Origin of the sequence: Catenulispora sp. GAS73 (genome assembly GCF_041262085.1) — a bacterium.
Classification (GTDB): Bacteria; Actinomycetota; Actinomycetes; order Streptomycetales; family Catenulisporaceae; genus Catenulispora.
Window position 1 is genome coordinate 1 of the sequence record NZ_JBGCCM010000011.1, and the last position, 224,830, is coordinate 224,830.

General features: G+C 70.4%; 212 protein-coding genes, 1 tRNA gene, 1 other RNA gene, 2 pseudogenes and 1 riboswitch (1 of these 217 cut by a window edge). Of the genes and pseudogenes, 90 read left to right on the forward strand and 126 right to left on the reverse strand.

Annotated features, from left to right (window positions below; genetic code table 11):
- The 4 genes from ABH935_RS17825 to ABH935_RS17840 all read left to right on the forward strand — a co-directional run.
- Window positions 1-427 (forward strand): Wadjet anti-phage system protein JetD domain-containing protein (locus ABH935_RS17825; RefSeq protein WP_370379014.1); only part of this gene is annotated, 427 nt, incomplete at its 5' end.
- Entirely contained in the window at window positions 420-1,766 is a 1,347-nt protein-coding gene (locus tag ABH935_RS17830; protein WP_370379015.1) for a hypothetical protein, read from the forward strand. The genes ABH935_RS17825 and ABH935_RS17830, both read left to right, overlap by 8 nt.
- Window positions 1,759-3,030 carry a hypothetical protein gene (locus ABH935_RS17835; RefSeq protein WP_370379016.1) on the forward strand — a complete coding sequence of 424 codons (1,272 nt, stop codon included), beginning with the start codon at window positions 1,759-1,761 and terminating at the stop codon, window positions 3,028-3,030. Before ABH935_RS17830 ends, ABH935_RS17835 begins: the two co-directional genes overlap by 8 nt.
- Window positions 3,027-6,224, forward strand: coding sequence for a hypothetical protein (locus tag ABH935_RS17840; protein WP_370379017.1), 3,198 nt, complete (start codon window positions 3,027-3,029; stop codon window positions 6,222-6,224). Before ABH935_RS17835 ends, ABH935_RS17840 begins: the two co-directional genes overlap by 4 nt.
- Window positions 6,225-6,392: 168 nt before the next feature.
- On the opposite strand, the gene ABH935_RS17845 is transcribed toward ABH935_RS17840, so the two are convergent.
- The 3 genes from ABH935_RS17845 to ABH935_RS17855 all read right to left on the reverse strand — a co-directional run bounded on the left by ABH935_RS17845 (window position 6,393) and on the right by ABH935_RS17855 (window position 8,448).
- Window positions 6,393-6,740 carry a hypothetical protein gene (locus ABH935_RS17845; protein ID WP_370379018.1) on the reverse strand — a complete coding sequence of 116 codons (348 nt, stop codon included), beginning with the start codon at window positions 6,738-6,740 and terminating at the stop codon, window positions 6,393-6,395.
- 190 nt (window positions 6,741-6,930) lie between these two features.
- The gene (locus ABH935_RS17850) at window positions 6,931-7,812 is read right to left on the reverse strand and encodes a DUF2637 domain-containing protein (RefSeq protein WP_370379019.1); all 882 of its coding nucleotides are present in this window, start codon (window positions 7,810-7,812) and stop codon (window positions 6,931-6,933) included.
- 144 nt (window positions 7,813-7,956) lie between these two features.
- Window positions 7,957-8,448: a hypothetical protein gene (locus ABH935_RS17855; protein WP_370379020.1), complete on the reverse strand. Its 492-nt coding sequence runs from the start codon at window positions 8,446-8,448 to the stop codon at window positions 7,957-7,959.
- A gap of 241 nt (window positions 8,449-8,689) precedes the next feature.
- Between ABH935_RS17855 and ABH935_RS17860 the strand changes: the two genes are divergently transcribed.
- From ABH935_RS17860 to ABH935_RS17880, 5 genes are all read left to right on the forward strand, one after another.
- The gene (locus ABH935_RS17860; RefSeq protein WP_370379021.1) at window positions 8,690-8,884 is read left to right on the forward strand and encodes a hypothetical protein; all 195 of its coding nucleotides are present in this window, start codon (window positions 8,690-8,692) and stop codon (window positions 8,882-8,884) included.
- 159 nt (window positions 8,885-9,043) lie between these two features.
- Complete coding sequence (locus ABH935_RS17865) at window positions 9,044-9,241, forward strand: hypothetical protein (RefSeq protein ID WP_370379022.1); 198 nt, start codon at window positions 9,044-9,046, stop codon at window positions 9,239-9,241.
- A gap of 35 nt (window positions 9,242-9,276) precedes the next feature.
- Window positions 9,277-9,534 carry a hypothetical protein gene (locus ABH935_RS17870; protein ID WP_370379023.1) on the forward strand — a complete coding sequence of 86 codons (258 nt, stop codon included), beginning with the start codon at window positions 9,277-9,279 and terminating at the stop codon, window positions 9,532-9,534.
- A 343-nt stretch (window positions 9,535-9,877) separates the two neighbouring features.
- Window positions 9,878-10,123, forward strand: coding sequence for a helix-turn-helix transcriptional regulator (locus ABH935_RS17875; RefSeq protein ID WP_370379024.1), 246 nt, complete (start codon window positions 9,878-9,880; stop codon window positions 10,121-10,123).
- Between the two features lie 69 nt (window positions 10,124-10,192).
- A complete protein-coding gene (locus tag ABH935_RS17880; protein ID WP_370379025.1) occupies window positions 10,193-11,398 on the forward strand; it encodes a tyrosine-type recombinase/integrase in 1,206 nt (401 codons plus the stop codon).
- 84 nt (window positions 11,399-11,482) lie between these two features.
- On the opposite strand, the gene rnpB is transcribed toward ABH935_RS17880, so the two are convergent.
- The 8 genes from rnpB to ABH935_RS17920 form a co-directional block, all read right to left on the reverse strand.
- Window positions 11,483-11,882: RNase P RNA component class A (gene rnpB, locus ABH935_RS17885), an RNA gene on the reverse strand.
- Between the two features lie 119 nt (window positions 11,883-12,001).
- On the reverse strand, window positions 12,002-12,337 hold the full coding sequence (locus ABH935_RS17890; protein WP_370379026.1) for a P-II family nitrogen regulator: 336 nt from the start codon (window positions 12,335-12,337) through the stop codon (window positions 12,002-12,004).
- Window positions 12,338-12,372: 35 nt separating this feature from the next.
- Window positions 12,373-13,821 (reverse strand): ammonium transporter, encoded by a 1,449-nt coding sequence (locus ABH935_RS17895; protein ID WP_370379027.1) that lies wholly within the window; start codon window positions 13,819-13,821, stop codon window positions 12,373-12,375.
- Between the two features lie 190 nt (window positions 13,822-14,011).
- On the reverse strand, window positions 14,012-14,383 hold the full coding sequence (locus ABH935_RS17900) for a VOC family protein (protein ID WP_370379028.1): 372 nt from the start codon (window positions 14,381-14,383) through the stop codon (window positions 14,012-14,014).
- 121 nt (window positions 14,384-14,504) lie between these two features.
- On the reverse strand, window positions 14,505-15,182 hold the full coding sequence (locus tag ABH935_RS17905; RefSeq protein WP_370379029.1) for a VOC family protein: 678 nt from the start codon (window positions 15,180-15,182) through the stop codon (window positions 14,505-14,507).
- Window positions 15,183-15,220: 38 nt separating this feature from the next.
- Window positions 15,221-16,798, reverse strand: a complete 1,578-nt coding sequence (locus ABH935_RS17910; RefSeq protein WP_370379030.1) for an RNB domain-containing ribonuclease — start codon at window positions 16,796-16,798, stop codon at window positions 15,221-15,223.
- Between the two features lie 105 nt (window positions 16,799-16,903).
- On the reverse strand, window positions 16,904-17,923 hold the full coding sequence (locus ABH935_RS17915) for a helix-turn-helix transcriptional regulator (protein ID WP_370379031.1): 1,020 nt from the start codon (window positions 17,921-17,923) through the stop codon (window positions 16,904-16,906).
- Between the two features lie 43 nt (window positions 17,924-17,966).
- Window positions 17,967-18,182, reverse strand: coding sequence for a hypothetical protein (locus ABH935_RS17920; protein ID WP_370379032.1), 216 nt, complete (start codon window positions 18,180-18,182; stop codon window positions 17,967-17,969).
- A 149-nt stretch (window positions 18,183-18,331) separates the two neighbouring features.
- Between ABH935_RS17920 and yaaA the strand changes: the two genes are divergently transcribed.
- The gene (yaaA, locus tag ABH935_RS17925; protein ID WP_370379033.1) at window positions 18,332-19,141 is read left to right on the forward strand and encodes a peroxide stress protein YaaA; all 810 of its coding nucleotides are present in this window, start codon (window positions 18,332-18,334) and stop codon (window positions 19,139-19,141) included.
- Between the two features lie 28 nt (window positions 19,142-19,169).
- On the opposite strand, the gene ABH935_RS17930 is transcribed toward yaaA, so the two are convergent.
- The 4 genes from ABH935_RS17930 to ABH935_RS17945 all read right to left on the reverse strand — a co-directional run bounded on the left by ABH935_RS17930 (window position 19,170) and on the right by ABH935_RS17945 (window position 23,173).
- Window positions 19,170-19,787, reverse strand: a complete 618-nt coding sequence (locus ABH935_RS17930) for a hypothetical protein (protein ID WP_370379034.1) — start codon at window positions 19,785-19,787, stop codon at window positions 19,170-19,172.
- Between the two features lie 67 nt (window positions 19,788-19,854).
- The gene (locus tag ABH935_RS17935) at window positions 19,855-21,438 is read right to left on the reverse strand and encodes a bifunctional RNase H/acid phosphatase (protein ID WP_370379035.1); all 1,584 of its coding nucleotides are present in this window, start codon (window positions 21,436-21,438) and stop codon (window positions 19,855-19,857) included.
- Window positions 21,439-21,515: 77 nt separating this feature from the next.
- A complete protein-coding gene (locus tag ABH935_RS17940; RefSeq protein WP_370379036.1) occupies window positions 21,516-22,199 on the reverse strand; it encodes a zinc ribbon domain-containing protein in 684 nt (227 codons plus the stop codon).
- A gap of 113 nt (window positions 22,200-22,312) precedes the next feature.
- On the reverse strand, window positions 22,313-23,173 hold the full coding sequence (locus ABH935_RS17945) for a Nif3-like dinuclear metal center hexameric protein (RefSeq protein WP_370379037.1): 861 nt from the start codon (window positions 23,171-23,173) through the stop codon (window positions 22,313-22,315).
- A gap of 169 nt (window positions 23,174-23,342) precedes the next feature.
- On the opposite strand from ABH935_RS17945, the gene ABH935_RS17950 reads away from it, so the two are divergent.
- A complete protein-coding gene (locus ABH935_RS17950; RefSeq protein ID WP_370379038.1) occupies window positions 23,343-24,266 on the forward strand; it encodes an NADP-dependent oxidoreductase in 924 nt (307 codons plus the stop codon).
- Between the two features lie 134 nt (window positions 24,267-24,400).
- Here the strand turns inward: ABH935_RS17950 and ABH935_RS17955 are convergent, their stop codons facing one another.
- The 4 genes from ABH935_RS17955 to ABH935_RS17970 form a co-directional block, all read right to left on the reverse strand.
- Complete coding sequence (locus tag ABH935_RS17955) at window positions 24,401-25,069, reverse strand: zinc ribbon domain-containing protein (protein WP_370379039.1); 669 nt, start codon at window positions 25,067-25,069, stop codon at window positions 24,401-24,403.
- A 45-nt stretch (window positions 25,070-25,114) separates the two neighbouring features.
- Window positions 25,115-26,020, reverse strand: coding sequence for a 3-oxoacyl-ACP reductase (locus ABH935_RS17960; protein WP_370379040.1), 906 nt, complete (start codon window positions 26,018-26,020; stop codon window positions 25,115-25,117).
- A 1-nt stretch (window position 26,021) separates the two neighbouring features.
- The gene (locus ABH935_RS17965) at window positions 26,022-27,101 is read right to left on the reverse strand and encodes a Zn-dependent alcohol dehydrogenase (RefSeq protein WP_370379041.1); all 1,080 of its coding nucleotides are present in this window, start codon (window positions 27,099-27,101) and stop codon (window positions 26,022-26,024) included.
- 78 nt (window positions 27,102-27,179) lie between these two features.
- Complete coding sequence (locus ABH935_RS17970) at window positions 27,180-28,037, reverse strand: MaoC/PaaZ C-terminal domain-containing protein (RefSeq protein ID WP_370379042.1); 858 nt, start codon at window positions 28,035-28,037, stop codon at window positions 27,180-27,182.
- A gap of 125 nt (window positions 28,038-28,162) precedes the next feature.
- Here ABH935_RS17970 and ABH935_RS17975 point away from each other — a divergent pair, with 125 nt between their 5' ends.
- From ABH935_RS17975 to ABH935_RS17985, 3 genes are all read left to right on the forward strand, one after another.
- Window positions 28,163-28,894 (forward strand): hypothetical protein, encoded by a 732-nt coding sequence (locus ABH935_RS17975; protein ID WP_370379043.1) that lies wholly within the window; start codon window positions 28,163-28,165, stop codon window positions 28,892-28,894.
- A 104-nt stretch (window positions 28,895-28,998) separates the two neighbouring features.
- Complete coding sequence (locus tag ABH935_RS17980) at window positions 28,999-29,988, forward strand: WD40 repeat domain-containing protein (protein ID WP_370379044.1); 990 nt, start codon at window positions 28,999-29,001, stop codon at window positions 29,986-29,988.
- A 43-nt stretch (window positions 29,989-30,031) separates the two neighbouring features.
- Complete coding sequence (locus ABH935_RS17985) at window positions 30,032-30,679, forward strand: hypothetical protein (protein ID WP_370379045.1); 648 nt, start codon at window positions 30,032-30,034, stop codon at window positions 30,677-30,679.
- A gap of 358 nt (window positions 30,680-31,037) precedes the next feature.
- Here the strand turns inward: ABH935_RS17985 and ABH935_RS17990 are convergent, their stop codons facing one another.
- The 3 genes from ABH935_RS17990 to ABH935_RS18000 form a co-directional block, all read right to left on the reverse strand.
- Window positions 31,038-31,976: a cation diffusion facilitator family transporter gene (locus tag ABH935_RS17990; RefSeq protein WP_370379046.1), complete on the reverse strand. Its 939-nt coding sequence runs from the start codon at window positions 31,974-31,976 to the stop codon at window positions 31,038-31,040.
- A gap of 63 nt (window positions 31,977-32,039) precedes the next feature.
- Window positions 32,040-33,782, reverse strand: coding sequence for an AMP-binding protein (locus tag ABH935_RS17995; RefSeq protein WP_370379047.1), 1,743 nt, complete (start codon window positions 33,780-33,782; stop codon window positions 32,040-32,042).
- 91 nt (window positions 33,783-33,873) lie between these two features.
- Complete coding sequence (locus ABH935_RS18000; RefSeq protein WP_370379048.1) at window positions 33,874-34,713, reverse strand: LysR family transcriptional regulator; 840 nt, start codon at window positions 34,711-34,713, stop codon at window positions 33,874-33,876.
- Window positions 34,714-34,817: 104 nt separating this feature from the next.
- Here ABH935_RS18000 and ABH935_RS18005 point away from each other — a divergent pair, with 104 nt between their 5' ends.
- The 3 genes and pseudogenes from ABH935_RS18005 to ABH935_RS18015 all read left to right on the forward strand — a co-directional run bounded on the left by ABH935_RS18005 (window position 34,818) and on the right by ABH935_RS18015 (window position 36,419).
- Window positions 34,818-35,543, forward strand: coding sequence for an SDR family oxidoreductase (locus tag ABH935_RS18005; protein ID WP_370379049.1), 726 nt, complete (start codon window positions 34,818-34,820; stop codon window positions 35,541-35,543).
- 138 nt (window positions 35,544-35,681) lie between these two features.
- A pseudogene (locus ABH935_RS18010) lies at window positions 35,682-35,804 on the forward strand (DUF4253 domain-containing protein); the annotation flags it as partial.
- A gap of 18 nt (window positions 35,805-35,822) precedes the next feature.
- Window positions 35,823-36,419 carry a DUF4253 domain-containing protein gene (locus tag ABH935_RS18015; RefSeq protein WP_370379050.1) on the forward strand — a complete coding sequence of 199 codons (597 nt, stop codon included), beginning with the start codon at window positions 35,823-35,825 and terminating at the stop codon, window positions 36,417-36,419.
- Between the two features lie 90 nt (window positions 36,420-36,509).
- Here the strand turns inward: ABH935_RS18015 and ABH935_RS18020 are convergent, their stop codons facing one another.
- The gene (locus tag ABH935_RS18020) at window positions 36,510-37,976 is read right to left on the reverse strand and encodes an MFS transporter (RefSeq protein ID WP_370379051.1); all 1,467 of its coding nucleotides are present in this window, start codon (window positions 37,974-37,976) and stop codon (window positions 36,510-36,512) included.
- Between the two features lie 104 nt (window positions 37,977-38,080).
- On the opposite strand from ABH935_RS18020, the gene ABH935_RS18025 reads away from it, so the two are divergent.
- Window positions 38,081-38,536 carry a MarR family winged helix-turn-helix transcriptional regulator gene (locus tag ABH935_RS18025; RefSeq protein WP_370379052.1) on the forward strand — a complete coding sequence of 152 codons (456 nt, stop codon included), beginning with the start codon at window positions 38,081-38,083 and terminating at the stop codon, window positions 38,534-38,536.
- 34 nt (window positions 38,537-38,570) lie between these two features.
- Here ABH935_RS18025 and ABH935_RS18030 read toward each other — a convergent pair whose 3' ends face one another.
- The 6 genes from ABH935_RS18030 to ABH935_RS18055 all read right to left on the reverse strand — a co-directional run bounded on the left by ABH935_RS18030 (window position 38,571) and on the right by ABH935_RS18055 (window position 43,966).
- Window positions 38,571-39,155 (reverse strand): hypothetical protein, encoded by a 585-nt coding sequence (locus ABH935_RS18030; protein ID WP_370379053.1) that lies wholly within the window; start codon window positions 39,153-39,155, stop codon window positions 38,571-38,573.
- A gap of 101 nt (window positions 39,156-39,256) precedes the next feature.
- Entirely contained in the window at window positions 39,257-40,141 is an 885-nt protein-coding gene (locus ABH935_RS18035) for a ketose-bisphosphate aldolase (protein WP_370379054.1), read from the reverse strand.
- A gap of 21 nt (window positions 40,142-40,162) precedes the next feature.
- Window positions 40,163-41,101, reverse strand: a complete 939-nt coding sequence (locus ABH935_RS18040) for a 1-phosphofructokinase family hexose kinase (RefSeq protein WP_370379055.1) — start codon at window positions 41,099-41,101, stop codon at window positions 40,163-40,165.
- The gene (locus ABH935_RS18045; protein WP_370379056.1) at window positions 41,098-42,039 is read right to left on the reverse strand and encodes an ROK family protein; all 942 of its coding nucleotides are present in this window, start codon (window positions 42,037-42,039) and stop codon (window positions 41,098-41,100) included. The genes ABH935_RS18040 and ABH935_RS18045 overlap by 4 nt, the downstream gene beginning before the upstream one ends.
- Before the next feature lies 1 nt (window position 42,040).
- The gene (locus ABH935_RS18050; RefSeq protein WP_370379057.1) at window positions 42,041-42,976 is read right to left on the reverse strand and encodes an SIS domain-containing protein; all 936 of its coding nucleotides are present in this window, start codon (window positions 42,974-42,976) and stop codon (window positions 42,041-42,043) included.
- Window positions 42,977-43,201: 225 nt separating this feature from the next.
- Window positions 43,202-43,966, reverse strand: a complete 765-nt coding sequence (locus ABH935_RS18055) for a DeoR/GlpR family DNA-binding transcription regulator (RefSeq protein WP_194920091.1) — start codon at window positions 43,964-43,966, stop codon at window positions 43,202-43,204.
- 168 nt (window positions 43,967-44,134) lie between these two features.
- Between ABH935_RS18055 and ABH935_RS18060 the strand changes: the two genes are divergently transcribed.
- The 4 genes from ABH935_RS18060 to ABH935_RS18075 all read left to right on the forward strand — a co-directional run bounded on the left by ABH935_RS18060 (window position 44,135) and on the right by ABH935_RS18075 (window position 50,146).
- Window positions 44,135-46,264, forward strand: a complete 2,130-nt coding sequence (locus tag ABH935_RS18060) for an ArnT family glycosyltransferase (protein ID WP_370379058.1) — start codon at window positions 44,135-44,137, stop codon at window positions 46,262-46,264.
- A 278-nt stretch (window positions 46,265-46,542) separates the two neighbouring features.
- Window positions 46,543-47,835, forward strand: coding sequence for an aspartate--tRNA(Asn) ligase (gene aspS / locus ABH935_RS18065; RefSeq protein WP_370379059.1), 1,293 nt, complete (start codon window positions 46,543-46,545; stop codon window positions 47,833-47,835).
- Between the two features lie 397 nt (window positions 47,836-48,232).
- The gene (locus ABH935_RS18070; protein WP_370379060.1) at window positions 48,233-49,672 is read left to right on the forward strand and encodes an aminopeptidase P family protein; all 1,440 of its coding nucleotides are present in this window, start codon (window positions 48,233-48,235) and stop codon (window positions 49,670-49,672) included.
- A gap of 240 nt (window positions 49,673-49,912) precedes the next feature.
- Window positions 49,913-50,146: a hypothetical protein gene (locus tag ABH935_RS18075; RefSeq protein ID WP_370379061.1), complete on the forward strand. Its 234-nt coding sequence runs from the start codon at window positions 49,913-49,915 to the stop codon at window positions 50,144-50,146.
- 769 nt (window positions 50,147-50,915) lie between these two features.
- Here the strand turns inward: ABH935_RS18075 and ABH935_RS18080 are convergent.
- The 6 genes from ABH935_RS18080 to ABH935_RS18105 all read right to left on the reverse strand — a co-directional run bounded on the left by ABH935_RS18080 (window position 50,916) and on the right by ABH935_RS18105 (window position 57,321).
- The gene (locus ABH935_RS18080; protein WP_370379062.1) at window positions 50,916-51,647 is read right to left on the reverse strand and encodes a GntR family transcriptional regulator; all 732 of its coding nucleotides are present in this window, start codon (window positions 51,645-51,647) and stop codon (window positions 50,916-50,918) included.
- 74 nt (window positions 51,648-51,721) lie between these two features.
- Window positions 51,722-52,723: a proline racemase family protein gene (locus ABH935_RS18085; protein ID WP_370379063.1), complete on the reverse strand. Its 1,002-nt coding sequence runs from the start codon at window positions 52,721-52,723 to the stop codon at window positions 51,722-51,724.
- Window positions 52,723-53,631 carry a dihydrodipicolinate synthase family protein gene (locus ABH935_RS18090; RefSeq protein WP_370379064.1) on the reverse strand — a complete coding sequence of 303 codons (909 nt, stop codon included), beginning with the start codon at window positions 53,629-53,631 and terminating at the stop codon, window positions 52,723-52,725. Before ABH935_RS18090 ends, ABH935_RS18085 begins: the two co-directional genes overlap by 1 nt.
- Before the next feature lie 3 nt (window positions 53,632-53,634).
- Entirely contained in the window at window positions 53,635-55,851 is a 2,217-nt protein-coding gene (locus ABH935_RS18095) for an NAD(P)/FAD-dependent oxidoreductase (protein WP_370379065.1), read from the reverse strand.
- Entirely contained in the window at window positions 55,838-56,125 is a 288-nt protein-coding gene (locus ABH935_RS18100) for a (2Fe-2S)-binding protein (RefSeq protein WP_370379066.1), read from the reverse strand. Before ABH935_RS18100 ends, ABH935_RS18095 begins: the two co-directional genes overlap by 14 nt.
- Window positions 56,122-57,321, reverse strand: coding sequence for an NAD(P)/FAD-dependent oxidoreductase (locus ABH935_RS18105; protein WP_370379067.1), 1,200 nt, complete (start codon window positions 57,319-57,321; stop codon window positions 56,122-56,124). The genes ABH935_RS18100 and ABH935_RS18105 overlap by 4 nt, the downstream gene beginning before the upstream one ends.
- Window positions 57,322-57,484: 163 nt before the next feature.
- Here ABH935_RS18105 and ABH935_RS18110 point away from each other — a divergent pair, with 163 nt between their 5' ends.
- From ABH935_RS18110 to ABH935_RS18120, 3 genes are all read left to right on the forward strand, one after another.
- Entirely contained in the window at window positions 57,485-58,936 is a 1,452-nt protein-coding gene (locus ABH935_RS18110) for a family 2B encapsulin nanocompartment shell protein (RefSeq protein WP_370379068.1), read from the forward strand.
- 88 nt (window positions 58,937-59,024) lie between these two features.
- Window positions 59,025-60,080 carry a polyprenyl synthetase family protein gene (locus tag ABH935_RS18115; RefSeq protein WP_370379257.1) on the forward strand — a complete coding sequence of 352 codons (1,056 nt, stop codon included), beginning with the start codon at window positions 59,025-59,027 and terminating at the stop codon, window positions 60,078-60,080.
- 222 nt (window positions 60,081-60,302) lie between these two features.
- Entirely contained in the window at window positions 60,303-61,061 is a 759-nt protein-coding gene (locus tag ABH935_RS18120) for a DUF4239 domain-containing protein (protein WP_370379069.1), read from the forward strand.
- Between the two features lie 92 nt (window positions 61,062-61,153).
- On the opposite strand, the gene ABH935_RS18125 is transcribed toward ABH935_RS18120, so the two are convergent.
- From ABH935_RS18125 to ABH935_RS18140, 4 genes are all read right to left on the reverse strand, one after another.
- Window positions 61,154-62,701 carry an amino acid permease gene (locus tag ABH935_RS18125; protein ID WP_370379070.1) on the reverse strand — a complete coding sequence of 516 codons (1,548 nt, stop codon included), beginning with the start codon at window positions 62,699-62,701 and terminating at the stop codon, window positions 61,154-61,156.
- 157 nt (window positions 62,702-62,858) lie between these two features.
- Entirely contained in the window at window positions 62,859-63,857 is a 999-nt protein-coding gene (locus tag ABH935_RS18130; protein WP_370379071.1) for a hypothetical protein, read from the reverse strand.
- 152 nt (window positions 63,858-64,009) lie between these two features.
- A complete protein-coding gene (gene idi / locus ABH935_RS18135) occupies window positions 64,010-64,555 on the reverse strand; it encodes an isopentenyl-diphosphate Delta-isomerase (protein ID WP_370379072.1) in 546 nt (181 codons plus the stop codon).
- A 60-nt stretch (window positions 64,556-64,615) separates the two neighbouring features.
- A complete protein-coding gene (locus ABH935_RS18140) occupies window positions 64,616-66,340 on the reverse strand; it encodes a bifunctional 3'-5' exonuclease/DNA polymerase (RefSeq protein WP_370379073.1) in 1,725 nt (574 codons plus the stop codon).
- A 78-nt stretch (window positions 66,341-66,418) separates the two neighbouring features.
- Between ABH935_RS18140 and ABH935_RS18145 the strand changes: the two genes are divergently transcribed.
- Window positions 66,419-67,174: an SDR family NAD(P)-dependent oxidoreductase gene (locus tag ABH935_RS18145; protein WP_370379074.1), complete on the forward strand. Its 756-nt coding sequence runs from the start codon at window positions 66,419-66,421 to the stop codon at window positions 67,172-67,174.
- Here ABH935_RS18145 and ABH935_RS18150 read toward each other — a convergent pair.
- Window positions 67,164-68,087: a DMT family transporter gene (locus ABH935_RS18150; RefSeq protein WP_370379075.1), complete on the reverse strand. Its 924-nt coding sequence runs from the start codon at window positions 68,085-68,087 to the stop codon at window positions 67,164-67,166. The two genes, ABH935_RS18145 and ABH935_RS18150, sit on opposite strands and share 11 nt — an antisense overlap.
- 204 nt (window positions 68,088-68,291) lie before the next feature.
- Between ABH935_RS18150 and ggt the strand changes: the two genes are divergently transcribed.
- Window positions 68,292-70,181 carry a gamma-glutamyltransferase gene (ggt, locus tag ABH935_RS18155; RefSeq protein WP_370379076.1) on the forward strand — a complete coding sequence of 630 codons (1,890 nt, stop codon included), beginning with the start codon at window positions 68,292-68,294 and terminating at the stop codon, window positions 70,179-70,181.
- A 90-nt stretch (window positions 70,182-70,271) separates the two neighbouring features.
- Here the strand turns inward: ggt and ABH935_RS18160 are convergent, their stop codons facing one another.
- The gene (locus ABH935_RS18160; protein WP_370379077.1) at window positions 70,272-70,916 is read right to left on the reverse strand and encodes a Pr6Pr family membrane protein; all 645 of its coding nucleotides are present in this window, start codon (window positions 70,914-70,916) and stop codon (window positions 70,272-70,274) included.
- Window positions 70,917-71,235: 319 nt separating this feature from the next.
- On the opposite strand from ABH935_RS18160, the gene ABH935_RS18165 reads away from it, so the two are divergent.
- From ABH935_RS18165 to ABH935_RS18175, 3 genes are read left to right on the forward strand one after another with little or no spacing between them, the layout of a single operon-like run.
- Window positions 71,236-72,282: a methionine ABC transporter ATP-binding protein gene (locus ABH935_RS18165; RefSeq protein WP_370379078.1), complete on the forward strand. Its 1,047-nt coding sequence runs from the start codon at window positions 71,236-71,238 to the stop codon at window positions 72,280-72,282.
- Window positions 72,279-72,935: a methionine ABC transporter permease gene (locus tag ABH935_RS18170; protein ID WP_370379079.1), complete on the forward strand. Its 657-nt coding sequence runs from the start codon at window positions 72,279-72,281 to the stop codon at window positions 72,933-72,935. Before ABH935_RS18165 ends, ABH935_RS18170 begins: the two co-directional genes overlap by 4 nt.
- A gap of 46 nt (window positions 72,936-72,981) precedes the next feature.
- Complete coding sequence (locus ABH935_RS18175; protein ID WP_370379080.1) at window positions 72,982-73,821, forward strand: MetQ/NlpA family ABC transporter substrate-binding protein; 840 nt, start codon at window positions 72,982-72,984, stop codon at window positions 73,819-73,821.
- A 136-nt stretch (window positions 73,822-73,957) separates the two neighbouring features.
- On the opposite strand, the gene ABH935_RS18180 is transcribed toward ABH935_RS18175, so the two are convergent.
- Complete coding sequence (locus ABH935_RS18180; RefSeq protein WP_370379081.1) at window positions 73,958-74,572, reverse strand: LysE/ArgO family amino acid transporter; 615 nt, start codon at window positions 74,570-74,572, stop codon at window positions 73,958-73,960.
- 70 nt (window positions 74,573-74,642) lie between these two features.
- On the opposite strand from ABH935_RS18180, the gene ABH935_RS18185 reads away from it, so the two are divergent.
- Window positions 74,643-75,593 (forward strand): LysR family transcriptional regulator ArgP, encoded by a 951-nt coding sequence (locus ABH935_RS18185; protein WP_370379258.1) that lies wholly within the window; start codon window positions 74,643-74,645, stop codon window positions 75,591-75,593.
- Window positions 75,594-75,603: 10 nt separating this feature from the next.
- On the opposite strand, the gene ABH935_RS18190 is transcribed toward ABH935_RS18185, so the two are convergent.
- Window positions 75,604-76,368: a TetR/AcrR family transcriptional regulator gene (locus ABH935_RS18190; RefSeq protein WP_370379082.1), complete on the reverse strand. Its 765-nt coding sequence runs from the start codon at window positions 76,366-76,368 to the stop codon at window positions 75,604-75,606.
- Between the two features lie 142 nt (window positions 76,369-76,510).
- Between ABH935_RS18190 and ABH935_RS18195 the strand changes: the two genes are divergently transcribed.
- The 7 genes from ABH935_RS18195 to ABH935_RS18225 all read left to right on the forward strand — a co-directional run bounded on the left by ABH935_RS18195 (window position 76,511) and on the right by ABH935_RS18225 (window position 84,787).
- Window positions 76,511-77,149 carry an NADPH-dependent FMN reductase gene (locus tag ABH935_RS18195; protein ID WP_370379083.1) on the forward strand — a complete coding sequence of 213 codons (639 nt, stop codon included), beginning with the start codon at window positions 76,511-76,513 and terminating at the stop codon, window positions 77,147-77,149.
- Window positions 77,150-77,211: 62 nt separating this feature from the next.
- Window positions 77,212-77,940 (forward strand): TetR/AcrR family transcriptional regulator, encoded by a 729-nt coding sequence (locus ABH935_RS18200; RefSeq protein WP_370379084.1) that lies wholly within the window; start codon window positions 77,212-77,214, stop codon window positions 77,938-77,940.
- A gap of 76 nt (window positions 77,941-78,016) precedes the next feature.
- Window positions 78,017-79,750, forward strand: coding sequence for an ABC transporter ATP-binding protein (locus ABH935_RS18205; protein ID WP_370379085.1), 1,734 nt, complete (start codon window positions 78,017-78,019; stop codon window positions 79,748-79,750).
- Window positions 79,747-82,005, forward strand: a complete 2,259-nt coding sequence (locus tag ABH935_RS18210) for an ABC transporter ATP-binding protein (protein ID WP_370379086.1) — start codon at window positions 79,747-79,749, stop codon at window positions 82,003-82,005. Before ABH935_RS18205 ends, ABH935_RS18210 begins: the two co-directional genes overlap by 4 nt.
- A gap of 222 nt (window positions 82,006-82,227) precedes the next feature.
- Window positions 82,228-83,004 (forward strand): nucleotidyltransferase domain-containing protein, encoded by a 777-nt coding sequence (locus tag ABH935_RS18215; protein ID WP_370379087.1) that lies wholly within the window; start codon window positions 82,228-82,230, stop codon window positions 83,002-83,004.
- Between the two features lie 107 nt (window positions 83,005-83,111).
- Complete coding sequence (locus tag ABH935_RS18220) at window positions 83,112-83,963, forward strand: esterase/lipase family protein (protein WP_370379088.1); 852 nt, start codon at window positions 83,112-83,114, stop codon at window positions 83,961-83,963.
- Between the two features lie 482 nt (window positions 83,964-84,445).
- Window positions 84,446-84,787, forward strand: coding sequence for a hypothetical protein (locus ABH935_RS18225; protein WP_370379089.1), 342 nt, complete (start codon window positions 84,446-84,448; stop codon window positions 84,785-84,787).
- On the opposite strand, the gene ABH935_RS18230 is transcribed toward ABH935_RS18225, so the two are convergent.
- Window positions 84,716-85,738 (reverse strand): LacI family DNA-binding transcriptional regulator, encoded by a 1,023-nt coding sequence (locus tag ABH935_RS18230; protein WP_370379090.1) that lies wholly within the window; start codon window positions 85,736-85,738, stop codon window positions 84,716-84,718. The genes ABH935_RS18225 and ABH935_RS18230 overlap by 72 nt on opposite strands.
- 200 nt (window positions 85,739-85,938) lie before the next feature.
- Between ABH935_RS18230 and ABH935_RS18235 the strand changes: the two genes are divergently transcribed.
- Entirely contained in the window at window positions 85,939-88,623 is a 2,685-nt protein-coding gene (locus tag ABH935_RS18235) for a GH92 family glycosyl hydrolase (protein WP_370379091.1), read from the forward strand.
- 98 nt (window positions 88,624-88,721) lie between these two features.
- Here ABH935_RS18235 and ABH935_RS18240 read toward each other — a convergent pair whose 3' ends face one another.
- The 9 genes from ABH935_RS18240 to ABH935_RS18280 all read right to left on the reverse strand — a co-directional run bounded on the left by ABH935_RS18240 (window position 88,722) and on the right by ABH935_RS18280 (window position 100,643).
- On the reverse strand, window positions 88,722-89,480 hold the full coding sequence (locus ABH935_RS18240) for an LLM class F420-dependent oxidoreductase (protein ID WP_370379092.1): 759 nt from the start codon (window positions 89,478-89,480) through the stop codon (window positions 88,722-88,724).
- A gap of 181 nt (window positions 89,481-89,661) precedes the next feature.
- The gene (locus ABH935_RS18245) at window positions 89,662-91,131 is read right to left on the reverse strand and encodes an alkaline phosphatase family protein (protein WP_370379093.1); all 1,470 of its coding nucleotides are present in this window, start codon (window positions 91,129-91,131) and stop codon (window positions 89,662-89,664) included.
- 59 nt (window positions 91,132-91,190) lie between these two features.
- Window positions 91,191-93,266, reverse strand: a complete 2,076-nt coding sequence (locus ABH935_RS18250) for a serine/threonine-protein kinase (RefSeq protein WP_370379094.1) — start codon at window positions 93,264-93,266, stop codon at window positions 91,191-91,193.
- A gap of 186 nt (window positions 93,267-93,452) precedes the next feature.
- A complete protein-coding gene (locus ABH935_RS18255; RefSeq protein ID WP_370379095.1) occupies window positions 93,453-94,379 on the reverse strand; it encodes a LysR family transcriptional regulator in 927 nt (308 codons plus the stop codon).
- Between the two features lie 73 nt (window positions 94,380-94,452).
- Window positions 94,453-95,568, reverse strand: a complete 1,116-nt coding sequence (locus ABH935_RS18260) for an alanine--glyoxylate aminotransferase family protein (protein WP_370379096.1) — start codon at window positions 95,566-95,568, stop codon at window positions 94,453-94,455.
- Between the two features lie 77 nt (window positions 95,569-95,645).
- A complete protein-coding gene (locus ABH935_RS18265) occupies window positions 95,646-96,905 on the reverse strand; it encodes an ROK family protein (protein ID WP_370379097.1) in 1,260 nt (419 codons plus the stop codon).
- 88 nt (window positions 96,906-96,993) lie between these two features.
- The gene (locus tag ABH935_RS18270; protein WP_370379098.1) at window positions 96,994-98,322 is read right to left on the reverse strand and encodes a sugar ABC transporter permease; all 1,329 of its coding nucleotides are present in this window, start codon (window positions 98,320-98,322) and stop codon (window positions 96,994-96,996) included.
- On the reverse strand, window positions 98,319-99,275 hold the full coding sequence (locus ABH935_RS18275; protein ID WP_370379099.1) for an ATP-binding cassette domain-containing protein: 957 nt from the start codon (window positions 99,273-99,275) through the stop codon (window positions 98,319-98,321). The genes ABH935_RS18270 and ABH935_RS18275 overlap by 4 nt, the downstream gene beginning before the upstream one ends.
- Before the next feature lie 222 nt (window positions 99,276-99,497).
- Complete coding sequence (locus ABH935_RS18280) at window positions 99,498-100,643, reverse strand: sugar ABC transporter substrate-binding protein (RefSeq protein WP_370379100.1); 1,146 nt, start codon at window positions 100,641-100,643, stop codon at window positions 99,498-99,500.
- A 425-nt stretch (window positions 100,644-101,068) separates the two neighbouring features.
- On the opposite strand from ABH935_RS18280, the gene ABH935_RS18285 reads away from it, so the two are divergent.
- A complete protein-coding gene (locus tag ABH935_RS18285; RefSeq protein ID WP_370379101.1) occupies window positions 101,069-101,242 on the forward strand; it encodes a hypothetical protein in 174 nt (57 codons plus the stop codon).
- 91 nt (window positions 101,243-101,333) lie between these two features.
- Here the strand turns inward: ABH935_RS18285 and ABH935_RS18290 are convergent, their stop codons facing one another.
- Together ABH935_RS18290 and ABH935_RS18295 are read right to left on the reverse strand one after the other, a co-directional pair.
- Entirely contained in the window at window positions 101,334-102,146 is an 813-nt protein-coding gene (locus tag ABH935_RS18290) for a pentapeptide repeat-containing protein (protein WP_370379102.1), read from the reverse strand.
- Window positions 102,147-102,157: 11 nt separating this feature from the next.
- The gene (locus ABH935_RS18295; protein ID WP_370379103.1) at window positions 102,158-103,084 is read right to left on the reverse strand and encodes an LLM class F420-dependent oxidoreductase; all 927 of its coding nucleotides are present in this window, start codon (window positions 103,082-103,084) and stop codon (window positions 102,158-102,160) included.
- Between the two features lie 62 nt (window positions 103,085-103,146).
- On the opposite strand from ABH935_RS18295, the gene ABH935_RS18300 reads away from it, so the two are divergent.
- Window positions 103,147-104,310, forward strand: a complete 1,164-nt coding sequence (locus ABH935_RS18300; protein WP_370379104.1) for a pyridoxal phosphate-dependent aminotransferase — start codon at window positions 103,147-103,149, stop codon at window positions 104,308-104,310.
- A gap of 18 nt (window positions 104,311-104,328) precedes the next feature.
- Here ABH935_RS18300 and ABH935_RS18305 read toward each other — a convergent pair whose 3' ends face one another.
- On the reverse strand, window positions 104,329-104,688 hold the full coding sequence (locus ABH935_RS18305) for a hypothetical protein (RefSeq protein ID WP_370379105.1): 360 nt from the start codon (window positions 104,686-104,688) through the stop codon (window positions 104,329-104,331).
- A gap of 105 nt (window positions 104,689-104,793) precedes the next feature.
- On the opposite strand from ABH935_RS18305, the gene ABH935_RS18310 reads away from it, so the two are divergent.
- Complete coding sequence (locus ABH935_RS18310) at window positions 104,794-105,387, forward strand: AAA family ATPase (protein WP_370379106.1); 594 nt, start codon at window positions 104,794-104,796, stop codon at window positions 105,385-105,387.
- 59 nt (window positions 105,388-105,446) lie between these two features.
- On the opposite strand, the gene ABH935_RS18315 is transcribed toward ABH935_RS18310, so the two are convergent.
- Window positions 105,447-106,166, reverse strand: coding sequence for a transglycosylase family protein (locus tag ABH935_RS18315; protein ID WP_370379107.1), 720 nt, complete (start codon window positions 106,164-106,166; stop codon window positions 105,447-105,449).
- A 352-nt stretch (window positions 106,167-106,518) separates the two neighbouring features.
- Window positions 106,519-107,979, reverse strand: a complete 1,461-nt coding sequence (locus ABH935_RS18320) for an alkaline phosphatase family protein (RefSeq protein WP_370379108.1) — start codon at window positions 107,977-107,979, stop codon at window positions 106,519-106,521.
- A 146-nt stretch (window positions 107,980-108,125) separates the two neighbouring features.
- Here ABH935_RS18320 and ABH935_RS18325 point away from each other — a divergent pair, with 146 nt between their 5' ends.
- On the forward strand, window positions 108,126-108,617 hold the full coding sequence (locus ABH935_RS18325) for a nucleoside 2-deoxyribosyltransferase domain-containing protein (RefSeq protein WP_370379109.1): 492 nt from the start codon (window positions 108,126-108,128) through the stop codon (window positions 108,615-108,617).
- 125 nt (window positions 108,618-108,742) lie between these two features.
- Window positions 108,743-109,327 (forward strand): hypothetical protein, encoded by a 585-nt coding sequence (locus ABH935_RS18330; RefSeq protein WP_370379110.1) that lies wholly within the window; start codon window positions 108,743-108,745, stop codon window positions 109,325-109,327.
- A gap of 119 nt (window positions 109,328-109,446) precedes the next feature.
- Here ABH935_RS18330 and ABH935_RS18335 read toward each other — a convergent pair whose 3' ends face one another.
- Entirely contained in the window at window positions 109,447-110,895 is a 1,449-nt protein-coding gene (locus tag ABH935_RS18335) for a choice-of-anchor P family protein (protein WP_370379111.1), read from the reverse strand.
- Window positions 110,896-111,147: 252 nt separating this feature from the next.
- The gene (locus ABH935_RS18340) at window positions 111,148-111,903 is read right to left on the reverse strand and encodes an ArsR/SmtB family transcription factor (protein WP_370379112.1); all 756 of its coding nucleotides are present in this window, start codon (window positions 111,901-111,903) and stop codon (window positions 111,148-111,150) included.
- 65 nt (window positions 111,904-111,968) lie between these two features.
- Between ABH935_RS18340 and ABH935_RS18345 the strand changes: the two genes are divergently transcribed.
- From ABH935_RS18345 to ABH935_RS18365, 5 genes are all read left to right on the forward strand, one after another.
- On the forward strand, window positions 111,969-112,652 hold the full coding sequence (locus tag ABH935_RS18345; RefSeq protein WP_370379113.1) for a flavin reductase family protein: 684 nt from the start codon (window positions 111,969-111,971) through the stop codon (window positions 112,650-112,652).
- 123 nt (window positions 112,653-112,775) lie between these two features.
- Window positions 112,776-114,419, forward strand: a complete 1,644-nt coding sequence (locus ABH935_RS18350) for a GMC oxidoreductase (protein ID WP_370379114.1) — start codon at window positions 112,776-112,778, stop codon at window positions 114,417-114,419.
- 20 nt (window positions 114,420-114,439) lie between these two features.
- Window positions 114,440-115,516 carry a dihydrodipicolinate reductase gene (locus ABH935_RS18355; protein WP_370379259.1) on the forward strand — a complete coding sequence of 359 codons (1,077 nt, stop codon included), beginning with the start codon at window positions 114,440-114,442 and terminating at the stop codon, window positions 115,514-115,516.
- Window positions 115,513-115,992 carry a carboxymuconolactone decarboxylase family protein gene (locus ABH935_RS18360; protein ID WP_370379115.1) on the forward strand — a complete coding sequence of 160 codons (480 nt, stop codon included), beginning with the start codon at window positions 115,513-115,515 and terminating at the stop codon, window positions 115,990-115,992. Before ABH935_RS18355 ends, ABH935_RS18360 begins: the two co-directional genes overlap by 4 nt.
- Before the next feature lie 137 nt (window positions 115,993-116,129).
- On the forward strand, window positions 116,130-116,318 hold the full coding sequence (locus ABH935_RS18365; protein WP_370379116.1) for a hypothetical protein: 189 nt from the start codon (window positions 116,130-116,132) through the stop codon (window positions 116,316-116,318).
- 523 nt (window positions 116,319-116,841) lie between these two features.
- On the opposite strand, the gene ABH935_RS18370 is transcribed toward ABH935_RS18365, so the two are convergent.
- Complete coding sequence (locus ABH935_RS18370; protein ID WP_370379117.1) at window positions 116,842-117,429, reverse strand: SMI1/KNR4 family protein; 588 nt, start codon at window positions 117,427-117,429, stop codon at window positions 116,842-116,844.
- 157 nt (window positions 117,430-117,586) lie between these two features.
- Here ABH935_RS18370 and ABH935_RS18375 point away from each other — a divergent pair, with 157 nt between their 5' ends.
- Window positions 117,587-117,778 carry a hypothetical protein gene (locus tag ABH935_RS18375; RefSeq protein ID WP_370379118.1) on the forward strand — a complete coding sequence of 64 codons (192 nt, stop codon included), beginning with the start codon at window positions 117,587-117,589 and terminating at the stop codon, window positions 117,776-117,778.
- Window positions 117,779-117,986: 208 nt separating this feature from the next.
- Here ABH935_RS18375 and asnB read toward each other — a convergent pair whose 3' ends face one another.
- Complete coding sequence (asnB, locus tag ABH935_RS18380) at window positions 117,987-120,671, reverse strand: asparagine synthase (glutamine-hydrolyzing) (RefSeq protein ID WP_370379119.1); 2,685 nt, start codon at window positions 120,669-120,671, stop codon at window positions 117,987-117,989.
- Between the two features lie 477 nt (window positions 120,672-121,148).
- Between asnB and ABH935_RS18385 the strand changes: the two genes are divergently transcribed.
- Window positions 121,149-122,084, forward strand: a complete 936-nt coding sequence (locus ABH935_RS18385; RefSeq protein ID WP_370379120.1) for a hypothetical protein — start codon at window positions 121,149-121,151, stop codon at window positions 122,082-122,084.
- Window positions 122,085-122,221: 137 nt separating this feature from the next.
- Here the strand turns inward: ABH935_RS18385 and ABH935_RS18390 are convergent, their stop codons facing one another.
- From ABH935_RS18390 to orn, 3 genes are all read right to left on the reverse strand, one after another.
- Window positions 122,222-123,562, reverse strand: a complete 1,341-nt coding sequence (locus ABH935_RS18390) for a (Fe-S)-binding protein (RefSeq protein ID WP_370379121.1) — start codon at window positions 123,560-123,562, stop codon at window positions 122,222-122,224.
- A gap of 87 nt (window positions 123,563-123,649) precedes the next feature.
- Window positions 123,650-123,724, reverse strand: a tRNA-His gene (locus ABH935_RS18395).
- Between the two features lie 129 nt (window positions 123,725-123,853).
- The gene (orn, locus tag ABH935_RS18400) at window positions 123,854-124,495 is read right to left on the reverse strand and encodes an oligoribonuclease (RefSeq protein WP_370379122.1); all 642 of its coding nucleotides are present in this window, start codon (window positions 124,493-124,495) and stop codon (window positions 123,854-123,856) included.
- Window positions 124,496-124,618: 123 nt separating this feature from the next.
- Here orn and ABH935_RS18405 point away from each other — a divergent pair, with 123 nt between their 5' ends.
- Window positions 124,619-124,993 (forward strand): cupin domain-containing protein, encoded by a 375-nt coding sequence (locus tag ABH935_RS18405; protein ID WP_370379123.1) that lies wholly within the window; start codon window positions 124,619-124,621, stop codon window positions 124,991-124,993.
- A gap of 18 nt (window positions 124,994-125,011) precedes the next feature.
- Here the strand turns inward: ABH935_RS18405 and ABH935_RS18410 are convergent, their stop codons facing one another.
- Window positions 125,012-126,043, reverse strand: coding sequence for a GlxA family transcriptional regulator (locus tag ABH935_RS18410; RefSeq protein WP_194906590.1), 1,032 nt, complete (start codon window positions 126,041-126,043; stop codon window positions 125,012-125,014).
- Window positions 126,044-126,330: 287 nt separating this feature from the next.
- On the opposite strand from ABH935_RS18410, the gene ABH935_RS18415 reads away from it, so the two are divergent.
- Both ABH935_RS18415 and ABH935_RS18420 read left to right on the forward strand, forming a co-directional pair.
- Window positions 126,331-127,833: an FAD-linked oxidase C-terminal domain-containing protein gene (locus tag ABH935_RS18415; protein ID WP_370379124.1), complete on the forward strand. Its 1,503-nt coding sequence runs from the start codon at window positions 126,331-126,333 to the stop codon at window positions 127,831-127,833.
- Window positions 127,827-129,098, forward strand: coding sequence for an FAD-binding oxidoreductase (locus ABH935_RS18420; RefSeq protein WP_370379125.1), 1,272 nt, complete (start codon window positions 127,827-127,829; stop codon window positions 129,096-129,098). The genes ABH935_RS18415 and ABH935_RS18420 overlap by 7 nt, the downstream gene beginning before the upstream one ends.
- Before the next feature lie 79 nt (window positions 129,099-129,177).
- Here the strand turns inward: ABH935_RS18420 and ABH935_RS18425 are convergent, their stop codons facing one another.
- From ABH935_RS18425 to ABH935_RS18435, 3 genes are all read right to left on the reverse strand, one after another.
- Entirely contained in the window at window positions 129,178-129,645 is a 468-nt protein-coding gene (locus ABH935_RS18425) for a DUF6114 domain-containing protein (RefSeq protein WP_370379126.1), read from the reverse strand.
- 3 nt (window positions 129,646-129,648) lie between these two features.
- The gene (locus ABH935_RS18430) at window positions 129,649-130,263 is read right to left on the reverse strand and encodes a DUF6230 family protein (protein ID WP_370379127.1); all 615 of its coding nucleotides are present in this window, start codon (window positions 130,261-130,263) and stop codon (window positions 129,649-129,651) included.
- 184 nt (window positions 130,264-130,447) lie between these two features.
- Window positions 130,448-131,263 (reverse strand): TetR/AcrR family transcriptional regulator, encoded by an 816-nt coding sequence (locus tag ABH935_RS18435; protein WP_370379128.1) that lies wholly within the window; start codon window positions 131,261-131,263, stop codon window positions 130,448-130,450.
- A 233-nt stretch (window positions 131,264-131,496) separates the two neighbouring features.
- On the opposite strand from ABH935_RS18435, the gene ABH935_RS18440 reads away from it, so the two are divergent.
- Both ABH935_RS18440 and ABH935_RS18445 read left to right on the forward strand, forming a co-directional pair.
- Window positions 131,497-132,444 carry a hypothetical protein gene (locus tag ABH935_RS18440; protein ID WP_370379129.1) on the forward strand — a complete coding sequence of 316 codons (948 nt, stop codon included), beginning with the start codon at window positions 131,497-131,499 and terminating at the stop codon, window positions 132,442-132,444.
- 7 nt (window positions 132,445-132,451) lie between these two features.
- A complete protein-coding gene (locus ABH935_RS18445; RefSeq protein ID WP_370379130.1) occupies window positions 132,452-133,102 on the forward strand; it encodes a hypothetical protein in 651 nt (216 codons plus the stop codon).
- Between the two features lie 101 nt (window positions 133,103-133,203).
- Here ABH935_RS18445 and ABH935_RS18450 read toward each other — a convergent pair whose 3' ends face one another.
- Complete coding sequence (locus tag ABH935_RS18450) at window positions 133,204-134,280, reverse strand: phosphotransferase family protein (protein ID WP_370379131.1); 1,077 nt, start codon at window positions 134,278-134,280, stop codon at window positions 133,204-133,206.
- Between the two features lie 67 nt (window positions 134,281-134,347).
- Here ABH935_RS18450 and ABH935_RS18455 point away from each other — a divergent pair, with 67 nt between their 5' ends.
- Window positions 134,348-135,124, forward strand: coding sequence for an SDR family oxidoreductase (locus tag ABH935_RS18455; protein ID WP_370379132.1), 777 nt, complete (start codon window positions 134,348-134,350; stop codon window positions 135,122-135,124).
- A 157-nt stretch (window positions 135,125-135,281) separates the two neighbouring features.
- On the opposite strand, the gene ABH935_RS18460 is transcribed toward ABH935_RS18455, so the two are convergent.
- Window positions 135,282-136,496, reverse strand: a complete 1,215-nt coding sequence (locus ABH935_RS18460; protein WP_370379260.1) for an adenosylmethionine--8-amino-7-oxononanoate transaminase — start codon at window positions 136,494-136,496, stop codon at window positions 135,282-135,284.
- Between the two features lie 291 nt (window positions 136,497-136,787).
- On the opposite strand from ABH935_RS18460, the gene ABH935_RS18465 reads away from it, so the two are divergent.
- From ABH935_RS18465 to ABH935_RS18475, 3 genes are all read left to right on the forward strand, one after another.
- Window positions 136,788-137,978, forward strand: a complete 1,191-nt coding sequence (locus tag ABH935_RS18465; RefSeq protein ID WP_370379133.1) for an Ig-like domain-containing protein — start codon at window positions 136,788-136,790, stop codon at window positions 137,976-137,978.
- Window positions 137,979-138,088: 110 nt separating this feature from the next.
- Entirely contained in the window at window positions 138,089-139,225 is a 1,137-nt protein-coding gene (locus ABH935_RS18470) for an aldo/keto reductase (RefSeq protein WP_370379261.1), read from the forward strand.
- A gap of 68 nt (window positions 139,226-139,293) precedes the next feature.
- On the forward strand, window positions 139,294-139,593 hold the full coding sequence (locus ABH935_RS18475; RefSeq protein WP_370379134.1) for a DUF2218 domain-containing protein: 300 nt from the start codon (window positions 139,294-139,296) through the stop codon (window positions 139,591-139,593).
- Window positions 139,594-140,244: 651 nt separating this feature from the next.
- On the opposite strand, the gene ABH935_RS18480 is transcribed toward ABH935_RS18475, so the two are convergent.
- Complete coding sequence (locus tag ABH935_RS18480) at window positions 140,245-141,192, reverse strand: TIGR01777 family oxidoreductase (protein ID WP_370379135.1); 948 nt, start codon at window positions 141,190-141,192, stop codon at window positions 140,245-140,247.
- A gap of 79 nt (window positions 141,193-141,271) precedes the next feature.
- Window positions 141,272-142,180 (reverse strand): NAD(P)-dependent oxidoreductase, encoded by a 909-nt coding sequence (locus ABH935_RS18485; protein WP_370379136.1) that lies wholly within the window; start codon window positions 142,178-142,180, stop codon window positions 141,272-141,274.
- Window positions 142,181-142,238: 58 nt separating this feature from the next.
- Between ABH935_RS18485 and ABH935_RS18490 the strand changes: the two genes are divergently transcribed.
- Window positions 142,239-142,604 (forward strand): MerR family transcriptional regulator, encoded by a 366-nt coding sequence (locus ABH935_RS18490; RefSeq protein WP_370379137.1) that lies wholly within the window; start codon window positions 142,239-142,241, stop codon window positions 142,602-142,604.
- Between the two features lie 17 nt (window positions 142,605-142,621).
- Here the strand turns inward: ABH935_RS18490 and ABH935_RS18495 are convergent, their stop codons facing one another.
- Window positions 142,622-143,236, reverse strand: coding sequence for a TetR/AcrR family transcriptional regulator (locus ABH935_RS18495; protein WP_370379138.1), 615 nt, complete (start codon window positions 143,234-143,236; stop codon window positions 142,622-142,624).
- 85 nt (window positions 143,237-143,321) lie between these two features.
- Here ABH935_RS18495 and ABH935_RS18500 point away from each other — a divergent pair, with 85 nt between their 5' ends.
- Complete coding sequence (locus ABH935_RS18500; RefSeq protein ID WP_370379139.1) at window positions 143,322-144,137, forward strand: class II aldolase/adducin family protein; 816 nt, start codon at window positions 143,322-143,324, stop codon at window positions 144,135-144,137.
- A 42-nt stretch (window positions 144,138-144,179) separates the two neighbouring features.
- Here the strand turns inward: ABH935_RS18500 and ABH935_RS18505 are convergent, their stop codons facing one another.
- Both ABH935_RS18505 and ABH935_RS18510 read right to left on the reverse strand, forming a co-directional pair.
- Window positions 144,180-144,767, reverse strand: coding sequence for a hypothetical protein (locus tag ABH935_RS18505; RefSeq protein WP_370379140.1), 588 nt, complete (start codon window positions 144,765-144,767; stop codon window positions 144,180-144,182).
- Between the two features lie 635 nt (window positions 144,768-145,402).
- A complete protein-coding gene (locus tag ABH935_RS18510) occupies window positions 145,403-147,310 on the reverse strand; it encodes a glycosyl hydrolase family 18 protein (RefSeq protein WP_370379141.1) in 1,908 nt (635 codons plus the stop codon).
- Between the two features lie 265 nt (window positions 147,311-147,575).
- Between ABH935_RS18510 and ABH935_RS18515 the strand changes: the two genes are divergently transcribed.
- The 3 genes from ABH935_RS18515 to ABH935_RS18525 are packed head-to-tail and all read left to right on the forward strand — an operon-like array spanning window position 147,576 to window position 150,158.
- Window positions 147,576-148,091 carry a hypothetical protein gene (locus tag ABH935_RS18515; protein ID WP_370379142.1) on the forward strand — a complete coding sequence of 172 codons (516 nt, stop codon included), beginning with the start codon at window positions 147,576-147,578 and terminating at the stop codon, window positions 148,089-148,091.
- Between the two features lie 43 nt (window positions 148,092-148,134).
- Window positions 148,135-148,809, forward strand: coding sequence for a response regulator transcription factor (locus tag ABH935_RS18520; protein ID WP_370379143.1), 675 nt, complete (start codon window positions 148,135-148,137; stop codon window positions 148,807-148,809).
- Window positions 148,806-150,158, forward strand: a complete 1,353-nt coding sequence (locus ABH935_RS18525; protein ID WP_370379144.1) for an ATP-binding protein — start codon at window positions 148,806-148,808, stop codon at window positions 150,156-150,158. The genes ABH935_RS18520 and ABH935_RS18525 overlap by 4 nt, the downstream gene beginning before the upstream one ends.
- Here ABH935_RS18525 and ABH935_RS18530 read toward each other — a convergent pair.
- From ABH935_RS18530 to ABH935_RS18550, 5 genes are all read right to left on the reverse strand, one after another.
- Entirely contained in the window at window positions 150,130-150,555 is a 426-nt protein-coding gene (locus ABH935_RS18530) for a barstar family protein (protein WP_370379145.1), read from the reverse strand. The two genes, ABH935_RS18525 and ABH935_RS18530, sit on opposite strands and share 29 nt — an antisense overlap.
- Window positions 150,552-150,998, reverse strand: a complete 447-nt coding sequence (locus ABH935_RS18535) for a ribonuclease domain-containing protein (RefSeq protein ID WP_370379146.1) — start codon at window positions 150,996-150,998, stop codon at window positions 150,552-150,554. The genes ABH935_RS18530 and ABH935_RS18535 overlap by 4 nt, the downstream gene beginning before the upstream one ends.
- 88 nt (window positions 150,999-151,086) lie before the next feature.
- Window positions 151,087-151,713: a thiamine phosphate synthase gene (gene thiE / locus ABH935_RS18540; RefSeq protein WP_370379262.1), complete on the reverse strand. Its 627-nt coding sequence runs from the start codon at window positions 151,711-151,713 to the stop codon at window positions 151,087-151,089.
- Window positions 151,714-151,784: 71 nt separating this feature from the next.
- On the reverse strand, window positions 151,785-152,165 hold the full coding sequence (locus ABH935_RS18545) for an Rv2175c family DNA-binding protein (RefSeq protein WP_370379263.1): 381 nt from the start codon (window positions 152,163-152,165) through the stop codon (window positions 151,785-151,787).
- Between the two features lie 52 nt (window positions 152,166-152,217).
- Window positions 152,218-153,390 (reverse strand): NAD(P)/FAD-dependent oxidoreductase, encoded by a 1,173-nt coding sequence (locus ABH935_RS18550; protein ID WP_370379147.1) that lies wholly within the window; start codon window positions 153,388-153,390, stop codon window positions 152,218-152,220.
- Between the two features lie 50 nt (window positions 153,391-153,440).
- Between ABH935_RS18550 and ABH935_RS18555 the strand changes: the two genes are divergently transcribed.
- The 4 genes from ABH935_RS18555 (at window position 153,441) to ABH935_RS18570 (ending at window position 156,989) form a co-directional block, all read left to right on the forward strand.
- Window positions 153,441-154,688, forward strand: coding sequence for a low temperature requirement protein A (locus ABH935_RS18555; RefSeq protein WP_370379148.1), 1,248 nt, complete (start codon window positions 153,441-153,443; stop codon window positions 154,686-154,688).
- A gap of 78 nt (window positions 154,689-154,766) precedes the next feature.
- Window positions 154,767-155,927: a glycine oxidase ThiO gene (thiO, locus tag ABH935_RS18560; RefSeq protein WP_370379149.1), complete on the forward strand. Its 1,161-nt coding sequence runs from the start codon at window positions 154,767-154,769 to the stop codon at window positions 155,925-155,927.
- Window positions 155,924-156,157 (forward strand): sulfur carrier protein ThiS, encoded by a 234-nt coding sequence (thiS, locus tag ABH935_RS18565; protein WP_228561913.1) that lies wholly within the window; start codon window positions 155,924-155,926, stop codon window positions 156,155-156,157. The genes thiO and thiS overlap by 4 nt, the downstream gene beginning before the upstream one ends.
- Window positions 156,158-156,173: 16 nt before the next feature.
- Window positions 156,174-156,989 carry a thiazole synthase gene (locus ABH935_RS18570; RefSeq protein WP_370379264.1) on the forward strand — a complete coding sequence of 272 codons (816 nt, stop codon included), beginning with the start codon at window positions 156,174-156,176 and terminating at the stop codon, window positions 156,987-156,989.
- 214 nt (window positions 156,990-157,203) lie between these two features.
- On the opposite strand, the gene ABH935_RS18575 is transcribed toward ABH935_RS18570, so the two are convergent.
- Entirely contained in the window at window positions 157,204-158,715 is a 1,512-nt protein-coding gene (locus ABH935_RS18575; RefSeq protein WP_370379150.1) for a DUF4157 domain-containing protein, read from the reverse strand.
- A 241-nt stretch (window positions 158,716-158,956) separates the two neighbouring features.
- Here ABH935_RS18575 and pknB point away from each other — a divergent pair, with 241 nt between their 5' ends.
- Together pknB and ABH935_RS18585 are read left to right on the forward strand one after the other, a co-directional pair.
- On the forward strand, window positions 158,957-160,780 hold the full coding sequence (gene pknB / locus ABH935_RS18580) for a Stk1 family PASTA domain-containing Ser/Thr kinase (RefSeq protein WP_370379151.1): 1,824 nt from the start codon (window positions 158,957-158,959) through the stop codon (window positions 160,778-160,780).
- Between the two features lie 269 nt (window positions 160,781-161,049).
- On the forward strand, window positions 161,050-162,888 hold the full coding sequence (locus ABH935_RS18585) for a SpoIIE family protein phosphatase (protein WP_370379152.1): 1,839 nt from the start codon (window positions 161,050-161,052) through the stop codon (window positions 162,886-162,888).
- A gap of 25 nt (window positions 162,889-162,913) precedes the next feature.
- Here ABH935_RS18585 and ABH935_RS18590 read toward each other — a convergent pair whose 3' ends face one another.
- The gene (locus ABH935_RS18590; protein ID WP_370379153.1) at window positions 162,914-163,894 is read right to left on the reverse strand and encodes a hypothetical protein; all 981 of its coding nucleotides are present in this window, start codon (window positions 163,892-163,894) and stop codon (window positions 162,914-162,916) included.
- 125 nt (window positions 163,895-164,019) lie between these two features.
- Here ABH935_RS18590 and ABH935_RS18595 point away from each other — a divergent pair, with 125 nt between their 5' ends.
- Window positions 164,020-165,012, forward strand: a complete 993-nt coding sequence (locus ABH935_RS18595; protein ID WP_370379154.1) for a DMT family transporter — start codon at window positions 164,020-164,022, stop codon at window positions 165,010-165,012.
- 427 nt (window positions 165,013-165,439) lie between these two features.
- On the opposite strand, the gene ABH935_RS18600 is transcribed toward ABH935_RS18595, so the two are convergent.
- From ABH935_RS18600 to ABH935_RS18610, 3 genes are all read right to left on the reverse strand, one after another.
- Window positions 165,440-165,829 (reverse strand): hypothetical protein, encoded by a 390-nt coding sequence (locus ABH935_RS18600; protein WP_370379155.1) that lies wholly within the window; start codon window positions 165,827-165,829, stop codon window positions 165,440-165,442.
- Between the two features lie 202 nt (window positions 165,830-166,031).
- Window positions 166,032-166,601 (reverse strand): YbjN domain-containing protein, encoded by a 570-nt coding sequence (locus ABH935_RS18605; protein WP_370379156.1) that lies wholly within the window; start codon window positions 166,599-166,601, stop codon window positions 166,032-166,034.
- A gap of 113 nt (window positions 166,602-166,714) precedes the next feature.
- Window positions 166,715-167,248 (reverse strand): MarR family winged helix-turn-helix transcriptional regulator, encoded by a 534-nt coding sequence (locus tag ABH935_RS18610; protein WP_370352295.1) that lies wholly within the window; start codon window positions 167,246-167,248, stop codon window positions 166,715-166,717.
- A 115-nt stretch (window positions 167,249-167,363) separates the two neighbouring features.
- Between ABH935_RS18610 and ABH935_RS18615 the strand changes: the two genes are divergently transcribed.
- Window positions 167,364-168,725, forward strand: a complete 1,362-nt coding sequence (locus ABH935_RS18615) for an MFS transporter (protein ID WP_370379157.1) — start codon at window positions 167,364-167,366, stop codon at window positions 168,723-168,725.
- Between the two features lie 332 nt (window positions 168,726-169,057).
- Here ABH935_RS18615 and ABH935_RS18620 read toward each other — a convergent pair whose 3' ends face one another.
- A complete protein-coding gene (locus ABH935_RS18620; RefSeq protein WP_370379158.1) occupies window positions 169,058-169,870 on the reverse strand; it encodes a hypothetical protein in 813 nt (270 codons plus the stop codon).
- Window positions 169,867-170,448 (reverse strand): DUF4365 domain-containing protein, encoded by a 582-nt coding sequence (locus ABH935_RS18625; protein ID WP_194906525.1) that lies wholly within the window; start codon window positions 170,446-170,448, stop codon window positions 169,867-169,869. Before ABH935_RS18625 ends, ABH935_RS18620 begins: the two co-directional genes overlap by 4 nt.
- Window positions 170,449-170,566: 118 nt before the next feature.
- On the opposite strand from ABH935_RS18625, the gene ABH935_RS18630 reads away from it, so the two are divergent.
- Window positions 170,567-171,640: a phosphodiester glycosidase family protein gene (locus ABH935_RS18630; protein WP_370379159.1), complete on the forward strand. Its 1,074-nt coding sequence runs from the start codon at window positions 170,567-170,569 to the stop codon at window positions 171,638-171,640.
- Between the two features lie 123 nt (window positions 171,641-171,763).
- On the opposite strand, the gene ABH935_RS18635 is transcribed toward ABH935_RS18630, so the two are convergent.
- Genes ABH935_RS18635 through ABH935_RS18645 form a run of 3 tightly spaced genes read right to left on the reverse strand, consistent with a single transcriptional unit; the run spans window position 171,764 to window position 174,134 of the window.
- On the reverse strand, window positions 171,764-172,858 hold the full coding sequence (locus tag ABH935_RS18635; RefSeq protein ID WP_370379160.1) for a winged helix DNA-binding domain-containing protein: 1,095 nt from the start codon (window positions 172,856-172,858) through the stop codon (window positions 171,764-171,766).
- 58 nt (window positions 172,859-172,916) lie between these two features.
- Complete coding sequence (locus tag ABH935_RS18640; protein WP_370379161.1) at window positions 172,917-173,306, reverse strand: hypothetical protein; 390 nt, start codon at window positions 173,304-173,306, stop codon at window positions 172,917-172,919.
- A gap of 27 nt (window positions 173,307-173,333) precedes the next feature.
- Complete coding sequence (locus tag ABH935_RS18645) at window positions 173,334-174,134, reverse strand: DNA alkylation repair protein (RefSeq protein WP_370379162.1); 801 nt, start codon at window positions 174,132-174,134, stop codon at window positions 173,334-173,336.
- Window positions 174,135-174,231: 97 nt separating this feature from the next.
- On the opposite strand from ABH935_RS18645, the gene ABH935_RS18650 reads away from it, so the two are divergent.
- The 5 genes from ABH935_RS18650 (at window position 174,232) to ABH935_RS18670 (ending at window position 178,531) form a co-directional block, all read left to right on the forward strand.
- Window positions 174,232-174,987: a hypothetical protein gene (locus ABH935_RS18650; protein WP_370379163.1), complete on the forward strand. Its 756-nt coding sequence runs from the start codon at window positions 174,232-174,234 to the stop codon at window positions 174,985-174,987.
- Window positions 174,988-175,003: 16 nt separating this feature from the next.
- Complete coding sequence (locus tag ABH935_RS18655; protein ID WP_370379164.1) at window positions 175,004-175,345, forward strand: hypothetical protein; 342 nt, start codon at window positions 175,004-175,006, stop codon at window positions 175,343-175,345.
- Window positions 175,346-175,453: 108 nt separating this feature from the next.
- Complete coding sequence (locus ABH935_RS18660) at window positions 175,454-175,918, forward strand: MarR family winged helix-turn-helix transcriptional regulator (protein WP_370379165.1); 465 nt, start codon at window positions 175,454-175,456, stop codon at window positions 175,916-175,918.
- 321 nt (window positions 175,919-176,239) lie between these two features.
- Window positions 176,240-177,466, forward strand: coding sequence for an MFS transporter (locus tag ABH935_RS18665; RefSeq protein ID WP_370379265.1), 1,227 nt, complete (start codon window positions 176,240-176,242; stop codon window positions 177,464-177,466).
- A 45-nt stretch (window positions 177,467-177,511) separates the two neighbouring features.
- Window positions 177,512-178,531, forward strand: a complete 1,020-nt coding sequence (locus ABH935_RS18670; RefSeq protein ID WP_370379166.1) for an acetamidase/formamidase family protein — start codon at window positions 177,512-177,514, stop codon at window positions 178,529-178,531.
- A 28-nt stretch (window positions 178,532-178,559) separates the two neighbouring features.
- Here the strand turns inward: ABH935_RS18670 and ABH935_RS18675 are convergent, their stop codons facing one another.
- Window positions 178,560-179,096 carry a hypothetical protein gene (locus ABH935_RS18675; protein WP_370379167.1) on the reverse strand — a complete coding sequence of 179 codons (537 nt, stop codon included), beginning with the start codon at window positions 179,094-179,096 and terminating at the stop codon, window positions 178,560-178,562.
- Window positions 179,097-179,229: 133 nt separating this feature from the next.
- Between ABH935_RS18675 and ABH935_RS18680 the strand changes: the two genes are divergently transcribed.
- Window positions 179,230-180,189: an ArsR/SmtB family transcription factor gene (locus ABH935_RS18680; protein ID WP_370379168.1), complete on the forward strand. Its 960-nt coding sequence runs from the start codon at window positions 179,230-179,232 to the stop codon at window positions 180,187-180,189.
- 625 nt (window positions 180,190-180,814) lie between these two features.
- Here ABH935_RS18680 and ABH935_RS18685 read toward each other — a convergent pair.
- Both ABH935_RS18685 and ABH935_RS18690 read right to left on the reverse strand, forming a co-directional pair.
- Window positions 180,815-182,446, reverse strand: coding sequence for a cobyric acid synthase (locus ABH935_RS18685; protein WP_370379169.1), 1,632 nt, complete (start codon window positions 182,444-182,446; stop codon window positions 180,815-180,817).
- Window positions 182,443-183,339 (reverse strand): LysR family transcriptional regulator, encoded by an 897-nt coding sequence (locus ABH935_RS18690; protein WP_370379170.1) that lies wholly within the window; start codon window positions 183,337-183,339, stop codon window positions 182,443-182,445. The genes ABH935_RS18685 and ABH935_RS18690 overlap by 4 nt, the downstream gene beginning before the upstream one ends.
- 90 nt (window positions 183,340-183,429) lie before the next feature.
- Here ABH935_RS18690 and ABH935_RS18695 point away from each other — a divergent pair, with 90 nt between their 5' ends.
- From ABH935_RS18695 to ABH935_RS18710, 4 genes are read left to right on the forward strand one after another with little or no spacing between them, the layout of a single operon-like run.
- Window positions 183,430-184,362, forward strand: coding sequence for an EamA family transporter (locus ABH935_RS18695; protein WP_370379171.1), 933 nt, complete (start codon window positions 183,430-183,432; stop codon window positions 184,360-184,362).
- A gap of 16 nt (window positions 184,363-184,378) precedes the next feature.
- On the forward strand, window positions 184,379-186,607 hold the full coding sequence (locus ABH935_RS18700; RefSeq protein ID WP_370379172.1) for an ATP-dependent RecD-like DNA helicase: 2,229 nt from the start codon (window positions 184,379-184,381) through the stop codon (window positions 186,605-186,607).
- Window positions 186,604-187,407: a 1-aminocyclopropane-1-carboxylate deaminase/D-cysteine desulfhydrase gene (locus ABH935_RS18705; protein WP_370379173.1), complete on the forward strand. Its 804-nt coding sequence runs from the start codon at window positions 186,604-186,606 to the stop codon at window positions 187,405-187,407. The genes ABH935_RS18700 and ABH935_RS18705 overlap by 4 nt, the downstream gene beginning before the upstream one ends.
- A 33-nt stretch (window positions 187,408-187,440) precedes the next feature.
- Window positions 187,441-188,574: an NADAR family protein gene (locus ABH935_RS18710; RefSeq protein ID WP_370379174.1), complete on the forward strand. Its 1,134-nt coding sequence runs from the start codon at window positions 187,441-187,443 to the stop codon at window positions 188,572-188,574.
- On the opposite strand, the pseudogene ABH935_RS18715 reads toward ABH935_RS18710, so the two are convergent.
- The 15 genes and pseudogenes from ABH935_RS18715 to ABH935_RS18785 form a co-directional block, all read right to left on the reverse strand.
- Window positions 188,497-188,685 (reverse strand): annotated as a pseudogene (locus ABH935_RS18715) (hypothetical protein); the annotation flags it as partial. The gene ABH935_RS18710 and the pseudogene ABH935_RS18715 sit on opposite strands and share 78 nt — an antisense overlap.
- Window positions 188,600-190,009, reverse strand: a complete 1,410-nt coding sequence (locus ABH935_RS18720; RefSeq protein ID WP_370379175.1) for a TldD/PmbA family protein — start codon at window positions 190,007-190,009, stop codon at window positions 188,600-188,602. The pseudogene ABH935_RS18715 and the gene ABH935_RS18720, both read right to left, overlap by 86 nt.
- Window positions 190,006-191,442, reverse strand: a complete 1,437-nt coding sequence (locus ABH935_RS18725; RefSeq protein WP_370379176.1) for a TldD/PmbA family protein — start codon at window positions 191,440-191,442, stop codon at window positions 190,006-190,008. The genes ABH935_RS18720 and ABH935_RS18725 overlap by 4 nt, the downstream gene beginning before the upstream one ends.
- Window positions 191,443-191,452: 10 nt before the next feature.
- Complete coding sequence (cobC, locus tag ABH935_RS18730; protein ID WP_370379177.1) at window positions 191,453-192,490, reverse strand: Rv2231c family pyridoxal phosphate-dependent protein CobC; 1,038 nt, start codon at window positions 192,488-192,490, stop codon at window positions 191,453-191,455.
- Window positions 192,483-193,349 (reverse strand): sirohydrochlorin chelatase, encoded by an 867-nt coding sequence (locus ABH935_RS18735; protein ID WP_370379178.1) that lies wholly within the window; start codon window positions 193,347-193,349, stop codon window positions 192,483-192,485. Before ABH935_RS18735 ends, cobC begins: the two co-directional genes overlap by 8 nt.
- Complete coding sequence (locus ABH935_RS18740; RefSeq protein WP_370379179.1) at window positions 193,346-193,960, reverse strand: precorrin-8X methylmutase; 615 nt, start codon at window positions 193,958-193,960, stop codon at window positions 193,346-193,348. The genes ABH935_RS18735 and ABH935_RS18740 overlap by 4 nt, the downstream gene beginning before the upstream one ends.
- On the reverse strand, window positions 193,957-194,193 hold the full coding sequence (locus tag ABH935_RS18745) for a 4Fe-4S binding protein (protein WP_370379180.1): 237 nt from the start codon (window positions 194,191-194,193) through the stop codon (window positions 193,957-193,959). Before ABH935_RS18745 ends, ABH935_RS18740 begins: the two co-directional genes overlap by 4 nt.
- Window positions 194,190-196,112: a precorrin-3B C(17)-methyltransferase gene (gene cobJ / locus ABH935_RS18750; RefSeq protein ID WP_370379181.1), complete on the reverse strand. Its 1,923-nt coding sequence runs from the start codon at window positions 196,110-196,112 to the stop codon at window positions 194,190-194,192. Before cobJ ends, ABH935_RS18745 begins: the two co-directional genes overlap by 4 nt.
- On the reverse strand, window positions 196,109-197,284 hold the full coding sequence (gene cbiE, locus ABH935_RS18755) for a precorrin-6y C5,15-methyltransferase (decarboxylating) subunit CbiE (protein ID WP_370379182.1): 1,176 nt from the start codon (window positions 197,282-197,284) through the stop codon (window positions 196,109-196,111). Before cbiE ends, cobJ begins: the two co-directional genes overlap by 4 nt.
- The gene (locus tag ABH935_RS18760) at window positions 197,281-198,498 is read right to left on the reverse strand and encodes a cobalt-precorrin-5B (C(1))-methyltransferase (RefSeq protein WP_370379183.1); all 1,218 of its coding nucleotides are present in this window, start codon (window positions 198,496-198,498) and stop codon (window positions 197,281-197,283) included. The genes cbiE and ABH935_RS18760 overlap by 4 nt, the downstream gene beginning before the upstream one ends.
- Window positions 198,491-199,327, reverse strand: a complete 837-nt coding sequence (gene cobM, locus ABH935_RS18765) for a precorrin-4 C(11)-methyltransferase (RefSeq protein ID WP_370379184.1) — start codon at window positions 199,325-199,327, stop codon at window positions 198,491-198,493. Before cobM ends, ABH935_RS18760 begins: the two co-directional genes overlap by 8 nt.
- On the reverse strand, window positions 199,324-200,073 hold the full coding sequence (gene cobI / locus ABH935_RS18770; protein WP_370379185.1) for a precorrin-2 C(20)-methyltransferase: 750 nt from the start codon (window positions 200,071-200,073) through the stop codon (window positions 199,324-199,326). Before cobI ends, cobM begins: the two co-directional genes overlap by 4 nt.
- On the reverse strand, window positions 200,070-201,446 hold the full coding sequence (locus ABH935_RS18775; RefSeq protein ID WP_370379186.1) for a cobyrinate a,c-diamide synthase: 1,377 nt from the start codon (window positions 201,444-201,446) through the stop codon (window positions 200,070-200,072). Before ABH935_RS18775 ends, cobI begins: the two co-directional genes overlap by 4 nt.
- Window positions 201,443-202,063, reverse strand: coding sequence for a cob(I)yrinic acid a,c-diamide adenosyltransferase (gene cobO / locus ABH935_RS18780; protein WP_370379187.1), 621 nt, complete (start codon window positions 202,061-202,063; stop codon window positions 201,443-201,445). Before cobO ends, ABH935_RS18775 begins: the two co-directional genes overlap by 4 nt.
- Window positions 202,063-204,270, reverse strand: coding sequence for a VWA domain-containing protein (locus tag ABH935_RS18785; protein WP_370379188.1), 2,208 nt, complete (start codon window positions 204,268-204,270; stop codon window positions 202,063-202,065). The genes cobO and ABH935_RS18785 overlap by 1 nt, the downstream gene beginning before the upstream one ends.
- 87 nt (window positions 204,271-204,357) lie before the next feature.
- Window positions 204,358-204,484, reverse strand: a riboswitch (cobalamin riboswitch).
- A 105-nt stretch (window positions 204,485-204,589) separates the two neighbouring features.
- Between ABH935_RS18785 and ABH935_RS18790 the strand changes: the two genes are divergently transcribed.
- On the forward strand, window positions 204,590-204,784 hold the full coding sequence (locus tag ABH935_RS18790; RefSeq protein ID WP_370379189.1) for a hypothetical protein: 195 nt from the start codon (window positions 204,590-204,592) through the stop codon (window positions 204,782-204,784).
- Window positions 204,785-204,821: 37 nt separating this feature from the next.
- On the opposite strand, the gene ABH935_RS18795 is transcribed toward ABH935_RS18790, so the two are convergent.
- Entirely contained in the window at window positions 204,822-205,469 is a 648-nt protein-coding gene (locus tag ABH935_RS18795) for a sulfite oxidase-like oxidoreductase (protein ID WP_370379190.1), read from the reverse strand.
- A 121-nt stretch (window positions 205,470-205,590) separates the two neighbouring features.
- Between ABH935_RS18795 and ABH935_RS18800 the strand changes: the two genes are divergently transcribed.
- Together ABH935_RS18800 and bfr are read left to right on the forward strand one after the other, a co-directional pair.
- Complete coding sequence (locus tag ABH935_RS18800; protein WP_370379191.1) at window positions 205,591-205,890, forward strand: bacterioferritin-associated ferredoxin; 300 nt, start codon at window positions 205,591-205,593, stop codon at window positions 205,888-205,890.
- 117 nt (window positions 205,891-206,007) lie between these two features.
- Entirely contained in the window at window positions 206,008-206,490 is a 483-nt protein-coding gene (gene bfr, locus ABH935_RS18805; RefSeq protein ID WP_370379192.1) for a bacterioferritin, read from the forward strand.
- 22 nt (window positions 206,491-206,512) lie between these two features.
- On the opposite strand, the gene ABH935_RS18810 is transcribed toward bfr, so the two are convergent.
- Together ABH935_RS18810 and ABH935_RS18815 are read right to left on the reverse strand one after the other, a co-directional pair.
- Complete coding sequence (locus tag ABH935_RS18810; protein ID WP_370379193.1) at window positions 206,513-207,544, reverse strand: sigma-70 family RNA polymerase sigma factor; 1,032 nt, start codon at window positions 207,542-207,544, stop codon at window positions 206,513-206,515.
- An 89-nt stretch (window positions 207,545-207,633) separates the two neighbouring features.
- Window positions 207,634-208,518 carry an MBL fold metallo-hydrolase gene (locus ABH935_RS18815; protein ID WP_370379266.1) on the reverse strand — a complete coding sequence of 295 codons (885 nt, stop codon included), beginning with the start codon at window positions 208,516-208,518 and terminating at the stop codon, window positions 207,634-207,636.
- Window positions 208,519-208,709: 191 nt separating this feature from the next.
- Here ABH935_RS18815 and ABH935_RS18820 point away from each other — a divergent pair, with 191 nt between their 5' ends.
- Window positions 208,710-209,711 carry a sensor histidine kinase gene (locus ABH935_RS18820; protein ID WP_370379194.1) on the forward strand — a complete coding sequence of 334 codons (1,002 nt, stop codon included), beginning with the start codon at window positions 208,710-208,712 and terminating at the stop codon, window positions 209,709-209,711.
- A 76-nt stretch (window positions 209,712-209,787) separates the two neighbouring features.
- A complete protein-coding gene (locus ABH935_RS18825; RefSeq protein ID WP_370379195.1) occupies window positions 209,788-210,468 on the forward strand; it encodes a LuxR C-terminal-related transcriptional regulator in 681 nt (226 codons plus the stop codon).
- Between the two features lie 7 nt (window positions 210,469-210,475).
- Here the strand turns inward: ABH935_RS18825 and ABH935_RS18830 are convergent, their stop codons facing one another.
- The 10 genes from ABH935_RS18830 to ABH935_RS18875 form a co-directional block, all read right to left on the reverse strand.
- Window positions 210,476-211,039, reverse strand: coding sequence for a hypothetical protein (locus tag ABH935_RS18830; RefSeq protein ID WP_370379196.1), 564 nt, complete (start codon window positions 211,037-211,039; stop codon window positions 210,476-210,478).
- A gap of 113 nt (window positions 211,040-211,152) precedes the next feature.
- Window positions 211,153-211,896, reverse strand: a complete 744-nt coding sequence (locus ABH935_RS18835; protein WP_370379197.1) for a cyclopropane-fatty-acyl-phospholipid synthase family protein — start codon at window positions 211,894-211,896, stop codon at window positions 211,153-211,155.
- A 952-nt stretch (window positions 211,897-212,848) separates the two neighbouring features.
- Window positions 212,849-213,661: a hypothetical protein gene (locus tag ABH935_RS18840; protein ID WP_370379198.1), complete on the reverse strand. Its 813-nt coding sequence runs from the start codon at window positions 213,659-213,661 to the stop codon at window positions 212,849-212,851.
- A gap of 57 nt (window positions 213,662-213,718) precedes the next feature.
- On the reverse strand, window positions 213,719-214,765 hold the full coding sequence (locus ABH935_RS18845; RefSeq protein ID WP_370379199.1) for a low specificity L-threonine aldolase: 1,047 nt from the start codon (window positions 214,763-214,765) through the stop codon (window positions 213,719-213,721).
- Between the two features lie 88 nt (window positions 214,766-214,853).
- Complete coding sequence (locus ABH935_RS18850) at window positions 214,854-216,218, reverse strand: class II 3-deoxy-7-phosphoheptulonate synthase (RefSeq protein ID WP_370379200.1); 1,365 nt, start codon at window positions 216,216-216,218, stop codon at window positions 214,854-214,856.
- A gap of 194 nt (window positions 216,219-216,412) precedes the next feature.
- Window positions 216,413-217,087, reverse strand: coding sequence for a response regulator (locus ABH935_RS18855; RefSeq protein ID WP_370379201.1), 675 nt, complete (start codon window positions 217,085-217,087; stop codon window positions 216,413-216,415).
- Window positions 217,084-218,358 carry a sensor histidine kinase gene (locus ABH935_RS18860; protein WP_370379202.1) on the reverse strand — a complete coding sequence of 425 codons (1,275 nt, stop codon included), beginning with the start codon at window positions 218,356-218,358 and terminating at the stop codon, window positions 217,084-217,086. Before ABH935_RS18860 ends, ABH935_RS18855 begins: the two co-directional genes overlap by 4 nt.
- Before the next feature lie 14 nt (window positions 218,359-218,372).
- Window positions 218,373-218,930 carry a hypothetical protein gene (locus ABH935_RS18865; RefSeq protein WP_370379203.1) on the reverse strand — a complete coding sequence of 186 codons (558 nt, stop codon included), beginning with the start codon at window positions 218,928-218,930 and terminating at the stop codon, window positions 218,373-218,375.
- A 54-nt stretch (window positions 218,931-218,984) separates the two neighbouring features.
- Window positions 218,985-220,007 (reverse strand): SMP-30/gluconolactonase/LRE family protein, encoded by a 1,023-nt coding sequence (locus tag ABH935_RS18870; protein WP_370379204.1) that lies wholly within the window; start codon window positions 220,005-220,007, stop codon window positions 218,985-218,987.
- A 73-nt stretch (window positions 220,008-220,080) separates the two neighbouring features.
- Window positions 220,081-221,109, reverse strand: coding sequence for a 6-phosphofructokinase (locus tag ABH935_RS18875; protein ID WP_370379205.1), 1,029 nt, complete (start codon window positions 221,107-221,109; stop codon window positions 220,081-220,083).
- 220 nt (window positions 221,110-221,329) lie between these two features.
- Here ABH935_RS18875 and ABH935_RS18880 point away from each other — a divergent pair, with 220 nt between their 5' ends.
- Entirely contained in the window at window positions 221,330-222,577 is a 1,248-nt protein-coding gene (locus tag ABH935_RS18880; protein ID WP_370379206.1) for an alpha/beta hydrolase family protein, read from the forward strand.
- A gap of 29 nt (window positions 222,578-222,606) precedes the next feature.
- Here the strand turns inward: ABH935_RS18880 and ABH935_RS18885 are convergent, their stop codons facing one another.
- The 4 genes from ABH935_RS18885 to macS form a co-directional block, all read right to left on the reverse strand.
- Window positions 222,607-223,320: a maleylpyruvate isomerase family mycothiol-dependent enzyme gene (locus ABH935_RS18885; RefSeq protein ID WP_370379207.1), complete on the reverse strand. Its 714-nt coding sequence runs from the start codon at window positions 223,318-223,320 to the stop codon at window positions 222,607-222,609.
- 57 nt (window positions 223,321-223,377) lie between these two features.
- Window positions 223,378-223,800 carry a GNAT family N-acetyltransferase gene (locus ABH935_RS18890; protein WP_370379208.1) on the reverse strand — a complete coding sequence of 141 codons (423 nt, stop codon included), beginning with the start codon at window positions 223,798-223,800 and terminating at the stop codon, window positions 223,378-223,380.
- Window positions 223,797-224,450 (reverse strand): response regulator, encoded by a 654-nt coding sequence (locus tag ABH935_RS18895; RefSeq protein WP_370379267.1) that lies wholly within the window; start codon window positions 224,448-224,450, stop codon window positions 223,797-223,799. Before ABH935_RS18895 ends, ABH935_RS18890 begins: the two co-directional genes overlap by 4 nt.
- 179 nt (window positions 224,451-224,629) lie before the next feature.
- Window positions 224,630-224,830: the final stretch of a MacS family sensor histidine kinase gene (macS, locus tag ABH935_RS18900; RefSeq protein WP_370379209.1), read on the reverse strand. Its footprint extends 1,197 nt past the window's final position; only the last 201 of its 1,398 coding nucleotides appear in the window; its start codon lies beyond the right edge, outside the window; its stop codon occupies window positions 224,630-224,632.

Sequence of the window (224,830 nt, forward strand, 5' to 3'; positions counted from 1 at the left end):
TCAATCCATCTCGAAGGATCACCCGATGACCGCCTCAACTATCGGCGATACGCCCATCAGAGCTAACCGATACACCACGTCCCAGGACGTAACCCTTCCCATCGCAGCATGGTGTGATCTTGATGCCGACGGGATAAAGATCATTGACGTGCTGGAGCGCAAGCTCCATCGACAGCTCCAGCCGGTGGGCATGGATCTCGAACTCTGGCAGTCGACCCCACATCGGACGCAGGAAACAGCGCAGGTCGCCCGCGACAAGAAACTCGCCGCGAGCCTGGCAGAGGAAGGCCCGATCAGCCTTCGGCCGCTCGCCACAGAAATCGCACAGTACGGCGGATCCTGCGAGCAGCAGCCGATCCATGAAACAGTTCTACCCGCACTGGCCGCCCAACTCGCCAGGCTCCTGAGCGCGAGTGGCAATGCTTGAGAACAATGAGCCGCCGCCGGATACCCGGTCGCCAGATCACGAGCAGCTCGATATTCTCGGGTTTTCGCACGCCCAGCTATCACGGGACGAGCGCTATGCCACGTGGAGGGCGTACGCAGCGCCGCTCACCAGCGGCGTCGGGGCGGTCGTCGAAGACCCCGATCATGTCGCCTTGAGCATAGCCGTCATCGGCGTCTTCGCCGATCACCCATCGAGCCAAGGCCTGACATTCGCGCAGATCACCTCGGGCCTTCGACAGCAGGGTGTTGACGAGGAACAGAAGGCCATCGAAAGGCGGCTCAACCACCTTCACCGGGAAGGCTTTCTGCTGTCGTACCTTCCAAAGCTCTATCAAGGCAGGTACGTGATCAGACCCGCCGGCCTAGTCGGCGGCCTGGCCGCGGAGCGGGTCGCGGAGCACGGTGGCGTCGACGAGCTGATGCTGCTGCTCGACCGCACCCGAACAGCGCTCAGCGTTCCGAATCCCGACCCGGTGGTCGTGCTCAAACACCTGAACTCATGCCGACACGCATTGACCGTATTCGCCATGGACCTCCAGCGGAGAGTCGCAACCGGCACATCGGCGGAATTGATCGAGGCCGGACGCCAACACGATCACACGAGCTACACCAGGCAGGTCGCCGACCTCAACAGCCTCGTCACACGGCACTTCTCCGGACACCATGATCTTGAAGACGCCGGCACCGCCCTGATCGAGGCCGAACTTCTCTATCGTGCGCAGGTCAGATCAGCCATCGGCAAAGTCCTGGCCCACGGCCGCTCCGGGCTCGACTTCGACGTGCTCACTCCCCGGGAGTACGAAGACGCGGCAGTGGAGGCCGGCCCCGATGCCCTCTCCGAAGTCGGCCGTTACCTCGTCGCCGATGCACCACCCATATACCTCGACGTCGCAGCGATGATGGAAGCCCTCGAAGGATTCAGCCCTCGGTCCCGCGGCCGGATCCGCCCCGCCGAGCCGCCCGCGCCCGCCGCCAGAGACGACCCTCTCACCGAGTTGGAGCGAGCCGCCGACCAGTCCAGGCGCCATCGCCAGCTGGGCATGGAAGCTCTACTCGCCGGCCGGAATGAGGTCGATCTGACCGCCACCATGCAGACGAGTTGGGAGACGGCCGTCCACGTTCTCTCAGACGCCATGGCCCTGGATGCCGACCCGAACGAGCCGTTTGTGCTGCACATCGCCGAAGAGATCGTCGTCGATCGTGACGCCCCGGTCAGCTATCTGCACCCGACACGGTTGATCCGCACCGACGGCATCTTCTCCTATACGGATTCCGAAAGCGCGGACACAACACAGCCTCGAGGTCCAAGGGATGACTGACCAGTCTCGCGACGCCGCGCTCCTCCTCGCCCGAATACGCGCTACCGGCGATGCACCGGTCCCGGACCAGGCCGATGTCGTGACCGCCGCAGCCGTCGCAGCCGACCGCATTGACAGACAACTGATTCGCCTGGTCGACACCGGTAGGGCGCGACGAGGGGATCGGCTGGTACTCGGATGGACCGACGGCGCGGCCCCCGACCCCGACCGGCATCCTTCTGCCCCACCGCTCAGGCTGGCCGCCGTTTCCTACCTCACGTTCGCGTTGTGCCTCGCCGCAGCTTGGCCGACGGCTGAGGCCGCTCCCTACCCAGGTCATGGGTTTCGCCGCTCGGACATCCTCGCGGCAGCCATTCAGATGGGTGCGAACAGCAAAAGTGTCGTGGCCGCGCTGGATACGACACTGCCCGCGGCCGGCCTGATCGCGTTCCATGGCGAGCAGGGCGTCCTCGGGCCCGCAGCAGCCGCCTTACCGCAGACCACGTGGGGGGAGCTGCGAAGAATTCACGAGATGCTCCCTCATGACAAACTCGCGGCCGTCGCCCCGACGACTGTCCCGTCGCCGTCGCCTGATCAAACCTCTGACAAAGCTGGCACGCGAACGATTTCCGCACCGCATTCCCGCCCGGTCACACCCTTGGCCACCAGCGTCTCCGCCATCGTAGCGGTGCTTGAGTGCGCCGAGACGGTCGTGGACCGTAAAGACCTCCCCCAGCTCGCTGATCCAGCGATGCGAACAGCGGTATCAGAAGCGCTCGAAGGCTGCGGACGTACCCTGGTGTCCGTCCCGGACAAGGGCTGGACCACCGGTTATGCTGAAGGCATCGCCGACGTGCTCGCCCAGTCCGGCCACGGCGTTCTCAACCCCGCCGAGCGAGCGGTCCTCACGCTGATCCTCCTTCGGACCGTCGCCATCCCCAGAGCACGCGGCCTTCAACGCGGTGACAGCTGGGCTGTGTCTCGAACTTCCACCAGCCTCGATGAGCTCGTGAAAACGCGCGGGCTCTCACGCGCAGCGATCACAGACGCTATTCGAGAGCTTCGGCGGAAGGGCTACGTAGACAGCAAACCCTCGGGCGGCTACATCCCAGGACCTGCGTTCTCGCGTATCGACGCGAGCCTTCGCGCAAAGCTCTGGGAGGACCTCATCGTCCTCGCCCGGCCGAACGGGTTCATGGCGGAACGAATCCGCGCCCGCCGTACAGAGCAGTTCACGACCGGCTCGGACGACTCACCTCGCGGCTTCGAGGAATCAAACCTATGACAACGACCGCCACCAACGAGACGGGGTTCGGCCTGCCGAACGATCGGCTTGGCGTCATCGGAGAACGCCAGCTCATCGCCGTGCAGACCATGGACATCGCACGCCTGACCGCACATCCGGTAGCGCTGATTCCAGAGACGTTCATCGCCATCACCGGCATGGGACCCGTGGACTCCAACGAATCCGGCAAGACCAGCTTCCTCTCCGCAAGCGCGCTCCTTCTGGGCGACCCGGAGTGGCGAGTCGCCGGAACGGGAGTGAGCAGCGTGACGTCGATGCTCTTCGAACCGATCGTCGCCGGGATCACGGCTCCCGGAAGCGCAGCAACGGAAGGGTACATCGTAGGGTTGTTCGCCGACCCTGCCGAACCAGTTGCCTCTGCATACACAGTGTGGATGAAAATCTCCGCCGGCCGCCCCCATCTCCAGGTCCGGCATGGGCCGGGAAGCCACCTCGCCAGAGGAGTCGGTGACGGGGAGCGGCATAAGGCCGCACCGGCCGTGTACAAGTCGCTTCCTATGGGACCACTGGGAAGCACGGAGTACGCCACGACCCTTTACGGTCGCAGCCCACGGGTTTTGGCCTATGTGGCCAGTCGCGGCAGAGTACGCTCTCGCCCGTCCCTGCTCAAGCTCGATGCCGGCACCTTCAGCCCGGAAGAAATCGGCGACGCGCTCATGGCCCTGAGCGGCCGTATCACGCTCTTCGAACGGGACCAGCAAGATCGGCAAGACTTGGCGGCGAAACAGGAAGAACTCGAACGACACATCCGAGACAGTCATGGTTTCACCGAGCGTGAAGACGAGATTCTCCGCCAAGTCGACGCCAGGAAGAGGATTCGGACTGACGCCCACGACGCGAGGTCGCACTTCCGGGCAAGCCAGGCCCGGGCCGTTCTCGACACGTATGCCCGAGCAGAGTCAGCAGCGCGCCTGCTCAGCACCGCAACCGCCGATCTGAACCGCCTTTCCGGGCAGCTTGAGACGCTGGAGACCCAGCGCGAGGAACTGCGGGATCTCGCCGGCCTGGAGCGTGCTTTGGCGCTGCGAGTGAACGAGCTCGCGCAGGCCAACGGAGCGTTCGACCAAGCTTCAGCGAGAGCCGCCGAGCTCGCGAGTCAGCTCAGCAGCCAAGAGCGGGCGGCTCGCGAGGCTCGGATCAAGGCAGCCGGGCACGACCTTGACAGGGATGGATCACCCCAGGAGGCGGCGCGAGCACGCGATGAGTGGATCGGGAAGCTCGCCGTCGCCAAGCAGGACCTCGAGGAGGCTGACAACGAGGTCGCCTGCACCGAAGAAGCGCTCGCGCGCGCAGCGGAAGGTCAGTTCGGGCCTGCCGGAGCAGTGATGCGGATTCTCGAAGTCCACGGAATCCCCGCTGTCTCCCTTGCTGAGAGCGTCAGCATCGAACCGAGCCATCGTTCGGTGTGGGAAGCACGCCTGTTCCCCTGGAGAGACGCGGTGTGCGTTCCCGACGAGTACCTGAAGCCGGCTCTCGCCGCACTCGCCGAGCATCCTGGTTCAATGGTCTTCGCCGGCCCCGCTCACAGTGAGAAACCCGCCGGCCTTCCGACTGGAATCCGCTCCGCACCCGAGCTCATCGCCCCGTTCCTGTTTCGGCTTTCGAGCCACGCAGCCTCCCTGGACCCGGTACCCCACGCATCAGTCCTCAACACCGGCGTATTCGTCGTCGGCGGCTTCAAGAATCCGGTCATCGGCCGCGACGAACTGACGGCCCATCTTGAGCAGTGTCTTGTCGAGGCCAGGAACCGCGCTGCCGAATCTCTCAGCCTTGTGTCGACCTTGACGAACGAAGTCAGCCGGGCACGTATCAAGGTCGAGCGCGCCGAAGCCGCCCACAAGATTGTTTTGCTGGCGCCTGAGATCGAAGCCCTCACCGGACAACTCAACCACCAGCGCAAAGTGACGGTTCCGCCCCTTCAGGAGGCTCGTAATACGGCGTTCAAGCTCCACGCGGACGCCGAATCCACGCTCAGGAACCGCAAATCGCGACTGGATCAAATATTCCGCGAAGTACGCTCAACCGAAAAAGCCCTGCGCGAGAAAGGGTCGGAAACCGACCGTCTACGCCAGGCAAGCCGCCCAGACGACACGGTACTCGCGGCCTGGGGCCGTGGACTGGAAGCCGCTCGTGCAGAGCTGAAATGGCCAGAGGCGCCTTTGACCACGACCGAGGTGACACACCTGGTCGACGAGGCCATGCCCCCGATCGGCGTTCAGGGAAACGAGAAGCCTGAGCGGCGATCGGTGGCGGCACTCCTCACCGCCGCCCAAAGCCAACTCGGCGCCGCGCTCGGTACCGTCCGCACCTTCACCGGCGGTACCGGCCAGCCCCCTTTGGAACTAATAGACCTGGCGGATTCCTATACGGCTTCGCTGCGAAACGGGGACGAGAAACCGGTTCGCCTGGAGCCACTGCTCGACCTCCTGGACGGCTGGCTCGACGAGCACAGCGACCGCGATCTCACCGCGCACGAGGAAGTTGCGAAGGCACGCACGCATCGCGCAGAGACAGCCGAGTTCGTCGGCTCGAGAATCCGCGAACTCCAGCAGGCACTGATCCAGACGCAGGAAGCAATCTCCCAGCGGGCATCGGGCGCTCTGAACTCCATCGGCGAAGCACTGAACAGACTGAACCGCGCGTCAGAAGGCGGCCTCGGTGCCGAACTCGAACACGAATTGACGCCGCCTGTCGCGCCCGACCAGCCGTGGACATGTCGTGTGGTCCCGCGTTGGCGCCGCAACCCGGGTGGTCCGATGCTCGCGTATGACAACGTCACGAACACAGCCCAAGAAAAGCTCTTCTCCATCCATTTGGTATTGGCCGCGCTCCTGGCCGCCCCGAACCCCCGAGGCCGTGTCCTGATCCTCGACGAGCTCGCCGACTCGCTCGGCGCAGAACACAGACGCGAAGTGCTCCACGCGATTGCTTCGGTGGCGAAGGAACATGGGATCACCATCCTCGCGACATGCCAGGACTCCATCATGGTGGAGGCGCGTCCGTATTGCAGAGAGGTGCTCTACTTCCATTACCCATCTCGCTCGGAAGCGCTCAACCTACCGACTCGAATGTTCGGGCTCGACCCGAACGGAGATAGAATCGAGTTGACGGCCGACGCCCTGATCGAAGGTCGCGGTATCGATGGAACACCGTTCCTCCCATTGGAATCCTAGGCGCCGTCGCGAGGATCGTTCACGTTTGCAGTGCGCTGCGATAAGGGTGGTCGTGGGGGACGGCGGTCCGGACGGGATCGGTGCCCCGAAGCAGCGGATCACGCACGGGGCCGCCCGAGTGTCACCCACGTCAACGCGCAGCCAGCACCACCCGGTCTGCGGCTGTCATTACCACCTGGCAGATGGCCAGGTGGTTTCCTGCAGGTGGCGGCCGACGCCTACCTGAGGCGGCTCGATACTCCACCGCAACGCACCGTCATCGATCACAGCAGCGAAAACGACATCATGTCCGTTCGTTCGCAGCATCCGCCAGGCCTCGGCCGCCATCGTCAGGAACGTACGAGCGAGAATGCCCTCACCGAGCGGCTCACCAGTCCTGGCAATCTCGTGGAGGTCGGTGGGGTCGTCCTGAGTCCGAGCCGCGAGACTGGCGTCGTCCTGTTCAACGAATTCGACGATCCGATCAAGACGCAGCAGCTTGTCGCGTTCTGCCGTGGCCACCCACACATGCGCCATGTTTCACCGTTCCATCTTCGGTACCTGATACTCCGCCATCCTGACAGGACGGTTGCTCCGGCCGTGGTAGGCATGGCCGTGTTGCAAACACCGAGCGTCGCCGCCGCGCGGAAGCCCCGTTACCCGGTGAGGGTCCTCCTGCACCGCTTCGCGCCGGTCTCGGCGAGCGGGTGCCCTATGTGTGCGCCAGCTACTTGTGCAACACGCCACTCTCCTCCAAACGCTGAAGCGCCTGCACCACGTAGCGCCGAGCCGTACCGCGGGAAAGGGGCGCCGGAAGTGACGCGGCAGCCTGATACGCAGCCGCGTTCCGCTCACGCACGTCTTCTGAGAAGAGGCGCAGATCACCGGACCGCGTCTGGTCCTTCAGCGCGGCTTCGAAGGCAACGCGCTTGGGACCAGGGCCCCGGCCGCGGCGTACCCCCTGGGCGGATGCCCTGGTTCGTGGGGCGCCCTTGGTGTCGGTCGGCGGCTCCACTTGCTGTTCGGCGTTCGTAGTGACACTGTGCGATGCGTCAGCGGCGCAGAAGGCGGACACCGACAAATTCGGCACAGCTTCGGCCTCGTTGCGCAGCAAACTGCGTCGGCTGTTCCACATCAGTGCTGGAAAGTTGACCCACAACGTGGATCTGCGCCACATGCTGCGCCGCGCCTCATCCCGTACCAGGATGTTGCGCAGGTTGGTGAGCAAGTGTTCCAGAAACACGGCGTACATCACGGGAGGTACCGCTGCGACGAGATACCCGCCCGGAGAGTGAGAAGGAGTGTGCAGAAGGTTCAGGACCACACTCGCCGTGATGCATCCGAGTAGCGAGGTTCTGGTAGCCGCGTTGGTACGGCGCTGCAGCGCCTCATAGAGGCGGAGAAGGGAAATGCCAGCCGTCCCGGCGTCCAGGAGTAGAGCCCAGACTTTCGCCTCTACCGCCTGGTTACCGTTGTGGGCCAGCACGTACGTCACCTGCGCGTGGTACGAGAGCCATGCGGAGGCACACGCGAGCGCGAACAGTACTGTCACGGACAGTGCCAGCAGCCCGTTGGTGATCCAGGTCGGCAGTGGAGGGGTGGCGGACATCGGTGTAGACGCCGCGGGCGATGATGCGCCCGGGCGTACAGGCCAGGCCGTACTCTGGTGGGACATCAGGGGGTGCCTTCCTCTGATCAGGCCCCGATGCGATCCGCCAAGATCTTCGTCATCGGGGCCGTTTGATTTCCGCGTTCAGCGGCTTCCAGTCGCCTCGTGCTCATCGAGGAACCGCAGCCAGGACGCCAGCAACTCGTCCTCGGTCGTACCGTTCAGCGCGCCCGAGTGACGTACTAGGCCGGCAACAGCAATTCGGATCAACACACTTGCAGTGATCGGATCGCCGGCCCCGTTCCGGGCTGCATCAAGTTCGCCAGCCATGTCGGTCAGTACTGCCGCATAGCTCCCCAGCGATGCAGCCACGCTCAGGAACTCGCGCCATGATTCGAGCAACTGCACTTCGTTGTCGCCATGTAGCCGACTTCTATGTTCGATCAGTCCGTCGATAGCGACGCGAAGCACCGTGTTGGCGGTGATTCTCTCGCCCTTGACACTGCGGTCGTCATGCAGCTGGCGAGCCAGGTGGTCCAGCCCGGTCTGCTGGTCGGGGCGGATCAGTGCCTGTTTCGGGCGAGTCTTCGGCCGTACATCCGAACCCTGCGGAGCTTCACGGCCTAGGAGCGTCATCGCGTACCTTCCACGTGAGATCGATTCATGAGCCTGCGCTGCCTACCTTTGTAACCCGCCATCAGCTCACAGCCAAAAAGATTCACTCTTTTGGACCTCTAAGACTTTAAGGGTCCTGAGCTATGGTGAATCTTGGAAACGCGAGAGGGGGCCGGGTTGGCGCCCGACCCCCTCCTTACACGCCCGACTCGGTGTAACCGCACCGGCCGGGCCAGGACACCCCTACACAGGAGGGAATCCAGTGACCCATTTTGCCATTCCCGACGACGAGTTCCTGCCCTTCGAGGACGAACCCGTCCCCGGTCTCGACGACGTGCTGCTCGCCGACGGCATCGAGCCTCTCGGGCTGTCGCTTGTCGGGAAAGATCTCACCTTCACCATCGTGATCTTCGCCGTCGCCGCCGGGATCGATGCTGGAACGTGGTGGAGCCGGTGAGCGAGCGAGCCGCCGACCTCGAAGTCAGCACATTCGCCGGAGTCTGACACTCCGCCCCCATCCCCTCGGGCTCGAGTTGGCGCTCGACCCCGTCAAATCGCGGCTCGGCCGGTGTAACCGCACCGCCCGCGCCAGGACACCCCTACACAGGAGGATTTCGTGTCTCAGTTCGTCATGCTCCGGCGCGCGTTTGCCGGAGTCGTGGTCCTCATGGCCACCGCAACCGTCCCTCTCGTGGAGCCGGATCAGCCGCGTCGTGCCGTGGCCTTCGGGCGAATCTCACGCCGCAGTGATCAGGTCACGATCTCCGACCTGCTGGCGCGCCCGGACGCAGCGTCGATCGTGGTTGGACGGTGATCGCAGTGTGTGATCTCCAGAAGCGTCACCTCGCTATGGCGTGCATCATCGATGCGGTTTTCTGCTCCGAGCTGGAAGCCGGCGCCGTTGTTACCAGCAGTCAGGTAGGTCAGGCCGTCAGAGACTCGCTGAGAGCCCATCGCGACTGGAACGGGCTGACACGGGCGGTCCGTGCGGCGTTCGCGGAGGCACCAGACGAGGCAGCCTGTCGTGAAGAATGGTGCCGTCGAGTGGCCGAAGACGCGCTGAACAGCGATGACATCGCGCTGGGCTGCGACGCCTTCCTGGCCTAGCTCCGCTTCCCGGCCGTCTCAAGCGCTGGCCGCAGCCGCCAAGCCGGCTTGCGGCCAGCGCCGCTCGGAGCGCACCGCGTTCATAGGAGCACTACGAGTTGCTGGGTGTTAGCTATGGGCCGATCCTAGGTGTTAGCTGATACGAACAGTGGCGACCCTGTTAGCTTCGGCCGTTCATTTGGGATCGACTGCTGGAGCGTTTGCGGTCACGACTCGGAACCGCTCCGGTATGAGCCAAGCCAGCACCAGGGTCGCCACTCCGACACCTTGCGGAGGACTGCATGCCCGAGAAGCACGCCACTACCGGTGACGGCCTAGCCGCCGAGACGATTCCGGCGCCCCGGTGAGCGCCGCCGAGCAGGCCGCGACGCATGCTGAGCCGTGGCTGTTCCTCGATGAGGTCCGGGAGATTTACGGATTCTCTGAGTCGAGCCTGCGGTACTGGCGCAAGACCCGCACCGGGCCAACGGCCTACCGCGTCGGTCGCAGGCTGCGCTATCCCCAGTCCGAGATCGAGTCATGGATGCGTGAGCAGGCAGCACGCGATCCAATAGCCCGATCCACGAAGAATCAGCCTGCAAAGAGATGACTGCTTCTCCGGTGGCGGTACCGATGATCGCGGTGCCGCTGCCGGCACGCAGGTAGCTCGCACGTTTGAATGGAGCTCACCAACACTGTGGATGTTCGAATCTGGCATCGCTCGTGGCAGCGCAAGAAGGGCAAGACCTACCAGGTCCGCTATCAGGTGGACGGGGGCCCCGAACAGCACCTCGACCCTGTATGGGCCAAGTCTGAGATGGAGGAACAGAAGCGAGAGTTGCGCAGCCGCCTGAAAAAGGGGCAGCTCCTCGAGCTGGCCGGCGGCAAAACTGAGTTCGAGGTCTTCGCCCGCGAGAAGTTGGAGGAATGGCAGCCTCCGATTCTGTCTTCCGGCACGTACAACCGCTACCGTCAGGTGATCAATGAGTTGCTGATCCCGGAGTTCGCCGGCAAAGCACTCGCTGACATCAAGCGGTCCGACTGCCAGAGGTGGCTGAACAAGCGCCTAAGGCAGGTGTCACGGGGCACAGCCGAAGTCGACAAGGCTGTGCTCACGAAGGTGATGACCACTGCGGTGAAGGAGCGGCTGCTCGATGCCTCGCCCGCGGTCGACCTGGATCTGCCGAGGGTCGATCGCAGGACTGAGAAGGTGAAGGCGATCACCGCCTGGTCGGAGGACACCGTCGACGATCTGGTCAACGCACTCCCCCAGCGGTATCGAGCACTCGGAGAGTTGGCGCGGGACACCGGCATGCGCCAAGGCGAGCTGTTCGCCGTGGCGCTCGAGAACCTCGATCTCAAGAAGCGAAAGCTGAAGGTCTGCTTACAGATCCGCTACACCGATGGGCTGCACTTCGCACTGCCGAAGCGAGGCAAGATCAGGACCCTGGACCTCATGGATACTTCGGCCACTGCTCTGGTTGACCACATCGAGGCCTATGGGACCACCGCGATCACTTTGCCTTGGGACCACAGCAACGGACCGCGAAAGACGTTCCACCTGGTCTTCACGAACACCAAGGGACACGCAATCCGTCGCGACCATTTCAACGAGTCTGCCTGGCACAGGGCGCTGCGTGCCTGCGGGATCACTCCGGCCGGCAAGTCGACAGGTATCCACCAACTCCGCCACCACGTGGCTTCCATGCTGCTGTCGCAGGGGTTGTCCATTGCCGAGGTCGCCGAAGTCCTCGGTGACACCGTGCAGGAAGTGTCCGAGACTTACGCGCACGCCATGCCTGACTTCGGCAAGCGGCTGCGCTCCATCAATACCGACCGAGCTGCACGGATCGCCGCCGCGCGCGAGGATTCCAGTGTGGACTGACGGCCGCAACGGTTCGGGCCGCTTGGCGGGTACTGCCTGTTACTGACAAAAAACTAACAAGATCACGCTGTCGATGCAGGTCATGCGGCGAGTCGGCTAATAAGCCGGATTCTGTCCTGCGCCGCCGTGCCGAAGCACGGCCGTGCAGTGGCGACCATCCATCTAGGACGCGCGTCGCCGCGCGTCTCGTGCGGTCTACCCGCAGGCTCGGGCGGACCGCCCTCGAACACCTGCGCAGGCTCGGTTTCCCGGGCCCTTTTGACCTTGCTCCGGGTGGGGTTTACCTAGCCGCCCGGGTCACCCCGGGCGCTGGTGAGCTCTTACCTCACCGTTTCACCCTTACCCGCCTGACGGCGGGCGGTCTGTTCTCTGTGGCACTGTCCCGCGGGTCACCCCGGGTTGGTGTTGCCAACCACCCTGTCCTGTGGAGTCCGGACTTTCCTCGACACCGGTCGCCCGATGCCGCGATCGCCTCACCGACTCGCCGCGCGTCCAGTATACGGGGACGGGAGTTCGCGGGTTGACGCGCGGGCCGGCCCACGAGGTCGATCGTGCACGAACTGCACTCGGACCGCGTATCGGACCGGCGCCGGAGCCGGCGAATCACAGTGCGCTGAGCCCCCGCTCCCGGGTCCGGATCCGGACGACCTCCAGGATCGTCTGGGTCCAGACCCGGCCGGGGTCGCCGTGTGCGGCGCGAGCCGCGCTGACGATGATCCGGACGACGTCGGGGGCGTCCTCGTCCGCCGCCACGATCTCGATCCGGATCCGTGCCGTGGTGTTGGACACCAGGGCGTGGGCGCGGTAGACCTCGACGCGCAGTTCCCCCGTGACCTCCTCGGTTCCGGAGACGGTCAGCCCGCTGACGCCGAAGCCAGACAGGGCGTCCAGGACCCGCGAGAGGGTGGACGGCTGGAGGATCGCGGTGACCAGTTTCATCTGGCGGCCTCCAGCCGTCCTAGGTGGTCAGCGGGTCATTCGTCGAGCACGGCGGTCTGCGTGGCCGGCGACGCGGGCGCCGGTTCGGCCCCAGGTTCCGGCGCCGCTCTCGCCGCGGCCGGGGCGGCTCCGGCGAGGGCGGTGAGGGTGTCCGCCGGGTAGACCTCTTCTTCGTGGACTGCGATGTCGCCGGTCTCCAGGGCCGCGTCGGGGAGTCTGAGCCGTACGAACATGCCGATCAGCTTCAGCAGCAGGAACGTCACGGTGCCGTCCCAGACGATGATGGTGAGGCCGGCCCCGAGCTGGGTCAGCAGGCTGTGGAAGCTGTGCCGGCCGTAGGCCAGGCCCGGATAGGTGGTCGAGCCGCCGGGATAGACGATGATCTTCGGGTCCGCGAAGATCCCGACCAGCAGGCCTCCGGTGAGGCCGGCCACGCCGTGGGTGTGCACCACGCCCAGCGCGTCGTCGACCTTCTTGAACGGCCTCGTCGCGCTGAGCTTGTACCAGGACGCCCAGACCACCGCGCTGGCGATGGCGCCGATGGCGATCGCGCCCATGCCGTTGACGAAGCCCGCGGCGGGCGTGATGGCGACCAGCCCGACGATCATGCCGTTGATCGAGCCCAGCAGCGTCGGCTTCTTCTGCGGGCTCAGCAGCATGTCCATGAACAGCCACGTGAGCAGCGCGGTGGCGGTGGCCAGGTTGGTGTTGATGACCGCGGTCGCAGCGTCAGCCCCGGCGAAGTACGGGTCGCCGCCGTTGAAGCCGTTCCAGCCCAGCCACAGGATCCCGGCGCCGGTCGCGCACAGCAGCAGGTTGTTCGGCGCGGAGTGCTGCCGGTCCCGGGCCAGCCGCGGTCCGATGACCGCGGCGGCGACGAACCCGCTGGTACCGGCCGCCAGGTGGATGACGTACCCGCCGGAGTAGTCCAGCGCGCCCTTGGCCGCCCACCAGCCGCCACCCCACAGCAGGAAGGCGTTGACCGAGTAGACGAACGTCGTCCACAGCGGGATCAGCAGCAGCCAGGCCTTGAAGCTCATCCGGCCGACGACGCTGCCCAGGAACAGCAGCGGGGTGATCGCGGCGAAGACGAACTGGAAGTAGACCAGCGACGACTTCGGGAACCGGAAGTCGGGGATCGAACCGCCGCTGCCGGACAGCAGCGGAATCGTCGCCTGGCCCTGTTCCTGCGTCGACCCCAGCACCGGCCCCGGATGGCCGATGAAACCGGTGGCGGTTCCTTTGACGCTGGCATGGATCATGGGCTTGCCGAAGCCCATGTTGTAGGCCCACAGCACCCAGACGATCAGCACCAGGGAAAAAGCGCTGAAGGCCATCAACATCGTGTTGACAGCCCATTTCTTCTGCACCAGGCCGCCGTAGAGCACCGCGATGCCGGGCAGGCTCATCAGACCGACGAGGGTCGCGGCCGTCAGCTGCCAGGCGTTGTCGCCGGCGTTCAACCATGGTGGATACGGATTCATCGGAAACCTCCCGCACGCTGGCCGTTCCCCCCGCGTTCGGGACGCGGGGTTCGCTCCTGAAATATGGGCCGGCTGCCGGATGCGCTATGGATCCACTGCGAACGGTGCGACTGATGGGTTTTCGGAGGATTGCCGGTACATCTCTGTCTGGTTAAGGACTTCTCACATCATGCGGAGAAACGCCCTAGTCCTAGCTCTGCTCGCGCTCGGCACGGCTCCGCTCCACGCAGAACTCGTTTCCTTCCGGGTCGAGCAGGACGGCCCATCCCGTGCCATCAGAGTTGCGGTGATCCGCGAACAAGGTGGCGCCGAGGGTCAGAAGCCGCTCGACTTCCTCGTCTCGGGTACGGTCTTGAGGCTGAAGGTCGACGTGGACCCGGTTCTTGACCGCCTTCGACTCGGGAACCTGGATGAACAGCAAATCGGACCCGACAAGCCCGACCTCGCCATCTCCGGGCTGGTCCTCAGGATGGAGCGTCGTCCCGAAGACCTCCGCCCAGAAGGAGGCCAGCTTGTATGGGTCAGCGCAGTCGAAGGTGACGTGACGTACGAGAGAGGTCATGGCGGGATTCTCTCGGTCCCGAGTCGACGGGGCAACACGGATTCGGCAGCCCCGCAGCTCTGAGCTGGGATTGCTGTGGCTTGCTTGCTGGCTTGCCGGCTGCCCGGCCAGCCGAACCGAACTAGTCCGGCTGCCGCCCCTGCCACGTCGTGATGCACACTTCATTGCCCTCCGGATCGGCGAGCACCCAGAACGCCGGCGCCTCATCCTCGTACGTCAGCCGGCCACCCGCGGCCAGGCCCGCGGCGATGCGGCGCTCGGCCTCATCGTGCGGGACGCAGATGTCGAAGTGGATGCGGTTGCGCTGCGGGCGGGGTGCGTCCATCTGCTGGAACCAGATCGCCGGGCCTTGGCGTTGCGGGTCTACGAGTGCGTCGGTGGGGCCGTTCTTCTTTCCTTCGTCCTCGTAGGCGAACACCGCCTTCCAGAACGGCCGGACCGCCGGGATGTCGAGCGCGTCCACGCCGATCTCCACCAGTTGCAGTGCGCGCGTCGTCTCGCTCGCGACGTCGGCGGACGTCTCCAGGCCCGCTTCGCGCACCGCCAGTGAGACGCGGCCCGCCAGGTCCGTGTCGACGTTCGTCACCGCGGCGGCGTCGAGGGATTGGAGGACCAGCACGACCTTGTCGGCTCGGACGTCGAACCACAGGTGGCGGTCGGCGTCCGTCGCGCAGGCCTCGACCGCCTTCGTCGCGACCGCGCTTCCCTGCGCCAGCGACGTCACTGCAACCGCGGTGCGCAGCGTCCCGAGCAGGTACCGCCACCCGATCGACTCGACCGCGTCGGACGCCTCACGCATCCGCAGAACTCGTTCCGGCTCGGGCGCCATCGTGCTCCTCAGCTCTTCTCAATACTCTTACTACCGTTGTCGGGGTTCTTCTCAGAATCCTTATCAATACTTTTAGCACCGTTGCCCGCGATGTTCTTCGCCGGCCGGTCCCGCACCGTGTACCGCGGGTCCGTGGCCTCGAACAGTATCCGCCGGGTCGTCACGTCCGCCTCGGCCAACCGGACCCGCGTCTCCTGCCCCAGCGGCAGGTCGTGGCCGTCGCAGCGGGCGCGCACCGCGGGCTGCGTGAGCTGCACGATGCCGACGTCCGGCTTGCCGTTGTGGTCCCAGTCGATGCGCTCGTTCAGGTCGATCACCACCGCGTCGAACTCCTCGCCGACGCGGTCCTTCAGCAGCATCGTCTCCACCAGGTCCACGCACTCCCGGTCCACCGCCGAGCCGCGCCGGTCCGCGCCCTCCATCACCGCCGGCAGCTTCGGCAGCTCCGAGCGGGCCCAGTCCGGGACCTCCGTCCCGGCGCACAGCGCCACGCACACCTCGCCCGCGTAGCGGTCCGCCAGCCGTCGCAGCGGCGCGGTGACGTGCGCGTACGTCGCGGCCAGCGCCGAGTGGCCGGCCTGCTCCGGCACGCCGCCGTCGAAAGCCGTGTAGCCGGCGCCGCGCATCAGCGTCGTGGTCTCCTGCAGGAACGCCGCGTGCGCCGGGATCGCCGGGTCCAGTCTGCGGATCAGATCGCTGTAGCTGACACCCTCCGGCCAGCGGATCTTCAGCGCCCGGGCCACGCGGTGCAGCCGGTGGTAGGCGAACTCCGGCGGGTCGGGCATGGTGCGCAGCAGGCCGATCTCGCCGTAGACCATCAGCTCGGCGGCGGCCATGCCGGTCAGCAGCGAGATCTGCGCGTTCCAGTTCTCCACCGGCAGCGGCGTGCGGTACTCCAGCGACCAGCTGTCGCCGTCGGCGACCACGACCTGCGCCGGCACGCTCAGGCTTATGCCGCCGCGCTCGGCCTCGCGGTCCTGGCGCAGCGTGCCGATCTCGCGCAGCAGGCGCAGGACCTCGTCGGCGGTGCCGGCGTCGAGTGCCGCCTGGGTGTCCTGGTAGTTCAGCTTGGCGCGGCTGCGCACGCGGGCCCGCCGCACCTCGACGTTCGTGGTGTCGCCGGAGGAGTCCAGATCGATCTGCCACAGCAGCGCCGGGCACTCCTGCCCGGGCAGCAGCGATGCCGCGCCCTCGGACAGGATCTCCGGGTGCAGCGGCACGCGCATGTCCGGCATGTAGTACGTCTCGCCGCGCCGGTGCGTCTCCAGATCCAGCACGCTGCCGGGGGTGACGAACGCTGCGACGTCGGCGATCGCGTAGTGCACCCGGTAGCCGCCGCCCTCGCGCTTCTCCAGGTGCATGGCCTGGTCCAGGTCCATCGACTCCGCCGGGTCCAGGGTGACCAGCGGCAGGCCGGTGGCGTCCGCCTCGGGCATGCGCGGGGCCTTGGCCGCCGCCTCGGCCTCGGCCCGGGCGTCGGCCGGCCAGGGCCCGGGCAGCTGCAGTTCGGCACGGATGGCGTCGAACCCCGCGCGCAGGTCGGCGGCCGGGACGGCGGCCTCGACGGTGAGGACTCTTTGCGGCATGCCAGCACCTTATGGGGTGCCGGTGGGCCGTTGCACGCGTCCTGCGATCATCGTCACGCCCGCGCCGGGGCGGCGGCCCCGGGCGTGGCGTGCGGTTTCAGTCGATCAGTCCTCTGACGGATCGCCGGCCAGGATCCGGTACAGCGCCTGCCGGGCGCCGACCAGCACCCGCGAGGCCTCGGCCCGCTGGGTCTCGGTGCCGACCTGGATCACCTGCATGTAGGCCATCGCCAGCTGCGCGATGACGTCGCGGATCTTGGTGGCCTCCTCCGAAGGCCCCTCTTCCTCCTCGATGCCCTCCCAGGGCGCGGTCCACTTGGCGCGGTTGTCCCGCACGTAGGTCTTGCCCTCGTCGGTGAGCGCGAACATCTTGCGCCCCTCCCCCTCCGTGGTCTGGACCATGCCCTCGTCCTCCAGCTGCTGAAGCGCCGGATAGATGGATCCGGAGCTCGGCTTCCACGCCCCGTTGGTCCGCTGCTCGATCTCCTGCATCAGCTGGTAGCCGTTGGCCGGCCCCTCGTCGAGCAGGATCAGGACCGTGATGCGCACGTCGCCGCGCCCGGCGCGGCTGCGTCCGCCGTGCCGGCGCCGGCCGCCCGGCGCACCCGGCGGCGGACCGAAGAGCCCGCCGAGGAAGTCGAACGGGGTGAAGGTGCCGCCGGCGCCCGGGATCGGCGGCATCGGCCCGGCCGGGGGCATCGGGGGCATGGGCGGCATCGGCGGGGTGCCTCCCGGCATGCTCCAGCCGAAGCCTCCGCGGCCGCCGCCCCGGCGCGGGCCGCGACGGTCTTCCCGGCGCTCGTCCCGACGGTCGTCCCTGCGGTCTTCGCGATCCTCCCGGTACCTGGCGCGGTGCTCCTCGCCGCGCGCCCGGGCCTCGTGCGCGTGATCGCGCGCGGCTTGTTCGAGTCGCTGCTTGAGCTCCCGCTCGCGCTGGGTCGCCTCCTGCTGAAGCCGGCGGCTCTGCTCCTTGAGCTCGCGGAGCTGCTCACGCAGCTGCTCGGCGCTGCCACCGGCGTTGGTCTCAGTGTTGGTCTCAGCGCTGGTCTCAGTGTTGTCGGTGTTGTCGGTGTTCTCGGTGTTGTCGTCGTGCTCGTTCTGCTGGTCGTGCTGCTCGTCGGCCATCTCGCCGCCTCCAGTTCCACTCACCGGCGACAGTCGTCGCCTCTCAACGATATGACGGATGCTCCCCCGGCGCCCCCACCGGAAGCAGCGGCAGGTACCGGAGCCGCTCCCGGTCGCCACGCGCGCCCCGGTCCGCGTACCGCCGGGCCCGCTGCCGCTCGCGCAGGCGGATCTCCATTTCGATCTCCTTCGCGGCCCGCGTGCGGCGCTCGGTGCGACGCCACCGGCAGGAGCCGGTCGGCCGGTGTCCCTCGATCATGATGTCCTCCCCATCGACGAAACGACTTCCGAAGGTGTTCTTCGATAGCTCAACGATATATCGCTAACTATCGCTCCGCAAGTCCTCGTCCCGGCGAGTCTTCGGACCTGGCCGTTCCATGGCGCCGCCGATGCGCGAGAATGATCGCCGTGCTGATCCTGCTCCCGCCCTCCGAAGGCAAAGCCCCCGACGGCGACGGCCCGAAGGTCGACCCGGCCGCGCTGGCCTTCCCGCAGCTGGCCAAGACCCGCAAAGCCCTGATGGCGGAGCTGACCCGGCTGGCCAAGGGCCGCGAGGCCACCGCGCTGGAGGTGCTGGGCCTGTCGCCGAACCAGGGCGGCGAGCTGGCGGCGGACCGGATGTTGGCCACCGCCCCGACGCTGCCGGCCGCCGACCGCTACACCGGCGTGCTCTACGACGCGCTGGACCTGCCGGGCCTGCGCCGCGACGACCCGGAGGCGTTCGCGCGCGCCGAGGCGCGGGTGCTGACGTTTTCCGGCCTGTGGGGTGTGGTGCGGCCGACGGACGCCATCCCGGCGTACCGCTGCTCCGGCGGTGTGACGCTGCCGAAGGCGGGCCCGGTGGCGAAGCTGTGGCGGGCCGCCCTGACCCCGGCGCTGGCGCCGGCGGTCGCCTCAGGGCTGGTGGTGGACCTGCGGTCGTCGATGTACGCGGGGATGTGGAAGGCCCCGGCCTCGGCGGCGGAGCGCACCGCGACCGTGCGGGTGCTGCACGAGCGGATCGTGGACGGCGTGGCCAAGCGCAGCGTGGTGAGCCACTTCAACAAGGCGACGAAGGGACGGCTGGCGCGGGCGCTGCTGGTCGGGGACGTCGTGGTCGACACCCCGAAGGAGTTGGCCGAGGCGTTGCAGGACCTGGGGTTGCGGACCGATACCGCGGCGCCGTCCAGGCCGGGGACGGCCTGGACGATCGACGTGGTGGTCGACTCAGTGGCCTGACGGGCGCCGAGCCGCCGGGCCGCTGCGCTCAGTTGCTGGAGCTGGCCGTCGAGCCGGGGCTGGTGCTGGTGCTGGTGCCGGATCCGCCGCCGCACAGCGTGGCCAGCGGCTTCGAGGCCTCGACGGCCTTGGCCAGATCGGCATCCGCGGACTCGTAGTTCGCGACGTCGTGGCCGACGTTCTGGTAGTCGGTGCCGACCGTTTTCAGCGTCGCCCTCAGGTCGGAGTTGTCGGTCTTGGTGTCCTGGACGTGCAAGGCGTTGCCGGCGGTGCGATAGTCCTGGGCGCTCCGGGAGTGGGAGTCCTTGTCCGTCGCCAGCTTCGACTTCAGTGTCGCCAGCACGTCGCGGACGTTGGAGCAGACGGTGTGGTCGACGTCCGACGGAGTGGGCGTCGGACTGGCCGCGGAGGTGGAAGCCGCGCTGGTGCTCGGGGCGGCGCTGGAAGCCGTGGCCGAGGGCGTCGGGGACGACGAGGTCAGCGGGCGGGTCGCGGCGGCGTTCTTCGGCTGCACGGTGACCGAGCAGCCGGCCAGCGCCGCGACCACGGCCGCGGTCACCGCCGTGGCCCGCACGACACCGGCCCGTCCGGCGGTGGTCCCGACCCCGTTCTCGTCTCCCGCGCGGCGCGGGCCCATCCGTTCCATGAGGCCGGAGTCTATCCACGATCACCGCGACGCGAAGCAGGCCCGGGAAGATCCGTCGCGCCAGGCCTCAACCGGTCAGATGCGCGGTGTCGTTGAACAGGCGCATCAGGGCGCGACCGTCGGAGTAGCACGTCACGACCGACAGCGAGGCGGCTGAGAGTTCCATGGCGTACAGGGACTCCGGCGGGGCGCCGAGGGCCTCGCGGATCAATGTCTTGATAGGCGTGACGTGCGAGACGACCAGCACGGTCCGGCGCGCGTGCCGGGCCAGCAGCGCCTCGCGCGCCGCGAGCACGCGGACGGTCACGTCGTCGAACGACTCCCCGCCCGGCGGCGCGACGGCGCTGGACGCCAGCCACGCGCGATGCTCGGCGGGCCAACGCTCGCGGACCTCGGCGAAGCTGTGGCCGTCCCAGAGCCCGAAGTCGGTCTCGCGGAACCCGGGATCGATCTCGACCGCCAGGCCGAGCGCGTCGGCGACGGCCTGCGCGGTCTGGACGGTGCGCTGGAGCGGGGAGGAGACGATCACGTCGATGCCGCCCCGGCCGGCCAGGCGCCGGGCGACGGCGCCGACCTGCTGAAGGCCGGTGTCGGAGAGCTCGGGGTCGCCGACGCCGGAGAAGCGCCGCTCCGCGGTGAGCGCGGTGGCGCCGTGGCGCAGGAGCAGGAGCGTGGTCGGCGGGCCCATGTCGGGGGCCGGGGTCCAGCTCGGTTGCCGCTGCGCCGCCGAACCAGAACCAGAACCAGAACCAGAACCAGAACCAGAACCAGAACCAGAACCAGAACCAGAACCAGAACCAGAACCAGAACCAGAACCAGAACCAGCGGATCCGACCGCCCGCGACCTGTCAACCGGCATCGCAGTGCCGGAATCCGCAGCCGCCGGGCTGGTTTCGCCGCCGACACCCGGCAGGGCTTCCTGCACGACAGCCGCCGACTCAACACCAGCCGGCGCGCAGGAATCCGCAGCCGCCGAGCCGGTTTCGCCGCCGAAGCCCGGCAGGGCTTCCTGCACGACAGCCGCCGACTCAACACCGGCGGGCGCGCCGGAATCCGCAGCCGCCGAGCCGCTTTCGCCACCGACACCCGGAAGGGCTTCCTGCGCCACGGCCGCCAACTCAGCACCGGCCGGCGCCGCAACCGCCTCCCTGCCGCCGGCCTCTCCTGCGCCGTGCGCCTCCCGCGCCGCGCGGAAAGCCGCGATCATCGCCTCCGCCTCGGCCACCTTCGCCTTCGCCGCCGCCGCGTCGTCCAGCGCCAGGTTCGCCAGCGCGTCAGCCCTCTTGTTCTCCGCGCGCGGCACCCACGTGTAGCGGACCGCGCCGGGCCGGGGGAACGCCGTGCGCGCCTGCACCGCCAGCGGTCGGAGGTCCGGGTGCTTGATCTGCCACTCGCCGGTCATCTGCTGCACCGCCAGCTTGGAGTCCATGCGCACCTCGACCTCCGCCTCCGGGTCGAGGGCGTAGGCGGCGCGCAGTCCGGCGATCAGGCCGCGGTACTCCGCGACGTTGTTGGTCACCACGCCGAGGCCCTCGGCGAGTTCGGCCAGGACCTCGCCGGTGGCGGCGTCGGCGACCAGCGCGCCGTACGACGCAGGGCCGGGGTTGCCGCGGGAGGCCCCGTCGGCCTCGACGATGAACCTGCGCGCCATGGTTGTCTCTGGTGTCCTTGCTGTCCCTGTTGTCCTTGCTGTCCTCGCTGTCCGACCGGCCCGGTCCGCCCCGCGCCCTACAACCCCGACTCCGCGACGCGCACCAGGATGCTGCCGCAGACGTCGTGCCGGACGACCTGGTCGGCGGCCGCGGCCTTGAGCGCGTTGACCTCGCTGATGTCCAGCTCCAGCTGGCAACCCTCGCAGCGGCGCCGGCGGATGGCGGCGGCACCCACGCCGTTGTCGGCGCGGATGCGCTCGTACAGCGCCAGCAGGTCCTCCGGGATGACGCCCGCTGTGGTCTCGCGCTCGGCGGTGACGGCCTCGACGTCGCGGTCGATCTGTTCGGCGGACTTGGCCAGCGCGGCGTTCACCTCGTCGCGGCGGGCCTGCGCCTCGTCGCGCTGCACGGTCATCTCGGCGACCCGGGTCTGCGCCGCCTCGCGCCGCTCCATGACCTCCAGGACCACGTCCTCCAGGTCGGACTGGCGCCGGGCCAGGGTCTGGAGCTCGTGCTGGATGTTCTCCAGGTCCTTGGCCGAGCCGCGGCCGGACTCCAGCATCTGCCGGTCCCGGGTGGCGCGGTTCACCACCTGCTCGACGTCGGCCTCGGCCTTCTTCTGCTCGCGCGCGATGTCGCCCTCGGCGGTCTCGGCGGCGACCAGGACGTCGCGCAGGTCCGCCAGGCGCCGGTCCACCTTCTCGGCCTCGGCCAGCTCCGGCAGGGTGCGCCGCTTGTGCGCCAGCTGCGCCAGGCGCACGTCCAGGCCGTGCAGGTCCAGCAGGCGTTGCTGGTCGGCGGGGTTCGCGTTCAGGGCAGTGCCTCTCTCTTGACTTGTTCTTCACGTTCTCCACGTTCCGCCGGCGGCGGGTTCTACCCCGCCGCCAGGTGCGCGGTCCACGGATCGGTGACCAGCGTGGAAACGTACGTGTCCACGTTAGTACCGGCAGCCCCGAGCGTGGAACGCAACGTCTGCGCCGCATGCCGGAGCCACGGCCACTCGCTGGCCCAGTGCGCCACGTCCACCAGCGCCGGCCCCCCGGCCTCCAGCGCCTCGGACGCCGGGTGGTGCCGCAGGTCGGCGGTGACGTAGACGTCGGCCCCGGAGCTACGGACGGCGCCGAAAAGCGTGTCCCCCGCTCCCCCGCACACCGCGACCCGGCGCACAGGACGGTCCGGATCCCCCGCCACTCGCACGCCCCCGGAGGTCGCCGGCAGCGCCGCCGCGACCCGCGCGGCGAAGGCGCTCAACGGCTCGGCGGCGGCCAGCTCGCCGACCCGGCCGATGCCGAGCTCGGGGTTCGCCGCGCGCGGCTCCAGCGGCCGCAGGTCGTGCAGGTCCAGGGCCTGGGCCAGGGCGTCGGAGACGCCGGGGTCGGCGGAGTCGGCGTTGGTGTGCGCGGTGAACAGCGCGGTGCCGCCACGGATCAGCCGGTGCACCAGGCGGCCCTTGAACGTGGTCGCCGGGACGCCGTGGACCCCGCGCAGGAACAGCGGGTGGTGGGTGACCAGCAGGTCGGCCCCGCGCTCCAGCGCCTCGTCGATCACCGCGGCCACCGGGTCGACGGCGAAGCCGACGGTGCGGACCGGCTCGTCCGGGTCGCCGCAGACCAGCCCGACCGCGTCCCACGACTCGGCCCACGCCGGGTCGTAGACGCCCTCCAGGATCGCCACGACGTCCCGGAGGGTCGGGGCGGCGGTGCTCACATCGATGACGGCGGCGGGCTCTGGCATGCCCAGTAGGTTACCGGGCGGCGCGGCGCGGTCCTTGATCCCAACCCGCCCGTTCGACCGCGATCCGAACCCGCCCGTTTGACCGCCCCGGCTAGCGGCGGCGCTCCTCAGGCCGCAGATTCATGTCAAGTGGCGACCACACAAGGGACCACACAAGGGAGGAACCAGGATGCGCGCGGTCGGTGTGAAGGACTACGGGGCCACTCCCGAGCTGCTCGACGTGCCCAAGCCCGCCGCCGGGCCCGGACAGGTGCTGGTGCGCGTGGAGGCCGCGGGCGTCAACCCGGTGGACGCGATGCTCGCCTCCGGCGCGTACGGCAAGCCGCCGCTGCCGCTGGTGATGGGCGTCGACTTCGCCGGCCGGGTGGAGGCGGTCGGCGCGGGCGTCACCCGCTACACCGCCGGCGACCCGGTCTTCGGCCGCGCGGCCGGCACCTACGCCGAATACGTGGTCGTCGACGAGACCGGCCCGATCGGCCCGGCCCCGGACGCCGTGGAGCTCAAGACCGCCGCCGCCCTGCCGACCGCCGGCCTGACCGCGCTGGGCATCCTGGACGCCGCCGAGGTCCGCGGCGGCGAGAGCCTGCTGCTGATCGGCGCGGCCGGCGGCGTCGGCACCTTCCTGACCCAGCTGGCCTCGGCGCGCGACGCCCGCGTGCTGGCGGTGACCCGCGGCGACGAGAGCGTGCGCCTGGGCCTGTTCGGCGCGGCGGTGACCATCGACGCCTCGGCCGAGAACGCCGCGGACCGCGTCTGCCGCGACGAGTACCCCGACGGCGTGGACGTGCTGGTGGACCTGGTCTCCGCCGACGGCGAGGCGTTCGAGGCGAACAAGAAGCTGGTCCACGACGGCGGCGTGGCGGTCAGCACCCGCGGCGCGACGCGCGAGCGCGGCAGCGTGCAGTCCGGCGTGGAGGAGATCTCCTTCCGCGTGCAGCCCTCGGCCGAGCTGCTGGCCGCGCTGGCCAAGGAGGTCGACGGCGGGACGCTGCGGGTGTTCGTGGAGGCGGAGGTGCCGCTGGAGCAGGCGCCGCAGGCCGTGGCGCGGATCCAGAACGGCGGGGCGCGGGGGAAGACGATCGTCAAGCCTTGAGGAGCCGGTCCGGGTAGTCATCGGTACAGACAGCAGGCGCGGCACCGGCTGAGCCGTAGGGTTCCCCGCCCCATCGGCCGCCGCTGCCGCGCCGCCTGATTCCTTACTGACTACCGCCTACGGCGGCTTGCGTCCTACTGCGGCTTGCCGCACTCAGGGCAGAACTTCGCCCCCAGCACCACCTGCGACCCGCACCCGCCGCACGTCCCCGGATCCGCGTTCTGCTTCGCACCGCAGTCCGGGCAGAACTTCGCGCCGTGCGTCTCGTGCCCGCAGGACAGGCACACCAGCTGCTTCTGCGTGGAGACGTCCACCTCGGCGGCCAGCCCGGCGCCGAACTCGCGGGCCTTCATCGTCGCGGCGTCGACCATGCCGTGACTGCGCGCGGACTCGACCTCGGCGGCCAGGTCCGGGGCGCAGTTCGTGCACAGTCCCCGCTCCGGGCTCCAGCAGCGCGCGCAGACGTAGGACGTGCAGCGCCCGCAGCGGTTGAAGTGCTTCTCGGCGGCGGCGATCGCCTCCTTGAACGAGGCGTCGCGCGCCTTGTGCCAGCCGCTCTGCACCAGGCCGTCGACCCCCTCGGCGACGTCCCAGCCGATCGTCGAGGCGGCGCCGTGCGCCATGTTCGACGCCCGGCGGATCCAGCCGGCGGCGCGCGCCGCCCGGTACGGCTCGAAGCCGCTGCGCCAGGTGTCGCTGCACCGCTGGCAGTAGAACTCGAACTCGAATCCGGCGTCGTTGCCGTACTGGTTGGAGTAGTCGCGGTGGTTGTTGCTGAACCAAAAAGTGTTCTCGTCGGCCATTGCCCGAACCCCCTATTGATAAGGCCTAGGGGCACAGGATAAAGCTCAACGCCGACGGAGCGACAACACGTCTGCCGCACTGAAGTTCTCGCCGGGTTTCTTGGCCTCGAAGTAGGGGCTGAGCACGGTTTCGAGCTCTCCGACGGTGAACGTCTCCTGCGTGGAGTCCCAGCGTTCCTCGACCACCGGACGCTGCATCAGCACCACCATGCCGCCGTGCACGACGAACACCTGGCCGTTGACCTTGTCGGCGGCCGGGGAGGCGAGGTAGGCGACCAGCGGGGCGACGTGCTCGACGGCCAGCGGGTCCATGCCCTCGGCCGGGGCTTCGAAGCCTGCGAAGACGTCCTCGGTCATCTTGGTGCGGGCCCGCGGGCAGATCGCGTTGGCCCGGACGCCGTAGCGCGCGCAGCCGTTGGCGGTGGCGGTGGTCAGGCCGACGATCGCGGCTTTGGCCGCGGCGTAGTTGGCCTGGCCGGCGGCGCCGGCGAGGAAGGCCTCGGAGGAGGTGTTGACGATACGTCCGTAGACCGGTGCGCCGGCGGCCTTCGACTTCTCGCGCCAGTGCGCCGTGGCGTGGCGGGTCAGGGCGAAGTGGCCCTTGGCGTGCACGCGCAGGACGTCGTCCCATTCCTGCTCGGACATCGAGAACACCATGCGGTCGCGCAGGATCCCGGCGTTGTTGACCAGGATGTCCAGGGTGCCGAACTGCTCGATCGCGAGCCGGGTCAGGGATTCGGCGTAGTCGAAGTCCGAGACGTCGCCGGCGGAGGCGACGGCCTGGCCGCCGGCCTTGACGATGTCGGCGGCGGTCTGCTCGGCGATGGCCGGATCGTGGTCGTTCACCACGACCGCGGCGCCCTGCCGGGCCAGCTCCAGCGCTTCGGCACGGCCGAGTCCGCGGCCCGCGCCGGTGACGATCGCGGCGCGGTCCGTGAGGGATGTCGTCATGTCAGACCTCGATGATCGTCCGGATCGCCGCGCCGGTGCGCAGCAGTTCCAGGGCTTGGTTGATGTCGTCGAGCTTGAGCCGGGCGCTGATCATGCCCTCCAGGTCCAGCCGGCCGGCGCGCCACAGCGCGATCAGTCGGCCGTACTCCCGGCGCGGATCTGCGCCGCCGTAGTAGGAGCCGAGGATCTTCTTGTTGTCGAAGAAGAGTTGGAACATATTGAAGTCGACGTTGTCGTCGTTCTTGCCGGCGCCGACGACGGTGACGGTGCCGCCGCGGCGGGTCAGGGCGTAGGCCTGCTTCACAAGCTCGGAGCGGCCGACCACCTCGAAGACGTAGTCGAAGCCGGCCCGGCCGGTCACCTCGGCCTTGGCGGCGTCGGCGTCCTCGGGCTTGACGGCCCTGGTGGCGCCGAAGCGGAGTGCGACCTCGTGCTTGGCCTCGACCGGGTCGATGGCGACGATCTCAGCCGCCCCGGCGATGCGCGCGCCCTGGATCACGCTGATTCCGACGCCGCCAGCGCCGATCACCGCGACCGAGGAGCCGGGCTGGACCTCGGCGGTGTTGATCACCGCTCCCACGCCGGTGGTGACACCGCAGCCGATCAGCGCCGCGATCTCATACGGCACGTCGTCCGGGATCTTCACCGCACACTGCCACGGCACCACCATCTCCTCGGCGAAGGTGCCGTTGCCGGCGAAGCCGTAGACGTCGGCGCCGTCCACCTTGAAGTGCGGAGTCATGGTCATGCCGAAGAAGATGTTCACGCACAGGTTGCCCTGGCCGCCGCGGCAGAAGGAGCAGTCGCCGCACGGCGGGTTCCAGCACACGATGACGTGGTCGCCGACGGCCACCTTGTCCACGCCGGCGCCGACCGCGACCACCTCCCCGGCGCCCTCGTGGCCGGGCACGAAGGGCGCGGGCTGCGGCAGCACTCCGGTCATCGCCGACAGGTCCGAGTGGCACACGCCGGTGGCGTGGATCCGGATCCGCACCTCGCCGGGGCCGGGGTCGGCGAGGGTGACGTCGTCGCGGACGTCGAGGGTCTGGCTGCCGATCTCGAACAGGACTGCTGCGCGCATGAGGGGTTCCTGTCTTTGCTTTGTCTGTATAGCTTTTTCGGCCTGTGTCTACCTCCGGGAGGAGGACGGGAGCAGGAACTAGGCCTTGTAGGTCAGCACGGTATTGGCCAGCACCACGGCGTCCTCGCGCTCGGCGGAGGTGGACACGACGTCCACGCGGCCCGCGCCGTCGTCCCACATCTTCACGCGCATGGTCTCGCCGGGGAAGAAGATCCCGGCGAAGCGCGTGGAGTACTCCGTCACGCGTGTCACGTCGCCGCCCAGGACCGTGTCGACGACGGCCTTGCAGGTGATGCCGTAGGAGCACAGGCCGTGCAGAATCGGGCGGTCGAAGCCGGCCATCGCGGCGAACTCCGGGTCGGCGTGCAGCGGATTCCAGTCGCCGGACAGGCGGTAGATGAGCGCCAGCTGCTCCAGGGTCTTGATCTCGACGACGTGGTCCGGCTCGCGCTCGGGCGTGGTGTCCACGGTCGAGGGGCCGCGCTCGCCGCCGAAGCCGCCCTCGCCGCGGACGAAGATCTGCGAGTGGTTGGTCCAGATGGGGCCGTCAGCGTCGGCGATCACGCTCTCGGTGCGGATCACGGCCGCCTTGCCCTTGTCCCAGACGTCGGTGACGCGCGCGGTCGCGGTGGCCTGCCCGGAGGCCGGGATGGCGCGGTGCACGGTGATCGACTGGCCGCCGTGCAGCACGTTGACCAGCTGGATGTCGATGCCCGGGTTGGCGAACAGCGAGAAGCCGAGCGCCCCGCCGGCCACCACCGCGAAGGTCGGCAGGACCTTGAGGCCCTTCTCGTAGACGTAGGCCAGCTCCGCCGCGTCGGTCGCCGGCACCCCCGCACCCAGGCCCAGGTGGTAGAGCTGGACGTCCTTCGGGGTCCAGGCCAGCTCGATGCTGGTTGCCGGGGCGGCCAGGGCCTTCTCGGGGTCGATGGGCATGCGCCAGTCCCTTCGGTCTTCGGTCGAGCCGGTTCGGGCTGATCGAGTACTGTCCCGGGCAAACTAGAACACGTTACTGTCGGATGCAATGGCCGGGTCCACGGACGGATGGGGAGAGACTCCGCATGACCGAAGCTGTTTCCAAGGGCGATATCAGGCGCGCCTGGCTGGACGAGGACGAGGCGAACCTGTCGGCGGCCCGGGTGGCGAAGCACCGGCTGGTGGAGCAGGTGCGGCGGTTGGTGGACGCGGCTTTCCAGCTCGACAGCGGCGATGCCGGCTACCACTCCGAAGTCGCGGGCGACACCGACCGCGCGGCGCGGTTCATGGCCCTGGCGGCCGAAGCCGAGGCCCTCGCCGACCGCATCGGCGCCCTGCCCCGGATCCCGCGCACCGACATCGCCGTCGAGGGCGTGAACGCCAGCCAGGCCCGCCGCCACGACACCCTTCTGGTCGAACGCTCGACCATCAACGGCCGTGGCAACCCGCTGGCGCCGCCGATGCGCATGTGGGCCGACGGCGAGGTGATCCGCGGCGAGGCGTACTTCACGGCGCCGTACGAGGGGCCGGCGGGGCGCGTGCACGGGGCGTGGGTGGCGGCGTGCTTCGACGAGATCTTGGGCTGCGCGCAGGGGGCGTCGGGGGCGTTCGGATATACGGGGACGTTGACGATCACGCTGCGGCGCGCCACGCCCCTGTACACGAAGATCACCTACGAGGCCGGATTCTCGCACCGCGAGGGGCGCAAGATCCACGGCTGGGGCCGCTGCTACGCCGACGGACGGCTGACGGCCGAGGCCACGGGCGTGTTCGTCATACCGGCGAACGGCAGGATGGGGCACGGGACTACCGAGTAAAGGCCTTGCCAGCAACCTCAGCCTGCGTAAAAGTACGTAATTTGATACTTCTGTTTGAGTAAAATCCGACAGCAATGGAGCCCGGCCCCGGTAGCGTGCCGCCCATGCTTCACGATCTCCTGGATGCACCGACGACCCGGTGGCGGACGGACTGGTCCACCGACGGCGAGTCGCCCACCGGGCACTGGGACTGGGTCGTGGCCATGGCGACGGCCGAGGTGGACGGGCGGCTCGTCGCGCTCAGCGGGGGTTCGGACCAGGCGGTGCGGGCGTGGGACGCCGGCACCGGCGAATCGCTCGGGGAGCCGGTCACGGGGCACTGGGGCACGGCGCTGACCACGACCGTGCTGGACGGGCGCGCGCTGGCGCTGACCAGCGGCACCGACATGACGGTGCGGGTGTGGGACCTGGCCGCGGGCAAGCCGTCCGGGGAGCCGCTGCGCGGCTTCGAGGACAAGGTCGAGGCGATCGCCACCACGACCGTCGACGGCCGGCCCGTAGCCATCACCTGCACCGGCAGCGCCCTGGGCCTGGCCGAGCCGACGGTGCAGGTCTGGGACCTGACAACCCGCCGCCCGATCGGCAGCCCGCTGGCCGGGCACACCGAGGCGGCGTGCGCGGTGGCTACGACGGTCCTGGACGGCCGCCCGATCGCGGTGACCGCCGGCAACGACGCGACGCTGCGGGTCTGGGACCTGACGACGCACCGCCAACTCGGCACCCCGCTGGCCGGCCACACGGACGCGATCTGGGCCGTGGCGACCACGGTCTTGGACGGCCGCGCCGTCGCGGTGACCAGCAGCGACGACTCGACGCTGCGCGTGTGGGACCTGGCCGCCGGCACCGCGCTCGGCGCCCCGCTCACCGGCCACACCGCCGGCGTGGAGACGGTGACGACCACGCTGCTGGACGGCCGCCCGGTCGCGGTCTCGGGGAGCTGGGACCAGACGGTACGCGTGTGGGACTTGGGCACCGGCCGGCAGGTGGGGGCAGAGCTGATGTTCCCGGCGCAGGTGCAGGCGCTGACGGCGACGCCGGACGGGCGGCTGCTGGTGGGGTACGACCGGGGTGTGGCGGCGCTTTCGGCGGGGTGAGGCGGTCGGTTCGCTTGTGGGCGGGCCACGTTAGTCTCAAGGAGTGAACAACGCAGCCGCGCAGCCGGTCACCGCGCACGACGTCACCCTGTCCGTCGCCCTAGCCGCCGACGCCCTGCTGACCGCGGTCGACCGGGACTGGCACGTCCCGGCCGGCACCCTGGGCTGGGACTGCTGGGAGACCGTCGAGCACATGGCCGACGACCTGTTCGCCTACGCCGCGCAGCTCGGGCCCCGCAAGCCGCCGCAGGACCGGCACGTGCCGTTCGCTTGGCAGCGCACCCACGAAGCCGGCCCGGCGGTCACCACCTTCGCCGACCCCGAAGCCGGGAACGCCGGCCTCATCGAGATGTTCGAGGCCTGCGGCGCGTTCCTGTCCGCGCTGGTGGCGACGTCACCGCCGGAGACCCGGGCCCACCACGTGATGGGCCTGGCCGACCCCGAGGGCTTCGCCGCGATGGGCATCGTCGAGGTCGTGGTGCACATGCACGACGTCGCCGCCGGACTCGGCATCGCCTGGACCCCGCCGGAGGACCTGTGCGACAGGGTCCTGCACCGCCTCTTCCCCGAGGCGCCGACCGACACCGCACGCTGGCCCACGCTGTTGTGGGCCACGGGACGCGGCGACATCCCCGGACACGCGCGGATCACCGGCCGCTGGCGGTGGTACGCCGCGCCGCGCGAGTCCTGACCGCGACAGCCGTACGAACAGCCGCCGCACGGCCGAGCCGCCAGCCGCCAGAAGTTCAGCCCCCCGCAGCCTCAACCCGCGCTGCCGGCGCAGCCAGCCGCCTCGCATCAGGCTCCGCGGCCGCATCCGGAACCCACGCTCGCACCGCAGCCGAGCCCGCCGTCTGCGCCACAGCCCGAGCAGCCGCACCGGCCGCTCCTGCCGCAGGCCCGGGACGCGCTGGCGGCGGTGGCCCGGGCCCGCGCCGCGGTGGCCGAGCGCTGGCTACAGCGCTCCCCGCCACAGCCAGCCCCGCAGCCCCGCAGCGCCGCATCCGGGCCCAGCCCTAGCACCGCGGCCGAGCCCATCGCCGCCAGCCTCACCCCGTCGTAGGCGCCGGCAAAGGCCCCGGCCGCCGCACATCAGGCTCCAGATAAATCAGCCGCGCCTCCGGCACCGCGTCCCGGATCCGCAGCTCGGCCGCGTCGATCGCCTTCGCGACCTCGGCCGCCGTGTCGTCGTGCTGCACCGCGATCTTCATCGCGACCAGCAGCTCCTCCGGCCCCAGGTACATCGTGCGCAGGTGGATCACGTCGGTCACGGTGTCGCCGTCGACCGCCGCGGCGCGGATCGCGGCCACGTCGTGACGTCCGGCGCCCTCACCGACCAGCAGGCTCTTCATCTCCACCGCCAGCACCACCGCGATGCACACCAGCAGCACGCCGATCGCCAGCGTGCCGACGCCGTCCCAGCGGCCGTTGCCGGTGGCCACCGACATGCCGACGCCGAACAGCGCGAAGCACAGCCCGAGCAGGGCACCGGAGTCCTCCAGCAGCACCACCGGCAGCTCCGGGGTGGTGGCGCGGCGGATGAAGCCGACCCAGCTGGCGCCCTCGCGCAGGTGGTTGGACTCGCGCACGGCCGTGCGGAAGGACATGCCCTCCATCACGATCGCGAACAGCAGCACCCCGACCGCCCAGTACCAGCTCTCCACCTTCTCCGGGTGCGTGATCTTGTGCCAGCCCTCGTACAGGGCGAACAGTCCGCCGACGCTGAACAGCACCACCGAGACGATGAACGCGTACACGAACCGTTCGCGGCCGTACCCGAACGGATGCTCGGTGTCGGCCTTCTTGCGCGCCTGCTTGCCGCCGATCAGCAGCAGCACCTGGTTGCCGGAGTCGGCGACCGAGTGCACGCCCTCGGCGAGCATCGACGCCGAACCGGTGAAGGCGTAGGCCACGAACTTCGACACGGCGATCCCCATGTTGGCGCCCAACGCCGCCACAACCGCCTTGGTACTGCCTTCTGCGCTCATGCGCGCGACTCACCTACTCCTTCGCGAATCCCCGGGCCCGAAAGGAAGCAGAGTAACAACGATCTACCTCCCGCGGGGCGGGGTACGGCCGTGCTCGGCGAACTCCCGGGCCAGGTCGGCACGGTCGGCATCGGTCATCCGGCGGTACCGGCCGGCCTCCCGCAGATACACCGGATCCGGCGTACACCAGGCCTCTTCCACCAATCCGCGGACCACGATCTTGTTCGTGGCCGTCCTCGGCATCGAGGCCACGAGGCGCACATACCGCGGCCACCACAATTTCGGCAGCTCCGAATGGGAACCCAGGTAGGCCTCGAACTCGGCCGGATCGAACGCCTCGAAACTTCCGACTTCCCCGACCCCCGCGACCCCGCCGCTAGGCTCCAACGCGACCATCACCTGATCCCCCGCCGCGACGTCCGGCACCCCGTACGCCGCCGCCGCGACCGCCCCCTCCCACTCCTCCACGGCCCGCGCGATCGGCCCGGACGCGAAGTTCTCCCCGCCGACCCGGATCCAGTCCCCGGACCGGCCGGCGAAGAAGAAGTTCCCCTCAGCGTCCCGATACGCCAGGTCACCGGACCAGAAGTGGCCGTCGCGCAGCTTGGCCTCGTCGGCCTCGCGGTGCTTGTAGTAGCCCTCGAACGCCCCGGCCCCGGCGAAGTTCACCATCTCCCCGACCTCACCGACCGGACACTCGGCGCCGGTCTCGGCATCGACGATCCGCACGTCCCCGATCGGCACGCCGAGCGCCAACGGCGGCGTGGACGGCAGCCGGTAGAACGAGATCCCGCCCTCCGTCGAGCCGAAGGCGTCGGTCACCAGGCAGCCGAAGCGCTTGGCGAACCGCTGCACGTCGGCCGGCGCCGCCTCGTTGCCGAACACCTGACGCAGGGTGTTGTCGCCGTCGTCGGGCTTCTCAGGAGTGGCCAGGATGTACGCGAGCGGCTTGCCGACGTAGTTCGCATACGTGGCGCCGAAGCTCCGCACGTCTGGCAAGAAGCCCGAAGCGGAGAAGCGACGGCGCAAAGCCAGCGTCGCGCCGGTGGCCACCGCCGGGACCCACGCGGCGATGACGGCGTTGCTGTGGAACAGCGGCATCGCGCAGTACAGGACGTCGTCCTTGGTGAGCCCGCGCTGCGCGGCCAGGCTGGAGCCCTGGGACGCGAGCTTGCCCTGCGAGCAGACCACGGCCTTCGGGGCGGAGGTCGTGCCGGAGGTCATGATGAGCATGAAGGGGAGATCGGAGACGCTCGCCGTGTCTTCATCCCGGTTCTTATCCCGGTCCTCGTACTGGAGGTAGGACCAAGCGCTGAAACCCTTGTGCAGCAACGAAGACCAGTCTTCCGCCGAGTCGACGTCCACCACCGGAACACCGCAGTCGCGCACCAGGTCCGCAAACCGGGACTCGGTGATGATCAACGCGCAGTCCGTGTGCCGCGCGTCCCGCACCACCTCGGCCGCGCCGCGCGTCGGATTCAGCCCGACCAGCGTGAACCCGCCGAGCGCCGCCGCGCCGAGGAGGTAGGAGAACTCCGGCACGTTCTCCATCAGCACCCCGACATGCCCCAGCCCCTGCCCCTGCGCCTCCCCCGCCCCCGTCCCTGCCCGTGCCTGCACCCCGGCCCCCGCCGCCGGCAGCCGCTCGGCCAGCCACGCGGCGCGCGCCGCACTGCGCCGCACATGCTCGTCCCAGGACACGCCTCGCACCCCGCCGTCCGGTCCGGTCCAGGTCAGCGCGGTGGCGTGGTCACCGGCGCGGGCGGTGAAGAGCTCGGCCACGGAGGTGTTCCAGCGTCCGGTCATGCCGCGCAGGGTAGGGACTGGCGCATGAGACTTCCAGGGTCATCGCGGCAGCCCGAATCACCGACACACCGGCGTCGCCCGAATCACGCGATCACACCCGCGTGGCCACCCGCACCAAATCAGCCACCGCACGCTGCCGGCTCTGCGCCGGCCACGCGATCACCGTGGTCACCGGCGCGGCGTCCACCACCGGCACCGTGACCAGATCCCGCCGCAGATCGACTGCGGCCGACTCGGGCACCACCACCGTGGCCCGGCCGAGCGCGATCAGCTGGAAGATCTGCCCCAGATTGTGCACCTCGGGCCCGGGCCCGTCCGGATAGCTGCCGTCCGGCCTGGACCAGCGCGCCATCGGCAGATCCGGCAGCCCGGCGACTTCCGCGCTCCGGACCTGCGCACGCCCGGCCAGCGGATGCGACGTCGGCAGGACCGCCACCTGCCGCTCGGTGAACAGCACCTCGGTGTCGAGCCCGTCGGCCGGGTCGAAGGGCAGATGCAGCAATGCCACATCGGCCTGGCCGCTGAGCAGCAGCCGCTGATGCTGGTGCGCCTCGCACAGCAACAGCTCCACCTCGGCGGCGTCGGGCTCCGCGCGGTAAGCGTCGAGCACCTTCGCCAGCAAATCCCCGGCCGTCCCGGTCTTGACCGCGAGCACGACCCGAGGACTCTTCTGGGCCGCCTCCTGTGTCCGCCGCTCCGCAGCGGCCACCGCGCTGAGAATCGAGCGCGCCTCGGCCAACAGCACGCCCCCGGCCTCGGTCAGCGCGACCTTGCGGCTGGTCCGCTCCAGCAGCGTGACGTCCAGCCGCCGTTCGAGCTGCGCGATGGAGCGGGACAGCGCCGGCTGCGCGATGTCCAGCCGCTCGGCGGCCTTCCCGAAGTGCAGTTCCTCGGCGACGGCGACGAAGTACTGCAACTCGCGAATCTCCATGCGTCCACGGTAACGCGGTGGAGCCTGCACCGATGCCGCGCGGTCATGGCTGCGGTGCCGAGTCGGTGTTGGTCCGCGTGGCGGTTCGGACAAGACTTCCAGTCATGAGCGAGAAGACGATCGCGCTGGTCACCGGCGCGAACAAAGGCATCGGATACGAGATCGCGGCAGGCCTGGGCGCGTTGGGCTGGAGCGTCGGCATCGGAGCCCGGGACGAGCAGCGCCGCGACGAGGCGGTCGCGAAGCTGCGCGCGGCGGGAGCCGACGCGTTCGGCGTGCCGCTGGACGTGACCGACGACGAGAGCGTGGCCGCCGCGGCGCGGCTGATCGAAGAACGCGCGGGACGCCTGGACGTGCTGGTCAACAACGCCGGCATCGCCGAGGGCTGGCCGGACGTCCCGACGGCTCTGGATCCGCAGGTACTGCTGCGGATGGTCGACACCAACGTCGTCGGCGTCGTCCGGGTCACCAACGCGATGCTGCCGCTCCTGCGCCGCTCCGCGCACCCGCGCATCGTCAACCAGTCCAGCCACGTCGCGTCGCTGACGTTCCAGACCACGCCGGAGCTGAACCGTGGCGGCATCAGCGGCGGCTACACCCCGACGAAGACGTATCTGAACGCTGTCACGATCCAGTACGCCAAGGAGCTGGAGGGCACCGGCATCCTGATCAACCTCGCATGCCCCGGCTACGTGGCCACGGACCTGAACGGCTTCCAGGGCACACTCACCCCGGCGCAGGGCGCGGCAGCCTCGATCCAGCTGGCGACGCTCCCGGACGACGGCCCCAGCGGCGGTTTGTTCGACGCCGACGGAGTGGTGCCCTGGTAGCCGGGCCGGGCCATGCCGTGCTACTGCTAGTGCTAACACCGGCTCCCATAGTCGTTTCCCCATAACGGATCTGTCGGACTCGGCCCGCCGGCTGGGACATGCCGCGCCTGCTGCGGTGGGACGGGGCGCGCGGAGGTCGAAGCAGTCGCGCTGGCGCAGTACCACTACTGCGTGGACATCGTCGACCAGGGCGTCGAGACCCTGGCCGCACTGGCCCAGGAGCAAGTTCACACCCACCACTGGTACTTCTGGTGGGACTGAGGCTTTAGGGTGCCCATCATGGACCTGATGGGCACGTCGGTGGTGAAGGGCACGCTCGCGGACGGCACCGAGGTTCGGGCCGTGACCGTGGCGGCGGGGACGGCGCTGGAGACGTGGCGCGTCCTGCGCGACGCGCACGCCACAACCGGGCTGTGGCCGTTCTTGGTGGATCCGGAGGAACCGACGGTCCTGGACAAGCTGCCGCTGTCCTCGGAGAAGCGGGAGCGTCATCGCGGCGCCGCCGAGATCTTCGCAAGTGGGGATGTCCCCACTTTCCACGGCGAGCCCCGGGCCGACCAGGTGTCGGCCGCGGCGCTGACGACGACCATCGGCCTGCTCCCGGCCGAGTACGGCGGGGTGGAGGTGCCCGGCCTGCTCGACTGGGACGGAGCGCCGGGAACGTCAGGGGTCGAACACACCGCGGTGCTGGCCGACTGGCGCCGCCGCTTCGGCGCCGAGCTGCTGACGGTGACCCGGGACCGGATCGAGCTGCGCGTGCCGCGTCCGCCGACGGACCCTAAGCTGACCGCGACGGTGGCGCGGGAACAGGTCGGCTACTGCCCCGGCGTCGGGCTCCCAAGCACTGGAACCTTATGGGGTTTCCAGTGGGAGTGACGGGAGCAAATCAAATGGCCGGCGCCGGATTTCTCCGACCCCGGCCCCGGCCCTTCGGACCTTCGATGAACCTCAGGCGTTCAGCAGGCCTCAGGCGTTCACACCGGCCATAGCCTTCGGCTCCACACCGTCAGCCTCAGCGTCGATCGTGTCCGGCGTCGTCATCGCCGACATCCGAGGCGTCTTCACCAGGAACGGCACCACCGCGGCGACCAGCGCCAGCGCCGAGGCGATCAGGAACGCGTGGGTGTAGGCGTCGATGGTCGGCAGCTTCACGCCGGGGGCGACCTGCTTCATGTTGCCGGTCAGCACCGCGCCGATCACCGCCGTGCCGACCGCGCCGCCGACGGTGCGCAGCACCGCGTTCATGCCGTTGGCGATCCCGGACTGCTGCACCGGGACCGAGGCGTTGATATAGGCCGGCATGGCCGCGTACGCCATGCCCACGCCGACGCCCATCACGCCGGAGGCGACCACCACGTGCCAGCTGGAGCTGTGCACGAAGACCAGCAGGCCCAGGCCCGCCGCGGCGAACGCGCCGCCGAGCACCAGGGGCAGGCGCGGGCCGCTGCGCTTGATCAGCGCGGCGCCGACCGGGGCGGCGGCGAAGGAGCCGACCGCGGAGGGGAACAGCATCCAGCCGGAGGCCAGGACCGTGGCGCCGAAGCCGTAGCCGACGGCCTTCGGGGTCTGCGTGAAGTCGCTCATCAGCAGGAACGACCCGTACATCGCGAAGCCGACCAGGACGCCGGCGGTGTTGGTGACCGCGATCGCGGGCTTGGCCAGCATCGAGATGTCCACCAGCGGGGAGGCCACGCGGCGCTCGACCACGACCCAGACCACCAGCAGCACCGCGGCGGCCGCGAACAGGCCCATGGTCCGGGTGGAGCCCCAACCCCAGTCGTTGCCCTGGCTGACCGCGATCAGCAGCGCCGACAGCCAGCCGGCCAGCAGCAGCGCGCCCAGCGGGTCGGCCTTGCCCTCGGCCTTGATCGGGTCGTGCGGGACCTTGACCAGCACCAGCGCGAAGGCGACGGCGGCCAGGACGGCGCCCATCCAGAACACGGCCTGGTAGCTGAAGTGCTCCACGACCAGGCCGGTGGCGACCAGACCCAGGCCCGAGCCGACGCCGAGGGCCGCGGAGACCATCGCCACGCCGCCGGTGACCTTCTGGCGCGGCAGTTCGTCACGGACGACGGCCACCGCCAGCGGCAGGATCGCGCCACCGGTACCGGCGACGATGCGGGCTATCAGCAGCATCCCGAAGGAGCCGCCGATCCCGCCGAGGACACCGCCGACCAGCACACCGGCGATCGCCACCACCAGCATCGGCTTGCGGCCGCGCAGGTCGCCGACGCGCGCCAGCAGCGGCGTCAGGACGGCGGCCGAGAGCAGGTTCGCGGTCATCAGCCAGGTGATGCCGCTGCCCGCCACGTTCAGGTCCTTCTGCAGCGTCGGCAGGATCGGGACCACGGAGGTCTGGACGAGGGAGAAAGCCAGTACGGACAACACGAGCGCGGGCAGTACTCCCCGCGATCGCCGCGCCTGGTCGGTCATGATGCGCTCCACACTTTCACTGGTTTACAGTTAACGTCGTGAAGTATTTAACCACGACCGGCCCGGATGTTGAGCACGGGACGGCACCCGCATACCGTTGCTCCGTGAGCAGCACCGAACCCCACGCCGTCCTGGACAACCGCCGCGACCCCGTGACCGCGGAGGTGCTGGAGCTCTTGTGGGCCGCCTCGCAGGCCTTCTACGACAACTACGACGAGGCCGCCGCGCGCCAGGACCTGACCCGGATGCAGGCGTTCGTGCTGGCCAACCTGATGTCGGGGCCGAAGCCGATGCGGTTTCTGGCCGAGCACCTGAAGTGTGAGCCGTCGAACATCACCGGGCTGGTGGACCGGATGGAGGCGCGCGGGCTGGTGACGCGGGAGCCGGATCCGGAGGACCGCAGGGTGAAGAGAATCACAGCGACCGAACTCGGGCGCGCGTCGTTCGACGCGGTGTGGGGCGGGCTGACGTTCGCCGCGGAGCCGCTGGCCGGACTGAGCGGGAGCGAGCGGAAGACGCTGCGGGATCTGCTGCGCCGGGTGGTGCCGGCGGCGGAGTGAGATTCCGCCGCCTCAGTGGATCAGAGTTCAGACCTCAGCCCGGGTTGCCCGACGTGCTGGTGGTCGGGACGTCGGCGGAGGTCGGCTTGGGGTCGCCGGTCGCGGCCGAGGTGACGGCGGCGGCCAGGATCAGGGCCGTCACGACGGTCTGCACGACCGCCACGCGCAGGTGCCTGGCACGGAACAACAGGTACGTGACCACGCCGAACACGACCGACACCCCGAACAGCACGACCAGGTCCTCGCCCCAGGCCTCGCGGCGCAGGTGCAAGGTGGCGTCGCCGAAGCGCTGGACCTCGATCACGAACAGCACGAGCAGGGCCACGACCGCGACGGCCAGGTCGGCGAGCAGGACGCGCGCCAGGAGCGGCATGCGCTCGGGTTCGGCCTCGTAGGAGGCCTGCGTCGGAGCCGGGCGGCGGCGGGGTTCGGCGGATTGGCCGGCCTCACCGTCACCTAGAGCCCGCCCCTGACGCACCGTGGCTGCCCCGGAGGCCTCGACCGGCTGTGCGCCGTCCGCCGGCTGTGTGGCCTCGACCGCGCCGGCGGGACCTCCCTGGGCCGGAACCGCCGCAAGGCCCGGTTCCTGCGTGCTGGATATCTCAGGGTTCGCCATCATCCGCCGTTCTTCGTGTTCGGGCCGCGTACGACTGTGGCGCTTATGCTGGCCCAGCCGACCCCCGAGGCGCCAGTGCCGCTGCTAGTCGTCCTCCTGATCGGCTAGTAGCCCTCCTGATCGGCGTCCGGCGACAGCACCGACAGCACATTGATGAAGTGCGCCGCCGTCTCGGCCATGTCCTCACGCGCGGGAGCCAAGTACTTGCGCGGGTCGACGGCGTTGGCCGGGGCCTGCTCCAGCCACGCGCGCACGGCGCCGGTGAAGGCGATGTTCAGCGCGGTGCCGATGTTCACCTTGACCACTCCCCCGGCGACGGCGCGCGCCAGTTCCTCGTCCGGCACGCCGGAGGAGCCGTGCAGCACCAGCGGGACGCCGACCGCGGCGCGCAGCCGGGCTATGAGCTCGTGGTCGAGCACGGCGCTGCGGTCGGTCATGGCGTGCGAGCTGCCGACGGCCACGGCCAGGGCGTCCACGCCGGTCGCGGCGACGAACTCGCGCGCCTCGTCGGGGTCGGTGCGCGCGCCGGGGGCGTGCGCCGACAGCGGCGGCTCCCCGTCCTTGCCGCCGACCTTGCCGAGCTCGGCCTCCAGCCACAGTCCGCGGGAGTGGGCCCAGTCGGCGGCCTCGCGGGTGGCCTGCACGTTCTCGGCGTAGGGCAGGTGCGAGCCGTCGAACATGGCCGAGCCGAAGCCGTGGTCGGCGGCCTGGCGCAGCAGCGCGGGATCCTCGACGTGGTCCAGGTGCAGCGCGACCTCGATGCCCGCGGCCTCGGCGACGGCGGCGCAGGCGCGCGCGATCGGCGTGAGGCGGCCGTGGTGGAACTTCACGGCGTTCTCGGAGATCTGCAGGATCACCGGCGATTGTGCGGTCTCGGCGGCGGCGACGATGGCCTCGGCGTGTTCGAGGGTGATGACGTTGAACGCGGCCAGGGCGCGGCGCTCGGCACGGGCGGCGGTGATGAGGTCGCCGGTGGGCTTCAGAGGCATGGGGGTCCTTAGTTTCAGTCTTCAGGCTGAGCGCTGAGCGCTGATCTCGGAGCGGAATCGCCGATAGGCGTCGGCGTCGAACACCCCGGCGCGCGCGGTGAGCACTGTCGCCGCCGACAGCGCCGCCGCGTCGGCGAGCACCTCGGGCCACGCGTTGCCGTCACCCAGGCCCTCGGCCAAGCCGACGGCCAGCGCCGCGACCGAGGCGTCGCCGGCGCCGGTGGGGTTGCCGCCGTCGACGCGCGGCGGGCGGGCGGTCCAGGTGCCCTCGGCGGTCAGGGCGGTGAGGCCGTCGGGGCCGTGGGAGGAGACGACGGCGCGGGCGCCCCGCTTCAGCAGTTCCGCGGCGGCGGCGACCGGGTCGGTCAGGCCGGTGGCGTCGAGCAGTTCGTGCGCGTTCGGCTTCACGATCGCCGGCCCCGCCGACAACGCGGCCAGCAGCGGCGCGCCTTCGGTGTCCAGAATCGTCGGGACCCCGAACCCGTCGGCCAGTTCCACCAGCGAGGCGTAGGCGTCCTCGGCCAGCCCTTGCGGCAGCTTGCCCGACAACACCAGCACCGCGGCGTCGTCGAGCACCGCGGTCTCCAGCAGCGAGGCGACGGCCGCACATATCTCGGCCCACTCGTCGGCGCCGATCTCAGGCCCGGCCTCGTTGAACCCGGTCGCTAGCCCGGATTCCTCGACGACCGTCACTGTTCGCCGAGTCGCTCCGGCGATCGGTATGACATGGTGCGGGACCCCCGACGCTTCCAGCTCCGCGCGTATCGCTTCGCCGTCGAAGCCGCCGAGCGGCAGGACCGCGACCGTCTCGCGGCCCAGCGCGTGCAGGGTCCGGGCGACGTTCACACCCTTGCCGCCGGCCTGGGCATGCACGTGCGGCCGGTGCGTGGTCCCCGGTAGCAAAGCAGGGACCGTATATGTGATGTCCAGAGCCGGGTTGAGCGTGAGCGTGACTATCACGGCGCCAGGTCCTGAGGAACCAGGTCCCACGCCAGCAGCCCCGCGCCCAGGCAGCCGGCCAGGTCGCCGAGCTCGGCGGTGACCAGCTCCGGCAGCACGTGGTACGTCGCCTTGCCCGCCAGCGCCTCGGCCAGCGGCACCATCAGCGCCTCGCCGGCCTCGGCCAGGCCGCCGCCGACGACCACGCGGTCCGGGTCGAGCAGCGCGGCGGTGGTCAGGAGCGCGTCGGCCAGGGCATCGACCGCCTCGTCCCAGATGCGGCGGGCGATCGGGTCGCCGGTGGCCAGGCGCGCGGCGACGTCCAGGGCGCCGGCGTTCGGCGTGCCGGCGGCCTGTGCGTAGCGCGCCGCGACCGCGCCGGCCGAGGAGTACTGCGCCAGGCACCCGTGCAGGCCGCAGCCGCAGGGCAGGCCGCCGGGGCGGACCACGATGTGCCCGAACTCGCCGCCCATGCCGTGCGGGCCGAGGTTCGGCACGCCGTCGATCATGATCGCGCCGCCGATGCTGGTGCCCAGCGGCAGGAAGATGGAGCGCGCGGAGCCGCGGCCGGCGCCGATGCGGGCCTCGGCCACTCCCCCGGCGCGCACGTCGTGGCCGATCGCGACCGGCACGGCCAGGCGCTTGCCGAGCAGCTCGCCGAACGGCACGTCGCGCCAGCCGACGGTGGCGGAGAACACCCCGACACCGGTCTGCTCATTGATGATCCCGGGCAGCGCGAAGCCGGCCGCGACGACTGGCGTGCCGTCAGCGGCGGCTTCCTCGACCAGCTCGGCGGCGAAGTCCGCGATCGTGTCGATGACGGCCTGCGGGCCGCGCTCGATGCGGGTGGCGCGCCGCCAGGTGCGCCTCAGCGTGCCGTCGGCGGCGACCAGGCCGGCCTTGATGCCGGTACCGCCGACGTCGAGGGCCAGCGCGTACCGCTGCTCAGGATCGGACATCTCAAACCTCGGACAGGACGACGGAGCGGGTCAGGTTGCGCGGGTTGTCGACCTCCAGGCCCTTGCGCGCGCCGAGCGCCACGGCCAGCCGCTGGATCCGGATCAGCTCGGCCAGCGGGTCGCGGCCGCCGGCGGTGCCGTCCGCGGTGCCGTCCAGCCACTGCCCGCCGGTGGCCTCCACCTGCTCGGCCAACCCGCGCGGGGCCTCGCCGAGCATCCAGGTCACCGTACCCGGGGAGGCGATGCTGATCGGCCCGTGCCGGTACTCCATCGCCGGGTAGGACTGGGTCCAGGTGAGCGAGGCCTCGGTCATCTTCAGCCCGGCCTCGTTCGCCAGCCCGACGGTCCAGCCCCGGCCGAGGAAGGCGAACTGGGTCTTGTCCAGGATCCCGTCCGGCAGCGGCTCGCTGACGCAGCGCCGGGCGTCGGCGACGATCTTCTCCAGGTCGAAGGCGGTGCCGGACTGCGCGGCGACGTGCGCGCGGAACAGGGTCAGCGCGGTGGTCGCGAAGCGGGTCTGCACGACCGACTTCTCGTCGGCGAAGTCCAGCACGATGGTCCGGTCGGCCAGCGCCGGGGCCGGGGTGTCGGGGTCGGCGATCACAGCGACGGTCGGAATGACGCCCTTGAGGCGCTGGAGCAGTTCCAGCACCTCGGTCGTGGTGCCGGAGCGGCTGAGCGCGACCACGCGGTCGTAGGCGCGGCCGAAGGGGAACTCCGAGGCGGCGAAGGCGTCGGTGTCGCCGAGGCCGGCCTGCTCGCGCAGCACGGCGTAGGCCTGCGCCATGTAGAGCGAGGTGCCGCAGCCGACGACCGCGACGCGCTCGCCCTTCTGCGGCAGCGCCTCGGCGGTCGGGCCGACGGCGAGGGCGGCGGCCCGGCGCCAGGTGTCCGGCTGGCTCGCTATCTCGGCGTCGACGTGTTCGGATCCGGACATGGCTTCTCTCCCCAGGCTGCGAGCTTCTCCCGTGCTTATATCTGAACGATAGCCAGACAAGTCGAGCAGAATCAAGCAGGAAGAAATACCCGGTGGTCAGCCGCCGCGCGGCGCGACCTGGCGGATGATTCGGCGCAGGGGTGAGTGCGCTCGGGGGTCAGCCCGCGCGGGTGCCGGCCCGACCTGGCAGGCCCGCTCAGTCTGATCAGTCCGGCTCAGCCCGGCTCAGTCCGCGAGATGGATCCGGACCCCGAGCTCCCGCAGCGCGTCCAGCTCCGCGGGGTCGGCGCTGGGATCGGTGACCAGATCCGAGACGAGCGCGGCCTCGGCGATGCGCGCGAAGGCCCGGCGCCCGACCTTGGTGCCGTCGGCGACCACGATCACGCGCGCCGACTGCAGGATCATGGCGCGGTTGGTCTGCGCCTCGACCTCGTGGTGCGTGGTGACGCCGGCCGCCGCGCTGACCCCGCCGACGCCCAGGAACGAGGCGTCCAGGTTGAAGCCCTCCAGCGCCCGCTCGGCGACGGGGCCGATCAGCTCGTAGGACTCGGTGCGCACGGTGCCGCCGGTGACCACCAGGTCTATGGCCGGACGCAGCGCCAGCTCGGCGGCGATGTTCAGAGCGTTGGTGACGATCTTCAGACCGCCGCGCATGCCCAGGAACCGCGCCACCTCGCTGGTGGTCGTGCCCCCGCACAGGCCCACGGTCGCCGCGCTCTCGTCGATCAGACCGGCCGCGAGCTCGGCGATCCGGCTCTTCTCCTCCTGCTGGCGCGCACCGCGGTAGCGCATGGGCAGCTCATACAGCACGCCGGCCGGGACGGCGCCGCCGTGCGTGCGCTTGACCAGACCCTGTTCCTCCAGGGCCTGCAGGTCGCGGCGGATCGTGGCCTGGGAAGTGCCCAGGCGCTCGGCGGTTTCCACCACACCGACCGAACCGTGGTCGGCCAGCAGGGCGAGGATGGCTCCGAGGCGGTCTTCTTGGCGCATGGGGACACAGTAGCGCGCGATCCGCTCACCGCGATGCTCGTTCGCGCAGATTCCGAGCATGAATGATCATCGTCTTTATCGGGCGCCCTAAGAGTCCCATTCTTCTGTATTCGATGACAGTTTCGTAACTTCACGGTGACTCGCCCTGATCATGCTCGTTGACCGGACATGGCGTGGATTTCTCGACGGTCCTCGGATCGGGCCCTGGTCGCAGCCCTCACAGCGCTGGCCGCGGTGATGTTCGGGTGGGGCTTCCAGCACGGACGGACGCACCCCTACTACACGGCGGCCGTCCGCTCGATGGGCGCGAACTGGCACGACTTCGTCTACGGGGCCTTCGACCCGGCGGGCTTCATCACCACCGACAAGCTGCCCGGCGCGTTCTGGGTGCAGGCGCTGTCGGTGCGGATGTTCGGGTTCCACCCCTGGGCGGTGCTGCTGCCGCAGGTGTTGGCGGCCACGGCGTGCGTGCCGCTGCTGTTCGTCACGGTGCGGCGCTGGGCCGGCCGAGGCGCCGGGTACGCCGCGGCCGTCGGCTACACGCTGACCCCGGTGACCGTGGCGCTGTCGCGCACGAACATCCCCGACGCGCTGATGGTGTTCTTCATGGTCGTCGCGGCGCACGCGCTGTGGCGCTGGGCCGACGGCGGACGGCGCGCCGCCTGGTGGCTGGCGGCCTCGGCGGTGTGGCTGGGCGTGGCGTTCAACGTGAAGATGGGGCAGGCGCTGCTAGTCGTGCCGGTCTTCGCCGGGACGTGCTTCCTGCTCGGCGCCGGCACGCGCTGGTGGCGCCTGGGCCGGGCGGCGGCGTACGGGGCTCTGGTGGCGGCGGTGTCGCTGGCGTGGATGGTGTTCGTGACGCTGACCCCGGCCTCGCAGCGCCCCTACATCGACGGGTCGGTGCACAACTCGGTGTGGGAGATGGTGTTCCAGTACAACGGCTTCGGCCGCATCGGCGGCCAGGGCGCCGGGACCGACCCGCTGGCTGGCGGCGCGGTGCTGTCGGGGGCCGGTGGCCCGGCGGGGCTCGGGCGGATCTTCGGGGCGGCTTCGGCGGGGCAGATCAGCTGGCTGGTGCCGGCGGCGGTGGCGGGGTTGGGTGCGGGGTTGTGGGTGGCTTGGCGGGGGCGGCGGGCTGGGCTCACCGTACGGGCTGGGCTCGCTGCGCGGGCTGCGCTTGGCGCGCTCGCCGAAGCAGACTCAGCGCACCAGCCGGCCACTCCGGCGGCTACGACGACTTCGGCGCAGGATCCGACCACCGCCGCCCCGACGGCCGTCGCGATCCCGCAGCAGGAGCCCGGTGATGCGGCCCCGGCGAGCCTTCAGCCGACCGCCGCAGACCGCGCGCGCCAGAAGGCACTCGCCGGCTACCTGCTCTGGGGCGGCTGGCTAGGCATCTACGGACTGGCCTTCTGCGCAGCCACCGGCATCCACTCCTACTACACCTCCACCCTCGCCCCGCCGGTCGCCGCCCTCGCCGGCGCCGCCTTCATCGCCGCCGCCCGCGGCCGGGCCTGGCAGCTTCCGGCGCTCGTCGCCGTGACCGGTGGCTGGGCGTTCTTCGCAAGCCGCGAGACTCCCCACTACCAGCCCTGGCTCCGCTGGTTCGTCCTCGCCGCCGCCGTCCTGGCGATCGCCCTGACCCCTTGGGCCCGCATCTCCCGCAACCGCGCCGTCGGCGCACTGTCAGCCCTGGCCGTCGCGACCGCCGCACTAGCCGCACCAGCCGTGTGGGCGTCCTCAGTACTCACTCGCCGGGGCGACATGATGGGCAGCGTCGCTGCCTCCGCCGGACCGCCGCAGTCGATGTTCGGGGGCCGGAAGACCAGCGCGGCCGTCAACGACGAGATCGAGCGCGGCCTGCGCGACTTCGGTCAGGGCCCCGACCCGCAGGTGCTCCGCTTCCTGGAGCACAACCGCGGCGGACGCCCCTATGCCGCCGCTGTCGACGGCTCGATGGCCGCGGCTACTTACCTGGCGCACAACGTCCCGGTCCTCCCCATGGGCGGCTTCACAAGCGACGCCCCGGCGCCGACCGCGCAGGGGCTGGCGGCGCTCGTGCGCACCGGGCAGGTGCGCTACGTCGTGGTGACCGGGATGCGCATGGGCGGCCGTAGCACTGCGGCGAAGGACCGTGACTCGTGGGTCACTGGGCACTGTCATGGCGTGCCGGGCCTGGTTTCCGTCTCTGTTCCCCGCTCTACCTCTACCTCCGCGTCTACCTCTACTACGTCTACTACGTCTACCGCTCACGCCGCCAAGGCCGCCGCGCCGAGCGGGGTATTCGATTGTTCGTGACTTTCGCGGGAGCTAAGATCGCTCCAACACGTTGAAGGAGACGAGTAGCCTCGGATCCGCGCGGGTCCAGAGAGCCGTCGGCAGCTGGGAAGACGGCCCCGCGTCCCGAGGCGAAGACCCTCCCGAGTGCGGGGAGGCAATGCCCCGCCGGATGGCCACCGTCACCGGGCCGCCACGAGGTCGCGGCCGCAAGCCGCGGCGAAGGTGCGGTGGTACCGCGATTCCCTTATCGCCCGCACCCCCAAGGGATCACTTCGAGGCCCTTGGGAGGGCTCCAAATGATCCACCGCGTACTCGCGTCCGAGATGTCGGCGCACGTAGGTGAAACCGTCCAGGTGTCCGGCTGGCTGCACCGCCGCCGTGAGCTGAAGAACGTCACGTTCCTGATCCTGCGCGACCGCAGCGGCCTGACCCAGGCCGTCCTGCCGGGTACCGTCGCCGAGCAACTACGCGACATCCCCGAGGAGACCGTGCTGTCCTTCGTCGGGATCGTGACGGCCAACGAACAGGCGCCCGGCGGTGTGGAGGTCGTCGCACCGGCTTCGGGCCCCCAAGTCGAGCTGCTGTCCAGCCCGGCCGAGACGCCGCCGCTGGAGATCTACCGGCCGACCGTGACCGCCTCACTGCCGACCATCCTGGACGGCGCCCCGGTGACCCTGCGCCACCCGCTCCTGAACGCCCCGTTCCAGATCGCGGCCGCCTCCGTCGCGGGCTTCCGCACCGCCCTGGAAGCCGAGGGCTTCACCGAGATCCACACCCCGAAGATCGTCGGCTCGGCCACCGAATCCGGCGCCAACGTCTTCGCCCTGGACTGGTTCGGCCGCAAGGCGTACCTGGCGCAGTCGCCGCAGTTCTTCAAGCAGGCGATGGTCGGCGTCTTCGAGCGCGTCTACGAGACCGGCCCGGTCTTCCGCGCCGAGCCCTCCGACACCGCCCGCCACCTGGCGCAGTACACGAGCCTGGACGCCGAACTCGGCTTCATCACCGACCACCGCGACGTGATGACGGTGGTCCGGCAGGCACTGGCCGGCATGGCCGCCGCCGTCACCGAACGCGCGCAGGCCGCGGTGGACCTGCTCGGCGTGAAGGTGCCGGTGGTACCGGAGCAGATCCCCGAGATCCACTTCGCGGACGCGATGGAGATGCTCGGCGAGGACGAGCCCGACCTGTCCCCCGCCAACGAGCGCGAGCTGAGCGAGTGGGCACTGCGCGAGTTCGGCAGCGAGTTCCTGTTCGTCACCGGATACCCGATGGTCAAGCGGCCGTTCTACACGCACCCGCAACCGGACCGGCCACGGTACTCGAACACCTTCGACCTGCTCTTCCGCGGCCTGGAGCTGATCACCGGCGGACAGCGACTGCACCGCTACGAGGACTACGTGGCGGCGCTCACTGCGCGCGGGGAGACGACCGAGGCATACGAGGGCTACCTGGCGAACTTCAAGCACGGGATGCCGCCGCACGGCGGCTTCGCCCTGGGCCTGGAGCGCTGGACGATGCGGCTGACGGAGGCGGACAACCTGCGCCGGACCGCGCTGTTCCCTCGGGACCTGCACCGGCTCACGCCGTGAGCACTCTCTAAGCGCTCTGCACCCTTACACGCTCTGCACGCTTTACGCACCACGCACGTTTACGCGCGGGCCCTCGTCGTCGCATGGCGGCGAGGGCCCGCGTGCCTGATTCCCCGGCCCGATCCGCCTCCGTCTTCCGACCACGAGACCTCCGTCCACGAGACCTGGCTCGACTTCCCACAGCCGACTCCGCCCCACCCCAGCCATCGCGATCTGCACCCGCGCACCACCAAGCCTCCACCCACAGGTAGCGTTCGCCCCACCCCCGCGGGGGTTACCGCACCGCGCCGTGGAATGTAACATTGCACACTGCGGAACCCGCAGCCGCGCCGTCCCGCACCGCGCGTCCCGGCCATCCCGCACCGTCCCGACCCTTCGCACTCCAGGAGCCGCCGCAGTGTCCAGCGACCCGAACCTGTCGAAGTTCGCCACCGGCAGCCACGACCTGCCGGTCACCGACGCCCTCGCGGCGTTCATGGCCACGCAGTGGGCGCCCTCGCCGTTGCCGGATCTGGGCCCGGTGCCGGCCTCGGCGTGGACCGGCCGCCGCCGCGAGGCCGTCTCGGCCCGCTTCCCCGGCGAGCGCCTGATCGTGCCGGCCGGCACGGAGAAGCTGCGCAGCAACGACACCTTCTGGCACTACCGCGCGCACACCGCCTTCGTGCACCTGACCGGCAGCCAGCTCCTGGAGGGCGTCCTCGTCTTCGAGCCGAACGGCTCGGGCCACGACGCGATCCTGTTCGCCCACGACCGCTCCTCCCGCGACAACGGCGAGGCGTTCCGCGACCGCCGCCTCGGCGAGATGTGGGAAGGCCGCCGCCCCTCCCTCAGCGAGAGCACGGAGCTCTACGGCATCGCGACGGAGAACCTGAACCGCCTCGCCGACAAGCTCTCCGGCGCCTCAGTCCCCACCCGCGTACTGCGCGGCGTCGACCCGCGCGTGGACACCCTGGTCGCCGCACGCCCGGAGCCCGACGCCGAGTTCACCGCCTACCTGTCCGAGCTCCGACTGGTGAAGGACGCGTGGGAAGTCGAGCAGCTCCAAGCCGCCGTGGACGCCACCACCCTGGGCTTCCAGGACGTCGCCCGCATCCTGCCCACCACCATCGGCAAGCCCCGCGGCGAACGCTGGGTCGAAGGAGCCTTCAACAACCGCGCCCGCATCGAAGGCAACGACGTGGGCTACAACACCATCGTCGGCGGCGGCGCCCACGCCTGCGTCCTGCACTGGACGGCCAACACCGGCACCCTGAACGCCGGCGAGCTACTCCTGCTCGACGCCGGCGTCGAGGCCGACAGCCTCTACACCGCCGACATCACCCGCACCCTCCCGATCTCCGGCACCTTCACCCCCCTCCAGCGCGACCTGTACAACCTGGTCCTGTCAGCCCAGAACGCCGGCATCGCAACCCTCCGCCCCGGAGCAAAGTTCCGCGACTTCCACTGGGCCGCCATGCGCACCATCGCCACCGGCCTGATCAACATGGGCATCCTGAAGACGTCGCTAGAAGAGGCGATGGACCCCGAGGTGGGCCTCTACCGCCGCTACACCCTGTGCGGCAGCGGCCACATGCTCGGCCTCGACGTCCACGACTGCGCCAAAGCCCGCGCCGAGGAGTACGTGGACGGCACACTCGCAGCAGGCAACGTCCTCACCGTCGAACCCGGCCTCTACCTCCAACCCGACGACCTGACCCTGCCGCAGGAACTCCGCGGCATCGGCATCCGCATCGAGGACGACCTGCTGATCACCGACGACGGCGCAGTGCTGATGTCCCAGGCGCTACCGCGCGAGGCCGACGACGTCGAGGCCTGGATGGCGGAACACGCGGGGTGAGGTGCGGGGTTCGGGGTTCGGGGTTCGGGGTTCGGGGTTCGGGGTTCGGGGTTCGGGCCCGGGGCCCCGTGCCCCGGCCCTCGTGCCCTGGGTCTCGGGGCTCCGGGTCTCGGGGCTCCGGGTCTCGGGGCTCCGGGTCTCGGCGCTCCGGGCTCCGAGGGCACGGGGGTGCCCCTATGCCTTTCGCCAAGTAGCTGGATAGCTTGGCGTGGCCTGTAAGGGCTGGCACTGGAGGTGTTCGTGGTCGATGAGGACGTGACGATCAAGCTGACGAGCGACGAGGCGTTGGTGTTGTCGCACTGGCTGGACCGCCTTCAGATGACGGACCTTGGCCAGATGATTGATGATCCGGCAGTGTGGGCGCCGATCCACAAAATCTCCGGGACATTGGACAAGTCGCTGCCCGAGCTGTTCGCCGCTGACTACGATCAGCGGCTCTCGGCAGCCCGCGAGCGTCTGCAGCCTGAGAGCTGATCGCTTATCGCACGACCATTTGACGCTGGTAGAACGCCCTTCGCGGAGCGTCGCGAACAGCACGGTCGCGCCGATCGGCCGCGCCGGGATCTCGACCTGAGGGACGCGGAGCCTGGGCTGAGGGCGTGGGATCTTGAGCCGGGGGGGGCGCGGAGCCAGGGGCTGAGTAGCCCGGGCACGTGGCCCGGCCCAGACCCCGCACCCCTGCCCGCAGCATCAGAGCCCTACCCCCCGCCGCAGGTCACTCATTCGGCCTCGGCTGATCTGCGCAGCACGATCTACGCCATTCACCCGATGTCCGATATGTGGTCTTCACGCACTATTGAGACAGTCCAAAGGCCACCACCCAACGCCAGGTCTACCCGGTGGCCCCAGGATCGACGGTCGTCACCGGTCGTGCGCGGACAGAGCTCGCCGCGCCCGCCCCGGGGCCGGCCGCCCAACGCCCTCGATGACCTCGCGTCGTCGACTGCTCGAAGCGAGGCGATAAAGAGCCTTCGACTTCGGCCAAGTCGGAGGCACAGTGGGGGATCGCCCCGCATCGAGCAGGCCCCGCAAGGGGCGGGCACCGCACCACAACCCAACAGCCGGACCCCGGCGCCACCCCCAAGCGCCAGGGTCCGGCCTAGGGACATGCCCTCCGACAGCCACCTGACACGCCCGCCAACCGAACCCGAAGCACCTCGAAAGGAAGCCGCTCCTGAACCCGATGGAACCGCCAAGCACGCGACCACCTCGCCGCCGCCCTGGCGGCCACGCCAAGCCGTCGCTACTCCCGCCCCGCCCAAATGGACCGCACGTGCGTCAGGTGCGTCGTCATCAGCTCCTCAACCAAGTCCGCATCGCGGGCAACCAGCGCGTCAACGAGCGCCACGTGTTCCTCAGCCGAGGCGGCGAGGACGCCGGCGTCGGCCAGCGACGGCAGGCCGTACAACCGCGACCGGTTCCGCAGGTCGCTCACGACTTCGACCAGGTGCGGGTTGCCGGACAGGCCGAGCAGCGCCAGGTGGAAGGCCTGGTCGGCCTCGACGTAGCCGATCAGGTCGCGGGCCTTGGCCGCCGTGACGATGGCCTCGGCCGCCGGTCGCAGCCCCTGCAGGTCGGCCGGCGGCGCGCTGCGGGCCAGGCCGGTCACCACCGGCACCTCGATCAGGGCCCTGATCTCGGTGAACTGGTCGAGGTCGGCCTCGGAGAGCTCGGTGACCCGGAAGCCCTTGTTGCGGACGACCTCGACCAGGCCCTCCTTCGCCAGGTCGAGCATGGCCTCGCGGACCGGCGTCGCCGACACTCCGAAGCCGGCGGCCAGGACCGGTGCCGAGTAGACGACCCCGGGCCGCAGCTCGCCGGCGATCAGGGCCGCGCGCAGGGCGTGCGAGACCTGTTCGCGCAGCGAGTTGTGGCCCAGCACGCGGGGCAGGTTCAGCGCCGGGCCGCGGTCCGGGTCGGGCCCGGGGGCCGTGCCGGCGAAGACCGCGGCGCTGCTGGTAGTCCTGTCTGGCATGGTCGGAACCCTATCCGCTGATTGATGCGATAACACAGATCTTCGTCGATGAATACAGGCCTTCAGGTGTGATCTCAGATCAGGAACCCTGCGGGGAAGGGATCGGTCGGGTCCAGGAAATACTGCGCGGTTCCGGTCACCCAGGCCCGGCCGGTGACCGTGGGGATCACCGCCGGGCGGCCGGCGACGTCGGTCTGCTCGACCAGGCGGCCGATGAAGCGGGTGCCGATGAAGGACTCGTTGATGAAGTCGGTGTTCAGGGCCAGTTCGCCGCGGGCGTGCAGCTGCGCCATGCGGGCCGAGGTGCCGGTGCCGCATGGGGAGCGGTCGAACCAGCCCGGGTGGATGGCCATGGCGTGGCGTGAGTGCTGGGCTGTGGAGCCCGGGGCTCGGAAGTAGACGTGGTGGACGGCCCGGATGCTGTCGTCGAGGGGGTGGACGGGTTCGTCGGCGGCGTTGATGGCGTCCATGGTGGCCAGGCCGGCGGCGATGATCTCGTTCTTGGCGGCGTGGTCGAACGGGAGTTTGTAGGCGTCCAGGTCGACGATGGCGTAGAAGTTGCCGCCGTAGGCCAGGTCGTAGCCAATGGTGCCGAAGCCGGGGACGTCGACCTGGGCGTCGAGGCGTTCGGCGAAGCTGGGGACGTTGCGGATGGTGACGGACTTGGCGGCGCCGTCCTCGACCTGCACGTCGGCGAGGATCAGGCCGGCCGGGGTGTCCAGGCGCACCGTGGTGACCGGCTCGACCACCGGCACCATGCCGGTCTCGACCAGGACGGTGGCCACGCCGATGGTGCCGTGGCCGCACATCGGGAGCAGGCCGGAGACCTCGATGTAGAGCACGCCGTAGTCGGCGTCGGGGCGTGTCGGGGGCTGCAGGATCGCGCCGGACATGGCGGCGTGGCCCCGGGGCTCGTACATCAGGAGCGTGCGGAGGTGGTCCAGGTGCTCCATGAAGTACAGGCGCTTGGCCATCATGGTCTCGCCGGGCACGACGCCGACACCGCCGGTGATGACGCGGGTCGGCATGCCCTCGGTGTGGGAGTCGACCGCGTGGTAGACGTGCTTGGTGCGCATCAGCCCTGCTTCCGCTCGCGGGCCTGGTCCTCCAGCGGCAGGACGCGGAGGGTGTCGGCCTTGATCGTGTCGAACTGCTCCGGCAGCAGCGGGAGGCGGGGCGGGCGGCAGCCGCCGCCCTGTCGGCCTGCGAGGTCCATGGAGAGCTTGATGGCCTGGACGAACTCGGTGCGCGAGTCCCAGCGCAGGAGGGGGTGGAGTTCGCGGTAGAGGGGCAGGGCGGTCTGCAGGTCCCCGGTGATGGCGGCGTGGTAGAGGTCGACGCAGGCGTGCGGGATCGCGTTCGGGTAGCCGGAGACCCAGCCGGCGGCGCCGGCCAGGGCGAGTTCGAGCAGGACGTCGTCGGCGCCGATGAGCAGGTCGAGCTCCGGTGCCAGCTCCTTGATGCGGTAGGCGCGGCGGGTGTCGCCGGAGAACTCCTTGATGGCGCGGATGTAGCCGGCCTCGTGGAGCTGCTGGAGGAGTTCGGGGACGAGGTCGACCTTGGTGTCGAAGGGGTTGTTGTAGGCCACGATCGGGATGCCGACCTCGCCGACCGCCTTGTAGTGCGCGATGACCGAGCGCTCGTCGGCGCGGTAGGCGTTCGGGGGCAGCAGCATGACCGCGCCGGCCCCGGCCTCGGCGGCCTGCTCGGCCCAGCGCCGCGACTCCATCGACCCGTACGCGGCGACGCCGGCCAGCACCCGGTCGCCGCCGACCGTCTCGACCGCGGTGCGTACGACGGCGGCGCGCTCGTCGTCGGTCAGCGTCTGGTACTCGCCGAGCGAGCCGTTGGGGCACACGCCGTCGCACCCGGCGTCGATGAGGCTGCGCAGGTTCTCGGCGTAGGCGTCGAGGTCCACGGACAGGTCTTCGCGGAAGGGCAGAGCGGTGGCGACGACGACGCCGTGCCAGGGCATGCGGGACATGGGCTACTTGTTCCTTCGGTCTTGCTCGGCCAGGACACCGAGCGGGACGGGGCGCGCCAGCGGGCGCTTCGCGGCGGCGAGGAGGTCGGCGGCGGAGGGGGATGCGGGGTCGGCGGCGTCGGCGTCCGCGTCGGGGCGGGCCAGGCAGGCGAGGGCGTAGCCACACACGCGGCCCTGGCACCAGCCCATGCCGGCGCGGGTGAGGAGCTTGACGGTCCGGGCGTCGCCGGCGCCGAGGTCGGTGACCGCCTCGGTGATGGCGGAGGCGGTCACCTCCTCGCAGCGGCAGACGACGGTGTCGTCGGCCAGGTGCTCGCGCCAAGCGGCCGGAATCGGATGGCGGGCACGGAGGAGGTCGGCGAGAGCGCGTTGGCGGGCACGGCGACGGAGGAGGGTGGGGAGATTCGGGGGCGGGGTCGCGGCGGTCGCATCAGCGGCCGAGGTCTCGGAGGCGAGGGTGTTACGGCGCGAGACGCGGGCTCGGGCTGCGGTGAGCGGGCCGCGGGCAGCAGGCTTGGCGTCGGCAGGCGGGCTGGAGGGGGCCGCAGTTTCAGGGCTCGATGCGGAACGGCGGGAGATCCGGATGCGGGCACTGCCGAGCATGCCGGCGCCGGATTTGGCCTCGGTAGGTGGGATGTCGGAGGCGCCGAATGCGTCAGGGCTCGATGACAGCGGCGCATCGGACCGGCGCGTGAACCGGGATCGGGCGGCCGCGATGCTGCTGCGGGCGGCGGGCGGGCCTGCGGGCTTGGCCTCGGCAGGCGGGCTGGTGGACGTTGCCCTGTCAGGGCTCGGCGATACGCGACGAGTAAGCCGGGCGCGGGCACTGCCGAGCACGCCGCCGGTGGGCTTGGCCTCGGCAGGCGAGGCAGGCGAGGCAGGCGAGGCAGGCGAGGCAGGCGAGGCAGGCGAGGCAGGCGAGGCAGGCGAGGCAGGCATATCAGTGCCCGGCGTCTCGCCGGAAGTGTCGGAAGCAGCGGAGGTATCCACGGGCAGTCCTGCCGCCCTGCCGGCTACGCGCCGGGCGCGGGCTGCGGCCTGTGCTACGGCGAGGCCGGCGATTTCGCCTTCGAGGAGTGCGGTTTCGGCGCCGGCGACGCCTGCGGTCTCGCCGGCGGCGTAGAGGCCAGGGATGGTGGTGCGCTGGGTGGTGTTCACTCGGAGGGCTATGGTGCCGTCGGTGAGGTGGGTGGGGGCTGCGCCGAGGGTGAGGGCGAGGTCGATTTGGGGGGCCAGGCCGTAGCCGATCGCCAGGGTGTCGCAGGGGATGCGGTGGGGGTCGGTGCCGTCGGGGCGGGCGGCTACGACCGCCTCCAGGGTTTCGGTGCCTTGGGCTTCGACGATCATGCGGCCGGTGTGGACGGGGATGCGGGCCCGGGTGAGTTGGCGGGCGTAGTCGAGGCCTTCGGTGAGTTTGGTGGGGTTGGTGATGAGCGGCAGGGGGTTCTTGGCGTAGCCGCGGATGTTGTTGGCTTCGTACAGGCCCAGGACTTTGGCGCCGGCGGTGGCCAGGCCCGTGGCCACCGGGAGGAGGAGGGGGCCGGTGCCGGCGACGACGACGCGGCGGCCGGGCAGGACCAGGTTGCCTTTGAGCAGGGCCTGGGCGCCGCCTGCGGTGAAGACGCCGGGGAGGTCCCAGCCGGGGAAGGGCACCACGCGCTCGTAGGCGCCGGTCGCCAGGATCACGTAGGGGGCTTCGATGGGGCCGCGGTCTGTCAGGACCCTGAATCCGGGGTCGGTGAACCGGTCGATCGCCCATACCTGGTGGCCGAACAGGACCTCGATGCCGCTGGCCGTCTCGACGCGGGTCACCAGCTGCTCGAACTGCTGCCAGCCGTGGTAGAGCTTCGGCAGCCAGGACGCCGTCAGGCCGGGGGCCGGGTGGCGGAAGTACTGGCCGCCGAGTTGGCGGCCGGCGTCGATCAGGGCGACGCGCAGGCCCTGGTCGGCCGCGGTCGCGGCGGCTGCCATGCCGGCCGGGCCGGCGCCGATGACGGCCAGGTCGAAGCTGCCGAGGTGGCCGGGGTCGCCGAGGCTGACGTCCTCGGGCGCGGCGGGATCGAAGGCAGGCGGACCGGAGGCCGCCGGATCGAAGGCGGCCGGACCCGAGGCGGGCGGATCGAAAGCGGCCGGACCGGAGGCCGCCGGACTGGAGGCCGCCGGATCAGAGGCAGGCGGATCAAAGGCTGCGGAGTCGAAGTCGCGCTCAGTCACGCTCATCACCGGCCACCGCGCCGCCGCGCCCGTCCCCCACCTGCGTCCGCACCACATCCCCCTCCGCGACCACCGCTAGGCACGCGCGCACGTTCGGCTCTCCGTTCACCGTCACCAAGCAGTCGAAGCACACGCCGATCCCGCAGAACAGCCCGCGCGGGCGCCCGCCGAAACGCGTCGTGCGCCAGGACCGGATGCCCTCGTTCAGCAGCGCCGCGCCGACGGTCTGGCCCGGTTGGGCCGTCATCGGGCGGCCGTCGAAAGTGAACTCGACGCTCACTGTGAGTCCTCCCCGTGTCCGTCGGCTGCGTCGGAATGTGCGAACCGTGCCGGGTGGAACGGCTCCGCCGCGAGCGCCGGCTGCTCCCCCGCCAGTAGCGCCGCGATCAGCTCGCCGGTCGCCGGGGCCAGGCCGATGCCGGCGCCCTCGTGGCCGCAGGCGTGGTAGAGCCCTGAGACGGTGGCGTCCGGGCCGATCGCGGGCAGGTGGTCGGGCAGGTAGGGCCGGAACCCGCAGTAGTACCGCTGCACCTTCACGTCGGCCAGGAACGGGAACAGCTCAGCCCCCTGAGCCGCCAGTCGCCCCAGCGCCTCGTACGAGGGCGTCCGGTCCAGTCCGACACGCTCGCGGCTCGCGCCGATCAGCACCGGGCCCGACGGCGTCCCCTCGACGACCGCAGAGGACTGCAATGCCGCGTCGGAGCTCGAAACGTCCGCGACGTACGCGGCCGAGTACACCTTGTGCCGCACCATCGCCGGCAACGGCTCGGTCACCAGCACGAACCCGCGCCGCGGCTGCACTGGCAGCGTCGAGCCCACCATCGCCGCGATCGCGGCCGCCCCGAAACCGGCGGCGTTTACCACGAAGCGCGCCGGAATCTCCCCGGACGTCGTGCGCACACCGCGCACCGCCCCGCCGGACACCACGAGCCCGGTCACCGCGCTCCCCAACCGCACCCGCGCACCCGAGGCCTTCAGCAGCCGGGCCGTGGCCAGCGCGGGCATCACCTGCGCGTCCTGCGGATACCAGAAGCCACCGGCCAGGCTCGGGGCGATGTAGGGCTCGTATTCGGTCAACCGATCGCCGGGCACCTGCTCGGCGACGACGCCCGAAGGTAACTGCGTGGCCGCAAAGCCTTGCAGCGCCTCAAAGTCCGCTGCCGTGAACGCGACGACCAGCCCACCCTTGGCCTCGTACTCGAAGCTCGCGCCGAATGCGCCGTCGTCTTCGGCGGCCAAAGCCCGCCACAGCTCCTGCGAGCGCATCGCCAGGTCCAACTCCGGCCCCGGCTCCTTGTCCGAGACCAGCAGGTTCCCCTCCCCCGCGCCAGAGGTGCCGCCGGCGACCGGGCCGCTGTCGAGGACGGTGACCACGAAACCGGCGCGCGCCGCGTAGTACGCGCACGCAGCGCCGATCATGCCGGCGCCGATCACGACGACGTCGGGCGTCGGGGATCCACTCGCGGCAGCGCTCACGCCAGTACTATGTCACATGCTCCGGCTAGCCGCCAGCACCCCGGAAATGCGCGACCACTCGTGAATCGTCCGCCGTTTGTCACCCATTGCGGTAATAGACCGACCCCGACATCGGTCCCACGATGAGAGGGCGAGAGCATCCATAAGCTTTGGAGGGGGAACGATGACGGTCGATCAGAGCGCGGCGGCACCCGAGACCGCCGCAGAGGGCGGTCAACTGAGTCTGGACACCGCGGCGGCGCGGAACCTGGCCACCACGACCAAGACGCCGCCGCAGATGCAGGGCATCACCTCACGCTGGCTTTTACGCGTCCTGCCGTGGGTCGAGGCCTCCGGCGGCGCCTACCGGGTGAACCGCCGCCTGAGCCACGCCGTCGGGCGCGGCCGAGTGGCCTTCAGCCAGGCCGGCGACGACGACGTGACCGTGCTGGCCCCGACCCTGACCGAGTTGCCGCCGCTGCGCGGCTTCGCCGACGAGGCGTTGCTGACCGAGCTGGCCTCGCGGTTCGCCGCCCGGGAGCTCCGGGCCGGCGAGACGCTGGCCGAGGCCGGGACGCCGGTGGACACCCTGTGGCTGATCGCGCACGGCAAGGTGGACCTGGCCGGCCAGGGCAAGTACGGCGACCACGCCGTGCACGGCCACCTCGCCGACGGCGACCACCTGGGCGACGAGGTGTTCCACACCACGGCCTCCGGCGGCGCCGCCACCAACGGCCACGCGCCGCACTGGAAGACCACGGCGCGCGCCGTCACCCCGGTCATCGCGCTGTCCGTGCCGGCCTCGGAGGTCAGGGCTCTGATCGACCGGTCACAGGCGTTGCGTTCGCACCTGGCCACGCACCGCGATACCCGCGCCAAAGCGCAGAACGCGCACGGCGAGGCCGAGATCGCGCTGGCCGCCGGCCACGAGGGCGAGGCGGAGCTGCCGGGCACGTTCGCAGACTACGAACTCAAGCCGCGCGAGTACGAGCTGTCGGTCGCGCAGACCGTGTTGCGGATCCACACCCGTGTCGCAGACCTCTACAACAAACCGATGAGTCAGCTGGATCAGCAGCTGCGGCTGACGGTCGAGGCGGTGCGTGAGCGGCAGGAGGACGAGCTGGTCAACAACCGCAGCTTCGGGTTGCTGCACAACGCCGACTTCGAGCAGCGCGTGCACACCCATTCCGGACCGCCGACCCCGGACGACCTGGACGAGCTGCTCTCGCTGCGCCGCGACACCAGCTTCCTGCTGGCGCACCCGAAGGCGATCGCCGCGTTCGGCCGGGAGTGCACGAAGCGCGGGATCTACCCGGGGACCATCGACCTGCTGGGGACGCAGGTGCCGTCCTGGCGCGGCGTGCCGCTGCTGCCGGTGCCGAAGATCCCAGTGTTGGACGGCCACACCACCTCGATCCTGGCGCTGCGCGTCGGCGAGGCCGAGCAGGGCGTGGTCGGGCTGCACCAGACCGGGCTCCCGGACGAGTACCAGCCGGGGCTGTCGGTGCGGTTCATGGGCGTCGACGAGAAGGCCATCACCTCTTATCTGGTGAGCGCCTACTACTCGGCGGCGGTGTTGGTGCCGGACGCGCTCGGTGTGCTGGAGAACGTCGAGATCGCGCGGCCTCGTGGCTGAGCCGCTGGTGGCCGGGACGATCTGGCCGGTGGGGGGCGGCGGTCCGGCCGAAACCGGGCAGGCGACCGGGGAATCGTCGCAGCCTGATATAGCCGACGATCCGGCTCAACGCGCGAGGACGGCCGACCCGGGAGGGACAGCCGAGGCGACGTTGCGCCGGACCCGAGAGGCCGTCGAGCCGGTGCTGCGCGCGGCCGTCGACACCCTGCCGGGACGGTTGCGCTCGATCGCGGCGTACCACCTGGGATGGGAGGACGCCGACGGTGCCGTGCTCGGCGGCATCGGAGGCAAGCTGCTGCGGCCCGCGCTGGTGCTGGCCGCCGCGACGGCCGTCGGGGGCAGCGGTCTGCGGCCGACTGCCGACCCGTCGGTCCTGGCCTCGGCGGCCGCCATCGAGCTGGCCCACAACTTCACCCTCCTGCACGACGACGTCATAGACCGCGACCACACGCGTCGCCACCGCCCGACCGCCTGGACCGTGTTCGGCGCCGAGAACGCGATCCTGGCCGGCGACGCGATGCTGGCGCTGGCGTTGCGGCTGGTCGCCGGTGAGGCGGCGAGCCGGCTGGCGGAGTGCGTCATCGAGATCTGCGACGGCCAATACGAGGACTGCGCCTTCGAGCTGCGCGACGATGTGACGCTCGACGAATGTCTGACGATGGCCGGCAAGAAGACCGGGGCGTTGCTGGGGTGCGCGTGCGCGCTCGGGGCGCTGGCGGTACGCGCCGATCCCTTGGCCGTGGCGGCGCTGGATCTGTTCGGGCGGGAGATCGGGACGGCGTTCCAGCTGACCGACGACCTACTCGGTATTTGGGGCGATCCGGCGGTCACCGGGAAACCGGTGGGCTCGGATCTCAGTGCCCGGAAGAAGTCGCTGCCGGTGGTGGCCGCGTTGTCGGGGCGGTCGGCCGCGGCGAGTGAGCTGGCGCGGCTCTACGCGCTGGGCCGGGACTTCACCGAGCACGAGGTGCGGCGGGCGACCGAGGCCGTGGAGCGCGCCGGAGGCAGGGCGTGGGCTGCGACGGAGGCCACGGCGCGGGTCGCGGCGGCCCACGCTCATCTGCGGCGCGCGCCGGGGGTCGAGCAGACGGCGGTACATGATCTGCACGCGATCGCCGAGCTGATCACGCGGCGGACGAGCTAGGGCGCCACCGCCGCCAACCGCGACCGCCACCGCCATCGCCGCCGCCGACCACCTGGTACCCGGCCACCGATGCACCTCGGTCCCGAGATACCTCGGCTTCGAGGTATCTCGCGGCCGAGCCAGCCCCCGAGGAACGGCGCCACCGCACCACCACACAGCACGGCACAGCACCACAAAGCACAGCACCACCCGCACAGCACCACATCGCACCGGGAGGTCGTCATGACCGCCAAGGACTACGGCATCATCGTCGCCGTCCTCATCCTGACCTTCATCACCCTGCGCCTGTTCGAGCGCTTCATCCCGCACCACCGGCGCGAGCCGCACAACGACGTCGCCGGCTTCATCTTCGCCACGGTCTCCGTGGTGTTCGCGGTGCCGCTGGCGTTCGTCGTGGTGGCGCTGTGGACGAACAACGACACCGCGCACCAGACCACGTTCAAGGAGGCCAACGAGCTCGCCGGCATCTACTGGATCTCCCGACAGATGCCGCTGCCGCTGGGCTCGCAGCTAGAGCACGAGACGCTGGACTACGCGCACACCGTCATCGACGACGAGTGGCCGCTGCTGGCCGAGCACGAGACGAGCCCGAAGGCCACGAATCTGGTCTACCAGATCCGGGACAGCGTCTTCGCCTTCCATCCGACCGACATCTCGCAGCAGGTGCTCTACGACCACGCGCTCACGCATGTGGAGTCGATGGCCGAGCAGCGAAGACAGCGCCTGAACCAGACCGAGGAATCGCTGCCGCCGCTGTTGTGGGCGATCCTCATCGGCAGCGCCCTGGTGACCATCGCCTTCACGTTCCTGTTCGGCCTGTCCAGTTCCTTCGCACACACCGTGATGGTGATGACGCTGGCCGCATTGGTGGTGGTGTCGTTAGTAGTTGTCAGGGAGATGAGTTACCCGTACTCGGGGACCATGAAGGTCGATCCCACGGCGTTCCAGGTGTTTCTCGCCCGACTACCGACTCCACGCTGAAATCAGCGATAAGAACAAAACAAGCGCGCCCCGGAAACCGGGGCGCGCCACATGGTGCTAGCGAATCAGACCTCAGATAACGTCAGATGACGTCAGATGACGTCCAGGTCCGCGAACTGCTCGGCCTCGACCGCGCCGGCCGGCGGGGCGTAACTGGCCCGGCCGCGGGCCAGCCACCAGATCCCGGACAGGAGCAGCGCCCCGACCAGCGCGATCGGCGCGTAGTTGAACGTGAGCGCGGTGACCGGCGAGGCCTGCGGCAGGCAGAACAGCACGACCTCGATCACCACCCACACCGAGGCGGTGTAGCCGACCAGCGGACCCCACTTGCCCAGGTTCCAGGCGCCCTTCTTGAAGTTCTTGCCCTGCCGGGCGCGCAGGAATCCGGGGATGACGTACGCCGGCGCCAAGCCGATCGAGGCGATGGCGGTCACCGCGCCGTAGGCCTGGATGGTCCACAGCGAGGGCAGGGCCAGCAGGAACCCCACGACGACCACGAGCCACATGGCGTTCGTCGGGACCGCCGAGCGGTTGACCTTGCGCCAGGTCGGCGAGCCGGGCAGGGCGCCGTCCCGGGAGAAGGCGAAGACCATGCGCGCGGCGGAGCCGATGGCGGCCAGGCCGCAGCACAGCTGCGCGACGATGATGACCAGCGTCAGCACCTCGGCCCAGTGCTGGCCCAGCGCGTCGAGCATGATGATCGACGGAGCCGTCACCGCGCCGCCGTAGCCAGAGCCGGCCGACTCGGTGTTGTAGGAGTCGGTGCCGCCCTGGATGGAGAACAGGAAGGCGACGATCAGGACCAGGCCTGCGATACCGGAGACCCAGATGGACCGGACGATGCCCTTCGGCGCCAGCGTCGAGGCCTGGGAGGTCTCCTCGGACATGTGCGCCGAGGCGTCGTAGCCGGTCAGGGTGTAGCCGGTGAGCAGCAGGCCGATGGCGCTGACGTAGATCGCGCTCTTGAAGCCGGTGGTGTTCGCGTAGTGCGTGAACACGAAGCTGGCGCTCTGGTGGTGGGCCGGGACGAGGAACAGCACCGCCACGATGAACGCCACGCCCAGCAGGTGCCACCAGACGCTGACCCGGTTGAACAGGTCCAGCACCCGCACGCCGAAGGTGTTCAGCACGCCGTGCAGCAGCAGCACGCCGGCGAAGACGGCGATCAGCCCGTACTTGTCCGGCGTCCAGCCGAACGCCATACCGGTGAAGGCGCCGATGAACTCCGCGGCGCCGTAGTCGATGCCGGCTATGACGCCGAACAGGCCCAGCATGTTCAGCCAGCCGGTGATCCAGCCCCAGCCCTTGCCGCCGAGGCGGTGGGCCATGAAGAACAGCGCCCCGGAAGTCGGGTAGACGCTGGTGACCTCGGCCAGGCTCAGGCCGATCAGCAGAACGGCGATGGTGACGCCGATCCAGCCCCAGACCATGACGGCCGGGCCGCCGGTGGCCATGCCGAAGCCGAACAGGGTCATACATCCGGACAGGATGGAGATGATGGAGAAGCTGATCGCGAAGTTGCCGAATCCGGACATCTTGCGGGACAGCACTGGTTCGTAGCCGATAGCGCGCAACTGCGCGGCGTCTGCGGCGTCCGCTTCGCTCCAAGCGGCGTTTTCTGAGCTTTCAGTCATCGACATGCTCTTTTTCCGTTTTCCCTTCGGGACCCAACAGGGGACGGTTGTGCTTTTGGCGATGGTGCGAATGAGCTCTGTGCGATGGTGCTACTTCTGGATCAGGGTTCGGATTTCGTTGCGGAATACGTCCCCTGAGATGGTGCGAAAAGCAGGTGCGGTGCTAAGGACCCGCGCGCTGCCGCCCGGACGGGTTGGAGCGCCGCGCTGCTGCCGACAACGCGGTGGACCTGGCCCGCACGAACTCCTCCACGGCGTCCCCCGTCGCCGAAACCACTGACCACGGCTTGTTCGAGCCGTAGGGACCCAGCGCGTCGAACACGTCTGCGGCCAGATCGGAGCGTCCTCCGACGACCAGGGCGTGCGCCAGGTGCGAGAGGTCCACGACCAGCCAGTCGTCCTTGCCGGTGCTGGTGAACCAGTTCCAGCCGCGGGCCATCTCGGTGCGCGCCGCGTCCGTGCTCCACAGCAGGTGTGCCAGGCCGTCGTTCTGGGCCTTGCGGTACTCGTAGGCGACGACCAGCGCGTACAGCGGCAGCAGTTGCAGCGGCGACAGACCGCTCAGACCGACGCTGCTGACGATGCTGGAGGCGAACAGCTGCGCGCCGGCGGGGCTGGGGCCCGCACCGCCGCCGACCGCGGCGAGCATCCGGTGGCAGCCCTCGCGGTTGGCCGGGTCGATGCGCCACAGGTCGCGGAAAGCGTGCCAGGGGCCCGGAACCGGGCAGGAGTCCGGGCCCTCGATGCGCTCGCCGAATCCGGCGGCCAGGGCGAGCCGGCCCAGATAGGGCACCGGGTCGCCCGGATCCATCGCCGCGGCCTCGGCGCACAGCTCGGCGGCGCGGCGGCCCAGCGACTGCGCCTGGGCCATGCCGTTGGCCACGGCCTTGCAGGCCCGCTCGACCGCCACCCGGGCGGCCATCGCGACCGCGTCCGGGTCGTACGGCCGCTCGGCGACCCACTCGTCGACCGCGTTGGAGGCGGCGGCGACCTGGGCCAGCAGTGCGATGCGGGTGCATCGCAGCCGGCGGTCGCCGCCGGAGGCCGCCAGAAGCTCGGCCATGGAGAACCAGTGACCGGTGCGGACCTCGCCGAGGATCCGGGCCAGTGGTTCGTCGAATCCGGCGGGGTGCATCACGGGTTTGAAGTCGTGGGGGCTCATAGGGGCTCAGGCGGCAGCCGGCGGGGGGTCCGGCGGATGGTCGTGGTCAAGCAATTCCCAAGACCACGTAAAGGGATCGGGCACCGCGCAATGATGCCCGACATCACAGGTGCCGAACAAGCCCCTGTGTGATCACATGATCACCAGGAAGATCAATACATCCAGGTGCCGAAATCCCGGGCCGCCAACTGCTCGACTTGAAGACGGCACCAAGGCGACACCTCGAAGGCACCGGAAAGTACTTGATTACTGAAATCCGCCCACGGAATCCAGCGGTATTCGCCTACTTCGTCGGGGTCTGGTGACGGCGTAATTCCCGTCGCGACCGCGCCCCGGAACACCGGACAGATCTCGTTCTCCACGATGCCGTTCGGCATTACCGCGCGGTAACGAAAGTCTGGCAGGATCGGCCAGACCGTGGGAATGTTCAGACCCAGTTCACTGGCGAGCCGCCGCCGCACGGCGTCCTCGATCGACTCCCCCGGACCGGGATGCCCGCAGGCGGAGTTCGTCCACACTCCGGGCCAGGTCTTCTTCGAGTCGGCGCGCCGGGTCAGCAGCAGCCGGTGCTGGTCGTCGAAGACGTAGCAGGAGAACGCCAGGTGCAGCGGGGTGTTCGCAGTGTGCACCGTGGCCTTGGGAGCCGTGCCGATGGGGGTGCCGTCCTCGGACAGGAGGACTACTTCTTCGACTTCCACATTGGTTTCCACATCATCCGAGCTTGCCTGCGCTAAGACCGCCTTGTCGCCGGTTGTGCACTATTTGGCGTCACCGTAACACTCCACAGAGTGAACGCTCATAGGAAAACGTACCGGCGAAGGGCCGAAGACCAACCGGCCGGCGCCGGCGGCGCACTCGCTGATCATCTCGGCCACGGCCGGGGCGTGCTCGCGCGGCGTGTGCACGAGCACCTCGTCGTGCTGGAAGAACACCAGCTGCGGGCCGTCCAGCGCGCGCAGCCGCTGCCGGAGCAGCGCCAGCAGCACCTCGGCCCATTCGGCGGCGGTGGCCTGGATGACGAAGTTGCGAGTGAAGCGGCCCCGGGCCCGCGCCACCTGGCCCGAGCGGCGGTTGCTGTCGTCGGAGGCGTCGGCCTCGGCGTCCCCGGCGATCGCGCTCTGCCAGCGCTCCGAGGGCGGCGGGCAGGTGCGGCCGAGCTGGGAGCGGACCAGGCGGCCGCGCTCGCCCTCGCGGGCGGCGTCGTCCAGCAGCGCGGTGGCCTTGGGGAAACGGCGGCGCATCAGGGCCAGCGGTTCGGCCGCGCCGCCGCCGGTCTGCCCGTACATGGCGCCGAGCAGCCCGAGCTTGGCCTGGTCGCGGGAGCCCTCGAAGACGCCGGCCAGGGCCGCGTACATGTCATCGCTCTGCGTCGCCTCGGCCATGCCCGGATCCTGCGCCATCGCGGCCAGGATGCGCGGCTCCAGCTGCGCGGCGTCGGCGGCCACGAACACCCAGCCGGGGTCGGCGATGACCGCTTTGCGCAGCCGCCGCGCGATCTGCAGCGCACCGCCGCCGCGCGCCGCCCAGCGTCCGGTGACGACGCCGCCGACGGAGTACTCCGGCCGGAAACGGCCGTCCACGACCCAGGTGTCGCGCCAGGTCCAGCCGTTGAACGAGTACAGCCGCGAGAGCTCTTTGTACTTCAGCAGCAACGGGATCGCCGGGTGGTCGATCTCCTTGAGCTCCCAGCGGCGCAGCGAGGGAAGTCTCACCCCGGCTTCAGAGAAGGCCTTGGTCACCTGCGGTGCGGAGTCCGGATTCAGGGCCCGGACGCCGAGCGCCTCGGCGAGCCGGGCCGCAGCGGCGACCATCTCCCGCGGCGGCGAGCCGTCCAGCGGACGCGGGCCCAGGACCTCCTCCAAAATCGTGCTGTGCACGTCGACGCGCCAGGGCAGGCCGTGGTGGGCCATTTCGGCGGCGGCCAGTGAGGCCGCGGATTCGGCGGCCACCAGGAGCCGGAACGCGCCGGGATTCGCGGTGGCCGAGATCCGGCGGAGCTGGTCGGCGTAGACCTCGCGGACCGCGCGCAGCGGATCGACGTCGGAGGACAGGCCGGAGCGGTCCGGTTCGAACAGCGCGGGCTGCGTCGTCGGGCTGTCGGCCGGGGCGGCCATGGTGCCCTCGGCACGGTCCTCCGGGACCGGCAGGCCGTGCAGGCGGGCCCAGGCCGCACCCAGGGAGCGCGGCTCGCCACAGTGGCCCTCGTAGGCCAGCAGCAGGGCTTCAGTGAGGGCGAGGTCGTGGCAGCGGTCGATGCGCACGCCGCGGCGCAGCAGGGCCGGGGCGAGGTCGGCGCTGGCCGGCCAGATCCAGCGCGGATGGCCGGGCTCGTCCGGGGACGAGGCCGCTTCCAACGCCCCGACCTCGGCTTCCAGGTCGGCGACGGCGCGCGCCGGCCCGGCCGCGCCGCCGGTGTCGGTGATCGCTTGAACGAAGCCTCGATCCCTGAAACCCTCGGGGTCGTAGGTCGCGGCGATCTGCATCCGATCATTGTCTGCGACAGCACTGACAACAAACGACACTGACAACGACGACACTGACCAGCCCGATAAGGACGCAACATGACCAAGACCGCCGTCGTCACCGGAGCCAGCAGCGGCATCGGCGCCGCCACCGCGCGCCAGCTGGCCGCCGAGGGGTTCCGGGTGGTTCTCGTGGCCCGCCGTAAGGAGCGGGTGGAGGCGCTGGCCGCGGACATCGCGGAAATCGGGGGCACGGCCGAGGCGGTGGCGCTGGACGTGACCGATGTCGAGGCCGTCAAGGCGTTCGCGGCCGGGCTGGAGTCCTGTGACGTTCTGGTGAACAACGCCGGAGGTGCGATCGGCACGGACCCGGTGTCGGCGGCGGATCCCGGCGACTGGCGCGCGATGTTCGAGACCAACGTCCTGGGCGCCCTGAACTTCACGCAGGCGCTGCTGCCGAAGCTGATCGCCTCCGGCGCCGGGACCGTGGTGATGCTCACCTCGACCGCCGCGCACGTCGCCTACGAGGGCGGCGCGGGCTACGCGGCGTCCAAGCACGCGATGCACGCCATGACCGCGACGCTGCGCCTGGAGGTCTTCGACCAGCCGGTGCGCATCATCGAGATCGCGCCGGGCATGGTGATGACCGACGAGTTCTCCCTCAAGCGGTTCGGCGGCGACGCGGACAAGGCCGCCTCGGTCTACGCCGGCGTCCCGGGCCCGCTGGTCGCCGAGGACGTCGCGGACTGCATCGTGTGGTCGGTGACGCGGCCGCCGCACGTGAACGTGGACCTGATGGTGGTGCGGCCGCGGGCGCAGGCGGCGCAGCACAAGGTGCATCGGATCACGGGGTAGCGGCCGCCACCTCCTGCTGCACGGCCGGGGTCGCGACGGCGTCCCCGGCGTCCCCGGCCTCCCCCTTGCGCAGCGTCGACAGGATCAGGCCGATCAACACCAGCGGCGCCCCGACGATGATGCCGGCCTTGATGGTCTCGCCGAGGAACAGCACCCCGCCGGCCACCGCCACCGCCGGGTTCACAAACGTGATCATCGAGGACTTGGCCGGCCCGACCTCGCCGATCAGCGCGAAGAACAGCAGGAACGCCGCGGCGGTGCAGACCAGGCCGAGGGCGGCCACCGCGGCCAGGGAGTTGGCCTTCGGCAGGTGGGTGGGGTGGCTGAACGCGGCGATCGGCAGATACAGCAGCGCCACGCCGGTCAGCGAGAGCGTGATGGTCGCCAGCGTCGGGACGCCGACCAGCTTGCGGTCGGCGATGATCGGGGCGATGGCGTAGCCGACCGCCACGGCGATCACCTCCAGCATCCGGCCCACCTGCACCTGGCCGATGTTCAGCCCGACGATCGCCACGACGCCGGCCATCCCGATGAACAGCCCGGCCAGCCGGGTCCCGGACACCGCCGAGCGGTCCCCGAGGCGCCACATGATCAGTGCGACGAAGAACGGCACCGCCGCGATCAGCAGCCCGGCCAGCGAGGAGGTCATGTGCTGCTCGGCATCGCCCAGCAGCAGCCAGGGCCCGGCGATCTCCAGCGCCGCGAACGCCGCGATGTAGCGCCACTGCTTCAGCGCCGGCCGCACCATCCCGCGCTTCCAGGCCACCGGCAGCAGCACCGCCGCGCCGATCGCGGTCCGCGCGAACACGATGAACGGCGCCGGCATCCCCTCCAGCGCGACTTTGATCAGCAGATACGGGATGCCCCAAATGACCGACATGGCCGCGAACAGCAGCCATCCCCGTTTCGACACGCGAGCCCCCTCAAGGCGACGAGTTCGATTGACACCGACCAGCCGGCCTGCCGACGAAACCCCCGGTCGCGGCCGGTCCGGCCTTCCCCGGTAACAGCCGCGGGGCGCCTGAGCATATTCCATGGGCGCTTTCCAGGAAATGAGGCCTCTGCCAAAGTGGACACCCTGCACGGAGCAACGGACCGATCACGTGGAGGCCGACTTATGCCCACCCCGAGACGCACGCCGAAACGCACGCCGAGACGCAGACCCGTCACAGCCGTCGCCGCCCTGGCCACGGCGGTGGCCCTGACCGGCACCCTGACCGCGGCGCGCGCCGCCCCCGCCGCCACCTCCGGCTCGGGCCTGGCCCAGCCGCCGCGCGACCCGGTGGCCACCGGCTACGGCGGCGCGGTGGCCAGCGTCAGCCCGTACGCCACGCAGGCCGGGCTGGACGTGCTCAAGCACGGTGGCAACGCCGTGGACGCGGCCGTGGCCACGGCGGCGGCGCTGGGCGTCGTCGAGCCGTACTCGGCCGGTATCGGCGGCGGCGGCTTCTTCGTGTACTACAACGCCCGCACGCACAAGGTCTCCACGATCGACGGCCGCGAGTCGGGCCCGGCGGCGATGAACACCAACTGGTTCATCGACCCGGCGACCGGCAAGCCGCTGTCGTTCGCCGACGCCGTGAACTCCGGCCTGTCGGTCGGCGTCCCGGGCACGTTGAAGACCTGGACGACGGCGCTGAACGACTGGGGCACCATCTCGTTGAAGAAGGCGCTGCAGGGCGGCATCGACGTCGCCTCCAAGGGTTTCGTCGTCGACCCGACGTTCAACTCCTTCACCGCGATGAACCAGGCCCGGTTCTCGCAGATCGCCCCGACGGCGAAGCTGTTCCTGCCGAACGGCGCGCCGCCGCCGGTGGGCTCGGTGTTCAAGAACCCTGACTTGGCGAACACCTACAAGCTGCTGGCCAAGGACGGCCCCGGCCTGTTCTACGGCGGCGAGTTGGGCCAGGAGGTCGCCGACACCTCCCAGCACCCGCCGACGATCCCGAACCCGACGATGAACTTCCGGCCCGGGCAGCTCACTGCCGCCGACATCGCCGGCTACACCGCCCCGGTGCAGGCGCCGACGCACGTGTCCTACAAGGGCCTGGACGTCTACTCGATCGCGCCGCCGTCCTCCGGCGGGACCACGGTCGGGGAGGCTCTCAACATCCTGTCGAACTTCGACCTGGACGCCGACAACCAGGTGCAGGCGCTGCACCTGTATGACGAGGCCTCGAAGATCGCCTTCGCCGACCGCAACCGCTGGGTCGGGGACGCGAACTTCTCCGACGTGCCGACCAAGCAGCTGACCTCGAAGGCCTACGGCAAGGACCGGGCCTGCCTGATCAGCCCGACCAGCACGCTGGCCGCGCCGGTCGCGCCCGGGAACCCGTTCGCGCCGGACGGCGGGACGCAGTGCCCGTCCACCGCGCCGACCGGGACCTCGTACACCGACACCGAGGGCATGTCCACGACGCACCTGGTGACCGCGGACAAGTGGGGCGACGTCGTGTCCTACACCCTGACCATCGAGCAGACCGGCGGTTCGGCGATGACCGTGCCGGGCCGGGGCTTCCTGCTGAACAACGAGATGACGGACTTCGACTTCACGCCGCTGTTCCCGGGCACGCCGGACCCGAACCTGCCTGCGGCGCTCAAGCGGCCGCGCTCGGCGATGTCGCCGACCATCGTCCTGAAGGACGGCAGGCCGTTCATCGCGGTCGGCTCCCCGGGCGGGGCGACGATCATCACCACGGTGCTGCAGATCCTGGTCAACCGGCTGGACCTGGGCATGAACCTGGAGCAGGCGATCGCCGCGCCGCGCGCCTCGCAGCGCAACGCTTCCACGACCTTCGCCGAGCCGGCGTTCCTGAACCTGCCGGAGATCCCGGGTCTGGAGGCGTTGGGTGAGACGTTCACGCTCGCGCCGCCTTCGGGGACGCCGACGCCGGAGATCGGTGCGGCGACCGGGCTGGAGTTCCTGCCGAGCGGCGCGGTCGAGGCCGCGGCGGAGCCGGCACGGCGTGGCGGCGGTGCGGCGGCGGTCGTGCACCCGGTGAGGTAGGGGCCTTAGTAGGACCGGTAGGTAGACAGGAGCGCTGTATCCCTTACTAGCGCTCGAATCCTCGATTCCTGGAGTCTGGAATCCAGGATCTCAGGGCTGGACCGGGGCTCTCGGCAGTCTCCGGTCCAGCCAGACGAACGCGGCGCCGAGGACCAGGAACAACACGGCGACCATCGCCACGTTCAGCGTCACTCGGGCGTAGCCGTGCGTGGTCACGTCGATGAACGGATAGGGATACCAGTTCACGACGTGGCCACGGATCAGCGTGAACGCCACCCAGGCCAGCGGGTACACCGTCGCCCAGCCCAGAGTGACCCACGCCAGCCGTGGACGCGGGCCGAACAACAGCCAGCCGGCGACCATCAGAATCGGCGTGAGGATGTGCAGTCCGATGTCGGCTACGTTGCTCCACCCGCCCAGATGCACCTGCGGCCGCAGCACGATGACGTCGACCAGGCAGGTCACGGTGATGCACAGCAGGGCGTCCAGCAGCGCCACCCGCCAGAAGGCGCCGTCCCGGTCGGGCACCAGGACCAGCGCCACTGCCGCCGCCAGCACGATCAGGTTGCTCTGGATCGTGAAGTAGCAGAAGAAGTTGCCGATCCGCGTGCCGACGGTGAACGGCGACACCTGTGTGTTCTTGTTCGCGGCGGACAGGTAGAACTGGAGCACCAGTGACGCCGCGCACACCAGCAGGGTGAACAGGTGCCAGGCCCGGGCGCGCTCGATGGTCATGCATTGACGATATCGGCCCAGGTGGCGCCGGGATCTGAACCCGGCGTGGACTCGTGTCGTCTCACGGACTGGACCGGTAAGCCCCGAAAGGGCCATGCACCTATAGTCATTTACATGATCGCCAACGAGACGTCCCGCATGCCCGCCGCCATCATGGCGTCGCGGATGATGCGCTGCTGCGTCTCTTGTCGAATGTGTAGCTGCTGAGTCCGTACGACTCCCTGTCTCCACAGGTTTTAGCAGTTCCCCCTTGTAAGCCTTAGCGGCGCGCCATTGTCGCGCGCCCGCCGCCGCGTGTCGCGGCCCATTGGAAAGCATCATGATTGAAATAAAAAACCTGACAAAGGTTTACCCTGCCCGCGATCGGCCGGTGACCGCCCTGGACGGCGTGGACCTGAGCGTCGCGGCCGGCGAGGTCTACGGCGTCGTCGGCCAGTCCGGAGCCGGCAAGAGCACGCTGATCCGCTGCGTGAACCTGCTGGAGCGCCCCACCTCCGGCACGGTCACCGTGGCCGGGCGCGAGCTGACCGCGCTGTCCGGGCGACAGCTGCGCGCCGAGCGCCGCCGCATCGGCATGGTGTTCCAGCACTTCAACCTGCTCTCCAGCCGCACCGCGCGGGAGAACGTCGAGCTGCCGCTGGAGATCGAGGGCCGGCTGACCCGCCGCGAGCGCCGGGCGAAGGCCGACGAACTGCTGGACGTGGTGGGCCTGGCCGATCGCGCCGGCGCCCATCCGGCGCAGCTGTCCGGCGGGCAGAAGCAGCGGGTCGGGATCGCGCGGGCGCTGGCCGCCGAGCCGCACGTGCTGCTCTCCGACGAGGCCACCTCGGCGCTGGACCCGGAGACCACCCGCAGTGTGCTGAAGCTGCTCAAGGAGGTCAACGAGCGGCTCGGCGTCACGGTGCTGCTGATCACGCACGAGATGGAGGTCGTCAAGGCGGTGTGCGACAGCGCGGCCCTGATGCGCGAGGGCCGGATCGCCGAGTCCGGGACCATCGCGGAGCTGCTGACGCGGGAGCACTCGGAGCTGGCGCGGGAGCTGTTCCAGCTGGGGCCGGCGCCGGAGGCGTCGGGGCAGCCCGACACCACGGTGCTGGACGTCACCTTCCACGGCGACTCCACCGCGCAGCCGCTGGTCTCGCAGCTGGCGCGGACGTACTCGGTCGACGTCACGATTCTGGGCGCGGCGATCGAGACGGTGAACGGGCAGACCGTCGGGCGGATGCGGATCGGGCTGCCGGGGCGGTTCGAGGAGAACGTCGTGCCGATCGGGTTCCTGCGCGAGCGGGGGCTGAACGTGGAGGTAGTCGCGGCGGACGTCGCGGCCGGCGGCACCGGGCACTCCCTTGAGGAGGTCGCGTCGTGAGCTGGTCGGACATGCAGCCGCTGCTGTGGCAGGCGACCCTGGAGACGGTGCAGATGGTCGGCTGGTCGGCGCTGTTCACGGTGCTGATCGGGCTGCCGATCGGGCTGCTGCTGGTGCTCACCGACCGCGGCGGCCTGCTGGCGAACACGCCGGCGAACAAGGCGCTGGGGACCGTGGTGAACGTGGGGCGCTCGCTGCCGTTCATCATCCTGCTGATTGCCATCACGCCGTTCACGCGCGGGATCGTCGGGACCACCATCGGCGTGGACGCCGCGATCGTGCCGCTGGCCGTCGGCGCCGTGCCGTTCTTCGCGCGGCTGGTGGAGACCGCGGTGCGGGAGGTCGACAGGGGCCTGATCGAGGCCTCGGCCGCGATGGGCGCCTCGCATCTGACCACGGTCCGCAAAGTCCTGCTCCCGGAGTCGCTGCCGGCGCTGGTCAGCGGGCTGACGACGACCGTGATCGCGCTGGTCGGCTACTCGGCGATGGCCGGTGCGATCGGCGGCGGGGGCCTGGGGGACCTGGCCATCCGCTACGGCTACCAGCGCTTCGAGAACGGCCTCATGATCGCCACGGTCGTGCTGCTGATCGTCCTCGTCCAGATCGTCCAGTGGCTCGGCGACTTCGCCGCCAAGCGGCTGGCCCACCGGTAACCCGGCCACTCCCCCTTCAGTACACGGAAGAAAGAAGACCTTGTTCATGCGCAACAAGAAGCTCGCCGCGTCCCTGCTCGCCCTCTCGGGCGTCCTGGCCGTGGGTCTGACCGCCTGCTCGTCCTCGAAGTCGGCCTCGAAGGCCGCCGCAGCCGGCGGCGTCGACTCGATCACCGTCGCGGCCTCCCCGATCCCGCACGCGCAGATCCTGGACTACATCCGCGACAACCTGGCGGCCAAGGCCGGGCTGAAGCTGACGGTGAAGGAGTTCACCGACTACGTCCAGCCGAACCTGGCCACCCAGGACGGCGAGGTCGGAGCGAACTACTTCCAGCACCAGCCCTACCTCGACGACTTCAACAAGAGCAAGGGCACCGACCTGGTCCCGGTCGTCGGCGTCCACCTGGAACCGCTGGGCCTGTACTCGCACAAGGTGAAGTCCCTGGACCAGCTCAAGGACGGCGCCACCGTCGCGGTCCCGAACGACGCCACCAACGAGGGCCGGGCGCTGAAGCTGCTGGCCGACAACAACCTGATCACCCTCAAGCCCGGCGCCGGCGCCACCGCCACGGAGAAGGACGTCGCGAGCAACCCCAAGCACCTGAAGTTCAAGCCGCTGGAGGCCGCCGAGCTCCCCCGCGCCCTCGACGACGTGGACGCCGCGGTGATCAACGGCAACTACGCGCTCCAGGCGAAGCTGACCCCGAGCAAGGACGCGCTGGCGCTGGAGAAGACGGCCGGGAACCCCTACGTCAACATCCTGGTGGTGAAGAAGGGGCACGAGAACGACCCGGCGGTGAAGAAGCTGGCCACGCTGCTGACCTCGGACCAGGTGAAGCAGTACATCGAGAAGACGTTCAACGGGTCGGTGATACCGGCGAGCTGAGTTCTCGCGCTCTGATGCTTCCGGCCCGGCCGCAGTCACGTTCCCGGGCCGGAGACCTGGGGCTCACGGCCGATCGCTTCTGGAGACGGGGGCGGTCGGCCGTGGGCTTTCCCAGCTGACCAGATCACTGGCCAACTCAGCTTCTGGCGACCATCGCGACGCCCAGCGTGATCATCGTGACCGCGATGATGCCGTCCAGCACGCGCCAGGCCTTGGGCCTGGCAAGGACATTTCCCAGGCGTCTGGCCCCGAATCCGAGCCCTGAGAACCACAGGACGCTGCCGGTGACGGCGCCGAGGGCGAAGTACCAGTGCATGCTGCCGTAGCTGTTGCCGACGGTGCCCAGGAGCAGGACGGTGTCGAGGTAGACGTGGGGGTTGAGCCAGGTCAGGGCCAGGCAGGTCAGGACGGCTGTGCGGAGGGACTTCTCGCCTGTGCCCTCGGCGGCGAGGTGGTCCTGCTGCCGCCAGGCGCGGCGGGCGGCGAGCAGGCCGTAGGTCACCAGGAACGCGGCGCCGATCCAGGCGATGGCGGTCACCACTGTCGGCATCGAGCGGACGAGGGCGCCCAGGCCGCCGATGCCGGCCGCGATCAGGGCCGCGTCGGAGGCGGCGCAGATCGCGACGATCGGGGTGACGTGCTCGCGGCGGATGCCCTGGCGCAGGACGTAGGCGTTCTGCGCGCCGATCGCGACGATCAGGGACAGGCCGGTGCCGAGGCCGGCCGCAGCGGCCGCGAGAGGGGTGGTCATGAGGACGATGCTAGGAAGGTGTGTGATCCTCAGGCCAGCTAACCTTTCTTGGGTATCATTAGAGATCATGATGACGGATCTGCCGCTGGACCACGTGCGGACCCTCCTCGTCGCGGTGGACGCCGGGACGTTCGAGGCGGCGGCGCGGATCCTGCACGTCACGCCGTCCGCGGTCAGCCAGCGGATCAAGGCGTTGGAGCAGCGGACGGGCCGGGTGCTTCTGGTGCGGTCCAAGCCGCTGCGGCCGACCGAGTCCGGCGTCGCGGTGGTGCGGTTCGCGCGGCAGTTGGCGTGGCTGGAGGACAGCGCGCGTGCGGAGTTGGGGCTCACCGGGGCCTCGGGCTCCGGTGGCGGCGACAATGGCGACGGCTCCGGCGGTCCGGGACGCGGCGTGCCGGTCCAGTCGCTGTCGATCGCGGTCAACTCCGACTCACTGAGCACGTGGTTTCCCGAGGTGACGGCACGCTTCAGCGCCAACGCGGCGGTCTGCTTCGACCTCCACCGCGAGGACCAGGACTACACCGACGAACTGCTCCGGGCCGGGCTGGTGATGGCGGCCGTCTCCTCGTCGCCGAAGCCGGTGCAGGGGTGCGTGGTGCGGCCGTTGGCGCGGATGCGGTACCGCGCCGTGGCCACGCACGGGTTCGTCCGCCGATGGCTGCCGGACGGGGTCGGCGCGACCGACCTGGCCGCGGCGCTCTCCGTCGCGCCGGTCATCATCTTCAACCGCAAGGACGACCTGCAGGACGGCTTCCTGCGCGGCATCGGAGTCGCCGCCAGCGGACCGCGCCACTACCTGCCGGCGACCGACGCCTACCTGTACGCGGTGGAGTCCGGGTTCGGATGGGGGCTGATCCCGGACGTGCAGGCGAGGCAGTTCGGGCAGGTGGAGTTGGTGGAGCTGGCGCCGGAGCGGCCGGTCGACGTGCCGTTGTACTGGCAGCAGTGGAAGCTCGCGCCGGCGTTGTTGAGCGAGGTCGGGGAGGTGGCGGCGGAGGTCGCGGCGCGGCGGTTGGGGTAGGCGGCCGAAATCAAATCCCGAACCGCGCAGCCAACCCGTCCAGCATCGCCTCAAGCCCCAACTCGAACTCCCCCACCGCGTCCACCGGCGCCAGCCCGTCGGTCACCAGCTTCGCGAACAGCGGATACCGTCCGCTGCGCAGCAGCCACTGCATGTTCGAGCGCAGCAGAAGCCTGACATCCCCGTCCGCGCCGTACCCGCGCCGCTCCAGCATCGTCCGCTGGTTCACCTCGCCGTCGGCGGCGCCGCGCGCGTAGGAATCCAGGGCCCTGATGAGCTGCATCTTCTGGTCCCCGGTCAGCGGCAACGGCTCCAGGGCGGCGAGCATGCGCTCCAACGCCAGGTTGCGGTTGGGCGTCAGGCTGGTCGGGACCTGCGCCTGAGCCGCAGGAAGCCAGGGGTGCGCGAGCGCGGTCTCGCGGCGGCGGCGGGCGGCCTCGCGGAACACCGCGCGCCAGTCGTTCGGGTCGGCGACGAGTTCGGACGCGGTGCCCACCGCGTCCGTCATCAGCTCCAGCAGTTCGTCCTTGCTGTTCACGTAACGGTAAAGGGCCATCGTCGCCACGCCGAGGCTCTCGGCCAGCTTGCGCATCGACACGGCGTCCAGCCCCTCGGCGTCGGCCAGGGCGATCGCGGCCTCGGCGATGCGCTCGTGGCTGAGGGTCGTGCGGGCACCTCGGGGGGCGTCGATGCGCTCCCAGATCGTCGGCGTGTTCTGGACGTCAGGTGCCGCAGAGTCCGCCGCCGGGCCGCACTCGCTCTTGGTCTTCGCCATGCCAGAAGCCTCCCATGGGCTCGCCGAACGCGGGCTCGCGCTCTCGCCTTGTGTACATCGTACGCACCGTTGTACGGTGTACGCACCGGAGCGTACACCGTACACATCCGCAGCACGCCATCCACTCCCCAGGGGGATCACCATGACCGCCGCCACCGCCACGGCCAGCACCGACGAAACAACCGCCACGCCGGCCACAGCCCCCGACCCCCTCCGCGTCGCCGTCATCATCGGCAGCACCCGCACCGGCCGCTTCGCCCCGACCGTCGCCGACTGGTTCGTCACCCGCGCCGCCGAGAGCCACCCCGGCCTCGACCTCGACGTCGTCGACCTCGCCGAAGCGGACCTCCCGCTGACCATGACCGACTTCGGGCAGCCGCGCCCCGAACGCGTCGCGGCCCTGGCTCCGCGTCTGGCCGGCGCCGACGCCTTCGTCATCGTCACGCCGGAGTACAACCACAGCTTCCCGGCGGCGCTGAAGAGCGCGATCGACTGGTACCACGGCGAATGGAGCCGCAAGCCTGTCGCCTTCGTCTCCTACGGCGGCGTCTCCGGCGGGCTGCGCGCCGTCCAACAGCTGCGGCACGTCTTCATCGAGCTGTCCGCGGTGCCGATCCGCGACACCGTCAGCTTCACCGAGTACTGGAACCAGTTCGCCGAGGACCAGTCCTGGCCGCGTCCCTCCGAAACCCGCGACAACGCCCTGCAGAGCCTGTTGGACCAGCTCACCTGGACCGCCACGACTCTGCGCGCCGGGCGCCGGCAGATCGCCGCCGGCTGAAATCTTGCGCTGGGCGCAAAAAAATAATTGCGCTGAGCGCAAGTTCGGGAGAAGGTAGACCCGTGTCCGCGACCGAGAACCAGAACGAGAACGAGAACGAGAACGACTTCGAAGCGGGCTCTCGCCGCGAACGCAAACGGCTGGAGACCCGCAACTGCATCAGCCAGGCGGCCTTGCAGCTGACGCTGGAGAACAACGGCCTGCAGAACGTCAGCCCCGACGAGATCGCCGAACGCGCCGGGGTCTCCGCGCGCACGTTCCACAACTACTTCCACAGCCGCGAGGCCGCGCTCGGCGCGCTGCCCGGGGACCGGGCCCGACGCGTGGCGCTGGCTTTCAGCGAACGCCCCGCCGACGAGCCCTTCGACGTCGCGCTCGCCGAAGCGGTCGTCGCGGAGTACACCCTCGGGCACGAGCCGGGCAAAGAAAGCGTCCGAAAGCTCCGCGAGATCATGGCCAACGGCAGCTTCAGCAAAGAGGCGCTGCGCACGGTCATGGACGAGGAGGGGGCCCGGCCGCACCTGCTGGAGTCGATGCGCCAGCTCGAAGAGCAGCTGACCCCGGTCATCGCCGAACGACTGGGGCTGGATCCGGCCCAGGACCTGCTGCCGCGGATCGTCGCGGCGGCGGTGAACGGGGCGGTGCGCGTGGCCACGAAATATTGGCTGCACGAGGACGTCCAGGCCCCATACACTGCCCTGCTGCGCCAGGCGGTCCGCACAGCCGCGGCGCTGGCCCAGCAACCCGCGCTCCCGCTGGGGGCCAGTCTACCCGAAAACGAAAACCCCTGATTTCGCATACAGTGCACGCCCGGTCACGCCGACCGCCACCGCTGCCCGGCATGCCGAGCCAGATGGGACGATCTTCATGCTTGTCAAGATCCTGAAACAATACCTGCGACCGTACAGAGGGCCGATCGCGCTGGTCCTGGCCCTGCAGTTCGTACAGACGCTGTGTGCGCTGTATCTGCCCACGCTGAACGCCGACATCATCGACAACGGCGTGGTCAAGGGGGACAACGGATACGTCCTCAAGACCGGTGGCGTGATGCTGTTGTTCTCGCTGCTGCAGATCGCCTGCTCGGCCGGGGCGGTCTACTTCGGGGCCAAGACCGCCACGCTGCTGGGCCGGGACCTGCGGGCCGGCATCTTCGACCGGGTCCAGGCCTTCTCCACCCGCGAGGTCGGCCGCTTCGGCGCGCCCTCGCTGCTCACCCGGACCACGAACGACGTGCTGCAGGTGCAGACCGTGGTCCTGATGACCTTCACCATGGCCGCGGCGGCGCCGGTGATGCTGGTCGGCGGGGTGATCCTGGCGCTGCGCCAGGACGTCCCGCTGTCCGGGCTGCTGGTGGCGATCATTCCGGCGCTGGCCATCGCGATCGGCATCATCATCCGGCGGATGGGCCCGCTGTTCCGGATCGTGCAGGTCCGGATCGACAAGATCAACGGCGTGATGCGCGAGCAGATCACCGGCATCCGGGTCATCCGCGCGTTCGTCAAGGACGAGCACGAGAACGAGCGCTTCGGCCGGGCCAACGACCAACTGCTGGACGTCTCGCTGCGGGTCGGCAAGCTGATGGCGCTGATGTTCCCGATCGTGATGACGATCGTGAACTTCGCCAGCGTCGGCGTGCTGTGGTTCGGCGCGCACCGCATCGACTCCGGCGGCATGCAGATCGGGTCGCTGACGGCGTTCCTGAGCTACCTGATGCAGATCCTGATGAGCGTCATGATGACCACGTTCATGTTCATGATGGTGCCCCGTGCCGCGGTCTGCGCCGACCGCATCGGCGAGGTGCTGGAGACCGAGTCCAGCGTGGTGCCGCCGGCGACCGCCACGGTGCCGCTCACGTCCGGGACGCTGGAGCTGCGGGGAGCGAGCTTCAAGTACCCGGGCGCCGAGGACTGCGTGCTCAACGAGGTGTCGCTGGTCGCCCGCCCCGGTGAGACCACCGCGATCATCGGCTCCACCGGCGCGGGCAAGACCACGCTGCTGAACCTGGTGCCGCGGCTGGCCGACGTCACCGACGGCGCGGTCCTGGTCGACGGGGTGGACGTGCGCCAGCTCGATCCGACGACGCTGACCAAGTCGGTGGCCATCGTGCCGCAGAAGCCGTACCTGTTCACCGGGACCATCGCCTCCAACCTGCGCTACGGCCGCCCCGACGCCTCCGACGAGGAACTGTGGGAAGCCCTGGACACCGCGCAGGCCCGGGACTTCGTCGAGCGGATGCCCGAGAAGCTGAACGCGCCGATCGCGCAGGGCGGGACCAACGTCTCCGGCGGTCAGCGGCAGCGCCTGGCGATCGCCCGCGCGCTGGTGCACAAGCCGGAGATCTTCCTGTTCGACGACTCGTTCTCGGCTCTGGACTACAGCACCGACGCCCGGCTGCGGGCCGCGCTGGTGGACCAGACGCGGGAGTCCACGGTGGTCATCGTCGCGCAGCGCGTGTCCACCATTCGCAACGCGGACCGCATCATCGTCCTGGACCAGGGCGTGGTGGTCGGGTCCGGGACCCACAGCGAGCTGATGGAATCCAACCAGACCTACCGCGAGATCGTGCTCTCGCAGCTCACCGAAGAGGAGGCCGCGGCATGAGCACGGATGACACGGGGAACGGCGGCGCCGGTGGCGAGAACGCCGAGAACACGACCAATGGCGCCGGCGCTGCGAGCACTGGGAATGGTGCGAGCGCCGATCACACCGAGATCGTGAAGGCCGAGCAGAACGGCGGCGGCACAGTGAACGGCGCCGCCAAGAATGGTGCGGCACAGAACGGCTCTGCGCAGAACGGTGCGGCACAAAACGGTGCGGCACAGAACGGCGCAAAGCCGGCCGCTCCCACGTCCGGCGGCCCGGACGCCGAGCGCTTGGAGACCGAGAGCGAAGGCGACGCGCCGCGTCCGCAGCAGGGTGGCGCGCTGCGCGGCCCGGCCGCGCTCATGGCCGGTCCGGCCGCGAAGTCGAAGGACTTCAAGGGCTCCTCGCGCCGGCTGCTGGCCTACCTGCGTCCGGAGCGCACGATCCTGATCGTCTCCATGCTGATGGCCGCGATCGGCGTCGGGATGTCGGTCTGGGGCCCGAAGCTGCTGGGCAGGGCCACGGACCTGATCTTCGCCGGCGTCATCGGCCGCCAGGCCCCGCGGCTGCCGAACGGCCAGTACCCGACGAAGGCCGAGACGGTCCAGCACCTGCGGGACACCGGCCACGGCACGCAGGCCGACCTGGTGAAGTCGATCGACTTCACCCCGGGCCACGGCATCGACTTCACCGAGGTCGGCCACGTGCTGATGCTGCTGCTGGGGCTGTACGTCCTGGTGTTCGTCTGCATGATGATCCAGTCGCGGCTGGTCATCGTGGTGGTGAACCGCGCGATGGCCCGGCTGCGCACCGACATCGAGGCCAAGCTCAGCCGGCTGCCGCTGTCGTACTTCGACAAGCAGCCGCGCGGCGAGGTGCTGTCCCGGGCCACCAACGACGTGGACAACCTGGCGCAGTCGCTACAGCAGTCGCTGGCGCAGGTCGTGATGCAGGTCTTCACGCTGATCGGCGTGACCGCCTTCATGCTGTGGACCTCCTGGCTGCTGGGCCTGATCGCGATCGCCACGGTGCCGCTGTCGGTGTACGTCGCCGGCCGGATCGGCAAGAAGTCCAAGCCGCAGTTCGTCAAGCAGTGGGCGGCCACCGGCCGGCTGAACGCGCACATCGAGGAGATGTACACCGGCCACCAGCTGGTCAAGGCCTTCGGACGGCAGGAAGAGGCGGCGGCGGAGTTCAAGAAGCAGAACGACTCGCTGAACGACGCCAGCTTCAAGGCCCAGTTCATCAGCGGCCTGATCCAGCCGACGATGATGTTCCTGGGCAACGTCACCTACGTACTGGTCGCGGTGGTCGGCGGCCTGCGGGTCTCGGCCGGCGCGCTGTCGCTGGGCAGCGTCCAGGCCTCGATCCAGTACACGCGGCAGTTCATGATGCCGCTGTCCCAGGTCGCGGCGATGGCCAACCTGATGCAGTCCGGCGTGGCCTCGGCCGAGCGCATCTTCCAGATCCTGGACGCTGAGGAGATGTCCCCGGAGCCGGCGCGGCCGGTGGAACTGGAGCGGGTCCAGGGCCGGGTGGAGTTCCGCGACGTGAACTTCAGCTACTCGGCGGACCGGCCGCTGATCGAGGACCTGTCGCTGGCCGTGCAGCCGGGGCAGACCGTGGCCATCGTCGGCCCGACCGGCGCCGGCAAGACCACGCTGGTCAACCTGCTGATGCGCTTCTACGAGGTGGACTCCGGCGCGATCCTGCTGGACGGCGTCGACACCGCGGAGATGTCCCGCGAGTACCTGCGGTCGCAGACCGGCATGGTGCTCCAGGACGCCTGGCTGTTCGGCGGCACCATCGCCGAGAACATCGCCTACGGCACCCGCGACGCCTCGATCGACCGGATCCAGACCGCGGCGGCGGCCACGCACGTGGACCACTTCGTGCGCACCCTGCCCGACGGCTACGACACCGTGATCGACGAGGAGGGCTCGAACCTCTCGGCGGGCGAGAAGCAGCTGATCACGATCGCCCGAGCCTTCCTGGCCGAACCTGCGATCCTGATCCTGGACGAGGCGACGTCCTCGGTCGACACCCGCACCGAGGTCCTCATCCAGCGCGCGATGAACAAGCTGCGCGAGGGACGCACCTCGTTCGTCATCGCGCACCGGCTGTCCACCATCCGCGACGCCGACATGATCCTGGTCATGGAGAACGGCCGGATCGTCGAGACCGGGACGCACACGCAGCTGCTGGATTCCGACGGCGCTTACTCGCGGTTGTACGCGGCGCAGTTCGCGCAGGCTCTGGCCGAGGTCGACTGAGGTCGATGTCGATTGAGGTCGATTGAGGTCGGCTGAGGTCGGCTGAGGTCGATCGAGGTCGGCTGAGACAGGGTTCTGCTTTGACCGGGCCGGCCGACTCCGAGGGGGGAGTCGGCCGGCCCCTTTCGTTTTCCGCAGCCCGCCGAGCCCGCTCGTTTCGCCTACCTCAGCATGTTCCGCCGCTTCGCCCGGCCCCTGAGATCGCGTTGTTAAGCTCCGAAGATGTCTTACGAGCAAGCAGCAGACCGTTATCTGAAGGCCCTGGAGGCCACGCTCGCACCGGACATGCTGCGCGGCGTCTACGTCGTCGGCTCCGCCGCGCTCGGCGGCTGGCGTCCCGGGCGCAGCGACCTGGACGTGCTGGTGGTGCTCGACCGCCCGATGACCGCCTCGGACCTGGCGATGACCGGCGAGATGCACGCCGAGCTGGAGGCCACGCGCGCCGCCGGTCCGCACTGCGACGGCCACTACGTGACACCCGATCTGCTCGGCGCACGCAGCCAGACCAAGGTCCCCGTCGCGGTCGACGGGGTCTTCAAGCCCGAAGGCCACGCCACCGATCCGGTGCTGTGGGCGATCCTGGACCGGCACGGCGTCACGCTGCGCGGGCCGCAAGCCTCGGATCTGATGGTCGCCCCGGATCCGGAATGGCTGCGGGAGTGGAACCGCGGGAATCTGGAGTCCTACTGGCGCACGCACGTCGGGTACCGGAGCCACTTCTCCGAACAGAACCCTGATTCCCTGGTGGACCCGTACCTGCTGGCCTGGGAGGCGACCGGGCCGGGCCGGCTGCACGCGACAATCGCGACCGGCGAGGTGATCTCGAAGGAGGCCGCGGCCGACTACACGGCCGGACTGTTCCCGGGTTACGCCGATCTGTGCGCCAAGGCGAAAGCGTACCGACTCGGTGATGAGACGGTGACATGTACGGCCGCCGAGGTTCTGCGGGTGATCGACCTGGTGGAGGCGGTGTGCAACTCGGCAAAAGAGTGGCCATGAGTCCGTGACTTCCTGGCTACCTGCGAGTAGCTTTACCGACCGGTAACCACGCGCGTGTGACCCTGATCACTCGACCCGCTCGCCCACCGGTCCCCCAGGGAGTCAGTATGCGTAAACGCCGCATCGCCCACGCCATTTCCGCCGCACTCCTGGCCGCGCCGTTCCTGGCGCTGGCCGCCCCGGCCCAGGCCGCCGCCTCGTCCGGGATCAACGACTTCTCATGCCGGCCCAGCGCCGAGCACCCGCGACCCGTGGTGCTGGCGCACGGCACCTTCGGCAACGCCGGCGACAACTGGATCGTCGGCGCGCCGTACATCGCCGCGCGCGGCTTCTGCGTCTTCGAGCTCGACTACGGCCAGCAGCCGGGCATCCCGCTGTTCCACGGCCTGGCCCCGGTCGCGCAGTCGGCGCAGCAACTGGCGGACTACGTCGACCAGGTGCTGGCCGCCACCGGCGCGTCGCAGGTCGACATCGTCGGGCACAGCCAGGGCGGGATGATGCCCCGCTACTACCTGAAGTTCCTCGGCGGCGCCTCCAAGGTCCACACGCTGGTGGGCCTGGCGCCCTCCAACCACGGGACCGACCTCGACGGCATCGAGACGCTGGCCGCCAAGTACTTCCCCGGGGCCGTCGGCCTGGTCGGGACGGCTTGCCCGGCGTGCAGTGACCAGATCGTCGGCTCGCCGCTGATGCAGCAGCTGAACGCCGGCGGCGACACCGTGCCCGGCGTGCAGTACACGGTGATCTCGACGCGGTACGACGAGGTCGTGACGCCGTGGCAGTCGCAGGCGCTGAACGGGCCGAACGTGCACAACGTCCTGCTGCAGGACCTGTGTGCCGCCGACCTGTCGGAGCACGTCGCCATCGGGACCACTGACAAGATCGCGCTGCATGAGGCGGTCGATGCGCTGGATCCGGCGAGCGCTACGCCGACCACGTGCCTGTCAGCGTTCTCATAGGTTCATCGGCTCGCCCTTCTGGTCGATCCGGCTTCGGGTGCGGAGCCGGGGCTGGGGCGGTGCCGCGTCTGGTTGGTGCGGTGCCGCCCGCGGTGCGGGTTGCGGTGAGGCCTTTTGGGGCAGCCTCCAGGGCCGGACCCTGGCGCCTGGGGGTGGCGCCGGGGTCCGGCTGTTGGGTTGTGGTGCGGTGCCCGCCCCTTGCGGGGGCCTGCTCGATGCGGGGCGATCCCCCACTGTGCCTCCGACTTGGCCGAAGTCGAAGGCTCTTTATCGCCTCGCTTCGAGCAGTCGACGACGCGAGGTCATCGAGGGCGTTGGGCGGCCGGCCCCGGGGCGGGCGCGGCGAGCTCTGTCCGCGCACGACCGGTGACGACCGTCGGCCCTGGGGCCACCGGGTAGACCTGGCGTTGGGTGGTGGCCTTTGGACTGTCTCAATAGTGCGTGAAGACCACATATCGGACATCGGGTGAATGGCGTAGATCGTGCTGCGCATATCAGCCGAGGCTGAATGGGTGACCTGCGGCGACGTGAGGCCGCGCTGCCGCAGCGTAGTGGTGCCGCCGCAGCGCGCCGGTCACCGGCCCGCGGGCGTCGCTGGCCGCATCCTCGGCGCCGCGGTGTACACCGTGTCGCTGGCGGCGGTCATCTCCGGCTTCGTCGATCGCTTCGGTGCGCTGATCCTGCGTCGCCGGCTGGCCGGCGACGCGCGAGCGCTTCAGGCCGCCCTGGCGGTTGATCGGCGGCCTGAAGCGCTACGCGCCGCCCGGGAGGGGCGGGCCTACGGCGGCGCCGCCGGAGCCGCGGTCGATGAAGCGGGTGGCTAGGACTACTGAGCGGGCGGAGGCTTCGTCGCCGTCGATGCGGCCGAACAGGAGTTGGGCGGCGGTGCGGCCCAGGGCTGCCGGGTCCTGGCTGACCACGGAGATCGGGGGGTCGAGTTTGTCGGCGAGGAGGAAGTCGTCGAAGCCGACCAGGGCGAAGCGGCGGGAGGCGCCTGCTTCGACCGCGCCTAAGGTGACCAGGTCGTTGCCGCTGAACAGGGCGGTTGGAGGAGTCGGGGCGGTCATCAGTTCGCTGATGGCGGCCGCTGCTTCTGCGACGCCGCGGAGGCCGTGGCGGACCAGGGTTGGGTCCACGTCGAGGCCGGCGGCGCGCATGGCTTGTTCGTAGCCGATGAAGCGTTCGCGCTGGGTCCAGATCTCCTGGCGGTCGCCGAGGTAGGCGATGCGGCTGTGGCCTCGGTCGAGGAGGTGGCGGACGGCGGTGGCGGTGCCGGCTCGGTTGTCCACGGCGACGCAGTCGACGTCCAGGCCGGTGGCGGGGCGGTCGACGCAGACCACCTTCACGCCGCGTGCCATCTGGGCTCGGAAGAAGGGGCGGTTGCCGCCGGTGGGCACCAGGACCAGGCCGTCGACCTGGCGGGCGCTGAACGCTGAGACCACGTCGCGTTCGCGGCGGGGGTCGTCGTTGGTGCTGCCTACCAGGACCAGGAAGCCTCGGCGGTAGGCTTCGTCCTCGACGGAGCGGGCCAGGGCTGAGAAGAAGGGGTTCGCCAGGTCGTCGACCACCAGGCCGATGGTGCGGGAGTCCTGGGCCTTGCGGCGCAGGTTCCGGGCGATGTCGTTACGCTGGTATCCCAGAGCCCTGATCGCCTCCTCGACCCGGGCCGCGGTCTGCGGGGCCACGCCGGCCTCGCCGGCCACCACCCGCGAGACCGTCATCAGCGACACCCCCGCCGCCCGCGCCACGTCCTTCATCGTGGGCCGCGCTGCCATCCGACCTCCTTGTTCGGCTGGTTAACGTTACCATCCGTGTTTCAGTAGTGCGTCCCATTGACAACTCTTCTCAGGGGCCAGACAATCCCCGATGCCTGTGAACGTTCACACGATCACCCGGCTCCTCAGTACCGCCCGTCGGGCAGACGCCACGCGTCGCAGTGCGCAGTCATGCAGTCGTCGTCGAGAGAAGAGACATCGTGACCGGTTCGAACCGCACAGGGCGCAGATCGCGCCTCAGTTCCCTGATACCGGCCGGGGCCCTGGTGGCCGCGGCCGCGCTGGGCACCGTCGGGCTCTCCGCGGGTGCCGCGAACGCCAGCAGCAAGGCCAGTACGCACGCCGCCTTCGTCGCCGATCCGGCCTCCACGGTCAACACGCTGGTGATGACCTCCGGCGGCGGGAACGACTTCCCGGGCGCGGACTCGCCGTTCGGCATGGTCCAGTGGAGTCCGGACTCGGTGAGCGGCCGCAACGCCGGGGGCGGGTACGACCACAGCGACAACCAGACGCGCGGCTTCTCGCTGACGCACATGGCCGGTCCCGGCTGCGGGGCGATGGGCGACATCCCGATTCTGCCGATGACCGGGGCGCTGCCCTCCGGCGACCCGGGCGTCCATGACGACTCGATCGACCACAGCAGCGAGTCGGGCACCGCCGGCTACTACACCGTGAAGACCGGCTCGACCCCGGTGAAGACCGAGCTGACCACCACCGCGCACACCGGCATGGCCCGCTTCACGTTCCCGTCCACCAGCCAGGCCGACGTCCTGCTCAAGCTGCTGGACAGCCAGAACGGCACCACCGCCTCCAGCGCGCAGCTCGTCGGCGGCAACGAGGTCACCGGCTCGGTGACCTCCGGCGGCTTCTGCGGCGAGACGGGCAGCTACACGCTGCACTTCGACATGGTCTTCGACCAGTCGTTCACCTCCGCCTCGCAGATCGTCACCGAATCCGGCCAGCCCGGCCCGAACTCGGTGTTCCTGCAGTTCAACGCCAGTTCCAACCAGGTGGTCCAGGCCAAGGTCGGCGTGTCCTACGTCAGCGCCGCAAACGCTTCCGCGAACCTGGCCGCCGAGAACTCGGGGTTCAACTTCGGCACCGTGCAGACCGCGAACCACAACGCGTGGAACGCCCAGCTGAACAAGATCCAGATAGCCGGCGGCACGTCCACGCAGCAGCAGCTGTTCTACACCTCGCTCTACCACGCGCTGCTGCACCCCAACACGGTGACCGACGTCAACGGCCAGTACATGGGCTTCGACAACGCCGTGCACACCGCGCCGTCCGGGCACCAGCAGTACGACCAGTTCTCCGGCTGGGACGTCTACAAGGGCCAGACGCAGCTGGAGGCGATGGTCGATCCCTCGATCGCCTCGGACGCGGCGCAGTCCCTGGTCAACGACTACGCCCAGGGCGGGACGTTCCCGCAGTGGGGCTTCATGAACTTCTACAACTGGGTCATGGACGGTGACCCGGCCACCGCCGCGATCTCGAACTACTACGCGTTCGGCGGCACCGGCTTCGACACCTCCACCGCGCTGTCGGACATGCTCACCGAGGCCACGACGAACAACAACGTGCGCCGCGGCACCTCCCTGGAGAACACCTACGGCTACCTGCCCTCCGACCTCTACACCGGCTCGCTGGGCTGCTGCAACGTCCGTGACTCGGCCTCCAGCCTGATCGAGTACGACAACGCCGACTTCGCCCTGTCGAAGTTCGCGCTGGCCCAGGGCGACACCGCGAACAGCGTCAAGTTCAACATCCGGGCCAACAACTGGAAGCACATCTTCAACCCGGCCAACGACCTGCTGAACCCGGTGTCGAGCAACGGCACCTTCGACAGCATCACCACCGGCACCACCACCGGGTTCACCGAGTCCACGGCCGCGCAGAACCGCTTCGACGTCGGCTTCGACCAGCCCGCGCTGGCCGCGCTCTACGGCGGCAACAGCGCGATCAACTCCGCGCTGGACTACTACTTCCAGACGTTCAACAGCACCAACTCCGACCAGTCGTTCCTGTCCAACGAGGTGGACCTGGGCACCCCCTGGTTCTACGACTGGACCGGCGAGCCCTCGCACACCCAGTCGGTGGTGAACCGGGTCCTGAACCAGCTGTATCAGGACACTCCCGCCGGCTTCCCGAACAACGACGACCTGGGCACCATGTCCTCGCAGTACGTGTGGGGCGCCCTGGGCATGTACCCGGTGACCCCGGGCAGCGCGGACCTGGCGTTCAACAGCCCGCTGTTCACGCAGGCCGTCGTCCACCTGGACTCGGGCTCGACCATCACCGTCAACGCCCCGGCCGCCTCGGCGAGCAACTACTACGTGCAGTCGCTCAACGTCAACGGCGCGGCGAGCACCCACACCTGGCTCCCGGCCTCGACGTGGAAGGCCGGCGTCACGCTGGACTTCACCCTCGGCTCCTCGGCGTCGTCCTGGGGCACCGCGGCCGGTGACGCGCCGCCGGCCTACGACCAGAGCGGCACCTCGAACACCGGCCCGATCACCTCGGGCATCGCCGGCAAGTGCGCGGACGACAGCAGCCGCAACACCGCCAACGGCACCAAGATCCAGCTGTGGACCTGCAACGGCTCGGTCGCGCAGCAGTTCACCGTCAACTCCAACGGCAGCCTGGGTGTCATGGGCAAGTGCATGGACGTGACCAACGGCGGGACCGCCAACGGCACGCTGATCCAGCTGTATGACTGCAACAACACCGGGTCCCAGGTCTGGCAGCAGACGTCGAACGGCTCGTTGCTGAACCCGCAGTCCGGCAAGTGCTTGGACGACCCGAACAGCAGCACGACCGACGGCACGCAGTTGCAGATCTACACCTGCAACGCCACCAACGCTCAGAAGTGGACTCTCCCGTAGCGGTACACCGCTGCCGGATCACACCGCGATGAGCTGAAGACGATCAGGGGCCTGGTTCACAGCGAACCAGGCCCCTGACGTCTCCCCCCAGGGAGACCTCAGTCCTGTGCGTGCTCCAGGAGCCGCCGCACGTTGTCCAGCGCGAACGGATAGTCCCCGCCGAGGATGATGTGGTCAGCGCCGGCGTCCAGGTACGCCTGGTAGTTGTCGATCTCGTCGTCGCCGATCATCACGGTGCGCTCCACGGCCTTCGGATCGCGGCCGAGCTTCGCGCACCACTCGTCGAGCACCTGGTTCTTGTGCTGGAAGTTCTCCACCGGACCGAAGGTGTTCCACAGGTCGGCGTACTGCGCGACCAGGCGCAGCGTGACCTTCTCGCCGCCGCCGCCGATCAGGATCGGCAGGTCCGGGTCGGCCGGCTTGAGCTTGCCCAGCCGCTCCTTGATCCGCGGCAGCGCCGCGCCCAGCGCCCGAAGCCGCTCCGGCGCCGTGCCGAACTCGTAGCCGTACTCGGTGTAGTCCCGCTCGAACCAACCGGCGCCGATACCGAGCACGTGCCGGCCGCCGGAGAGCTGGTCGACGGTCCGGGCCATGTCCGCCAGCAGCTCCGGATTGCGGTAGCTGTTGCAGTACACGAGCATCCCGAACCGGGCCCGCGTGGTGGTCACGGCCATCGCGGCGAGCAGGCTGGAGCCCTCGAAGTGGGTGCCTTCCGGGTCGCCGCTGAGCGGGTAGAAGTGGTCCCAGGTCCAGATCGAGTCGACACCGAGCTCGTCCGCACGCTGCCACGCCTCGCGCAGAGCTGTGATGTCGGTGTGCTGGGGGCGCAGCTGCACGCCCACTTTGAATCGCGCCATGATCGGCGGTCCTCACTGTCGGTGGTGTGGGTGGTAGGGGTGTCGGGTTCCGGTACGGGGTTTCCCCGATCACTCCACCACAAGAACGGCTGAGCGGCCTTTTCGGCTCGCCGATCGGACGGGGCACCGTCCGGAACGGCACGCCGCAGCCTGCTACGGGCTGGCGACCGGCGGTTGGCAGCTACCGGCTCGCCGGTCCCGGCGGCGGATGCTCGGAGAGCACGAGCGAGGCGGCCGGCGGCTGGCTGAAGTCGAAGTCCTTCCACAGGTCGCCGAGCTGGGAGGCGTCCTCTCGCACGTCCGGGCGCGGATCGGGGCGGCCGTCGGTGGCCGGGTCCAGGCGCTGGCCCTTCAGGAAACGGTCCTCGATCAGCTTGTCGTACGCGTCGAAGCTGAGCGTCTGATGGTCGATCGTCCCCTGCTTGGCGTAGGGGCTGATGACGATGCCGGGGACGCGCAGCCCGTAGCCGTTGCCGTCCACGGTCGGCGGGGCCACGTGGTCGTAGAAGCCGCCCCAGTCGTCCCAGGACAGGAAGATCGCCGTGGAGCTCCAGTCCGGGCCCTTCATGACCGCGTTCACCAGGTTGGTGACGTAGGCCTGGCCGTCGGCGACGGAGGCCGGCGGGTGTTCGCTGACCTGCTGCGACGGCACGACCCAGGAGACCTGCGGCAGCGTGCCCTTGGTGGCGGCGGTGACGAAGTTGTCGACCGACTGGATGTTGCCGACCTGGCCGTCGTCCTTCACCGTGGAGAACTCCGGGAGCGGGTTCCAGATGCCGGGCGTCTTCGCGTCCTGCTTCACCGGCGCGCACGTCGCTGCGTCGTCCTCGCAGTCCGGCTCGCTGCCGCTGACGAGGTAGTAGCCCCAGCTGATTCCCGCGCGGTACATCAGATACGTCAGGTCGGTCCAGGCGTAGTTCTTCATGCCCGGGTTCTGCAGAGCGTTGGTACAACTGCTCGGGTCGTTGGCCTTGGTGCAGTGCGCCGACCACTCGGAGACCAGGAACAGGTGCGCTGGCAGCGACCAGGAGGCGTTCGGCTCGAACATGTGGTCCTGCAAGGTGAAATGCTGCGCGTAGGACCAGTAGTTGGGGATCTCGCGGGCGTCGTGCCAGCCCATGACGTCCGGTTCGCCGACCGGGACGCAGGTGGGGTTGTCAGGGTTCGTGCACGGCGTCTTCTGCACCACGGCGCCGGTGGCGACCTGGCCGATGAAGCCGTCCATCTTGCCGCCGTCGATGTCGGCGGTGGCGTTGTTCTGGCTGTGCGGGCCGCCTTTGTTGACGACGTTGCCGTCGTGGAACGGCGGGTCGCACTTGTTGGTGGCGGCGTCGGGGACGCAGGCTCCGGCGGGGATGCCGTCTCCGCCGGGATACGTGCCGAAGTAGGAGTCATAGCTCCTGTTCTCCTGCATGATCACGACGATGTGCTGGATCTTGTCGGCGCCGGCCGGTGCGCCGGGGCCCAAGCCTGCGGGCAGCGCGGTCACGCCGGCGGGCAGCGGCGAGCCTGAGCCCGACGGTGACGTCGAGGTCGACGTCGAGGTCGCGCCGCCGTGAGGTTTTGAGGAACCGGTGGTGCAGGCGCCGGCGAGCAGGCCTGCCGCCAGTACCGCGCCCCAGCGCGTCGTCCGAGATCTCCGATCACTCATGGTGATGACGGTACTCACACGACGTAAGGATTCCGTCTAGCCCGCGTCCAGCCCGTGTCCTACTGTGGCGGCGCGCCCTTGGAGCCGTTGCACATCGGGACGCCGCCGAACGCGCCGTTGTTGGCGCCGCCGTGACCGTCGACGGCGTTGACCCAGCCCCAGTGCTGGTTGTTGGCCTCGGTCCAGGCCCACCAGTTGTTGAAGTACTGCCCGCCGCTCTGGGTCTCGGTCCGGCCCTGGGCCTGGCAGATCACCCAGTTCGTGCCCTGCGGCAGGTAGCCGACGTTGCCGCCGCCGCTGTCCAGGACGGGGGAGCCGCCGCTGTAACCGTTGCCGGCTGTATCGAAGGGGCAGTTGATCCCAGTGCCCTGAGGCGTCGACGCGGTGCCGCCGCACGGGACCGGCGCCGGCGCGGGGGCCTGCTGCGTCGAGGGCGGCGGGGCGGGCGCCTTCGAGGTGGACGGTGGCGGGGCCTGCTGGGTGGTGCTGTGCGAGGCGGGGGCGCTCGGCGCGCCGGCTGCGGAGGAGTGCCCCGCCGAGGAGGGCTGGGCCTGGCCGCCGGTCGAGGTGTTCTGGGCCTGGCCGGTCGGAGCGGCCGCCGAGGAGGTGCTGCTTCCCGAGGCCGGGATGCTGGTGGAGCCCGACAGCGGGTCGCCGGCCTTGGTGCTGCCGCCGGACAGGTCGCCGCCGTCCTTGGCCGCCGAACTCTGCGCGGCGCCCTGGGTCGAGGCGCTGCCCTGCAACGCGGTGGTGTCCGATTTGCCGCCGCCGAACGCCATCGCCACTCCCCCGGCGATCAGCGCGACCGCGGCCACGGACGCGCCGACGATGAGGGCGACCGGCTTTTTGCGGCCCGGCGGGAGTTGCTCGGTGTCGCCGGGGCGCTGCGAGCCGGTGCCGCGCGCGCCGTGGGGACCGTAGGGACCGTTCGGACCGCCAGAGCCGCCCGGGCCGTTCAGGCCGTTCGGGCCGCCGGAGCGCGCGCGGCCGGACATGTCGCCGAACCCCGCGGCGTTCAGCGCGCTGCCGGTCAGGCCTCCCGCCTCGTTGCCGGGACCGAAGTCGGCGCCGAACCCGGCGACGCCGCCGGCGCCGGCCATTCCGCCGGAGCCCGGGGGACGGGGGTTCTGCCACGAGTCCTGCCGCAGGTCCAGGCGCGCGGTCTCGGCCGCCGCGTGCGCCGCCGTCAGGTCGTAGTCGCGCACAGTGTGCATGGCCAGTGGCTCGGGCAGCCAGGTCGTAGCCAGCTCCAGCGTGTCGCCGGTGAGGCCGCCGCCGGAGAAGTCGGTCGTGGTCACCGGCACGCCTGGCCAGTCGCTGGCGCCGCGCAGTTGTTCGGCCTCGGCCGCCATCCGCATGGCGTCGGGCCGTTGCTCGGGGTCCTTGGCCAGGCACTGCGCGACCAGCGGCCGCAGCTGCTCGGGCAGGTCGCCGAGGTCCGGCTCGCCGTGCACCACCCGGTAGGCGACGGTGACCGGCTCGCCGCTGCCGAAGGCCAGCTTGCCGGTGGCCGCGAAGGCCAGCACCACGCCGCCGGCGAAGACGTCGCCCGCGGGCAGCATGGCCTGCCGCTCAATACGCTCCGGCGCGATGAAGCCGGCCACGCCGAGCACGCCGGCGTGGGTGGCGGTGAGCTTGGTGTCGTCGGTCGCGCGGGCGATGCCGAAGTCGATGATGCGCGGGCCGTCGGCGGCCAGCAGGATGTTGTTCGGCTTGATGTCCCGGTGCACCACGCCGGCCGCGTGCACGGCCGCCAGCGCCTGACCCAGGCACTGCGCTAGCACCGCGACGGTCTCGGTGGGCAGCGGCCCGAAGCGGGTGACCGCGGCGTCCAGCGTGGGACCGGCCACGTATTCGGTGGCCAGCCACGGCGACTCGGCGTCCGGATCGGCGTCCAGCACCCGCGAGATCCAGGGCCCGCTGACCCGCCGCGCCGAGGAGATCTCGCGCCGGAAGCGCGCCCGGAAGTCGGGGTCCTGCAGGAAGTCGTTGCGGACCACCTTCACCGCGGCCGGCCGGCCCGCCGGGTCCCACCCCAGGTAGACACTGCCCATGCCGCCGGCTCCCAGCCGACCGGTCAGGACGTACGGTCCGATCCGGTGCGGGTCCCCGGCACCAAGCGTCTGCATCGTCATCGGCCCCCATCCCGTTCTGCGACTGACGATCAGATGGTTACCATACCGATGATGGGCATGATCGTGGTCATCGTCCGTCGGGGAGCCCGCGCGCCTAGTGTTTGGGGACCTTGTCTGAAGAGTCGGGACGAGCCGGTCGGGCGGAAGCGCACTGCGATGCCTGCGGCGACGCGCGCCGCGAAGGCCTCACCCGGCCGGTTCCGCCGATTCCGCCGGCCACGTCCGCAGTCCCCGCACCAGCCCCAGGAAGGCGCGCTCGGCTGGGGACAGCAGCCTGTCGCGGCGGTAGGCGACGACCACGGGCCGGGAGCGTAGCGGCGGGTCGACGTCCAGGACGACCAGGCGGCCGTCGCGGACTTCGGCGTCGATGGCGTGCTCGGAGATCAGGGATATGCCCAGGCCTGCGGCGACTGACTGCTTGATGGTCTCCGGGCCCCACATGTCGGCCTTGGCCATGTCGTCGAGGTCCCAGCCGATCAGGGCGGCTTCCTGCAGGTCGCGGGTTTGGGAGCCGGGTTCGCGCAGGAGGAAGCGTTCGCCGGCCAGTTGGGGCGGGGTGACGTGGCCCGGTGTTCGGGTCAGGTGGTGGCCGGGGGTGGCGACCAGGAGCAGGCGTTCGTCCAGGACCGTCTCGGTTTTCAGCTGGTGGGCGCCGGGTTGGCCGGCGACGATGGCCAGGCCGAGTTCGCCGTCCAGGAGGCGTTTGACGATCTGGCCGTTGTTGCCGACGACGATGTCGCACTCGATGTTGTTGTGCCGGTCGCGGAAGCGCGCGAGCAGGCGCGGCAGCAGGTAGGTGCCGACGGTGGTGGTGCCGCCGACTTCCAGGCGGCCGGTCTGGACGCCGGAGACCTCGCGGATGGCCGCGACCGCCTCCTCGGTGAGCAGGAACACCCGGCGTGCGTACTCGACGAGGACCTCGCCCTCGGCGGTGGGGCGGATGCGGGGTCCGGAGCGGTCGATGAGGGTGGTCTGCAGGGACTGTTCGAGGTTGCGGACGTGGTTGGAGACCGAGGGCTGGCTCATGTAGAGCTTCTGCGCGGCCGCTGAGAAGCCGCCGGTCTCGACCACGGTCATGAAGATCGACAGGCGGTGCAGGTTCAGCTGCGTCACGGTAGGTCCACTTCCCACGCCTCGTGCCCCGTGTCCGCCAGCCTATTCCCCCGGGTTAACAACGGGCCTCCGTTCAGCGACCGGCGCGGATCTTGGCGATGGACGTTTCCAGCGCGGCCAGGAACCGCTCCAGCGTCGCCAGCGGGAGCTCCCCCATAGTGGACACCCGGAAGAAGGTCTTCGCCAGATCGCCTTGGCCTGCGTAGATGACGAAACCCTCGTCCTTGAGCGCGTCGTGCAGTTCGGCGTAGGTGATGCCCTCCGGCAGGTAGACCATCGAGATCGAGTTGGAGCGGTGCTCGGCGGGGATCAGGATTTCCAGGCCCAGCCGCTCGAATCCGGCGCGGACGAGTTCGGCGCGCGCCTTGTAGTCCGCGACCCGCGCCGTGACGCCGCCGCGTTCCTCCAACTCCTTGATGGCCTCGTCGAGGGCGAAGCACACCTGCACGGCCGGGGTGAAGGGGACGTCGCCCTTGCGCTGGCCAGTGAGGTAGGTGTTCGCGTTGAGGTAGAGCGAGCGCACCGGTACTTCCTGGAGGCGCTCGATTCCCTTGTGGGAGCACAGGATGAAGGAGATGCCGGGCAGGCCGTGCAGGCCCTTGTTGGCGGTGCCGCAGATGATGTCGGCGGACAGGTCCTCGTGGCCCTCGTCCTCGATCGCGGTGGCGCTGATCGCGTCGACGACCATCAGCACCCCGGCTTCGCGGGCGACCCGGCCGATGGCGCCGACCGGGTTGATCATGCCGGTGGTGGTCTCGTGCTGGACGACCGCGACGGCGTCCACGTCCGGGTGCCCGGCCAGCGCGGCCCGCACGGCCCGCGGATCGGCCGGCTCGGTCCACTCCCCCGCCACCGAGTGCACGGTGATCCCGTTGACCTCGGCGATCCGCGCGAGCCGGTCGCCGTAGACGCCGTTGCGCACCACCAGGATCGAGCGCCCGGCCCGCACGGCGCTGATCACGGCCATCTCCATCGCGGAGGTGCCGGAGCCGGTGACGACGATCGCCTCGTGCGTGTCGGCGATGTTCAGCACCCGGGTCAGCCCGGAGCGGATCGAGTCCAGCAGCTCGGAGAATTCCGGCTCGCGGTGGCACCAGTCGCCGCGGCCCAGAGCGGCGCGGACGCGGTCGGACGTGCACGCCGGACCGGGGTTGAGCAGAACGAGAGGGCCGACGGGATTGGCTGTCATGGCCCTCAGGCTAGGCGGGCGATCATGGGGCGTGGAATGGCTGTTCGGGCATGGCGGTCATAGCTGAAAGCGAAGTGTCAGCCCGCCACAGCGCTGTTGCGAGCGGTCTGCTGCAGGAAACCCAGCGGATCGGCCAGCAGCGGCTCGAACGCCTTCTCCGCCGCGCCGATCAACGTCGAGTCCGCACCGAGCCCCGGCGTCACCAGACGCACGCCTTCGCGGACCACGCCCAAGCTCCCGGACAACAGGTTCGTGCGGATCTGCCCCTGCACCGCCGGGAACACGTCGTCGAACAGGCCGCCGAAGATCACCATGCTGGGGTTGAACACCGTCACGATGTTCGCCACGCCCAGCGCGATCCAGCTGCCGATGTGCTCCAGCGCGCGGACTGCCTTCTCGTCGCCCGCGGTCGCCTCGGCGACGAGTTCGGCGACTGTCGCGCGCCGCCCGTCGGCGTGGCCGGCGGCGGCCAGGATCGCCGGTTCGCCGATCTCGGTCTCCCAGCAGCCGCGCGCGCCGCAGCGGCACAGCCGGCCGGAGGGGTTGACGACCATGTGGCCGACTTCGCCGGCGTAGCCGTCGTGGCCGGACATGGCTTCGCCGCCGGCGATCACGCCGGCGCCGACGCCGACCTCGCCGACCAGGTAGACCACGTCGTCGCAGCCCACTGCGGCGCCGCGGGTGCGTTCGGCCAGGGCGCCGAGGTCGGCGTCGTTGCCGACGGCGACGGGGGCGGCGATGCCGAAAGTCTCCATGAGGCGGCGGTGCAGGATGTCGCCGAGGGGTGCGTCGCCCCAGTCGTCCCAGTTCATGTTGGGGACGAAGCGCAGCATGCCGTCGGCGGAGCGGACGGCGGCCGGGACGGCGGCGCCGACTCCGGCGCACAGCGCGCCCGGCGGGATGTCGTCGGCGGAGAGCAGTTCGCCGGTGAAGCGTTCGAGGTGCCCCATGACGTCTTCGAGGTCGTAGTCGCCGCGCGGGCGGTAGAGCTCGCGGCGGTCCAGGACCTGGCCGCCGAGGCCGACGCGGGCCGCGACGACGAAGTCGACGCCGATCATGTAGGCGAGCGCGTAGACGTGGGCCGCGCGCGGGACGACGACCAGCGAGGGCCGGCCGGCGCCGAGGTGCTGTCCGGGGAGTTCCTCCTCGACCAGGCCGGCCGAGGACAGGTCGGCGGTGAGCGCGCCGATCGTGGAGCGGTTGAGGTTCATGCTGGCGGTGAGCACGGCCCGCGAGGTGGGTCCGTGTTCGTGGACGTAGCGCAGGAGAGTGGACAGGTTGTGCCGGCGCAGCTCCTCCTGGGTCACACCGTAGGTGAACCCCTTGCGGGCCCTCATGGTTCTCTCCTCGCTGCGCGTTTCCCCGCGTGTCGGCCGGTATCGGCCGGTCTCGGACATTATGGCCGAGACCGGCCGAATCATCCGGTCAGTGCGCGTCGCCCCGTCCGACCCGGCGGGAGGCCGCGTCGAAGCCGGCCGCGAGGAGCAGCACCAGGCCGGTCACGATCCACTGCCAGGCCTGGCTGTTCGCCCCCTTGATCAGGTCGCCCATGCCGTTCTGGATGACGGCCACGACCAGGCCGCCCCAGACCGCGTCCATGATGCGGCCGCGCCCGCCGAACAGGCTGGTGCCGCCGATCACGGCCGCGCCGACGGCCAGCAGCAGGGTGTTGCCGGCGCCGAAGTTCGAGGCCACCGACTCCAGCTGGGAGGCCTGCACGACACCGGCCACCGCGGCCAGCGTGGAGCAGATCACGAACACCGAGATGCGGATCCGGTCGACCCGGATACCGGCCCGGCGCGAGGCCTCGTCGTTGCCGCCGACGGCGTAGACGTGCCGGCCGTAGCGGGTGCGGCCGAGCAGGAAGGTCAGGCCCACGGTGAGGACGATCAGCAGCAGCACCACCCAGGGGATGCCCTCGATCTTCAGGTTGTTGAAGAACGCGTTCTGCTGGATCGCGCGGTTCTCGCCGAGCAGGTAGACGAAGATCGCGCCGAGGATCAGCATCAGCACGGTCTTGAAGAACGTCACCAGCGCGGGCTCGGCTTCCAGGCCCGCGGAGCGCTTGCTCACCGCGATGCGCAGCTTCACCAGCGCGTAGCCGCCGGCCACCACGGCCAGCATGACCCAGCCCAGCCACAGCGGCATCAGGTTGTTGTTGTAGCCCTCAAGCGTGATGATCGGCTTGGCGGCCTGGTCCGGCAGCGAGATCGAGCCGGCCTTGCCGACCTGCATCAGCACGATGCCCTGGAAGGACAGGAACGCGGCCAGGGTGACGACGAAGGAGGGGATGCGGGCCTTGGCGCGCAGCCAGCCGATCGCGAAGCCCAGGACCGCGCCGACGATGATCGCGGCCAGCACGGACCAGTACCACGCCACGTTGTGCCGCACGATCATGACCGCCATCAGCGCCGCGCACACGCCGGAGGCGGTGCCCGCGCTCAGGTCGATCTCGCCCAGCAGCAGGACGAAGACCAGGCCCATGGCCAGCACGATGATCGGTGCGGCCTGGGTGACCAGGTTGGCGATGTTGTACAGCGACAGGAAGCCGTTCTGCACGATCGCGAAGAAGATGACCAGGACGACCAGGCCGGCCACGGCGGGCATGGAGCCCAGCTCGCCGCCGCGGGCCCGCTCGATGCGGTTGCGGCCGTAGGCCAGCAGGGTGCCGGCCGCGCCGGGCGCGGGGGCCGCGTCGTCGGCGGCGCCGGTGGCCGGGGTGGTGGAGTTCTCGGTGACAGGCTGGCTGCTCACGAGGCCGCCCCCTTCCCGTCGGATTCGGTGTTCGCGTCGGCTGCGCTGAGCGCGTCGGAGATGCCGGTCCCGCCGGCGGCGTCGAGGCCGGCGGTCGGGGAGACCGGTGCGGCCGGGGCGTCGTGCCCGTTGCCGTTGCCGTTGCCGTTGGTGCCGGGCTGCAGGCCCAGGTCCCCGGAGCGGCCGGCGGTGATCAGCTCGACGATCTGGGTCTGGGTCACGTCCGAGCGCTTGACCTGCGCGGCCATCCGGCCCAGGTACAGCGCCGCGATCCGGTCGGAGACCTCAAGCACGTCGCGCATGTTGTGGGAGATCAGGATGACCGCGTGGCCGCGGTCGGCCAGGCGCCGGACGAGTTCCAGGACCTGCTCGGTCTGGGCCACGCCCAGGGCGGCGGTCGGCTCGTCGAGGATGACGACCTTGGAGTTCCAGAGCACTGACTTGGCGATCGCCACGGTCTGCCGCTGGCCGCCGGACAGGCTGGAGACCTGCTGGCGCAACGACTTCACGGTGCGCACCGACAGGCCGGCCAGCGTCTCGCCGGCCAGGCGCTCCATGGTGTTCTCGTCGAGCGTCTTCCAGCCCGAGACGCGCTCGCGGCCCAGGAACATGTTGCCGACGATGTCCAGGTTCTCGCACAGCGCGAGGTCCTGGTAGACGATCTCGATGCCGAGCGCGGCGGCGTCGCGGGGGTCGTGCACCTTCACCGGCTGGCCCTCGAACAGGTACTCGCCGCTGTCGATGGCGTAGGTGCCACCGATGCACTTCACCAGCGTGGACTTGCCGGCGCCGTTGTCACCGACCAGGGCGGTGACCTCGCCGGCGTGCGCCTCGAACTCGACGTCCTGCAGGACGTGCACCGGCCCGAAGGATTTGTTGACTGCCCGCAACTTGAGGATCGGCTCGCCCGATCCTGCCGTCCGGGGTGTCGTGGACGTGGTTGTTTCCGTCACCTCACACCTCTCTCAACTCATGACGCCCAGCAATCGAACGGTCGAGCCAGAGCGGTCGAGCCCGAACGGTCTTGCCTTGAGCGACCCTTCGACTTCTCGGCCGCGGGTCGCTCCGTGGGCTTCGCAGGGGGATTGGACGCTCCCGCGCGGAGCACTCGCAGACCAGCGGCGGCGGCATCGGAAAGTGGGAACCCGATGCGCACCGCCGCGGGTCGAGCGGGGTTACTTGATGCCGGCCGCCGTGCACTTCGCGGCGAAGTCGCCGGTGCAGACGTCGGAGGCCTTCTGGTAGCCGTCGGTGAACGGCAGGGTGATGTTGGTCTTGTCCACCACGACCGGGGTGGCCAGGTAGGACGGGACGTCACGGTTGCCGGTCCCGTCGTGGACCGTGGCCGGGGCGGTCGGCTTCTGGCCGGACAGGATCTGGCTGGCCAGCTTGACGGCCACGTCGGCCTCGCCCTTGACCGGCTTGTAGATCGTGAAGCACTGGTCGCCGGTCAGGATGTTCTGCAGACCGGTCGCGGTCGCGTCCTGGCCGGAGACGGCCACCTTGCCATTGAGGCCCTGCTGCTTGAGCACGGTGATGACGGCGTTGGCCATCTCGTCGTTGGCGACCATGACCGCGTTCAGGTCCGGCGCGCCCTGCAGCAGCTTCTGGAAGGTCGACTGCGCGGTACCGGCCGGGTTGTCCCAGTTGCCGGACTGCTCGCCGGCCTTGGTCCAGCCCGCCTGCTTGCTCAGCACGCCGTCGTAGCCCTGCTTGAACAGCGTCGCGTTGTTGTCGGTCGCGGCGCCGTCCTCCTCGACGTACTTCACGGCGCTCTTGCCGGCCACCTGCGGGCACTTCACCAGGGCGTTGCCCTGCAGGGTGCCGACCGCCGTGTTGTCGAAGGACACGTAGTACTGCGCGCTGCCGCCGAGGGTGAGGCGGTCGTAGTCGATCGTGACGACGCCCTTGGCCTGAGCCTGGGCCTCGATCGCCTTGGCCGAGCCGGAGTCCAGGTTGACGATCATCAGGACGCCGACGCCCTCGTTGAGCATCGACTGCGCCTGCGTCGTCTGCGTCGTGGCCGAACCGTTCGCGTTCTGGATGTCGCAGACCAGGCCCAGGCTGTCGCACTGGGTCTTGAGCTCGTTGGGGTCGGAGTTGACCCACCGCGGCGAGGAGTTGGTGTCCGGGAGCAGGACGCCGACCTTGTTGTTCGTGTAGTGCGGCGTGCCGCCGGTGCTGCTGCTGCCCGCGGCGGAGCTGGTCGAGCTGCTGCCGCCGGTGGTCGAGCTGCCGCTGCTCTTCGTGCTACTGCATCCAGCTGCGCTCAACGCAACCGCGGCGCCGAGTGCGGTGATAGCGAGTATCGCCTTACGCATGGGAGCTTGCCCCTTTCTGGTTCCGCACGTCGCCTACCCCCGGGAGGCGCCGCCGATATGTTGACGCGCAAAACCTATTCGGGTTTCGACCATGATCGCTATGAGCTGGCGGACACGAATCCGCCATGAACACGTCACGAAACGGCAACGTCCGGACCGCCTCGCCACCGGCCGGGCGCCCGTGCTACGGATACCGCCTCGTCGATGCCCCCACAGACCTTGTGAAGCAGGGCACTTGCCTGGTCGGCCCGGGTGTGGCGGAAGAGCGCCACGGACCTCAAATTCGCTCAACGCCGAAGCGCGGTACCGGTTCCGGAGACCGGTGATCGCGCAGACAACCGATCACGCTCGGCGACGATCTTTAGGTGCGGCGCGCAACCTTGATCTTGTCCTGTAAGTACACTTTGATTGGATAATGTGACGCTATGTCTACACCGATCGACCGCGACCGCATACTCACGACTCCGACCGCGCGCGCCGAGGCCGATCCGGACGTCACCGGCGCCGTGCTGCTCGGTTCGTCGGCGACCGGCCGGGCCGAGGCGAGTCCTTCGATCGTGAGCCGAGGCAGCATGACGCCGTGCCTGCCGAACGATTGAGGCCTTTGTTCGGGGCTTTGTTGTCCGGGGCCTGAGTCGAAAACTGCGGACTATTCAACTTATCCCGGCGGTCTCAGCGCCGTCCCGGCGATCACTCCCAGTGCGAGGGCCGGGTCAGGCCTTCGGGGATCTTCGTCTTCTGATCTCCGAGGGCTGCGTTGACCTGCGTCTGGGTCAGGAATATGGCGCCGGTCAGGTCGGCTCCGGCCAGGTTCGCGTCGCGGAAGTCGGCGCCGATCAGGTCCGCGCGCCGCAGGTCGGCGCCGGAGAGGTCGGCGCCGATGAGGTAGGCGCCGCGCAGGTCCGCGCCGTGCAGGTCCGCTTGTAGCAGGCGGGCGCCGATCAGGTCGGCTCCTCGCCGGTCTTTCTTGCGGCCGGTGCCGATGCCGGCTCGCATCAGGGTGCTGACTTCGGAGAGCAGTTCGCTGACACCCTGGCGGTGCGCTGCCACGTTCAGGGCCAGCAGTTCGTCGGCGGGCAGCCGGGTGAGGCGTTCGGTCTCGTCGGCGGACCAGCTGATCTCGGTGCGCAGCGCGGAGGCGGCGGCCAGGGTCTCGGCTTCTGTGAGGTACCAGAGCATCTCGTGCAGCTGGCGCATCACCGGGAGCGCGGCGAACATCTGCGCGGCGGTGTGCGGGGCGTCGCGCCAGGACACGCCGCCGAAGGTCTGCTGCGACAGCTTCTGGCCGGCGCCGAAGCAGTCGTAGACGGTGCAGCCCTTGAAGCCGCGGCCGCGCAGTCCGGTGTGGATGGAGCAGCGGTCGTCGGCGGCGAGGTTGGGGCACGGCGTCCCGGCGGACTTGTCGACGGCGAAGTCCCGGGACGCCGTGAAGGCCAGCCCCACGCAGCACAGCGCGAAGCAGTCGGCGCAGTCGGCGCTCAGGTCGGTGCGGGGGCTGGGCATCAGAGTCCTGCTTACAGCTGCCGCATCACGTCGTTCGCGATGAGGTCCAGGTGGTCCAGGTCGGACAGGTCCAGGATCTGCAGGTAGACGCGCTGGGTTCCGATGCCGGCGTAGCGGCCGAGCTTGTCCACGACCTCCGCCGGGGTGCCGGCCAGGCCGTTCTCGCGCAGCTCGGCGGGCTCGCGGCCGATCGCGGCGGCGCGGCGGGCGAACTCGGCCTCGTCGCGGCCGACGCAGGCCACCAGGGCGGCCGAGTACGTCATCGACTCCGGGGAGCGGCCGTTGGCGGCGACGGCGTCGCGGACGGTGCCGAACAGGCGTTCGCTGTCCTCGAAGGACCGGAACGAGGTGTTGTACTCGGCGGCGTAGCGCGCGGCCAGGCGCGGGGTGCGCTTCGGGCCGCCGCCGCCGATGACGATCGGCGGGTGCGGCTTGGTGACCGGCTTGGGCAGCGCCGGGGAGTCGGCGAGGGTGTAGTGCTCGCCCTTGAAGCTGTAGGTCGCGCCGTCGGGGGTGTTCCACAGCCCGGTGATGATCTCCAGCTGCTCCTCCAGCAGGCCGAAGCGCTTCTCCGGGAAGGGGATGCCGTAGGCGGTGTGCTCCTGGTCGAACCAGCCGGTGCCCAGGCCCAGCTCCACGCGGCCCGGGCCGGCCATGGCGTCGACCTGCGCGACGGTGATGGCCAGCGGGCCGGGCAGCCGGAAGGTGGCCGGGCTGACCAGGGTGCCGAGCTTGATGCGGCTGGTCTCGCGGGCCAGGCCGGCCAGCGTGATCCAGGCGTCGGTGGGCCCGGGGGCGCCGGTGACGTCGCCCATCTTCAGGTAGTGGTCGGAGCGGAAGAACGCGTCGAAGCCCAGGTCCTCGGTGGCTTTGGCGACGGTGAGGAGGGTGTCGTAGTCCGCGCCCTGCTGGGGCTCGGTGAAGATGCGCAAGTCCATGACCCAAGCCTGTCACATGCCACGCCGCACTCGCGGCGGAGCCGGTACGGCAGGATGGCGTCATGCGCATGCCCTACGTCAACAGCCGTCTGGCCCCGATGGGCACCACGATCTTCGCCGAGATGTCCGCGCTGGCGGTCGCCACCGGCTCGATCAACCTCGGCCAGGGCTTCCCGGACACCGACGGCCCCGAGGAGATCAAGCGCGCGGCGGCCGAGGCGGTGCTGACCGGGCACGGCAACCAGTACCCGCCCGGGCCCGGCATCCCGGAGCTGCGCAGGGCCGTGGCCGAGCACCAGAAGCGCTTCTACGGCCTGGACTTCGACCCGGACACCGAGGTGCTCGTCACCGCCGGCGCCACCGAGGCCATCGCGGCGGCGCTGCTGGCGCTGCTGGAGCCGGGCGACGAGGTGGTGGCGTTCGAGCCGTACTACGACTCGTACACGGCGTGCATCGCGATGGCCGGCGGCGTCCGCGTCCCGGTGACGCTGCGTCCCCCGCACTTCCGCCCCGACCTGGACGCGCTGCGCGCCGCGGTGACCGACCGCACGCGCCTGCTACTGCTGAACACCCCGCACAACCCGACCGGCACGGTCCTGACCCGCGCCGAATCCGAGGCGATCGCCGCTCTGGCGTGCGAGCGCGACCTGCTGGTCGTCACCGACGAGGTGTACGAGCACCTGACGTTCGGCCCGGAGCACATCCCGCTGGCCACACTACCCGGGATGCGCGAGCGCACGGTGACGATCGGCTCGGCGGGCAAGACCTTCTCCTTCACCGGCTGGAAGGTCGGCTGGGTGACGGCACCGCCGGCGCTGGTCTCCGCGGTCCGCAGCGCGAAGCAGTTCCTGACGTACGTCGCGAGCGGCCCCTTCCAATACGCCGCCGCGACCGCCCTGGCCCTGCCGGACGAGTACTTCACCACGCTGCGCGCCGACCTGCGGCGCAAGCGCGACCTGCTGGTCGACGGCCTGAACGCGGCCGGCTTCGAGGTGTTCGTGCCGGACGGGACGTACTTCGTCACCACGGACATCAGCGGGCTGAGCGAGAAGAACGGGATGGAGTTCTGCCGCGAGCTGCCCGAACGGTGCGGTGTCGTGGCGATTCCGAACCAGGTGTTCTACGACGACGTCGAGGCGGCGCGCAGCTTGGTGCGGTTCGCGTTCTGCAAGAAGGACGAGGTGCTGGTTGAGGCCGTGGAACGGTTGGGGCGGTTGAAGGGCTAGGGCAGGGATGGAGCAGAGTCAGCGCAGCGCGCCGACGTAGGCGCGCGCCTCTTCGGCCAGCGCGTGCCAGTCGAGGTCGCTGCTCGGGTCGACGATGAACCACTCGCGCATGGCCACGCCGTTCTTGCGCGGGTCGAAGTGGTCGCCGTCACCGCCGGCCACCAGCTGGTCCACACGCTCGGCCGGGAGCTTGACGACCAGCCGGTCCTGACTCACCATCGCGAAGAGCTTGCCGCCGACCTTCAGGCCGCCGCGGCCGAAGCCGCGCGCGCCGGGCTCGGTGCCGGGGCACGTCACGCCCTCGACGCCGAGGTAGCTTTCGGCCAGGTCGGCGAAGCGCTCTTTCGTGGTTCCGCGGCTGTTTCGCGCGTCGGTCATGTGGCCAGGGTAGGCGGCGGCACCGACATGCGCGCTTCCTGCGAGCCGTTCGCCGTCAGCGAAAGCGCGCGGGTTCCGGATGTTGTCGTGCCTAGGGTCGGTTCCATGACCGACTACGAGCCTGCGTTCCAGGCCTATGAGAAGCTGGCGCCCCTGGACCCTGCGGCCAGGCCGGTCACGGTTCTGGTCGCGGGGGTGCCGGGGACCGGGAAGAGCACGTTGGCCGAGGGGTTGGCGCGGGAGTTGCGGGCGGCGGTGTTCTCCATGGACTGGCAGCTCGGGGCCTTGACGCCGTTCCGGGTGGTCACGCAGGAGAACCAGACGCCGCTGGCCGAGATGATGGTGGTCGGGGCGCTCGCGCGGCAGCTTCAGCTGGGGCTGGACGTGGTGCTGGACGTGACAGGACACGAAGTCGAGGCGCGGGCACGCTACCGGCGGGTGGCCGAGAGTCTGGGGGCGCGCTTCGTGGGGGTGGAGTGCGTGTGCTCGGATCCGGAGGCGCACCGGTCGCGGGTCGAGGGTCGGGACCGCGGGATCCCCGGTTGGCGGCCCACGGTGCCGTGGGAGCACGTACAGCGGATGCAGGGGTTGTGGGAGGCGTGGCCGGAGCCGCATTTGCTGATGGACTCCGCGAAGCAGGATGCTGAGACGACGCTCAAGCAGACGCTGGAGGCGCTCTCGGCAGCGCGCGCCGCCTGACTGATGCTCCTGAGACATTGCGCGGCCCCGGCCCGCAGAGCAGACCGGGGCCGTCGTTCTCAGAGCTTGATGACCTGGCCGGGGAAGATCAGGTTCGGGTTCGAGATCTGCCCCTTGTTCAGCTGGAACAGGCTCTGCCAGCCGCCGGCCACGTGGTTCGTGACAGCGATCTGCGACAGTGTGTCGCCGCTCTTGATGGTGTAGGTCGCGCCGGTCGGCTGGGCCTGCGGGGCCGCGTTCTGGGCCGGGGCGGGCTGGGTGTTCTGCTGCTTCGGCGCGTTCCAGGACTGCTTGTCCTGCTGCTGCGGCTGCGTCTGCTGCTTCGGCGCCTGCTGCGTCTGGGTCTGGGTCTGGGTGGTGTTGGAGCTGCTGGAGCTGGTCGAGCCGCTGCCCGGGTTCACGGCCGCCGCGGCGCCGCCGGCGCTCAGGCCGGCACGCGGGCCGCACACCGGCCAGGCGCCGGGGCCCTGGGAGGCGAGCAGGTTCTCGGCCACGGCTATCTGCTGGTCCTTGGTGGCCAGGTCGGCGCGCGGGGCGTACTTGCCGCCGCCGGCGCCGAGCCAGGAGCTGGTCGAGAACTGCAGGCCGCCGTAGTAGCCGTTGCCGGTGTTGATCGACCAGTTGCCGCCGCTCTCGCAGGAGGCGACCTGGTCCCAGGTGGAGACGCTGGCGGCGCTGGCGGTGGAGGCCATCAGGGCGGGCAGGACGACGGCGGCGCCGGCCACGGAGGCCACGACGATCCCGGCCTTCTTGCGGCCGGACAGCAGGGACTTGCTCATGATCAGTCAGCTCTCTCCGCCACGCCGGCCGGCGCTGAGCGCCAGCCTCCTGCACCGATCACGGGGGTCGGGTGCACAGATGACTCTCGCGGTCCGGGGCAGGAATGCGGCGTGCCGGCCGGCGAGGTCCCCGCTCGCGGCGGGGCATGCCCCAGACGGTAAGCACAAGCCTGAGCAAACCACAAGAACGATGACATGCAGTTGATAAGGGACACACCGGCGGTAAGGGAATTGGCGCCTTTCCGACGCAGATCTCACGAAGCGTGGCGAGCGGATCACATTCAGGACAAACGGATTCGGGAAGGCCCTGAGCTCTTCTCAGGACCTTCCCAGGGGTGCGAAAACGGACTAATCAGCCCACATGCCGCCGATGTCCGCGCTCCTGCCGCGGCATGCTCTGCACCGTCGGCGGAACCGGCGCCGGCAGCGTCGCCACCTCGTTCAGTTCCTGCTGGTACAGCGCTGCGGCGTCCGGGAGCTTCGGGAACCGCCGCTGCGGCCGGTCGTGCATACGCAACGTCCCGGTCAAGTCACCGACAGTACGACGACGCCAGGCGCTGATGTTCGTCTCCCGCACGCCGAACCGGCGCTCCAGCAGCCGCAGCGTCGAGGTGTGGTCGAACACCTCCGAGCAGACGTAGCCGCCGGCGCTCCACGGCGAGACCACGAGCGTCGGCACCCGGAAGCCCAGCCCGGAGGGCCCGGCGATGCCCTGGCACTCCGCCGGCAGCGGGTCGACGGTGATCCACTCCCCCGGCGTCCCGGCCGGCGCGGTCGGCGGCCGCACGTGGTCGAACAGGCCGTCGTTCTCGTCGTAGGTGATGATCAGCAGGGTCTTGGCCCACACCTCGGGGTGCTGCCCGAGCGCGTCCAGCACGCCCCAGATGTACTGCGCGCCGGCCCCGGGCAGCGCCGGCGGGTGCTCGCTGGCCTCCGGCTGCCCGATCGAGGGCAGGTACTGCGAGTTCAGCCAGCTGACGGCGGGCAGGTCGCCGTTGGCGATGTCGTCGGCGATCGCCTGCGGCGGCCGCGGCTGCATCCCGTTGATCCACAAAGAGGAGTCGTGCGGGGCGTTCTGGAAGTTCTGGAACCAGCCCAGATCCGAGCCCTGCGTGTTGGCGACGTAGTAGCGCCAGCTGACGCCCGCGGCCTCCAGTCGCTCGGCGTAGGTGGTCCAGCGGAACGGCGCCGGGTTGCTGTTGCTCACCACCGGGCCGCCGGCCACGCCGTCGGGGTCGTTGGTGCCGCTGACCGCGAACAGCCGGTTGGCGTGCGTGGGGCCGAAGGCCGAGCAGTGGTAGTTGTCGCACACGGTGAAGGCGTCGGCGAGCGCGTAGTGGAACGGGAGGTCCTCGCGCGTCAGGTAGCCCATGGACCAGGGCCCGCCGTCGGCCGGGCGGTGCGCGGCCATCCAGCCGTCCATCGCGCCGTGGTTCCAGGAGGTGTGCTGGCCGTGCCAGCTGTGGTCGGTGCTCGGGTACTTGGCGCCGCTGGTCTTGGTGGTGTCGATGCGTAACGGCAGGGTGTAGCCGTCGGGGTTGGCGGTGTCGGGCTGGTAGAACACCGGACGGCCGTCGGGCAGGCGGACCGCGTCGCGGTCGCCGAACCCCCGCACGCCGGACAGCGTGCCGAAGTAGTGGTCGAAGCTGCGGTTCTCCTGCATCAGGATCATGACGTGCTCGATCTGGTCCAGGGAGTGCAGCCGGTTGTCCGGGGCAGCGGCGGCCATCGCCTTGGTGAGCGAGGCCGGCAGCAGGGACAGGGCCGAGGTGGCGGCGCCCGTGGTGAGCAGGCGGCGGCGGGTCAACGACATGCGCGGGCTCCCGTCTTCGCCGGATCGGCGCGGATCCGGCGGATAGAGATCAGAGAATTGAGATGTCGTCCTCCCCTGGCAAGGTAATCGCCGATGGTGGATTCGGGGAGAACGCACGGATGCCTCGTGGCGGCGATGATGGCCGGGTGACCGTTTCCGTCGTATGGGCCCGCGAGGCCATCCCGTCCGGGCCGAGCGTCTTCCTGGCCGGTCCGACTCCGCGCTCCGAGGCTGTGACCTCCTGGCGTCCGCAGGCGATCGCGGCTCTGGAGGCCGCGTGGACCGCGCCGCCGACGCTGCACATCCTGGCGCCGGAGAATCCCGGCGGACTGCCGGAGACCGAGTACGACGACCAGATCGAGTGGGAGTGGGAGGGTCTGGACCGTGCCTCGGCGATCCTGTTCTGGATCCCGCGCGATCTGCGCACGCTGCCGGGATTCACCACGAATGTCGAGTTCGGATTCGTCGCGCGCACCGGCCGCGTGGTGCTCGGCTGCCCACCGGACTGCCCGAATCCCGAAAGGAACCGGTACCTGGTCCGGTTGGCGCGTAGGTTGGGCGTGCCGGTGACGGGGACGTTGGCGGAGACCGTCGCGAGGGCAGTGGAGATCGTCTCAGCGATCGACATCACGCCTTAGTCTCGGACAGTGCACATTTGCACCGGGTTATCGGGGTTGACCCTCCGGTCTGTGCACTCGCCGTCAACCCGTTGCGGTAGCGTGGCGAAGCACTTCGCACGTCCAACAACAATGGGGGTAATACCATGTCCACCACGCGTGGCGTACGGACTCTCGTCGGCTTGGCAGTGGCCTCGTCAGTCATTCTGCTCGGGGGCTGCTCTTCGTCCGGGACCACGACCGGTTCCACCGGCGGGAACCCGCTCGCCGGCGGTCTGGGGTCGAGCAAGACCGCCGCCTCCGGCGGCTCGTCGTCGACGGGGGGGTCGTCCACCGGCGGCACGTCGTCGTCCGACACCTCGGGCTCCAGCGGCGGCTCCTCGTCCTCGGACAGCTCCAGCACCGGCGGCACCACCTCGGGCGGCACCGTCGGCGGCCTCGGCGGCAGCGACCCCGGCTGCCAGGCAGCCCTGACGGACCTGACCAACGGCAGCCAGGCGATCGCGGGCGCCGCCAGCAACCCGGCGGGGGCGATCGCCGGCATCAAGAACATCGGCACCAAGCTGGACGCCGACGCCGGCCAGTCGAAGAACCCGGCCTCGGCCGCGGCGATCAAGAAGGTCGGCGACGACTACGTCAGCTTCGCGAACACGCTGGGCTCCGGCAAGACGCCGGACATCTCCGGGCTGGAGACCGACGCCACGGCGATGGGCACCGCCTGCGCCGGCTGAGGTTCGCACACCGCGGAAGCAGCGTGACGACGCTGCGCTCCGTCGCACCGACACGATGAACGGCTCGGCCCGGGACCTCGGGCCGAGCCGTTCACTCGTCTACCGGCTCATCTCAGAGCTCACACACACCCGTGGATGTCGCTCGTCGAGGAGGCCACGATCGTGTCCAGCAGGCCGGGCACGATCACGTGCACCGCGTTGACCGTGAGCACATGGTCGGTGGCGGTGTTGGTGGCGATCTGCTCGTTCAGGATCAGCTTGATCCCCAGGATGTTCACCGTGGTGTTCGGGCCCGGGGTGACGCTGACCGGGACCACGACGCCGCCGACCGTGATGGAGGCGATGGTGGCGCCGCCGGTGCTGCCGGCGCAGAGCGAGTGCGAGGTGGACGTGACCGCACCGATCGCGATCGCCGGCAGGCCCAGCAAGCCGATGCCGACGTGCTGCACCGAGGCGTTGGCCGTGGAGGAGCTGGGGCCGACCGCGGTGGAGACGTTCGCGCACAGCGTGCCGGCGCTGATCAGGCCACTGATGGTCACCACACACGGCGGCGAGCTGTTGCCGGCCCCGGTGGTGGCCACCGGACCGGCCTCGGGGGTCGGCGTGATGCCCACCAGGCCGGAGGATTTCAGGCCGTAGGCGTCGCCGGTGAGCAGGACGTCCCAGATGACCGAGACGTTGTTGGAGGTGATGGTGCCGGCCGGGTTCGACGTCGAGGCGCCGACGGTGTCAGTGCCCGAAGCCGTGCCGGTATAGCTGAACGTCGCGTTGCCCGCGGCGTCCGTGGTGCCGGTGCCGCTCACCCCGGCGTTCGGGCCACTGGCGACCTTGAACGCGATCGGCGCGCCCTGGAGCGGGTCGCCGCAGCTGTTGACGTAGTTCGCGGTGACCGAGGCGGTGGATCCGACCGCGAGTTCCTGCTGGCTCGGCGCCAGCTTCAGGATCGAGCCCGGGCACGAGACGCTGCCGACCGGGGCCCACTGCTGGGACTCGTTGCCCATGCCGCAGGTGGCACCGTCCACGCCGCCGGTGTTCAGGATCTTGCCGGTGTCCGGGAAGTTGCTGACCACGCCGTCGATGGACACCGTGACCAGCGGGACGACGCCGGACTGGTTGCAGTTCCCGGCCCAGGACGCGCCGTTGGGCCCGATGTCCGAGGTGTCGAAGGAGCCGTCGGAGGTGCAGCCGGAGCTGAAGGAGTTGATGGTCTGGGTGACGATGTACTGCCCGCTCGGCCCGAGCGGGACGTTGTGCCGCCAGATGTCGAACACGCAGGTGCCGAAGCTCACCTTGATGTAGTCGACGTTGACGTTCACCCCGGTGTTGTTGATGACCCGCAGCGCGCCGGCGTCGAACGTGCAGCCGCCGGGGACGCTGCAGCCGCCGTAGGTGACGTTCGGCGCGCCTGCCCACGGCGTCGGGAAGTTCGCCGGATTCGCGCGCAGGTTGTCGGCGTAGCCGACCTGCACCGCGACGTTGGCGGCGGCGTGCGCCCGGCTCGCGGGCGCGACCACCACCGCGGCGAAGCTGAGCGCGAGCATCCCGAGGAACACCAACGCTCTTCGCACACTGATTGAGGCTGCTGACATCATCCACCCCTTCTGAACCCGAATGGGAACCGCGCGGCGCCATCCCCACTGCCGGACCACCAGATCCACCGGCGGCCGGGCCGCGCGAGGAGTGAAGCTATTCGAGCTCTGATTCGGTTGTCTGCCGGGCGGGAGGCGGGCGTTCGCTGGCGCACCGGCGCGCCGAACGCCATGGTCATGCCGCATAGACCGGCGGCCGGCGGCGATCGCGCTGCGAATCAGAGAACTGAGTCAGTTGGCGGCCGGGGTGAGCAGCTCGGCCGACAGCCCCAGCGCGTCGGAGAACACCTCGCGGCCGGCCGGCGTGACGAGCACCGCGCGGGTGCTGCCGACCCGCCGGATCCAGCCCTTGTCGAGAGCGTGGCCGCACAGCGCGGCGCCGACGGCACCGGCCAGGTGCGGACGGCGCTCGGTCCAGTCCAGGCACGGCCGCAGCGCCGGGCGCTTGGCCGCTGCGGGGACCTCGATGGCGAGCTCGGCGAGCCAGCGCTCGCCACCCGGCGTGAGCCGCAGGCCGTGCTCCCAGTCCACCAGGGCCCGCTCGGTCATCGCGTCGGCGATGGCCACCCCGACTCGGCCGGCCAGGTGGTCGTAGCAGGTTCGCGCGTGAGCCAGCGCGCGCCGCCGGCTGTCGGCGGACAGCGTGCGCGGCGGCGGTGCGGAGCGGACGGGTGCGGCGGCGGCCATGGTCTCGATCAGCTCGGCGACCTGCTGGTCGGCCAGGCGCACGTAGCGGTGCCGCCCTTGGCGTTCCTCGGCAAGCAGGCCGCCGGCGACCATGGCGTTGAGGTGCTCGGTGGCGGTGGACGCCGCGACGCCGACGTGTCTGGCCAACTCGGTCGGGGTCCAGGCGCGGCCGTCGAGCAGGGCCAGGCAGAAGGTGGCGCGGGTGCCGTCGGCGAGCAGGCGGGCCGTCGCGGCCAGGTCGGCGCCGGCCAGCAGGGGGTTCGCGGCGACGGGGCCTGTGGTGCTGCCTGTGGTGCTCATAGCAGCGATTATTCTCCGGCCGGAGTTCGGCGGCCGCCGAAGTGTCCGCTGCCTACGGTCGCTCCATGAGCAGCGCAACGAGCAGGGCGAGCACGCAGAGCGCACATGTCACGCAGAGCACGCATGTCACGATCGAGCCGTCGATCCTGTACTTCGGCACCCCGGTGGTCCTGTTGTCGACCGAGAACGACGACGGCTCGGCGAACCTGGCGCCGATCTCCTCGGCGTGGGCGCTGGGCTACACGATCGTGCTCGGTCTGGGCACCGAGGGCCAGACCGCGTACAACCTCGCGCGGCGTCCGCAGATCGTGATCAACGTCCCGGGTCCGCATCTGTGGCGGCGGATCGAGAGCCTGGCCGGGGTGACCGGCCGGTTCCCGGTGCCGGAGGGCAAGCCGCCGGGGATGCGGTTCGAGCCTGACAAGTTCGGTCTATCGGGGTTCACATCCGTCGAGTCCGAGCTTGTCAATCCGCCGCGGGTCGCCGAGTGCGGCCTGCAGTTCGAGGCCACCGTGGCGCGGGCGCTGCCGGACGTCACCGACGACTTCCTCATCGTCGAGGCGCAGGTGCTCCGGGTGCACGCCGATCCGGCGATCGTGATCCCGGGGACGAACCACGTCGAGCCGGCGGCCTGGAGCCCGCTGATCTACAACTTCCGGCACTACTTCGGGCTCGGGCATGAGCTCGGGTTCACCTACCGGAGCCAAACCCCGCGCGGCCCGGAGTCTCAGGACTCGCATACCGATTAGTAGCGATCTACCTGCGGTTTTTGATCTGATGCTCCGTTATATTACTTGTCAGTAGCTCGTGACTTCTCATGCTCGCGGTAGTAGAACAAGTTCTCAAAATCCGCAGCATGTGAGGAGCGTCACATGAGCGCAACATCAAGGCCAGACCCAGGAGCCCGAGGTCTTTCACGGCGCGGATTCCTGGCGGGAACAGGCACGGTTCTGGGTGCGGCGGCGTTGGGGGGCTTCTCGGCCGGGCGCGCCTCGGCCGCCGCGCCGCGCAGCGCCCCGATCTCCAACGGGGCGCACGTCCAGGCCCTGATCATCGGCACCGGATACGGCGGTTCGGTCGCGGCGCTGCGGCTGGCCCAGGCCGGCGTCGCGGTGGAGATGATCGAGATGGGCATGGCCTGGAACACCCCGGGCTCGGACGGGAAGATCTTCTGCAACCTGACCAGTCCGGACCAGCGGTCGTTCTGGCTGCGGACGCAGACCAAGCAGCCGGTCGGGTACTTCCTCGGGATCCCGATCGACCGCAGCATCCCGAACTACACCGGGATCCTGGACGCCGAGGACTTCGCCGGGATCACGGTCTACCAGGGCCGCGGGATCGGCGGCGGGTCGCTGGTGAACGGCGGCATGGCGGTGACGCCGAAGCAGTCGAACTTCGGCGCCATCCTGCCGTCGGTGAACCCCGCCGAGATGTACAACGTGTACTACCCGCGCGCCAACGCCGGGCTCGGCGCCGCGGTCATCCCGAACGGCTGGTTCAACACCACGCAGTGGTACCAGTTCGCGCGGGTCGGGCAGAAGCAGGCCGGGCGCTCGGGCTTCCCGTTCCAGTTCGTGCCGGACGTGTACGACTGGACCTACATGCAGGCCGAGGACGCCGGCACCGTCCCGCGCTCGGCGCTCGGCCAGGAACTGCTCTACGGCAACAACTACGGCAAGAAGTCCCTGCAGAAGACGTACATCCCGGCGGCGCTGGCCACCGGCAAGGTCAACATCACGCCGCTGCACAAGGTGACCTCGGTGTCCCCGGCCTCCGGCGGCGGCTACACGGTGCTGATGAACCAGCTGGACACCTCCGGGAACGTGGTCACCGCCAAGGAGGTCACCGCCGACAAGGTGGTCTTCGCGGCCGGCAGCGTGGGCACCAGCAAACTGCTGGTCCAGATGCGCGACACCGGCCGGCTGCCGCACCTGAACGACCAGGTCGGCCAGAACTGGGGCGACAACGGCAACATCATGGTCGGCCGGGCGAACCAGATCTGGGACCCCACCGGCTCCAACCAGTCCACAGTCCCCTGCGGCGGCATCGACAACTGGACCGCCGGCGGGGCGTTCGCCGAGGTGGCGCCGCTACCGATCGGCATCGAGACCTGGGCCTCGCTGTACCTGTCGATCACGAACAACCCGCACCGCGCACAGTTCTCCTGGAACCCCACCACGCAGAAGGTGGACCTGAGCTGGCAGCAGGCCTGGAAGCAGGACGGGATCACGATGGCCAAGACCATCTTCGACAAGATCAACTCAACCGAGGGCACCATCTACCGAACGGACCTGTTCGGCACGTACAAGACCTGGCAGGACGAGCTGACGTACCACCCTCTGGGCGGCGCGGTACTGAATCAGGCCACGGACAACTACGGCCGGCTCACCGCCTACCCGGGGCTGTACGTGATGGACGGCGCACTGATCCCCGGCAACACGAGCGTGAACCCGTTCGTGACCATCACCGCACTGGCCGAACGGAACATCGAGAACATCATCGCGAACGGCGGCTGAGCTGATCGATGGCGGACGAACTGATCCCCACCCTGGTGTGGGGCACCGGAAACATCGGGCGTGCGGCGATCCGAGCGGTCGCCGCCCGCCCCGGCCTGGCGTTGCACGCGGTACTGGTACACGACCCGGCGAAGGTCGGGCGCGACGCCGGCGAGCTGGCAGGCCTGGAGCACACACTCGGCGTCGCGGCGACGTCCGACGTCGAGGCGGCACTGCGCGACGCGAAAGCCGTGGTGTACGCAGCCTCCGGCGACGTACGACCCGAGGAGGCGCTGGCCGACGTGGTCCGCGCCATCCGAAGCGGCGCGATCGTGGTCACACCGGCTTTGTACGCGTTCTACGACCCGCACAGCGCCCCGCCCGACCAGCGCGAACGCGTACTCGCGGCGGTCGCCGAGGGCGGCGGATCACTGTTCGCCTCGGGCGTGGACCCGGGCTGGGCCAACGACGTACTGCCACTGATGATGACCAGCCTGGGGACCCGAATCGAGGCGGTGCGCTGCCAGGAGATCTTCGACTACTCGACGTACGACCAGGAGGACTCAGTCCGCTACCTGGTCGGCATGGGCCAGCCGATGGACTACGAACCGCCGATGACCGCACCGGGCGTCCCCACGATGGTGTGGGGCGGCCAGCTCCGACTGATGGCGCGAGCACTGGGCGCTCAGCTGTCGGGCATCTCGGAGCACGTCGAGCGCGCACCGCTGCCCGAAGACGTCGAGACCGCGACGATGGGCAAGTTCGCGGCGAACACGCAAGGCGGAGTGCGCTTCGAAGTACGCGGCGAGATCGGAGGCGTGCCCCGGATCGTGATCGAACACGTGACCCGCATCCACGCCTCGGTGGCACCACAGTGGCCACAGGCACCAGACGGCGTCGGGGCACACCGCGTGCTGATCGAGGGCCGGCCGCGGATCGAGGTCACACTGGAAGCCGCGGACGAGGGCGGAAACCGCTCGGCGGGCGGCAACGCCACAGCCGTCGGACGACTGGTCGGCGCGATCGAGTGGCTGGCCAGCCACGAGCCGGGGGTATACGACGCCCTGGACGTGCCGATAACACCGCCGGCCGGGATCTGGGAGGACAGGACTCAGTGATCATCGACATACCGGAAGGCAAGCAACCGATCGGCTACGTCTGGGGCGAGATGGTACCCGGCATCGGCCCCGCAGCAGCAGCGTTCTCGATGGCGGTGTACCAGCACACGACATTGGGCCTCCGCGAGTTCGAAGCGGCACGTCTACGCATCGCCCAAATCAACGGTTGCCTGTTCTGCCTGGACTGGCGCACCGAGCGCGACGGCGCGAAGGTCGAGAACGGCTTCGCCGCAGCGGTCGCCGAGTGGCGCACCACCGAGGCCTTCGACGAACGGACGCGGCTAGCCGCCGAGTACGCCGAGCGCTACGCGCTGGACCACCACGCGTTGGACGAGGAGTTCTGGGAGCGGATGCTCGCGGCGTATTCGCAGGCGGAGGTGGTGGAGCTGACGATGTGCCTGGGATCGTGGCTGGCCTTCGGCCGACTCAACCACGTGCTGGGCATCGACGCGGTGTGCGTCCTACCGGGGCACTGAGGCGACGACGCGGGAGGCGCGGTCCGACCGGACCATGCGGGGTGTTGGTTCTGGGTCCCTCGCCGCGTCGGCGGGCTCTGCCAACCTGCCCGGTTTGGCGGTGTCAAGCCGGACGAGGGGCGACCACAGCAACAGCGATGCGGCTTGATTCCGCCAAACCGGGCTGGTTCCGTCTACGGCGACGACGCGGCGAGGGACCCAGAACCCTGGCGACCACAAGCAACACCGCCACCAAGCAGCGCAACGCAGGCAACAGCGTGAAGGAAGCCGACCAGTCGCGGGCCGCCGCCAAACAGCCGGACGCGCGGGTCGCCCCCTCGCTGTAGAGCGCCCGCCGGAGGCCTCAAGGCGCCCACCACGCCCAACGATTGCCGCCTACGACATGCGCAGTGACTCGGACCGACGCGCGGTTGTGAACACGAAAACCGCCAGCCGCCAGCGCAACCCGGTGTGCGAGTCGGGCGTGGCGGCATTTTGTTAGGGAATTAACGCCCCTTGTACATAGATATAGCGCGCGCCACCGACACCGACACCGACACCGACACCGACTCGCATCGCGGTTCGGGCAACACGGCTCAGGTAACACGGCTCGGGCGATCGGCACGACCGGTGATCGGTGACCAGGAGCCAGCAACCAGCAACGACGACCGGCGGCCGGCAACCAGCGACCAGCGACCAGCGACAGCAACCAGCAACCAGCAACCAGCAACCAGCAACCAGGCCACAGTAAGTCGGCAACGACGCCGCCCTCACCACCGTGACCTCGCCGCCGCAGTACCCCGTCCCCCGGCCACCGCCCAGCGCCTCAGCCCTCAGCCCTCAGCCCTCAACCCTCAGCGCCTCAACCCCTCACCGCGAAAGCTCCACCATAGTGTCCTCAAAATCCGGGAACTCATCCCGAGCCGCCGCAACCACCTCACGCGCCGTCATCCGCTCCGTCCCAGCGTGCTTCTCAGCGATCGCCGTGAACTCCGGATGCGGGTTGGAGCGGCGAGTCGGGTGCTCCACAGCCTCATACGGCCCCGAGCCGTCAGCCACCAGCCACAGGAACGACGGCAGGTCGCAGGCGACCACGCCCGTCTCGCCCTCCGAGCCCAGAAACACGATCGGCTGCTCCGCCAGCGGTGCGTCCTCGCGGACCAGCCAGAAGGCCGCGTAGCCGCCGTCGGCGGTCTGGCCGAAGACGCGGAACTGGTCGGCGTCGGCTTCCGGGTTGCCGGTCCAGCCCTGGAACCAGTCGGCGGTGTCCTCGGAGTCCAGGAACTCCTCGAAGGGTTCGAAGTCCACCGGGGGGTGCTCGGGGGCTTCGTCCTCGTCGCGCTCGTCGCGCTCGTCGTCGCCCTGCTCGTCCTCGTCGGCTTCCAGGGGGAAGCCGATCGCGGCTATCGCGGCCAGCGCCGCGGGCAAGGCGAGGTCGTCGTCGTCTTCGATAGTCACGAGCCGTAGATTAGCCGCGCCCGGGCCGTCTACTCCAGCCTCACGGAGAGCATCTCGGTGTGGCGGGCCCGTGGCGCGCTCCCTAGGGGTATATCCGATGGCGTGTGTGTGCCCCGTCCTGGTGAAATGGGTGGTGAGACGCGAGGGAGGGGTGACGATGAACGCCACCGTCGAACGCGAGCGTCAAGGCAACGAGCAGGGTCCCGTGACCATCGTCCACACGTGGGGCAGCTGGCCGTGGCGCGCGCAGTGCGAGGTCTGCACGACGCGCTCTCCGGGGCAGCGCACGCACGACGAAGCCCGCCAGTGGGCTGACAGTCACTACCACGCCTTCCACGAGATCAGCTGACGCTCGGAGCACCACCGAGATCGTGGAACGCCGAAGGCCCGGAACCCTTGCCGTGACAAGGAAACCGGGCCTGTCGGTGCCGGCCGGCTCTCGAACCGGACTACTTCTGCCGCTTCTGCCGCTTCCGCTGCTTCTGCCCCCGCTGCGACTTCCGCTGCTTCCGCCGCCGCTGCTGCTTCCGCTGCTTCCGCTACTTCCGCTACCTCTGCTACTTCTGCTTGGGCAGCACCACCACAGCCAGCGGCGTCCGCTGCGCCCCCTGCCCCAGCGGGTTGTCCTTGAAGATCTCCGCGATCTTCTCCTCGGCGACCGTGGTGGCCTGCCCCAGGATGTTGCACCCCAGGTCGTTGGCGTCGATGATGGCCACGCCCTGGAACGTGTCAGCAGCCTGCTTCGGCAGCGCCTTGCGCAGCCGGTCGGCCAGCTCCGAGGCCGCCTTCCCCGGGTCGGCCGGCGCGAGCTTCGCCGAGACGTTCGACGGGTACAGCGAGTACTGCGTCGGCCCGTCGATGGCCCGCACCGCGGGGCCGGCCAGCTGGTAGAACAGGCCCTTGCGGCCCACGACCTTGCCGACCGCGCCGGCCGCCGAGGCGGCCACGATCCGCGCCAGCCCCGCCTCCTGGATCGCCAACTGCATGGTCTCCGGGGAGCCCAGGCCGATGCCGGCGGGCGTGCGGACCACGAACTTCTGCAGCTTGCGGGCCGCGAACGAGGGCTTGATCTCCCACAGGAAGTAGCTGCGGCCCTGCGAGATGGCGACCACCTTCTCGCTCACCGCCAGGAACCAGGGGCTGTTCAGCGCCTCGGCGTGGTCGTCGGACTCCGCCGCGCGGGTCGCGAACTCGGCGCCGTACTCGGAGATCTTGGTGTGGAAGTCGTCGCCCTTGGCGAAGGCGTCGGTCTGGATCGGGAAGCGCAGCACCTGTCCGCTGGACGGGGTGCTGATCGCGATCTCCTTGCCGGGGTTGGCCGCGAAGTACTCCTTGGCCGCCGAGGTCGTGGAGTCGATGTGGGTGCCGGGGGCGTCCACGAAGGTGCGCAGCCACAGCTCGACGTTCAGCATCCGCCAGAACAGCATGGTGTCGCTGTTCTTGCCGGAGATGAACTCCTCGAACGCGCGCAGCACCGAGGCCTGGTCGAAGTACGGCCGCGAGCCGAAGGAGTCCGAGCGGAACACCGTGTGCACGTGGTTTTTGATGCGCAGGAACCACTCGCGCTCCGGCGTGGTGAAGCCGATCTTGTTGCGGCGGTCGACGATCTGGTCCGGCAGCAGGCCGCGCACCGAGTCGCGCAGGATCTTCTTGTTCCAGCCGCCCTTGATGATCGCCTCGGGCTCCAGGGTGAACAGGTAGCGCACCAGGTTGAAGTCCAGGAAGGGCACGCGGCCCTCCAGCGAGAACCGCATGGTGTTGCGGTCCTCGTAGCGCAGCAGCGAGGGCAGGGAGTTGGCGAAGATGTCCTCGACCAGGCGGGCCCGCAGGTCGTCCGGGACCGGGCTGAAGGTCTCGCCGCGGTGCTGCTTGGCGAAGCCCTTGTCCAGCATCTGCCGGATGTCGACCGGCTTGTCCAGGCCGAGCTTGCCGCGCACCACCTGCTTGCCGTAGCGGGACAGCACGTCGGTGGAGGAGACGACCTCGCGCATCAGCTTCGTGTACTGCTTCTCCTTGCGCAGCTGGCGCAGGTAGACGAAGTAGTACGGCAGGTAGCCGGCCATCATCTCGTCCGCGCCCTGGCCGTCGAGCAGGACGGTCACGTGCTTGGTGGCCTCCTGCATGACCTTGTACTGCGCGTAGGGGCCGGTGGAGATGGTCGGCTCTTCCTGCGTGCGCACGAAGTCGGCGAGGTCCTCCAGGAACTCGTCGGGGTTCGGGTGGATCTTGTGGCACTCGATCGGGCCACTGTCAGCAGCAGTCTTGGCCATGACGGCGTCGACGTAGCGCTCCTCGTCGTTGACGCTGCCGGGGAACACCGCGGAGAAGCTGTTCTGCGTCGCGCCGACCGACTCGACGTCCCGCGCGTGCTGCTTCATCAGCTTGCTGATCACCGCGACGACCGTCGAGGAGTCCAGGCCCCCGGACAGCGCGGTGCCCACCGGAACCTCACCGACCAGGCGCATCCGGATCGACTCGGTGAGCCGCTCCTTGAACTCCTTGGTGGTGTCCTTGGTAAACGGCGAGCGTGGGCCGTCGGCCAGCAGGTCCTCGCGCAGCGTGGTGAACATGCGGCGCTGCACGGTGACATCAGCGCCGGCGCCCTCGAAAACGACGACCTCGCCGGGGCGGACCTTCTCGATCCCGGCGAAGAAGGTGCGGTCGGAGTCCTCGTGGATGCGGAAGCGCAGGTAGCGGTAGAGGGTGGCGTCGTCCGGGGCCGCCTCGACCAGGCCCGAGGCCAGGATCGCCTTGATCTCCGAGCCGAAGACCAGCCGGTGGCTGCCGTCGGCGCCGGTCACCGAGGCCAGGTAGAGCGGCTTGATGCCGAAATGGTCGCGCGCCAGGTAGCTCTTGCCGGTCTCGGTGTCGTGGATGGCCACCGCGAACATGCCGTTGAACCGGTCGAAGGCCGCCTCGCCCCACTCGGCGAAGGCGCGGACCACGACTTCGGTGTCGCAGACCGTGCGGAAGGTGTGGCCGAGGGCTTCCAGCTCGGCCATCAGCTCCCGGTAGTTGTAGACCTCGCCGTTGTAGACGGCGGCGTAGCGGCCGTCCTCGGTGAGGAAGGGCTGGTCGCCGTGGGCCCGGTCGATGATCGCCAGGCGGCGGTGAGCGTAGCCGACTGCTGCCCCGTCGCTATAGACGCCCTCGCCGTCGGGCCCCCGGTGGGCGATGGCGTCGCCCATCCGCTTGAGCATGGCCTCGTCATGAGCCCCGAAGACACCCGCGATACCGCACATGTACTGTGCCACTCCTCGCCGTAATAGAACCTGCCGCGCTGAGCCAAACCTATACGACGAGCGGGTGACGCCTGTGCGACGTCGAGTAGTGTGATCTTCGAGCGGGCAGAGGTACCCCGTGAGCTGTCCCGTCGCCCTCCGCACCTGTGAGATCGGTGTGGGCGCCCGGCCCGGCGTGGGATCTTCCGACGTTGCTACCATCGGAGTCGGAGGCGAATTTCCAGCGCATCCGCCCATGCCGGACGCCACGGCTACCGATCCGGGGGGACGACGATGGCGAATGAGACCGTGACCGACAGGGCGCAGGACCCGCTCGACGCCGGTTCCGGAGCCGACCGCGAACCCGGGGACCCAGTGGAGGCACCCGGTACCGCGACCAGCGGGCTCAGTGGCGACCCCATCCGGACCACGCTTCCCGTGGATGCCGAGGCTGCGCCAGGTACAGGCAGCGGTACGGGCGGCGGTACAGATGGCGATATGGGCACCACCGGCACGCTTCCCCTGGACCCGCAGGCTGCTGCCGCCGCCGCGGCTCCCGGCCTCGCCGCCGACTCCGACGCCGAAACCGTGCTCGCCCTGGACCCGCGAGCTGCCGCCGCCGTCGCGGCTGCGGACCTCGCCGTCGACGCGAATCGTGCCGCCGAGGCGAACGGTGCCGCCGACGCGCACCTCAACGCCGTTGACCCGGACGCGGCGCCCCAGCGCAACCCGGTGGTCCGCGCCGCCGTGGCCGTGGCCCGCACCTTCGTGCGCGACATGGTCGTCTTCTTCTCGGTCCCGGTCCGCGAGGTCCGCACGAAGCACCTGATGGCGATCCCGGCCACGCTGACGTGCGTGGCGACCATCGGCGTGCTGTGGATCCTGGAGCTGATCCGGCCCACCGGGCTGGCGTTCGTCCTGGACGTCGCCGGCGTGCGCCAGGGCGAGCCGATCTGGAAGCTGCTCCCGCAGCTCCCGCTGTCCCTGTTCGCCCCGGCGCCGGACCTGCCGGCCTGGGGCGCGATGGCGCAGGTGCTGATCGCCTTCGGGATCGCGGAGTGCTGGCTGGGCTGGAAGAAGATGATCGCGATCGCGATGATCACCAGCGCGGTCACCTCGATGGCCGCCCGGGTGATGGTCTACGCCAGCAACTGGTTGCACATCGGCACCCCGCAGATCGACAACTTCCAGGTCGACACCGGCCCCTCGGTCGCGGTGGTGTCGCTGCTGATCTACCTGGCGCTACGGCTGCGGACGTACTGGGTGGTGGCGCTGACCGCGGTGTCGATGGGCGGCGAGGCGGCGATCCTGCCGAACCTGGCCGGGCGCGAGCACCTGGTGGCGATCAGCCTGGGCATCATCACCTACTTCCTGCTGGACCGGTGGTGGCCGGCGTGGAAGCGACGACGGATCGAGCGGGCCACTTCGGACTGAGCGGGCTGACCGGGCTAACCCGAAGCCGACTGACCGAAGCCGACTGACCGAAGCGGACCGAAACGGAGTGAGCAGGCTGACCGGACTGCCCTGACCGCAGCCGCCCCGCGGTCTTCTCGCCGCAGCCGGCCGGCGACTCAGCTGCCTGAGTCGCTCGCCGAACCGCGCGGCCGAACCCGCGCCGGATTGAGCCTCAGCCCCCGAATCGAGGCATCGATGATCTCGATCGGGTGCAGCACCGGGGTGTCGTCCCCGAGGTGCCGCTGGATCTGCAGCAGACAGCCGGGGTTGCCGGTGGCGACCAGGTCGGGGGCCGTGGCCCGGACCCGCTCGGCCTTGCGCCGTCCCAACTCCTCCGCGGCCTCCGGGCGCACCAGGTTGTGCACGCCCGCCGAGCCGCAGCAGAACGCGGCCTCCGCCGGCTCGACCACTTCCAGGCCCGGGATGTCGTTCAGCAGCTTGCGCGGCTGCGCCCGCACGCCCTGGCCGTGCGCCAGGTGGCAGGCGTCGTGGTAGGCGACGCGGGCCTCGATCGGGTGACGCTCGGCGCGTGGTTCGAGGTCGGCCAGGACCTCGGAGACGTCGCGGATCTTCGCGGCGAACTCCGCGGCCGGTGCGGCGTAGTCGGGGTCGTCGGCGAGCAGTTCGCCGTACTGCTTCAGGGTGGAGCCGCAGCCGGCGACGTTGACCACGACCGCGTCGAGGTTGCCCAGCGCCACCGTCGCGGACGACGCGGACGCCGGGCGCCGGAAGGCGTCGATCAGCCGCCGCGCGTAGCGCTTGGCCTCCTCCTCGCGTCCGGCGTGCAGCGACAGGGCGCCGCAGCAGCCCTGGTCCGGCACAACTACGTGGCAGCCCTCGGCTTGCAGCACCCGCACGGTCGCGGCGTTGACGTCGCCGAAGAACACCCGCTGCACGCACCCGGAAATCATCCCCACGATCGCGCGCCGCTCCCCCTGTGGCTGGCTGCTGGCCGGCAGCCTGCTCCACGCCTTGCGCAGCGTGGTCTCCGGCATCAGCGCCTCCATGGCGCCGAGCTTCGGGAAGCGCCGCAGCAGTCCGCTGGAACGGACCAGCGCCGCGCCACCCGTCCGGCGGTACGCGACCGCGCCGAGTGCCGCGACCCGCAGGCGCGCCGGGTGCGGGAACAGGCCGAACACGAGCTCCCGGAAGGCCCGGTCGCCGCGGTGCTCGGCGTAGGCCTGCTCGACCTCGGGGCGGAACTCCTCGATGATCCGGTCGTACTGGACGCCGGAGGGGCACGCGCTGACGCAGGACAGGCAGCCCAGGCAGGAGTCGACGTGTTCGGCGACCGCGTCGTCGAGCTCGGCCTTGCCCTCGATCACCTGGCGCATCAGGTGGATGCGGCCGCGCGGGGAGTCGTTCTCATCACCCGTGAGGGCATAGGTGGGGCAGGCCGGGAGGCAGAAGCCGCAGTGGACGCACTTGGCGGTCAGGTCGTCCAGGTTCTCGCCCATGCCAGGCAGTGTACTGATCGGAAGATCCAGATGAACAGCAAAACGGTCCCTGCTCTCGATCAACGAGATCAGGGACCGCTCCATGGAGGGTGAGCGACGGGGCTCGAACCCGCGACAACTGGGATCACAACCCAGGACTCTACCAACTGAGCTACGCCCACCATGCACCGTCGCGTCGTTGGACCCCGGTCTCCCGTGTCCCGCGCCGCGCTGGCACCGCCAAGCATACATGGATCCGGCGGTGCTCCGCACAACCCTTTAGCTCGGCTCCCGGAGGACCCGATCGGGAGGTCAGGACTCCGCGCGCGCCGCCGCCGCGGCGGCCTCCTCGGCCTCGATCCGGCCGGCGAGGGTGCGTGCGGTCTCCGAGTCCGGGCCGGGCTGCGGAACGAAGATCGCGTCGCGGTAGTAGCGGAGTTCGGCGATGGAGTCGCGGATGTCGCCCAGGGCGCGGTGGTTGCCGGTCTTCTTCGGGGCGTTGAAGTAGACGCGCGGATACCAGCGGCGGGCCAGTTCCTTGATCGAGGAGACGTCCACGATGCGGTAGTGCAGGTGCTGTTCGAGCTCGGGCATGTCGCGGGCCAGGAAGCCGCGGTCGGTGCCGACGGAGTTGCCGGCCAGCTGCGCCTTGCCGGCCTCCGGGACGTGCTCGCGGACGTAGGCCAGGACGCGCTCCTCGGCCTCGGCCATGGGGATCCCGTCCGCGAGTTCCTCCAGCAGGCCGGAGGAGGTGTGCATGTCGCGGACCACGTCCACCATGCCGGCCAGCAGGCCCGGCAGGTCGTCGGCCGGTGGTGCGACCACCACGTCGACCCCGTCCCCCAGGACGTTCAGCTCCGAGTCCGTGACCAGGACGGCCACCTCGATCAGAGCGTCCTTGTCCAGGTCGAGCCCGGTCATCTCGCAGTCGATCCACACCAGCCTGTCACTCATGCTTACACCCTAGTGGGGGTGACGGTCGGACCGGGATCGACAACTGTGTTGACCATCTGGTCGGCGGCGCCCTAGGCTGAGATCGACAACCCCGTTGACCATTATGAAGCACTGGAGTCAGCCATGCCCCTGTCCACCCTCGCCGAGGCCCCGCGATTCGACCTCGACGGCTTCACCTTCCGCCCGCTCGCGGTCCCGTCGCGCGGCAGCACCGAACTGGCGGTCTGGGCCCTCGATCTGGAGCCCGGCGCCGTCAGCGAGACCCACAGCATGGACCGCGAGGAGGTCTTCGTCGTCGTCAGCGGCGCCGTCTCGGCCACCGTGGGCGAGCGCGCCGTGCACGCCGGACTCGGAGACGCGGTCATCGTGCCGCCGCACACCACCCTGCGACTGGGCAACGCCAGCGCCGAGAGCCCGGCGGTGCTCACCGCCGTCACCTCCGTCGGGATGACGGCGACCGTCGGCGGCGCGGCCTTCGCGCCGCCGTGGGCTCAGTAGGGGCGGTAGGGACGGGCCCTACCCGTCGCGGCCCTCGCGGCCGCCCCTGGCCCGGGACGCCAGGTAGGCCTCGCGATAGCGCGCGGGCTGCGTGCCGAGCACCCGCAGGAAGTTGGCGCGCATCGCCGGTCCCGAGGCGAACCCGGAGCGCCGGGCCACCTCGTCCACCGGCAGGTCGGTGGACTCCAGGATGCGCTGCGCGGCGATCACGCGCTGGGAGTTCACCCAGCGCAGCGGTGTGGTGCCGGTGACTTCCAGGAAGCGGCGGTCGAAGGTCCGGCGGGACATCGCGGAGTGTTTGGCGAACTCGTCCACGTCGAACGGCTCGGCCAGGTGATCCAGGGCCCAGGACATCGCGTCGCCGATCGGCGTGCCGGCGCCGAGTTCGGAGGGCAGGTGGCGGTCGAAGTAGGCGGCCTGGCCGCTGCGCCGGCCCGGCCCCACCACCAGGCGGCGGGCCAGCGCGCTGGCGGCTTCGGCTCCGTGGTCCATCCGGACCAGGTACAGACACAGGTCCAGGCCGGCCGCGGCGCCGGCGCCGGTGACCACGTCGCCGTGGTCGATCTGCATCGAGCGGGCGTCCACCTTCACCCTGCGGTGGTGGCGGGCCAGGGCCGGCGCGTACATCCAGTGCGTGGTGGCCCCGCGGCCGTCGAGAACGCCGGCCGCGGCGAGGACGAAGACCCCAGAGTCGAACGCGGCCAGCCGCGCGCCCTCCTTGTGAGCCTTGCGCACCGCGGCCAGCGCCGGTTCCGGGGGCCGCTCGCCCGGCGCCCGCCACGCCGGCACGATCACGGTGCCGGCCTGGTCGGCGCCCGACAACCCGAACGGCGTGGAGATGCGCAGGGAGCCGGTGGTGGCCAACGGCCCGGCTTCACCGGCGCACACCAGTAACCGGTAGTACGGCAGTCCCATGACGCGCCGGTCGACGCCGAACACCGAGATCGGTATCGAGGACTCGAACAGGGGGGCGTCCCGGAACAGCAGGACGGCGACGGTACCCCGGTCGCGCGTGGGGGCCAGGCGCGGGCGGGGGGCAGTCAGTGTCATTCGGCGGGCTGACCTCTCTGGTCCAGATGGATCGTCGGAACGAGCCATTTTCCTTTGTGCGCAAAGGCAAAAGCGACTTGGAGCGGAAGCCGTGCCGGGCCAGTGATTATCAGAACACATACATGATCGGGGCACGGGTGTCCACCCGCGCCCGACGCCCCGCCGGGGCTCGCACCGGTGGCGCACAATGGCGATCTGTGTTGCTCTACTAATAATCTGTGGTGATCTACTACGGGGCGGAAACGGGCAGACCATCGCCGGGGGACAGCCGAAAGGGGGCACGGCGGGTGGATGCGGAAGCCGCGACGGACCGGCGGCGAAAGCTCGACGCGGTCCTGGCTGACCTGCGCCGGGAGTGCGGTCCGACGCTGCGCGTGCTCTCCGGCGAGGCCGAACGTCGAGCGTATGAGACCGACGCGCTCACCGCGCACCGCGTTTTGCCCGGTCTGGTCCTGCTCCCCGCCGATCGCTCCCAGGTCGCCCCGATCGTCCGGGCGTGCCTGCGGCACGGCGTCCCGTACGTCGCACGCGGCGCCGGGACCGGTTTGTCCGGGGGCGCGCTGCCGGCTGAATCAGGGGTCGTCATCGCATTAGCAAAGCTCAACCGGATACTTGATGTGGATCCGGACCGGATGGTGGCCGTCGTGGAGCCGGGCGCGACCAACCTGTCGATCAGTGCCGCCGTCGCCGGATTCGGGCTCTACTACGCGCCGGACCCCTCCTCACAGGTGGTGTGCACGATCGGCGGCAACGTCGCGGAGAACTCCGGCGGCGCGCACTGCCTGAAATACGGCTTCACCTCGCATCATGTGCTCGCGGTCGAAACCGTGCTGCCGGACGGCTCGACGGTCGTCCTGGGCTCGGATGACATAGAAGCACCTTGTTATGACGCCCCCGGCTATGACCTGCGCGGAGTGTTCGTCGGCGCCGAGGGAACGTGCGGCGTCGCCACCCGGATCGCGGTGCGTCTGCTGCGGAAGCCGGAGGTCGTGCGGACGCTGGTCGCGGACTTCCCGGACGTGCCCTCGGCCTGCGAGACGGTCAGCGCGGTGATCGCCGCCGGGATCGTGCCCGCGGCCATCGAGATGATGGACAACCTGGCCATTCGCGCCTGCGAGGACGCCGTGCACGCCGGCTACGACCGGGAAGCGGCAGCCTCGCTCATCATCGAGCTGGACGGCCCCGGCGAGGAGTGCGCGGAGCTGTTCGAGCAGGTCAGCGCCCTGTGTTCGGAGCACGCGTGCACCCGGCTGCGCATCGCCGCGGACGACGCCGAGCGCGCGGCGATCTGGGCCGGCCGCAAGGCCGCCTTCGCGGCGATGGGGAGGCTCTCTCCGGAATTCCTTTTGCAGGACGGAGTCGTACCGCGGACCCGGCTCGCTGAGGCATTGGCCGGAATTGCGGACCTTTCTTCGGCCGCAGGGTTGCGTGTTGCCAATGTGTTCCACGCGGGCGATGGAAACCTCCATCCCCTCGTTTTGTACCGCGAATCGGACGGCGAGGGTCCGGCCGCCGAAGCGCTCGCCGCGGCGATCGCGGAGCTGTGCGTCGCCCTCGGCGGCTCGCTGTCCGGCGAGCACGGGATCGGCGTGGACAAAGCGTGCTCGATGCCCAAAATGTTCTCCCCCGCGGACCTGACGGCGATGGACCGTCTGCGCGCCGCGTTCGACCCGTCAGGGCTGTGCAACCCCAACAAGGTGTTCCCGACTCCCGCGTTGTGCGGCGAGGCCAGGGGCGGGGCCTATCAGCCGCACCCGCTCGAAGAGACCGGAAAGATCCAGAGATGGTAGGCGCTTCATCCTCCTCCGCTTCCACCCCCGGCGGGCATCCGTCCGCCGGCGGCTCGTCGGCGTCCCACGGCTCGTCGGCCGACGGCGCGCCGACCTTCGAGCCGTCGTCCGGCCCGCGCTCGATCACGCCGACGACGGTGAAGGACCTGCGCGACGCCGTCACCACGAACGGCGCGGTGCTGATACGCGGCACAGGAACGGCGACCACGTGGGGCGCGCCGGTGCGCGACGCGCGCACCACAGTGTCCCTCGCCGGCATGGACCGGGTGCTGGACTACCGGCCCGCGGACATGACGGTGCACGTCCAGGGCGGGATCCGGCTGGACGCGCTCCAGGAGGAGCTGGCCGAGCACGGGCAGTGGCTGCCGTACGACCCGGCGCGCTCGGAGGCGACGATCGGCGGCCTGCTGGCCACCGGCGACGCGGGCCCGCGGCGCATGGCGTACGGATCGCTGCGGGAGCTGGTCATCGGCGCGACGATGGTGTTCCCGGACGGCGCGATCGCCAAGAGCGGCGGGCACGTCATCAAGAACGTGGCCGGCTACGACCTGGCGAAGCTGTGCCACGGATCGCTGGGAACGCTGGGCGTGGTGGTCGAGCTCGTGCTGCGGGTGCACCCGCTCCCCCAGACCTCGCGCACGGTGATGGCGCGCGACGTCGACACCGCGACGGCGCAGCGGCTGACGTGGGCGCTGACGAAGTCGGCGATCGAACCCACGGCGGTGGAGTGGTGCGAACCGGAGCAGGTGCTGGCGGTGCGCTTCGACGGCACCGCCGACGGCGCGGCGGCCCGGGCGGCGGCCGCGCGCTCGATGCTCACGGGGAGCCTGGCGGAGCTGGACGAAGGCGAGGCGCACAGCTTCTGGGAGTCGCACGCGGCCCGGGTCGTCGCAGAACCCGGAGACACGGTGATGCGCGCGGCAACGCGGCCCGGGGTGGATCCGGCGCTGGTCGGGGCGCTGTCGGCGTGGGCGGACCGGGCGGGGGTCAAGGCGCTGCTGACGTGCAGCCCGGCGACCGGCGCCTACACCGTGCGCATCACGGGGTCCGACGCCAAGGCGCACGCCGAGGTCGTGAAGAACTGGCGCGCGTCGGTCGAGGCGGTCGGCGGGTTCGTGATGCTGCGGAGGCGGCGCCCGGGGGTGGACGCGATGGTGGAGTCCTGGGGGCGCGCGCCGGGGAGCGTTGAGGTGATGAGGCGGGTGAAGGGGAACTTCGATCCGGAGAATCGGTTTGCTCCGGGGCGGTTCGCGCCTTGGTTCTGAGAAATCGCCTGTAAACCACAGCCCAACCGCACCCGAGCAGAAGACTTCGCCCCTCCCAGACACCCGCCTGCGGCGCGCCTCAGGGAGTCGGCAGCCCTTGGGGGGCGTTCTCCAGCTGCCGCGCCGGCTCTTCCTCCGGCTGCTCCGCCTCGGCCCAGCCGAACGCGAGCGAGCCCCCGGCCATCGCCAGCAGCATGCCGATCAGGAAGCCGCCGAGGTTGCTGGTCATCCAGCTGGCGGCGGCGAACAGCAGGGAGAGCACCGAGTAGAAGACGCGGTGCTGGGGGTCGAAGATCAGGCACAGGCCCAGCACCACCAGCAGGACCGGGACCGCGTAGCCGGCCAGGCCGTACAGGCCCATGTGGATCGTGACCTTCATCGCGGCGTGGTAGAGCGCCAGCATCTCGCCGCCGCCCAACGCCACCAGCAGGCCGCCCCAGAACGGCCGGGTGCGGCGCCAGTGCCGGAAGGCACGGCGCGCTCCTCCGTGCTCCTCGGGGGCCGGGGCCTCCGGGAAGAGGAGCGCGCCTTCTTCGTGCTCTGTCACCGTTCAGCAGCCCTTGCTCTGGAAGCTCATGCTCAGGCCGGGCAGCGAGAACGTCGACGCGGTGGTCGCGTAGCTGTCCTGTCGGACGTTGTCGATGTCCACGGTGTCCGCCTGCTGCGCGAAGGTGAACGGGTGGCCCTCGACGGACGGGACCTCGGTCAGGGTGCTGGCGTCGCGGCCGATCTGGATGTTGTTGAACGTCGCGTCGCCGGACAGGTCGGTCGAGTCCAGCACGAGGTTGGTGGCGTGCACCGGTGTGGATCCGCTGCCGGCCCGGATCACCAGGTTGATGCCGACCAGGTTGACGCTCTGGCACAGGTTGGTGATCTGCGCGTCCCCGATGACCGAGGTCATGACCACGGCCTGGCCGTTGGAGCTCTTCAGCCAGGGGTTGCCCTTCAGACCGGAGTCCAGGTCGCCGTACTGCTGGAAGTTCGACCCGTGCAGGTGGCTCGCGGTCACCACGAACGGCATGCCCGAGATCGCGAACTGCACGCCGAGCGCGCCCTGCGCCGTCAGGATCACGAGTGCGCCGGTGGTGGCCAGCGCGGCCACTCCGGGTATCGCGGCGCGGCGGTAGCGGACCTTGCCCTCGGCCTTGACGGATTTCGTCGCCATTCGGCTCCTTTCCGTTCCTGTCACCAGGCGCGGGGCTTGCCGGCGCGATCGCCTGGACGAGATGGAACCAGCACCGGCACGGCTGGAATGTGACATGAGTCACCTGCTAGGTGACTGACGGGTAACATACTCTCAGGGTTTTGAATCGGTCAACCGTTCGGAACCTGATTCTTCGGGCGCTGATTCAGTCGCTGCCGACACCGGCGTCGGCCTGCGCCGGGACACACGGAGCCACCGAGCGGGGATGATCTGCCAGCGCGGCGTTCGACGCCTTCGCGGCGAGCTCGGGGCCGACGAAGGGCGCGACGACGAAATAGACCAGACCGGGCAGCAGGTTCGGGAGTTCGGTCACGCGGCCGTTGGCGATGTACCGGTAGAGGGTCCCGTACGCGCCGGCGACCACCGCGTTCACCAACTCCCCGCGGTCCACGGCCGGCGGCGTGGCCGGGGCCAGGGCGAAGAAGGCCTCGAAGTCGCGCAGGCGCTCGGAGCGGGCCTGGCGGCCGGCCGGGCCGACGGCGTCGATCTCGACGATCGCCGCGGTGGCGAAGGCCGGGACGCTGGCCAGGACGTCCAGCAGAACACTGAGAACCGCGCTGGTGGCACGGGTCCAGGTCTCGACGTCGGGCTCGGCGATGTGGGGGGCGGTCCCGCCCACGGCCTCGTCGATGTCCACCGTGTCGCAAAAAGCGTGCCGCAGCATGGCGAACAGCACGTCCGTCCCATGCCGGTAGGCGGCCAGGAAGGCCCCCTGCTTGCTCTCGAAGTGCTCGTAGAACGCCGGTCGCGTGACGCCGGAGACCCGGCAGATGTCGCTGACCGAGGCGTTCGCGTAGCCGCGTTCGGCGACCGTGCGCACCAGGCCGTCGTACAGCCGGTCCCGCTGCGTCGCCACGACCTGCTCGCGCGGCACCCGGCTGGGCCCGCGTTTGATCGCCCTCTGCGGATCACGCGGGGAACGCGCGCCGGGCAGCGGGGCCAGAACGGGTGAAACAGGCATCTTCTCCCCCGGGGGCTTGACTGGAGAACTCCGCGGAGTTACAACTCCCACGGGTTTTGTTACCGGCCGGTATCAGAGTGTGATCTGTATTCGACCCCTGAAAGTCTGTGCTCGAACCCTGCAAGAGCGCTCTTCGATCTGCACAAACGCCTACTCGATCGTGCTTCTCCCCGGCGTCGTCGTCGACGCAGTCCCCGCTCATCTGACATCCCCGCTGACGAGGGAGCGTGAACATGGCTGTCCCAGGCCTGTTCCATCGGTTCAGATTCCATCGGTTCAGAAAACGTGCAGCCGCCGCGGTCGCGGCCGCCCTGGCGCTCGTCGCCGTGGCCGCCTCGCCGTCCGCCGCCGCGACCGGGCAGCCTTCGGGCCCGTACACGGGCATGGGCACGTGCCCCACCTCCAGCACCCAGATGCAGGACCCGAATCAGGCCGTCGTGGGTTGCGTGGTCGCCACCATAGGCGGTGGCGGGTTCTCTGTGGGTTCCACTCAGGTGAACTTCAGCTCACCGATGACCGTCACGTTCGGCGTCACCTGGGCCAAGGGCGGCCCCACGGTCACGTTCCCGGACAAGACCACCGCGCAGCTGTTCTCCACCGTGACGCCGACCGACGGCAACGAGCTTCAGGCCGGCCCGCTGGACGTGCCGATCCCCGGTCTGTCCAACTTCTGGCCCGGCGTCACCAGCGCCATCGTCCAGATCGAGCTCGCCGGTCCGATCGCGAACTTCGCCCCGCTGTCCGCCGGCGAGAATTACCCGCTGTTCCAGCTGCCGATCAAGCTCCATCTGATGAACCTGTTCCTCGGCCCGGACTGCTACGTCGGCTCCGACAGCGCCCCGATCGTCCTGAGCCCGACGGCCGGGACCACGAGCCCGCCGCCGCCGAACCAGCCGGTCAAGGGCAGCACCGGCACGATCTCCATCGGCCGGGACCCCAACGGCTTCCGGCCCATGATCGTCGGCTTCAACGGCGCGACGCTGAACGACAACGCGCTGGCCGTGCCCTCGGCCAACGGCTGCGGCCTGTTCGACACCGCCGACTGGATCGTGAACCTGCTGTTCGGCCTGCCCTCGGCGGCCGGCCACAACGCCATCACGCTCTCCTCGGTCACCACCGCGCTCGCCGTCGACAACAGCGACAGCGACCTGATCAACGCCATCAACGCCACCAGAAAGTGAGTCCGTCATGCGCACCCGTACCCTCGCCCTGACCGCTCTGGCCGCCGCCGGCCTCGTGCTCGGCGCGGCCGGCCAGGCCGGCGCCAGCACCGGCGGTGTGCTGACCGTCGGCAGCGCCGGCGGCACCAACGCGAACGTCGGCGACACCCTCACCGGCGCGATCAACAGCGACTTCATCTTCACCACCAGCAGCGGCACCATCGACTGCAGCACCGGCTCGTTCACCGCCGGCGTCACCGCCAACCCGGCGGTCGGCTCCGGCAACGCCACCGAGTCCATCACCGGCCTGCACGCGGACCCGGCGAACTGCAGCACCACCATCGGCGGCACCATCGGTGTGGTCAGCGTGGAGATCAACGGCCCGGCGAACGGCACCGTCGTGGACGGCTCCAGCCCGACGCTGAAGGTCACCAACCTGGACGAGCAGGTCACGCTGGCCTCGTTCCTGGGCGACGTCACCTGTGACTACGGGACCACCGGCTCGGTGACCGAGATCGACGGCGCGCTGTCGAACGTGAGCAAGTCGATCAGCTTCGCGACGCAGAACGTCAACCTGATCAGCGGATCCGGGCTGTGCCCGAGCAGCGGCACGTTCAGCGGCGGAGTGGGTCCGGTGCTGGACTCCTCGCAGAGCAACCAGGCGGTGTACGTCAATTAAGGGAGGCCGCGGGGCGGAAACTGACAGCGAGCCCTCACAACCAATACGCTGAACCGCCCCACAAGCGGAGGGGCCCGGTCGGGCTCCGGGCTCCTCCGCTTCTACCTCGTCTTGTCCAGGTAGCGCCGGCCGAGCTCGACCAACGCCGGAACCGCCGCCCCGGCGCGTTCGAAGCCCTCGCCGAGGGTCAGGCCGTGCTCGTGGCGGTAGTGGATGCCCTCCAGGATCACCGCGAGCTTGTAGTGGCTGAAGGCGATGTACCAGTCGAGGTCGTCGACGATCAGGCCGGTCGCGCTCTGGTAGCGGTCGACGATCTCGCGGCTGCCGGGGAAGCCCTCCTGGTTGGTCAGGCCGCCGCCGCTGGCCGCCAGGATGTCCTTCGGCGGGTGGCCGGGGTCCTCCCAGTAGGTGAGCAGCAGGCCCAGGTCGGCCAGGGGGTCGCCGAGGGTGGACATCTCCCAGTCGAAGACGGCGGCGACGGCGAAGCCGCCGGTCTCCCCACAGCCGGCGAGCCGCATCATCACGTTGTCCAGCCGGTAGTCGCCGTGCAGGATCGTCGAGCGCTGAGTCACCGGGACGGCGGCGCGCAGCCCGTCGCCGAGCTCGAACAGTCCCCTGATCTCACGGCTCTGTGATGAGGCGTACTGCCTGTCCCACCGGTCCAGCTGCCGGTGCAGGTACCCTTCCGGACGCCCGAAATCGGCCAGTCCCACCTGCGCCGGATCGACTCCGTGCAGCGCGGCGAGGACGTCGACGAGGCTCTCGCCGACCGAGCGCCGCTGCGCCGCGGTGAGCGTCGCGCACTGCTCGCGCGTCCGCAGCACCACGCCGTCGACCTTCTCCATCAGGTAGAAGGGCGCGCCGATCACGTCGGTGTCCTCGCACAGCACGTAGGCGCGCGCCACCGGCACGGTCCCACTGCCGTGCAGCGCGGAGATCACGCGGAACTCGCGGCGCATGTCGTGCGCGGTGGGCAGCACGTGCCCCAGCGGCGGCCGGCGCAGCACCCAGGCGCGGCCGTCGGCGTCGCGGACTTCGTAGGTGAGATTGGAAAGACCGCCGGCGATCAGCTCGGCGGTCAGCGGGGGTCGGGCCTCCAGGTGCGGGACGGCGGCGAGGTAGCCGGCGACGGCTGCCGGGTCGAGCCCGGACAGGGCGGGCGCGGCGGGGTCTGTCACCCTTCGAAAGGTATGGCCTATCGTTCCGTCGCGGAAGAGCGAAGATTACGGCGCGAGGGAGCAGGCAGTGGACATCCGACTCGACGGCAAGGTCGCCCTGGTGACCGGCGGTTCCCGCGGCATCGGCCAGGCCATCGCGGCCACCTACGCGGCCTGCGGCGCCCGGGTGGTGATCAGCTCCCGCAAGCTCGACGGCCTGGAGCGCGCCGCCGAGGAGATCCGCGCGCAGGTCCCGGACGCCGAGGTGCTGCCCTTCGCCGCGCACGCCGGCGACCCGCAGGCGGCGCACGACTGTGTGAAGTTCGCCGTCGACACGTTCGGGACGCTGGACATCCTGGTCAACAACGCGGCGACGAACCCGCACTTCGGCAACGTGATCGACGTGGACGCCGCGCGCTTCGACAAGACGGTCGAGGTCAACCTGCGCGGCCCGCTGATCTGGACCCAGGAGGCCTGGCGCCAGGCGATGAACCCGGAGGCGGAGCGGCCCGGCGGGTGCGTGATCAACCTGTCCTCGGTCAGCGGCCTGCAGTTCAACGACCCGCTGGGCGTCTACGGGACCACGAAGGCGGCGCTGATCCACCAGACGAAGCACCTGGCGGGCGAGCTGGCGCCGGCGGTGCGCGTGAACGCGATCGCCCCGGGGCTGGTGAAGACGGAGTTCGCGCGGATGCTGTGGGAGGGCGCGGAGCCGGACGCGAAGTACCCGTGGGCGCTGGAGCGGCTCGGAGAGCCGCAGGATATCGCGAACGCGGCGCTGTTCTTGGCGAGCGAGCTGGCTTCGTGGATCACCGGGGAGGTGCTGGTGGTGGATGGTGGGGCGATGATCAAGGGTGGGATTTGAGGGGTGGCTGGGCGGGCGGGGCTCGGTCGGGGCTCTGTCGGGCCTCGCATTTTGTTAGGACGTTTTCGCCCCTTTTATAGGTATAGCGCCCACGGCTGACATCGACTCACGCCCCCGATGTCCGCAGCCCGCCTCACGCTCCCCGCTCACTCCCGGCTCACGCCCCCGAAGCCCGAGCTGCGGCCACCAGCGCCGCAGCGATCCGCGCGACATCCCCTTCCGCCGTCACGTACGGCGGCATGACATACAGCAGCTTCCCGAACGGCCGGATCCACACGCCCTGGTCCATCGCCGCCTTAGTCGCCACACGCATGTCAGTCGGCTGCTCCATTTCGATCACCCCGATCGCGCCCAGCACCCGCACGTCCGCCACGCCTGGCAGCTCGCGCGCCGGTTCCAGCCGCTCCGTCAGCAGCTTTCCGATTCCGTCCACCTGCGCGCGCCATGCGCCTTCCAGCAGCAGTCCGGTCGAGGCGTACGCCGCCGCGCATGCCAGGGGGTTGGCCATGAACGTCGGTCCGTGCATCAGCACCGGGGCCTCGCCGCTGGAGATCCCGTGCGCGACGCGGGTCGTGCACAGCACCGCGGCCATCGTCATGTAGCCGCCGGTCAGGGCCTTGCCGACGGTCATGATGTCCGGGCTGACGTCCGCGTGCTCCGCGGCGAACAGCTCGCCGGTGCGGCCGAAGCCGGTGGCGATCTCGTCGAAGACCAGCAGCAGGCCGTGTTCGTCGCACAGCCCGCGCAGGACCTTCAGCACTTCGGGGTCGTAGAAGTGCATCCCTCCGGCGCCCTGGACGACCGGCTCGACGATGATCGCCGCGAGCGTGTCGGCGTGCTGGGCCGCCAGCTGCGCCAGGTGCGCGGCGTACTCCTCGGTGAGGGTCTTCGGCGGGCGGTCGGCGAAGACGTGCTCGGGCAGCACGTCGGCCCAGAGCTGGTGCATGCTGCCCGCCGGGTCCGTCACGGCCATCGCGCCGAAGGTGTCGCCGTGGTAGCCGCCGCGGACGGTCATCAGGCGCGTGCGCGACGCGTGGCCCTGTGAGCGCTGGTACTGCAGGCACATCTTGATCGTGACCTCGACCGAGACCGAGCCGGAGTCGGCGAAGAACACGTGCTCCAGGCCGGCCGGGGCCATGGCGGTCAGGCGTTCGGCGAGGCGGACGGCCGGGGCGTGGGTGAGGCCGCCGAACATCACGTGGGCCATGGATTCCAGCTGGTCGCGGATGGCCTGGTCCAGAACCGGGTGGCGGTAGCCGTGGATCGCCGACCACCAGGAGGCCATGCCGTCGACCAGTTCGCGGCCGTCGGCCAGGCGGATGCGGACGCCGTCGGCGCCTACGACCGGGAAGGGCTCGACCACCGAGGGCATCGGGGCGTAGGGGTGCCAGACCTTGTCGCGGTCGGCGGCGGCGAGTTCGGGGGTCCAGGGCAGGGAGGTCCGGGGCAGTGCGTCGGTCACCGGGCAATGAAAACACTTCGGCGTGCGCGGCTCCCATCGCCGCTCGTCACGGGGACGCTCTACTACCGCGGTTCAAACTTCTGGGGGACAACTCGGTGTGCCTTCCGCCGTTCGGCTCATCGATCGGCATATATGAGGAGGAAGCGGCGCACATGTATCGGTATGCACCGCTCATCCGCCACGAACCTGAGGAAGACCAGAGTGCGCACCGGGACCCCGCGCAACACCCGCCGGACCCTCGGCGTCGCCGCCGTCGCCACGCTGCTCGGCGGGGCCCTCGGCTCGGCCGCCGCGCCGGGCACCGCGAACGCCACCGTTCAGCCGGTGGCCACGCCGATTCCGCTGACCAGCGTGCCGACCGACGGCGCCACCGGCATCCGGACCGAGGTGCCGGTGAGCGTCACGGCGCAGTCCGGGGAGAAGCTGGCCGCGGTCACGCTGGCCGCGCCCGACGGGAACTCGGTGCCGGGGTCGCTGAACCCTGAGGGCACCGTGTGGACCGCGGACAACCACCTGCGGACCCACACCAAGTACACGCTCACGGCGATCGGCGTCGCCTCCGACGGCACCCAGGTGACTCGGACCTCGTCGTTCACCACCTTCTCCCCCACCTCCGACAGCCAGCTGAAGTTCCAGACCACCGAGCCGCAGAACGGCGACCTGGTCGGCGTCGGCATGCCGATCCTGGTGCAGTTCACGCATCCGGTCACCGACCGGGCGGCGGTGGAGAAGGCGCTGGTCGTGCAGACCGACCCGCCGCAGCCGGGGCACTGGAGCTGGCTGTCGGACGCGCGGCTGGACTGGCGGCCGGAGAGCTACTGGCAGCCCGGGACGAAGGTCCGGGTGTCGCTGAACCTGGACGGCGTGCCGGCCGGGGCCGGGCAGTACGGCGGCAACGACACCTCGTTCGCCTTCAACGTCGGGCGCAAGCAGCTCTCGCTGGTGGACCTGTCCAAGCACGAGATGACGGTCTACGACAACGACAAGGTGATCCGCTCGATGCCGGTCACCGGCGGCAAGCCGGGCGACGACACCTGGGGCGGGACCATGGCGGTCATCGACAAGGCGGCGTCCGTGCACATGCAGTCGCGCACCGTCGGGTTCGGCGACGCGTACGACATCCCGAACGTACAGTGGGCGATCCACCTGACGTATTCGGGCACGTACATCCACGCCGCGCCGTGGTCGGTCGGGTCGCAGGGTTATGCGAACGTCAGCCACGGCTGTGTCGGACTGTCGACCGACCGCGCGGCCTGGCTGTTCCAGAGCACGCTGCCCGGGGACCTGGTGCAGGTGGTGAACTCGCCGAAGACCGTGGCGCCGGGCAACGGCTACGGGGACTGGCAGGAGAACTGGAGCCAGTGGCTGAGCGGCAGCGCGGTGAAGGCTTAGGCTTTCGCCGCTGCCGGCCCTAGCCGCGGCCCGCGCCCACGCCGCGCGGTCCGGGAAGGTGCGCGCTTGACCTGGAGTCGACTCCAGGTCGTAGCGTCGCGGTCATGACGATGAACTACCGCGTCCTCGGTGCCACCGGCATCGAAGTGAGCACCTACGCACTCGGCACCATGATGTTCGGCGCGATCGGCAACCCCGACCACGCCGACAGCGAGCGGATCATCCACGCCGCGCTGGACGCCGGGATCAACTTCGTCGACACCGCGGACATGTACTCCACCGGGGAGTCCGAGGAGATCGTCGGCAAGGCCCTGAAGGGCCGGCGGGACGACGTCGTGCTGGCCACCAAGGTCCACTTCTCGCTGGACGGCGAGCGCAACCACGGCGGCAACTCCCGGCGCTACATCACCCGCGCCGTCGAGGACAGCCTGCGGCGGCTGCGGACCGACTGGATCGACCTGTACCAGATCCACCGTCCGGACCCGAAGACGGACATCGAGGAGACCCTCGGCGTCCTGACGGACCTGGTGCGCGCCGGCAAGATCCGCTCCTTCGGCAGCTCCACGTTCCCGGCCGAGCAGACCGTCGAGGCCTGGCACGTGGCCGAGCGCCGCGGCCTGATGAAGTTCCGCACGGAGCAGCCGCCGTACTCGATCCTGGCCCGCGACATCGAGCGCTCCCTCCTGCCGACCGCCGAGCGCCTGAACATGGGCGTCCTCACCTGGAGCCCGCTGGCCTGGGGCTTCCTGAGCGGCAAGTACCGCCGAGGCACGGACGTGGACTACACGGTCGGCCGCGCCGCCCTGCGCGCCGAACGCTTCGACCCCACGCTGCCGGCCAACGCCGCGAAGTACGACGCGGTCGAGGACTTGGCGAAGCTCGCCGACGACCTGGGCGTCATCCTGCCGCAGCTGGCGACGGCGTTCCCGCTGGCGCACCCGGCGGTGACCTCGGTGATCATCGGCCCGCGCACGATGGAGCAGCTGGAGTCCTCCCTGGCCGGGCAGGACCTGGTCCTGGACGACGCGACGCTGGACCGCATCGACGAGATCGTGCCGCCCGGAACGGACCTGGTGTGGGTGGCGGAGGGCGGCGGCTGGCTGCCGCCGGCGCTGAGCGAGAAGGCGCTGAGGCGGCGCGGGGCCGGGGACCGCGCGGCGGCTACGGCCACGGCGGAGGAGCCGGTCGCGGAGACGGCAGCGCCGGACGAATCGGCGTCGGACTCGGCGGACGATTCGGCCGAGTGAAGGACCCCGGGATCCGCGGGCGGGCGGGAGCGCCCGCGGATCCCGGCCCGAGCGGAGATAATCGCAGCATGATCGAATCAGTCGCCACCGTCGCCACGGACCGCCCCGCGCGCTATCTGAAGCAGCTGGTCTCGCACCTCGGCCGCGAGGTCGACGCCGAGCAGTCGGAGGACGGCCAGAACGGCGCACTGATCTTCAGCTCAGGAGGCTGCACCCTGTCCGCCGAACCCGGCACGCTCCGCATGACGGCCCGCGCCGAGGACGCCGAACGCCTCGCGGCGGTCGAGGCCGTGGTGGCGCGGCACCTGGTGCGCTTCGGGGAGAAGGACGAGCTGGTGGTGGAGTGGTCGGCCGCGGCGGAGGTTTAGGCGGCGCGGGCTGAGGGGGCGGCGAGCTCGCGGCTGGCGAACGCGCGATGGGCCGCGCTGGCACGCAAGCGCCGTAGCCGCGAAGTAGCCCGCGCGGTGCATTCGCGGCTCGGCGAGCGTGCGACTAGCTGAGCCGCGGTGGACCCCGGGCAGAGAGCAAGCGGGTCGGCTGCGGCGGAGATGCGGGGTCGGAGCTGGCGAAGGCGCCTACCGCAACAGTCGCCGGAGCACAGGCAGGCGGGCACGCCAGCTGCGGCGGAGATGCGGCCGGAGCAAGCTCGGCGTTTCGCGCGCTTACAGCTGATGGAGGCGGCCGGCGCAACATTCGCCGGGGCACAGGCAGGTGAGCACGCCGGCTGCTGCGGAGGTGCGGACGGAGCAAGCTCAGCGTTTCGCGCGGAGCGCAGGCAAACGAGCACGCCAGCTGCGGCGGAGGCGCGGTCGGAGCAAGCTCAGCGTTTTGCGCGCTTACAGCTGGTGGAGGCGCCTACCGCAACACTCGCTGGAGCGCAGGCAGGTGAGCACGCTGGCTGTGAAGTGGTCGGCCGCAGCGAAAAGGTGCCGAAAGAGCGCTGCGAGCGCGGCAAAGGTGCAGTGATCAGGTGCGGCGGCGATGTGGCCGATTCGGGCCGGGCATCGCGACTGTGCTGGTCAGCGGTCTCGGCCGGCTCGCACTCGCCGCACCAGGTCTCGCGCTGCGTCGTCCCAGTGCGGGTGGGCGAAGCGGAAGCCGGCGTTGGGGAGGCGGCCGGGGATCACGCGGCGGCTCTTGAGTAGCAGTTCGGTGTCTGAGCGGAGGGCGAAGGCGCCGATCGTGGCCATCGTGCGGGTCGCGGGGAGGCCGATGGGGGTGCCCCAGGCGTGGCGCAGGGTGCGCATGAAGTCGCGTTGGGGGAGGGGGTTCGGGGCGGCGAGGTTGACTGCGCCGGTCAGTTCGGGGTGGGTGGTGAGGAAGTCGAGGGCGGCGACGAAGTCGCGGTCGTGGATCCAGGACACGTACTGGCGTCCGCCCGCCACCGGGCCTCCTAAGCCGAGGCGGGCCATCCAGGCCAGGTAGTCGAAGACGCCGCCGCGGTCGGGGGTCATCACCATCGCGGAGCGCAGCGCCACTTTGCGCGTGTGCGGGGTGTTCGCCTCGGCCTGTTCGCGCTCCCAGTTCTTGGCGATCTCGACGCTGTAGGCCCAGTACGCCGGCACGCCGCTCTCCGCGCCGCCGATGACGCCGTCCTCGTCGTTCGGTGCGCCGAAGGTGTGCTGGTAGATGGTCGCGGTGCTGGCCTGGAGCCAGACTTGCGGCGGACGCTCGGCGCGGGCGATCGCCTCGCCGACCACGCGCGCTGACAGCACGCGCGAATCCATCATCTCCTGGAGGTTCGCGGGCGTGTACCGGCAGCTGACGCTGCGTCCCGCCAGGTTCAGGACGACGTCGCACCCGTCGATCTCCCCCGCCCACGCGCCCAACGTCCGCCCGTCCCAGCGCACCTCGTTCGGCCGCCGCGGGTTCCGGCTGAGCACGACGACCGAGTGGCCGGCCGCCGTGAACGCACGCTCCACGACCGCACCGACCTGTCCGGACCCGCCGGGTATCACGATCTTCACTTTGCGCCTCCCGTTTAAGCGATCGCTCAAATCGTAGTGGAGACGGTTTCGCGCAGGTCGGCGGGGTCCGGATCCACCTCTAGACGTCCGAGACGTCCGAGACGCCGGGCGCGCCGTAGACGGTCGCCAAACGCCCCAAGCCGTCCGCGCCGTACCCCTGCGCGACGGCCCGGTCGATCGCGGCGTGCACGGCGTCGAGCATGCCGGTGTCCAACCCGTGCGCACGCGCCGCGGCAGCGATGTGCCGAATGCCGGAGGCCGCGGAGGCGATCGTCGAGCGTGTACCGGGGAAGTCCCCACTTTCGATCTGGACCGCGAACCGCGTCGCCATCTCCGGCAGCAGCCCGCCGAAGCCGGAGGCGAAAGCCGCGAACTCGGTCGGCGCGATCCCCTCGGCGGCGGCCAGGGCGAAGGAATGCAGCAGGCCGTTGGTCGCGGTCGCGAACAGGTCCAGCAGCGCCACGTCGAACGCGCTCGCGCGCGCCGGATCGGGACCGAGGTAGACGATGCGTCCGCCGAGGACCGACAGAGCCGACGCCACGACGGCGTGAACCTCCGGGTCGCCGCTCAGCAGGACCGTTCCGGCCGGCGTACCGATCATGGGCGTCGGCGTAAGGATCGCGCCGGGCAGGTAGGCGATGCCCCGTGACGCCGCCCACGCCGCCGTCTCCCGCACCTGGCCCGGATCCCCGCTGGTCAGATTCACCAACGGACGCCCGCCGAACTCGACGCCGTCCACCACCCGACGTACCGCCTCGTCGTCGATCAGGCACGCCACCACCACATCCGCCGCGAGAACCGCCTCCGCGACCGAGCCGGCCTCCGAGACCAGATCCGACAACGCCGAAGCCTTCCCCGGCGTCCGGTTCCACACCGTCACCACATGTCCCGCGCGAGAGAACGTCGAGGCCAGCGCCTGTCCCATCGGACCGAGGCCGAGTACTGCGATCTTCTGTGCATCACCGATCTTCTGTGCGTCACTGTCCATGCCGCGAAGCTAAAGCCTCACATTGACGTGAGAGTCAACCCCGCGTTCTCCTGGTTCCATGAAGATCGGCGAACTCTCCCGCCGCACCGGCGCCTCGATCCGGGCCCTGCGCTACTACGAGGAGCAGGGCCTGCTCGCCCCGACCCGGCTGCCCAGCGGCTACCGCATCTACGACGAACGCAGCGTCGCCACCGTCCATCGCATCCGCGTCCTGCTCTCCGCAGGGCTGGGCACGTCGGCCATCGCCGAGATCCTGCCGAACGTCTACGACGATTCCGTGGTCCTCACCGGCCGCTGCCCGGAACTGCACGAAGGCCTGGCTGTCGAGCGCGCACGCATCACCAAGCAGATCGAGGACCTGGAAGCGGCGCGGGACATTCTGGACTCGCTGATCGGACGGCCGCTGGTGATCACCGGCGGCTGAGGAAGCCACACCTCAGCTCAGGCAGCCTCGGTCACGGCTCCCAGCAACGCCGGCAGAAAGAGCCGCTCCAACGTCCCCGGCGGCAACTCCCCCGGCTCCACATAGCTCTGCGCCAGCGCGCCCTCGCGAATCGCGATCAGCATCCTGACCAGCGACTCCAACTCCACCCCGGCCCGCACCCGCATCCCGGCGCGCGTCAGCAACTCCCCCAGCAGCCGCACCGCCTCCGCGCGCAGCCCGGCGTCGTGCTCCGCGAGCCGCTGCGCCGCCTCCGGGTCCCGGATCGCCGACAGCGTGAACTCGGTCGTCACCAGGTACCAGGTGCGCTCGGCCTCGTCGAACTCCGCGAGCGCCGCCGCGATGTCCGCCAGCGTCAGCGGTCCCGTGCCGAGAGCCGCCGCCTGCTTCTCGAAGCGTTCCAGGACGCGCTCGGCGTGCCGGTCAAACAGTGCGAAGAAGAGCTCTTCCTTGCTCGCGAAGTTCGAGTAGAAGGCGCCGCGCGTGTAGCCGGCGCGTTCGCAGACGTCCTCGATGCGTGTGCCGCCGAACCCGTTCTCTGCGAACGCCTCCAGCGCGGCGTCGAGCAGCTTGGCCAACGTCTGCGGCCGGCGCTTCGTCGTTCCCTTGGGCACGGGTTCTTGACACCTCCTCCTGGTGCGGCAACGATACAGGAACGCATCCGATACGGAAATGTATCCGATAACCGGAAGGGCCGCCATGACCACCACCGAACCGGACGTTCAGCACGTCGAGCAGGCCGTGGGCAATGTCGCCCAGGAGCTCTACTTCCCGGTCCCGCCGACCTTCGACGACGTCGCGGCCGAGCGCCAATACCGCAAGGAGCAGCTTGCCGCGGGCTTCCGGATCTTCGGCCGGTTCGGCTTCTCCGAGGGGGTGGCCGGGCACATCACGGTGCGCGACCCGGAGTTCCCGGACACGTTCTGGGTCAACGGTTTCGGGCAGTCCTTCAGCCAGATCAAGGCCTCCGACCTGATCCGCTGCGACCACGAGGGCAACGTCCTGGAGGGCCGCTTCCACGTCAACCGCGCGGCGTTCGTCATCCACGCCGAGGTGCACCGCGCGCGCCCGGACGTCATCGCCGCCGCGCATTCACACTCGCTGCACGGCAAGGCTTTCGCCTCCCTGGGCATCCCGCTGGACCCGATCACGCAGGACGCGTGCGCCTTCTTCGAGGACCACGGCCTGTACCTCGGGTACGGCGGCGTGGCCAGCGACGTCGAGGAGGGCAAGCGCATCGGCGCCGCGCTGGCCGGCTACAAGGCCGCGATCCTGCAGAACCACGGCCTGATCACGGTCGGCGAGTCGGTGGCCGAGGCGGTGTGGTGGTTCGTGACGATGGAGCGCTCGTGCCAGGCGCAGCTGCTGGCGATGGCTGCGGGGACGCCGAAGCTGATCGACCGGGAGACCGCGCTGATGGTGCGCGAGCAGATCGGCGGGCACTTCGCGGGGTGGTTCCAGGCGCGGCCGCTGTGGGATCAGATCACGGTCTCGGACCCGGACCTGTTCGGCTGAGAGCGCTTCGATCGAGGTGGCGACGCGGCTGGCGCGCGGGCGTCAGTCGAGCCATTCCAGGAGCACGTCGGTGTCATCGGCCTGCATGGAGCTGCGCACGACCGGGTCCATGAGCTCCACCGAGCCGACGTGCTCCAACTCCATCGCCCACACCGCTTCCAGCCCGGCCAGTTGGGCCAGGCGCGCGTAGCCGCTGCGCAAGGTCGCGCGGTTCTTCAGCCGCAGGCAGCGGCGCAGCGCGTGCTGCACGACGACCGCGTCGCCGGCGTATGTCAGGGGCCAGGCATAGTCGGTCGGGCCCCAGGCGCCCACGACCGACGGCATCACACTCCCGACCCCGCCCAACTGCTCGCAGCGCCGGACCACGGCGATCCGCACCGCCTCGGCGGTGGTGTCGTTGACGAACACGGCCTGCAGCACCTCGGGCGTGATCCCGGGCCGGCGCACCAGCCGCATCCGCGCGCTCTGGGCCGCGCGCTGGTGGCCCGCGATCCACAGATGCCACCGCCGCGGCCCGGGTAACCACACCACCGCACGCTGCACGGCCCACGCACCTCCGCGCGGGGTCAGCCGCACGATCAGCACCAGCGTGAGCACGATGGAGAACACCGCTACGACGGCGTGGATCACATCGGTTCACGCTAACGCAGAACGCTGACGAAGGTGCGCGGCTGTTGCCTGGTGAGTGTTGCCAAAAGACAACTGGCAACCGCCGGGCCGGCAAGTGGCGGGCGGCGGCGTATCGCGAGCAGCCCGGGTCACCGGCGATCCGAACCGCGAGTCGGCCGAACTCCGCACTCGGACGGCGAGCGCCGCCGAATCGCAAGCGGCCCGCACCCCAAGCGGCCCGCACTCCAAGCGGCTCGAACCCCAGGCGACTCGAACCCCAAGCGGCCCGCACCCCGAACGGCTCGAACCCCGAGCGGCCCGCACCGCGAGCAGCCCGTACTCCAAGCGGCCCGCACCCCGAGCGACCCGCACCCCAAGCGGCCCGCACCCCGAGCAGCCCGCACTCCAAGCGGCCCGCACCCCGGCCGACTCGAACCGGGAGCACCACCGACGCGCGAGTGGCACGCACTGCGAGTCGTCCCACACCCCAAGCGCCCCGAACCCCAAGCGGCGGCCGCCGGACCGAAGTCCGACGGCCGCCGCGCGTGGCCCGCCGGCGCCCGGCGTCGGCCCTGTCTCAGGACGTCAGCGCCGACCCCGCCGGGTCCGGCCCGGACCCGGCGCGCCGGGCGGGCCGGTCCGGTATCAGCGCCGGGTCACGGCATCGCCGCCAGGTGCGGGGCGACGGTGTTCACGAAGCTCCAGCCGTTGCTGGCGTCCCAGTTGATCGACCAGGTCATCGCGCCGCGGATGGTCGGCCATTTGGTCGGCGGGACGTACGAGCCGCAGCTCGTCCCGGCCGCCAGGCAGTCCAGCGCGTTGTTCACCACCGACGGCGCGACGTAGCCGCCGCCGGCCGCGCTGCCGGAGGCCGGCAGGCCCAGGCCCACCTGGTCCGGACGCAGCCCGTTCTGCAGCTGGATGCAGGCCAGCTCGGTGAGGAAGTTCTCCGTGCCCTCGGCGTAGACGCCCTGGTCGCAGCCGTTCATCGTGCCGGAGTTGTAGTACTGCATGTTGACGATCGTGAGGATGTTCTTGATGTTCAGCGCCAGCTGGAAGTACGCCATGCCGGTGGACTGCATGTCGATCGTCTGCGGGGCCATCGTGATGATCAGGCCCGAGCCGACCTTGCTCGACAGTGACTGCAGCGCCTGCGCCATGTACGTGGCGTTGACGCCGTTCTCCAGGTCGATGTCGACGCCGTCGAACCCGTAGCTCTGCATGATCCCGTAGACGCTGTTGGCGAAGTTGTTCGCGGACGTCGAGTCGGCGACGCTGATCGCGCCGTTCTGCCCGCCGACCGAGATGATCACCTTCTGGCCGCGCGAGTGCAGCGTCGCGATGTCCGCCTTGAACTGCGCGTCGGTGTACCCGCCGAGCGCCGAGGACAGCCCGGAGTCGACGCTGAACGTCACGCCGCCGGGGTTGCTCGGGTCGGCGTTCGCGAACGCCACCGCGACCAGGTTGTACCCGGCCGGCACGGCCGCCAGGCTCAGCGGCTGCGCGGCGTTCACGAAGTCGTGCCAGTAGCCGGTCAGCACGTGCTTGGGCAGCGAGCCGTTGCCGCCGCCGGAACCGGCCGTCGTCGCGCTCACCGCCGAGGACTTCGCGGACTCGCCGGCGGAGTTGGTCGCCGAGACCGCGTAGCTGTAGGTGGTGGAGGGGCTCAGGCCGGAGTCGGTGTACGACGTGCCCGACACGCTCCCGACCTTCGAACCGCCGCGGTACACGTTGTAGCCGGTGGCGCCGCTGGACGCGCTCCACGACAACGACACCGAGCTCGACGTCGTCCCACTCACCGACAGACCGCTCGGGGTCGGCGGGACCGAGGGACCGCCGCCGGTCGTGGTGCCCGTGACAGCCCCGGACTGCGCCGACTCCCCTGCGGAGTTCGTCGCGGTGACCGTGTAGCTGTAACTGGTCGAGGCGCTCAGACCGGAGTCGGTGTACGACGTGCCCGACACACTCGCGACCTTCGAACCGCCGCGGTACACGTTGTAGCCGGTGGCGCCGCTGGACGCGCTCCACGACAACGACACCGAACTCGACGTCGTCCCGCTCACCGCGAGGCCGGTCGGCACGGGGGGCACCTGAGTCTGGCCACCCGGTCCGACCAGCGAGACGTCGTCGGCGTAATACGTGCCCTGCGCGTACCAGCCGTGCAGGTAGATCTGGACGCTCGTGGTCGAGGCGCCGGTGGTGAAGCTGGTGCTCAGCTGCTGGTAGGAGGTCGCGGACGGAGTCCACGTGGAGCTGTAGTCGGTGGCGCCGAGGTAGACGTAGGCGCCCTGGACGTAGGCCGACAGCGTGTACGCCGAATTCGGCTGCACGGCTATCGTCTGCGTGCACTGCGCGTCGTCGGAGTTGTTGGCGGCTCCGGCCAGCGCGTGGCTGCCGCTGTGGACGGGCGAGGACACGACACTGCCGGTACCGGCGTCACACGTCCACGGGCTCAGGCTTCCGGTCTCGAAGCCTGAGTTCACCACCAGGTTGCTGTCGGCGCGAGCGCGGGAGGCGCTCAGGGCGACGGACATCGTGGCGGCTATCAGGACTGCGGCCAGCATGGCCGCGAACGCACGGAGGCGCGTTCTTGCACAGGTCAAAGCACACCTCTCACGGGGAAGACTCCTGGATCTTGTGGGGTTAGTGGTCTACACCACAGGGGCTGTGTTCAAAATGGTGTAGACCAGACGGGGTGTCAAGAGTCTGAACGCCTGGCGATTCCTAAGGGAATGCAAAGGTTCGCCACGGCTCGGCGAGAAGCCTGCTTGGTTCGGTGATCCCGCGACGGCAGAAGCCGTCGTGGACCCGGAACCGGAAGGAACTCCCATGACGTTTCGCAGAAGGCTGATCCCGGTCGCCGCGCTCGTGGTCGCGATCGGCGCTTCAGCGGCCGGGGCGGCCACGGCTGCGGAGACCGGTGGCAGCAGCGGCGGCGGCGCTGACAAGGCACCGAAGACGAGCTGCAAGGTCGAGCTCAACGGTGATGCCTTCAAGAAGGAGACCGAGGCGAAGATCGCCGGCAAAGCTGCGGGGACGGTCGCCGAGAAGGCCGCCGGCAAGGGCCAGATCGTGGCCGAGGGCGGGGGCGGGCAGGCTCTGGCCGCGTGCAAGAAGAAGGTCGCGATTGTCGGCTTGGACACGGTCGCCGCGAAGCTCGGCGTCTCGAAGGACGCATTGGTGCTGGCGCTGAAGCAGACCGAGCAGTGGGCGGTCGGCTCCGCGACGAAGCCCTCGGTGGCGCAGTTCGAGGAGCACCTGGCAGGCCTGCTGCACGTGCCGGTTTCCAAGGTGACTTCGGTTTTCGGCAGCTTCAAGCACGCCGCCGTGAAGCCCGGCGTGTGATCCTCTCAGCACGGTCTCAGCCCACGAAGCCAGACTGCCGACCATGCGCATCCTGGTAGTGGACGACGACCCGGCCGTCCGCCGCGCGCTGGAACACGCGTTGCGGCGCGACGGTTATCAGGTCGCCCTGGCCGCCTCCGGCACCGAGGCCCTCAGCGAGCACGCCGAGAACCCGCCGGACGCGCTGGTCCTGGACGTCATGATGCCCGAGCCGAACGGGCTGGAGATCTGCCGGCGGCTGCGCGAGGCCGGCGACGGCACGCCGATCCTGCTGCTCACCGCCCGCGATCTGATCGACGACCGGGTCGCGGGGCTGGACGCGGGGGCCGACGACTACCTCGTGAAACCCTTCGCGCTGGCCGAATTGCGGGCGCGTCTCAGGGCTCTGCTGCGTCGGACCACCGCCGCCGCGACCGAGCACCTCGCGTTCAGCGACATCGTACTGGACACCGCGGCGTGCCGGGCCACCCGCGCCGGGCGGAACCTCGCGCTGACCCGGACGGAGTTGGCGTTGCTGGAGATGTTCCTGCGCAATCCGCGGCGGGTTCTGAGCCGGACGCAGATCTTCGAGACGGTCTGGGGCTACGACTTCGGGCCGGACTCGAACGCGCTGTGGGTCAGTATCAGCTGTCTGCGATCCAAGCTGGAGGGCGACGGCGCGGCGCGGGTGATCCAGACGGTGCGAAGCCTGGGATACGTGCTGCGGGAGGACCCGTGAACCTGCGGACGCGGGTCGCGATCGGCGGCGGGGTGACGGTGGTCGCGGCGGTGGCGCTGGTCGGGGCGATCGAGTACCCCGCGATCGGCGCCGGGCTGCGCGCCAACACCGACGCCGACCTGGTCGCCACCGCCGACGAGGCGCCGAGCACGTACGGGAAGCTGCTGGCCGTGGAGACCGCCAAGGAGAAGCTCGGGCTCGGTGGGGTGAACGCGAGCTCGAAGATCGCGGTCGGCAAGGGTTTCATCGAGCTGGTCAATACCCTGCTACCGGAGGTGCCCGGCAAGGGCACGCCGGTCGACGAGCGGGACAGGTCGGTCGCTGCTGGTACCGCGCCTGCGTACTTCGCCGATGTACGCAGCGGGGGCGTGTTGTATCGCCGCTACACCGCGGAGGTGCCGGGGCATCCGGGCGTGCTGGTCCGGGCTTCCACGCCGGAGTCGGACCCGACCGGGACACTGAACCGGCTGAAGTGGTTGCTGGTGTTGCTGATCCCGGCGGCCGGGCTGCTCGCCGCGGTCGGCGCGCGCCTGCTGGCCGCGCGGGTGCTCAGTCCGGTCGCGCGGTTGACGGCGGCGGCCGAGCACATCGCCGCCACCGGGGACCTGTCAGCGCCGATCGCGGTCGCGGGGCGGGACGGGGACGAGGTGGCGCGGTTGGGGTTGGCGTTCAACGCGATGACGGCGGCGCTGGACGGGTCGGTCGGGGCGCAGCGGCGGTTGGTGGCGGACGCCTCGCACGAGTTGCGGACGCCGTTGACGTCGCTGGTGACGAATCTGGAGCTGTTGGCCGAGCGGCCGGATGATCCGCAGGCGCCGACGTTGATCGGCGAGGCGTTGCATCAGGCGCTGGAGTTGGCGGAGCTGACCAGCGATCTGGTGGATCTGGCACGGTTCGGGGAGGCGCCGGCACGGAACGAGGTGGTGCGGCTGGATCTGCTGTGCGCGGATTCGGCGGCGCGGCGTGGGGCTGGGGCGGAGGTCGACCCGGGCAACGCGGCGGTGACGGTGCGGGGAGATCCGGCGGCTTTGGAGCGGGCGGTCGGGAATCTGGTCGACAACGCTTTGAAGTTCGGGACGCGGGCTGTGGTGGCGGTACGGGTGTCGGCGGGCTCGGCGGCGGCGGTCGTCGAGGTCACGGATGACGGGCCGGGGATCCCGGAGGCCGATCTGCCGTACGTCTTCGACCGGTTCCACCGCTCGCCGGACGCGAGGGCTCTGCCGGGATCGGGGCTGGGGTTGGCGATCGCCAAGCAGGTCGCCGAGGCGCACGGCGGCCGGATCGAGGCCGTGCCGCGGCCGGTCGGGGCGTTGCTGCGGATCACTCTCCCGGTCGCAGCAGCACCGTGAACGGCACGCCGATGCGGCGCCAGGCCTCGGCGGCTTCCTCCCAGACCTCCAGGGCGATGCTGTAGGCGTCCAGGTCGGCGAAGGCGAAGGTGTTGCTGTCCTCGACGACGGTCAGGATCCCGCCGCCGCTGCCGGGCTCCGGCGGGGGCAGCCACTGCAGGTCGGCGAGGCAGTCGGCCAGGGCGTCCCAGTTGTGGCCGAAGTAGGCGGGGAAGCGGTATGAGCGTTCGCACTCCTCCAGGAACTGCGCCTTGTCCCGGACGCGGGAGCAGTCCACGAAGACGCAGCGCCAGGCGATCTCCTCGGCCTCGGCGCTGATGTCGGAGGCGGGACGCTCGGAGTTCCAGACGTGGACTCCGGGGCCGAACTCGCCGAGGACGTGGGCCAACGCGGTCATGTCGCACCACCTCGCAGCACCCAGAGGAACGACTTGTAGTGGTCCGGGGTGTAGTAGAGCTCGCCGTCGCGCCCGAGGATGAGGCGCCGCGCGCCGCGATCAGCGGCCCCGGGCGTGGCGACGGTGTACTCGCGGTAGTAGCCGCTCGGCTCGGCCGGCAGCTGGCGCTCACGATTCTGGAACGTGACGCCATCCTGGCGGTACTGGAAGGTGCCACCGTCGTCGATGCGCTTGATGACGTCGCGCGCCTCGGCGGGAAGGCTCGCCTCGGCGATCGAGCCCATGCCCGCCGGCTTGGCCGCCGCCGAACTGGAGCTCGCCTTCGGACTCGAACCCTTGCTCGACGAGCCGCCGCAGCCCGCCAGCCCGAGCGCCGCCGCGATCACGAGCACGAGCAGGGCCACGAGCGGCGTGGTGCGGCGGGGCGACGCGGACGGGGTCACGGTCGGAGCCTAACTCACGGTGATCATCAGGGCACGCGGTCGACTGCCGCTCGGGCCGGCGCGACCCTGCCACGCCGGCCCGCGCAAGCTACCCCCGAAGCATCCCACTCAGCTCAGCCGCGGCCGCCCTCGGGTCCTCCGCCTCGGTCAGCGCCCGCACCACCACGATCCGGCGCGCGCCGGCGGCCAGCACCTCGGGGAGGTTGCCGGCGTCGATGCCGCCGATGGCGAACCAGGGGCGTGCGCCTTCCGGGGCCAGGCGGGCCGCGTACTCGACCAGGGGGAGGCCGGGCGCCGGGCGGCCGGGCTTGGTCGGGGTCGGCCAGACCGGGCCGGTGCAGAAGTAGTCCACTCCCGGTACGACGGCCGCCGCCTCGACTTCGGACTCGGCGTGGCAGGAGCGGCCGATGATCGGTTCGTCGCCGATGATGCGGCGGGCGATCGGTACCGGGAGGTCGTCCTGGCCGAGGTGCAGGATGTCCGCACCGGTGGCGTAGGCGATGTCCGCGCGGTCGTTCACCGCCAGGAGCTTGCCGTGGCGCTTGCACGCGTCGGCGAACACTTCGAGCGCGTTGAGCTCCTCGCGCGCCTCCATGCCCTTCTGGCGCAGCTGGACGATGTCCACGCCGCCGGCGAGGACCGCGTCCAGGAACTCCGGCAGGTCGCCCTGCTTCTCGCGGGCGTCGCAGCACAGGTAGAGCCGTGCGTCCGCCAGTTTCTCGCGGGGGTCTGTGTCGCGGGAGTCTGTGTCGCGGAGATCTGTGTCGCGGAAGTCTGCGCCAGCCCTCACAGCTCGGCCTGCGCGCGCCGCCGCACCTCGGTGCCGCGGTTCTCGCGCAGCGCGTCGACGGGGGTGCCGGGCAGCGAGTCGTCGGGGGTGAACAGCCAGCGCAGGGCTTCCTCGTCGGTGAACTTCGCGTCCTTGAGCAGGGTCAGGGTGCCGGTGAGGCCCTTGACCGTGTGGTCGTCGACGATGAAGCCGGCGGGCACGTGCAGGGCGTTGTTCTCGCCGCGGCGGACGGCGATCAGCTGGTTGTCGCGCAGCAGCTGGCGGATGCGGGTCACCTGGACGCCGAAGCGCTCGGCGATGTCCGGCAGGGTCAGCCACTCCCCCACGAGCGCGTCGAGGGCGGGGTCGATCGAGTCGCGGTGGGCCTCGGCGTTCATGGTCCCAACTGCGGTGTTCTTCTCAGTCACGCCCACAAGCATGCCAGGAGTTTTAGAGAACCGCCGCCGTTAACGCCGCTGCGGCATCGGCCACCCGGGCGGCGTCCATGACCGCTCCGGCGGTCACCAGGCGGCGGCCCTGCGCCAGATCGCGGGGGCGGCCGACGGCCAGCACCGCGGTGAGCCGGGCGTGCGGGTCGAGCCAGCACACCGACCAGGTCGGCGCGGCCAGGTCGCCGCGCAGCACCATGCGGTCGGCGGAGGTGTGGTGGCCGACGTACTGCACCATCCGTCCGAACTGCTCGCTCCAGAAGTACGGCACCGGGTCGTACACGGCCGCGCCGACGCCTTCCAGCACGTTCGGCACCAGCGCCTGGGGCCCGCGCAGCGCGTTGTCCCAGTGCTCGACCCGGATGTGCCGCCCGCCGTAGCGCACGCTGCGGTACGCCGCGACGTCCCCGACCGCGAACACGCCGGGCACGTTCGTCTCCAGGTGCTCGGAGACCAGCAGCGAGCCGTCCTTGGCGCGGTGGAACGCCTCACCGAGCCAGCGGGTGTCCGGCCGCGCGCCGACCGCCACCAGCGTGTGGTCGGCGCCCGGCGGCGGGCCGGTGACCGGGTCCGAGCACTTCAGGTCGGCGCCGGCCTCGGCGTACCAGCCGGCCATGGCCTCGCCGACGGCCGCCGGGAACACCAGGGCCAGCGGCCTGCTCCGCGCCTCGTGGATCACGACCTCGGTCCCGGCGTTGCGGGCGGCGGTGGCCACTTCGGCGCCGATCCACCCGGCGCCGACGATGGCGATCCGCCTGCCGCCGGTGATGCGCTCGCGCAGCCGTACCGAATCCTCGTAGGTCCGCAGCGTCTCGCCGAAGCCGAGCTGGATCGGCGTCGAGCCGGTGGCCACGATCAGCCGGTCGTAGGGCAGCTCCACGCCGGTGTCGGTGGTGACCACGCCCGGCGTCCAGCCGACGGCGCGCTCGCCGAACCGGCACTCGACGCCGGAGTCGGCGAAGTCGAACGCGAAGGCGAGCTCCTCGACCTTCTCGACGGTGCCGCGGCCGTTGCCGGCCAGCACGGCTTTGGACAGCGGCGGCCGGTCGTAGGGCGCGTGCTGCTCCTCGCCCAGAAACGTGACCGCGCCCGGGAAACCCTTTTCGCGCAGAGACCGCACGGTGTGCAGTCCCGCCATGCCGCCACCGACGACCAGAACACGTTCCAGCTTCATCGTCCGCCACTGTATCCCGTGGAAATCATGTATGGGCCATCATGGTCGCCGTGGCGAGCGAGGACTACCGGGAGACCCCGATCGAACCGGACGACGAACCGGACGACGCGGACGGCAGCGCCGACATAGCGGCCGACGACGGCGGTCCGGACCGGGGCCGCTCCCCGCACGCCGTGCAGCGCGTGACCTGGGCCGAGTTGTTCTTCGACCTGGTCTTCGTGTTCGCGGTCACCCAGGTCGCGCACGCGGTCTACGTCGGTTCGGGCTGGGCGGACCTGGGCCGCTCGGTCCTGCTGTTCGTGCCGTTCTGGTGGGCCTGGGTCGGCTGCGCCATCCTGTTCAACGGCCTGGTGATCTCCGCGACCAGGCGGCACCTGGTGCTGCTGGCGATCGCCGGCGGCGCCTTCGTCATGTGTATCTCGGTACCGGACGCCTACGGCAATCGCGGCGTGCTGTTCGGCGCGGCTTACCTGGTCACCCGGATCCTGCTCGGGATCACGATGCAGGAGCGCGACGCCTTCCAGATCCGGCTGAACCCGTTCACCGTCGGTGTGCTGGCCGGCCTGGCCTGGACGCTGGCCGGCCTGCTGCCGGCCGACACCCGGCAGTGGGTGTGGCTGGCGATCGCGCTGGTCGAGCTCGCGGTCCCGATAGTGCTCGGACACCGGCTGGACTACATGCAGTTCGACGCCTCGCACCTGCCGGAGCGGTTCGGGCTGTTCGTCATCATCGCGCTCGGCGAGACGCTGGTCGGGATCGGGCAGGGCGGGACGCGCAACGCGCTGCACGGCGAGGAGGCCGTGACGCTGTTCGTGGCGTTCCTGTTGTCGTGCGGGCTGTGGTGGACGTACTTCCAGTACGGCGCCTCGGCGACCGAGCACGCGCTGAAGGTGGCGAAGGTCCCGGCGGTGCTGGTCCGGTCCTCGTTCTCCTACGGGCACATGCTGTTCGTGCTGGGCATCATCCTGGCCGCGGCCGGGATGTCGCAGGCGGTCGCCGATCCGCGGGCGCATCTGCACGGCGTGCACGCGCTGCTGCTCGGCAGCGGCGTCTCGCTGTACATCGCGACGTTCTGCTACACGCGGATCATGATGTTCGGCGGGGCTTCCTATACGCGCGTGGTGGCCGCGCTGTTGGCGATCGTGGTCACGGTGTTGTCGCCCGGGCTGCCGGCGATCGTGCCGCTGGCGTTGTTGGCCGCTCTGGTGATCGCCCTGAACGCGTTCGAGTTCTATTGGGTGAGTACCGGGAAACCGCTGATGCTGGTGAACGTCTGGCAGGGCGCAGCCGGACGGTGACGCGGTGCGGCGGTGAAGATCCGGTGTCCGCCGGACCGCCCCCGCCGTACATCGGACGTCGGATCTAGACTGATGACCATGCCTGTGCCCGTGCCCGCCAGCTCCGACGTCCTGATCATCGGCGGCGGCCTGATCGGTCTGGCCACCGCCTGGCGGACCGCCGCCCGGGGTCTGTCGGTGACGCTGTGCGATCCGGCGCCGGGGGCCAACGCGTCGTTCGCGGCGGCCGGCATGCTCACGCCGGTCACGGAGCTGCACTACGGCGAGGAGGCGCTGCTCGGCCTGAACCTGGCCTCGGCCAAGCGGTATCCGTCGTTCGTCGCCGAGCTGCGCGAGGCGTCCGGCGGTCTGGATCCCGGGTACACCGAGGCCGGGACCCTGGTCGTGGCCTTCGACGCCGACGACCGCGAAGTGCTCTCCGAGCTGCACGTCTTCCAGCAGTCGCTGGGGCTGAAGGCCGAGTGGCTCAACGGCCGGGAGTCGCGGCGGCTGGAGCCGATGCTGGCGCCGAGTGTGCGCGGCGGGCTGCTGGTCTCCGGGGACCACCAGGTCGACAACCGGATGCTGCTGGCCGCGTTGTTCGCGGCGCTGGAGCGGGATCCGAACGCGACGATCGTGCGCACGAAGGTCGCCGAGCTGACTGTGACTGGGGACGGGGACCGCGCGACCGGCGTGCTGCTGGAGGACGGCACGGCGCTGTCCGCAGACCAAGTAGTACTGTCGGCCGGCTGCTGGTCCGGGCAGATCGCCGGCATCCCGGCCGAACTGCTGCCGCCGGTGCGTCCCGTCAAGGGGCAGATCCTGCGGCTGGCGGTGCCGGACGTCTTCAGGCCGTTCCTGTCCCGCACCGTGCGCTACGTCGTGCGCAACAACCACGCCTACCTCGTCCCGCGCGAGCACGGCGAGCTCGTGCTCGGCGCCACCGTCGAGGAGCAGGACTACGACACCGCGGTCACCGCCGGCGGCGTCTACGAGCTGCTGCGCGACGCCCGCGAACTGGTCCCCGGCATCACCGAGCTGCCGCTGATCGAGAGCCGCGCCGCGCTGCGCCCCGGCACCCCCGACAACGCCCCGCTGATCGGCCCGACCGCGCTGCCCGGGCTGCTGTACGCCACCGGCCACTACCGGCACGGCGTGCTGCTCACCCCGGCCACCGCCGACGGCGTCGCGGAGATCCTGGCGACCGGCACCGTCCCGGAGGCGCTGGCCCCCTTCAGTCCGCAAAGGTTCGGAAAATGAGCGCTGAGCACATCATGCAGCTGTCAGTGAACGGCGAGCCCTCGCAGATCGCCGAGGGCACCACCGTCGCGGATCTGGTCGTCTCGCTGGTCGAGGCGGCGCGGGAGGGCAACCGCGGCGGGATCGCGGTGGCCGTCAACGAAACCGTCGTCCCCCGCGCGTCCTGGGACGGCACCCCGCTCAACGCCGGCGACCGGGTCGAGATCCTGACCGCCGTGCAAGGAGGCTGAAACCGCTGTGACCGCACTGCTGGAACCCACCGGAACCACCGCCGACAGCTTCGAGCTCGCCGGGAAGACCTTCACCTCCCGGCTCATCATGGGCACCGGCGGCGCGCCCTCCCTGGAGGTGCTGGAGCAGGCGCTGCTGGCCTCCGGCACCGAGCTGACCACCGTGGCGCTGCGCCGGGTGTCGACGGCCACCCGCGGCTCCGTTCTGGACGTGCTGCGCCGCAACGACATCCAGGTCCTGCCGAACACCGCCGGCTGCTTCACCGCCGGCGAGGCGATCCTCACCGCCCGCCTGGCCCGCGAGGCCCTGGGCACCGACTGGGTCAAGGTCGAGGTGATCGCCGACGAGCACACCCTGCTCCCGGACCCGATCGAACTGGTCGCCGCCTGCGAGGCCCTGGTCGACGACGGCTTCACCGTCCTGCCGTACACCTCCGACGACCCGGTCCTGGCCAAGCGCCTGGAGCAGCTCGGCTGCGCCGCGGTGATGCCGGCCGGCGCCCCGATCGGCTCCGGCCTGGGCGTGCGCAACCCGCACAACATCGAGCTGATGGTGGACGCGGTCTCGATCCCGGTGATCCTGGACGCGGGCATCGGCACCGCCTCGGACGCCACCCTGGCCATGGAGCTGGGCTGCTCGGCGGTCATGCTCGCCACCGCGGTCACCCGCGCCCAGCACCCGGTGGCGATGGCCACGGCGATGCGGCACGCGATCGAGGCCGGACGGCTGGCGCGCGCCGCCGGCCGGATGCCGAAGCGGTACCACGCGCAGGCTTCGTCGACCATGGACGGCCGGGCTCACCTGCGGGATGAGGTTCCTGCGTTCGACTAGGACGCGGGAGCGCGCCGCCAAAGCCCGCGCCACCACAACCGACGGTCCGGTGGCTGGAACCACCGCGACCGGTGCGGCACCGCGACGATCACGCCTGTCGCCTGACGCGGATCGGCATCGCGGGCAAGACAAGCCAAGACAAGCAAGGCACGGCGAGCCTGTACCGGCCTGCCGCGCCTTGCTTTGCCAATGTCCGTGGCCGTGTCCGTGTCCGTCAGTGCCTTCTGCGGCGGCGGTGCTCTCGATAGTCACTGTCCCAGTCTTCCTCGGGGACCGAGTTCATGACTTGATCCGCGGCGCCGTATCGCATCCGAGTGCGGATTTCCTGAGTCGTCGGGTAGTTCGGGCGGGACCGCCGGGCGGCAGCGTTGTCATAGTCATGCAGGTGCAGGGAAGGTGAGCGGACCACCGGCGTTCCATCCTCGCCACGGACCTCGAACCGCATGTCATCGTAGACCTGGTGCCCCCTACCGCTTGCACCGCGGCCGGTCAGGCCCGCACCGGTCACCGTCACGCCCAACATCGACGTGACTTCGGGCACCGAGTCCTCCCACCTCTTGTGGTCGAGGTTCGTCGCGTGCGAGCCGGGCGTGAGATTGCTCGCCCGTTGCGTCTGGCCGTACACCCCGTCGCCGAGAGCGTAGGCGGCGCCGGTGTGCAGATGAGCCGCCGTACCTCGCGGCGGCCTGCCCGCGTCGGTCAGAATATCCCTCGCGGGATACCCCATCACAGCGTTCTGATCGACGGCCCTGCGACCGGGCGGGTTCTGGCGCTGGGTCTCGTCGGTCACGTAGTTGATGTCGTAGCGGTCGTAATCGGTGTCGCCGTAGAAGTCGTCGTAGCCCGGGGTGGATCCGCGTGAGCTGGAAGCGTAGGAGGTGCTGGCTCGGCGGTCGTCGTAGTCCCGGGAGCGGTGACGACGCCGGCGCTCGTCTTCCTCGCGCGGGCTGATGGAACGTCGCCGGTCTGAGTCGCGTGCGCGCTGAACGGTGGCCCGCTGGAGCGTCGTGTCCGAGGCGGCTTCCGCACCGGTCGCGGTGTCCTGCCCGGCGGCGGCCTGCCGACCCCCGGCCTGCTGCGCGGCGAGCGACGGAGCGACCTCGGCCCCCTGGGCGAACGCGTCGCCGTCGATCGCGGCCTCCCGCTCACTGCCCTGGTTCGGGTCGGTCACCGTGACGGAGCCGTGGTTCGTGCCGGTCTCGCGGATCCCCCGGAGGTTCTTGTCGAGGTGCCCGATCTCGTGGCCGGCGGTGGCCGGGTCGTGCTCGGCACCGTCGGCGAACAGGATGTGGGTGCCGACCGTCAGGGCCTTGGCACCGAACGCCGCGGTGGCTCGCTGGGCGAGCGGACCGGTGTGGACGCGGCCCTGGGAGAGACGGTCGTTCTGATAGAACGACTGCGCCTTCTTGAGTGTGCCGCTCTCGATCGGCCGGCTCGCGGAGGCCAGGGCGGCGTCGAGGGTCTGCGCCGGCGCCTCGACGGTCTCGGCGTTCTCGGCGCGCTGGACCGCACCGTGCCCGCAGCCGGCGCCGTGGACATGCTCCTCCTGGGCGAGCACGCGGGACACGGCCTGATTGCCGACGGCGCGCTGAAGCGCCAAAGCCGCGCCGGGGGTCATCGGGCCGCGGGCCGCGGCTGCCGGGGACATCACGGAAGACCGCGGAGCCTTGGCCGCACCGCCGCCCGTCCCTCGCTTGTTCTCAGGCAACTTCTCTGGTGTGTGCATGGATCCCGCCTTCGCAGGGGTACAGACGACATTCAATCCACCATTGTCAGCACGAGCGCCGCGATGCCGGGAGCCGGCTCCTGGGCACGGATGACTGCCCGTACGGGCAACCGGGGCGGTCTCCACGCCTCGCGGAAGAGCGCCGGGGCAACGCCGGGAGAACATCGGGACGACGCCGCCCGGCTACTCCAAGTTGTTTCCCACCAGACCAGCGACGGTCCCACGTTCTAGACTCTGCTCCGTGGACAAGACTTTGGACGATTCGCTGGTCGGGCAGGTCCTCGACGAGCGCTACCGGGTCGACTCCCTGATCGCTCGCGGGGGCATGGCAACGGTCTACCTGGCCACCGACCGGCGGCTCGACCGCGTGGTCGCGCTCAAGGTCATGCATCCTGAGCTGGCGCGGCACGACGAGTTCGTGTCGCGCTTCATCCGGGAGGCGAAGACCGCCGCGCGCCTGACCCACCCCAACATCGTCGCGGTGTTCGACCAGAGTGCCGACGGCGGGCACGTGTATCTGGTCATGGAGTTCATCGACGGCCAGACGCTGCGCGAGCTGCTGTCCGACCGCGGCCGCTTCACCCCGCGCGAGGCGCTGGAGATCCTGGCGCCGGTGCTCTCGGCGCTGGGCGCCGCGCACCGCGCCGGGATGGTGCACCGGGACGTGAAGCCGGAGAACGTGCTGATCGGCAAGGAGGGGACCTACGCGCACGCGGTGAAGGTCGCCGACTTCGGGCTGGCGCGCTCGGCGGCGGCCGGGGCGACGGTGTCGCTGGCCGGGATGATCGTCGGCACCGCCTCGTATCTGGCCCCCGAGCAGGTCAAGTCCGGGATCTGCGACGCCCGCTCGGACGTGTACTCGGCCGGCATCGTGCTCTACGAGATGCTCACCGGGGCCAAGCCCTTCGTCGCCGACTCCCCGATCCAGGTCGCCTACCGGCACGTCCACGACCAGGTGCCGGCCCCCTCGGCCGCCGTGCCCGGCCTGGACCCGGCGCTGGACGCGCTGGTCGCCCGGGCCACCGCCAAGGAGCCGGACGAGCGGCCGGGCGACGCCAACGTCCTGCACGCCGAGGTGCTGCGCACCATCGGCAGCCTGCCGGACGCCGCGCTGGACTTCGGCGCGATCCCGGAGGACCGGGACCCGGACAACACCGCGACCGCGGAGTTCGCGGCCCTGGCCGGGCAGCGCCACACCGCGCGCACCAGGGTGATGCCGGCGCCGGAGAACACCCGCGCCGTGCCGCCGCCCCCGCCGCTGCCGACCAACCCGACCCGGGTGGACCACGCCGCCCGGGCCACCAAGCCCGGCGGCAAGCAGGTCTACAAGGCCCGCACCTCCCCGAACCAGCCGCGCCAGCTGATCCCGGCCGACCAGCCCTGGCGGCCGCGGCGCGGGCACTACGCGCTGGCCGTGATCCTGGTGATCGCGGTGGTCCTGGGGATCGTGGCGTGGTGGACCACCAGCGGGCAGTTCCGCTCGATGCCCTCGGTGATCCGGCAGACCCAGGACGCCGCGCTGGCCGAGCTGACCCGCGACGGCCTGCGCCCGGAGGTCCTGAACGACTACAGCGACAGCGTGCCGTCCGGGCAGGTGATCACCTCCTCGCCGGATCCGTCCGGCAAGGTGAAGAAGGGCGGCGCGGTGAAGATCACAGTCTCCCGCGGCCCCAAGCCGGTCCTGGTGCCGGACGAATCGGGTCAGACCCCTGATTCGGCCACCGAGGCCCTGCGGTCCGCCGGCTTCCAGGTGGTGATCGCCCCGGACCAGGTCTTCTCCGAGACCGTGGCCAGCGGTTCCGTGGCGTCGGTGAACCCCTCGTCGGCGCAGCCGGGGAGCACGGTGACGCTGACGCTGTCCAAGGGCGCCGCGACCTTCCCGGTGCCGGACGTGACCGGACTTTCGGAGGACGACGCCCGCGCAAAGCTGGCGGCCCAAGGCTTCACCAACGTAGAAGTCAACAAGTGGTTCTTCGGCAGCACGATCCATTCACAGCAGCCTGAGGCGGGGAAGTATGCACGGCACAAGGACCCCGTGGCGCTCTTCGAGAACCCGCTGTCCTGACCGGGAGCGCGCGGCGGGTCCGCGCGCCCCGGGCCCCGCCTGCGAGGACCGGATACTTCGGCGATTCGGCCCGTTCACGGACGAGGGATGTCCATACTCGACAGTGGCCGTCCGGTGACGGAACGTCAGTGATGGTCAGCGGCGCCCGGCGCGGGTAAGAGGATGAGTGGACGCGAGCCGCGGCGGAGTCGGTGGTGCTGACCCGGGACCGCCGGACGGCACGCGGTGGGCAGGCAGCGAGAGGGTGGGAGCGAGCAGTGGATCGGACGGTGGCGGATCAAGCCGCCACTCCCTTTTCCGGTACACCCGGCGCCCCGGAAGCGGGCGCGGTCGGAGCGGGGGGTGACAAGCGCACTCCCCGGCACGCGGCACCGCCGCACGACTGGCACGACACCGCCGACTCGGTGCGCCTGCGCCTGGCCCTGCTGAACCGGGCCAGCGAGGAGATCGGCACCACCCTGGACCTGGTGCGCACCGCCGAGGAACTGGTCGGCATCGCGATACCCGACTTCGCCGACACCACGTGGGTGCTGCTGCAGGAGCGGGTCGCCACGCACCACGAGATCCCGGCGCCGTTCAAGGACGGCGGCGCGCGGGTGCGCCGGCTGGCCCTGGGCGTCTCCGACAAGGACCCGCTGCCGGTGGAGTTCTGGTTGTCCACCCTGCCGATCGGCGAGACCGCGGTGTGCCCGCCGGCCTCCCCCTTCGCGCGGTGCATGGCCGAGCGGCGCTCGCTGTTCTTCCCGGTGGTCCCGGACGAGTTGGCGCTGCGCACCTCCGAGGACTTCGGACGCCCGGACTTCTACCAGGCCATAGCGGGGCGTTCCCTGCTTCTCAGCCCTTTGATGGCTCGCGGCCGGGTGCTGGGCCTGCTGGCGTTCAACCGCGACCCGGCGGCGCGCGCCGAGTTCTGCGGCCGGGACGTGGAGCTGGCGGACAACCTGGCGCGGCGCACGGCGCTGTGTATAGACAACGCGCGGCTGTACAACCTGGAGAAGTCGCAGGCGCTGACGTTGCAGAGTTCGCTGCTGCCCAAGCGGGTGCAGCCGCCGCCGGGGATGGAGGTCGCGCACCGGTATGTGCCGGGCAGCGACGTGGCGGAGGTCGGCGGCGACTGGTTCGACGTGATCCCGCTGACCGGCGGCCGGGTGGCGCTGGTGGTCGGGGACGTGATGGGGCACGGGATGCAGGCCGCCACGGTGATGGGGCAGCTGCGCACCGCGGTGCGAACGCTGGCCCGGCTGGAGCTGCCGGTGACCGAGCTGATGGGACACCTGGACGCGCTGCTGCCGGACATGGCCGACAGCTACCTGTTCGCCACGTGCATCATCGCGGTGCACGATCCGGAGGCGCGCACGTGCGAGATCGTGCGGGCCGGGCACGTGCCGCCGGTGATCGTGCACCCGGACCCGGCGGTGAAGCCGCGGATCGAGGACGTGCCGGCGAACCGGCCGCTGGGGCTGGGGTTCGTGTCGGACCCGTTCGAGTCCTGGACGCTGGACCTGCCGGAGGGCTCGCTGCTGGTGCTGTGCACGGACGGCTTGGTGGAGTCGAAGAACCGCGACATCGGAGACGGATTACATCTGTTGCTGGAGAACCTCGGCGATCCCGAAGCGGGCCTGGAAGAGATCTGCGACACCCTGACCCGGACGCTGGTGCTGGAGGGCGACCGCGACGACCTGGCGCTGCTGGTGGCGCGGATCGGGCGCGCGCCGTCGCGCTCGGCGTCGTGGGAGCTGCCGGCGGAGTCGTACGCGGTGCGTGAGGCGCGGCACTTCGTGCGGCAGCAGGCCGGCTCGTGGGGGCTGCCGGCGGACACCGTCGACACCGCGGAGCTGTTGGTCAGCGAGCTGGCGACGAACGCGGTGCGGCACGCGGCCGGGCCCGGGCCGATCGAGATCCGGCTGTCCTATGACGAGCGGCTGACGTGCGAGGTCGCCGACCAGGTCGGGGCCGAGCCGCGGCCGGCGGCGCTGCCGGACGATCTGGAGGAGAGCGGCCGGGGGCTGTTCCTGGTCAGCGAGCTGTCGGCGGACTGGGGGTCGCGGCGGACGTCGACGGGGAAGGTCGTGTGGTTCGCTTTGGAGGGGTTGGCGGTGGCGGCTTAGGTTCCGGCGTTCAGGTTCGCCGGACCTACACACCGCACTTCGCGAACAGGGCGTCGGCCTGCGCGCGGTCGAGCTCGCGGACGAGTTCCACGGAGGCCTGGAGCGCTTCGTGCACGACCCCGTACATGTTGGCCGGGTTCCAGTTGATCGACATGCCCTTCGGCTCGACCATCAGGAGCGGCAGGCCGTCGACCGTCGGCAGCTCGGAGGGCGAGGCCGAACCGGGCATGAACAGCGTGCCGGGCAGGGCGAAGTTGAACCGCAGGTGGTCGTGCAGGTCCTGGTTCGAGAAGTCGTCCTCGGCGAGGTCGCGGTTGCGGGCGAAGCGGACCATCTCGGGGTCGACGGGCTCGGCGTCGAGGTAGCCGGGTCCGGCGTGCCGCAGGAGCGCGTCCTGGAGCAGGGCGTAGCAGTGGTAGAGGCGGTCGCGCACGCCGATCATGCGGAACTGGAAGGCGCGCCGGTTCTTGGCGTCGAGCACGAGCAGGTCCACGTCGTCGTGCAGGGTGAACACCTCGCGCAGGAACCACGGGACCAGCCCGGCCTCTTCGAGCTCGTCCAGCCGCGCCATCACCTCCGGCCGCGCGCGCCAGCGCTTGCGGGTCCCGACGGAGCGGCAGAGCATCGTCATGGTCGCCATGAACGTCAGCTGCCCGGCGGTGGTCACCATCTCGTCGCCCCGGTTGCGCTCGTCGGCGAGGGCGTCGAGCTGCTGGACGAACAGCTCCAGCGTGGCGTCGATGGCGGCGCCGGCGTCGGCTCCCCGCTCGACCAGGGTGCCGCACATGAGGGCCAGGACGGCGGTGTGGAACAGGTCGCCGCCCGGCATGAGGTTGCGCAGCGAGACGACGTTGGCGGTGAGCTCCGCGGGGTCCTGCGACTCCATCAGCTCGGACACCTCGACCCCGGCGTCCGGCGGGAGGAACAGGCCCTGGCCGTCGGCGAGCGCTGCGATCTCCTCTGCGGTGGTCCGTGCCCGGACGAATCCGGCCAACGCTTCCAGCACTGTGGAATCCCCCCACTTCGCATTCAGGTTCGAACGGAAACTGTACCAAGGTCCTGCGATCGGGCTCGGTCTCGCCTACCGAATATAAATCCGCTATTCGGCAAAGTTATGAGAGGCTGGCGGGCGTGAACACCGAAGTCCCGCCCGGGTCGCCTGCCCCGCCCGCCCCCGAGTCGGCTCTGAGCGTACCGCCGACGCCAGGTTCGCCGTCGTCGTCGCTGTCCCCCGCGCACCAGTACGCCGCGACGCGCCGCTCGGGCCTGCTGGCGACCGCCGGGCTGGTGGCCACCACGGCGGTGTGGGGCTCGACGTTCCTGGTCGTGAAGGACGCCATCGCCTCGGTACCGGTGCTGGACTTCCTGGGGCTGCGGTTCGCGGTGGCGTGCGCGGCGATGCTCGCGGTGCGCCCCCGGGCCCTGGCGGGGCTGGGGCGCGGCGGCTGGCGACACGGCGTGCTGCTCGGCCTGGTGCTGGCGGCGGGGTACGCGGCGCAGACGTTCGGGCTGCGGACCGCATCGGCCTCGGTGTCGGGATTCATCACCGGACTGTTCGTGGTGTTCACTCCGCTGATCGGTGCGGTGCTACTACGACGGCGCGTGCCACCGGCGGTGTGGGCAGCGGTGGCGCTGGCGACGGTCGGACTCGCACTGATCTCGCTGCACGGCCTGTCGATAGGGCGCGGGGAGCTGCTGACGGTGGTCGGCGCGTTCTTCTTCGCACTGCACATCGTGGGCCTGGGCGAATGGTCGCACCGCCACGACGCCTACGCCCTGGCGGTGGTGCAGATCGGCACGGTCGCGGCGGTCTCGCTGCTGCTGGCGGTGATCAGCCACGGGAGCAGCGGCGGCCGCATCCTGACGCTGCCCCCGAACGCCTCCAGCTGGGCCGCGGTCGCGGTGACGGCACTGCTCGGCACGGCGGCGGGCTTCTTCCTGCAGACCTGGTCCCAGGCCAGGATGCCGGCCACCCGCGCCGCAGTGGTGCTGACGATGGAACCGGTGTTCGCGGGCGTGACCGGAGTACTGGCCGGCGAGACGCTGGCGGTGCGCGGGTGGATCGGGGCCGCACTGGTGCTCGCGGCGATGTATGCGGTGGAGTTGGGGCCGCGGCGCAGGTAGACGATGGCGGCGGTCGGGGCTGGGCTGCGGCAGGCGGGCAGGCGGGCAGGCGGGCAGGCGGGCAGGCGGGCAGGCGGGCAGCAGAGCCACAGCCACAGCGGCGCTAAGCGCAAGGGCCGGTAGCGGCGGCCGCGCTGGCGGCGCTCGGGCCGGTGCCGCGGCGGCGCTGGCGGCAGTCGAGGCCGCAGCGATGCTGGGCAGCAGAGTCGCGGTCGCAGCAGAGGAAGGATCGGAGGTGCCGCTTCGCTGGCTGGCTGCGGAGGCGGCAGGCGATGCAGCCAGGGCCGCGCTTGCGGCGGCGTTTGGCAGTGGAGCCGGGGTCGCGGCGAGGCAGCCGCAGCATCGCTAGGCAGCGGAGCCGGGGAGCGCGAGACACTGCGGCGGCGTTTGGCAGCGGAGCCGAGGTCGGGGCGGGGCTGGTCGCCGGCTAGTGCAGCGCGGCGTGCTCGGCCCGAGCGATCTCCGCGTCGTACTCGCCGGCGTCGAAGCGGAACTCGGGCAGCACCGGGGCCGGTCCGTTCAGGTCTCGCCAGCCGCCCCACACCACCTGCTCGCCGTCGCGGCGGATGGTCACGGCCAGCGCGCCGCAGCACTCGGGGGTGCAGTCGGCCTCGGCAAGGACGACTTCGCGCGGCTCGGCGGCGGCGCGCAGTCCGCCGTCCGGGCGGAGCAGGATCTCCGGCGGGAGCCCCGGGCCGGAGACGAAGGACTCGCGGATTATGTCGCGGCCGTCGATCAGCGGGTGGACTGCCGCTTCGACGCCCCAGTGCTCCGATCCGCCGATCTCGATGCGGATGCTGCTCAGCCCCGTCGCCATGCCCTGATTCTGGCACTCCGTCGCGGTTGGCGCGCGGACAACGCAGGGTCCGAAATCCGCTGGCGCGCTGCGCGACCCCGAGGCCTGCGAAGACGCCCTTAAGGGAAATCGCCCCCTCAACGCCGAAGCGGCGGCTGACGCATAAACGTCAGCCGCCGGTCCCTGCCGAACACTCGCCGATCACTTGCCGATCGGTCGCCGATCAGTTGTTGATCCCGCCCGGGTTGTTGCCGGGGCCGTCGGAGTCGTCGTCATCGTCGTCGTCGCCGCCCTGCCCGACCGAGTCCACCTCGACCTCAAGCCCGAGCCGCTCGGCCAGCCAGCCGTTGAAGCCGATCGAGGCCTGCACCCAGTTCATGACGCTGGCGACGAAGTAGTCGACGTTCACGCCCTGCGGCACGACCATCTGCGACTCGCCGACCAGCCGCAGCACGCCCTCCTCGTTGGTGTGCGTGTACACCTTCGGCCACAGCGAGTCGCGGTTCCACTCGTCGATGACGTCGAGCAGTTCCTGCTTCTCCTCCAGCGGGTACGCGCGCTCGTAGAAGGCGCGCACCGCGAACAGCTCCTTGTTCTCCCCACGGAACATCGCGTAGACACGGAAGCCCGGCCAGGAAGCGACGATGTCGCCCTCGTCGTCGGTGCCGTACTTGATCCCGACCTGCTCGAACAGGTCACCGATCAAGGCGGCGTCGGGCTTGATGATCGGCGGCGGACCCTGCGGCGGCTCCTGCGGGCCGAAGTTCGGGATGGCTCCCGGATCGATGGTCATGCGTTGTCCTCAGCGGCAGATTCAGAAGTTGGCTCTTCCATCCTGTCATCACCCGGCAACGAGGCTGTACTCGTGGCCGCACCCAACCGATGGCGGCGCCGGCCGGGACGGGCTCACGCCTCGTCGTCCGCGCCCAGTCCCGACCCCGCGAACAAGTACTCCACCAGCTTCGCCAGCGCCGGCAGGGCCGCGGCCACCGCGTCCTGCTCGGGCAGCTCCAGCCGCTCCAGGGCGGCGCCGATCCGCCGCTGGTGCGCCGCCTGCCAGTCGGCCAGCTGGTTGCGGCCGGCCTCGGTCAGCTCCACCACCGCCACCCGGCGGTCGTCGGCGTGCGTGCCGCGCACCACCAGGCCCGCCGTCATCAGCTGCCCGATCAGCCCGCTGACCGTCGAGGTGGACAGCCGCTGGCGCGCCGCCAGGTCGCCGACCCGGGCCGGGGACCGGTCGCTGAGCGCCTGCATCAGCTCGATCTGCGCCATCGGCAGCGCCTCCCACGGGTACTCCGTGCGGATCGACGTGCGCAGCGCGCGCCGCAGCCGCGTCACCACGTCGGTGAGTTGCTGCGCGGTCGCGTCGCCAGTCGCGGGCGGCTGGTACGTCTGGGCCTCGAACTGCTGTGGCGTCGCGGGGGTCTCCGGCGTAGGCATGTCCAGACCTTAGAAGACGAGGGCCCGGTTGCGCCTGTGCCTCCGCACGGTTGAGACACAGTGTCGGCGTTCCGAATATTTCGGTGTCCGAAACTTTCGGAGTACGCTGGAAATCGTGAACGTCCTGCTTCGTGAGCGACCGCGTCCGGAACGCATACGCAACCTCCCCTGGGCCTGGCGGCTGGCAGTCCTGACCGTCTGCTTCGGCGCCTTCATGGGCCAGCTCGACGCCTCGATCACCACGCTCGCCTTCCCGGCCCTGCGCACCGAGTTCCACGCGTCCCTGTCCGCGGTCTCCTGGGTCTCCCTGTCGTACTTGCTGACGCTCACCCTGCTGCTGGTCCCGACCGGCCGTCTGTCGGACGCCTTCGGCCGCAAGCTGTTCTACGTCTACGGCTTCGGCGTCTTCACCGCCGCCTCCGCCGCCTGCGCCCTGGCCCCCAGCCTGGACACCCTCATCGCCTTCCGCGTGGTCCAGGCCCTGGGCGCGGCGATGCTCCAGGCCAACAGCATCGCGCTGATCTCCAACGCCGCCCCGCGCGAGAAGCTGCGCCAGGCCCTGGGCGTCCAGGCCGCGGCGCAGGCGCTCGGCCTGGGCCTGGGCCCCGCGGTCGGCGGCCTGCTGGTGGACACCCTCGGCTGGCGCTGGGTGTTCGGGGTGAACGTCCCGGTCGGCGTCGTGGCCCTGGTCGGCGGCGTCCTGATGCTCCCGCGCACCCGCGAGCGCAACCCGGGCCTCAAGCCCGATCTGGGCCCCCTGAAGCAGCACGACGTCCGCTGGGGCCTGCTCGGCGCGGCCGGCGGCTACCTGGTCCTGTTCGGGCCGCTGGTCCTGGTGCCGGTGATCATGGCCGCGCGGGGCAGCAGCGCGCTGTCCTCCGGCCTGGTGCTGACCACACTGCCGGTGGGCTTCGCGGTCGGCGCCTCGTTCCTGAAGTGCCGGGCCGGGGCCGGGCTGGGCCTGGCCGTGGCCGCCCTGGCCGGGCTGCTGGTGCTGCCGTTCGAGCCGGCGGTGCTGGTCCCGCTGCTGGGCGTCCTGGGGCTGGGCCTGGGCGCCTACGCCCCGGCGAACAACGCGCAGGTGATGGCAGCGGTGCCGCAGAAGGCTTCGGGTGTCATCAGCGGTTTCCTCAGCACGGCTCGCAGCCTGGGCACGTCCGGCGGCATCTACCTGGTGACGACCGCTATAGCGTTCGCGCACCACAACAACGGACTCGGATCGCGCTATGCGTTCGGCGGCCTATTGGCCGTCTGCCTGCTCACCTTGGCCGTCTCGGTACGAAACGTAGACCCGGGAACGCACCCGGTCCCGGACGAACTCGTCGACGAGCCGCCAGCCCCACTCGGTCCGCAGATCGGGCCGCTTGTGCGGGGTGACGATCAGCAGCGCGTCGGACACCTGAGCCAGCTGCCACGCCAGCAGCGGCAGGCGAGAGACGTCGGCCAGGTGCAGCGCGAAACTGCACACAGTCAGTGAGTAGTGGCGGCCGGCCAGAGCCCCTGCCGCGACGTCTTCAAAGCTCAACTCTTCGGCGGGGATCCCTATAGCGGCGCTATACGCGGCCGCCGTATAGGGATCCGCTGCGTCGATCTCCTTAGCGCCGATCTCAAGGAGTGCGCGCGTCGCTTCTCCGCTGCCGCACGCCAAGTCCAGTACGTGGCGCAGATCCAAGGAGTTCCGCTTCACGCTCTCCTGGATGACGGCGCGTACGGCGGTCTCGTGCGGATTCCGGTAGTCGGCTCCGAACCGCCGGTAGTACTCCTCCGCACCGAACTCTTCGTACGCGCTGCGGATGGAGGACATACAGATCACGATAAGTCGCGCAGCTCCTTGGCCGCTCGTGCCACCTCCCCAAGCACGTGCGGAGTGAACTCGAAGACCGCCTGGTCCCCTTTGAACGGGACGTCCGGCGACCACGTGAAGCGCAGCTCGTAGCCGGACCGTTTGCGACCTCCCATCCGTGCCAGAGCCGCGCAGACCTCTCTGGCGAGCGTCGGACGGGTCGCCCTGTAGCCGTTCACTATCGGGAAGTACGCCTGCGACTCGTGATCCCCTATGGCCGCGCGGAAGGCGCCCAGGACGCCCTCGTACATCGTCCGGGTCACCCTGCGCTCGATCGGCTCCCCGACGTCCGGGGTGAGGACGGTCCGCACCGTGAGCACCGGCACGCCGGTGCGCGAGGTCCCCACCTCGGCGCCGCGCACGAAGTCCCAGGCGTGTTTGGCGTCCACGGCGCGCGCCGCCGCCAGGGCGAGGTCGCGCAGGCCGGTCATCGCCGGCGCCAGATCGGCCAGCGAGAACTCGTTGAGGCGCACGTAGAGCACGTCCGCCCACTTGAGGTCCAGGTCGCCGAGGACCGAGTTCGCGTCCCGCTGCTCGGCGTTCGCGACGGTCTCCAGCAGGTCGGTCATCCGCAGCGGATAGTCGCGCAGCCGCTGGTCCAGCGGCACCAGCACCTCGTACGGGTGCGGGTTCGCGACCCCGGGCGGCGGGTCGAGCTCCCAGATCTGGCCGCGCCCGTAGTCGCGGCCTCTGCGCCAGCCCGTTGCTGCCAAATAGCGGAGTACGTCATCCGGCCGGAGCCTTGCGGCCCGGCCGGATGTGGATGTGGGGGCGGTCATGACGTGAGCATCTCCCGGAACCCATCGCCGAACAGCCCGTGGAGGGCCCTGATAGTAAGCAGATTCTCACGCGGGACGCGCACTGTATACGTACTTGACCGGTTTCTTCCGGGCAACGGGAGCGCGTCGTGGAAACACGCCCAATACGCGGCGTGCCGGAGAATTAGCCGGTCCGTGGTGATGTCCGTCCACGCCGAGGAGGCGCGCGGCACGACCACGAGGAACAGGAACCGGGGCACCAGGTAGTCGCGCCCGGCGAGCCAGTTGAAGTTCTTCACTTCCAGCGGATAACGCCAGGCGACGTCGTTTCCGCGCGGATCGGACCAGGACTTCACCTGGGCGTCTATCAGGGGGAACCCGCGGCGTCCGTCGGCGGCGGGATAGCGCAGCGTCCAGTCCACTCCGACCCGGTCGCGGTCGGAGCGCAGGGCGTCGAGGTTGGCCGCGGCGGCCAGGGCTCTGATGAAAGTCTCACCGAAGTCGCCCTGGTGTCCGGAGTCGCCGAGGCTCAGGGGGCGTCCGGCACCCCCGGTCTTGTTCTCGTTGGCCTGGAACCCTTGGTCGATGGTCCCCGTCATGGTTTCCCTTATACGCGCTCTTCGGGGTTAGAGGGTCCTGATACAAGAGTAACCTGGACTATCCGTCATCGATAGGTCACTTAGCGTTGACTCCCGGTGAACATCTAAGGTGATCCCCGTGAGCAGCAGTTTCGGGAAACGCTTCAGTGTCGCCTCGGCGGCGGTCGCGACGGTCGTGGTCGCCGTATCAGGGTGTTCGTCCAGTGGTACGGGTTCTGCCATCGGCAGCACGCCCGTGGGCAAGGGTCCGGGAGGGGCCTCGCCGACGGGGGCGTCGAACTCGTCGGGGGCCGCGGCGTCCTCGGGCGGTTCGTCGTCGGGTGCGTCCTCAACATCCTCAACGTCGGCGCCGACGACGCCGTCGGCCACCGCGCCGTCCCACGTCCCGGTCCTGCCGGGCTCCTCGGCCACCGGCCCGGCCACGAAGCTGCCCGGATACACCGACTCCGCGCCGGCCGGAGAACCGCTGGCCTGGCATGCCGGCTCGCCCAGCGTCGAGGTCAGCGGAGGCGTCGACGCGTTCGCGGCGCGGTTCGACCCCGCGGCGGTGCGCTTCGTGCTGCACGCCGGCTCGCAGGTCCCCGGCGGGAGCGGCTGGCCCGGCGGCAACGCCGCGAGCACGAGCGGGCTCATCGCCGGGTGGAACGGGGGCTTCCTCATGGCCAACAACGCTTCCTGGGGTGGTTTCTACCTAGGCGGCCACACGGCCTTCGGGCCGCTGCGCACGGGGACGGCTTCGGAGGTCTTCTACAAGGACGGCTCCATGGACGTCCTGGCGTGGCCCGGCGGGCTGCCGAGTACCGACGTCGTCGGCGTGCGCCAGAACCTGGCCCTGATGATCAACGAGGGGAAGCTCGCGGCGGACCTCAACGACGGGACCGCGGCGGACGAGCGGACGTGGGGCTTCACCAACAACTCGGCGGACGTGCACGGCAACCGCTCCGGGATCGGGGTGACGATGGACGGGAAAGTGGTCTACGCGGCGGTGCACAACGCCTCGCCCTTGCAGCTCGCGCAGTACCTCCAGCGGGCCGGCGCGGTGCGCGCCATGCAGTTGGACATCAACTTCACGCGACCGATCTTCGGGACTTACGCGGACGGACGCTGGACCGAGCCGGCGCCGTGGCTCGGGCCGGCGGGACGCTTCACGTCTGGCAACGAGCGGGACTTCGTCACCGTTTATACGCGCTGAGTTCGTGGCTGCTTCGTTGTCGGTTTGTTGTCGGTGCGTGACTGGTGCGTAACTGCGATGGCCGCCAGGTGGCAGATGCCCGGTGAGGTGCGGGATTACTCCTCTTGAGGGATACCGGTCTGGTCAGAAGGCTGCGGCGGAGTCCATTTCGCGCTGCCAGGCTTCGGCGGCGGCGGGCGGCAGGTCGGGCAGCAGGTCTTCGAAGGGTTCGAGCAGGTTCGGCTTCCACGTGCCCACGATCCGGCCGTCGGCGAGCATCGTCTGCGCGATCATGCCGCCTCCGGCGTTGACGCGCTTGGCGAAGGCGGGGGCGAGGATCAGGTCGCGGGAGCGGTGGCCGAGCAGGTAGGGGTCGAAGCGGGCCAGGAGGCGATGCGGGTTCTGCGGCGGCATGGGTGTGGCTTCGGCGCCGGCGCCGGCGCCGCGCGGCAGCAGCAGGCGCTGGCCGTCGTGCTCGACTTCTTCGAGGCTGTCGCGGACGAGCACGGCGGCGGCTTTGGCGTCGGCGGCGGGCAGCCCGGACCACGCGGCGAGATCGGCGGTGGTCGCCGGGCCGTAGGCGGCGAAGTAACGCTCGGCGAGGCGGGTCAGGGCGGTTTCGCGGTCGGGCAGCGCGGCGGGCTCCAGCCAGTCGTCGAGCAGAACGTACGTGGGCTCATCGCGCGCGGCGTCGGGCCCCCGGCAGATCAGGGCACTGTTGGCCGCGAACGCGAGCAGATGCGGCGGCTGCTGGCTCTTCAGATCGATGACGACTCCGTGCCCCGCCAACTCGGCGACGATCTCAGCCCGAGTCAGAACCCTGTCACCGGCGAGGATCTTCGCCAGCGCGTCCATCGCCCGGGCGCACACCGAGTCGCCGAGCTCCAACTGCTCCCGCCGCCGCCGATCCGCGCGCAGATTCACCGGCCCGAGCACGGCCAGGAACGCCCTGAGGTCGTCGGCCGCGACCATGTGGATGGTGCCGCGCATGAGCCAGGTGCGCACGACCGCGGCCTCGGCGACGGCCGCGTCGACGTCGGCGGCGCGCAGACCGCGCGTACGCGCCCAGACTTGGAGGCGTACCGGGCCGGCCGCCTGCGCTTGGAGCGCCGCAGCGGTACGGACGGCGGCTGCGACGGCGCGGCTGGCGGGCTCGCCCGAAACGCCCGCACCATCGCCGGCCAGCCCCTGCGCCCGGACCCGCAGCCACCGCACCTCGTCCGCGCTCAAGCTCCGCATGGTCCAAACCTACGGTGCCGCACCCACGCCACACCGGCACGAGCTGCCGATCGACGCCTCAGACGCCGGGGGCGACTTCGGGGTGCGTGAATCGCACGGGCTTGCCCAGCGATTGGGCGTAGGCGATTTCGGCTCGGGTGCTGTCTCCGATGTAGTCGCCGACGACGAGCGCCTCGTCGGCGAGCCGGATCTTCGCGCGGTGCAGCTCGCCGAGTCGAACCTTCAGCGCCTCGGCCTCGGCCGGATCGGACCGGAGTTCGTGCGGCGACTTCAGGTCGAAGCCCGGCTTGACGACGATCTTCCCGGCTTTGGTCTCCCGCAGATCGGCCTCGTTCATTTCGGTCATGAAGCGGGTGGAGCCGCAGATCACGACGATACGCGGGAGGCTCAGCAGCTTCTTCGCGTCGGCGAGGCTCTCCTCGGGGGTGAGCGGTTGCGGGTATGACACTGGTTTCCTCCTGGTGGTGCGGTCCCCTCAAACCACCGCCACGGTCCGCTCCACCGTAGCCTTCCCCCGCCCACCCCCGGCCGCCTTGTACTCCGCCGTCAGCCGCGTCGAGGCGTCCTCCGGCAGGTGCCGCACCGCCTCGCGGAACGTCACGCCCGACAGCCGGTCGAGGCGCGCGGTCACCCATGCGGCGACCCACGTCGGGTCCTTGTGTGCGATCTCGCGGAGGACCCAGCCGAGTGCCTTGCGGATGAAGAACTCGCGTTCCTCGACCATCGGGTCGGCGTAGCGGGTGAAGCGGACGAGGTCCGGTTTGCCTTCGCGGATGGCCGGGATCAGGGCCAGCAGGGCTGCGCGGCGGAGCCAGAAGTCGCCGTCGCCGGCCCAGAGGTCCAGGGTGCGGGAGGTGCCTTCGCGGTCGCGCAGGACGATCTTGCCCGCGACGTCGCCGGAGATCGGGTCCACCAGGGACCACATCGGGGCGTCGCGGAGCATCAGGGTCAGGTCCTGCAGGTCGGCCGCGGTCAGGAGGCGGACGCCCTGTGCCAGGACGAACACCGAGGCCAGGCGCCGCTCGTAGATGTCGGTGTCCCACAGTGCCGCGGCCAGGCCGGTGACGTCGTCGTGGGTCGCGCGGCGGCCGCCGATCTCCTTGTACATGCCCTTCACCAGCTTGCGGAGGTCCGGCACCGGGACGCCCATGTGAGCGAACTCGCTCTTGTGGTACTGCTGGTCGTAGGTGGCGCGGGCGGCGGTGCCGAGGCCGTCCAGGTCGTGGTCGAACCCGGACACGAGGGCGGGGATCGGGGTGGTCGTCGCATCTGTCACGCCGTGAGCCTAACGATCGCGCGACCCGATCCGGCGGCATCCGCTGCGCCGTTCGGGCAGGATGGACGAACAGTGTTCACCATCAGGAGGGACGACCATGCGGATACGGACGCTGCTCGGCACGGCCACGGCGGCCACCGCGGCACTCGCGATGCTGACCGGTTGCGGAGCCTCTAAGGGGTCCAACGCCAGTAGCGCGCAGAACGTCGCCACCAGTGCGCCGACCAGCGCGTCGCCGACGACGCCCGCGACTCCAGCGACCCCGACGACCCCCGCCGGCGCCTCGGCCCCCTCCAGCGGCCCCTCCACCTCCAGCGCGCGCCTGGCCCCCGCGCTGATCCAGTTGTCGGACCTCCCGGCGGGCTTCCGTTCCGAAGGCCTCACCCAGCGCAACCTCCCGTCGATGATCAAGGGTTGCCCGGGCCTGGAAGTGCTTCAGCAGTCGAACATCGGCGACCAGGCGCAGGCCGAGTGGACCAAGGGCGCTCTCGACGACTACGTGGACGAGGCGATCATCCAGCCGCAGGGTGAGACTGCGGCGAGCCTGGTCGACAAGGCGGCCGGCGCGCTCACGGCCTGCGGCGCGGTGAAGGTCACCGAGGAGGGCCTGTCGGTCACCCTGCACGCGACCCCGCTGAGCCTGCCGCAGGTCGGCGACGCCTCGCACGCCTGGCACACCTCGGCGAAGTTCGGAATCGCCTCGATGGAGATGAACGTCGTCCTGATCCGGCAGAACGACCTCGTCCTGCTGATCGCCCAGACCCGCGTCGACGGCCACACCAACGACGACCTCACCCTCTCGGCGTCCCAGGCCGCCGCCAAGCGCGCGGCGGACTTCCAGCTGAAGAAGTAAGTCCTACGATCAAGGCATGCCCTCCAAGCCCGAACCCAAGAAGCGGCCGCTGCATCTGATCGGCGACCCGCCGGCAGGCGTGCCGATCGACACCGAGTCGTTCTTCGGCCTGGACTCCATAGAGGACCCGCTGCAGCTGCTCTCGCGCAGCACCGAGTTGGCCGACGCCTTCCGCGCCTCGGCCGGCCGGGCGGAGAACTACCAGGCCGTGGCGGCGGCCAAGCTCACCGATCCCCGGCGCTTCGACCGGATGCCGGTGGCGGATCTGGCGCTGCTGACCGGGTGGACCGAGGAGTACGCGGCGAAGATGGCCGAGTTCGGCCGCACGCTGCTGGAGAAGGGCGCGCCCTGGGAGTGAGCCGGGCGGCCGGGCGCGGGCGCGCTGGAGATACCGAGATCGCCAGGGATACGGTGCGCTGCCGGCGCCGGCCGACTGTGATCCACATTACATAGGCAACCTATATAGATGGACGATACAATCATGGACGTGGATCAGAACCCGGCCGCGGTGGGCGAACTCTTCGAGACCGTCACAGTGCTGATGATGCGGCACGTGCCGGCCCCGGACGGGCTCAGCCTCACCGCCGCCGCCACCCTCGGCTCCCTGCAACGGCGCGGGCCGCAGCGCATCACCTCGCTGGCCACCGCCCAGGGCGTGACCCAGCCCTCGATGACGCAGCTGCTGCGCCGCCTGGAGGACGCCGGCCTGGTGGCCCGGGTCGCCGACCCCACCGACGGCCGCGTGGTGCTCGTGGAGCTCACCGCCGCCGGGGACGAGACGCTGCGCACCCGGTGGAACACCCGCCTGGAACACCTCGACAAGGTGCTGCAGACGCTCACCGACGAGGAGCGGGCGACGCTGCAACGCGCCGCCGAGGAGGCCCTTCCGGTGGCGCAGAAGCTGGTCCACTCGCTCGCCGCACGCTACTGAGCGTTTCGGGCCCGGGTCGCTGATCCGGGGCCGCTTTGCGCAGGAACGCCTTGCGCAGGAACGCCCAGTGTGGGGACGCCTTGTGCGCGAGCGGGACCGTAGTCCGACCGCGTGGAAGGAAGAACCTTGTCATCCACCCTGCGCTCCGACGCCTCAGACGCCTCAGACGTCTCCGCGGCGCCCGTCGCGACCACTGCGAATCCCGGCGGCCCGGGCGGCTCAGGCAGCTCAGGCAGCTCCGGCGCCTCCGGCAGCGGGCACCACTCGGGCCACTCGGGCCACGCAAGCCATGCGACGGGCCACGCCAAACCCCCGAGCCTCCTGCACCAGCCGAAGGCCGTCTGGGCCGTCGCCTTCGCCTGCGTCATCTCGTTCATGGGCATCGGCCTGGTCGACCCGATCCTGCCGGCCCTGGCCTCCCAGCTGAAGGCCACGCCGAGCCAGGTCACCATGCTGTTCACCAGCTACCTGGTGGTGACCGCGGTGGCGATGCTCCTCACCGGCTTCGTCTCCAGCCGCATCGGCGCCAAGCGGACGCTGGTCGCGGGCCTGGCGATCATCGTGGTCTTCGCCGCACTGGCCGGTACCTCCAGCACCGTCGGCCAGATCGTGGGCCTGCGTGCCGGATGGGGCGTCGGGAACGCGCTGTTCATCGCCACCTCGCTGGCCGTCATCGTCGGCTCGGCCAGCGGCGGCTTCTCCGGCGCGATCATCCTGTACGAGACCGCGCTCGGCGTCGGCATCGCCCTGGGCCCGCTGGTCGGCGGGGAACTCGGCGGGATCAGCTGGCGCGGGCCGTTCTTCGGCGTCGCGGTGCTGATGCTGATCGCCCTGATCGCCACGCTCACGCTGGTGGCGCCGACACCGCCGCCGGCCCGCAAGGTGTCGATCACCGAGCCCATCAAGGCCCTGCGACACCGTGGCCTGCTCACCCTCGCGCTCACCGCCCTGTGCTACAACTGGGGCTTCTTCACCCTCCTGGGCTACGCGCCGTTCCCGATGAAGCTGGGCACGCACCAGCTCGGCTACGTGTTCACCGCCTGGGGCGTGCTGGTCGCGGTCTTCGCGGTGTTCGGCGCCCCGCGGCTGCAGGCCCGGTTCGGCATCGCCCGGACCCTGTACGCGAACCTCGCGCTGTTCGCCGTCAACATCCTGGTCGTCGGGCTGTTCGTGAACCACAGGGCGGTGCTGATCACGGCCGTGATCGTCGCAGGCGTCTTCATCGGCGTGAACAACACCGTCACCACGCAGGCCGTGATGACCGTCTCGCCGGTCGACCGGCCGATCGCCTCGGCGTCGTACGGCTTCGTGCGCTTCATCGGCGGCGGCCTGGCGCCGTACTTCGCCGGACGGCTCGCCGAGCACTACAACATCCACGTCGCGTTCTACGTCGCGGCCATGGTGGTGGTGCTGGGCATCGCGATCCTGGCCTCCGGGCACCGGCTGCTGACCGAGGCCGAGAGCCAGACCTTCGATGACACCTCGGAGGACGCCGAGGACGCAGCGGAGGAGGAGGCGCTGGTCGAGGAACTCGGCTCCGCCTCCTGAGGAGGTGCTCCCCCGGAGCGGGTTCGCCTGGCTACAGTGCTAGTCATGGCGAACTCGCTCCCGGTCCACAAGTTCACCCCCTCCGTCGGCGAATACGTCTGGACCTTCGGCGGCGCGCCGCCGCTGGCCCGCGTCAAGCCCGGCGACACTCTGGAGCTGTTCACCGAGGACTGCTTCGCCGGCCGCGTGCGTTCGGAGAAGGACCTGGTCACCGAGGTCTGCGAGTTCCCGTTCCTCAACCCGCAGACCGGCCCGTTCTACGTCGAGGGCGCCGAGCCCGGCGACACGCTGGCGATCCACTTCGTGTCCATCGAGCCGGCCCGCGACTGGGCCGCCTCGACCACCGTCCCGCTGTTCGGCGCCCTGACCTCCACGCACACCACCGCGACGCTCCAGCCGCCGCTGCCGGAGCGGGTCTGGATCTGGCAGCTGGACCGCGAGCGCCGCACCGCGCTGTTCCAGGCCAAGGACAGCGACGTCGAGGTCGAACTCCCGATGGACCCGATGCACGGGACCGTCGGCGTCGCCCCGGCCAACCTCGAAGTGCGCTCGGCGCTCGTGCCCGACGCGCACGGCGGCAACATGGACACCCCCGAGATGCGGGCCGGGGTCACGTGCTACCTCGGCGTGAACGTCGAGGGCGCACTGTTCAGCCTCGGGGACGGCCACGCCCGGCAGGGTGAGGGCGAGACCTGCGGGGTGGCCGTGGAGACCGCGATGAACACGGTGGTGACCATCGAGTTGGTGAAGGGCGTGCCGACGCCGTGGCCCCGGCTGGAGTCGGACGCGTACATCATGACCGCGGGGTCGGCACGTCCCCTGGAGGACGCGTTCCGGATCGCGCAGGTCGATCTCGTGCAGTGGATCGCCCGCGACTACGGCCTGAGCGAGTTGGACGCGTACCAGCTGGTGACGCAGGGCGTGGAGTCGCCGCTGGCGAACGTGTGCGACACGAACTACACGTCGGTCGCCAAGATGCGCAAGGCGTTCCTGCCGTCGGAGACCTCGGCGTACGGGGTGCACGAGGTGCTGCGTCAGCGTGCGGCGGCTTATCTGACGGGGTGAGCTGCGGGCTGGAACATGTCGGAGTTGATCACGTCAGTGCCGCGCAGACGTCGGTGACCTTGGTCTGGTACAGGACCGCGACCTGGTGTTTCGGCGTGATCGCGATCACCTCGCCGCCGCTGAGCACGTACTCGCCCTGCGCGTGGTACGGGTCGCCGGGCTTGATGCTGACGCCGAAGTTGTCCGGGATGTTCCACAGGCTCGAACCGTCGGGGAGGTTGTACAGCGTGCCGACCCCGCTGAGGTCTTCGTCGACGGACGCGCCGGTGGCGCCGTTGGTGTAGCGCGCGATGAGCGGCCCGCGGAAGTCGGTCCGCAGCGGGCTGCCGTCCGGGTAGGTCGCGGAGATCCGCTGCTCCACTCCTTGCGTGGGGAAGTCGATCTTCAGCTCGAACGAGCAGTCGGTGCCCGCGGGCTGGTCCAGCGACCCGTAGGTCACCGGCGTCCAGCCGCCTGCGGTGGCGGGGGTGGCGGGCGTGGCGGGGGTGCCGGCCGAGGCGGCCGCCGGAAACGCCGCCACCGCCAAGCCGGCCGAGACCGCGACGCCGAGGATGCGCTCGCGCATGAGGGTTGTCCCTTCGTGTCGTTTTCTGTCGTCGCCGAACCGCGTCCCCGAGAGGTGCGGGACACGTCTTCACTCTGGAAGCCCCCGCGCGCCGGGGCGATCGATTCAGCCCACGCTGAAACGTGAGGACGAGATGCGGATCCACTTCACGCCCGACGACCTGCTGCACATACGCTTCGCCGACGAGCCGGCGCCGCTGCTGGAACTGGCGATGGCGCTCGCGACGCTGCACCGCCCGGCCTCCGACCCGGTGTTCACCCGCTGGCGCCGGGAGGCGGCCCGCGAACTGCCGGGGCACGCGCGTCCGCTGCTGGAGCTGATACCGCCCTGCGGCCGCGGCCCGCAGTTCGTGGACCCGGTGGTGCCTGACGTCCAGGAGGGCTTCGAGCGCGTGGCGGCGACCTCGGCGGAGCAGGTGCGCCGCGAGATGGCGCGGGTCGCAGGCTTCGGCCAGGCGCCGACACCGTGGACGCGGCGGATCGCAGCCCGCGACCGCGCGGCGTGGTCCGAACTCGTGACCGGACTGCACGACGCATATGACAGCGTCCTGACGGAGCCCTGGCGGCGCCTGCGAGCCGGCTTCCACGCCGAGGTCGCCTGGCGCACCAGCCGCTGGGGCCGCCTCGGCCTCGGCGCGGGCCTGGAGTCCCTGCTGCCCGGCTCCCGCCTCGACGGCCTGGTCTGGCACATGGCCCCGGAGAAGCACGCCGACTTCCACCTCGACGGCCGCGGCCTGACCCTCTACCCCACAGCGACATGGAGCGGCCCACCGCTGATCGCCACAGCCCCCGACGACTCGAAGCTGCTCGTCTACCCGGCACTCACGCCCCTGCCGCTCCTGCCGGAACCCCAGGACGCCGACCCGCTCGGCACGCTGCTGGGCCGCACCCGCGCGCAGGTGCTGGAGGCACTCGCGGAACAGCGGACGACGGGAAACCTCGCGCAGGACTTGGGGATCAGTGCGGCCTCGGCGTCGCAGCACGCGACGGCGCTGCGCGAGGCCGGACTGGTGGCGACGCGGCGGGAGGGGAAGGCGGCTTGGCACGGGTGCACGGCGCTGGGGGCGGAGTTGTTGCGGACGGGGGCTCGGTAGGGCGGTGGGGCTGATCTGCGGGGACTGATCTGCGGTAGGCCGATCCGCGATGGCCTCGCGATCGCCGGCTGGCAGGCATCTGCGGCAGGTCAGCAGGCTGCGCACACCGGCACGCGATGGCCTCGCGATCGCAGGTTGGCAGGCATCTGCGGCACGTCGGCAGGCTGCGCGCATCGGTTCGCGATGGCCTGGCGGTCACGGGTTGGCAGGCATCTGCGGCAGGTCAGCAGGCTGCGCGCGCGGGTTCGCGATGGCCTGGCGGTCACAGGTTGGCAGGCATCTGCGGCACGTCGGCAGGCTGCGCACACCGGTTCGCGATGGCCTGGCGGTCACAGGTTGGCAGGCATATGCGGCTGGTCGGCCGGCGGCTGGTCTGCAGGCGGCGGGCGGCGGCTCGCGGTGGGCGGCCAGTGGTTGGCGGTGCTGGTTCACGGTCGGCGGTGCGGCTGGCGGTTAGCGGTCGGCGGTTCGCGGCCGTCGATTGGCGGTGCGGTTGCCGGTTGCCGGTGCGGTTGGCAAGCAGCGATCGGCAGGCGCCGGTTCGCGGTCAGCGTTCGATGGTGCGGTTCGCGGCTCGGCTCGGTTCGCGACTCGGCTCGCGGTCGGCTGTCCCGAATACCAGCAGCTACATCTGCGCACCCGGCGCCAGCAGCGGCAGCCCCGCCGTCGGTCCGCCCTCGATCAGCCGCCACAGGCGGTCCGTGTCGAGGTGCTCCTCCACCGCGTCGCCGAGGCGGTCGAGTTGCTTCTCGCGCTCGGCCGCGAAGGAGATCGTGGGGTCCGGCTCGTAGCGCAGCCCGCATGCTGCCGCGACCTGCGCCAGGTATGCGCGGCGGAAGCCGTCGCTCTCCAGCGCGCCGTGCCAGATCGTGCCCCAGACCGCGCCGTGGCGGCAGCCTTCCAGCGGCGCGCCGGTGGTGTCGGTGAACAGGGGCTCGCCGCCTGCGACGTGGACCTGGCCGTTGTGGATCTCGTAGCCTGCGACCGGTTCGCCGAGGCCGAGGCCTGTCGGGCGAGTCAGGGTCTTGGCCGGGTCGAACACCGTGCGCACCGGCAGGAGTCCGAGGCCTGCGACGGTGCCGCGGCGCGACTCGACGGCGTCCTCGATCTGGGTGCCGAGCATCTGGTAGCCGCCGCAGATGCCCAGGATGGGGCGTCCCTCGGCCGCGCGCTTGGCCAGTGCCGGTTCCAGGCCGCGTTCGCGCAGCCAGGCGAGGTCCGCGACGGTCGACTTGGTGCCCGGCAGCACCACCAGGTCCGCCGACTCCACGGCCGAGGCCGACGCTGTGAACTCCACATCCACGCCCGGCTCGATCGCCAGTGCGTCGACGTCGGTGAAGTTCGAGACGCGCGGGAAGCGCACCACCGCGACCCGCAGCCGCGAGCCTTCGGCGACGCCCGTACCAGCACCAGCCGCGCCGGCCGCGTACGCCTCGATCGGAAGCGCGTCCTCGGCGTCCAGCCGGATCCCGGGCAGCCACGGCACCACGCCGAGCACCGGCCGGCCGGTGAACCCCTCGATCTGCCGCAGCCCGGGCGTCAACAGCGACGGATCGCCGCGGAACTTGTTGATGACGAACCCTGATATGAGCCGCTGATCCTCGGCGTCCAGCAACGCCACCGTCCCGTGGAACGCCGCGAACACCCCGCCCCGGTCGATGTCGCCGACCACCACCACCGGCATCCCCAGCGGCCGGGCCAGCCCCATGTTGACCAGGTCCCCGTCCCGCAGGTTGATCTCGGTCGGCGACCCGGCACCCTCGCAGATCACCACGTCGAAGCGCGACTTCAAGTCCTGATACGAGGCCAGCACCGCCTCCCGCAGCCGCGGTTTCAGGTCCTGGTACGACGTCGCCGACGCCTCCGCGAACACCTTCCCCAACAGCACGACCTGGCTCGTCCGATCACTGCCCGGCTTGAGCAGCACCGGGTTCATCGCCACTTCCGGCTCGACCCCGGCGGCCTGCGCCTGCATCACCTGCGCGCGCCCGATCTCCGCGCCGGCCGTGGACGTGCCCCCGACCCCGACCCCGACGACCATCGAGTTGTTCGACATGTTCTGCGCCTTGAACGGCGCCACCCGCACGCCCTGCCGCGCCAACCACCGGCAGATCCCCGCGGTGAGCAAGCTCTTGCCGGCGTCGGACGTCGTACCGGCCACGAGCAGCGAGCCCGGGCCACCAACGCCACCAACGCCGCCAGAGCCACCGGCCCCGCCGAGCCCACCAGCACCGGCCCCGCCCCGGGAAACGATCATCGGACCAGCTTAGCCGCGGCCGCGGTGAGCGCCGCGAGCACCTCCGGGTACTCCGCACCGGTCCGCACCGCGATTAGGCTCACCCGCCGCGGCCAGTCCTCCTTCAACGGCACCAGCACAACACCCTCCGGCACCTGCGGCGGGACCCCGAGCGTCGGCAGCAGCGTCACCCCGAACCCGTTAGCGATCAACGCCAGCGCCGCGCTGAAGTCGGTCGCGCGGTACCGCCCGCGCGGCTGGTACCCGGCGTCCGCGCAGATCGCCGTCACCTGGTCGTGGCACGACAGCCCCTCGGCGGCCAGCACGAACGGCTCCTCGACCAGATCGGTCAGCGAGATCTGCTCCGCCCCCGCCAACCGATGCCCGGCCGGCACGGCCGCGTGGTAGACCTCCTCCAGCAACGGCAGGATCCTGATCCGCGGATCGCCGAGCAGCGGCCGGTTCGGCGCCGCCATCACCACCGCGACGTCGATCGAGCCGTCGATCAGGTGCGCGACGGAGTCCTCGCTCTCGGTGTCGGCGATCTCGAAGCCCCACTCCGGGTGCGCGTCGCGCAGCACCTTCATCGCCGGGGCGATGACCGCCATGATCGCGGTCGGGAAGCCCGCGATGCGCACCGTCATCGGCGCCGGGGAGATGGCCCGCAGTTCGGACTGCGCACGCTCCAGTTGCGCGAACACCGCGTCGGCGTGCCCGACCAGGACCCGCGCCGCCTCGGTCAGCACCACGTTGCGTCCCCGTCGTTCCAGCAGTTCGCAGCCGGTACTCTTGCTCAGGACGGCCAGTTGCTGGGAGACCGCCGACGGCGTCAGGTACAGGGCCTCGGCCGCCGCCGAGACCGTGCCGTGGTCGGCCAGGGCGCGCAGCGTCCGCAGTTGGCGCACGTCGATCATGGGGCCTCCTCAACCGTTAAGGCCATCTTAACGGTTTCACGCAAAATCATTCGCTGGTGCTGAACGATAGCGCGACCGGACACTACCGTCATGCGTAATCCCCGCCACATCGCTTTGGCCCTTGCGATCGTCGTGATCTGGGGCGTGAACTTCATCGCCATCAGCCATGCTTTGGACGGCTTCCCGCCGATCCTGCTGGCCGCCGTGCGCTTCGCGCTCACGGGGACAGCGACCCTGTTCTTCCCGCGCCCGAAGGAGGTCCGCTGGTACTGGATCGCCGGTATCAGCACCTTCATGTTCTTCGGCCAGTACGTGCTGCTGTTCACGGGCATGGCGCACGGCATGCCGGACGGCCTGGCCTCGCTGGTGTTGCAGTCCCAGGCGCCGTTCACGGTCCTGGCTGCCGCGTTGCTGCTCGGGGAGCGGACCGGCCTGCGCCAGGCGCTGGGCATCGCGGCGGCGGTGGCCGGGCTCGGCGTCATCGGCGCCGGACGCGGCGGGAACGTGCCGCTGGGCTCGCTGCTGCTGGTGATCGGCGCGGGCGCGTCGTGGGCCCTGGGCTCGATCTGCAACCGCAAGGCCGGCGCCGCCAACGGGTTCGCGCTGATGGTGTGGGCGAGCCTGTACGCCACTCCCCCGCTGCTGGCCGTCTCGCTGGTGACCGAGGGGCCGCACCGGATCGGGCACGCGTTCGCGCACCTGCACGCCGGGCCGGTGCTGGGGCTGCTGTACGTGGTGCTGGTGTCGACGTTCGTCGGCATGGGGGCATGGGTCGTGCTGATCACCAAGTACCCGGCCTCGGCCGTCGCGCCCTACACGCTGGGCGTCCCGCCGATCGGGATCCTCGCGGCGCTGATCGCCAACGGCGAGCGGATGACCGCGCTGGAGATGGTCGGGTCCGCGGTGGTGCTGGCCGGGCTGGTCGCGATCGTGTGGCCGCGCCGCAAGCCGGCGGCCGCACGGATCGCACCGGAGTCGTCCGTGCCCGCCGCTAGAGTCGAGGAGTCCATACAGGCCGCGTAGTACAGGGGAAGGACCCTTGGCCGCACCCACCACCGAGCCGCACGGCAACCTCGCCGTCGTCGAAGGCGTCCTGGAACGCATCACCTTCGCCAACGAGGAGACCGGCTACACCGTCGCCCGCGTCGACACCGGCCACGGCGCCGCGGACCTGCTGACGGTGGTCGGGGCGCTGCTCGGCGCGCAGCCCGGGGAGTCGCTGCGGATGCGCGGCCGCTGGGGTTCGCATCCGCAGTACGGCCGGCAGTTCACCGTCGAGAACTACACCACGGTGCTGCCCGCGACCGTCGCGGGCATCCAGAAGTACCTCGGCTCCGGGCTGATCAAGGGCATCGGGCCAAAGACCGCCGAGAAGATCGTCGAGCACTTCGGGGTGGACACCCTGGCGGTGATCGAGGAGGACCCGAAGCGGCTGATCGAGGTGCCGACCCTGGGGCCCAAGCGCACCAAGCTGATCGCCGCGGCCTGGGTCGAGCAGAAGGCCATCAAGGAGGTCATGGTCTTCCTGCAGTCGGTCGGCGTCACCACCTCGATCTCGGTGCGGATCTACAAGGAGTACGGCGACGCCTCGATCGACGTCGTGAAGCAGGAGCCTTACAAACTCGCCTCCGACGTGTGGGGCATCGGGTTCAAGACCGCCGACGCGATCGCGGTGGCCGTCGGGATCCCGCACGACTCCCCGGAGCGGGTGAAGGCCGGCATCCAGTACGCCCTGTCGCAGAGCTCTGACGCCGGCAACTGCTACCTGCCGCGCGAGAAGCTGCTGGAGGCGTCGGTGAAGATCCTGAGCGTCGACCTCGATCTGGCCTCGCGATGCCTGGACGAGCTCGCCGAGGCCGAGGGCGTGGTCGCCGAGGACATCCCCGACCCGGACGGCTACGACCCGGACGAGCCGATCCGCGCGATCTACCTGGTCCCGTTCCACCGCGCCGAGGTCTCGCTGGCCGCGCAGCTGCGGCGGCTGCTGGAGGCGCCGGACGACCGGCTCGGCTCGTTCGCCTCCGTGGACTGGGACAAGGCGCTGGGCTGGCTGAAGGAGCGCACCGGCGCCGATCTCGCGCCGGAGCAGACCGCGGCGGTGCAGCAGGCACTGACGTCGAAAGTCAGTGTCCTGACCGGCGGGCCGGGCTGCGGCAAGTCGTTCACCGTGCGCTCGATCGTCGAGCTGGCGCAGGCCAAACGCGCGCGGGTGGTGCTGGCCGCGCCGACCGGCAAGGCGGCCAAGCGGCTGACTGAGCTGACCGGCGCCGAGGCGATGACCGTGCACCGGCTGCTGGAGCTCAAGCCCGGCGGCGACGCGGCGTACGACCGGGACCGGCCGCTGGAGGCCGATCTGGTGGTGGTGGACGAGGCCTCAATGCTGGACGTGCTGCTGGCCAACAAGCTGGCCAAGGCCGTCGCCCCCGGCGCGCACCTGCTGCTGGTCGGGGACGTGGACCAGCTGCCCTCGGTCGGCGCCGGCGAGGTGCTGCGCGATCTGCTGGCCGCGCCCCGGGTGCCGCGCGTGCGGCTGACGCAGGTGTTCCGGCAGGCGCAGCAGTCGGGCGTGGTGGTGAACGCGCACCGGATCAACTCCGGGAAACCGTTGCAGCTGGAGGGGTTCGACGACTTCTTCCTGTTCGTCGAGGACGAGACCGAGGACGCCGCGCGGGTGGCCGTGGAACTGGTCACGACCCGCATCCCGAAGCGCTTCGGCTTCGACCCGCGCCGCGACATCCAGGTCCTGACCCCGATGCACCGCGGGCCGGCGGGCGCCGGGACGCTGAACGGCCTGCTGCAGGAGACGCTGACGCCGGCGCAGCCCTCGCGGCCGGAGAAGCGGTTCGGCGGGCGCACGTTCCGGGTCGGCGACAAGGTGACGCAGATCCGCAACAACTACGACAAGGGCAAGAACGGGGTCTTCAACGGCACCGGCGGCGTCATCATGTCGATGGTGCCGGAGGAGCAGACGCTGGTCGTGCGGACCGACGAGGACGAGGACGTGACGTACGAGTTCGCCGAGCTCGACGAGCTGCAGCACGCGTACGCGATGACCGTGCACCGGTCGCAGGGCTCTGAGTACCCGGTGGTCGTGGTGCCGGTGACGATGAGCGCGTGGATGATGCTGCAGCGGAACCTGCTGTACACGGCGGTGACGCGGGCGAAGAAGCTGGTGGTATTGGTCGGCTCGAAGCGCGCGCTGGCGCAGGCGATCCGGACGATGTCGGCGGGCAAGCGGTTCACCGGATTGGACCACCGACTGCGATGAACGGAACCCCGGACGAGCGGCGGCCGGAGCTGATCCTGCACTTCGACAACAACAAGCCCCGCAAGCTGAAGTACAACCTGGCGAAGGCCCGGCGGGCCGGCGCCACGCGGCTGCTGACGTTCGGCGGCGCGTACTCGAACCACATCCGGGCGGTCGCGGCAGCCGGGCGGGCCGAGGGATTCAAGACGATCGGGGTGATCCGGGGCGAGCCGCATGAGCCGCTGAACGAGTCGCTGGCGTTCGCGAAGTCGCAGGGCATGCACTTGATGTATGTGGACCGGGAGACGTACCGGACCAAGAAATCGAACAACATGCGGCGGTTCCTGGAGAGCTGCTTCGGGGATTTCTACCTGATCCCGGAGGGTGGATCGAATCCGGCGGCGGTGAAGGGCTGCGCCGAGCTGCCGCAGGAGATCGCAGAACCCTTCGACGTGATCTGCTGCCCGGTCGGGACCGGCGGGACGCTCGCGGGGATCGCTGCCGGGCTCGGGCCGGGGCAGCGGGCGATCGGGTTCGCGACGCTGAAGGGCGGCTTCTTGACGAAGGAAGTCGCCGAATTGCAACGGCAGGCCTACCAGAGGGTCTTCGACAACTGGCACATCGAGGACGACTTCCACTTCGGCGGGTACGCGAAGGTGCCGCCGGAACTGGATGCCTTCGCAGCGAAGTTCGGTGAGGAGCAGGGCTTCGAGGTCGATCGGATCTACGTCGCCAAAATGCTCTACGGCATCACGGACATGATCGAGGCCGGAAAGTTCGAGCCGGGCACGCGGATCGTCGCGGTCATCACCACTGGCTGAGCCAGCGGCTCGGAAACCGGTACCCTGCCCGCCATGGGGATCAAACAGCGGACCTGGCGCGACGTGGACGGGGAGCGTATCGCCGGGACCTGGCGGCCGGCGTTCATCCGCAACGCGGGAAGCTACCACCTCACCGACCTGATCATCTACGCCGACGGCATGGTGGACTGCTGGGGGCTGGAAAGCCTCGACGGATTCGCCGCGAAACTCCGCTCCGGCTGGGTCGCCACCGAACTGACCGAGGGCGCCCGGGCCTCGGCCCACCATCTCGCCTCGTGGAAGTTCGCCGAGCCCCAGACGTGGCTGACCCCTGAGATGCTCCTCGGCGAGGTGCGCGACACCATCGACGACCTGAACCAGCGCCCGAACTCATCAGACCGGTGCCGCGCCGCCATCGACGTGTTCCTCGCCGACCAGACCGACGAGAACCGGCAGGCGCTGCGGACCGCGTACGAGGCGGTCCCCGAGCACCTGCGCGTCTACATGCTCGGCGACATGGACCAGAACGACGTCCCCGTGCAGATCCTCATCGGCGGCATCGGCGCGCCGTACACAACCCGGGCCGGCAGCCCGGCCGTCGTCACCGAAAAGACCTACGCCTGGGTTCTGGAGTACTTCGCCCAGGAGGCGAAAGCCACGGCCGAGTACCGCGCACGTGTCCCCGCCGACGGCCCGGACCACCCGGACTCCGAGCCGACCAGCGTCATCGTCCCGGAGGTCGTCTACCCGAAGGGCTGGCCACAGGAGCTGGACGTGTGGGTCCTGCGCAACGAGTACCCGTCGCCGATCGAGATCGGCGGCCTGGCCTACCCGACCGTCCTGCAGGCGTACTGGGCGCTCGCCGTGACCGACGGCGCGGTGCGGGAGGCGGTTCTCGCCGCCGAGCCGGCGCGCCTGGTGCGGAGCATCGTCAGGGAGGCTGCGGTACGCGATGGCTGGCCACAAGTGCGGGTCGCGGTCATGGCCCTACTGTTGCGGGCGAAGTTCGCGCAGAACCCCGACCTCGCCGCCGTCCTCGCGGCGACCGGCGAGACACGAATCCTGTTCCAGGACAGTGAGTCGCTGTTCTGGGGAGAGCGCGGTAGCCGGGGCCGCAACTGGATGGGCCGGCTGCTGGAGGAGGTCCGAGCCGAGCTCGCTCTGAAAAACTTCGGCGGGGACTGGTAAACGACCGCCCTCAGCCGCTCGCGCGTCAGCCGCTCGCGCCGCCCGTGAAGTTCCACCCCGCCAGCCGCAGCGCCGGCGCCATCGCCGAGAACGCCCCGTACTTCGACGCGAACGCCGGCGCGTACGTGCCGATGCCCAGCACGCGCCCCGGCGCGAGCGCTTCGGGGTAGGACTGTGTGAAGCGCAGGTTCTTCACCGGGCGGGTGATCTCACCGTTCTCGATCAGCCACACGCCGTTGCGCGTCAGCCCGGTCATCACCAGCCGCCGCGGGTCCAGGCACCGCGTGTACCAGTGGTCTGTCACCAACAGCCCGCGCCGGACCTGCGTGACCAGCGCCTGGACCGAGGAGTCCGCTGCCGGTCCCTCGACCTCGGTCGGGGCCAGGCCAACCGTCGGTTCCAGCCGGATGTTGATCGGCTGGGCTCCCTCCACCGCGCTGAACGCGCTGGCGTGGCCGGTGCTCACCGCGCCGGAGCCCGCCCCGGCTTCGCGCGCCGAGCGCCGGTCGTGTGCGACGGCCCGGGTCACCCCGTCGCGGACCAGTTCCAGCACCTCGCGCGGCGTGCCCTCGGTGTCGAACAGCGCTCCTGCCGCCGGGCCCGACAGCGGGTCGTCGATCAGCGTCACCGACGCGTCGAACTGCTGCTCCCCCAGCCGCACGAACGAGGTGCCCTCGATCAGCGACTTGCCGTTGAACCCGAAGTCGGCCAGCGCCCACAGCACGTCGCTGGCCGCCGTCGGCTCCAGCACGACCTCGTACTCGCCCGGCTCGATCTCGACAGGGTTCTGCGACGCCAGCGCCTTGGCCGCCGCCCGCGCGCCCATCGCGGCGCCGTCCAGGTCGCTCATGCGGCGCGAGGCCTGGCGCGAGGCGCCGTCCGAGGTTTCAGTCTTGGCGATGCCGTCGATCGTGGCCTCGACGACCGTGCCGTGGACGCTCTGTCCCTCAGAGTTCGCATACGCGGTGACGATCAGCCGGTTCCGGTAGAACCCGGCCGCCGTGAGGCCGCCGACCGCGTCAACGTACGCCTTCACCTGCTCGGCCCGCGCCTCCGGCCCGGCGCCGCCGGTCGCCAGGTCCGGCTCGTCGGCGGGCACCGGCAGTCCGGCACGGCCGGACAGGCCGGCCCAGCCGGGGTCGGCCGGCGAGAGCCGTACCGCCGCCACCGTGCGCTCGACCAGGGCCGCCAGGCCCGCGTCGTCGGTGACCGTGGTGGAGTTCAGCGCGGTGCGGCCGTCGGCGTGGATCCGCAGGGTGACCGTGTCGGTGTCGCTGGCGACGTTCTGGTGGATGTAGGAGTTGGCGAAGCGGGTGAGCGCCACGTGTTCGTGCTCGACCGTCACGTCCACGTCCGCCGAGCCGCCGGCGGCCGTGCGCGCGGCTTGGAGCACCCGCTCGGCAGTCTCGGTCCGCGCCGTGGCGTCCGGGCTCATCCGCTCACCCCCACTCGCACGTTCTGGAACCGGGCCGGCGCCGCCGGGTGGCCGGTGTGCCCGATCTGGCCGGGCTGACCCTTGCCGCAGTTCGGCGTGCCCCAGGCGACGATCTCGTTCGAGAGCATGTCCATGCTCTGCCAGAACGTCGGGCCGATGCCGGTGTAGGTGGGGTTCTTCACCATCCGGCCGAGCTTGCCGTTCTTCACCTCGTAGCCGACTTCGCAGCCGAATTGGAAGTTCAACCTCTTGTCATCGATCGACCATGACCGGTTCATCTCCATGAACACCCCGTCGTCGGTCGCGGCGATGATCTCGTCCAGGGTGTGCGGGCCCGGCTCCAGGCCCACGTTGGTCATGCGCACGATCGGCAGCCGCGACCAGTCCATGGAGCGGACGCTGCCGCCGTAGTCGAGCCCTGCGACGGCCGCGCTCTCCCGGCCGGCCAGCACACCGGTCCAGATCCCGTTGCGCACCGCGTCGCGTTTGCCGGCCTTCGTGCCCTCGTCGTCGTAGCCGAAGGAGCCCAGGGCACCGGGGTGGGTGGCGTCGATGACGATGTTCATCAGCTCACTGCCATACCGCAGCGTGCCGAGCTCGGCCAGGTTCAGCCACGAGGTGCCGGCGTAGGCCGCCTCCCAGCCCAGGATGCGGTCCAGCTCGATGGCGTGCCCCACGGACTCGTGGATCTGCAGCGCCAGTTGCTCGCTGCCGAGGATGAGCGTGGTCTGGCCGGACGGGCACTGCGGGGCGCGCAGCAGCGCCTGCGCCTCGTCGGCGATCCGGGCCGCCTGCGAGGCCAGGTCCAGCTCGGTGACCAGCTCCCAGCCACGGGTACCGTACTGGCCGCGGCGCGAGGGATAGGAACGGACCTGGGTCTCGCGCTCGCCGACCGCGGTGGCCGAGATGCCGCCGCCGCACTCGCGGATGTGCTGGTCGATGCGGTGACCCTCGGAGGAGACGAACCACTTGCGGGTGTCCCAGATCTGGTACAAGCCGGTCGCGATGTCAGCACCCTGACTGCGCATCTCGGCGGTGGCCGCGGTCAGCAGGTCGCCCTTGTCCGACACCGGCACGTCCAGCGGATCCACCTCGCAGTGGCTGGCCCAGCTGCCCACCTCCGGATCGGCCGGGATCATCGCCGCCGGTCCCGGCACCCGCGAGGAAGCGGCGGCGATCTCCACCGCCTGCCGCGCGGCCGCCCGGACCGAGGGCGCGTCCAGGTGCGGCGTCGCGAAGAAACCCCAGCTGGACCCCACGAGCGCCCGCACCCCGATACCGACCGTCTCGCCCTGCTCCAGCGCCTCCACGGCACCGTTGCGAGCGGACATGGATTCAGTGCGGCGGTGCATCACCCGGGCGTCGGCGTAGCGGGCCCCCAGCGCGAGCGCGTGCTCCACGGCCTGGTCGGCGGCGTCGAGGTAGCTGCTCATGGCTCCGACCTTATCCCGGGCCCGACCAGGGCGTCGCGGCGAGTTGCTGCCAGCGGTCGACCAGCAGGTCGGTGGCCGTCCGGTCGCGCACGGCCAGGCGCAGCCACTGCGAGCCCAGGCCCGGGAAGGTGTCACCGCGCCGGACGGCGATACCCTCGGCGCGCAGGCCCGCCCGTAGCTCGGCCGCGCTCGGCGTCCTGACCAGCACGAACGGGGCCCGCGAGACGGCCGGGACGGTGAGGCCGGGGAGCTCGGCGAGGCGGGCCAGGAGAAGGTCGCGGTCCTGGTCGGCCTGCTTGGCGAGGGCTTCGGCCTCGGCCAGGGCCTCGGGCTCGGAGGTGGCCTGCGCGGCGATGAGGCCGAGGGTGGAGACGGACCAGAGCGGTTGGGCCGCTCTCAGGGCACTGATGAGGGGTGCCGGGCCGAGGACGTAACCGATGCGAAGGCCCGCCAAGCCCCACGTCTTGGTCAGGCTTCTGATGACGACGACATCGGGATGGCCGACCAGGGTCTCGGTCTCGCCGGGGATCGCGTCCATGAAGGCCTCGTCGACGACGATCGTGCGGCCTTTGCTTTGCAGGCGTTCGATGGTCGCTGCCGGGTGCAGGACGGAGGTCGGGTTCGTCGGGTTGCCGATCATCACCAGGTCGGGACCGGTGGGGACCCGGGCCGGGTCGAGGGTGAAGTCGCCGGTCAGGATGTGGCGCTCGACCGGGCGACCGGCGGCGCGCAAGGCGGCTTCGGGCTCGGTGAACTGGGGATGCACGACCAGCGCGCAGCGTGGTGTCAGGACCCTGGCAAGCAAGACGAAGGCTTCGGCCGCGCCGGCGGTGAGGAGGACTTCGTCCGGCCTACGGCCGTGGCGTTCGGCGACAGCTTCGGTGGCTTCGCGGGGGTCGGGGTACGCGGCCAGCATTTCGATGCCGGCGGTGAGGCGGTCGCGGAGCCAGCCCGGCGGTTCCTTCACGCGGACGTTGACCGCGAAGTCGTGCTGGATGACCGCGTCCCGGACCTCGGCGTCACCGTGGTGGCCCAGGTCCTCAACCATGCGAGTGCGCGTGGGAGTGATGGTGGCTGTGGCCGTCCTCGTCGGGGTGGTGGTGCGGGGTCTGCGCGGCGCCGACCTTGTCTTCGAACCCTGGCATGGCGATCCGGTACACGCAGGTGTCGCAGTTCATGCGGATGTCGCCGGCGACGGCTTCGGCGTGGCGTTCCAGGACCAGGTCCGCGAGTTCGTCGCAGTCGCCGATGACGGGGGCGACGTCGTAGCCCGCGGCCTGCTCGACGATGCGGTCCGGGAGCACGCCGCGGAACAGGAAGTAGGGCAGCACCACGATGCGCTTGGCGCCGAGGCGGCGGCAGCGTTCCAGGCCTTCTTCCACCGACGGGTGCGCGAGCGAGACGAACGCCGTCTCGACCATGCCGAGGCCGCGGCCCTCCCACAGCAAGCGGGCGGCGCGGTAGACCTCGGCGTTGGCGTCGGGGTCGGTCGAACCGCGGCCGACGAGCAGGACGGCGGCCTCGGCGCGTTCTTCGCGCGGCAGGACGGAGTCCAGGCGTGCTTCGAGCAGCGACAGGATGGTCGGGTGGACGCCGAGCGGGCGTCCGTAGGCGAAGGACAGGCTCCCGTGGCGCAGGCGCTCGCGGTTCAGGGAGCCGGGGATGTCGCCCTTGGCGTGGCCGGCGGCGACCAGGACCAGCGGCACCGCGGCCACGCGCCGGTGGCCGGCCTCGACCAGGCGGGTCACGGCCTCGCCGACGGGGGGCGCGGAGAGCTCGATGAAGCCGCCGTCCACCGCTTCGACGGCCTGCGGCGCGCGGCGGGCCACGCGCTGCACGAAGGCGCGGAAGTCCTCGGCGCCCCCGGCGTCGCGGGTGCCGTGGCCGACGATCAGGAGCGCGGTCATGATGCGTTGCCTTCTTTCACCAGGTCCCGGTATATCAAAGCATTGAGTGCGGCGGCGGCGACGGCCGAGCCGCCCTTGCCGGAGACGTTCGACACGGCCGGCAGCCCGGATTCCCGCAGCGCCGCCTTGGACTCCGCCGCGCCGACGAAGCCCACAGGCAGGCCGATGACCAGTGCCGGCCGGGCCTGCTCGGCGATCGCGATGAGCTCGAACAGGGCGGTCGGCGCACAGCCGATGACGTAGACGGCGCCGGGGCCGGCCTGCTCGGTGGCGATGCGCAGCGCGGCGGCGGAGCGCGTGATGCCGTTGGCGGCGGCCAGTTCCGGGGCGGCCGGGTGCTTGATGGCGCAGAGGGCGTCGCGGCGCGTGATGCCGGCGGCGACCATCTCGACGTCGGCGACGATCGGCGCGCCGGTGCTCAGCGCAGCGGCGGCGCGGGCCAGCGCGGCTTCGTCGGTGACGAGGTCGGTGCCGTAGTCGAAGTCGGCGCTGGCGTGGATGACGCGCTCGACGACGGCTCGGGTGTAGGGCGGGAGGGCGGAGGTGTCGAAGTGCGTGCGCAGGATGCGGTAGGACTCGGCCTCGATGGGGTGGACGGTGCGGGCGGTCATGGGGTGGGCTCCGACTCCGGCTCCAGGTTCGCGGCGATGAGGACGATGGCGTCGACCGGGCACACCTCGACGCACTCGCCGCAGCCGGTGCATTGTTCGGGCTGCACGACGAGGCTCGCAACGGCGCTCCCGGCGGGGCTCGCGGCGCAGGGCCGGATGGCGTGCTCCGGACAGGTGAGCAGGCAGGCGCCGCACCCCTGGCAGGCACGCACCTCGGCGATCAGGGCACTCATTCGCCGCTCCAGGTGTAGCCGCGCGGCGTGACCATTCGGCCAGCGGCGACGCGGGTGTGGGAGCTGCCGACCAGCACGATCGTGTACATGTCGACGTCGGCGGGATCGAACTCGCTCAGGGGACTGATCCACGCGCGCTGCCCCGGCCGCGACGCGTCCCGCACACAGCCAACAGGCGTGGTCGCCGGCCGGTGCTGCCGCAGGATGTCGAGGGCGTGGCCGAGCTGCCAGTCGCGGCCCTTGCTACGCGGGTTGTAGAAGACGGTGACGAAGTCCCCCTCCGCCGCGGCGGTGACGCGCCGCACGATCGCGGGCCACGGCGTGTGCAGATCGGACAGCGAGATGACGGCATGGTCGTGCCCGAGCGGCGCCCCGAGGACGTTGGCCGCGGCGAGCGAAGCGGTGATGCCGGGAACGCCGACGACGTCGACGTCATCGAGGTCGGCGAACAGGTCGAGCGCCGGACTGGCCATGGCATAGAGCCCGGAGTCGCCAGAGCCGACGAGCGCCACGGCCCGGCCCTCGCGCGCGGTCTGCACCGCATCGCGGGCGCGCGCCTCCTCGCTACCGAGGCCGGTGGCGCGGACTTCGGTACCGGGACGAAGGAGGTCGCGGATCTGGTCGAGGTACTGGTCGAGCCCGACGACGACGGACGCCCGCCGCAACTCGGCAACCGCACGCGGCGGGAGGAGGTCGCGCGCGCCGGGACCGAGGCCGATGAGGGCGAGGCGGCCTCGGGGGGCTCGGCGCGCGATGGCCGCGGTGGCCATGGAGGCGGGGGCGGCACCAGTAGTGGCGGCGGATTCGGGCGAGGCTGGCGTGTGGTCGGCGGCCGGTACGACAGATGGCCGGCCCGGCTGCGAGACAGCGGCCAGAGCGTCGTCGGTGGCGGCCAGTGCGGTGGCGGGCTGGCGTGGCGGCGAGGCGGAGGCCGGCGCGTGGTCGGCGGCGGGCAATGCAGCGGCGGCTGGCACACTCTTGGTCTTCGGCACCAGCAGGTCGGCGAGGGGGCGGTTCGGGCCGTCGTAGCGGGCAGCAGCTTCGGCGACGGAGGGGGTGCCGACTTCGGCGAGTACTACTGCGCTTGGGTTGGGGACCTCGATCTTTGCCAGTTCGGCGGCCGGGTGGAAGACGACCTGCCAGCCGCGGCGGCGCGCCGCTTCGAGGATGCCCGGCTCGTTGGATTTCGCGTCCACCGACGCCAGGCGAGCCACCGATGCGGCGCTCAGGCCCCCGGCGGCCAGCGCGCGGTCGATCGCGTCCAGGACCTCGTCGGCTGATACGCCGCGTGATGCGCCTACGCCCACCACCAGTGACGGTGGCCGGTAGACCAGTCCTTCGGCCTCCGCCAGGTCGCTGACCGACAGCGTCGCCTCGGGGGCGCCCTCTCCGCCGACGCCTAGCGCCGGCAGGGGCCAGTTATCTGTGCCGATCAGCGCGACGGGGGCACCCGACAACAGCGCGGTGCCGACTGGGGCCAGCAGCGCGGGGTTCTCGATCGTGAAGCCCAGGTCCTCGCCGTAGGAGTCCAGGGGCTGTGCGCCGGAGGCGTCGGAGGCGGTCGTGATCACCGGGGTGCAGCCCAACAGCGCCGAGACGCGCTCGGCCAGTTCATTGGCGCCGTGGTGGCCGCCCAGGACGGCGACCGCGTGGCGCAGCGACTCGTCGACGCAGACCACGGCGGCGTCGGTGTTCTTGTGGCCGAGGGCCGGGGCCAGGGAGCGGACTGCCGCGCCGACCGCGAGGAACGCCACAACGGCGTCGCAGGCTTCGAATGCGGTGCGCAGTTCGGACGCGGCGCCGTAGACGTGCACCTCCGTGGGCCAGGCGGCGGCCAGGGCGGCGGCGGCGCGGTGGCCCGCGGCGGTGGCGGCGACCACACCGATCGGCTTGCCGGGCGTCGGGGTGTCGTGGCTCAACGTCGTTCTCCCCACAGCAGGAACACGGGATTGGCGGCGGCGAAGCGGTGGGCGTCGCCCGGAAGCGCGGACAGGCGCGAGGACTGGAGCAGGACACCGTCGACGGCGCGGCCGGACTTCGTCAGCAGGCTGATGGCCTCCGGCACGCGTTCGATGGCGGCGAGGGCCACGACGACCGTGGCGGCCGAGGTCGCGGCGCAGGCGGCGATCACGTCCACGCCACCGCCGCCGACGAACACCGCGTCGGGCGGCGGCAGGCGGTCCAGGGCGAGGGCGGCGTCGGCGGTGATCACCTCGACGGCGACGCCGTGGGCTGCGGCGTTGGCGCGAATACGGTCACAGGACTCTGCGTCGCGTTCGACCGCGACCACCGCCGCGCCGAAGCGTGCGCATTCGACACCGACCGAGCCCGAGCCCGCGCCGATGTCCCAGACCAGGCGACCGGGGCGCGGCCCCAACTTCGCCAGAGCCAGGGCGCGGACCTCGGACTTGGTGATCATCGACGCCCGGTGTGCGAAGTCCGACTCCGGCAGCGCCCAGGAGCCCGGGACGCCGCCGAAGCCCGCGATCCAGCCGCGTTCGGAGGTCAGGCGAGACTCGTCCAGGCACAACAGGACGTACGGATCGGCGAACTCGGCGTACGCCGCGGCGTGCGAGCTGAGCGTCTCAATCTTCTGATCCGGGTGGCCGAGGCGCTGCGCGACCACGAAAGTACGGTCGGGGAGTTCGGCGCCGAGTTCCTTGGCGCCGGCGCCGGGGCCGGTCAGCACGGCCACCTTCGGAAACGCGCGGCACACGTTCGCGACCGGCCGCAGCTCACGGCCATGCGCGCTGACCACGATCGCGTCGTCCCAGGACAGACCGATCGCGGCGAACGCCGTGGCGACCGAGGACGGCGCAGGCAGAACATTGATTTCGAGCCCGTATTCGCGCAGCTGCCGGACGATGCCGAAGAAACCCGGATCGCCGCTGGCTATCACGCAGACGTTCTCATGCAACGGAAGCGCCGCATACAGGGCGTCCAGAGCGCCGAGCACGATGCGTTCGACGGCGTGCGGGACCTCGACCGCGTCCAGGTGGCGGCGTCCACCGGCGACCAGGGTAGCCGAGGCCAGAGCCGCCCGAGCCGGCCCGGACAGCGGGCCGCCGTCGAAACCGATGACGGTGATCACGTCCGCGCCACCACTTCCAGGCCGCTGAAGTCGACCATCGCGACCTCCGCGCTGATCGTCCCGCCGCACTCGGCGGCGGCGAAGCGCTCCAGCACCGCGGCGACCCGGCGGCAGAGTTCGAGCCCTGCGACGGGCAACAGCCCGGCAGCGTCCCAGAGCTCGTAAGCGTGCCGGGCGGTGTTGGCGGTGCCGACAGCGTCTGCGAGCTCGCCGGGGCCGCCGACGAAACGAGTGATGTCGCCGAGCAGCGAGCAGTCGACCTTTGACCGCGTGTAGTGCGTCATCAGCACGCCCGCACCGAGCTTCGTCAGCTTGCCGGCCATCCCGACGAACACCACGCGCCGCACCCCGTGCTCCACGCAGCGTCGCAGCGCCGCGCCGGTGAAGTCGCCGACCTCGACGAAGCTGACCTCCGGCAGATCCGGGAACATCAGCATCGCGCCCTTCTCGGTCCGGCCGCCGGTACACAGAACCAGAACAGGGTCCTGCGACGTCTCGGCGGCCTGTGCGGCGAGCACGGAGACCGCCTGCTCAACGCTGGCCCGCCAGGCCGCAGTCGAGAAGGGCCGCACGATGCCGGTGGTGCCCAGGATCGAGATGCCGCCGAGGATGCCCAGACGGGCGTTGGTGGTCTTGCGCGCCATCACCTCGCCCTCGGGCACGGAGATGACCACGCGCAGCCCGCGGTCGGCGGACTCGGCAGGCCCGGCGCCGAGCGCTTCGGCGACGGAGGCCTCGATCATCGAGCGTGGCACCGGGTTGATCGCCGGGCCGCCGACCTCCAGACCGAGGCCCGGCTTGGTGACGACGCCGACCCCGAGCCCGCCGTCGAGCTGAATCCCGCCGGACGGCAGCCAGGAGACGGTCGCCGTGAGGTGCGCGCCATGCGTGACGTCGGGGTCGTCCCCGGCGTCCTTGACGACGACAGCCTCGGCATGGCCCGGGCGCGACAGATCGCAGCGGTCGGTGGCGAACGTGACGCGCCGGCCGGAGGGCAGGGCGATCTCGGTCCAGGTCTGTAGCTCGCCGGTGACCAGGGCGGTGGTGGCAGCCTTGGCGGCGGCAGCCGCGCACGCGCCAGTGGTCCAGCCGGGGCGCAAAGCCTTCGGACGCACCTTCATTGTCCGCGGCAGATCGGGCTCACGAAGGATCGGCTCGCCCGCAACCTCTGGCTCGGGCGAGCCGCTGTCGCTGGGCTCAGGAACCTCAGACATCTGATTCCCGATGCGCCAAAGCGGCGTCCGCCGCCAGCAACTCCTTCCGCGCGCCCCGCTCAGCCCGCCGGAACCCGTGGAAGTGCCCCGGGTGGTACAGGTGCGACCGCGTCCCGTGCGCCCCCAGCGCGGGCCCGACCAGGAACAGCGTGTGCTTCCAGAGCTTGCGGGCCTTCACCGTCTCTTCGAGGTCTGCGATGGTGCACTGCGCCAGCTCCTCGTCCTCCCACGTGGCGCGGTAGGCGACGATCACCGGCGTCTCGGGCGGGTAGCCGCCTTCGAGCAGTTCGGCGGCGAGCTGGCCGGAGCGCGCGGCCGACAGGAACACGGCCATCGTCGTGCCGTGGGCCGCGAAGGCGCGGATCGACTCCTTCTCCGGCATCGGGGTCTTGCCGCCGCCGAGCCGCGTGAGGATCACCGACTGCGCGACCTCGGGGATCGTCAGCTCACGCTGCGCGATCGCCGCCACCGCCGAGAACGCCGAGACCCCCGGCACGATCTCCGTCTCCAGCCCCAGCTCGCGGCAGCGCTCCAGTTGCTCCTGCACCGCGCCCCACAACGACGGGTCGCCGGAGTGGATGCGCGCGACGCGCAGGCCCTGCGCAACCGCGCGTTCGTAGATCGCGATCACGCCCTCCATCGGCAGCGCCGCGGAGTCGACGATCTCGGCGTCCGGCCGCGCGTGCTCCAGCACCGCCTCCTGCACCAGGCTGGAGGCCCAGATCAGGACGTCCGCCTCGGCGATCGCGCGGGCCCCGCGCAGCGTGATCAGGTCGGCCGCGCCGGGACCGGCTCCGATGAACGTGACCTTCGCCGTGCCGGCGCTCACAGTGCTCCCCCTCGCCCGCGCCGCCGCGCGGTGGTGATGACAGTGGACAGATACGGCGCGGTGCCGATCGTGTCCGGGGCCAGGTCCTCGACCGGTCCCACGACTTCTTCCGGCAGGCCCAGTGCGGCCCCGAATACGGTCTCGCCGCTACGGCCCGCCTTCTCGACGGCATCCAGCATCTCGGGCAGGAACCGGCCGCCCTTGTAGGCGACGACCGTGTCGAACGCTTCCAACGCGCGCTCGTACGCCTCCAGGCCCGCGGTCATCGGGAACAGCGCCAGCACCTCGCGTCCCTCGGCCAGCACGGTTCCAGAACGTGAGGCGAGGTCCTGCATCGCCGTGATGCCGGGCACGGTCTCGACCGAGACCGACGGCATCAGGGTTCGAACAGTCTGCGCGAGGTAGCTGAACGTCGAGTAGATGTTCGGGTCGCCGATCGTGGCGAAGGCGATGCATTCAGCACCGTCGTCGAAGGCTGCGACGACCGCGCGCGCCGCCTCGTCCCAGGCGTTCAGGCGTTCGACGGTGCGTCCGCCGCGGTCGGACAACGCGAACGGGACGGCGCGGATCGTGCCACCGTCGATGTGCGCACGCACCGTCGCCTCGGCGCGTCCCGGCCCCTCCGGACCGTCGGCGAGTATGGGTACGAACACGACATCAGCAGCCTGCAACACCCGGACGGCCTTCACCGTCACCAGATCCGGATCGCCGGGACCGACCCCGACACCGGTGAGCAGTCGCATCACACCACCCCGCAGCTCTCGACCAGCCGCCGGGCGATCGACGGCGCGCCGGCCCAGTGCAGATGGAGGTAGGAGGCGTGGATCCGGCTGCCGGCGAAGCCCTCGGTGACCGCTCCCCCGTTGCGGCGCCAGTGCCACGCCGGGGGCGAGCCGGCCGACGGGCTGACGACGGTGCGGTGGAATTCGTGCCCTGACACGCGGGTGCCGGCGGCGGCGAGCACCGACTCCGAAGCGGCCACGGCGTGCCGGTAGCCGAGCGTGAGGCGGTCGGTCATGACGGCTTCGGCGTCCACGACTCCGCACATCGGCAGGCCGTCCAGGCTCTTGCCGAGGTACAGCAGGCCGGCACACTCGGCGGCGATCGCGCCGCCGAGGCGCGCGAACTTCGAGACGTTCTCGCGCAGCGCGTCGTTCGCGGCCAGTTCGGGGGCGTAGACCTCGGGGAAGCCGCCGCCGATCACCAGGCCGCCTACGCCCTCGGGCAGAGCCTCGTCGTGCAGCGGGTCGAACGGGCAGACCTCGGCACCGGCGGCGGCGAGCAGTTCGGCGTTCTCGGCATAGGAGAAGGTGAATGCGGGCCCTGACGCAATGGCGATGCGCGGGCGCGGTCGGACGCCGCGGCCCCGGCCGATCTCCTCGGCGGGGTCCCAGGCGGTGACGTCCAGCGGCGCGGCGCTGCGGGCCAGCCGGTAGACCTCGTCGAGCTGGACGCCGACGTCGACCAGGGCGCCGAGGGCGTCGACCGCGGCCACGGACTCGGCGCGGCGTTCGGCGACGGGGACCAGGCCGAGGTGGCGCGAGGGGTTCGCGACGGCGGCGTCGCGGCGCAGCGCCCCGAGGACCGGCACGCCGAGCTCGTCCAGCGCCTCCGTCAGGATGTTGCGATGGTTCTCGGAGCCGACGCGGTTCAGGATCACGCCGGCGATGCGCACCTCGGGGTCGAACGCGCGGAATCCGTGCACCAGCGCGGCGACCGAGCGTCCCTGGGCGGCGGCGTCCACGACGAACAGCACCGGGGCGTCGAGCAGCTTGGCGACCTGCGCCGTGGAGGCGAGCTCGCCCTCGCCGGTCGCGCCGTCGTACAGGCCCATGACGCCCTCGATCACCGCCAGGTCGGCCCCGGCGGCGCCGTGCGCGAACAGCGGCGCGATGCGCTCGGTGCCGACCATGTAGGGGTCGAGGTTGCGGCCGGTGCGGCCGGCGGCCAGGGAGTGGTAGCCGGGGTCGATGTAGTCCGGGCCGACCTTGAACGGGGCCACGGTGAAGCCGCGGCCCGTCAGGGCCTTGATGATGCCGGTGGCGATCGTGGTCTTGCCGTGGCCGGAGGCCGGGGCGGCGATGACGACGCGCGGCACGGTCAGCGGCGACGCGGTCACCACTCGATGCCCTTCTGGCCCTTCTGACCGGCGTCCATCGGGTGCTTGACCTTGGTCATCTCGGTCACCAGGTCGGCGGCGTCGAGCAGTTCGGGCGCGGCGTCGCGGCCGGTGATCACGACGTGCTGGCTGCCGGGCCGGTCGGCGAGGGTCTTCACCACGTCCTCGACGTCCACCCAGCCCCACTTCATCGGGTAGGTGAACTCGTCCAGGACGTACAGGCGGTAGGTCTCGGCGGCGAGGTCGGCCTTGATGCGCTCCCAGCCGGCGCGGGCGTTGTCGGCCTGCAGCTCGGGATCGGAGTGCAGGTCGCGCTGGATCCAGGACCAGCCCTCACCCATCTTGTGCCAGTCGACGGCGCCGCCCTGGCCGGTCCGCGCGTGCAGCTCGCCGAGCGCCTTGAGCGCGGTCTCCTCGCCGATGCGCCACTTGGCCGATTTGACGAACTGGAACACGCCGATCGGCCAGCCCTGGTTCCAGCCGCGCAGGGCCAGGCCGAATGCGGCGGTGGACTTCCCCTTGCCGGGGCCGGTGTGCACGATCGTCAGCGGCCGATTGCGGCGCTGGCGCGTGGTGAGGCCGTCATCGGGGACGTGCGTGGGTTGGCCCTGCGGCATCAGGCGGCCCTCCGGTCGGAGCGGGGTCGGTTGCCGTGCACCGCCGCGGTGAGCGCGTCGGCGGCGAGGTCGGTGAGGGGGAGGTGGTCGGCGCCGAGGTCGGCGGCCAGGCGGGTGGCCAGGCCGAGGCGAACCGGGCCGGACTCGCAGTCGACGACGACCGCGCTGCCGCCGAGGGTGGCTACGGCTTGGCGGAGGTGGGCCGCGGCTCGGCGCGTGTCGGCCAGGGGGTCGGCTCCGGCGGCACGCGCGGCGGATGCGCGCGGCGCCATGGCACGCGAGCCGGATTCAGCCGACGGCAATGCGGCGGCAAGCGAATTCGGGGCGGCTGCGCGCGAGGAGGCGATCGCTTGCGTGGCACGGCCGTCGGTGACCACGAGCACGAGCGGCCGGCGGTTCGGGTCGCGCATGCGCTCGACGCGCAGGACGTCGGCGGCTTGCAGCAGGCCAGCGGCGAGCGGGGTGCGGCCGCCGGTCGGGAGCGAGGTGAGGCGGGCGGCGCCGGCGTCGACCGACCAGGTCGGCGGGAGGGCGACTTCGGCGCCGCGGCCCCGGAAGGTGACCAGGCCGACCTTGTCTCGGCGCTGGTAGGCGTCGAGGAGCAGCGAGAGGATCGCGCCCTTGACGGCGGCCATGCGCTGCCGGGCGGCCATCGAACCGGAGGCGTCTACGACGAACAGGACCAGATTGCCTTCGCGGCCCTCGCGGATCGGTTCGCGAAGGTCTTCGGAGCGCAGGCGGAGCGCGCCCTCGCGACGGCCTCGGGCGACCTGCTCGGGTGCGGCGGCGCGGACCGTCGCGACGAGGTGGAGGCCGTGGGCGCCGGGACGCGCGCCGACCGTGCGGCCGCCGGTGGCGCGGGCACGTGAGCGGCGGCCTTCGGCGCCGGTGCCGACGCCTGAGACCTGTAACAGACGGGCTTTGAAGGGTTCGCTGGGAGTCACCACTCCCTGCTCGCCCGACGGGCCGGACACACGCTTCTGCTCAGTGGAGGTTCCGGTCGTCGGTTCGGACCCGGTTTCCCCGGCACCGCTCGCGTCCTGTTGTGCGGTTTGTGCGGCGCTGGATGAGCCGTTCTGCGGACCACTCGGTTGGTTGGGGGAGCCGTCGCCGTCGGGACCGCCCGAGCCGGGACCGGGATCAGGGTCCTCATCCCCGTCCGCAGCGTCCGCGGCGTCCTCCATGGCGTCGTCCAAGCGCTCCTCGTCGAGCCCCGGCGCGTCGAAGGGATGCCGCCGTCGCCGGTGCGGCAACGCCAGCATCGCCGCCTGCCGCACGTCCTCGGCGACGACCTCCGTCCGGCCGGCCCAGGCGGCGAGCGCCGTGGCGGCGCGGGCCGTGACCAGGTCCGCGCGCATCCCGTCGACCTCGAAGGCCGCACAGATGCGGGTGATCCGCAGGAGCTCGGCGTCTGGCAGCGTCACCGACGGCAGCAGCGCACGCGCCGCCTCGATGCGTGCGGCCGTCTCCTTGTCCGCCTGCTCCCAGGCCGCGGCGAAGCCCTCCGGGTCCGCCTCGTAGGCCAGCCGCCGCCGCACCACCTCGGCGCGCTCGGCCGGGTCCCGGCTCGCGCGGACCTCGACGGTCAGGCCGAAGCGGTCGAGCAGTTGGGGCCGCAGCTCGCCTTCTTCCGGGTTCATCGTGCCGACCAGCAGGAAGTGTGCGGCGTGCGAGACGGAGACGCCTTCGCGCTCGACGTGCGCGACGCCCATGGCGGCCGCGTCGAGGAGGAGGTCGACGAGGTGGTCGTGGAGGAGGTTGACCTCGTCCACATAGAGAAGTCCGCGGTGCGCCGCCGCCAGCAGGCCGGGTTCGTAGGCCGCGACGCCGGAGGCCAGCACCTTCTCCAGGTCCAGGGAGCCCACGAGGCGATCCTCCGTCGCCCCGACCGGCAGCTCGACCAGGCGCGCCGGGTGGGACTGCGAGGCCACGGCGCCGGCCGAGTGCACGGAGGGCGCGGAGGACGCGGTGTGCGGGCCGTCCGGGCAGGCGGGGTCGGGTGCGGCGGGGTCGCAGGAGAAGCGGCAGCCGGGGACCACGGCGATCTGCGGCAGCACCGCGGCCAGGGCGCGCACGATCGTCGACTTCGCGGTGCCCTTCTCGCCGCGCACGAGGACGCCGCCGACGGCCGGGGACACGGCGTTCAGCAGCAGGGCCAGCCGGAGGTCGTCAAGACCCACGACGGCGGTGAACGGGTACGGCGGCACGCCGGATCAGCTCCTCACGGGTATCCACGCCCGACAGGTCTCTTCACAAGAACACGCCGCGGGAGCGGCGTGCCGAGGGCGGTCGTAGTCTCCTGACTCTCAGATCCGCGCGCCTGCCCGGCCTTCCCAGAACGCTGACGTCCCAGTGGCTTCGCAAGCGGGAGGCGCTCCCTGATCACAGTGGCGGGACCGTTCCGGATTCGCACCGGATTCCTGCCGACCGTCCCGCGTGCAGCATCCCGCAGCGATCATCGGGCGTCAAACCGCGCCCGGGCGGCGCCGGCTGGCGGAATGTTCGATTCTGTCCCTCAATGGGAGGGTGAGCGAGCGACGGCGCAGAGCCCGTGTCCTGGGTGAATACGAGCTGGACGGCGGCGCGTTCGCCCTGGCGCGGGGTGAGCAACGCGACACGGCGGCGCCGACACTGACTCCGACCGCGCAGCAGCGGCTGCGCGCGCTCGGCCGGCCCGGGACGGTGTGGCGGGCCGTGCTGAGGCGGATCCGGACGACCTGAACCGCATAGGACTACACAGGACTACAGAGGAACAGGACTACAGCGGAGGCCCGTCCCCCGGGTCCTCCTGGTAGGAGTACCGCTGTTCCTTCCACGGGTCCCCGATGTTGTGGTACCCGCGTTCCTCCCAGAACCCGCGCCGGTCCGCCGTGAGGTACTCGATCCCGCGCACCCACTTGGGCCCCTTCCACGCGTACAGGTGCGGCACGATCAGCCGCAGCGGGAAACCGTGCTCAGGGGTGAGCGGGACGCCTGCGTAGTGGGTCGCGAACAGGACGTTCTCGCGCAGGAGGTCCTCGATGCGCAGGTTCGAGCTGTAGCCGTACTCTGCCCAGACGGTGACGTGGGTCACCTCGGCGGCCGGCGGCGCCAGTTCGAGGATGGTCCGGGCTCCGACGCCGCGCCAGGAGGCGCCGAGCATCGTGAACTTGGTGACGCAGTGGAAGTCGGCGGTCACCTCGACGGCCGGCAGGGCCCCGAACTCCTCATGGAACCAGATCGCCTCCGCGCCGTCGGCGGTGGCGCCGGTGACGCGGAAGTCCCAGGTCGCGGGCTTGAAGCGGGGCACCGGGCCGTAGTGCAGCACCGGCCACTCCCCGCGTTGCATGCGCTGGCCGGGTGGGAGCCGTTCCTCGGACTGCACTGTCTCGCCTTCTGTGTCCACCCCTGATCCCGGCTGCCCCATGGGGACCATCGTCCCAGATGTGGTGCACGGCACGTACCACGGGGACTTGGCAGGTGGCCGGCAGGTAGCTTAGGCTCCCCTAAGTCCCCCAGGCCCAACCCGCCGACTGCCGGAGCCCCGCTTGTACGCCTGCATATGCCACGCAGTGACCACCGCCGAGGTGGACGCCGTCGTCGCCCTGGGCGCCACGTCGGTCAAGCAGGTGCGCAAGGCGACCGGGGCGGGCTCCGCGTGCGGGACGTGCGTGAAGCGGCTGAGCTGCCTGCTCGCCGCGGCCCGGGTCGCCGACTCGGCGCCGGTGGACACGATGCCCGAGGCCGAGCGGCTGCCGGTGCCCGCACCGAAGCGCCCGGCGCTCCCCGCGCTCCCGATGTTCCAGCACGCACCGGACTGCCCGGCCGCGCTGCCGGCTCTGGGCTGAACCGCCGGTCCTCCTCGCGACGGGTCTGTTCGGCGTGCCCGAGCACGTCCCCATTCGGCGCAATCCGCGCCTGAGCCGTTACCTCCCGGATCGGCGGCTCTGGCAGTATCGAACGCCATGCAGGGTGACAAGGACATCATCGCGTTCCTCAACGAGCAGCTCACGGCCGAGCTGACGGCCATCAACCAGTACTGGCTGCACTACAAGCTGCAGGACAACCGCGGCTGGAAGAAGCTCGCCGAGTACACCCGCAGCGAGTCCATCGACGAGATGAAGCACGCGGACAAGCTCGCCGAGCGCATCATCTTCCTGGAGGGACTGCCCAACTTCCAGAAGCTGTTCCCGCTGGAGATCGGCCAGACCGTCACCGAGATGTTCAACGCCGACATGAAGGTCGAGGTCGCGGCCGTGGAGCGGCTGCGCAACGGGATCAAGCTGATGCGCGAGCGCGGGGACGTCACGTCGGCGAACCTGTTCGAGGAGATCCTCGCCGACGAGGAGCACCACATCGACTACCTGGAGACCCAGCTGGACCTGATCGGCCAGCTCGGGGAGCCGCTGTACATCGCGCAGCTGGTGGAGCAGCCGGAGGCGTCCTGAGTAGGACGGCTTCTGGTACGGGCTATCGCTGGAAGACCAGCTCTGCGCCGGGGAACGATTCCGGTAGTCCGAACGATGGAAACAGGTCGTCCTCGAAGCGGGTCAGGGCACTGATCCGGTCGCCGCTCAGGGTGAGGACGAGGAGTTCGGCCCCGCCGCGCTTGCCGGCGGGTGCCGGCCGGTAGATCCCGAAGGCCGGCTGGCCGTTGGCTCTGGTCGGTACGAGGTAGCTGTGCGGGCCGACGGTGGCGGCGAGGAGGCGGACCGCGGCGTCCCGGCCCTCGTACTGGAGCGGCTGCGGCGGCATCGAGATGAAGACGTCATCGGTCAGCAGGGCTACCAGTGCGTCGATGTCACAGGACTGGTAGGCGTGGACGAACTTCGCCACGATCGCTTCCTCGACTGCTGAACCGCCGGCCGGCGCCGGCGCTGGAGCCGACGCTCGGGAGGGTTCCGCCGACTCCGTCCGCTGCAAAGTGGCTCGCGCACGCTTGAGAGCACTTTTCACCGCGTCGACGGTGGTGTCCAACATGTCGGCGACCTCGTCGGAGTGGAATCCGACGACGTCACGCAGGATGAGGACGGCGACCTGGCGGGGCGGCAGCGCCTGCAACGCGGTCACGAAGGCGAGGGAGATGGATTCGGTCTGCTCGTAGCGCGCCTCCGGCCCGGGCGACATGCCCCTCCCGTCGTCCAGGAGCACGTCGGGGTAAGGCTCCAACCAGACGACCTCGCCGAGCCGGGTCGGCTCCGGCAGCTCGGCCTTGGGCCCTTCCCATGCCCCGGCCTGGCGCCGACTGGCCGAGCGCCGGGCGTTGAGGCACCGGTTGGTGGCGATCCGGTACAACCACGTGCGCACCGAGGCGCGTTCCTGGTACCCGGCCAGTCCTTGCCAAGCGGCCAGGAACGTCTCCTGCAGAGCGTCCTCGGCGTCTTGCAGAGATCCGAGCATCCGGTAGCAGTGCACCTGCAGCTCCCGGCGGTACGGCTCGGTGAGCGTGCGGAACGCCTCGCCGTCTCCGGACCGCGCCCTGGTGATCAGATCAGCTCCCACCGGATCCACTTTCACGACGCCTCTCTCGTGCCCGTAGCAACTCCATTCTGTGTAGACACTGATTGGCACGTGAAAGGGGCGGTCGGGATTCAGACGTCGACCGAGCGCCAGACCGGCTGGTCGCCGTCACTGTGGACTCGGCCGAACACCACGTCGGCGAGGTGCCCGCCATAGCCGATCGTGTCGGGCTCGGCCAGGTCGGCGACGAGCGTGCGGCGCAGGGCCGTGGACTGTGCGCGGTCGTGGTCGACCGCGACTTCCCATTCCGGATGGCTGATCTGGACCGGGGAGTGGAACGCGTCGCCGAACGCGATCACCCGCCGCCCGCCCGCGCTGATCACATAGGCGGTGTGCCCGGCGCTGTGGCCCGCGGCGAGCCTGACCTGGACGCCGGGGAAGATCTCCTCGCCCTCGCGCACGGTGCGCACCAGCGGTTCCATGGCTTTCAGCATGTCGCCCATGCCCATTTCCTCGGCGTGGTGACGCTGCGTCCACTCGGGTTCGGCGACGAGGTAGTCGGCGCCGGTGAAGGCCGGCCGGTCGCTGCCGGGGGCGGGATGCCAGGCCCACCCGACGTGGTCGGGGTGCAGGTGGGTGAAGGCGACCGCCTCGATGTCCGCGGGGCTGCGGCCGAGGACGGCGAGGCTGTCCAGGAGGGCGCCGCCTCTCAAGGTGCCGAACGGGCTCTGTGGCGGCCCCAGCTCCAGCGGACCGAAGCCGGTGTCGATGAGCAGTGCGCGGCCGTCACGTTCCACCAGCAGGCCGCCGATGCTGACCACCAGGTGACCGTCCTCGTCGAGATACTCGGCGTTCTCCGCCCAATCCCCGTCATCGGTGGTGTCCAGCCAGAGCCGGGCTTTGAACATGGCCACTCCGTCCGGCACGAAGCTCAGCTTCGTCTCGCCGAGCGTCAGGGACCGGATCTCCGACGGCCGCCGGAGCCGCTCGTCCAGGTGCGATGCTGTGTTTGTCATGGGGTCGTACTCCAGGTTCTTGTGGCTGCTCGCGCTTTCCCTCATGTGGACACCTGCGGCGAGGTGAAGGGGGCGGTTCATCGCCGCGCGGAAGAGGAAGCGGTAGAGGAATCAGCCGGGGTACGACCCTGAGGACGTCTCGGGGTCGCCCCTGATGCGTCGGCGCCGACCGGCGTGTGACCATGGCTGGCATGCTGCGACCGTCTTCCGCCGAGGTGCGCGGCGCCTCGGGTCCGCTGCTGGTGGCCGTGGGCGTCATGGTCGTGACGGCGCTCGACGGGCCCAGTTCCGCCGATCAGGTTCGGGCCCTGATACCGCTGGCCGCGGTGGTGCTCGGCATGGTGCTGGTGCTCCGCGATCTGGCTGCGGAGCGGCGCGGCGCATGGCTCGACGTGCGGGATCGGGGGCGGCGGGCGGTCGATGCCCGGACCGCGATCGGGGCGCTGGTCATCGGAGGTGCGCTGCTGCGGCTGCTGACCAACGGCGCGTCGCTCGCCGCGGAGACCAGCGCGGTCGTCGCGGCGCTCATCCTGTTCTCCGGCGGGGTGTTGATCGCGCTGCCGTATCTGCTGCGGGTGCTGCGGGATCTGGACGCCGAGCGGGCCGAGCGCATCCGCGCGCAGCAGTTCGGCGAGGTCGCGGCGCACATGCACGACTCGGTGCTGCACACGCTGACGCTCATCCAGCGCGCTGATCCGGCCGACGTCGCGGGGCTGGCGCGGGCCCAGGAGCGGGAGCTGCGGGCCTGGCTCTACGACCGGCGGGGGCGCGCAGCCGACGGGACGGAGCCGGAGACGTTCGCGGCGGCGGTGCGGGCCGCGGCGGCCGAGGTGGAGGACCGGCACGGGGTGCGGGTGGAGGTGGTCGCGGTCGGGGACGCGGAGCTCGGGGACGGGCTCGGCGCGTGCGTCGCGGCCGCGCGCGAGGCGCTGGTGAACGCGGCGAAGTACGCCGGAGGCGCGCCGATCTCGGTGTTCGCGGAGGTGGAGGACGAGGGCTCGGTGGGGCAGCGGCGGGTCGAGGTCTACGTGCGCGATCGCGGGCCCGGCTTCGAGCTCGACGCCGTGCAGGCCGACCGGATGGGAATCCGGGAGTCCATCGTCGGGCGGATGGTCCGGCACGGCGGGGTGGCCGAGGTGCGGACGGCGCCCGGGGCGGGGACCGAGGTTCGATTGGAGATGCGCTGTGAGTGACGAAGCACGCGAAGAAGCAGGCGTTCTCGAAGAAGCAGGCGCAGAAGCAGGCCTAGCAGCAAGCGTAGAAGCAGGCGTGCTCAGCGATTCCGGCGCCGCGGATCCGATCACGGTCGTCCTCGTCGACGACCACCAGATGTTCCGCGCCGGAGTACGCACCGAGTTGCGGCGGGCCGCCGAGGCCGCGGGGACGGCGGTCGAGATCGTCGGGGAGGCGGACGACACCGACCGGGCCGTCGCGGTCATCACGGCGACGCGGCCGCAGGTCGTGCTGCTCGACGTGCACCTGCCCGGGGGCGGCGGCGTCGAGGTGCTGGCGCGGACGGCGGGGGCGCTGCCGGAGGTGCGCTTCCTCGCGTTGTCGGTCTCCGACGCGGCCGAGGACGTCATCGCGGTCATCCGGGCCGGGGCGCGCGGCTACGTCACCAAGTCCATCAGCGGCGCCGAACTCGCCGACGCGGTGCGGCGGGTGGCCGAGGGGGACGCGTTCTTCTCGCCGCGGCTCGCCGGGTTCGTGCTCGACGCGTTTTCCAGCGGCGGGGCGGCGGCGCGGGACGAGGAGCTGGACCGGCTGACGCCGCGTGAGCGGGAGGTGCTGCGATTCATCGCGCGGGGGTACGCGTACAAAGAGGTCGCGCGCGAGTTGGTCATCTCGATCAAGACCGTTGAGACGCACGTGTCGTCGGTGCTGCGCAAGCTGCAACTGTCGAACCGCCGGGAGCTCACCCGTTGGGCGAGCGACCGGCGGTTGGCGTAAAGGGCTTCTAGAACCGGAGGTTTCCGGGGCCGGCGGTGATGATCGTCTGGTTCAGGAAGGCCTGGGTGCCGTCGCAGGGCCGGCCGGCCGTGGGCTTGTCGACCTCGTCGAGGCTGATGGTCAGGGTGAAGTCTCCGGAGACGCCCTGGTAGGCGCCGGTTCCCGAGCCCTTGACGACCGGCACGTGCTGCGTCACGTCGATGTGGCCCGAGCACGTGGCCGGGTCCGACGGGAACTGGTGCGCCATCGCGGAGACGAAGGCCTTGTCGATCGAGGCGATGTCGAGACGGAAGGTGCCGCGCCGCAGTCGGAGTTCGAGCTGGCTGTTGTGCTCGGGGTTGACCGAGCCGTCCGGGTTGACGCTGACGCCCTGGCCGTAGTCGCCGACCGCGCCGGAGAGGGTCACCTGCTCGGTGGGGCCGTCGTCGGTGGTGAAGCCGGTCAGGTGGGCTGCGGTCATGGCGGGCTTGGCGGCGGCGTTGGCGTCGGCGGTCGCCGCCGAGCAGCCGAGGATGGTCAGGACGCCCAGGGTGGCCGCGGCGGTGGTGGCGGTGAAGATCTTGTTCGTCATGGCTTCAACTGTGGCGGCGGCGGGGGCTGCGGGGATCCGGGGCGGACCCTGGGATTGCCCTGATCGAACCCTGATAGGGGTGGTGGCGCTGGGAGCGGGCACTGGTCAGGCGGTCAGGCGGTCACGCCGAGCGTCAGGTAGGCGAAGCCGAACACGCCGTGCGTGCCGCGCAGCCAGATCGAGAGGTGCTCGTCGAGCTTCGCGCGGAGGTCCGCGGCCTCGGGGTGGCCGGGGTTGTCGAGCAGCCATTCCTCGACGTCGGCACCGTATCCGGACTCGAACTCCTCCCACTCGGCGCGGGTCGCGGTCTCGACGCGCAGCGGCCGGAAGCCCGCCGCCAGGGCCGCGTCGACGAGGTCCGGGAGGTAGAGGCAGTCGTCGGCGGTCATGCCCGGCCACATCGCGGCCAGCTCCGACTCGGTCGGCGTACGCTCCCAGACCTCCGCGCCGAACAGCAGCCGCCCGCCGGGACGCACGCGGCCGCGCAAGGCCTCCAGAGCCTCGGGGATCGAGCCGAACGCCTGATACGCACCGATGCTCAGGACGAGGTCCGCGGGTTCGGTGTGATCCGCGGCAGGGCCTTCGACGAACGTGGCCCGATCGGCCAGCCCGCGCTCGGCGGCCAGCGCCCGACCGCGCGCTACGTCAGGGCCGTGGACGTCGATGCCGGTGCCGCGTGCGCCGGGGACGGCGGCCAGGACGCGCAGCAACAACTCGCCCCAGCCCGAGCCGTAATCGACGACGGTGGCCGGGCCGCGCAGCGCGAGGTCGGCGACCAGGCGGTCGGCGCGGTCGGCGGACAGGGGGCCGTGGAAGTGCAGGCGGGAGCCGGAGCCGAGCTTGGGAAGTGTGGTCATGAGGGTCAAGGGATAGCAGAGCGCACGGAGGGCGGGCTATTCGTTTTTGACGGTTCCGGTTTGCGGGTGGGCGCTGGGACCGCCGCATTCTTCGCGCCGCTCCGCCGCGAAAACCGGCGCTGCTGACCTGTGTGTGGGTGTTGGTGGCGGGTGCGGTTTGTTTGTGGGTTGACGGTCAAGGGCGTTTTTTGACGGCTTCGCACGGGTTTAAGAAGGATCCGCTGGGTGGCGCAGTTCGGTGGTGTGCCCGGCGTCGCGCTGGCGGCCGGCGGTGGTACTGGGTGGACGGGGTCCACCCGGTGGCCACAGGCGGCGGTGAGTTGTCGTGTCCGAGGTGCGGGAACCTTTCCCACAGGCGGGGTTGTCCCGGGTTCCCCGTCGCGTCGGCGGGCGTAGCCAAGCTGACCGGGCCGGTGGTGTCAAGTCGCACGAAACCCGACCAAAGCAGCGTGTGATCCGACTTGATACCACCGGACCGGTCTGCTTCCGTGAGGCGACGATGCGACGGGGAACCCGGGACAAGGCGACCACAAGCAACGACCGCCGGCAGACAGCGCGACCCCCCTCCCCGGAGCGAGTGCCGCTCGCCGCGCAGGCGCCGCCGGAGGCCCTGCTTTTGACTGTAGGCGCCCACCACGCCCGACGATTGCCGCCCACGCAACGCGTGCGCAGTGACTCGGACCGGCGCGCGGTCGTGCACACGAACACCGCCGGCCGCCAGCGCAACCTGCGGGGCACCACCGAACTGCGCCACCCAGCGGATCCTTCTTAAACCCGTGCGAAGCCGTAAAAAGCTCCTAAAACCCACCAACAAACCGCACCCACCACACCCCAGCCACCAACACCCACACCCACACCCACACCCACACATCAAACAGCGGCGCCCGAAAACCAAACGTCGCCCGACCGGACCCCGGTCGGGCGACGCCACATAAGAACCCTACTTCGCCGCCTACTTAGCCGTCGCCTTCTTCGCAGCCGTCTTCGCCGGCGGCTTCTCGTCGTCACCGCTGCCCGCGGCGGCGGCGTCGACCTTGTCGGCGGGCACGAACTCGGCCGCCGGGCCGGTGCCGGTCTTGTGGAAGCGCAGCGCCTCCCACAGGGGGCCGGGTATGACGTGGATGCCGTAGTGCGCGCGGTGGTGGTTGGCGCAGAGCACTTCGAGGTTGCCGGGGGACTCGGCCCACTTCTGGAAGTCTTCGTCGGTCTCGAAGTGCAGTCCCAGGGCCTGCATGATCTTCTTCTCGTCGACCTGGTTGATCTGCGAGAACTCCACGTGGGTGTGGTGCAGTTCCGGCTCGCCGTCGCAGAGGTCGTCGTCGATGATGCACTTCCACATGCCCTGCCGCTTCAGGCGGGCCTTGGCCTGCTCGAAGAGGTGGTAGTGCGGGTCGTCCTCGCGCGGGGAGTGCTCGGGGACGTGGGTGAGGATGTGGACGGTGAGCATCTGGTCGTGCTCAAGCGTCTTGCCCGTGCCCTTGGACACCGTCGGGTGCGTCGGGGAGCCGCTCTGGACCGGCGCGTGCGCGTGCGGCGCGGCGGCCGGGGCCGCGGCGGCGCGGGGAGCGGGCACGGCGGCGGCCTTCTTCGCGGCCGGCTCGTGCTCGGCGTGCTCGTGCTCGCTGGAGGCGGCCTTCTTCGCAGAGGCCTTCTTGGCCGGAGCCTTGTCCCCCTCCTTGGCCTTCTCGGCGTCCAGAGCGCGGCGGTGCGCCTCCTCCGGGCCGACTTCCTCCTCGGAACCGAACAGCTTGTTCATCCAGCCCATCGGGCTTCTCCCCACCTTGCTCGCTGCTTGCGACAACCGGCTTAGCCGGGCCCGACCCTAGCCCCTCTCAGGGGATTGCATCAAGACAGAGGAAACCACGTCGGCGGCGGTGTCACAGTCCTGCGCCGAGACGTCCAAGTGCGTCACGATCCGCAGCAGTTTCGGCCCGAAGGGGGAGATGCGTACGCCCAGGGCGAAACATTCCTTTGCGACGTTCGAGGCGTCGTCGGCGTCGACGAGGACGATGTTCGTCTCCGGTTCACGGACCGATGCCCCGGCGGCGCGCAAGGCGGCCGCGATACGCCCGGCGTTCTCATGGTCCTGCGACAGCCGGTCGAGGTTGTTGTCCAGGGCGTACTGCGCGCCGGCGGCCAGGATCCCGGCCTGGCGCATCGAGCCGCCGAGCCGGCGGCGCAGCGCCCGCGCCTCCTCGGAGCGGCCGGGCGGCAGCAACAGCAGCGAGCCGGCGGGAGCGCCGAGGCCCTTGGACATGCAGACCGACATGGTGTGCGCGATCGCGCCGTAGTCCTTCAACGGGACGCCGACAGCCTTGTGGGCGTTCCAGATGCGCGCGCCGTCCAAATGCAGCCCGAGGTTGAAGGAGTCAGCCAGAGCCCTGATTTCCCGCAGGGTGTCGATGGGATACACGGCACCGCCGCCCCGGTTGTGCGTGTTCTCGACCTCCAGTGCGCGGGTACCAACGGTGTAGCGGTCGCCGACGCGGATCATCGCAGCGAGGGCGGCGGGATCCATCAGCCCGCGCGTCGAGGGCAGGGTGCGGGTCTGGATCCCGGCGTGCGCCGCCAGGCCGCCGTTCTCGTGCGCCACGATGTGCGCGTCGGCGTCGCAGATCAGCTCCTCGCCGGGGGCGACCTGCAGGCGGATCCCGATGTGGTTGGCCATGATGCCGGTCGGGACGAACATCGCGTCCTGGTACCCGAACAAGGCCGCGACGCTCTCCTCCAGCCGCCGGACGGTGGGGTCCTCGCCGTACTGGTCGTCGCCGACCTCCGCGGCGGCCATCGCCTCGCGCATCGGCGCGGAGGGCTTGGTGACGGTGTCGCTGCGGAGGTCGATGGGGTGCTGGATGCTCAGAGTCGCCATGCTCTGAAACGTATCGCTCCCGCCCCGGGAAGACCGGGACGGGAGCGGTGTGGTCGATCGAGAAGGCTCGGACCGGCTCAGGGCCGGCTCAGCGCCGGGCGCGCAGCATCTCCGCGACGAGGAACGCCAGATCCAGCGACTGGCTGCGGTTCAGCCGGGGGTCGCACAGCGTCTCGTAGCGCTGGTGCAGCGCGTCGAACGCGATCTCCTCGCCGCCGCCGACGCACTCGGTGACGTCCTCGCCGGTGAGCTCGACGTGGATGCCGCCGGGGTGCGAGCCCAGGCCGTGGTGCACCTCGAAGAAGCCCTTGACCTCGTCGAGCACGTCGTCGAAGCGCCGGGTCTTGTGGCCCGAGGGCGCCTCGAAGGTGTTGCCGTGCATCGGGTCGCAAATCCAGGCCACCTGGTGACCCTCGCTGCGGACCTTCTCCACCAGCGCCGGCAGCTTCTCGCGCACCTGTCCGGCGCCCATGCGCACGATGAACGACAGCCGGCCGGGCTCGCGCTCCGGGTCCAGCCGGTCCAGGTACGCCAGGGCGTCCTCGGGGCGGGTGCTCGGGCCCAGCTTGATCCCGATCGGGTTGCTGATCCGGCTGAAGTACTCGACGTGCGCGCCTTGCAGGTCCCGGGTGCGCTCGCCGATCCAGACGTAGTGGCCGCTGGTCGCGTAGGGGTTGCCGGTCCGCGAGTCGATGCGGGTCAGCGCCGACTCGTACGGGAGCACCAGGCCCTCGTGCGCGGCGTAGAACTCGACGGTGCGCAGTTCCTCCGGGTCGGTGCCGCACGCGCGCATGAACTGCAGGGCGCGGTCGATCTCGCCGGCCAGCGCCTCGTAGCGCTCGCCGGAGGGCGACCCGGCCACGAAGTCCTGGTTCCAGGCGTGCACCTGCCGCATGTCGGCGTAGCCGCCGGTGGTGAACGCGCGGACCAGGTTCAGTGTGGAGGCGCTGGCCTGGTACATGCGCAGCAGGCGCTTGGGGTCCGGGGTGCGGGCCTCGGGGGTGAAGTCGAAGCCGTTGACCGAGTCGCCGCGGTACGCCGGAAGCGTGACGCCGTCCCGGGTCTCCGTGGAGCTGGAGCGGGGCTTGGAGTACTGCCCGGCGATACGGCCGACCTTCACCACCGGCAGCGAGGCCGCGTAGGTGAGCACGACGGCCATCTGCAGCAGCGTCTTCAGCTTCGCGCGGATCGCGTCGGCGGTGACGCCGGCGAACGTCTCGGCGCAGTCCCCGCCGGTGAGCATGAAGGCCTCGCCGCGGGACACGGCGGCGATCCGGTCCTTGAGCTGGTCGGCCTCACCGGCGAAGACCAGCGGCGGATACGAGCGGAGCTCGGAGACGGCGGCGGACAGCTCGCCCGCGTCCGGCCAGTCCGGCTGCTGGCCCGCGGGAAGCGCGGACCAAGTGTCTTCGATGGGTCCGGTACCAGCCGGATTCCCGACAACTTCACTCATTGAGCCAGACTACGCGAAGCCGGGGTGCGTTCTGTGCGCGCGTCCAGTGCGTGGGACCGCCTGGTCCGAGCCGCAGAACCGACGTAATTGCAGGTCCTGGCGTTGTAGCGGGGTGTATTGGCGGAGTGCTGGCGAGTGCCGCGGGTGGAGTTGCGACTGTGTTTCGTCCAGTTCAGCCGCCCCGGCCGGCTCTACTAGTCCAACCACCCCGGCCGGGCCAGCCCCGACTCGTAGGCCAGCACCACCAGCTGCGCCCGGTCGCGCGCGCCGAGCTTGACCATGCTGCGGCTGACGTGCGTCTTGGCGGTGAGCGGGCTGAGCACCAGGCGGTCGGCGATCTCCTCGTTGCTCAGCCCGGCCGCGACCAGCGCCAGGACCTCCCGCTCGCGGTCGGTCAGGGCCTTGATCTGCTCGGCGGCCGGGTTGGGGCCGGTGCGCTTGCTGCGGACCGCGAACTCCTCGATCAGGCGGCGGGTGACGCTGGGCGCCAGCAGGGCCTCGCCGGCGGCCACCGCGCGCAGGCCGCGCAGCAGGTCGGCGGGCTCGGTGTCCTTCAGCAGGAAGCCGCTGGCGCCGGCCCGGATCGCCTCGAAGACGTACTCGTCGAGCTCGAAGGTGGTCAGGATGAGGATGCGGACGCCGGAGAGCTTCTCGTCGGCGGTGATCAGGCGGGTGGCCTCCAGGCCGTCGGTGCCGGGCATGCGGATGTCCATCAGGATGACGTCCGGGGCCAGCTCGGCGGCCAGGCGGTAGGCCTCGGCGCCGTCGGTGGCCTCGCCGGCCACCTCGATGCCGTCCTGGACCTCCAGGAGCGCGCGGAAGCCGGCGCGCACGAGCGCCTGGTCGTCGGCGAGCAGGACCCTGATCATGACTGCTCCTCGGCAAGGGGGGTTTCGGTGGGCTCGGTGGGCTCGCCGGACCAATCGGCGGCCGACGCCCGGAAGGGGATGTGGGCGTCGACCCGGAAGCCGCCGCCGGGGTTCGGACCGGCGGAGAGCGTGCCGCCGAAGGCCGTGGCCCGCTCCCGCATCCCGGGCAGGCCGTTGCCGCTCGCGGTCTCCCCCAGCGGGCAGCCGCGGCCGTCGTCGGTGATCCGCAGGTGCAGGCCGTCGGAGGACTCCACGAGGATCGCGGCGCGCCCGGCGCCGGCGTGCCGCACCACGTTGGTCAGCGACTCCTGCACGAGCCGGTACCCGGCCTGACTCACCGCCAGCGGCACGTGCCCGACGTCCCCGACCACGCTGAGCGCCACCTTCAGCCCGGCGGCCTCGGCCAGGTCCACCAGGTGCCCCAGCCGCCCCAGGTCCGGGGCCGGGTCGCGGGGCGCGGCGCGGTCACCGCGCAGCACGGTCAGCACCGAGCGCACCTCGCCGAGCGCCGAGCGGCTGGCGTCCTTGATCGCGGACAGCGCGATCCGGGCCTGCTCGGGGCGGCGGTCCATGACCTCCAACGCCACGTTGGCCTGCACCGCGATCAGCGAGATGGAGTGCGCCAGCACGTCGTGCAGCTCGCGGGCGATCTCCAGCCGCTCCTCGCTGGCCTGCCGCCGCGACTCCTGCTCCCGGGCCTTCTCCTCCTGGTCGCGGGCCTTCTGCGCCTCCATCGCACGCTGGCGCAGCAGCCGGAACAGCTCGGCCAGCATCAGCAGCGCGAGCAGCCAGCCGGCGGTGAACAGGATCTCGGTGGGGCTGCTGCGCAGCTGGCCCTTGGCACTGTGCGTCGGTACGAAGATCATCCCGATCGCGAACAGCAGCGACCCGGCCCACATCTCCCGCCGGTAGCCGGTGCCGCCGATGACGATCACCGCGAGCAGCGCGTTCAGGAAGATCGGCCCGTAGGCGTAGCCCATAAGGAGGTACAGCAGGGTGGCACCGAGGCACACCGCCAGCGCGATCCGCGGCGCCCGCCGCCGATGGTGCAGCGCGACCGGACCGGCGACCACCAGCACCCAGCCGAACCAGTCCAGCGGCCGGATCCCGTACTCGACGGTCTTGCTGCCGCCGGTGTGCCAATGGCCGTAGGCGCCCCAGGTCCCCAGCACGTCGAAGACCAGCAGGATCAACGGCAGCGCGACCGTGGAACGCTCCATCCACAGCCACGCCAGCCAGGGGCGCGAAGGCGGCTGCGGCTGTTCGGTCATGGTTGAACGCTAGATCAGATCGCCGTGCGCGGGTATCCGTCCAGCGGAGGCTGTGCGGCGGGGACGGGTACTCCGGGGGGAGTATGCGCTGGTCCCCCGGACTCCAAAACCTTGATGTGCCGCCACACCGGGATCAGCGGCACGACGCCGAACACCCCGAACGACATGTCGATGACCGACCACCAGAACGGGATGCCCCGGATCGGCCCACAGACGAGGGCCAGCGGCACGACGCCGGCGCAGGCGATCATGCCGAACTGGATCACCCACTTGTTGCGCACCGGGTCACGCCAAGGTCCGTAGAACGCGACGGCGATGGTGAGGTGGCCGAACGCGAGCCAGTCGGTGCCGTAGGAGATGAAGGGGTACTCGGCATTGGTCCGCTTCAGCCCCTCGTGGACGCGGTCCACCCACGCGGTGAGTCCGGCCGGGCCCGGGAGGTGGTGCAGCCAGCCGCTGAGCCAGCGGGTCTCCGTCTCCAGCGGGAAGGCAGTAACGCCGCTGAGGACCAGGCCGACGATGAAGAGCGCGAGCCAGAGGCGGATGCGGCGGAGCCGTTGGTCACTGTCCACGGACCCCGACGTTAGGGCCGGGGCGGGGTGAGGTTGTCAGGGCCGGGGAGGCGATCACATGTTCTTCACTGGGCCGAGTTCGACAACGCCTATAGCGTGCTCCGTGAGGCTGCCCAGATATAGGGTCTCCCCACTACGGCGCACCGCGGTGACCGCCTTATAGCCGACGCCCCACGCACGCAGCTCTCGTACTTGCTCGCCCTCAGCGTTGACCGCGATGGCCCACGCCAGGTCCTTCTCCCCCGGTTGCAGACGCTGCGGCGTAGCCCAGACGAGCGAACGCAGCCGTGGATGCCGAGGCAGGAGCCAGTCGAGCGCGGGATCGCGGGGCGTGACCATGGCGACCCAGATCAGGCCCTCCGCGTCGCGGGTCAGGTTGTCGGGGAAGCCCGGCAGCGGGGGCCCGAACGGCGACTTGCGGCCGGCGTCGGGACCTTCGAGCTCGACACGCGTCAGGCAGTAGCCGCCGGTCTCGGCCACGACAGCGGCGGCGCCGTCATCGACGAGCACGACACCGTTCGCGAACGCGAAGCCGTCAGCGATGACCTCGACAGCGCCGTCGCGGTAGCGCAGCAACCGGCCGGTCATGGAGTGCTCGAACAGATCACCGCGATAGGCGTCGATGTTGTAGCGACGCGAGGACTGCGTGAAGTAGATACTCCCGTCGGCGGCGACAGCGGCATTGCTGCAGAAGGTGAGCGGCTCACCCTCGACCTCGGCGGCGAGTACCCCGACCGTCGCGTTGGAAAGCTGCACCTCCAGCAACCCGCGATAGGCATCGCAGACCACGAGCGCGTCGTCGCCCAACATCTCCAGCCCGAGCGGACGCCCCCCGGTGCGGATGACGGTGCGCACCTCCCCCTCCGGCGTCACCCGCACGATGCGGCCGTCGGCGAGCCCGGTGAACAGCGTCCCCGAGGCATCGACCGCGACGTGCTCCGGCCCGGCCCCCGGCAACTCGACGCGCCTCAGCTCCGGCAGCGTCCGCACATCACCTCGGCGCCGCACCGGACGCGGATTCGCCGGCGGGGTCCACCGCACCGCCGCCATCTTCGTGCGCTGAGCCCGCTGAGCCATGAAAGCCCCCTGCCACCGGTCCGAAATGAGGACGTTAGTGGGCAGGGGGCGCAAGCACCAGATGCGTGCTGATTTACCCGAAGAAGACCTTGGCCTCCTCATACAGAGACATCGGCACCGTCTTCAGCGTCGTCGTCGCGTCCTTCAGCGGCACCCGGATGATGTCCGTCCCGCGCAGCGCGACCATCTTCCCGAAGTCCCCGTCGTGCACCGCGTCGATGGCGTGCAGGCCGAAGCGCGTCGCGAGCCAGCGGTCGAACGGCGAGGGCGTCCCGCCGCGCTGCGTGTGCCCCAGGACCGTCGTGCGGGCCTCCTTCTTCGTGCGGCGCTCGATCTCGGCGGCGAGGCGTTCGCCGATGCCGCCGAGGCGGACGTGGCCGAAGGCGTCCAGTTCGCCGGACTGGATCTGCATCTGGCCGTCCTTCGGGTGCGCACCCTCGGCGACGACCACGATCGGGGCGTAGCCGCGCGCGAAGCGCGACTCGATCCAGCCGCAGACCTCCTCGATGTCGAAGGTGACCTCGGGGATCAGGATCACGTTGGCGCCGCCGGCCATGCCCGAGTGCAGCGCGATCCAGCCCGCGTGCCGGCCCATCACCTCCACGATCAGGGCGCGGGAGTGCGACTCGGCGGTGGTGTGCAGGCGGTCGATGGCCTCGGTCGCGACGTGGACCGCGGTGTCGAAGCCGAAGGTGTAGTCGGTGGCGTTCAAGTCGTTGTCGATGGTCTTCGGGACGCCCACCACGTGGACCCCGTGCTCGTCGCCGAGGATCGTCGCGACGCCGAGGGTGTCCTCGCCGCCGATCGCGATCAGCGCGTCCACGCCCTCGGCCTGCAAGTTCTCCTTGATCCGCTCGACGCCGCCGTCCACCTTCAACGGGTTGGTCCGCGAGGATCCGAGGATGGTGCCGCCGCGGGGCAGGATGCCGCGCACCGCCTCGACGTCCAACGGCTTCGTCATGCGTTCCAACGGCCCCTTCCAGCCGTCCCGGAAACCCACGAATTCAAAGCCGTAGAACTGCACGCCCTTGCGGACCGCGGCGCGGATCACCGCGTTCAGGCCCGGGCAGTCCCCGCCGCCGGTCAGCACTCCGATGCGCATGGCCACACTCCCTGATGTTCACGATGTGATCTGGGTCACCGTACGATCACCGCCACCGTAACCGCTACGAGACGGTAACGAGAAGCCGACGATCACCTGACGAGACACGCCAGTCACACGAGGTGATCTTCGTCCCGGCCGTGTCTCCCGGCAGTGTCGCCCCGGGGCTTACGCCCGGGAGCCGATGCGCGCCGACGCCGCCGCCTGACAGGGTTCGAACATGACGACCACACCGTTCACGAGCCACGGCGCACCGAGCCGACGACGCCTGCTGGGAGCCGCGCTGGGGACCGGGGTCGCGCTGCCGCTGGGCCTGGCGACCCGCGCCTCCGCGGCGACGCGGGACACCACGGGCACCGCCGGCACCGCCGGCGCCACCCCGAACCCCGCAGGCCCGCCGACCACCCTCACCGTCCCGCCGCCGACCGGCCCGCACCGCGTGGGCACCGTGGACCTGCACCTCGTCGACACCTCCCGTCCGGACCCGCTGAACCCCGCCAAGCCCTACGAGCTGATGGCCAGCATCTGGTACCCGGCCCGCGACGCCGACCGCTACCCGGTCGCGCCCTGGATGACCACCGGCACCTTCCAGGCCTGGCTCGCGAACGTCGGCTTCGACCCGACCAGCCTGCCAGTCCCGGTCACCGCCGGGCACCTCGGCGCCCCGGTGCGCCGCGGCGGACGCCCGCGACCGGTCATCGTGTTCTCCCACGGCGCGCACGACCACCGCTCCGACACGACCACCGTCGTGCAGCAGCTCGCCAGCCACGGTTACGTCGTGGTGACCGTGGACCACACCTACGACGCCTACACGCAGTTCCCCGGCGGCCCGGTCCTGTCCCCCGACTTCGCCGACAGGGTCCCGATGTCCCCGAGCGACTTCGCGGCCGACGCCCGCTTCATCCTGGACCGCGTCGAGGACATCGCCGCGGGCCGCAACCCCGACGTCGACCGCAAGCCGCTGCCCGAGGGCCTGGCCGGCAGCCTCGACCTGGAGCGGATCGGCATGTTCGGCTGGTCCAAGGGCGGCACCGCGACCGCCCTGGCGACCATCGCCGACGACCGGATCCGCGCCGGTCTGGCCTTCGACGGGCCGATGGAGCCGACAATCACCACCGACCTGCACAAGCCCTTCATGATGATGAGCGCCGTCTTCACCCGGGCGAGCGACCCGGACGCCCAGGAGTTCTGGACGCACCTGCTCGGCTGGCGCCGCTACCTGCAGCTCCAGGGCGCCGAGCACATCTCGTTCACCGACTCCGAGGGCCTGATCCTGCAGGCGGCGAAGATCCTCGGGTTGAGCCGGGCGACCGTCCAGAGCTTCGTCGGCACCATGGATCCGAACGAAGGCGTGCGGATCCAGCAGGCCTATCCGCTCGCCTTCTTCGACCTGCACCTGCGCCACCGGCACAGCACGCTGCTCGACGGACCGTCGACGGAGTTTCCGGACGTGCAGTTCATGCCGTAGCGCGTCGGGCGGCTTGGAGCTCGCAGAGCTCAGGGCACCAACGGTGCCTTGACGACCCGCTCCCCCGCCGCCCGATCACCGCTCCACTCCAACCCCTCGGCGTCCACCCCGACCCGGTTCCACAGCATCAGCGCCAGGTCCGAGGCCGCACCGGCGACCTCGGACACCGGCTCGCCGGGCCCGTACTCCCAGGACCGGCCGACGTCGGTCGCGGTCAGCCGCAGCGCGGTGACCGGCTCGGCCGCGAGCCCGCGCTGGATCATGCGCGGCGCGAACAGCTCGAACACCTCGGTGACCGCGTCGGCGGCGAACGCCGGGTCCAGCGGCTCAGCCGCGCCGAGCACGTGCTGCGCGTCCCAGCGGTGCATCCGGGTCTCGTGCGCGCGCCGGCGCTGCCAGAAGCCGACGGTGCTGGGCATCAGGCTGCTGAAGGTCCAAGCCTCGGTCGCGACGTCGGCCGACAGGGCGGTGATGATCTGGTCGACGGTGCTGAGGTACCAGGTGTGCAGGGACGCCGGGTCGTGCGGGGCGGTGCGCTCCTTGTCGTTGCGGCCGTGGCCCTCCTGGACCGCCGTGGTGACCCACAGGTTGCCGTTGCCGAGGTGGTCGGTCAGCTCGTAGAGGGTCCACGGGGCGCACGGCGGCACCTGCCGCTCCAGGTCCGCCTTGGTCAGGCCGACGAGCAGCGCGCCGTAGGCGTCCAGTTCGGAGCGCAGGACGCTGAGGAAGTCGAAATCACCCATGAGGCGGAAGCTACCCCAGCGGCGCCCCCGGCACGTGGCGATTACCGCCGGTCGAGATCAGTCGAGTCGCTTGAACATATGCACGTCTTCGGCGCCGCCCGGAATGCCGAGCGTACGGCCGGTCTCGACATAGCCGTGCCGCTGGTAGAACTCCGGGGCCTGAAAGGTGAACGAGGACACCGCGACCCGGTCACAGCCCCGCCGCCGCGCCTCGTCCTCGGCGGCCCGCAGGATCTTCGAGCCCCAGCCGTCCTTGCGCGCGTCCGCACGGACCCACAGCATGCTGATGCCGCACAGGCCGGCCCAGGTCCACGCCGTCAGGCCGCCGACGATCGCGCCGGCCTCGTCGGTCACCTTCACCGAGAAGGCGTCCTGGTCCTTCTTCGAGGTCCCGGTCGCGGCGAAGTTGTATTCGTCGAGTCCGGCGTCCAGCGCCGCGCTGAGCTCCGGATCGCGTCCGCCGGTGGTCAGATGGGTCATTCCTCGTCCTCGTCCAGCCCTTGGGCGATGGCGTAGCGCACCAGCTCGACACGGTTGTGCAGCTGGAGCTTGTTGAGCGTGTTCTGTACGTGGTTCTGAACCGTCCGGTGCGAAAGCACCAGGCGGTCGGCGATCTGCTTGTAGGACAACCCCTTGGCGACCAGCCGCAGGACCTCGGTCTCCCGCTCGGTGAGCCGCGGCGCGTCGGCGGCGGCCCCGGCCCCGGCGCCGGACGGCACCATCGCGAGCTTGCGGAACTCCCCGAGCACCAGCCCGGCCAGGCCGGGGGTGAACACCGGGTCACCGGCCGCGATGCGCTCCACGGCCGCCAGCAGTTCCTCGCGGCTGGCGGACTTCACCAGGTAGCCGATGGCGCCGGCCTTCACCGCCTGCAGCACGTCCTGCTGCTCGCCGGAGGCCGACAGTACCAATACCTTGACATCCGGGTCGGCGGCCACCAGACGGGCCGTCACCTCCGCGCCGGACAGCCGGGGCATCTGCATGTCCAGCACCACGACCTGCGGACGCGCGACCGTCCCGCGCCGCACCGCCTCCTCGCCGTCCCCCGCCGTGGCCACCACGTCGTACCCGGCCTCGGCGAGGTCGCGGGCCACCGCGTCCCGCCACATCGGGTGGTCGTCGGCGACCATGACCCTGACCTGAGTGTTCACGGTCCCCGACCCTACCGAGGCCGGGCCGCTCACCGCACTCGCCATATCGACCTATGGTCAGAAGAGCCGGAAAGGCCGGGAAAGTGAGCGCGCGGTGCGGACAGCGCCGCGGAGATCGCCGCGGAGATCGCCGACACGGCCGGGGTCGCGACGCCTCCTCACCGCAGAGCCTTGCGCAGCGCCGACACTGAGCTCGCCGCACCGGGCGGCGCCGGCAGCCGCGGCACCCACATCTCGACCTCGGTGCCCTGGCCCGGGATGGAGACCACGTCGACCCGGCCCCCGACGTCCTGCACGCGGCCCCGGATTGAGTGCGCCACCCCGAGCCGCCCGGCACCGCGCGCCTCCTCCAGCCGGCC

Coding starts and splice junctions, on each gene's coding strand:
- ABH935_RS17870 (WP_370379023.1), top strand. CDS start 9,277: ATGGCGTGCATCATCGATGCGGTTTTCTGCTCCGAGCTGGAAGCCGGC.
- ABH935_RS18365 (WP_370379116.1), top strand. CDS start 116,130: ATGCGGCTTGATTCCGCCAAACCGGGCTGGTTCCGTCTACGGCGACGA.
- ABH935_RS17830 (WP_370379015.1), top strand. CDS start 420: ATGCTTGAGAACAATGAGCCGCCGCCGGATACCCGGTCGCCAGATCAC.
- ABH935_RS18205 (WP_370379085.1), top strand. CDS start 78,017: ATGCTTGTCAAGATCCTGAAACAATACCTGCGACCGTACAGAGGGCCG.
- ABH935_RS18230 (WP_370379090.1), bottom strand. CDS start 85,738: ATGGCAGCGCGGCCCACGATGAAGGACGTGGCGCGGGCGGCGGGGGTG.
- ABH935_RS18295 (WP_370379103.1), bottom strand. CDS start 103,084: ATGGACTTGCGCATCTTCACCGAGCCCCAGCAGGGCGCGGACTACGAC.
- ABH935_RS18410 (WP_194906590.1), bottom strand. CDS start 126,043: ATGACACTGACTGCCCCCCGCCCGCGCCTGGCCCCCACGCGCGACCGG.
- ABH935_RS18240 (WP_370379092.1), bottom strand. CDS start 89,480: ATGGCGCGATTCAAAGTGGGCGTGCAGCTGCGCCCCCAGCACACCGAC.
- ABH935_RS18490 (WP_370379137.1), top strand. CDS start 142,239: ATGAAGATCGGCGAACTCTCCCGCCGCACCGGCGCCTCGATCCGGGCC.
- ABH935_RS18390 (WP_370379121.1), bottom strand. CDS start 123,562: ATGGGCGAGAACCTGGACGACCTGACCGCCAAGTGCGTCCACTGCGGC.
- ABH935_RS18815 (WP_370379266.1), bottom strand. CDS start 208,518: ATGACAAACACAGCATCGCACCTGGACGAGCGGCTCCGGCGGCCGTCG.
- asnB (WP_370379119.1), bottom strand. CDS start 120,671: ATGTGCGGTATCGCGGGTGTCTTCGGGGCTCATGACGAGGCCATGCTC.
- ABH935_RS18655 (WP_370379164.1), top strand. CDS start 175,004: ATGCCCTCCAAGCCCGAACCCAAGAAGCGGCCGCTGCATCTGATCGGC.
- ABH935_RS17905 (WP_370379029.1), bottom strand. CDS start 15,182: ATGCGTGAGGCGTCCGACGCGGTCGAGTCGATCGGGTGGCGGTACCTG.
- ABH935_RS18740 (WP_370379179.1), bottom strand. CDS start 193,960: ATGACCGCCCGCACCGTCCACCCCATCGAGGCCGAGTCCTACCGCATC.
- ABH935_RS17960 (WP_370379040.1), bottom strand. CDS start 26,020: ATGACGACATCCCTCACGGACCGCGCCGCGATCGTCACCGGCGCGGGC.
- ABH935_RS18045 (WP_370379056.1), bottom strand. CDS start 42,039: ATGTCCGATCCTGAGCAGCGGTACGCGCTGGCCCTCGACGTCGGCGGT.
- ABH935_RS18510 (WP_370379141.1), bottom strand. CDS start 147,310: ATGCTGGCCGCAGTCCTGATAGCCGCCACGATGTCCGTCGCCCTGAGC.
- ABH935_RS18880 (WP_370379206.1), top strand. CDS start 221,330: ATGACGACCACACCGTTCACGAGCCACGGCGCACCGAGCCGACGACGC.
- ABH935_RS18430 (WP_370379127.1), bottom strand. CDS start 130,263: ATGGCGACGAAATCCGTCAAGGCCGAGGGCAAGGTCCGCTACCGCCGC.
- ABH935_RS18320 (WP_370379108.1), bottom strand. CDS start 107,979: ATGTCGTTGACCCGCCGCCGCCTGCTCACCACGGGCGCCGCCACCTCG.
- ABH935_RS17920 (WP_370379032.1), bottom strand. CDS start 18,182: ATGATCGAGGGACACCGGCCGACCGGCTCCTGCCGGTGGCGTCGCACC.
- ABH935_RS18460 (WP_370379260.1), bottom strand. CDS start 136,496: ATGCCCTCGGTGGTCGAGCCCTTCCCGGTCGTAGGCGCCGACGGCGTC.
- ABH935_RS17955 (WP_370379039.1), bottom strand. CDS start 25,069: ATGGCCGACGAGAACACTTTTTGGTTCAGCAACAACCACCGCGACTAC.
- thiS (WP_228561913.1), top strand. CDS start 155,924: ATGAGCGCTGAGCACATCATGCAGCTGTCAGTGAACGGCGAGCCCTCG.
- ABH935_RS18710 (WP_370379174.1), top strand. CDS start 187,441: ATGGGGATCAAACAGCGGACCTGGCGCGACGTGGACGGGGAGCGTATC.
- ABH935_RS17945 (WP_370379037.1), bottom strand. CDS start 23,173: ATGCCAGAGCCCGCCGCCGTCATCGATGTGAGCACCGCCGCCCCGACC.
- ABH935_RS18705 (WP_370379173.1), top strand. CDS start 186,604: ATGAACGGAACCCCGGACGAGCGGCGGCCGGAGCTGATCCTGCACTTC.
- ABH935_RS18660 (WP_370379165.1), top strand. CDS start 175,454: ATGGACGATACAATCATGGACGTGGATCAGAACCCGGCCGCGGTGGGC.
- ABH935_RS18850 (WP_370379200.1), bottom strand. CDS start 216,218: ATGAGTGAAGTTGTCGGGAATCCGGCTGGTACCGGACCCATCGAAGAC.
- ABH935_RS18050 (WP_370379057.1), bottom strand. CDS start 42,976: ATGTCCGGATCCGAACACGTCGACGCCGAGATAGCGAGCCAGCCGGAC.
- ABH935_RS18315 (WP_370379107.1), bottom strand. CDS start 106,166: ATGAGCAAGTCCCTGCTGTCCGGCCGCAAGAAGGCCGGGATCGTCGTG.
- ABH935_RS18840 (WP_370379198.1), bottom strand. CDS start 213,661: ATGGGCTGGATGAACAAGCTGTTCGGTTCCGAGGAGGAAGTCGGCCCG.
- ABH935_RS18440 (WP_370379129.1), top strand. CDS start 131,497: ATGGCTGTCCCAGGCCTGTTCCATCGGTTCAGATTCCATCGGTTCAGA.
- ABH935_RS17915 (WP_370379031.1), bottom strand. CDS start 17,923: ATGGCCGACGAGCAGCACGACCAGCAGAACGAGCACGACGACAACACC.
- ABH935_RS18195 (WP_370379083.1), top strand. CDS start 76,511: ATGACCGCCGCCACCGCCACGGCCAGCACCGACGAAACAACCGCCACG.
- ABH935_RS18485 (WP_370379136.1), bottom strand. CDS start 142,180: ATGGACAGTGACGCACAGAAGATCGGTGATGCACAGAAGATCGCAGTA.
- ABH935_RS17895 (WP_370379027.1), bottom strand. CDS start 13,821: ATGAATCCGTATCCACCATGGTTGAACGCCGGCGACAACGCCTGGCAG.
- ABH935_RS18030 (WP_370379053.1), bottom strand. CDS start 39,155: ATGATGGCGAACCCTGAGATATCCAGCACGCAGGAACCGGGCCTTGCG.
- ABH935_RS18095 (WP_370379065.1), bottom strand. CDS start 55,851: ATGAGCGTGACTGAGCGCGACTTCGACTCCGCAGCCTTTGATCCGCCT.
- ABH935_RS18090 (WP_370379064.1), bottom strand. CDS start 53,631: ATGTCCCGCATGCCCTGGCACGGCGTCGTCGTCGCCACCGCTCTGCCC.
- ABH935_RS18875 (WP_370379205.1), bottom strand. CDS start 221,109: ATGCGCATCGGAGTGCTGACCGGCGGCGGGGACTGCCCGGGCCTGAAC.
- ABH935_RS18085 (WP_370379063.1), bottom strand. CDS start 52,723: ATGCGCACCAAGCACGTCTACCACGCGGTCGACTCCCACACCGAGGGC.
- ABH935_RS18520 (WP_370379143.1), top strand. CDS start 148,135: ATGCGCATCCTGGTAGTGGACGACGACCCGGCCGTCCGCCGCGCGCTG.
- ABH935_RS18035 (WP_370379054.1), bottom strand. CDS start 40,141: ATGCCTCTGAAGCCCACCGGCGACCTCATCACCGCCGCCCGTGCCGAG.
- ABH935_RS17900 (WP_370379028.1), bottom strand. CDS start 14,383: ATGACCTCTCTCGTACGTCACGTCACCTTCGACTGCGCTGACCCATAC.
- ABH935_RS17950 (WP_370379038.1), top strand. CDS start 23,343: ATGCGCGCGGTCGGTGTGAAGGACTACGGGGCCACTCCCGAGCTGCTC.
- ABH935_RS17835 (WP_370379016.1), top strand. CDS start 1,759: ATGACTGACCAGTCTCGCGACGCCGCGCTCCTCCTCGCCCGAATACGC.
- ABH935_RS18620 (WP_370379158.1), bottom strand. CDS start 169,870: ATGACCGCCCCCACATCCACATCCGGCCGGGCCGCAAGGCTCCGGCCG.
- ABH935_RS18895 (WP_370379267.1), bottom strand. CDS start 224,450: ATGGTCGCCGACGACCACCCGATGTGGCGGGACGCGGTGGCCCGCGAC.
- ABH935_RS18830 (WP_370379196.1), bottom strand. CDS start 211,039: ATGACGAACAAGATCTTCACCGCCACCACCGCCGCGGCCACCCTGGGC.
- ABH935_RS18290 (WP_370379102.1), bottom strand. CDS start 102,146: ATGCCCAGCCCCCGCACCGACCTGAGCGCCGACTGCGCCGACTGCTTC.
- ABH935_RS17970 (WP_370379042.1), bottom strand. CDS start 28,037: ATGCCCATCGACCCCGAGAAGGCCCTGGCCGCCCCGGCAACCAGCATC.
- ABH935_RS18020 (WP_370379051.1), bottom strand. CDS start 37,976: ATGACCGACCAGGCGCGGCGATCGCGGGGAGTACTGCCCGCGCTCGTG.
- ABH935_RS18470 (WP_370379261.1), top strand. CDS start 138,089: ATGAACTACCGCGTCCTCGGTGCCACCGGCATCGAAGTGAGCACCTAC.
- ABH935_RS18180 (WP_370379081.1), bottom strand. CDS start 74,572: ATGACCACCCCTCTCGCGGCCGCTGCGGCCGGCCTCGGCACCGGCCTG.
- ABH935_RS18670 (WP_370379166.1), top strand. CDS start 177,512: ATGGCGAACTCGCTCCCGGTCCACAAGTTCACCCCCTCCGTCGGCGAA.
- ABH935_RS17975 (WP_370379043.1), top strand. CDS start 28,163: ATGACCGAAGCTGTTTCCAAGGGCGATATCAGGCGCGCCTGGCTGGAC.
- ABH935_RS18130 (WP_370379071.1), bottom strand. CDS start 63,857: ATGAGCCCCCACGACTTCAAACCCGTGATGCACCCCGCCGGATTCGAC.
- ABH935_RS18680 (WP_370379168.1), top strand. CDS start 179,230: ATGCGGATCCACTTCACGCCCGACGACCTGCTGCACATACGCTTCGCC.
- ABH935_RS18545 (WP_370379263.1), bottom strand. CDS start 152,165: ATGAACGCCGAGGCCCACCGCGACTCGATCGACCCCGCCCTCGACGCG.
- ABH935_RS17880 (WP_370379025.1), top strand. CDS start 10,193: ATGGAGCTCACCAACACTGTGGATGTTCGAATCTGGCATCGCTCGTGG.
- ABH935_RS18185 (WP_370379258.1), top strand. CDS start 74,643: ATGACGGATCTGCCGCTGGACCACGTGCGGACCCTCCTCGTCGCGGTG.
- ABH935_RS18000 (WP_370379048.1), bottom strand. CDS start 34,713: ATGGAGATTCGCGAGTTGCAGTACTTCGTCGCCGTCGCCGAGGAACTG.
- ABH935_RS17840 (WP_370379017.1), top strand. CDS start 3,027: ATGACAACGACCGCCACCAACGAGACGGGGTTCGGCCTGCCGAACGAT.
- ABH935_RS17930 (WP_370379034.1), bottom strand. CDS start 19,787: ATGGAACGGATGGGCCCGCGCCGCGCGGGAGACGAGAACGGGGTCGGG.
- ABH935_RS18735 (WP_370379178.1), bottom strand. CDS start 193,349: ATGACCGCGCTCCTGATCGTCGGCCACGGCACCCGCGACGCCGGGGGC.
- ABH935_RS18280 (WP_370379100.1), bottom strand. CDS start 100,643: ATGCGTAAGGCGATACTCGCTATCACCGCACTCGGCGCCGCGGTTGCG.
- ABH935_RS18845 (WP_370379199.1), bottom strand. CDS start 214,765: ATGGCGACTCTGAGCATCCAGCACCCCATCGACCTCCGCAGCGACACC.
- ABH935_RS18405 (WP_370379123.1), top strand. CDS start 124,619: ATGCCCCTGTCCACCCTCGCCGAGGCCCCGCGATTCGACCTCGACGGC.
- ABH935_RS18110 (WP_370379068.1), top strand. CDS start 57,485: ATGACGGTCGATCAGAGCGCGGCGGCACCCGAGACCGCCGCAGAGGGC.
- ABH935_RS18285 (WP_370379101.1), top strand. CDS start 101,069: ATGTCTACACCGATCGACCGCGACCGCATACTCACGACTCCGACCGCG.
- ABH935_RS18515 (WP_370379142.1), top strand. CDS start 147,576: ATGACGTTTCGCAGAAGGCTGATCCCGGTCGCCGCGCTCGTGGTCGCG.
- ABH935_RS18215 (WP_370379087.1), top strand. CDS start 82,228: ATGTCTTACGAGCAAGCAGCAGACCGTTATCTGAAGGCCCTGGAGGCC.
- ABH935_RS18550 (WP_370379147.1), bottom strand. CDS start 153,390: ATGAAGCTGGAACGTGTTCTGGTCGTCGGTGGCGGCATGGCGGGACTG.
- ABH935_RS18820 (WP_370379194.1), top strand. CDS start 208,710: ATGCTGCGACCGTCTTCCGCCGAGGTGCGCGGCGCCTCGGGTCCGCTG.
- ABH935_RS18015 (WP_370379050.1), top strand. CDS start 35,823: ATGGACCTGATGGGCACGTCGGTGGTGAAGGGCACGCTCGCGGACGGC.
- ABH935_RS18635 (WP_370379160.1), bottom strand. CDS start 172,858: ATGCGGAGCTTGAGCGCGGACGAGGTGCGGTGGCTGCGGGTCCGGGCG.
- ABH935_RS18310 (WP_370379106.1), top strand. CDS start 104,794: ATGACCGACTACGAGCCTGCGTTCCAGGCCTATGAGAAGCTGGCGCCC.
- ABH935_RS18160 (WP_370379077.1), bottom strand. CDS start 70,916: ATGACCATCGAGCGCGCCCGGGCCTGGCACCTGTTCACCCTGCTGGTG.
- ABH935_RS18420 (WP_370379125.1), top strand. CDS start 127,827: ATGGTAGGCGCTTCATCCTCCTCCGCTTCCACCCCCGGCGGGCATCCG.
- ABH935_RS18120 (WP_370379069.1), top strand. CDS start 60,303: ATGACCGCCAAGGACTACGGCATCATCGTCGCCGTCCTCATCCTGACC.
- ABH935_RS18690 (WP_370379170.1), bottom strand. CDS start 183,339: ATGATCGACGTGCGCCAACTGCGGACGCTGCGCGCCCTGGCCGACCAC.
- ABH935_RS18625 (WP_194906525.1), bottom strand. CDS start 170,448: ATGACGGGGACCATCGACCAAGGGTTCCAGGCCAACGAGAACAAGACC.
- ABH935_RS17845 (WP_370379018.1), bottom strand. CDS start 6,740: ATGGCGCATGTGTGGGTGGCCACGGCAGAACGCGACAAGCTGCTGCGT.
- ABH935_RS18260 (WP_370379096.1), bottom strand. CDS start 95,568: ATGACAGCCAATCCCGTCGGCCCTCTCGTTCTGCTCAACCCCGGTCCG.
- ABH935_RS18060 (WP_370379058.1), top strand. CDS start 44,135: ATGGCGTGGATTTCTCGACGGTCCTCGGATCGGGCCCTGGTCGCAGCC.
- ABH935_RS18190 (WP_370379082.1), bottom strand. CDS start 76,368: ATGGCGAAGACCAAGAGCGAGTGCGGCCCGGCGGCGGACTCTGCGGCA.
- ABH935_RS18385 (WP_370379120.1), top strand. CDS start 121,149: ATGGGCACCACCGGCACGCTTCCCCTGGACCCGCAGGCTGCTGCCGCC.
- ABH935_RS18650 (WP_370379163.1), top strand. CDS start 174,232: ATGCGGATACGGACGCTGCTCGGCACGGCCACGGCGGCCACCGCGGCA.
- ABH935_RS18600 (WP_370379155.1), bottom strand. CDS start 165,829: ATGGCGACGGGGCTGAGCAGCATCCGCATCGAGATCGGCGGATCGGAG.
- ABH935_RS18475 (WP_370379134.1), top strand. CDS start 139,294: ATGATCGAATCAGTCGCCACCGTCGCCACGGACCGCCCCGCGCGCTAT.
- ABH935_RS18870 (WP_370379204.1), bottom strand. CDS start 220,007: ATGGCTCAGCGGGCTCAGCGCACGAAGATGGCGGCGGTGCGGTGGACC.
- ABH935_RS18340 (WP_370379112.1), bottom strand. CDS start 111,903: ATGAGCACCACAGGCAGCACCACAGGCCCCGTCGCCGCGAACCCCCTG.
- ABH935_RS17990 (WP_370379046.1), bottom strand. CDS start 31,976: ATGAGCGCAGAAGGCAGTACCAAGGCGGTTGTGGCGGCGTTGGGCGCC.
- ABH935_RS18725 (WP_370379176.1), bottom strand. CDS start 191,442: ATGAGCAGCTACCTCGACGCCGCCGACCAGGCCGTGGAGCACGCGCTC.
- ABH935_RS17935 (WP_370379035.1), bottom strand. CDS start 21,438: ATGGCGCGCAGGTTCATCGTCGAGGCCGACGGGGCCTCCCGCGGCAAC.
- ABH935_RS18745 (WP_370379180.1), bottom strand. CDS start 194,193: ATGAGTGCCCTGATCGCCGAGGTGCGTGCCTGCCAGGGGTGCGGCGCC.
- ABH935_RS17965 (WP_370379041.1), bottom strand. CDS start 27,101: ATGCGCGCAGCAGTCCTGTTCGAGATCGGCAGCCAGACCCTCGACGTC.
- ABH935_RS17910 (WP_370379030.1), bottom strand. CDS start 16,798: ATGCCGCAAAGAGTCCTCACCGTCGAGGCCGCCGTCCCGGCCGCCGAC.
- ABH935_RS18760 (WP_370379183.1), bottom strand. CDS start 198,498: ATGTCTGAGGTTCCTGAGCCCAGCGACAGCGGCTCGCCCGAGCCAGAG.
- ABH935_RS17855 (WP_370379020.1), bottom strand. CDS start 8,448: ATGACGCTCCTAGGCCGTGAAGCTCCGCAGGGTTCGGATGTACGGCCG.
- ABH935_RS18855 (WP_370379201.1), bottom strand. CDS start 217,087: ATGATCAGGGTCCTGCTCGCCGACGACCAGGCGCTCGTGCGCGCCGGC.
- ABH935_RS18860 (WP_370379202.1), bottom strand. CDS start 218,358: ATGACCGAACAGCCGCAGCCGCCTTCGCGCCCCTGGCTGGCGTGGCTG.
- ggt (WP_370379076.1), top strand. CDS start 68,292: ATGCCCACCCCGAGACGCACGCCGAAACGCACGCCGAGACGCAGACCC.
- ABH935_RS18435 (WP_370379128.1), bottom strand. CDS start 131,263: ATGCCTGTTTCACCCGTTCTGGCCCCGCTGCCCGGCGCGCGTTCCCCG.
- ABH935_RS18305 (WP_370379105.1), bottom strand. CDS start 104,688: ATGACCGACGCGCGAAACAGCCGCGGAACCACGAAAGAGCGCTTCGCC.
- ABH935_RS17980 (WP_370379044.1), top strand. CDS start 28,999: ATGCTTCACGATCTCCTGGATGCACCGACGACCCGGTGGCGGACGGAC.
- ABH935_RS17995 (WP_370379047.1), bottom strand. CDS start 33,782: ATGACCGGACGCTGGAACACCTCCGTGGCCGAGCTCTTCACCGCCCGC.
- aspS (WP_370379059.1), top strand. CDS start 46,543: ATGATCCACCGCGTACTCGCGTCCGAGATGTCGGCGCACGTAGGTGAA.
- ABH935_RS18175 (WP_370379080.1), top strand. CDS start 72,982: ATGCGCAACAAGAAGCTCGCCGCGTCCCTGCTCGCCCTCTCGGGCGTC.
- bfr (WP_370379192.1), top strand. CDS start 206,008: ATGCAGGGTGACAAGGACATCATCGCGTTCCTCAACGAGCAGCTCACG.
- thiO (WP_370379149.1), top strand. CDS start 154,767: ATGCCTGTGCCCGTGCCCGCCAGCTCCGACGTCCTGATCATCGGCGGC.
- ABH935_RS18250 (WP_370379094.1), bottom strand. CDS start 93,266: ATGACGATGCAGACGCTTGGTGCCGGGGACCCGCACCGGATCGGACCG.
- ABH935_RS18145 (WP_370379074.1), top strand. CDS start 66,419: ATGACCAAGACCGCCGTCGTCACCGGAGCCAGCAGCGGCATCGGCGCC.
- ABH935_RS18685 (WP_370379169.1), bottom strand. CDS start 182,446: ATGATCGTTTCCCGGGGCGGGGCCGGTGCTGGTGGGCTCGGCGGGGCC.
- ABH935_RS18140 (WP_370379073.1), bottom strand. CDS start 66,340: ATGCAGATCGCCGCGACCTACGACCCCGAGGGTTTCAGGGATCGAGGC.
- ABH935_RS18220 (WP_370379088.1), top strand. CDS start 83,112: ATGCGTAAACGCCGCATCGCCCACGCCATTTCCGCCGCACTCCTGGCC.
- ABH935_RS18835 (WP_370379197.1), bottom strand. CDS start 211,896: ATGACCACACTTCCCAAGCTCGGCTCCGGCTCCCGCCTGCACTTCCAC.
- ABH935_RS18885 (WP_370379207.1), bottom strand. CDS start 223,320: ATGGGTGATTTCGACTTCCTCAGCGTCCTGCGCTCCGAACTGGACGCC.
- ABH935_RS18720 (WP_370379175.1), bottom strand. CDS start 190,009: ATGAGCCCGGACGCCACGGCGCGGACCGAGACTGCCGAGCGGGTGCTC.
- ABH935_RS18005 (WP_370379049.1), top strand. CDS start 34,818: ATGAGCGAGAAGACGATCGCGCTGGTCACCGGCGCGAACAAAGGCATC.
- ABH935_RS18350 (WP_370379114.1), top strand. CDS start 112,776: ATGAGCGCAACATCAAGGCCAGACCCAGGAGCCCGAGGTCTTTCACGG.
- ABH935_RS17890 (WP_370379026.1), bottom strand. CDS start 12,337: ATGAAACTGGTCACCGCGATCCTCCAGCCGTCCACCCTCTCGCGGGTC.
- ABH935_RS18890 (WP_370379208.1), bottom strand. CDS start 223,800: ATGACCCATCTGACCACCGGCGGACGCGATCCGGAGCTCAGCGCGGCG.
- ABH935_RS18695 (WP_370379171.1), top strand. CDS start 183,430: ATGCGTAATCCCCGCCACATCGCTTTGGCCCTTGCGATCGTCGTGATC.
- ABH935_RS18055 (WP_194920091.1), bottom strand. CDS start 43,966: ATGCGCCAAGAAGACCGCCTCGGAGCCATCCTCGCCCTGCTGGCCGAC.
- ABH935_RS18265 (WP_370379097.1), bottom strand. CDS start 96,905: ATGAGGGCCCGCAAGGGGTTCACCTACGGTGTGACCCAGGAGGAGCTG.
- orn (WP_370379122.1), bottom strand. CDS start 124,495: ATGAGTGACAGGCTGGTGTGGATCGACTGCGAGATGACCGGGCTCGAC.
- ABH935_RS18375 (WP_370379118.1), top strand. CDS start 117,587: ATGAACGCCACCGTCGAACGCGAGCGTCAAGGCAACGAGCAGGGTCCC.
- ABH935_RS18575 (WP_370379150.1), bottom strand. CDS start 158,715: ATGCACACACCAGAGAAGTTGCCTGAGAACAAGCGAGGGACGGGCGGC.
- ABH935_RS18605 (WP_370379156.1), bottom strand. CDS start 166,601: ATGACCATCGATCCGGGAGCCATCCCGAACTTCGGCCCGCAGGAGCCG.
- ABH935_RS18500 (WP_370379139.1), top strand. CDS start 143,322: ATGACCACCACCGAACCGGACGTTCAGCACGTCGAGCAGGCCGTGGGC.
- ABH935_RS18125 (WP_370379070.1), bottom strand. CDS start 62,701: ATGTCGATGACTGAAAGCTCAGAAAACGCCGCTTGGAGCGAAGCGGAC.
- ABH935_RS18245 (WP_370379093.1), bottom strand. CDS start 91,131: ATGAGTGATCGGAGATCTCGGACGACGCGCTGGGGCGCGGTACTGGCG.
- ABH935_RS18330 (WP_370379110.1), top strand. CDS start 108,743: ATGTCCACCACGCGTGGCGTACGGACTCTCGTCGGCTTGGCAGTGGCC.
- ABH935_RS18165 (WP_370379078.1), top strand. CDS start 71,236: ATGATTGAAATAAAAAACCTGACAAAGGTTTACCCTGCCCGCGATCGG.
- ABH935_RS18445 (WP_370379130.1), top strand. CDS start 132,452: ATGCGCACCCGTACCCTCGCCCTGACCGCTCTGGCCGCCGCCGGCCTC.
- ABH935_RS17850 (WP_370379019.1), bottom strand. CDS start 7,812: ATGTCCGCCACCCCTCCACTGCCGACCTGGATCACCAACGGGCTGCTG.
- ABH935_RS18795 (WP_370379190.1), bottom strand. CDS start 205,469: ATGGGGCAGCCGGGATCAGGGGTGGACACAGAAGGCGAGACAGTGCAG.
- ABH935_RS18080 (WP_370379062.1), bottom strand. CDS start 51,647: ATGCCAGACAGGACTACCAGCAGCGCCGCGGTCTTCGCCGGCACGGCC.
- ABH935_RS18675 (WP_370379167.1), bottom strand. CDS start 179,096: ATGCGCGAGCGCATCCTCGGCGTCGCGGTCTCGGCCGGCTTGGCGGTG.
- ABH935_RS18530 (WP_370379145.1), bottom strand. CDS start 150,555: ATGACCGCGTTGGCCCACGTCCTCGGCGAGTTCGGCCCCGGAGTCCAC.
- cobO (WP_370379187.1), bottom strand. CDS start 202,063: ATGCCGCAGGGCCAACCCACGCACGTCCCCGATGACGGCCTCACCACG.
- ABH935_RS18210 (WP_370379086.1), top strand. CDS start 79,747: ATGAGCACGGATGACACGGGGAACGGCGGCGCCGGTGGCGAGAACGCC.
- ABH935_RS18300 (WP_370379104.1), top strand. CDS start 103,147: ATGCGCATGCCCTACGTCAACAGCCGTCTGGCCCCGATGGGCACCACG.
- ABH935_RS18610 (WP_370352295.1), bottom strand. CDS start 167,248: ATGCCTACGCCGGAGACCCCCGCGACGCCACAGCAGTTCGAGGCCCAG.
- ABH935_RS18345 (WP_370379113.1), top strand. CDS start 111,969: ATGAGCAGCGCAACGAGCAGGGCGAGCACGCAGAGCGCACATGTCACG.
- cobC (WP_370379177.1), bottom strand. CDS start 192,490: ATGGTTGAGGACCTGGGCCACCACGGTGACGCCGAGGTCCGGGACGCG.